Origin of the sequence: Luteimonas qiangzhengi (assembly GCF_039548515.1) — a bacterium.
GTDB lineage: Bacteria > Pseudomonadota > Gammaproteobacteria > Xanthomonadales > Xanthomonadaceae > Luteimonas.
The window spans coordinates 57524-264043 of sequence record NZ_JBCLVE010000006.1; the positions used below are offsets into that span (position 1 = coordinate 57524).

Annotated in this window: 191 protein-coding genes, 2 tRNA genes and 1 pseudogene (1 of these 194 running past the window's edge); 125 read left to right on the plus strand and 69 right to left on the minus strand. The window is 66.2% G+C overall.

What is annotated here, in order from left to right:
• Window positions 1–555, plus strand: partial view of a cysteine dioxygenase family protein gene (locus WCE59_RS05550; RefSeq protein ID WP_343257739.1) — the 3' portion only. Its footprint begins 24 nt before the window's first position; only the last 555 of its 579 coding nucleotides appear in the window; the start codon falls outside the window, past its left edge; the stop codon is at window positions 553–555.
• Window positions 556–767: 212 nt separating this feature from the next.
• On the opposite strand, the gene WCE59_RS05555 is transcribed toward WCE59_RS05550, so the two are convergent.
• Window positions 768–3131 (minus strand): S9 family peptidase, encoded by a 2364-nt coding sequence (locus tag WCE59_RS05555; protein WP_343257740.1) that lies wholly within the window; start codon window positions 3129–3131, stop codon window positions 768–770.
• A 390-nt stretch (window positions 3132–3521) separates the two neighbouring features.
• Between WCE59_RS05555 and WCE59_RS05560 the strand changes: the two genes are divergently transcribed.
• Together WCE59_RS05560 and WCE59_RS05565 are read left to right on the plus strand one after the other, a co-directional pair.
• Complete coding sequence (locus tag WCE59_RS05560) at window positions 3522–3794, plus strand: YcgL domain-containing protein (RefSeq protein ID WP_343257911.1); 273 nt, start codon at window positions 3522–3524, stop codon at window positions 3792–3794.
• A complete protein-coding gene (locus WCE59_RS05565; RefSeq protein ID WP_343257741.1) occupies window positions 3787–7086 on the plus strand; it encodes an ankyrin repeat domain-containing protein in 3300 nt (1099 codons plus the stop codon). The genes WCE59_RS05560 and WCE59_RS05565 overlap by 8 nt, the downstream gene beginning before the upstream one ends.
• Window positions 7087–7291: 205 nt before the next feature.
• Here WCE59_RS05565 and WCE59_RS05570 read toward each other — a convergent pair whose 3' ends face one another.
• The 3 genes from WCE59_RS05570 to trxA form a co-directional block, all read right to left on the minus strand.
• Complete coding sequence (locus WCE59_RS05570) at window positions 7292–7813, minus strand: REP-associated tyrosine transposase (protein ID WP_343257742.1); 522 nt, start codon at window positions 7811–7813, stop codon at window positions 7292–7294.
• 274 nt (window positions 7814–8087) lie between these two features.
• Entirely contained in the window at window positions 8088–9875 is a 1788-nt protein-coding gene (rho, locus tag WCE59_RS05575; protein ID WP_343257743.1) for a transcription termination factor Rho, read from the minus strand.
• 167 nt (window positions 9876–10042) lie between these two features.
• Entirely contained in the window at window positions 10043–10369 is a 327-nt protein-coding gene (trxA, locus tag WCE59_RS05580) for a thioredoxin TrxA (protein ID WP_343257744.1), read from the minus strand.
• Between the two features lie 210 nt (window positions 10370–10579).
• On the opposite strand from trxA, the gene rhlB reads away from it, so the two are divergent.
• From rhlB to rpoH, 6 genes are all read left to right on the plus strand, one after another.
• Window positions 10580–12436 (plus strand): ATP-dependent RNA helicase RhlB, encoded by a 1857-nt coding sequence (rhlB, locus tag WCE59_RS05585; RefSeq protein WP_343257745.1) that lies wholly within the window; start codon window positions 10580–10582, stop codon window positions 12434–12436.
• Between the two features lie 106 nt (window positions 12437–12542).
• A complete protein-coding gene (gene ftsE / locus WCE59_RS05590; RefSeq protein WP_343257746.1) occupies window positions 12543–13232 on the plus strand; it encodes a cell division ATP-binding protein FtsE in 690 nt (229 codons plus the stop codon).
• On the plus strand, window positions 13225–14184 hold the full coding sequence (ftsX, locus tag WCE59_RS05595) for a permease-like cell division protein FtsX (RefSeq protein ID WP_343257747.1): 960 nt from the start codon (window positions 13225–13227) through the stop codon (window positions 14182–14184). Before ftsE ends, ftsX begins: the two co-directional genes overlap by 8 nt.
• Before the next feature lie 62 nt (window positions 14185–14246).
• On the plus strand, window positions 14247–15026 hold the full coding sequence (locus WCE59_RS05600) for a response regulator (protein ID WP_343257912.1): 780 nt from the start codon (window positions 14247–14249) through the stop codon (window positions 15024–15026).
• Between the two features lie 48 nt (window positions 15027–15074).
• On the plus strand, window positions 15075–15788 hold the full coding sequence (gene ung, locus WCE59_RS05605) for a uracil-DNA glycosylase (protein WP_343257748.1): 714 nt from the start codon (window positions 15075–15077) through the stop codon (window positions 15786–15788).
• 65 nt (window positions 15789–15853) lie between these two features.
• Window positions 15854–16732 (plus strand): RNA polymerase sigma factor RpoH, encoded by an 879-nt coding sequence (rpoH, locus tag WCE59_RS05610; RefSeq protein ID WP_343257749.1) that lies wholly within the window; start codon window positions 15854–15856, stop codon window positions 16730–16732.
• Between the two features lie 75 nt (window positions 16733–16807).
• Here the strand turns inward: rpoH and zupT are convergent, their stop codons facing one another.
• Together zupT and tal are read right to left on the minus strand one after the other, a co-directional pair.
• Entirely contained in the window at window positions 16808–17617 is an 810-nt protein-coding gene (zupT, locus tag WCE59_RS05615; RefSeq protein WP_343257750.1) for a zinc transporter ZupT, read from the minus strand.
• 110 nt (window positions 17618–17727) lie between these two features.
• A complete protein-coding gene (gene tal, locus WCE59_RS05620; RefSeq protein WP_343257751.1) occupies window positions 17728–18675 on the minus strand; it encodes a transaldolase in 948 nt (315 codons plus the stop codon).
• A gap of 147 nt (window positions 18676–18822) precedes the next feature.
• Between tal and WCE59_RS05625 the strand changes: the two genes are divergently transcribed.
• Complete coding sequence (locus tag WCE59_RS05625) at window positions 18823–19584, plus strand: NYN domain-containing protein (protein ID WP_343257752.1); 762 nt, start codon at window positions 18823–18825, stop codon at window positions 19582–19584.
• 312 nt (window positions 19585–19896) lie between these two features.
• On the opposite strand, the gene WCE59_RS05630 is transcribed toward WCE59_RS05625, so the two are convergent.
• Window positions 19897–22128 carry a primosomal protein N' gene (locus WCE59_RS05630; protein ID WP_343257753.1) on the minus strand — a complete coding sequence of 744 codons (2232 nt, stop codon included), beginning with the start codon at window positions 22126–22128 and terminating at the stop codon, window positions 19897–19899.
• Window positions 22129–23195: 1067 nt separating this feature from the next.
• Between WCE59_RS05630 and WCE59_RS05635 the strand changes: the two genes are divergently transcribed.
• The 4 genes from WCE59_RS05635 to sppA are packed head-to-tail and all read left to right on the plus strand — an operon-like array spanning window position 23196 to window position 28154.
• Window positions 23196–24167, plus strand: coding sequence for a hypothetical protein (locus tag WCE59_RS05635; RefSeq protein WP_343257754.1), 972 nt, complete (start codon window positions 23196–23198; stop codon window positions 24165–24167).
• A gap of 7 nt (window positions 24168–24174) precedes the next feature.
• The gene (locus tag WCE59_RS05640; protein WP_343257755.1) at window positions 24175–24822 is read left to right on the plus strand and encodes a DUF3106 domain-containing protein; all 648 of its coding nucleotides are present in this window, start codon (window positions 24175–24177) and stop codon (window positions 24820–24822) included.
• 6 nt (window positions 24823–24828) lie between these two features.
• A complete protein-coding gene (locus WCE59_RS05645) occupies window positions 24829–26223 on the plus strand; it encodes an MATE family efflux transporter (RefSeq protein WP_343257756.1) in 1395 nt (464 codons plus the stop codon).
• A gap of 38 nt (window positions 26224–26261) precedes the next feature.
• The gene (sppA, locus tag WCE59_RS05650) at window positions 26262–28154 is read left to right on the plus strand and encodes a signal peptide peptidase SppA (RefSeq protein WP_343257757.1); all 1893 of its coding nucleotides are present in this window, start codon (window positions 26262–26264) and stop codon (window positions 28152–28154) included.
• A 6-nt stretch (window positions 28155–28160) separates the two neighbouring features.
• Here sppA and WCE59_RS05655 read toward each other — a convergent pair whose 3' ends face one another.
• Window positions 28161–28295, minus strand: coding sequence for a hypothetical protein (locus WCE59_RS05655; RefSeq protein WP_343257758.1), 135 nt, complete (start codon window positions 28293–28295; stop codon window positions 28161–28163).
• Window positions 28296–28385: 90 nt separating this feature from the next.
• On the opposite strand from WCE59_RS05655, the gene WCE59_RS05660 reads away from it, so the two are divergent.
• Window positions 28386–29162, plus strand: a complete 777-nt coding sequence (locus WCE59_RS05660) for an SDR family oxidoreductase (RefSeq protein WP_343257759.1) — start codon at window positions 28386–28388, stop codon at window positions 29160–29162.
• 36 nt (window positions 29163–29198) lie between these two features.
• Here WCE59_RS05660 and WCE59_RS05665 read toward each other — a convergent pair whose 3' ends face one another.
• From WCE59_RS05665 to WCE59_RS05705, 9 genes are all read right to left on the minus strand, one after another.
• Complete coding sequence (locus WCE59_RS05665) at window positions 29199–29645, minus strand: universal stress protein (protein ID WP_343257760.1); 447 nt, start codon at window positions 29643–29645, stop codon at window positions 29199–29201.
• Window positions 29646–30125 (minus strand): universal stress protein, encoded by a 480-nt coding sequence (locus WCE59_RS05670; RefSeq protein ID WP_343257761.1) that lies wholly within the window; start codon window positions 30123–30125, stop codon window positions 29646–29648.
• 72 nt (window positions 30126–30197) lie between these two features.
• Window positions 30198–30800 (minus strand): DUF4124 domain-containing protein, encoded by a 603-nt coding sequence (locus WCE59_RS05675; RefSeq protein WP_343257762.1) that lies wholly within the window; start codon window positions 30798–30800, stop codon window positions 30198–30200.
• Window positions 30797–31594: a hypothetical protein gene (locus WCE59_RS05680; RefSeq protein WP_343257763.1), complete on the minus strand. Its 798-nt coding sequence runs from the start codon at window positions 31592–31594 to the stop codon at window positions 30797–30799. The genes WCE59_RS05675 and WCE59_RS05680 overlap by 4 nt, the downstream gene beginning before the upstream one ends.
• Before the next feature lie 50 nt (window positions 31595–31644).
• The gene (locus WCE59_RS05685) at window positions 31645–32217 is read right to left on the minus strand and encodes a Sua5/YciO/YrdC/YwlC family protein (protein WP_343257764.1); all 573 of its coding nucleotides are present in this window, start codon (window positions 32215–32217) and stop codon (window positions 31645–31647) included.
• 47 nt (window positions 32218–32264) lie between these two features.
• Window positions 32265–34793 carry a DNA topoisomerase I gene (locus WCE59_RS05690; protein ID WP_343257765.1) on the minus strand — a complete coding sequence of 843 codons (2529 nt, stop codon included), beginning with the start codon at window positions 34791–34793 and terminating at the stop codon, window positions 32265–32267.
• 210 nt (window positions 34794–35003) lie between these two features.
• Window positions 35004–35477: a DUF494 family protein gene (locus WCE59_RS05695; RefSeq protein ID WP_343257766.1), complete on the minus strand. Its 474-nt coding sequence runs from the start codon at window positions 35475–35477 to the stop codon at window positions 35004–35006.
• Window positions 35478–35507: 30 nt separating this feature from the next.
• The gene (dprA, locus tag WCE59_RS05700; RefSeq protein ID WP_343257913.1) at window positions 35508–36686 is read right to left on the minus strand and encodes a DNA-processing protein DprA; all 1179 of its coding nucleotides are present in this window, start codon (window positions 36684–36686) and stop codon (window positions 35508–35510) included.
• A gap of 127 nt (window positions 36687–36813) precedes the next feature.
• Entirely contained in the window at window positions 36814–37992 is a 1179-nt protein-coding gene (locus WCE59_RS05705; RefSeq protein WP_343257767.1) for a LysM peptidoglycan-binding domain-containing protein, read from the minus strand.
• Between the two features lie 139 nt (window positions 37993–38131).
• On the opposite strand from WCE59_RS05705, the gene def reads away from it, so the two are divergent.
• The 4 genes from def to WCE59_RS05725 are packed head-to-tail and all read left to right on the plus strand — an operon-like array spanning window position 38132 to window position 41914.
• On the plus strand, window positions 38132–38647 hold the full coding sequence (gene def, locus WCE59_RS05710; protein ID WP_343257768.1) for a peptide deformylase: 516 nt from the start codon (window positions 38132–38134) through the stop codon (window positions 38645–38647).
• On the plus strand, window positions 38643–39560 hold the full coding sequence (gene fmt / locus WCE59_RS05715; RefSeq protein ID WP_343257914.1) for a methionyl-tRNA formyltransferase: 918 nt from the start codon (window positions 38643–38645) through the stop codon (window positions 39558–39560). The genes def and fmt overlap by 5 nt, the downstream gene beginning before the upstream one ends.
• Window positions 39557–40876 carry a 16S rRNA (cytosine(967)-C(5))-methyltransferase RsmB gene (gene rsmB, locus WCE59_RS05720; protein ID WP_343257769.1) on the plus strand — a complete coding sequence of 440 codons (1320 nt, stop codon included), beginning with the start codon at window positions 39557–39559 and terminating at the stop codon, window positions 40874–40876. Before fmt ends, rsmB begins: the two co-directional genes overlap by 4 nt.
• A 9-nt stretch (window positions 40877–40885) precedes the next feature.
• A complete protein-coding gene (locus tag WCE59_RS05725; protein WP_343257770.1) occupies window positions 40886–41914 on the plus strand; it encodes a glycosyltransferase in 1029 nt (342 codons plus the stop codon).
• Between the two features lie 6 nt (window positions 41915–41920).
• Here WCE59_RS05725 and WCE59_RS05730 read toward each other — a convergent pair whose 3' ends face one another.
• Genes WCE59_RS05730 through WCE59_RS05745 form a run of 4 tightly spaced genes read right to left on the minus strand, consistent with a single transcriptional unit; the run spans window position 41921 to window position 45960 of the window.
• Window positions 41921–42982 carry a glycosyltransferase family 9 protein gene (locus WCE59_RS05730; RefSeq protein ID WP_343257771.1) on the minus strand — a complete coding sequence of 354 codons (1062 nt, stop codon included), beginning with the start codon at window positions 42980–42982 and terminating at the stop codon, window positions 41921–41923.
• On the minus strand, window positions 42979–44523 hold the full coding sequence (locus WCE59_RS05735) for a PH domain-containing protein (RefSeq protein WP_343257772.1): 1545 nt from the start codon (window positions 44521–44523) through the stop codon (window positions 42979–42981). The genes WCE59_RS05730 and WCE59_RS05735 overlap by 4 nt, the downstream gene beginning before the upstream one ends.
• Window positions 44507–45046 carry a PH domain-containing protein gene (locus WCE59_RS05740; protein WP_343257773.1) on the minus strand — a complete coding sequence of 180 codons (540 nt, stop codon included), beginning with the start codon at window positions 45044–45046 and terminating at the stop codon, window positions 44507–44509. Before WCE59_RS05740 ends, WCE59_RS05735 begins: the two co-directional genes overlap by 17 nt.
• The gene (locus WCE59_RS05745) at window positions 45043–45960 is read right to left on the minus strand and encodes a lauroyl acyltransferase (protein WP_343257774.1); all 918 of its coding nucleotides are present in this window, start codon (window positions 45958–45960) and stop codon (window positions 45043–45045) included. Before WCE59_RS05745 ends, WCE59_RS05740 begins: the two co-directional genes overlap by 4 nt.
• A 54-nt stretch (window positions 45961–46014) precedes the next feature.
• Between WCE59_RS05745 and dtd the strand changes: the two genes are divergently transcribed.
• The 3 genes from dtd to WCE59_RS05760 all read left to right on the plus strand — a co-directional run bounded on the left by dtd (window position 46015) and on the right by WCE59_RS05760 (window position 49571).
• The gene (gene dtd / locus WCE59_RS05750) at window positions 46015–46455 is read left to right on the plus strand and encodes a D-aminoacyl-tRNA deacylase (RefSeq protein ID WP_343257775.1); all 441 of its coding nucleotides are present in this window, start codon (window positions 46015–46017) and stop codon (window positions 46453–46455) included.
• A 112-nt stretch (window positions 46456–46567) separates the two neighbouring features.
• Entirely contained in the window at window positions 46568–48457 is a 1890-nt protein-coding gene (rpoD, locus tag WCE59_RS05755; protein ID WP_343257776.1) for an RNA polymerase sigma factor RpoD, read from the plus strand.
• 217 nt (window positions 48458–48674) lie between these two features.
• Window positions 48675–49571, plus strand: coding sequence for an NAD(P)/FAD-dependent oxidoreductase (locus WCE59_RS05760; RefSeq protein ID WP_343257777.1), 897 nt, complete (start codon window positions 48675–48677; stop codon window positions 49569–49571).
• A gap of 413 nt (window positions 49572–49984) precedes the next feature.
• On the opposite strand, the gene WCE59_RS05765 is transcribed toward WCE59_RS05760, so the two are convergent.
• The 3 genes from WCE59_RS05765 to WCE59_RS05775 all read right to left on the minus strand — a co-directional run bounded on the left by WCE59_RS05765 (window position 49985) and on the right by WCE59_RS05775 (window position 55326).
• Window positions 49985–50896 carry a pirin family protein gene (locus WCE59_RS05765; protein ID WP_343257778.1) on the minus strand — a complete coding sequence of 304 codons (912 nt, stop codon included), beginning with the start codon at window positions 50894–50896 and terminating at the stop codon, window positions 49985–49987.
• A gap of 57 nt (window positions 50897–50953) precedes the next feature.
• Window positions 50954–53947: a TonB-dependent receptor gene (locus tag WCE59_RS05770; RefSeq protein WP_343257779.1), complete on the minus strand. Its 2994-nt coding sequence runs from the start codon at window positions 53945–53947 to the stop codon at window positions 50954–50956.
• Window positions 53948–54144: 197 nt separating this feature from the next.
• Window positions 54145–55326, minus strand: a complete 1182-nt coding sequence (locus WCE59_RS05775) for an alkaline phosphatase (protein ID WP_343257780.1) — start codon at window positions 55324–55326, stop codon at window positions 54145–54147.
• Between the two features lie 142 nt (window positions 55327–55468).
• On the opposite strand from WCE59_RS05775, the gene WCE59_RS05780 reads away from it, so the two are divergent.
• The 4 genes from WCE59_RS05780 (at window position 55469) to hemC (ending at window position 58936) form a co-directional block, all read left to right on the plus strand.
• Entirely contained in the window at window positions 55469–56134 is a 666-nt protein-coding gene (locus WCE59_RS05780) for an alpha/beta hydrolase (protein ID WP_343257915.1), read from the plus strand.
• A 75-nt stretch (window positions 56135–56209) separates the two neighbouring features.
• Entirely contained in the window at window positions 56210–57247 is a 1038-nt protein-coding gene (locus WCE59_RS05785; protein ID WP_449284122.1) for a sensor histidine kinase, read from the plus strand.
• Window positions 57244–57975, plus strand: coding sequence for a LytR/AlgR family response regulator transcription factor (locus WCE59_RS05790; RefSeq protein WP_343257781.1), 732 nt, complete (start codon window positions 57244–57246; stop codon window positions 57973–57975). Before WCE59_RS05785 ends, WCE59_RS05790 begins: the two co-directional genes overlap by 4 nt.
• A 43-nt stretch (window positions 57976–58018) precedes the next feature.
• A complete protein-coding gene (gene hemC / locus WCE59_RS05795; RefSeq protein WP_343257782.1) occupies window positions 58019–58936 on the plus strand; it encodes a hydroxymethylbilane synthase in 918 nt (305 codons plus the stop codon).
• 4 nt (window positions 58937–58940) lie between these two features.
• On the opposite strand, the gene WCE59_RS05800 is transcribed toward hemC, so the two are convergent.
• The gene (locus WCE59_RS05800) at window positions 58941–59732 is read right to left on the minus strand and encodes a DUF481 domain-containing protein (protein WP_343257783.1); all 792 of its coding nucleotides are present in this window, start codon (window positions 59730–59732) and stop codon (window positions 58941–58943) included.
• A gap of 116 nt (window positions 59733–59848) precedes the next feature.
• Entirely contained in the window at window positions 59849–61675 is a 1827-nt protein-coding gene (locus tag WCE59_RS05805; RefSeq protein ID WP_343257784.1) for an SLC13 family permease, read from the minus strand.
• 146 nt (window positions 61676–61821) lie between these two features.
• Between WCE59_RS05805 and WCE59_RS05810 the strand changes: the two genes are divergently transcribed.
• Window positions 61822–63222, plus strand: a complete 1401-nt coding sequence (locus WCE59_RS05810) for an FAD/NAD(P)-binding protein (RefSeq protein WP_343257785.1) — start codon at window positions 61822–61824, stop codon at window positions 63220–63222.
• 8 nt (window positions 63223–63230) lie between these two features.
• On the opposite strand, the gene WCE59_RS05815 is transcribed toward WCE59_RS05810, so the two are convergent.
• Window positions 63231–63791 (minus strand): LolA family protein, encoded by a 561-nt coding sequence (locus WCE59_RS05815; RefSeq protein ID WP_343257786.1) that lies wholly within the window; start codon window positions 63789–63791, stop codon window positions 63231–63233.
• Between the two features lie 101 nt (window positions 63792–63892).
• Here WCE59_RS05815 and WCE59_RS05820 point away from each other — a divergent pair, with 101 nt between their 5' ends.
• The 12 genes from WCE59_RS05820 (at window position 63893) to WCE59_RS05875 (ending at window position 76249) form a co-directional block, all read left to right on the plus strand.
• Window positions 63893–64861 carry a helix-turn-helix transcriptional regulator gene (locus WCE59_RS05820; RefSeq protein ID WP_343257787.1) on the plus strand — a complete coding sequence of 323 codons (969 nt, stop codon included), beginning with the start codon at window positions 63893–63895 and terminating at the stop codon, window positions 64859–64861.
• 137 nt (window positions 64862–64998) lie between these two features.
• Window positions 64999–65196, plus strand: a complete 198-nt coding sequence (locus WCE59_RS05825) for a hypothetical protein (RefSeq protein WP_343257788.1) — start codon at window positions 64999–65001, stop codon at window positions 65194–65196.
• 66 nt (window positions 65197–65262) lie between these two features.
• Complete coding sequence (locus WCE59_RS05830; protein WP_343257789.1) at window positions 65263–67395, plus strand: prolyl oligopeptidase family serine peptidase; 2133 nt, start codon at window positions 65263–65265, stop codon at window positions 67393–67395.
• Window positions 67396–67583: 188 nt separating this feature from the next.
• Window positions 67584–69779: a S9 family peptidase gene (locus WCE59_RS05835; RefSeq protein ID WP_449284116.1), complete on the plus strand. Its 2196-nt coding sequence runs from the start codon at window positions 67584–67586 to the stop codon at window positions 69777–69779.
• A gap of 74 nt (window positions 69780–69853) precedes the next feature.
• A complete protein-coding gene (locus tag WCE59_RS05840; RefSeq protein ID WP_343257790.1) occupies window positions 69854–70261 on the plus strand; it encodes a YbaN family protein in 408 nt (135 codons plus the stop codon).
• Between the two features lie 46 nt (window positions 70262–70307).
• Entirely contained in the window at window positions 70308–70553 is a 246-nt protein-coding gene (lptM, locus tag WCE59_RS05845) for an LPS translocon maturation chaperone LptM (RefSeq protein ID WP_343257791.1), read from the plus strand.
• Window positions 70554–70581: 28 nt separating this feature from the next.
• A complete protein-coding gene (dapF, locus tag WCE59_RS05850; RefSeq protein ID WP_343257792.1) occupies window positions 70582–71409 on the plus strand; it encodes a diaminopimelate epimerase in 828 nt (275 codons plus the stop codon).
• Window positions 71406–72080 carry a DUF484 family protein gene (locus WCE59_RS05855; RefSeq protein WP_343257793.1) on the plus strand — a complete coding sequence of 225 codons (675 nt, stop codon included), beginning with the start codon at window positions 71406–71408 and terminating at the stop codon, window positions 72078–72080. The genes dapF and WCE59_RS05855 overlap by 4 nt, the downstream gene beginning before the upstream one ends.
• 30 nt (window positions 72081–72110) lie before the next feature.
• On the plus strand, window positions 72111–73037 hold the full coding sequence (gene xerC / locus WCE59_RS05860) for a tyrosine recombinase XerC (RefSeq protein ID WP_343257794.1): 927 nt from the start codon (window positions 72111–72113) through the stop codon (window positions 73035–73037).
• A gap of 63 nt (window positions 73038–73100) precedes the next feature.
• Window positions 73101–73652, plus strand: a complete 552-nt coding sequence (gene hslV, locus WCE59_RS05865) for an ATP-dependent protease subunit HslV (RefSeq protein ID WP_343257795.1) — start codon at window positions 73101–73103, stop codon at window positions 73650–73652.
• A complete protein-coding gene (gene hslU, locus WCE59_RS05870) occupies window positions 73652–75043 on the plus strand; it encodes an ATP-dependent protease ATPase subunit HslU (protein ID WP_343257796.1) in 1392 nt (463 codons plus the stop codon). The genes hslV and hslU overlap by 1 nt, the downstream gene beginning before the upstream one ends.
• A gap of 879 nt (window positions 75044–75922) precedes the next feature.
• Window positions 75923–76249, plus strand: a complete 327-nt coding sequence (locus WCE59_RS05875; protein ID WP_343257797.1) for a hypothetical protein — start codon at window positions 75923–75925, stop codon at window positions 76247–76249.
• A gap of 99 nt (window positions 76250–76348) precedes the next feature.
• Here WCE59_RS05875 and WCE59_RS05880 read toward each other — a convergent pair whose 3' ends face one another.
• From WCE59_RS05880 to WCE59_RS05890, 3 genes are all read right to left on the minus strand, one after another.
• Window positions 76349–76777, minus strand: coding sequence for a DUF2628 domain-containing protein (locus WCE59_RS05880; RefSeq protein WP_343257798.1), 429 nt, complete (start codon window positions 76775–76777; stop codon window positions 76349–76351).
• Between the two features lie 176 nt (window positions 76778–76953).
• A complete protein-coding gene (locus WCE59_RS05885; protein WP_343257799.1) occupies window positions 76954–77205 on the minus strand; it encodes a hypothetical protein in 252 nt (83 codons plus the stop codon).
• The gene (locus WCE59_RS05890) at window positions 77205–77918 is read right to left on the minus strand and encodes a pseudouridine synthase (protein WP_343257800.1); all 714 of its coding nucleotides are present in this window, start codon (window positions 77916–77918) and stop codon (window positions 77205–77207) included. Before WCE59_RS05890 ends, WCE59_RS05885 begins: the two co-directional genes overlap by 1 nt.
• 143 nt (window positions 77919–78061) lie before the next feature.
• Here WCE59_RS05890 and WCE59_RS05895 point away from each other — a divergent pair, with 143 nt between their 5' ends.
• The 4 genes from WCE59_RS05895 to WCE59_RS05910 are packed head-to-tail and all read left to right on the plus strand — an operon-like array spanning window position 78062 to window position 80474.
• Window positions 78062–78799, plus strand: a complete 738-nt coding sequence (locus tag WCE59_RS05895; RefSeq protein WP_343257801.1) for a hypothetical protein — start codon at window positions 78062–78064, stop codon at window positions 78797–78799.
• Window positions 78800–78802: 3 nt separating this feature from the next.
• Window positions 78803–79306, plus strand: a complete 504-nt coding sequence (locus tag WCE59_RS05900; protein WP_343257802.1) for an RNA polymerase sigma factor — start codon at window positions 78803–78805, stop codon at window positions 79304–79306.
• Window positions 79296–79838 (plus strand): hypothetical protein, encoded by a 543-nt coding sequence (locus WCE59_RS05905; protein ID WP_343257803.1) that lies wholly within the window; start codon window positions 79296–79298, stop codon window positions 79836–79838. Before WCE59_RS05900 ends, WCE59_RS05905 begins: the two co-directional genes overlap by 11 nt.
• 57 nt (window positions 79839–79895) lie before the next feature.
• Window positions 79896–80474 (plus strand): hypothetical protein, encoded by a 579-nt coding sequence (locus tag WCE59_RS05910; RefSeq protein ID WP_343257804.1) that lies wholly within the window; start codon window positions 79896–79898, stop codon window positions 80472–80474.
• A 32-nt stretch (window positions 80475–80506) separates the two neighbouring features.
• Here the strand turns inward: WCE59_RS05910 and WCE59_RS05915 are convergent, their stop codons facing one another.
• The 4 genes from WCE59_RS05915 to WCE59_RS05930 form a co-directional block, all read right to left on the minus strand.
• Entirely contained in the window at window positions 80507–81793 is a 1287-nt protein-coding gene (locus WCE59_RS05915; RefSeq protein WP_343257805.1) for a hypothetical protein, read from the minus strand.
• Window positions 81790–82035 (minus strand): DUF2249 domain-containing protein, encoded by a 246-nt coding sequence (locus WCE59_RS05920; protein ID WP_343257806.1) that lies wholly within the window; start codon window positions 82033–82035, stop codon window positions 81790–81792. Before WCE59_RS05920 ends, WCE59_RS05915 begins: the two co-directional genes overlap by 4 nt.
• An 85-nt stretch (window positions 82036–82120) precedes the next feature.
• Window positions 82121–82984 (minus strand): pyridoxal kinase, encoded by an 864-nt coding sequence (gene pdxY / locus WCE59_RS05925; RefSeq protein ID WP_343257807.1) that lies wholly within the window; start codon window positions 82982–82984, stop codon window positions 82121–82123.
• Window positions 82981–83757 carry a YggS family pyridoxal phosphate-dependent enzyme gene (locus tag WCE59_RS05930; protein WP_343257808.1) on the minus strand — a complete coding sequence of 259 codons (777 nt, stop codon included), beginning with the start codon at window positions 83755–83757 and terminating at the stop codon, window positions 82981–82983. The genes pdxY and WCE59_RS05930 overlap by 4 nt, the downstream gene beginning before the upstream one ends.
• 80 nt (window positions 83758–83837) lie before the next feature.
• On the opposite strand from WCE59_RS05930, the gene WCE59_RS05935 reads away from it, so the two are divergent.
• The 7 genes from WCE59_RS05935 to WCE59_RS05965 all read left to right on the plus strand — a co-directional run bounded on the left by WCE59_RS05935 (window position 83838) and on the right by WCE59_RS05965 (window position 90002).
• The gene (locus tag WCE59_RS05935; protein ID WP_343257809.1) at window positions 83838–84743 is read left to right on the plus strand and encodes a DUF808 domain-containing protein; all 906 of its coding nucleotides are present in this window, start codon (window positions 83838–83840) and stop codon (window positions 84741–84743) included.
• Window positions 84744–85047: 304 nt separating this feature from the next.
• Complete coding sequence (locus tag WCE59_RS05940; RefSeq protein ID WP_343257810.1) at window positions 85048–86631, plus strand: N-acyl-D-amino-acid deacylase family protein; 1584 nt, start codon at window positions 85048–85050, stop codon at window positions 86629–86631.
• 268 nt (window positions 86632–86899) lie between these two features.
• Complete coding sequence (locus WCE59_RS05945; protein WP_343257811.1) at window positions 86900–88087, plus strand: BaiN/RdsA family NAD(P)/FAD-dependent oxidoreductase; 1188 nt, start codon at window positions 86900–86902, stop codon at window positions 88085–88087.
• A gap of 28 nt (window positions 88088–88115) precedes the next feature.
• Window positions 88116–88559 carry an FKBP-type peptidyl-prolyl cis-trans isomerase gene (locus WCE59_RS05950; protein WP_343257812.1) on the plus strand — a complete coding sequence of 148 codons (444 nt, stop codon included), beginning with the start codon at window positions 88116–88118 and terminating at the stop codon, window positions 88557–88559.
• A 78-nt stretch (window positions 88560–88637) separates the two neighbouring features.
• Window positions 88638–88955, plus strand: a complete 318-nt coding sequence (locus WCE59_RS05955; protein ID WP_343257813.1) for a thioredoxin family protein — start codon at window positions 88638–88640, stop codon at window positions 88953–88955.
• A 49-nt stretch (window positions 88956–89004) separates the two neighbouring features.
• Window positions 89005–89397 (plus strand): host attachment family protein, encoded by a 393-nt coding sequence (locus tag WCE59_RS05960; protein ID WP_343257814.1) that lies wholly within the window; start codon window positions 89005–89007, stop codon window positions 89395–89397.
• Window positions 89397–90002, plus strand: coding sequence for a hypothetical protein (locus tag WCE59_RS05965; RefSeq protein ID WP_343257815.1), 606 nt, complete (start codon window positions 89397–89399; stop codon window positions 90000–90002). The genes WCE59_RS05960 and WCE59_RS05965 overlap by 1 nt, the downstream gene beginning before the upstream one ends.
• 31 nt (window positions 90003–90033) lie before the next feature.
• On the opposite strand, the gene WCE59_RS05970 is transcribed toward WCE59_RS05965, so the two are convergent.
• Together WCE59_RS05970 and WCE59_RS05975 are read right to left on the minus strand one after the other, a co-directional pair.
• Window positions 90034–92142, minus strand: coding sequence for a PAS domain-containing protein (locus WCE59_RS05970; protein WP_343257816.1), 2109 nt, complete (start codon window positions 92140–92142; stop codon window positions 90034–90036).
• 22 nt (window positions 92143–92164) lie between these two features.
• On the minus strand, window positions 92165–93349 hold the full coding sequence (locus WCE59_RS05975; RefSeq protein WP_449284117.1) for a PQQ-dependent sugar dehydrogenase: 1185 nt from the start codon (window positions 93347–93349) through the stop codon (window positions 92165–92167).
• A 315-nt stretch (window positions 93350–93664) separates the two neighbouring features.
• On the opposite strand from WCE59_RS05975, the gene WCE59_RS05980 reads away from it, so the two are divergent.
• From WCE59_RS05980 to WCE59_RS06000, 5 genes are all read left to right on the plus strand, one after another.
• The gene (locus tag WCE59_RS05980) at window positions 93665–93991 is read left to right on the plus strand and encodes an EF-hand domain-containing protein (protein ID WP_343257817.1); all 327 of its coding nucleotides are present in this window, start codon (window positions 93665–93667) and stop codon (window positions 93989–93991) included.
• Between the two features lie 83 nt (window positions 93992–94074).
• Window positions 94075–94821: an HAD family hydrolase gene (locus WCE59_RS05985; protein ID WP_343257818.1), complete on the plus strand. Its 747-nt coding sequence runs from the start codon at window positions 94075–94077 to the stop codon at window positions 94819–94821.
• Window positions 94822–94925: 104 nt separating this feature from the next.
• Entirely contained in the window at window positions 94926–95369 is a 444-nt protein-coding gene (locus WCE59_RS05990) for a hypothetical protein (RefSeq protein ID WP_343257819.1), read from the plus strand.
• 20 nt (window positions 95370–95389) lie between these two features.
• Window positions 95390–95821 (plus strand): hypothetical protein, encoded by a 432-nt coding sequence (locus WCE59_RS05995; RefSeq protein WP_343257919.1) that lies wholly within the window; start codon window positions 95390–95392, stop codon window positions 95819–95821.
• 105 nt (window positions 95822–95926) lie between these two features.
• Window positions 95927–96550, plus strand: coding sequence for a hypothetical protein (locus WCE59_RS06000; RefSeq protein ID WP_343257820.1), 624 nt, complete (start codon window positions 95927–95929; stop codon window positions 96548–96550).
• Window positions 96551–96569: 19 nt separating this feature from the next.
• On the opposite strand, the gene WCE59_RS06005 is transcribed toward WCE59_RS06000, so the two are convergent.
• Window positions 96570–96749 (minus strand): hypothetical protein, encoded by a 180-nt coding sequence (locus WCE59_RS06005; protein ID WP_343257821.1) that lies wholly within the window; start codon window positions 96747–96749, stop codon window positions 96570–96572.
• Window positions 96750–96919: 170 nt separating this feature from the next.
• Between WCE59_RS06005 and WCE59_RS06010 the strand changes: the two genes are divergently transcribed.
• The 6 genes from WCE59_RS06010 to WCE59_RS06035 all read left to right on the plus strand — a co-directional run bounded on the left by WCE59_RS06010 (window position 96920) and on the right by WCE59_RS06035 (window position 102702).
• A complete protein-coding gene (locus WCE59_RS06010) occupies window positions 96920–97783 on the plus strand; it encodes a glucose 1-dehydrogenase (RefSeq protein ID WP_343257822.1) in 864 nt (287 codons plus the stop codon).
• Between the two features lie 37 nt (window positions 97784–97820).
• Window positions 97821–98792, plus strand: a complete 972-nt coding sequence (gene ku / locus WCE59_RS06015) for a non-homologous end joining protein Ku (RefSeq protein WP_343257823.1) — start codon at window positions 97821–97823, stop codon at window positions 98790–98792.
• A gap of 112 nt (window positions 98793–98904) precedes the next feature.
• A complete protein-coding gene (dusA, locus tag WCE59_RS06020; protein ID WP_343257824.1) occupies window positions 98905–99999 on the plus strand; it encodes a tRNA dihydrouridine(20/20a) synthase DusA in 1095 nt (364 codons plus the stop codon).
• Between the two features lie 105 nt (window positions 100000–100104).
• Window positions 100105–100485 (plus strand): hypothetical protein, encoded by a 381-nt coding sequence (locus tag WCE59_RS06025; protein ID WP_343257825.1) that lies wholly within the window; start codon window positions 100105–100107, stop codon window positions 100483–100485.
• A 51-nt stretch (window positions 100486–100536) separates the two neighbouring features.
• The gene (locus tag WCE59_RS06030) at window positions 100537–101223 is read left to right on the plus strand and encodes a response regulator transcription factor (RefSeq protein ID WP_343257826.1); all 687 of its coding nucleotides are present in this window, start codon (window positions 100537–100539) and stop codon (window positions 101221–101223) included.
• Window positions 101224–101325: 102 nt separating this feature from the next.
• Window positions 101326–102702, plus strand: coding sequence for a sensor histidine kinase (locus WCE59_RS06035; protein WP_343257920.1), 1377 nt, complete (start codon window positions 101326–101328; stop codon window positions 102700–102702).
• Window positions 102703–102721: 19 nt separating this feature from the next.
• Here the strand turns inward: WCE59_RS06035 and WCE59_RS06040 are convergent, their stop codons facing one another.
• Entirely contained in the window at window positions 102722–103465 is a 744-nt protein-coding gene (locus WCE59_RS06040) for a M90 family metallopeptidase (RefSeq protein ID WP_343257921.1), read from the minus strand.
• A gap of 25 nt (window positions 103466–103490) precedes the next feature.
• Entirely contained in the window at window positions 103491–103766 is a 276-nt protein-coding gene (locus WCE59_RS06045; protein WP_343257827.1) for a hypothetical protein, read from the minus strand.
• A gap of 149 nt (window positions 103767–103915) precedes the next feature.
• Here WCE59_RS06045 and birA point away from each other — a divergent pair, with 149 nt between their 5' ends.
• The 10 genes from birA (at window position 103916) to WCE59_RS06095 (ending at window position 111022) form a co-directional block, all read left to right on the plus strand.
• Window positions 103916–104947, plus strand: coding sequence for a bifunctional biotin--[acetyl-CoA-carboxylase] ligase/biotin operon repressor BirA (gene birA / locus WCE59_RS06050; protein WP_343257922.1), 1032 nt, complete (start codon window positions 103916–103918; stop codon window positions 104945–104947).
• Window positions 104944–105684, plus strand: coding sequence for a type III pantothenate kinase (locus tag WCE59_RS06055; protein ID WP_343257828.1), 741 nt, complete (start codon window positions 104944–104946; stop codon window positions 105682–105684). Before birA ends, WCE59_RS06055 begins: the two co-directional genes overlap by 4 nt.
• A 17-nt stretch (window positions 105685–105701) precedes the next feature.
• Window positions 105702–106466 carry an SPOR domain-containing protein gene (locus tag WCE59_RS06060; RefSeq protein ID WP_343257829.1) on the plus strand — a complete coding sequence of 255 codons (765 nt, stop codon included), beginning with the start codon at window positions 105702–105704 and terminating at the stop codon, window positions 106464–106466.
• A 40-nt stretch (window positions 106467–106506) separates the two neighbouring features.
• Window positions 106507–106582: transfer RNA gene (locus WCE59_RS06065), tRNA-Thr, on the plus strand.
• A 17-nt stretch (window positions 106583–106599) separates the two neighbouring features.
• Window positions 106600–107523: an arginase gene (rocF, locus tag WCE59_RS06070; protein ID WP_343257830.1), complete on the plus strand. Its 924-nt coding sequence runs from the start codon at window positions 106600–106602 to the stop codon at window positions 107521–107523.
• A 140-nt stretch (window positions 107524–107663) separates the two neighbouring features.
• Window positions 107664–107819, plus strand: coding sequence for an entericidin A/B family lipoprotein (locus tag WCE59_RS06075; protein WP_343257831.1), 156 nt, complete (start codon window positions 107664–107666; stop codon window positions 107817–107819).
• Between the two features lie 195 nt (window positions 107820–108014).
• Window positions 108015–108212 carry a CsbD family protein gene (locus WCE59_RS06080; RefSeq protein ID WP_343257832.1) on the plus strand — a complete coding sequence of 66 codons (198 nt, stop codon included), beginning with the start codon at window positions 108015–108017 and terminating at the stop codon, window positions 108210–108212.
• A 123-nt stretch (window positions 108213–108335) separates the two neighbouring features.
• Window positions 108336–109673, plus strand: coding sequence for a tryptophan--tRNA ligase (locus tag WCE59_RS06085; protein WP_449284118.1), 1338 nt, complete (start codon window positions 108336–108338; stop codon window positions 109671–109673).
• Complete coding sequence (locus tag WCE59_RS06090; RefSeq protein WP_343257833.1) at window positions 109670–109978, plus strand: hypothetical protein; 309 nt, start codon at window positions 109670–109672, stop codon at window positions 109976–109978. Before WCE59_RS06085 ends, WCE59_RS06090 begins: the two co-directional genes overlap by 4 nt.
• A 93-nt stretch (window positions 109979–110071) precedes the next feature.
• The gene (locus WCE59_RS06095; RefSeq protein ID WP_343257834.1) at window positions 110072–111022 is read left to right on the plus strand and encodes an MBL fold metallo-hydrolase; all 951 of its coding nucleotides are present in this window, start codon (window positions 110072–110074) and stop codon (window positions 111020–111022) included.
• A gap of 65 nt (window positions 111023–111087) precedes the next feature.
• Here the strand turns inward: WCE59_RS06095 and WCE59_RS06100 are convergent, their stop codons facing one another.
• The 3 genes from WCE59_RS06100 to pdhA are packed head-to-tail and all read right to left on the minus strand — an operon-like array spanning window position 111088 to window position 114627.
• A complete protein-coding gene (locus WCE59_RS06100; RefSeq protein WP_343257835.1) occupies window positions 111088–112506 on the minus strand; it encodes a dihydrolipoamide acetyltransferase family protein in 1419 nt (472 codons plus the stop codon).
• 55 nt (window positions 112507–112561) lie between these two features.
• Entirely contained in the window at window positions 112562–113557 is a 996-nt protein-coding gene (locus WCE59_RS06105) for an alpha-ketoacid dehydrogenase subunit beta (protein ID WP_343257836.1), read from the minus strand.
• Window positions 113554–114627: a pyruvate dehydrogenase (acetyl-transferring) E1 component subunit alpha gene (pdhA, locus tag WCE59_RS06110; RefSeq protein WP_343257837.1), complete on the minus strand. Its 1074-nt coding sequence runs from the start codon at window positions 114625–114627 to the stop codon at window positions 113554–113556. Before pdhA ends, WCE59_RS06105 begins: the two co-directional genes overlap by 4 nt.
• Before the next feature lie 264 nt (window positions 114628–114891).
• Here pdhA and WCE59_RS06115 point away from each other — a divergent pair, with 264 nt between their 5' ends.
• The 4 genes from WCE59_RS06115 to WCE59_RS06130 all read left to right on the plus strand — a co-directional run bounded on the left by WCE59_RS06115 (window position 114892) and on the right by WCE59_RS06130 (window position 119787).
• Window positions 114892–115752, plus strand: a complete 861-nt coding sequence (locus tag WCE59_RS06115) for a tryptophan 2,3-dioxygenase (RefSeq protein ID WP_343257838.1) — start codon at window positions 114892–114894, stop codon at window positions 115750–115752.
• Between the two features lie 15 nt (window positions 115753–115767).
• Complete coding sequence (locus WCE59_RS06120) at window positions 115768–116430, plus strand: energy-coupling factor ABC transporter permease (RefSeq protein ID WP_343257839.1); 663 nt, start codon at window positions 115768–115770, stop codon at window positions 116428–116430.
• An 81-nt stretch (window positions 116431–116511) separates the two neighbouring features.
• Window positions 116512–118095, plus strand: coding sequence for an AbgT family transporter (locus tag WCE59_RS06125; RefSeq protein WP_343257840.1), 1584 nt, complete (start codon window positions 116512–116514; stop codon window positions 118093–118095).
• Window positions 118096–118194: 99 nt separating this feature from the next.
• Window positions 118195–119787, plus strand: a complete 1593-nt coding sequence (locus WCE59_RS06130; RefSeq protein ID WP_343257841.1) for a peptide MFS transporter — start codon at window positions 118195–118197, stop codon at window positions 119785–119787.
• An 82-nt stretch (window positions 119788–119869) separates the two neighbouring features.
• On the opposite strand, the gene WCE59_RS06135 is transcribed toward WCE59_RS06130, so the two are convergent.
• Window positions 119870–120337 carry a MarR family winged helix-turn-helix transcriptional regulator gene (locus WCE59_RS06135; protein ID WP_343257842.1) on the minus strand — a complete coding sequence of 156 codons (468 nt, stop codon included), beginning with the start codon at window positions 120335–120337 and terminating at the stop codon, window positions 119870–119872.
• Window positions 120338–120445: 108 nt separating this feature from the next.
• Between WCE59_RS06135 and hppD the strand changes: the two genes are divergently transcribed.
• Window positions 120446–121549 carry a 4-hydroxyphenylpyruvate dioxygenase gene (gene hppD, locus WCE59_RS06140; protein WP_343257843.1) on the plus strand — a complete coding sequence of 368 codons (1104 nt, stop codon included), beginning with the start codon at window positions 120446–120448 and terminating at the stop codon, window positions 121547–121549.
• 67 nt (window positions 121550–121616) lie between these two features.
• On the opposite strand, the gene WCE59_RS06145 is transcribed toward hppD, so the two are convergent.
• Window positions 121617–121982, minus strand: a complete 366-nt coding sequence (locus WCE59_RS06145) for a DUF5362 family protein (protein WP_343257844.1) — start codon at window positions 121980–121982, stop codon at window positions 121617–121619.
• 112 nt (window positions 121983–122094) lie between these two features.
• Between WCE59_RS06145 and hmgA the strand changes: the two genes are divergently transcribed.
• Both hmgA and WCE59_RS06155 read left to right on the plus strand, forming a co-directional pair.
• The gene (gene hmgA, locus WCE59_RS06150) at window positions 122095–123393 is read left to right on the plus strand and encodes a homogentisate 1,2-dioxygenase (RefSeq protein ID WP_343257923.1); all 1299 of its coding nucleotides are present in this window, start codon (window positions 122095–122097) and stop codon (window positions 123391–123393) included.
• A gap of 83 nt (window positions 123394–123476) precedes the next feature.
• Window positions 123477–124106: a hypothetical protein gene (locus tag WCE59_RS06155; protein ID WP_343257845.1), complete on the plus strand. Its 630-nt coding sequence runs from the start codon at window positions 123477–123479 to the stop codon at window positions 124104–124106.
• A gap of 10 nt (window positions 124107–124116) precedes the next feature.
• Here the strand turns inward: WCE59_RS06155 and mnhG are convergent, their stop codons facing one another.
• From mnhG to WCE59_RS06185, 6 genes are read right to left on the minus strand one after another with little or no spacing between them, the layout of a single operon-like run.
• A complete protein-coding gene (gene mnhG / locus WCE59_RS06160) occupies window positions 124117–124485 on the minus strand; it encodes a monovalent cation/H(+) antiporter subunit G (RefSeq protein WP_343257846.1) in 369 nt (122 codons plus the stop codon).
• Window positions 124482–124751 carry a K+/H+ antiporter subunit F gene (locus WCE59_RS06165; RefSeq protein WP_343257847.1) on the minus strand — a complete coding sequence of 90 codons (270 nt, stop codon included), beginning with the start codon at window positions 124749–124751 and terminating at the stop codon, window positions 124482–124484. The genes mnhG and WCE59_RS06165 overlap by 4 nt, the downstream gene beginning before the upstream one ends.
• Window positions 124748–125254, minus strand: coding sequence for a Na+/H+ antiporter subunit E (locus tag WCE59_RS06170; RefSeq protein WP_343257848.1), 507 nt, complete (start codon window positions 125252–125254; stop codon window positions 124748–124750). The genes WCE59_RS06165 and WCE59_RS06170 overlap by 4 nt, the downstream gene beginning before the upstream one ends.
• 11 nt (window positions 125255–125265) lie before the next feature.
• Window positions 125266–126792, minus strand: a complete 1527-nt coding sequence (locus WCE59_RS06175; protein WP_343257924.1) for a monovalent cation/H+ antiporter subunit D — start codon at window positions 126790–126792, stop codon at window positions 125266–125268.
• Window positions 126792–127145 carry a Na+/H+ antiporter subunit C gene (locus WCE59_RS06180; protein ID WP_343257849.1) on the minus strand — a complete coding sequence of 118 codons (354 nt, stop codon included), beginning with the start codon at window positions 127143–127145 and terminating at the stop codon, window positions 126792–126794. The genes WCE59_RS06175 and WCE59_RS06180 overlap by 1 nt, the downstream gene beginning before the upstream one ends.
• Window positions 127145–129919, minus strand: a complete 2775-nt coding sequence (locus WCE59_RS06185) for a monovalent cation/H+ antiporter subunit A (RefSeq protein ID WP_343257850.1) — start codon at window positions 129917–129919, stop codon at window positions 127145–127147. The genes WCE59_RS06180 and WCE59_RS06185 overlap by 1 nt, the downstream gene beginning before the upstream one ends.
• 214 nt (window positions 129920–130133) lie before the next feature.
• On the opposite strand from WCE59_RS06185, the gene WCE59_RS06190 reads away from it, so the two are divergent.
• Window positions 130134–131006 carry an NAD-dependent epimerase/dehydratase family protein gene (locus tag WCE59_RS06190; RefSeq protein ID WP_343257851.1) on the plus strand — a complete coding sequence of 291 codons (873 nt, stop codon included), beginning with the start codon at window positions 130134–130136 and terminating at the stop codon, window positions 131004–131006.
• A 254-nt stretch (window positions 131007–131260) separates the two neighbouring features.
• Here the strand turns inward: WCE59_RS06190 and WCE59_RS06195 are convergent, their stop codons facing one another.
• Genes WCE59_RS06195 through WCE59_RS06205 form a run of 3 tightly spaced genes read right to left on the minus strand, consistent with a single transcriptional unit; the run spans window position 131261 to window position 133662 of the window.
• Window positions 131261–132214 (minus strand): DMT family transporter, encoded by a 954-nt coding sequence (locus tag WCE59_RS06195; RefSeq protein WP_343257852.1) that lies wholly within the window; start codon window positions 132212–132214, stop codon window positions 131261–131263.
• 7 nt (window positions 132215–132221) lie between these two features.
• A complete protein-coding gene (locus WCE59_RS06200; RefSeq protein WP_343257853.1) occupies window positions 132222–132716 on the minus strand; it encodes an Mpo1 family 2-hydroxy fatty acid dioxygenase in 495 nt (164 codons plus the stop codon).
• A gap of 13 nt (window positions 132717–132729) precedes the next feature.
• The gene (locus WCE59_RS06205; RefSeq protein WP_343257854.1) at window positions 132730–133662 is read right to left on the minus strand and encodes a phosphoribosylaminoimidazolesuccinocarboxamide synthase; all 933 of its coding nucleotides are present in this window, start codon (window positions 133660–133662) and stop codon (window positions 132730–132732) included.
• Window positions 133663–133763: 101 nt separating this feature from the next.
• On the opposite strand from WCE59_RS06205, the gene WCE59_RS06210 reads away from it, so the two are divergent.
• From WCE59_RS06210 to WCE59_RS06225, 4 genes are all read left to right on the plus strand, one after another.
• Window positions 133764–134096, plus strand: coding sequence for a J domain-containing protein (locus tag WCE59_RS06210; RefSeq protein WP_343257855.1), 333 nt, complete (start codon window positions 133764–133766; stop codon window positions 134094–134096).
• A gap of 45 nt (window positions 134097–134141) precedes the next feature.
• Window positions 134142–134825 carry a ribulose-phosphate 3-epimerase gene (rpe, locus tag WCE59_RS06215; protein WP_343257856.1) on the plus strand — a complete coding sequence of 228 codons (684 nt, stop codon included), beginning with the start codon at window positions 134142–134144 and terminating at the stop codon, window positions 134823–134825.
• Window positions 134826–135381: 556 nt separating this feature from the next.
• Window positions 135382–136857 carry an anthranilate synthase component I gene (gene trpE / locus WCE59_RS06220; protein ID WP_343257857.1) on the plus strand — a complete coding sequence of 492 codons (1476 nt, stop codon included), beginning with the start codon at window positions 135382–135384 and terminating at the stop codon, window positions 136855–136857.
• Window positions 136854–137570: a hypothetical protein gene (locus WCE59_RS06225; RefSeq protein WP_343257858.1), complete on the plus strand. Its 717-nt coding sequence runs from the start codon at window positions 136854–136856 to the stop codon at window positions 137568–137570. The genes trpE and WCE59_RS06225 overlap by 4 nt, the downstream gene beginning before the upstream one ends.
• A 3-nt stretch (window positions 137571–137573) precedes the next feature.
• On the opposite strand, the gene WCE59_RS06230 is transcribed toward WCE59_RS06225, so the two are convergent.
• The 3 genes from WCE59_RS06230 to WCE59_RS06240 all read right to left on the minus strand — a co-directional run bounded on the left by WCE59_RS06230 (window position 137574) and on the right by WCE59_RS06240 (window position 140443).
• Entirely contained in the window at window positions 137574–138179 is a 606-nt protein-coding gene (locus tag WCE59_RS06230) for a hypothetical protein (protein ID WP_343257859.1), read from the minus strand.
• A 159-nt stretch (window positions 138180–138338) separates the two neighbouring features.
• Window positions 138339–139685, minus strand: coding sequence for an NTP/NDP exchange transporter (locus WCE59_RS06235; RefSeq protein WP_343257860.1), 1347 nt, complete (start codon window positions 139683–139685; stop codon window positions 138339–138341).
• Between the two features lie 116 nt (window positions 139686–139801).
• Window positions 139802–140443 carry a helix-turn-helix domain-containing protein gene (locus WCE59_RS06240; protein ID WP_343257861.1) on the minus strand — a complete coding sequence of 214 codons (642 nt, stop codon included), beginning with the start codon at window positions 140441–140443 and terminating at the stop codon, window positions 139802–139804.
• Window positions 140444–140656: 213 nt separating this feature from the next.
• Between WCE59_RS06240 and WCE59_RS06245 the strand changes: the two genes are divergently transcribed.
• The 13 genes and pseudogenes from WCE59_RS06245 to WCE59_RS06305 all read left to right on the plus strand — a co-directional run bounded on the left by WCE59_RS06245 (window position 140657) and on the right by WCE59_RS06305 (window position 156700).
• Entirely contained in the window at window positions 140657–142696 is a 2040-nt protein-coding gene (locus WCE59_RS06245; RefSeq protein ID WP_343257862.1) for a serine hydrolase domain-containing protein, read from the plus strand.
• A 12-nt stretch (window positions 142697–142708) separates the two neighbouring features.
• Window positions 142709–143701 carry a dipeptide epimerase gene (locus WCE59_RS06250; RefSeq protein WP_343257863.1) on the plus strand — a complete coding sequence of 331 codons (993 nt, stop codon included), beginning with the start codon at window positions 142709–142711 and terminating at the stop codon, window positions 143699–143701.
• Window positions 143698–145008 carry a peptide MFS transporter gene (locus WCE59_RS06255; protein ID WP_343257864.1) on the plus strand — a complete coding sequence of 437 codons (1311 nt, stop codon included), beginning with the start codon at window positions 143698–143700 and terminating at the stop codon, window positions 145006–145008. Before WCE59_RS06250 ends, WCE59_RS06255 begins: the two co-directional genes overlap by 4 nt.
• Before the next feature lie 127 nt (window positions 145009–145135).
• Window positions 145136–147520: a TonB-dependent receptor gene (locus tag WCE59_RS06260; RefSeq protein WP_343257865.1), complete on the plus strand. Its 2385-nt coding sequence runs from the start codon at window positions 145136–145138 to the stop codon at window positions 147518–147520.
• Between the two features lie 6 nt (window positions 147521–147526).
• A complete protein-coding gene (locus tag WCE59_RS06265; protein WP_343257866.1) occupies window positions 147527–148573 on the plus strand; it encodes a DUF1611 domain-containing protein in 1047 nt (348 codons plus the stop codon).
• Window positions 148570–149685: a YkvI family membrane protein gene (locus WCE59_RS06270; protein WP_343257867.1), complete on the plus strand. Its 1116-nt coding sequence runs from the start codon at window positions 148570–148572 to the stop codon at window positions 149683–149685. The genes WCE59_RS06265 and WCE59_RS06270 overlap by 4 nt, the downstream gene beginning before the upstream one ends.
• Window positions 149686–149707: 22 nt before the next feature.
• Complete coding sequence (locus WCE59_RS06275; protein ID WP_343257868.1) at window positions 149708–151300, plus strand: serine hydrolase; 1593 nt, start codon at window positions 149708–149710, stop codon at window positions 151298–151300.
• A gap of 199 nt (window positions 151301–151499) precedes the next feature.
• Window positions 151500–152321 carry a type IV toxin-antitoxin system AbiEi family antitoxin domain-containing protein gene (locus WCE59_RS06280; protein WP_343257869.1) on the plus strand — a complete coding sequence of 274 codons (822 nt, stop codon included), beginning with the start codon at window positions 151500–151502 and terminating at the stop codon, window positions 152319–152321.
• Window positions 152305–153240 carry a nucleotidyl transferase AbiEii/AbiGii toxin family protein gene (locus tag WCE59_RS06285; protein WP_343257870.1) on the plus strand — a complete coding sequence of 312 codons (936 nt, stop codon included), beginning with the start codon at window positions 152305–152307 and terminating at the stop codon, window positions 153238–153240. The genes WCE59_RS06280 and WCE59_RS06285 overlap by 17 nt, the downstream gene beginning before the upstream one ends.
• A 33-nt stretch (window positions 153241–153273) precedes the next feature.
• On the plus strand, window positions 153274–153852 hold the full coding sequence (locus WCE59_RS06290) for an anthranilate synthase component II (protein ID WP_343257871.1): 579 nt from the start codon (window positions 153274–153276) through the stop codon (window positions 153850–153852).
• 83 nt (window positions 153853–153935) lie between these two features.
• Entirely contained in the window at window positions 153936–154976 is a 1041-nt protein-coding gene (gene trpD / locus WCE59_RS06295; RefSeq protein ID WP_343257872.1) for an anthranilate phosphoribosyltransferase, read from the plus strand.
• A gap of 110 nt (window positions 154977–155086) precedes the next feature.
• A pseudogene (trpC, locus tag WCE59_RS06300) lies at window positions 155087–155878 on the plus strand (indole-3-glycerol phosphate synthase TrpC); the annotation flags it as partial.
• A 99-nt stretch (window positions 155879–155977) separates the two neighbouring features.
• Window positions 155978–156700 carry a haloacid dehalogenase-like hydrolase gene (locus tag WCE59_RS06305; protein ID WP_343257925.1) on the plus strand — a complete coding sequence of 241 codons (723 nt, stop codon included), beginning with the start codon at window positions 155978–155980 and terminating at the stop codon, window positions 156698–156700.
• Between the two features lie 18 nt (window positions 156701–156718).
• Here WCE59_RS06305 and crp read toward each other — a convergent pair whose 3' ends face one another.
• Window positions 156719–157372 (minus strand): cAMP-activated global transcriptional regulator CRP, encoded by a 654-nt coding sequence (gene crp, locus WCE59_RS06310; RefSeq protein ID WP_449284119.1) that lies wholly within the window; start codon window positions 157370–157372, stop codon window positions 156719–156721.
• A 174-nt stretch (window positions 157373–157546) separates the two neighbouring features.
• On the opposite strand from crp, the gene speD reads away from it, so the two are divergent.
• Window positions 157547–158338, plus strand: a complete 792-nt coding sequence (gene speD, locus WCE59_RS06315; RefSeq protein ID WP_343257926.1) for an adenosylmethionine decarboxylase — start codon at window positions 157547–157549, stop codon at window positions 158336–158338.
• Window positions 158339–158671: 333 nt separating this feature from the next.
• Here the strand turns inward: speD and coq7 are convergent, their stop codons facing one another.
• Window positions 158672–159316, minus strand: a complete 645-nt coding sequence (gene coq7 / locus WCE59_RS06320) for a 2-polyprenyl-3-methyl-6-methoxy-1,4-benzoquinone monooxygenase (protein ID WP_449284120.1) — start codon at window positions 159314–159316, stop codon at window positions 158672–158674.
• 242 nt (window positions 159317–159558) lie between these two features.
• Here coq7 and rplM point away from each other — a divergent pair, with 242 nt between their 5' ends.
• From rplM to maiA, 6 genes are all read left to right on the plus strand, one after another.
• Complete coding sequence (gene rplM / locus WCE59_RS06325; protein WP_343257874.1) at window positions 159559–159987, plus strand: 50S ribosomal protein L13; 429 nt, start codon at window positions 159559–159561, stop codon at window positions 159985–159987.
• A gap of 2 nt (window positions 159988–159989) precedes the next feature.
• Window positions 159990–160382 carry a 30S ribosomal protein S9 gene (gene rpsI / locus WCE59_RS06330; protein ID WP_343257875.1) on the plus strand — a complete coding sequence of 131 codons (393 nt, stop codon included), beginning with the start codon at window positions 159990–159992 and terminating at the stop codon, window positions 160380–160382.
• A 69-nt stretch (window positions 160383–160451) separates the two neighbouring features.
• Window positions 160452–160526, plus strand: a tRNA-Gln gene (locus WCE59_RS06335).
• A 59-nt stretch (window positions 160527–160585) separates the two neighbouring features.
• The gene (locus tag WCE59_RS06340; protein WP_343257876.1) at window positions 160586–161329 is read left to right on the plus strand and encodes a 2OG-Fe dioxygenase family protein; all 744 of its coding nucleotides are present in this window, start codon (window positions 160586–160588) and stop codon (window positions 161327–161329) included.
• A gap of 67 nt (window positions 161330–161396) precedes the next feature.
• Complete coding sequence (locus WCE59_RS06345) at window positions 161397–162389, plus strand: fumarylacetoacetate hydrolase family protein (RefSeq protein WP_343257877.1); 993 nt, start codon at window positions 161397–161399, stop codon at window positions 162387–162389.
• A gap of 4 nt (window positions 162390–162393) precedes the next feature.
• A complete protein-coding gene (gene maiA, locus WCE59_RS06350) occupies window positions 162394–163053 on the plus strand; it encodes a maleylacetoacetate isomerase (RefSeq protein WP_343257878.1) in 660 nt (219 codons plus the stop codon).
• A 175-nt stretch (window positions 163054–163228) separates the two neighbouring features.
• Here maiA and WCE59_RS06355 read toward each other — a convergent pair whose 3' ends face one another.
• The gene (locus tag WCE59_RS06355; protein ID WP_343257879.1) at window positions 163229–164347 is read right to left on the minus strand and encodes a PilT/PilU family type 4a pilus ATPase; all 1119 of its coding nucleotides are present in this window, start codon (window positions 164345–164347) and stop codon (window positions 163229–163231) included.
• Between the two features lie 92 nt (window positions 164348–164439).
• Here WCE59_RS06355 and WCE59_RS06360 point away from each other — a divergent pair, with 92 nt between their 5' ends.
• The 17 genes from WCE59_RS06360 to WCE59_RS06440 all read left to right on the plus strand — a co-directional run bounded on the left by WCE59_RS06360 (window position 164440) and on the right by WCE59_RS06440 (window position 188962).
• Window positions 164440–164820, plus strand: a complete 381-nt coding sequence (locus tag WCE59_RS06360; protein WP_343257880.1) for a DUF4398 domain-containing protein — start codon at window positions 164440–164442, stop codon at window positions 164818–164820.
• Window positions 164817–165410 carry a hypothetical protein gene (locus WCE59_RS06365; RefSeq protein ID WP_343257881.1) on the plus strand — a complete coding sequence of 198 codons (594 nt, stop codon included), beginning with the start codon at window positions 164817–164819 and terminating at the stop codon, window positions 165408–165410. Before WCE59_RS06360 ends, WCE59_RS06365 begins: the two co-directional genes overlap by 4 nt.
• 410 nt (window positions 165411–165820) lie before the next feature.
• The gene (locus tag WCE59_RS06370; RefSeq protein WP_343257882.1) at window positions 165821–166033 is read left to right on the plus strand and encodes a YdcH family protein; all 213 of its coding nucleotides are present in this window, start codon (window positions 165821–165823) and stop codon (window positions 166031–166033) included.
• Between the two features lie 130 nt (window positions 166034–166163).
• Complete coding sequence (locus WCE59_RS06375; protein WP_343257883.1) at window positions 166164–167549, plus strand: pyridoxal-phosphate dependent enzyme; 1386 nt, start codon at window positions 166164–166166, stop codon at window positions 167547–167549.
• Between the two features lie 180 nt (window positions 167550–167729).
• On the plus strand, window positions 167730–168914 hold the full coding sequence (locus WCE59_RS06380; protein ID WP_343257884.1) for a cystathionine gamma-synthase: 1185 nt from the start codon (window positions 167730–167732) through the stop codon (window positions 168912–168914).
• A gap of 1 nt (window position 168915) precedes the next feature.
• Window positions 168916–169704 (plus strand): ABC transporter permease, encoded by a 789-nt coding sequence (locus WCE59_RS06385; RefSeq protein ID WP_343257885.1) that lies wholly within the window; start codon window positions 168916–168918, stop codon window positions 169702–169704.
• A 16-nt stretch (window positions 169705–169720) separates the two neighbouring features.
• Window positions 169721–170530, plus strand: coding sequence for an ABC transporter ATP-binding protein (locus WCE59_RS06390; protein WP_343257886.1), 810 nt, complete (start codon window positions 169721–169723; stop codon window positions 170528–170530).
• 36 nt (window positions 170531–170566) lie between these two features.
• Complete coding sequence (locus WCE59_RS06395) at window positions 170567–172693, plus strand: glycosyltransferase family A protein (protein ID WP_343257887.1); 2127 nt, start codon at window positions 170567–170569, stop codon at window positions 172691–172693.
• A 14-nt stretch (window positions 172694–172707) separates the two neighbouring features.
• The gene (locus WCE59_RS06400; protein ID WP_343257888.1) at window positions 172708–174885 is read left to right on the plus strand and encodes a glycosyltransferase; all 2178 of its coding nucleotides are present in this window, start codon (window positions 172708–172710) and stop codon (window positions 174883–174885) included.
• On the plus strand, window positions 174878–176356 hold the full coding sequence (locus tag WCE59_RS06405; protein WP_343257889.1) for a hypothetical protein: 1479 nt from the start codon (window positions 174878–174880) through the stop codon (window positions 176354–176356). The genes WCE59_RS06400 and WCE59_RS06405 overlap by 8 nt, the downstream gene beginning before the upstream one ends.
• 78 nt (window positions 176357–176434) lie before the next feature.
• Window positions 176435–178807: an acyltransferase family protein gene (locus WCE59_RS06410; protein WP_343257890.1), complete on the plus strand. Its 2373-nt coding sequence runs from the start codon at window positions 176435–176437 to the stop codon at window positions 178805–178807.
• A 90-nt stretch (window positions 178808–178897) separates the two neighbouring features.
• Window positions 178898–180340 carry an O-methyltransferase gene (locus WCE59_RS06415; protein WP_343257891.1) on the plus strand — a complete coding sequence of 481 codons (1443 nt, stop codon included), beginning with the start codon at window positions 178898–178900 and terminating at the stop codon, window positions 180338–180340.
• A 353-nt stretch (window positions 180341–180693) separates the two neighbouring features.
• On the plus strand, window positions 180694–183006 hold the full coding sequence (locus WCE59_RS06420) for a glycosyltransferase family 2 protein (protein ID WP_343257892.1): 2313 nt from the start codon (window positions 180694–180696) through the stop codon (window positions 183004–183006).
• Window positions 183007–183060: 54 nt separating this feature from the next.
• Window positions 183061–184338, plus strand: coding sequence for a nucleotide sugar dehydrogenase (locus WCE59_RS06425; RefSeq protein WP_343257928.1), 1278 nt, complete (start codon window positions 183061–183063; stop codon window positions 184336–184338).
• 10 nt (window positions 184339–184348) lie between these two features.
• The gene (locus WCE59_RS06430) at window positions 184349–184852 is read left to right on the plus strand and encodes a hypothetical protein (RefSeq protein ID WP_343257893.1); all 504 of its coding nucleotides are present in this window, start codon (window positions 184349–184351) and stop codon (window positions 184850–184852) included.
• Between the two features lie 30 nt (window positions 184853–184882).
• Window positions 184883–187810: an acyltransferase family protein gene (locus WCE59_RS06435; RefSeq protein WP_343257894.1), complete on the plus strand. Its 2928-nt coding sequence runs from the start codon at window positions 184883–184885 to the stop codon at window positions 187808–187810.
• Window positions 187811–187948: 138 nt separating this feature from the next.
• A complete protein-coding gene (locus WCE59_RS06440; RefSeq protein ID WP_343257895.1) occupies window positions 187949–188962 on the plus strand; it encodes a DUF6395 domain-containing protein in 1014 nt (337 codons plus the stop codon).
• 581 nt (window positions 188963–189543) lie between these two features.
• Here WCE59_RS06440 and WCE59_RS06445 read toward each other — a convergent pair.
• The 5 genes from WCE59_RS06445 to WCE59_RS06465 all read right to left on the minus strand — a co-directional run bounded on the left by WCE59_RS06445 (window position 189544) and on the right by WCE59_RS06465 (window position 194884).
• Window positions 189544–190710 carry a nucleotide sugar dehydrogenase gene (locus WCE59_RS06445; RefSeq protein WP_343257897.1) on the minus strand — a complete coding sequence of 389 codons (1167 nt, stop codon included), beginning with the start codon at window positions 190708–190710 and terminating at the stop codon, window positions 189544–189546.
• Between the two features lie 24 nt (window positions 190711–190734).
• A complete protein-coding gene (wecB, locus tag WCE59_RS06450; RefSeq protein WP_343257898.1) occupies window positions 190735–191883 on the minus strand; it encodes a non-hydrolyzing UDP-N-acetylglucosamine 2-epimerase in 1149 nt (382 codons plus the stop codon).
• A 14-nt stretch (window positions 191884–191897) separates the two neighbouring features.
• Entirely contained in the window at window positions 191898–192836 is a 939-nt protein-coding gene (locus WCE59_RS06455) for an electron transfer flavoprotein subunit alpha/FixB family protein (protein WP_343257899.1), read from the minus strand.
• Window positions 192837–192921: 85 nt separating this feature from the next.
• On the minus strand, window positions 192922–193668 hold the full coding sequence (locus tag WCE59_RS06460; RefSeq protein WP_343257900.1) for an electron transfer flavoprotein subunit beta/FixA family protein: 747 nt from the start codon (window positions 193666–193668) through the stop codon (window positions 192922–192924).
• A gap of 133 nt (window positions 193669–193801) precedes the next feature.
• Window positions 193802–194884: an SIS domain-containing protein gene (locus WCE59_RS06465; protein WP_449284121.1), complete on the minus strand. Its 1083-nt coding sequence runs from the start codon at window positions 194882–194884 to the stop codon at window positions 193802–193804.
• 106 nt (window positions 194885–194990) lie between these two features.
• On the opposite strand from WCE59_RS06465, the gene WCE59_RS06470 reads away from it, so the two are divergent.
• The 5 genes from WCE59_RS06470 to WCE59_RS06490 all read left to right on the plus strand — a co-directional run bounded on the left by WCE59_RS06470 (window position 194991) and on the right by WCE59_RS06490 (window position 200765).
• Window positions 194991–196394 carry a glycosyltransferase gene (locus tag WCE59_RS06470; RefSeq protein WP_343257901.1) on the plus strand — a complete coding sequence of 468 codons (1404 nt, stop codon included), beginning with the start codon at window positions 194991–194993 and terminating at the stop codon, window positions 196392–196394.
• Between the two features lie 172 nt (window positions 196395–196566).
• The gene (locus WCE59_RS06475) at window positions 196567–197319 is read left to right on the plus strand and encodes a CoA transferase subunit A (RefSeq protein WP_343257902.1); all 753 of its coding nucleotides are present in this window, start codon (window positions 196567–196569) and stop codon (window positions 197317–197319) included.
• Window positions 197320–197329: 10 nt separating this feature from the next.
• Complete coding sequence (locus WCE59_RS06480) at window positions 197330–197956, plus strand: CoA transferase subunit B (RefSeq protein WP_343257903.1); 627 nt, start codon at window positions 197330–197332, stop codon at window positions 197954–197956.
• Between the two features lie 87 nt (window positions 197957–198043).
• Window positions 198044–200491, plus strand: coding sequence for an acyltransferase family protein (locus tag WCE59_RS06485; RefSeq protein WP_343257904.1), 2448 nt, complete (start codon window positions 198044–198046; stop codon window positions 200489–200491).
• Window positions 200492–200579: 88 nt separating this feature from the next.
• Window positions 200580–200765 (plus strand): type II toxin-antitoxin system HigB family toxin, encoded by a 186-nt coding sequence (locus WCE59_RS06490; protein ID WP_343257930.1) that lies wholly within the window; start codon window positions 200580–200582, stop codon window positions 200763–200765.
• 339 nt (window positions 200766–201104) lie between these two features.
• Here WCE59_RS06490 and rfbD read toward each other — a convergent pair whose 3' ends face one another.
• The 5 genes from rfbD to WCE59_RS06515 all read right to left on the minus strand — a co-directional run bounded on the left by rfbD (window position 201105) and on the right by WCE59_RS06515 (window position 206306).
• Window positions 201105–202010: a dTDP-4-dehydrorhamnose reductase gene (gene rfbD, locus WCE59_RS06495; RefSeq protein WP_343257905.1), complete on the minus strand. Its 906-nt coding sequence runs from the start codon at window positions 202008–202010 to the stop codon at window positions 201105–201107.
• On the minus strand, window positions 202010–202576 hold the full coding sequence (gene rfbC, locus WCE59_RS06500) for a dTDP-4-dehydrorhamnose 3,5-epimerase (protein WP_343257906.1): 567 nt from the start codon (window positions 202574–202576) through the stop codon (window positions 202010–202012). Before rfbC ends, rfbD begins: the two co-directional genes overlap by 1 nt.
• Window positions 202573–203457: a glucose-1-phosphate thymidylyltransferase RfbA gene (gene rfbA / locus WCE59_RS06505; RefSeq protein ID WP_343257907.1), complete on the minus strand. Its 885-nt coding sequence runs from the start codon at window positions 203455–203457 to the stop codon at window positions 202573–202575. Before rfbA ends, rfbC begins: the two co-directional genes overlap by 4 nt.
• Window position 203458: 1 nt before the next feature.
• A complete protein-coding gene (gene rfbB, locus WCE59_RS06510; protein ID WP_343257908.1) occupies window positions 203459–204520 on the minus strand; it encodes a dTDP-glucose 4,6-dehydratase in 1062 nt (353 codons plus the stop codon).
• A gap of 151 nt (window positions 204521–204671) precedes the next feature.
• A complete protein-coding gene (locus tag WCE59_RS06515) occupies window positions 204672–206306 on the minus strand; it encodes an electron transfer flavoprotein-ubiquinone oxidoreductase (RefSeq protein WP_343257909.1) in 1635 nt (544 codons plus the stop codon).
• Window positions 206307–206520 lie beyond the last annotated feature (214 nt).

The window sequence follows — 206520 nt, forward strand, 5'->3', positions numbered from 1 at the left end:
CCGTTTCCGCTGCTGGATGACGTGATCGTGCTGAGCAATGCGGCCATGCGTGCGGACGAGCCGGTCAAGGCGGTAAACAAGCTGGTGAAGGGGCTGCGGGGTCTGCTGGCCGGCCCCCTGGAGCTGCCGGAATGGCTGCTGGAAACCCACCCGGATGAGCACGCCCGGCGCGAACTCTACCGTTCGCGCGAACACGGCTACGAAGTGATCGCCATCACCTGGGCGCCCGGGCAGGTGAGCACCGTGCATGACCACGGCGATACCTGGGGCGTGGAATCGGTACTGCGCGGCCGGCTGGAGGTGAACGACTACCGCTTGAAGGCGCAGCACCGGGCGCTGTCGGAGCTGGAGCCCGACGGCGGCCACGTGCTGGAGACCGGCAGCGTGATCGGCCTGGTGCCACCGCAGGATCTGCACCAGTGCCGCAATGCCGATCCGCACGAGGTGGCCGTGTCGCTGCACGTGTACGGCAAACACCTGGACCACGTGAAGCGCTACACCCACGTGGAAGGCAATCTCTACCGCCCGCAGCGGGTGATGCTCGGCACCGTTTGACCCCGATACGGCGGCGGGCCGCCGGGGGTGAACGCCCCCACCTTCGTCGTACGGGGCCGGCCGGCCCAATGTAGGAGCGCGCCATGCGCGCGAAGCCGCGTGAATCCGGGCGGCTCGAAAAAGCCTCGGACACGGTGCGGCGGCCGAAGCCCCGCCCCGCAGCCAGGTGTCACGCGGCTTCGCGCGCATGGCGCGCTCCTACAAGGGGGGCGTCAGTCGTCTTTCAGGACGCGTTCGAACAGCTCATGGATGCGGCGGTACTGGTCATACCAGGAGTCGGCGTGCTGGTAGGCGTGGCGTTCCAGCGGGTAGCTGGCCACTTCCCACTTGTCCTTGCGCAGCTCGATCAGGCGCTGGGCCATGTGCACCGAGTCCTGGTAGAAGACGTTGTCGTCGATCATGCCGTGGCCGATGAGCAGGTGGTCCTGCAGGTTCTCCACGTATTCGATCGGCGATGACTTCAGGTACGCCTCCGGGTCGATATCCGGAGTGTTGAGGATGTTGGCGGTGTAGGGGTGGTTGTAGTGGTGCCAGTCGCCCACCGGGCGCAGCGCGGCGCCGGCCTTGAAGGTGCCGGGTTCGCGGAACAGGGCCATGAAGGTCATGAAGCCGCCGTAGCTGCCGCCGTAGATGCCCACCCGGTCGCGTTTGCCCTGGCGCTGTTCGACCAGCCAGTCGATGCCATCCAGGTAGTCCTCGAGTTCCGGATGGCCCATCTGCCGGTAGATCGCCGTGCGCCAGTCGCGGCCGTAGCCGGCCGAAGCGCGGAAATCCAGGTCCAGCACGATGTAGCCCTGCTGCACCAGCATGTTGTGGAACATCTGCTCGCGGAAATACGTGGGCCAGCGGTGGTGCACGTTCTGCAGGTAGCCGGCGCCGTGCACGAACAGCACGATCGGGTACTCGCGGCCGGGTTCCATTTCAGCTGGACCGTAGTACTTGCCCCAGATGCTGCCGGCGCCGTGCCTGGATGGCACCTGCACGATTTCCGGCTGCAGCCACTGGTATGCCCTGTAGTCCTCGCTGCGGGTGTCGGTGAGTACCTGGTGGCCGCTGCCGTCAGCGTTCATCACCGCCAGCTGCGGCGGCACATAGGCGGAGGAGTGGCGCAGCAGCAGGCGCGAACCATCGGGGGATTCGGCGAAATCGTTGACGCCGTCGAGGTTGGTCAGCTCACGTGCCTGGCCGCCTTCGACAGGCACTTCGCACACTTCGTAGTCCACCGGGGCGCTGAGGTTGCACACGAACAGGAAACGCGAACCGTCCGCGGACAGCACCGGGTCGGAGACTTCCCATTGTCCCGAGGTGAGCGCGTTGGGGCGGCCGTTGGCGGCCAGATACAGGTGCGCATGGCCGCTGTGCTCGGAGACGAACCACAGGGTGCGATTGTCCGGCATCCAGTCGAATTCGTTGAAGCCCCAGTTGATCCAGCCCTGCGGGTCGCTCAGGCGGTGGCGGGTGTCGAGCTGGGCGCTGGACGGGTCCAGCACCGCCAGCCAGCGATCCTTGTTGTCGACTGAATGCAGCATCAGCGCGGCCTGCGTGCCGTCGGCGTTCCAGCGCATGGTGTGGCTGCCGAAGCCTTCCAGGCGCACCGGGCGCGAGCCCTTCAGCGGGTCCTTGCCGGCGGCGGCGCGCAGGTCGGCCAGCGGGTCGTCGGAGATGCCGGGCAGGGAATCCAGGTCGAGCTTGCGCGGGGTGCCTTCCTGCATGTCCACCAGCCAGAAGGTCATCGGCGCGGGATCGTTGCGGCCCACGCGGATGCGCACGTCCTCGGTTTCCTCGTAGCCCGATTCGGTAATGAATTTCGGCATCTTGCCGCCCTGGCCGCGGTCGGCGTTCTTGGGCGTGGTGGCGGCCAACAGCCAGCGGCCGTCGGGTGACAGCGCGCTGCCGGCGATGGAGACATCACCGCCCAGGTACACCGGCGGCGGGGCGCGGGTGGGGTCTTCGCGCTGCCAGTCGGCTTCCTGCTGTCGGCGGGCCTCGCGCTGGATGCGCTCGGTGCGCAGGGTGTCAAACAGGCGCAGTTGGTGCTCGCGCAGCTGGTCCGCGCGCGCCGGCTTGTCCGGATCGTCCAGGGCGCGGAGCACCGCGGCTTCGGTCACGCCGCTGGTGTTCCAGCGCTGCCAACGGTCATTGCCGATACGCCAGATCAGTGCGCCGTCGTGGCTCCACTGCAGCGCGGCGGCGCTGGATCCGCCATGGGTGAGCTGTTCCAGCGCGCCATTGCGCAGGTCGCGCACGAACACGTCGCCATTGCGGACGAATGCGGCGCGGGCGCGGGTGGCGTCATATACCGGCTGCATGCCGTCGATGTCGGCACGGGCCGCGCCTTCCACCAGGGTCGACTGGTTGCTGGCCAGGTCCTGCATCCAGGTGTCACGGATCGGGCTGCCTTCGCGCTTGAGCGTGTAGTAAGCGCGACTGCCATCCAGCGACCACCAAGTCTGTTCCACCGGCGGGCCGATCCAATCCGGGTCGTCCATGACGCGGTCCAGGGTCAGGACCTGGGCCGGCTGGGCGGCCAGCGAGGAGGCAAACAGCAGGAGGGACAGCGGGAGAAGTCGGATCATGGCGCTCAGCGGGTGGGTGCAAAGCGCGCCAGATTACCAGCCTGTTACAGACGCCGGATGGCCCGAACGTCCCGGATGCGAGGCAAAAAAACAGGGGCGCATGCGCCCCTGGTCAACGTCCGTGTTCAACATCCCTGTTCCCCGAAAGTTCCGGAGGTCCCTGCGGGGAACTTTGTACCACTGGGGTTCAGGGTAAAGCGCGACGGCGGTCGCATTTCGCGTGAAAGAGGTGTGAAAATGTGACGGCATTGGACATTTCACGTCGCCCCGGAGCGTCGGTTTTCCGGGCTTGGGGGCGCTTTTGCGCCGCAGTCGAGCCCGCTCCGGTTCCCCATACCGTCCATTTCACGCACAATCCTGATGGTTGTCGCCCTTTCTCCTGTCCTGGCCATGCACGCCTACGTATATAAAAGCCTCCGCAAGGCGGATACCTATGTGTATCTGGCCCGTCGCGATGATTTCGAGTGTCTGCCCGCGCCGGTCCGTGAGCCGTTGGGCAAGCTGCACTTTGTGCTGCACGTGGAGCTGACTCCGGAGCGCAAGCTGGCCACCCAGGATCCGGCGCTGGTGCGGGCCAATCTGGTTGCCCGCGGATTCCATCTGCAGGTGCCGCCTTCGCGCGCTGACGATCCAATGACGGAGGACTGGGGCACCGATGCCTGAGTCGATTTCAAGGCGCGGGCCTGCTGTCGCCGCTTTCGTGATGGGTGCGCTGCTGGTGCTGCTGGCCGGGCTGGGAAGCCTGGCTGCCGTGTTCGCCACTTGGCTGGCGCAGCCGGCCTTCGCCCTGGCGGTGCGTTGGTGGCGCGGCACCGGGCCGGCACCGGCACGGGCGCTGCTGGCCAGGGATCTGGGCAACCTGCTGCTGCTGTGGGGCGTCGCCGGCGCGGTGGCCGCCCTGCTGGCGGCGTGGCCGTTGTCCATCCTGTTGCAAAGCGAATCGCTGGGCGCGGTGCTGGCGCTGAGCGCGGTGGCCGGCATCGGCGTGCTGGCGCTGTGGCGGGCGTGGCCGGTGTGGCACGCGGTGGAGCGCGATGGCGACAGCGTCGCGGCGGCGTGGCGCGTGCTGGCTGATCGCGATGCTTCCGCAACGCGCGGCGCGTGGCTGGCCGGCATGGTCACCGTGGCGCTGGTGCTGCAGCTGTTGTTGGTCTGGCCGGGCCTGGTGGAAGGCGGCGCGCGCTGGGTCCTGGCGGGACTGGGCCTGCTGGTCTGGCCGCTGGTGCATGTGCTGCTGCAGCGGCTGCCGGCGCCCGACAGACTGCCGATGCAGGTGATCGAAATGCCCGGCGAACCGGCGCCGATGGAGCTGGAGCCGGAGGAAGGTGATCTGCAGGCGGCGCTGTACGCGGCTGCCCGCCGGGGGCGCGTGGAGCGGGCGCTTGAACTGCTGGCCCAGGGCGCGGATCCGCACGCGCTGCCGGCCGCGGACGATCGCGACCAGCGCACCCTGCCGGTGCTGGCGGCGGTGCTGCCCGACCTGCGTCTGCTGCGTGAACTGATTGCCTGCGGGGTGGATGTAAATGCCGCGCACGGGGGCCTGACTCCGCTGCTGGCCGCCACCCGCGACAGCTGGCACGGCCGTCCGGACGCGGTCATGACCCTGCTCGCCAACGGTGCCGATCCGGCCGCGACCGATCGCGAAGGCAATACCCCCATGCATCACGCGGGGCGCAGCTCCGACCCCGGCGTGGTGGCGCTGCTGCGTGACGCCGCGGCCGATGTGGATGCGCTCAACCATGACGGCCTGACCCCGCTGGGCGTGGCCTGCATGGCCGGCAACTGGCGCCTGGCCCGGTTCCTGCTGGAGCGCGGTGCGCGCGCGCAGATTGAAGAGGCCACCCCTTCGCTGGTGGCCGCCGCCGGTGGTGAAGACGACGACCCGGCCGGCGTGCAGCTGCTGCTGCGCTACAAGGCCACGCCCGACAGCGCCGACCGCAGCGGTGCCACGGCACTGCACCGTGCCGCATTCGCCGGGCACGCGGAGATCGTCGCCGAGCTGGTGGGCGCGGGTGCCAATCTGGAAATCAAGGACGGGCAGGAGCGCACGCCGCTGCTGGAGGCTGCCCGCGGTGGCCGCCTGGCGACCCTGGAAGCGCTGGTTGAAGCCGGCGCCGATCCGATGCTGGTGGACGCCGAAGGCCGTAGCGCGCTGGCCTTGGCCTGCCTTGCCGCCACGCCGTCGCCGCCCCTGGTCCGCCGTCTGCTGGAGCTCGAGGTGGATCCGCAGCTGGCCGACGCGGAGGGCAAGCGGCCGCTGGAGCATGCGGCCGCAAGCGGGCGCTGGTCGCTGGTGAGCCTGCTTGATCCGGACTACGCGCTGCCTTCAAGCGTGCGCCCCGAGGACGGTCAGGACGAGGTGCCGGACCGCGCGCCGCTGTCGCTGCTGCGCGATGGCCTGGGCGAAGCGAAATTGGATCGGCTGGACGAACTGGTGCCGCTGCTGACCCCGCACGAGCTCGGCGGACTGCTGCTGGACGATGAGGTTGCGGTCACTGCGGAACGGATCGACTGGCTGATGGCGCATGGCGCGGACCCCGATGTGCGCCAGGGCGCCGACGGCGAGGGCGCGCTGGGTGATACGGCCATGTTCACCCTGCTGGCCCGGGGGCCGGGTGCGATCGAGCCGCTGCGCGCGCTGCTGCGTCATAACGTGTCTCCGGCCGGTGCCGGTGGGCTGGCGCGCTTCCTCGCGGCCTGCGTGCGGGGCGATCATGGCGCGCGTGGGCTTGAGCAGCTGGGGCTGGAACTGCTGCAGCGCGGCGCCGATCCATTTGCCGCTTCGGCAGAAGGTGATCCGCCGCTGTCGCTGGTGGTGCGGCTGGGCTGGATGCGGCTGCTGGAAGCGCTGGTGTTGGCCGGCGTCGACCTGGATGCGCGAGATGGTCGCGGCATGACCGCCCTGCATTTGAGCGCCGCGCTGGGGCGCGAACCCGCGTTGCGCGCGCTGGTGCGCCACGGCGCCAACCCCGGCGTGCGTGCGGCCGATGGCCAGACCCCGCTGGGCGTGGCGCTGGCCGGCGGACGGCGCGATATCGCCGACTGGCTGGACTGGCGTGGCTGGCCGCTGCCGCGTCGCCCGCTGCAGCCGGAAGACCTGCCCGCCGCCGCCATGGCCGGCGATGCCGACGCCGTGAGGCGCCTGCTGGTGCTGGGCTTCGACGTGGATGTGGTGGACCCGCAGGGCTGCTCGGCGCTGCTGCGCGCGGCCGGCGGCGGTCATCAACTCGTGGTGGAGCTGCTGCTGGAGCGCGGCGCCGATCTGCAGCTGGCCGCCAGCTCCGGGGCCACGCCGCTTTCGGCTGCGGTGAGCATGGGTCACGCCGAGGTAGTCGCCCGTCTGCTTGAAAAGGGTGCGAGCCTGGAACAGCGCCTGCCTGGGGAAGTGACCGTGCTGATGCTGGCCGCCGCGCTTGGCCTGCCGGAACTCTGTGCGCGGCTGCTGGCCGCCGGCGCCGATGTGCACGCCACCGATTCCCAGGAGCTGACGGCGCTGCACTGCGCCGCCCTGTACGGCTTCACCAGCGATGACCGGCCGCGCCTGGTCGCCTTGTTCGACACCCTGCTCTTGGCCGATGCCCAGGCGGACGCGGAGGCGAGCGGCGGGGTGACGCCGCTGCTGCTGCTGCTGGGCGCACGCGCCGAGCCGGGCGCCACATGTGATGAAGCGGTGGTAGGCGCGGCATTGAGCCAGCTGCTGGACGAAGAGGTGTCGCTGGAAGCCCAGGACGCCCGTGGATTTGGACCCCTGCACCTGGCCGGCCTGCACGGTCTGCTCGATCTTGCCCGCCGCCTGCTGCGCGCCGGCGCCGATCCCGATTTGCGCGACACCCTCAACCGCACCCCGCGCGAGATCGCCGTCATGCGCGGCTTCATCGACCTGGCCGCCGAACTCGCCCCGGCCAACGCCCAGCCCGGCGTCTCCATGGCCCGCTTCCTGCGCGACCAGACCTGAGCCGGGTGTCGGCCGCGTAGGTCGGGGCTACGCCCCCGACGCCCTGCGAATCATGCGCCCCGGCGTTCATCACGAACCACGCATCCCCCGCGTCGGCCACGTAGGGCCGACCTACGGTAGCCCCGCGAATCATGCACCCCGCGTTCACCACAAACCACGCATCCCCCGCGTCGGCCACGTAGGGCCGACCTACGGTAGGTCGGGGCTACGCCCCCGACGCCCCGCGAACCCCGCACCCGGGCGGTGGCTCTCCACATCCCCAGTCGTCCGGATACACACCGCGCGCGTGCCACGCGTGGAAGCTTGACCATATCCAGTCACAGGGGCGAGCGGCTGCACCGTGCTTGACCGGGTTGAAGTGGATGTAATCCAGGTGGCGAACAAAGTCGGCGTCGTCGCGGATCACATGATCATAGTAGCGGCGCTGCCACAGCCGCTCGCCTGCCTGCGTGATGCCCTTCGGTAGCGCCGCCATTGCGGCCCGCTTGAATCTGCCCACCAGATTGGGCACGTCCATGCCCGGTCGTGGAGTCAGCAGCAGATGCAGGTGATCGTCCAGAACGACATGGCCGTGATGAATGAACGGATGGAGCGCCCGCGCGCTGCGTAGTGCGCCCAGCACCGTTTCCCGGGCGCCAGGGGTAGCCAGCCACGGTCGACGGGCATCGCTGACGATAGTGAGGAACACGGCGTGGCCGGGAACGAAGTGGCGGCGATATCGCGGCATGTGCCCACAGTGGGGCATGCATGTCGATGCAGGCATCGCCGTGGCTTGCCGATTGGCGTAGGAATGCGTCGCGATGCATGGTCAGGAAAGGTGGCGAGCGCGAGGGTGGCCGATGGATCCCCCGCGTCGGTCGGGGCTACGCCCCCGACGCCCCGCGAATCATGCATCCCGGCGTTCACCGCAATCCACGCATCCCCCGCGTCGGCCGCGTAGGGCCGACCTACGAAAAGGCCCCGCAGTGCGGGGCCTTTTCGTATCTATCGACTGCGTTGGATCAGCGACGCATCGAGGAGAAGAACTCCTCGTTGGACTTGGTGTTCTTCATCTTGTCCAGCAGGAACTCCATCGCCGCCAGCTCGTCCATCGGGTGCAGGAGCTTGCGCAGGATCCAGATCTTCTGCAGCAGTTCCGGTTCGATCAGGAAGTCCTCGCGACGGGTGCCCGATGCGTTGACGTTGATCGCCGGGTACACGCGCTTCTCGGCGATGCGGCGGTCCAGGTGGACCTCCGAGTTGCCCGTGCCCTTGAACTCTTCGTAGATCACCTTGTCCATCGCGCTGCCGGTATCCACCAGCGCCGTGGCGATGATGGTCAGTGAACCACCTTCTTCCACGTTGCGGGCCGCACCGAAGAAGCGCTTCGGGCGGTGCAGGGCGTTGGCGTCCACGCCACCCGTCAGCACCTTGCCGCTCGAGGGCACCACGTTGTTGTAGGCGCGGGCCAGGCGGGTAATCGAGTCGAGCAGGATCACCACGTCCTTCTTGTGCTCGACCAGGCGCTTGGCCCGCTCGATCACCATCTCGGCGACCTGAACGTGACGCGCCGCGGGCTCGTCGAAGGTCGAGCTGATCACCTCGCCGCGCACGCTGCGCTGCATCTCGGTGACCTCTTCGGGCCGCTCGTCGATCAGCAGCACGATCAGGTGCACGTCGGGATGGTTGTAGGTGATGGCGCTGGCGACCTGCTGCATCATCATCGTCTTGCCCGCCTTGGGCGGGGAGACGATCAGGGCGCGCTGACCCTTGCCCTGCGGCGCCATCAGATCAAGCACGCGGCCGGCAATGTCCTCGCTGGAGCCATCGGCGCGCTCGAGCTTGAAACGCTCACGCGGGAACAGCGGGGTCAGGTTCTCAAACAGCACCTTGCCCTTGCTGGCCTCCAGCGGCTCCTCGTTGATGGTGTCGATGGTGGCCAGGGCGAAATAGCGCTCGCCGTCCTTGGGCCAGCGGATGCGGCCCGACAGATGGTCACCGGTACGCAGGTTGAAGCGGCGGATCTGGCTGGGGCTGATGTACACATCGTCCGGACCGGCCAGATAGCTGGCCTCGGCCGCACGCAGGAAGCCGAAGCCGTCCGGCAGAATCTCCAGCACGCCGTCGGCGACCACGCCTTCGCCGTGGCGGGTGAGCACCTTGAGCAGGTGGAAGATCACGTCCTGCTTGCGCGCACGGGCCACGCCTTCGTGGATCTGCAGCTGCTCGGCGATGTCCATCAGCTTGTGCGCCGGCATCCCCTTCAGGTCACTCAGCGAGTACTGGGGGAAATCTTCCGGCACGTTGGGCGGCGGCAGGCGCTGGCCCTGGTCGTTGTTGCCGTCCTGGGGCAGGCCGTCGTCGCGGCCGCGGCCACCACCGCCGCCGCCGCGGTCGCGGCGATTGCGGAAGCGGTCACGGCGACCGCCCTGCTGGTTGTCTCGCTGCTGGTCGCGGCCGCCGCGCTGCTGCTGGTCGCGCGCCTGGCTCTGGTTGCCGTCGTCGTTGCCGCCGCCGGATTCCTTTTCTTTGCCAGCCGGGGCGTCCTTGGGAGCTGCGGGCTGGGCGGGTGTCGCTGCCTTGGGGGCATCGGCAGCCGGTGCGGCAGCAGCTGCGGGAGCCGCCGGTTTTGAAGCCGCCGGCTTGGGCGGGGCTTCCGCAGGCGCCGCGGGCGCGGACCCGGTCGTTGCCGGAGCGTCGGCCGTTACCGTCTTGCGAACGGCTTTTTTGGTGGCGCGCTTGCGCACGGCTTTCTCGACGGTATCGCCGGGATTGCCGGTATCGCCGGCAGGGGGGGTGTTGTCAGACAAGTGCGAATTCCTCGCTACGGTGCGAGCGCCCACAGGAAGCGGGCGGGGGTGGGAAGGGTTGGCCTTCAGAAGGGTGCGGCGCGTAACTCCACGCCGGATACGCAGTTAAGCTAACACCGCGCTGCACCGGGGACAAGATGCAGGCGGTTTGGCGTTGTGCGAGCGGTTCAGAGGGCCTTGTCGATCATCTGCGCCAGCTGGGCCTTGCCGACCGCGCCCACCTGGGTAGCCTGCACCTGGCCGTCCTTGAACAGCAGCAGCATCGGGATCGAGCGCACGTGGTACTTCAGCGCGATCGCCTGGTTCTTGTCGATATCCACCTTCACTACCTTGGCCTTGCCGTCGTAGGACTCGGCGAGTTCGTCCAGGGCGGGGGCAATCATGCGGCAGGGCCCGCACCAGGGCGCCCAGAAGTCGACCAGGACCGGCTCCTTGGACTGCAGCACGGTGGAATCGAAGTCGGCGTCGGTGGCGTGGATGACCTTATCGCTCACGGGGTTCTCCTGAATGACGTATTGACCCGTCAGCGTGTGGCGGACGGGCGCTTGGTGTTAAGCTGAGGTGTTTTCCGGCCCAATCCAAGGGGCTGGCCTCCCGGGTAAATGGCTGATGTCGATTGGTTGATATCGATCCGGGCCCCGGCAGTCTGCGACGCGGACGCCCTCTCGCGCAACTGCGCGCAACGCAACGAAGCATTCCCACGCATGAGCGATAAACCCCTTACCGATATTCCCTTTTCCCATTTTGATCTGCATCCGCAGCTGCAGGCAGGCCTTGAAGGCGCCGGATTCATCAGCTGCACGCCGATCCAGGCCATGACCCTGCCGGTGGCCCTGCCAGGCGGCGACGTCGCCGGCCAGGCCCAGACCGGCACCGGCAAGACCCTGGCCTTCCTGGTGGCGGTGATCAACCGCCTGCTGACCCGGCCGGCGCTGGCCGACCGCCAGCCTGGTGATCCGCGCGCGCTGATCCTGGCGCCGACCCGCGAACTGGCGATCCAGATCCACAAGGACGCGGTGAAGCTGGGTCCGGAAGTCGGGCTGAAGTTCGCCCTGGTCTACGGCGGCGTCGATTACGACAAGCAGCGTGCGCTGCTGCAGGAAGGCGTGGACGTCATCATCGCCACCCCCGGCCGGCTGATCGACTACGTCAAGCAGCACAAGGTGGTCAGCCTGCACGCCTGCGAGATCTGCGTGCTGGACGAAGCCGACCGCATGTTCGACCTGGGCTTCATCAAGGACATCCGCTTCCTGCTGCGCCGCATGCCGGTCCGCACCGAGCGCCAGACCCTGCTGTATTCGGCCACCCTCAGCCATCGCGTGCTGGAGCTGGCCTACGAGCACATGAACGAGCCGCAGAAGATGGTGGTGGAGACCGAATCCATCACCGCCTCGCGCGTTCGCCAGAAGATGTACTACCCCGCTGACGATGAAAAGCTGCCGCTGCTGCTGGGCCTGCTGTCGCGCGGCGAGGGCGCGCGCACCATGGTGTTCGTTAACACCAAGGTGTTCGTGGAGCGGGTGGCGCGGGCGCTGGAGCGCGCCGGTTACCGGGTTGGCGTGCTGTCGGGCGATGTGCCGCAGAAGAAGCGCGAGAGTCTGCTCAAGCGTTTCCAGGCCGGCCAGCTGGAGATCCTGGTGGCCACCGACGTGGCCGCGCGCGGGCTGCACATCGACGGCATCAAGTACGTCTACAACTACGACCTGCCGTTCGACGCCGAGGACTACGTGCACCGCATTGGCCGCACCGCGCGGCTGGGCGAAGAGGGCGACGCGATCAGCTTCGCCTGTGAACGTTACGCCGTGGGACTGCCGGATATCGAGGCCTTCATCGAACAGAAGATCCCGTCCGAGCCGGTCACCCAGGAGCTGCTGACCGCGCTGCCGCGCAAGCCGCGCGAGGGTGCGACCGCCGACGATGGCGAAACCGAGAGCGTGGGCGAGATTTTCCGCGAAGCGCGTGAACAGCGTGCTGCCGACGAGGCTCGCCGTGGCGGTGGGCGCTCGGCAGGCGGACGCCGCGAAGGCGGTGCCGGTGGCCGTGGGCGCAGTGGCGGCGGTGAAGGCCGCGGCCGCGGTGCCGGCGAAGGTGGCGGGCGTGGCGGACGCGGTCCCCGTGGCCCGCGTGCCGATCAGGCGCCGGCAGGCCAGACGCAGGGTGAAGGCCAGCCGCAGACCGTGCCAGCGGCAGCGGCAGCGTCAGCGGTTGAAGAAGGAAAGCCGGTGGCAGCTGCTTCCGCTGCCGCCCGTCCGGACGCGCCGTCCGCCGGCCCGCAGGATGATGCAGCGCGCCCGCCGCGCAAGCGTCGCCGTCGTCGCGGCGGTCGCCGTATCAATGGCGAAGGTACCGGACAGGCCGGCGCCGAGCAGGACCGGCAGGCGAAGCCCGCGGCCAACGCGGAGCCCGTGGCCAAGGCGGAGCACGCTCCCGCCAAGCGCAAGGGGCCGCGTCACATCCCGGCCAGGGCCGCGGTGCCGAAGTCGCCACCGTCCGAATCGGGCGGGCTGATCTCCCGCATCGGCCGTGGCCTGAAAAAGCTGGTCAGCCGCGACCCGAACTGACCAGCCGCCAAACCGGATGCCGCGCTATCAGCGCGGCATCCGTTCCCGCCGACGCCGGCGGTGAAGTCCGTTAAGCTTTGCGGATGTCCCCCGCACACTTCCCCCAATGAGCGTCCTGCGCTTCGACAACGTCAGCAAGCAGTATCCCGGCGGCCACACGGCGCTGTCGGAGGTCAGCTTCGACGTCGGTGTGGGAGAAATGCTGTTCGTTACCGGTCATTCCGGCGCGGGCAAAAGCACCCTGCTGCGGATGGTGCACCTGGCCGAGCGGCCCAGTCGCGGTGCGGTGCTGTTCGCCGAACGCAATCTGGCGCGGGTGCGCGGGCGCAAGGTGGCCATGCATCGGCGCGAAGTGAGCGTGGTGTTCCAGGACCACCGGCTGCTGACCGACCGCAGCGTGTTTGAAAACATCTCCCTGCCGCTGATCCTGCGCGGCATGCGCCGCCCCGAGATCGGCAAGCGCGTGCGTACTGCACTGGAGCGGCTTGGCCTGGGGGCCCGCGAGAAGGCGCTTCCTGGCGAACTGTCCGCCGGCGAGCAGCAGCGGGTCGGCATTGCCCGGGCGATCGTTGGCGAGCCGCGCCTGCTGGTGGCCGACGAGCCCACCGGCAACCTGGATCCCACCCTGGCGGCGGAGATCATGGCCCTGTTTGAAAGCCTGCCCGAGCGCGGCACCAGCGTGCTGGTGGCCAGCCACGACCTGGCGCTGGTCAAGCGGATGAAAAAACGCGTGCTGGTGCTCGATCACGGGCGTCTGGTGGACGATATTTCCCCGCAGGATCTTGCCGATGAGTGAGCAGCGCGCCGCATCCACTCCGGCAGCACCCACCGCGCCGCGCTCCGGCCTGGGCACCTGGGGGGATCATCATCTCTACAGTTTCTTTTCCAGCCTCGGGCGGGTGTTCCGCCGGCCGTGGGCGACGGCGCTGACCATCGGCGTGATGGCAGTGGCATTGGCCCTGCCGATGGGGCTGTGGCTGGTGCTGGACAACGTGTCGCGCCTGTCCGGCAGCGTGCAGGAGTCGCGCGAGATCGGGGTGTTCCTGCAGCAGGATATGGATGCGGCCGCGGCCGGAGAGCTCGCGGACAGATTGCGTGCGCGCGCCGATGTCGCCAGCGTCGAATTACGTACCCCGGAACAGGGGCTGCAGGAACTGCGCGAACGCGGCGGCCTGGGTGATGCCATCGATGCCGTGGGCGAGAACCCGCTGCCCAGTCTGCTGATCGTAATACCCGAAGGCGACGAAATGGCCCTCGCCGGCGCATTGCGCGCGCTGCCGGAGGCGGCGCTGGTGCAGCACGATGCCGAGTGGCGCCAGCGCCTGGATGACTGGCTTGAATTTGGCGCGCGGCTGGTGTTGGTGCTGGGGGTATTGCTGGGGCTGGGCGCGCTGCTGGTGGTCGGCAATACCGTGCGCCTGGATATCCAGGCCCGGCGCGAGGAAATCGGCGTGCTGCAGCTGCTGGGCGCCACCGACGGCTTCATTCGCCGGCCGTTCCTGTATCTGGGCGCCTGGTATGGCCTGGGCTCCGGAGCACTGGCGTTGACCCTGCTCGCCGTGACCGGAATGGCCCTGCGCGCGCCGGTGGCCGAGCTGGCCGCCAGCTACGGCAGCGGCTTTGCCCTGCGCGGGTTTTCCCCGCTGCAGTTGCTGGCGGTGCTGGTCGGCTCGGGTGCGCTGGGCTGGATCGGCGCCAGCGTGGTGACCGGCCACTTCCTGCGCCAGACCCGGCCCACCGACACGTGAGCACGGACAGCGCTGCCGATCCGCATCGCCTGCGCCACGTGGCCAGCGACTCGCCGCGGATCATGGTGGTGGATGGATCGCGCCTGGTGCGGCGGCTGATCGGCGACGTGCTGCGCGCGGAACTGGCCAATGTGGACGTGGTGGAGTGCGACGGCCTGGCCCAGGCCCAGGCTGCGCTGGAGGCCTCGCCGGTGGATCTGGTGACCACCTCCCTGGTGCTGCCCGATGGCGACGGGATGCAGCTGGCGCGCCGGGTGCGCGAGGCCGCCGGGCAGCGCTACGTGCCGGTGATCGTGGTCTCGGGCGAAGCGCAGTCGCGTCTGGAGATGCGCCGCTTCACCGAAGACGTCACCGACTATTTCGACAAATCCCTGGGGCTCGGGGCGCTGGCGGCGTTCATCCGCGGCTATGTGCTGCCCGAGCCGATCCCGGGCGCGAAAGTGCTGTACGTGGAAGACAGCCGCACGGTAGCGGTTGCCACCCGGCGCATGCTGCAGGCGCGGGACATGGAAGTGGTGCACGTGGTCAGCGCCGAGGAGGGCCTGGCCCATCTGCGCGAGCAGGCCGGGACCGAGGGTGCACCAGGCGTGGATCTGCTGCTGACCGATGTGTACCTGAAGGGCGAGATGAGCGGACGCGACCTGTTGCATGCAGTGCGCGGCGAGCTGGGCTACAGCAAGCGCCGCCTGCCGGTGCTGGTGATGACCGGCGATGACAACCGCATCAACCAGATGGGCCTGCTGCGCGAAGGCGCCAACGATCTGGTGCTCAAGCCGATCGAAGAGCGCCTGCTGGTGACCAAGGTCCTGTTCCAGCTCCGCCTCTCCCGCCTCCCCATGTAGGAGCGCGCATGGCGCGCTCCTACGCAAGCCGGCGGGTAAGATTGGGGGATGGTTTCGCCATCTTCAGACAACGATCGGATCCGGCTCGAACCCTCCTGGAAGGCCCAGGTAGGCGATTACCTGCATCGGCCCGAAATGCAGGCGCTCTCCACCTTCCTGCGCGAGCGCTCCGCCGCAGGCGCACGCATCTTCCCCCCGGCCCGGAACATCTTCGCCGCCTTCGATGCCACCCCGTTCGACCAGGTCAAGGTGGTGATTCTGGGCCAGGACCCGTACCACGGCCCCGGTCAGGCGCACGGGCTGTGCTTTTCGGTACAGCCGGATGTGCCGGTGCCGCCTTCGCTGCTGAACATGTACAAGGAAATCGAGCGCGACCTCGGCCTGCCACGCCCGGATCACGGCCACCTCATGGCGTGGGCGCGCCAGGGCGTGCTGCTGCTCAACGCCGTGCTGACCGTGGAGCAGGGCAAGGCCGGCGCCCATCAGGGCAGGGGGTGGGAGGAATTCACCGATCACGTGGTCGAGGTGCTGGACCGGGAGCGGGAAGGGTTGGTATTCATGCTGTGGGGCAGCTATGCACAGAAAAAGGGCCGGATCGTGGACGCACGCCGGCACCGGGTGCTGCGGACCACGCACCCTTCACCGCTGTCGGCGCATCGTGGCTTCCTTGGCTGTGGCCATTTTTCCGCCGCCAATGAGTATCTGAAGCGGCGTGGACAGGCTCCGATCGACTGGTCTTTGCCATCCGTTCGCGTTCCATAAAGGGAACGCTGGGAACTTCCGCAGCTGTTAGCGGTCAGATATGAAGACTGCTAAAGTAGGTGACTATGACCCAGAACACTCTCTCCCAAGCAATGGTTTCAAGCAGCCTGCCGGTGCCGAGCGCGCTTGGTTCGCTCGACGCCTATATCGGCGCCGTGTACCAGATTCCGGTGCTTTCGGCGGAAGACGAGCAGGCCCTGGCCCACCGCTACCGTGATGACGGCGATCTTGTGGCCGCCCAGGAGCTGGTGCATTCGCACCTGCGCTTCGTGGTGCACGTGGCCCGTGGATACATGGGTTACGGGCTGCCGCTGGGCGATCTGATCCAGGAAGGCAACATCGGCCTGATGAAGGCGGTCAAGCGCTTCAAGCCCGAGGTGGGCGTGCGCCTGGTGTCCTTCGCAGTGCATTGGATCCGTGCGGAAATGCACGAGTACATCCTCAAGAACTGGCGCATCGTGAAGGTGGCCACCACCAAGGCGCAGCGCAAGCTGTTCTTCAACCTGCGCAGGAGCAAGAAGCGCCTGGGTTGGATGAACGCCGAGGAAGTGAGCACCGTGGCCAAGGACCTGAACGTGCCCGAGCGCGAGGTGCTGGCGATGGAGTCGCGCCTGTCAGGCCGGGATATCGGCTTTGATGCCCCCGCGGATGATGGCAGCGAACGGATGCCGCCGGCGCCGGAAAATTTCCTGGTGTCCGCCGCGGAAGACCCGGCCGTCGCCTTTGAGCGCGAAGATGGCGAGGACCATCGTCTGTCCCTGCTGCGTGAGGGCCTGGCCGAACTGGATGATCGCTCGCGCGACATCATCCAGCGCCGCTGGCTCAACGCGGACGCCAAGGAAACCCTGCAGGAGCTGGCCGACGAATATGGCGTGTCGGCCGAGCGTATCCGCCAGGTCGAGGCCAACGCACTGAAGAAGATGCGCGGCCTGATAGCCGCCTGATCGAACGCAAGCTTCAACAGGAAACGGCCCGGTCTTCCGGGCCGTTTTTGTTTGCGTCACCCGCTCCCGCACGGGCTACCAGTTGAACAGGACCAGGCTGATCGCGAGCGCGCCCATGCCGGTAACCAACCCGTACACGGTTTCGTGGCCCTTGGCATAGCGCTTGGCCGCGGGCAGCAGTTCGTCCAGCGCCAGGAACACCATCACCCCGGCGATGACGCCGAAGATCGTCCCGTACAGCGCTTCTGACAGGAATGGCCCCAGCAACACGTAGCCGATGATCGCGCCGAGCGGCTCGGCCAGCCCCGACAGCAGGCAGGCGAGCACGGCGAGGCCTTTCTTGCCGGTGGCGTAGTACACCGGCACCGCAATGGCGATGCCTTCCGGGATGTTGTGGATGGCGATGGCGAAGGCCAGCGGCAGGCCCACCGCGGGATCGGACAGGGTGGCAAAGAACGTGGCCAGCCCTTCGGGGAAGTTGTGCGCGGTGATGGCGGCGGCGGTCAGCAGCCCGACTCGCCGGATCTGGTGGCGGTCGTGCTGCTGGTAGAACGGGTCATCGGTTTCCAGCCGCTCGTGCGGATTGGGGATGAGCCGGTCGATCACCACGATCAGCAGTACCCCGGCCAGGAAGGAGAAGGTGCCGTAGGAGAAGCCGCGCGCATCGCCGAACTGGATCGCAAAGGTGGCAATCGATTTGTTGAGGATGTCCGACAGCGATACGTACACCATCGCCCCGCCGGCGAATGCCAGGCCGAAGGCGAGCATGCGGGCGCTGGGCTTGCGGGTGGCGAACACCAGCAGGCCGCCCAGGCCGGTGGCCAGTCCGGCGGCGGTGGTCACGGCGAGCGCAAGCAGGACGTTGCTGGTGGTGGGATCGAGCATTGCCGGTCAGGTGAGGTGACACCGGCGACGTGCCGACGATGGCCGCGGCGGCCATCGGATCATCCTACCCAAAGAGGCAGCCGACGCGCCACGCCGGCCGCGCGAAAACCTCAGCGCAGGCGCTGGGCCAGCAGCGTCTCCAGCTTGCGCTGGTCGGCGGCGAAGCGGCGGATGCCGTCGGCCAACTTCTCGGTGGCCATGGCATCTTCGTTGTGCTGCCAGCGGAAGGTGATCTCGTCCAATGCGGTCGGTGGATCGGCGCGTTCGCCATCGTTCACCAGGCCGCGATCGACCGCCGCGTCAGATGACTCCAGTTCGCCCAGCAGCTCCGGCGAAATGGTCAGCCGGTCGCAGCCGGCCAGTGCCAGCACCTGCCCGGTATTGCGGAAGCTGGCGCCCATCACCACGGTGTCGTAGCCGTGGCGCTTGTACCAGTTCCAGATGCGCTGCACGGACTGCACGCCCGGATCGTCCTGCGGCGTCGCCGGCGGCTGGTCGCCATTGGCCAGGTGCCAATCCAGAATGCGGCCGACGAAGGGCGAGATCAGGAACACCCCGGCCTCGGCGCAGGCCACGGCCTGGGCAAACGAGAACAGCAGGGTCAGGTTGCAGTGGATGCCTTCGCGCTCCAGCTGTTCGGCAGCGCGGATGCCCTCCCAGGTGGAAGCGATCTTGATCAGCAGACGGTCGGTGCCAATGCCGGCTTCGGCATACAGCGCCACCAGGCGGCGGGCCTTGGCCACGGTGGCCTCGGTGTCGAAGCTCAGGCGCGCATCGACCTCGGTGGAAACGCGGCCCGGGATCAGCTTGAGGATCTCGCCACCGATCGCCACCGCCAGCCGGTCGCAGGCGTCGGCCAGGCGTGCATCGCCCTCGCCGGAGGCCTTGGCCACGGCGTCGTCGATGAAGTGCGCGTAGGCGGGCAGCGAGGCGGCCTTGAGCAACAGCGACGGGTTGGTGGTGGCATCCATCGGCCGGAAGCGGGCGATGGCCTCGATGTCGCCGGTGTCGGCGACCACGGCAGACAGGCCGCGCAGTTGTTCAAGCTGGTTCGACATTCGGGACGGCTCCACGGCGACAGTGCGGCCCGCCATTGTCTCATCCCCCCTGCCCGCCCACACCAATCGTCACGCGGCTTCGCGCGCATGGCGCGCTCCTACTGGGGGCGGTACGCTCGGGGCTGGCAAAAGGAACCGGGACTCTGCATGGCCGACACCGAACTGCGCATCGCGCTGCTGATCGACGCCGACAACGCGCCGGCCAGCAGGATCGAACCGATCCTCACCGAACTGGCCCGCCACGGCGTGGCCAACGTGCGCCGCGCCTACGGCAACTGGAAGAGCCCGCACCTGAAAAGCTGGGAGGATTGCCTGCACACTTACGCCATCCAGCCCGTCCAGCAATTCGCCTACACCGCGCGCAAGAACGCCTCGGACATGGCGATGGTCATCGACGCCATGGACCTGCTGTACACGGGCAACCTGGACGGCTTCGCGATCGTGTCCAGCGATGCCGACTTCACCCCGCTGGTGATGCGCCTTCGCAACCAGAACATGCGCGTGTTCGGCTTCGGCGAGGAGAAGACGCCCAAGCCGTTCGTCAACGCCTGCTCGACCTTCCTGTATCTGGAAAAACTGGGCGCGGCCGATGACGATGGCAAGCCAACCGCGTCCCGGCCCAAGTCCAGCTCCGAGCTGCAGGCTGATACGAAACTGATCCACCTGTTGCGCAACGCGGTATCGGCGACCTCGGACGATTCGGGCTGGGCGCACCTGGGCGTGGTCGGCAGTCACATCCGCAACCACACCTCGTTCGACGAGCGCAATCATGGCTACCGGAATCTGAGCGCGCTGTTTGAGGCGACGGGGCTGTTCGACCTGCGCCGCGAAGGCCAGCTGGTCGAGATCCGCGAGAAGCCCAAGACCAAACCCCGCAAAGCTGCCCGCAAGAAAACCCCCGCCACCTGATCCCCGCGGTTAACCCCGAGTAGGAGCGCGCCATGCGCGCGAAGCCGCGTGACGATTGGTTTGCAGGGATGGGCCGGCGGGACAGCGCCTGTCAGGACACGCTGTGAATACGTCCATGTACGCTTGTCGGCGACGTCCATGTCGCCGACAGTCCTGACAGGCGCTGCCCCACCGGCCCCTCAACGATGTGGCGATCTACCTGGGACAGAATTCACGCGGCTTCGCGCGCATGGCGCGCTCCTACAACAGCGGGGCGTTGTGTGAACAGGTTGAAGCCCATGGCACGGCTGCGGGCGGGGTTGGGGCCGGGAATCAATAGAGGTCGATTGGATCCACATCCAATGACCAGCGCACCTTGCGCGCTTCGGGCAATGAATGCAGCTGCACAACCACGGCGCGCAGCGCCGCGTGCAGGGGCGCGCGCTGTGGGGCGGAGAGCAGCAGCTGGGCACGGTACTGGCCGGCGCGCCGCGCCATCGGCGCCGGCATGGGACCGTTGATTTCCACCTCGGGCGCAGCCCGCCTGCCGCCGCTCTGCTCCTGCCACGCGGCCAGTGCGCGCCGGGCCGCGTGCAGGAAGGCCATCGGCGGCTCGGCGTGTTTGGACTCGGCCCGCAGCATGGCCAGATGCGCGAACGGCGGGAAGCCGGCCGCCTCGCGCTGCTCCAGCTCGGTTTCGGCAAACGCGTGATAGCCGCCGTTGATCAGGGTATCCAGAAGCGGATGGTCGGGGTGGTGGGTCTGCAGCACCACTTCGCCGGCCCGTTCCGCACGCCCCGCGCGGCCGGCCACCTGGATCAACAGCTGGGCGAGCTTTTCCGATGCGCGAAAATCCGCCGAAAACAGACCTTCGTCAATGCCAACCACCGTCACCAGGGTCAGGCCGGCCAGGTCGTGTCCCTTGGCCAGCATCTGGGTGCCCACCAGGATCCCGGGCCGGTCGCCAAGTTCAGCGAACAGCCGTTCCAGCGCGTCGCGCCGGCGGGTGCTGCCGCGATCGATGCGCAGCACCGGATGATCGGGAAAGCGCTGGATGAGCAGCTCTTCGAGCCGTTCGGTGCCGATCCCCTGCGGCTGCAGGCCCAGTCCGGCGCAGTCCGGACAGGCCAGCGGGGCCGCGCGACGCTGGCCGCAGTGGTGGCACTGCAGGCGGCGGCCGTGCGCGTGCACGGTCATCGGCCGGTTCTGTTCGGGGCTGGAGCAGCGCGTGCAGCCTGCGCTCCAGCCGCAGTCGTGGCACATCAGCACCGGTGCGTAGCCGCGCCGATTGCGAAACACCAGCACCTGTCCGCCGGCCGCCAGCGCCCGGTCCACCGAGTCGAGCAGCTCGGCCGACATGCCCGCTTCCAGAGGCCGCTTGCGCACGTCCAGCACCCGCACCGGCGGCGGCCGGCCGCTGCCCGCGCGCCGACTCAGGCGCAGGTGCACGTAGCGGCCGCTGCGGGCGTTGTGCAGGGTTTCCAGCGAAGGGGTAGCGCTGCCCAGCACGATCGGCACGGCCAGCGCCTTGGCCCGCACCAGGGCGAAATCCCGGGCGTGATAGCGGAAGCCGTCCTGCTGCTTGTAGCTGCCGTCGTGCTCTTCGTCGATCACGATCAGCCCGGCCTGCGGCAGCGGGGTGAATACCGCCGAACGGGTGCCGACGATCACCCGCGCCTCGCCGCGCCAGGCGGCCGCCCACACCCGCGCGCGCTCGGCATCGTTCAATCCCGAATGACTGGCGTGCACCGGCACGCCCAGACGCGCCCGGAAGCGCCCCAGCAGCTGCGGCGTCAGCCCGATCTCGGGCACCAGCACCAGCGCCTGGCGGCCCCGCGCCAGGCAGTCGGCGATGGCCTGCAGGTACACCTCGGTCTTGCCACTGCCGGTGACCCCGTCCAGCAGCAGGGGCACGAAGCCCGCCGCGCTGGCCTGGATGGCGGCGATGGCCTCGGCCTGCTCGGGGTTGGGTTCGGGCCCGGGCTGGGGGGCGGGCGCCAGCTGCGAGGCGGGGATGGCGATGCGCTCGGCCAGGCCGCGTTCGGACAGGGTGCGCGCCGCGGGACGCCAGCCGGGCAGCAGGTGGTCCAGCGTGGCATCGTCGCGGGTACTGCTTTCCAGCAGCTCGGCAAGCCGGCGCGGGCGGCCCTGGCGCATGCCGGACACGCTGGAGGCCCCGGCTTCGGTCAGCCGCCACGCCCACTCATGGGTGTCGGGCAGCGGCTCGCCCCGGCGCAGGGTTGCCGGCAGGGCGGTGGCCAGCACCTCGCCGGCCGGTGCATGGGTGTAGCGCGCCAGCCAGCGGGTGGACGTGTGCAGCTCACCGGCCAGCAGCGGACCCGGATCCAGCCAGGCCAGGGCCTGGCGCAACCCCTTGGCGTCGGTGTCGGCAGGTCCGCAGCCTTCCACGATCCCAACCAGCTCTCGCTGCCCGAACGGCACCCGCACCCGTCGACCGACGTCCTGCAGCGAAGCGGCGTGACCGTCGGGCGGCAGATAGTCGAACAGGCGCGGCAGCGGAACCGGCAGGGCAACCTGGAGGACGGTCTGGGCGGTGGATGGCATGGATGCAAGTCTAGGGGCTGCGTTGCCCGGCGGGAGTGCTGCACCCCCCGTTTATCTGCAAGTGCCGGTCGGCAAAGGAAATTTCCCGTTATCCACATCTGCTGTGGATAAGTCTGTGTATGGGTCCCCGCCTGTGGTCGTTTGGGCCAGTACCCATGCGGCTTTCCTGAACTTGGCTAAAAATGAGCCAACCAATCTTTTCTGTTGAAATTCAATGATTTGCCCGTGAAACATTTCCGCAATATCGGCCCAGGACGCCGCTTCGATCAGGAAGATGACGACGCCGTGAGTCCTGTGTACAACCGGTTTTGTCAAGTCCTGGAATGGTCGAAAGGGACCCCGGACCGGTGAGTTGGCCGTCGCTGCCAGGGCGCACGCTCCGCTTTCCCGCAAGTGCTTGCCAGGCAAGGAGATTTGTCCTTATCCACACATCCTGTGGATAACTCTGTGCATCAGTGGTTGGCAGGGGGCGTTTGGCCCTTCATCCATGCGGCTTTCCTGAACTTGGCTAAAAATGAGCCACTACGTGTTTTCCATTGAAATTCAACGGCTTGCCCGTGAAACATTGCTGCAACGCTGGTCGGTCGCGGAAGTTGGTTGGGGTTGGTGATGGCTGCGTGATCGCTGTGCACAACTTGTTTTGTCAAGTCCACGGATGGCCCAAGTTGCAGGCCAATCCTGTGAGCGGACTCACGTTTCGGCTGCAAGTGCGTGACAGCAAAGGAGATTCGTCCGTTATCCACACCGCCTGTGGATAAGTCTGTGCATGGTTGTACATTTCCGGGCATCCGGGCCTTCACACATGCCACTTTGGTAAACTTGGCGAAAAATGCGCCAGACAGATGTTTCGCTTATCAATCAATGGGTTGGCCGTGAAACAATTTGGCAATATTCATTGATGGCGGCGTAACGGGCGCGGTGGCCGGGTCTTTGCGGCCGCTGTGCACAACATTTTTCGCGCGGGGTGGAAAGAGGGTGCTCAGCAGGAGAAAGTCAAGCCGCCGTCGGAGCCGCGCCACAGCTATGATGCGGGTGCTGATGAACCCGATCCGATGCCCCCTCCGCCCGTGAAAGAACCAGCACTGGCCTCTCCCGCCCTGTCCGCTTTCCTGCGCGGCGTTGAACGCCGGGCGGCGGTATTCGCGCACCTGCAGTGCGGCGACGAAGCTGCCGGCACGGAGGCGCTTGCCGAGACAATGGCCGGTTTTCGCGCCGTGGCCGCCCGGACCGCGTTTGGCGACTGGCCGCGACGGTTCTGGGCGATGCTGCTGGCCGCCCCGCAGCTGCGCGATGCCGAGACCGGCGGGCGCTGGCCCGATGAATTCCAGGCCCTGGCCGAGGCCGGTCGTGGACCGCGCGCTGCGCTGCTGCTGAGGCTGGTCGCGCACGTTTCCGAAGCGGACGCTGCTGCCGCGCTGGGCGTTGCCCGACCGACGTATCGGATGGCACTGCGCCGCGCGCTGCCGCGGGGCGAAGACGGCCGCGGCGATGATCTTGCCTGGCAGGAGCTCGGCGCAGCAGCGCAGCAGGCGGTGCGGGATATTTCCCCGCAGCGGCTGGAGGAACTGGCGCAGCTGCGCGAAGCCGCGATGCAGGGCGTGGCGTGGGTGCCGGCACCTGCGCCCCGTGAGTCCGCTTCGCAGCTGGATCACCCGCAACACGAGCGCCCGCGCTGGCTGTGGCCGGCGCTGGGGCTGGTCGTGCTGGCCACCGTGGTTGCGGTTGCCGTGGTTCCCCGGCTGGCGGGCCAGGTCGGCGGGCCCGATGGCGGTCCGGACCGAATCCTCAGCGAAGAACTTGCGCCCGGGTCCAGGCCCGGAGAGGCCCTGGAAGGGGATCTGGCGCTGCTGACCCACCCGGATTTCGAGCTGTTGGCCGAAGAGCCGCAGGACGCCGCCATGCGCACCCCGGCCTTCCATGCCTGGCTGGTGCACCAGATCGAGGGGTTGCCGCCGGAGGATGTGATGCGCGGGCAGCGGGAAGAAACGCCGGGCGACGTTGAAGGCGCCGACGAAGAGGGGTTCGATGATGTGCCCTGACCGGCCAGTGCGTACAGCGGCCCGGTTGCTGGCCGCGCTGGGGCTGGCCACCGCGCTGGCCGCATCGCTGGCTATCCCCGCGGCATTGGCGCTGCCGCCCGCTCTGCAGGAATACGGCCAGGCGCTGCCTGCGCCCGAACGGGAGCAGCTGGCCCGGCGCCACGCCCAGTTGCAGGCCATGTCGCCCGCGGCGCGCGATGCGCTGCGCGAACGCGCCGAGCAATGGGACGCGCTGCCGCTGGCCGAGCGCCGGGCGCGACGCGATGCCTGGCAGGCGTGGACCCGGCTGCCTGCCGCGGCCCAGGCAAAGTTGCGTGCGGCGGCCGGGGCGTATGCGGTCCTGCCGGATGAGCGCCAGCAGGCGCTGACCGACGCCTTCGCCGCATTGGACGCCTCTGAGCGCAACGGCTGGGCACTGGGTCCCGACGTGGGGGCGGACTGGCCGACGCTGCATCCGCTGTTCGCGCTGGTGCCGCTGCCGCAGCAGGACGAACTGCTGGCGGTGCTGCTGTCGATGGACGAGCGCGAACGCCAGGATCTGGGCGTGCTGGCCCAGCGCACGCCGCCCGGCGAGCGCGAAGAGCTGCGCCGCGTGCTGCTGACCACGCCGGCTGAAAACCGCGGCCCGTGGCTGCGGCAGATGGTTGGCCCCTGACCGGAAATGCCAAGCTTCGGTCGTGAACTGCGCACCACGGTGGTGCTTGCCGGTCCGCTGGTGGTCGGCCATGTCGCCACGGGCCTGATCGGCCTGGTCGACAGCCTGATCGCCGGTCGCCACGGCACCGCAACCCTGGCCGCGGTGTCGGTGGGCACGGCCATGTTCTGGCTGCCGCTGATGATTCCGATGGGCACGCTGATGGCGCTGCCGCCGACGGTGTCGCAGCTGGATGGCAGCGGCCGCCGTGGGGAAATCGGCGCGGTGTTCCGCCAGGCGCTGTGGCTGTCGGTGATCCTGGGCGCACTGCTGTTCGGACTGTTGACGGTGGGGGTGTACGCGCTGGAACCGATGGGCATCGCCGCGGAGATCCGCCCGGGGGCAGCTGCGTTCCTGCACGGGATCCGCTGGGGCGTGCCGGCGCTGACCCTGTATTTCTGCATGCGCTACCTCAGCGACGGGCTGCACTGGACCCTGCCGACCATGGTGTTCGGCTTTGGTGGGCTGCTGCTGTTGATCCCGCTCGGCTTCCTGCTGACCTTTGGTGGCTGGGGTGTGCCGGAGATGGGCGCGGGCGGACTTGGCTGGGCCTCGGCGATCGTGCTGTGGGCGCAGGCCATCGCCTTCTTCCTGTACCTGTGGGGCTCGCGCCGGTTCGCAGATCTGGGCCTGTTCGAGCGCTTCGACCCGCCGGACCGCAAGCGCATTGGCGAGCTGCTGCGGGTCGGGCTGCCGATCGGGATCACGGTGGCGATGGAGGGCGGGCTGTTCGTGGCCACGTCGCTGCTGATCGGGCGGCTGGGGCAGATCGAGGCGGCCGCCCACCAGATTGCGATCAACCTGTCCGGGCTGTGTTTCATGATTCCGTTTGCGGTGTCCGAAGCCACCACCGTGCGGGTGGGGCACGCGTTCGGGCGGGGACTTGGACGGCAGGGGGTGCGCCGCGCCGCATTTGCCGGACTGCTGGTGGTGCTGATCACCCAGACCTTCAGCGCCATCGTGCTGCTGACCGGAAGCAGCCAGCTGGCGGGCCTGTACACCAATGACGCCGGCGTGGCCGCGCTGGGCGCTTCACTGCTGCTGCTGGCGGCGGTGTACCAGTTCCCCGATGGCATCCAGGTGCTCTCTGCCGGGGCCCTGCGCGGGCTCAAGGACACCCGGGTGCCGATGCTGCTGGCAGCGATCTCCTACTGGGCGGTGGGCATGGCGGTGGGGGCATGGCTGGGTCTGGGCCTGGGCTGGGGGCCGCGCGGCATGTGGATCGGCCTGATCGCCGGACTGAGCATGGCCGCGGTGCTGCTCGGGGGCCGCTTCCTGCACCGCAGCGCACGCATCCCCCGCAGCCGGCCGCCGCAGCCCGAATTACCTCCGACGCATGATTCCGCGCCGGCCGCAGGCTAAGCTGTCACCAGCTTCCGTCGCCTCCAGAGTCAAACGATATGAACGAACCTCGCCGCCGCGGTCCTGTCGCGCGCGTATTAGTGGGCGTCTGGGACGCCATGAATTTCACCCGGCGCCTGATCTTCAACCTGATCTTCTTCGCGCTGCTGTTCATGGTGCTGGCGATCCTGGCTTCCGGCGACAAGACCGTGCCGCTGATGGACCGCACCACGCTGGTGATCGCACCCCAGGGGGCGATCGTGGAGCAGTACAGCGTGGATCCGGCGTCGCGCGCGCTGGCGAAGCTGATGGGCGATTCCAGCAGTGTCCAGGTGCAGCTGCGCGACCTGCTGCGGGCGATCGAGGCGGCCCGCGGGGACGAGCGCATCGAGCGGGTGTACCTGGACCTGGATGGGCTGCAGGGCGCGGGTATCGCCACCCTGCGCGAGGTCGCTGCCGCGCTGCGCGGCCTGCGTGACTCGGGCAAGCAGGTGATCGCCTACGGCACCGCCTACAGTCAGGGCAGCTACCTGCTGGCCGCGCAGGCCGACGAGGTCTATACCGACCCGATGGGCGGCATGGTGATGCTGGAAGGCTTCGCCAGCTACGGCCCGTACTTCGGCGAGGCGCTGCAGGACAAGCTCAGCGTGGACATCCACGTGTTCAAAGTGGGCGAATTCAAATCGGCGGTGGAGCCCTTCATCCTCAATGCGGCTTCGCCGGAGGCCAAGCAGGCCGACCTGTACTGGCTCAGCGACCTGTGGCAGCGCCACCTGGCGGATATTGCCGAAGCGCGCGGACTCAGCGCAGGCCAGCTGGAAGCGGGTATCGACGGCATGGCTGACGGGGTGGCCGCACTGGGCGGCGATTTCGCCCGCTACGCCGAGCAGCAGGGCCTGGTGGACGGATTGCTGACCCGGCCGCAGGTGGAGCAGCTGCTGACCGAACGCGGCGTGGCTGATGACGACGCGCACGGCGGGTTCCGCAACGTCTCACTGGACGCGTACCTGGCCCACGTGGACCGCGATGCGCCGCGCCTCAACCCGCGCCAGTCGCAGGTGGCGGTGGTGGTGGCCGAGGGTGGCATCAGCGATGGCGAGCGTCCGCCGGGCAGCATCGGTGGTGAATCCACTGCGGCCCTGCTGCGCGACGCGCTGGAAGACGAGCACATCAAGTCGGTGGTGCTGCGGGTCAACTCTCCCGGCGGTTCGGCCTATGCCTCCGAGCAGATCAACCGCGAGATCCAGGCGCTCACCGCCGCCGGCAAGCCGGTCGTGGTGTCGATGGGTTCAGTGGCCGCTTCAGGCGGCTACTGGATCAGCATGAACGCCGACCGCATCTACGCAGATCCGTCCACCATCACCGGTTCCATCGGGGTGTTCGGCATGCTGCCCAACTTCACCCGCAGTCTGGACCGGATCGGCATCCATACCGATGGTGTGGGCACCACGCCGCTGGCTGGTGCGTTTGATCCAACCCGTCCGCTGGAGCCCGACGTGGGCCGTCTGATCCAGTCCAGCGTGGAGAAGATCTACACCGATTTCGTTGGCAAGGTGGCGGCCGGTCGTGACACCACTGCCGAGGCGATCGATGCCGTGGCCCGTGGCCGGGTGTGGAGCGGCGCGCAGGCGCTGGATCGCGGCCTGGTCGACGAACTGGGAAGCTTGGGCGATGCGCTGGCCGAAGCGGCGCGGCTGGCGGAGCTGGACGAGGGTGACTACCGGGTGCGTTACGTGGAGAAGGCGCCGTCGGCCTTCGCCCAGTTCCTGGAAGGCATGTCGTCCACCCGCGTGGGTGCGATGCTGCTGGGCGACAGTGCGCTGGCACGCTCGTTGATGGTGAAGGCGGTGCCGGAGCTGGAGCGGCACGTGCAGGTGTTCGAGAATGCCCTGGACAACAGCCGCGGCCCGGCGGGCATCACCATGTCGTACTGCTTCTGCGACATGCGCTGATCTGATTCAGGTCGCGTCGGCTGGCGTCGCGGCCTGCGGCGTGGGTGGCTCGTCGATCGGCGGGGCTTCCGGTGGCGGCGAGCAGGCTGCCGCCAGCAGCACCGCGGCCGTGGCCAACAACCGGGTGAAGGTACGGGTCATGATCCGCTCCTGTTCTGGTCAACATGCCGGGTCAGCATGTTCGGGTCAGCAGTTATCCTACGACCTCATTCCAGTCGGGGTAGTGAAGAAATGGATCCGCAGCGCTGGCGCCTGGATGGGCAGCTTGCATTGGTCACCGGCGGCAGCGCCGGCATCGGCCGCGCGATTGCGCGGGAACTGCTGGGCTTCGGCGCCAGGGTGGTGATCGTGGCGCGCGATGGCGACGCGCTCGAAGTGGCACGCGAGGAGCTGCTGGACGAGTTCCCCCAAGGTGAGGTCCAGGCGCTGATCGGTGACGTGGCCGACGATGAGCAGCGCCGCGAGATTCTGGACTGGGTGGAGGACCAGGGCGACGGGCTCAACATCCTGGTCAACAACGCCGGCGGCAACCTGCCACGACGGGCGACCGAGTACGCCGAGGACGAGTGGCGGGAGATCTTCGAGGTCAACCTGTTCAGCGCCTTCGAGCTGTCGCGCTACGCTTTCCCGCTGCTGACCCAGCACCCGGGCTCGGCCATCGTCAACGTGGGCAGCGTCTCCGGCCTGACCCATGTGCGCACCGGCGCCCCCTACGGCATGAGCAAGGCGGCGCTGCACCAGATGACCCGCAACCTGGCGGTGGAGTGGGCCGCGGAAGGCGTGCGGGTGAACGCCGTGGCGCCCTGGTATATCCGCACCCGGCGCACCTCAGGCGCGCTGGCGGATCCCGATTACCTGGACGAGGTGCTGCTGAGCACGCCGATGAACCGGATCGGTGAGCCGGAGGAAGTGGCCGCCGCGGTGGCATTCCTGTGCCTGCCGGCATCGAGCTACGTCACCGGCGAGTGCATCGCCGTGGACGGCGGTTTCCTGCGCTACGGGTTCTGATCCCGTGCGGGGCCGCTGCCCCGCGTCGCGCCGATGTCAGCTGGCGGGGCGCAGCACCAGCACCGGCAGACGGGAGTGGGTAAGGACCTTCTGGGTCACGCTGCCCAGCAGCAGGGCATTGACCCCGCGCCGGCCATGCGAAGCCATGGCGATCAGGTCGCACCCGAGTGAGGTGGCGGTGCTGATGATGGCCTGGTCGGGGTGTTCGCTGCCGATCAGCTTCATCTCTGCTTCAACGCCTTTGGCGCGGGCTTTGTCCATGGCGCTGTCAAGAATGGCGTGTGCTGCCTGCCTGGCGTGCTTCTCGTAACGATCGCGGGTCTCACCGAAGTGTTCCGGCTCGGCGACAAAGCTGTAGAACGGCTCCACCACGGTCAGGATGGTGACCCGTGCGCCAAGGCTGGCGGCCAGTTCAAGGCCCTGTTCGATCGCGTGGACGGACAGCGGTGAGCCATCGGTGGGGAGCAGCAGGTGGCGATACATTCAGTTCTCCGAAGTGGGCGCGGCGGGCGAAGTCCCGGGCTTGTGCCGGATCACCAGCACGGGGATCGTGGAATGGGTCAGGACCTTCTGGGTCTCGCTGCCCATCAGCAGCGCGCTGACTCCGCGGCGTCCGTGCGAGGCCATCACGATCAGGTCGCAGCCGGCTTCGTCAGCGGTCTGCATGATGCTGGTATGCGGATGTTCGTCCTCGCCGACCAGCGTGGTCGCGGCAACCCCGGCGGCACTGGCTTTGGCTGCGGCCGCCTGCAGCAGCCGCTCCGCACTTTCGCGCGCGCTGCGCTCGTAGCTCACCCGCACGTCTGCCATCAGCTCTTCGGACAGGTTGAATGTGCGGAACGGTTCAATCACGGTCAGGATGGTCACCCTGGCGCCAAGCCTGGCCGCCAGGGCCAGGCCTTGATCGGTCGCCAGGTCGGACAGGGGCGAACCGTCCGTGGGCAGCAGAAGATGCGTGTACATGAACAGGTCCTCCCCAGAGGCTTTCAGGGTACGACAGAGGCGCTACCGACGCACGGCGCGGGCCACAGGTCTTCAGTCGGCGACGCAGCTGCTTGAATTGTAGAGCGTGGACAGCCGCTCGTACTCGATGCCCAGGGTCTGGGAATCGCGCCGGTCGGTGGCGAACTGCCACCGGAATTCGGTTTCCCGCAGCCTGGTCTCCCAGGCTTGGCACAGATCTTCCGCGGGTACCGGTTCGCATTCGTCGCGCACGCGCTCGCAGGCCAGGCCGGCGCCGATGCCCGGCACGCCGCCGATGCCGACGGTTTCCAGCGGACGGCAGTGTGGGTCAGGCTCTGCGCTCTCATGCAGATAGCGGGTGTTGTCGTAGCGGTTGCAGCGGAACAGGGCGGGTGGAGGCTCGCGCTCCAACGGCTCCTGCCCCAGCGTGGCGCTACCGGCGTGCAACTGCGGCAGGGCGGTCGGCCGCAGGACCCGTGACTCGACCTGGGGCGGGCGCATTGTCAGCGGCGGCGGCACGTCCACCACCCGGGCGCGTTGTGGCACGCCTTCCGGGCACGGGTCGTTCTGCACGGTAATGCTGCCGTCGGCCTCGGTGCACTGGTAGATGGTGACCGGGGCGGCAAGCGCGGACCAGGCCAGCAGCAGCGCCGGCAGCAACGCTGCCCGCTTCATTGCACGCCGCAGTCGTCGTGGAGCCGTGCGCTGATATCCCGTTCCTCTTCGCGCAGCATCGCGCGCTCGGTCGGCTGGGCATTGAAGATGCGGCGGCGGATTTCAGTGCGGCGATCTGTCAGCACGGTGCACACCCGGCTCTGCGGCAGCAGGTGGCAGGTATCACGGATCCAGCCGTCGCCGCCGCCGGGGCCGTAGTAAGGATGGCCCCCGCGGGGCGGACGTGGGCGCGGAGGCGGCGCAGCACCTTGCGGACGCGCAGGCGCTGTCAGGCTCGGGCCAGGGGAAGTGCTCATGCCGGGCGATGCGATGCCGGCGGCGCGCCGCTCGCCAATGCTGCGCGGACCGGGGGGTACGCCGGGGGCTGGTCCCGCGTGGGGAGCATTCCAGCCCCAGCCCGATACCGGTGCCGGGCGTGGATTGCCGCTGCCGTCGTCGCTGAGGTAGTGCTCGCCGTCCGGGGTCGTGCATTCGTACATGGGGCGCGGCGGGGCGCGCACGATGGTTGCGGGCGCCGTATCAGTTGCGGAAACATCAGCTGCGGGCACGGACGGTGCAGCGGGTGTCGGACTGGTTGAAGGAGGCGCGGGCGGTGGATCCTGGGGCCGGATCATGGATCGCACCTGCTGCCGTTCGCCGCTGGCACAGGGAAAGTCCTGCAGGGCCAGTCGTCCCTGCGCGTCGGTGCAGCGGTAGATCAGCACTTCGTCCGGCGCCGGGTCCACAGCCATCGCGAAGGGGGCAGCCAGGAGCAACAGAGGTGACAACAGCAGTGGCAACAACGGCATTCGCATGTCCCGATCATGCGCTGTTGCGGCGCGAGGTTAAAGCCGGGGGGTGGTGATCAGCGCAAAATGGTCCCGGTCAGCGCGTTGCGGATTGCAGTGGGCCTTTGCAAATCGCCGGTTTTGCCGCTGAGGATGGCGTCCACTCCGGCGCGGATTTCCACTGACAGTCCGGCCAGCGTCTGCGGCGGCGGAGCGCCGGCCACGTTGGCGCTGGTCGAGACGATGGGGCCGCCGAAAGCCGCGCAAAGGGCGATGACCTGCGGGTGCGCGCTGACCCGGACGGCGACGCCGGCGTGATCGCCGCGGATCCACAACGGAACCGCGGCGGTGGCCGGGACCACCCAGGTGTGCGGGCCGGGCCAGCTGGCGCTGACGGCATCGCGCCGCGCGCTGGGCAGCGCCTGCCAATCGATGAAGCAGTCGAACTGCTGGTGCGTTCCGGCAATCAGGATCAGGCCCTTGCCCACCGCGCGCTGCTTGAGCGCGAGCAGACGCAGGGTGGCCGCTTCATCCAGCGGGTCGCAGCCCAGGCCCCAGACCGCTTCGGTGGGATGGGCCACGATGCCCCCGCGGCGCAGGACGGCAGCGGCGACTTGGGCTGTGACAGTGGCGGCCTGGCTGGAATGCATGCGGGTTCCGACCCGATGGCTGCGCGTGCAGGACGCGCGCTACGGTGCTACCAGGGAGCGTCGTCGCCGGAGTTTTCCGCTGCGGGCTCCGCGGCGACGGCCTTCTTGGCAACCTTCTTGGTGGCTTTCTTGACGGCGGCCTTTTTGGCGACCTTCTTCGTCGCCTTCTTGGCAGCCTTCTTCGCGGCCTTTTTCACCGCTTTCTTGGTGGCTTTTTTGGCAGCCTTTTTGGCCGCTTTCTTGACCACCTTCTTGGCAGCCTTCTTGCCAAAGGCGCGACGCGCCGGCTTGCCGGTTTCCTCCATCAGCTTGATGACTTCTTCAAGCGTGAGCGAGGCTGGCTCGCGATCCTTGGGGATCTTGCCGTTGAGCTTGCCATCGCTGATGTACGGCCCGTAGCGGCCGTTGAGCACCTGGATGTCGCTGCCCTCGAACTCCTTGATGATCCGGTTGCGGATGATCTCTTCCTTCTCCTCGATCAGCGCAACGGCGTGATCGAAGTCGACGGTGTAGGGATCGTCCTCCTTCTTGAGCGAAGCGTAGGTGGTGCCGCGCTTGGCAAACGGACCGAAGCGGCCGATGCCCACGCTGACTTCCTCGCCCTTGTGCTCGCCGAGCACCCGCGGCAGCAGGAACAGTTCCAGCGCCTGCTCAAGGGAAATGGTGTGCATCGACTGGCCCGGTCGCAGCGAAGCGAACTTGGGCTTGTCTTCGGCATCCTCGGCGGTGCTGCCGATGGCGGCGTAGGGTCCGTAACGACCCAGGCGCACGCTGACCGGCTTGCCGGTCTTGGGGTCGGTCCCCAGCTCGCGCGCGCCGGTCGCCTGGCTGCGGTCGACCGACTCCATCTTGTCGTCCACCAGCTCCTTGAACGGGGTCCAGAACTTCTCCAGCAGCGGCACCCACTCCTCCTCGCCGCGGCTGACTGCATCCAGCTCGTCTTCGAGCCTGGCGGTGAAGTCGTAATCCACGTAGCGGGTGAAGTGGTTGGACAGGAACTTGGACACCGCGCGGCCCACATCGGACGGACGGAAGCGGCGGCTCTCCAGTTCCACGTACTGGCGGTACTGCAGGGTCTGGATGATCGAGGCGTAGGTGGAAGGGCGGCCGATGCCGTATTCCTCCAAAGTCTTGACCAGCGAGGCTTCGGTAAAGCGCGGCGGCGGCTCGGTGAAGTGCTGGTTGGCCAGGATGCGCTCCAGCGGAATGCGGTCGCCGGTCTTCATCAGCGGGAGCTTGCGGCCTTCGTCGTCTTCGTCGGCGTTCTTGTTGTCCTTGCCTTCCTCGTAGACCGCCAGGAATCCGGCGAACACCACGGTGGTGCCACTGGCGCGGAAGCTGTGCGCACTGCCGGCGGCCAGATCCACCGATACGGTGTTGAGCGTGGCCGGCACCATCTGGCAGGCCACGGCGCGCTTCCAGATCAGCTCGTACAGGCGGCGACCGTCATCGTCCAGGAACTTGGCCACCTGGGCCGGGGTGCGCAGGGCCGAGCTGGGGCGGATTGCCTCGTGGGCCTCCTGCGCGTTCTTGGCCTTGGTCTTGTAGAAGTTGGGTTTGTCGGGAACAGATTCAGTGCCGAAATCGCGGGCAATCACGTCGCGGATCTCGCCCAGCGCTTCACCCGACAGGCTCACCGAGTCGGTACGCATATAGGTGATCAGGCCGACCGTGCCTTCCTCGCCGATGGCCACGCCTTCATACAGCTTCTGCGCCACGCGCATGGTGCGGCTGGTGGTGAAGCCGAGCTTGCGCGAGGCCTCCTGCTGCAGGGTCGAGGTGGTGAACGGCGGCGCCGGACGGCGCTTGCGCTCCTTGCTGGTAACGTCGGTGACGTGCAGCGCGCCGGCGGCGGCCGCGGTGATGCGCTCGCGTGCCGCCTCGGCCGTGTCACCGTCGGTGATGGTGAACTGCTCGAATTTCTCCCCGTCCAGCCTGTTCAGCCGGGCCGAGAAAGGCTGAGACGGATGGGCGCACTCGGCGGCGATCGACCAGTATTCGCGCGAGACGAAGGCTTCGATCTCCTCTTCGCGCTCAACGATCATCCGCAGCGCCGGCGACTGCACCCGGCCAGCCGACAGGCCGCGCTGCACCTTGCGCCACAGCACCGGGGAAAGGTTGAAACCGACCAGGTAATCGAGCGCTCGGCGCGCCTGCTGCGCATCCACCATGCTGCCCGACACGTCACGCGGCGAGGCCATGGCCTCCTTGATTGCGCGCGGGGTGATCTCGGTGAACACCACCCGGTGCAGCTCTTTTTCCTCGAGCAGGCCGCGCTCGCGCAGGATCTCCACGATGTGCCAGCTGATCGCCTCGCCTTCGCGGTCCGGGTCAGTGGCCAGGTAGATGGCGTCGGCCTTGGCCGCGGCCTTGGCGATCGCCTCCACGTGCTTCTCGTTCTTGTCGATCAGGTCATAGCGCATCCGGAAGCCCTGTTCCGGATCCACCGCTCCCTCCTTGGGCACCAGGTCGCGCACGTGGCCGTAGGAAGCCAGGACATGGAAGTCCTTGCCCAGATACTTGTTGATCGTCCGGGCCTTGGCGGGCGATTCGACGATGAGAAGGTTCTTGGCCATCGGAGTCCGTGGTCGGGCGGGACGCGATTTGCAGCGGCCCGCGGGGGCAAGGGGAAGAGCAGCCGCCCGGGTGTTGCGGGGCGTTCAGGGTGCTCTTGTAACAGGAATCACACCCGAACGGGCGCCATCAAGCCAAACAGGCCCCCATTCAGGAGCCCGGGACGGGTGCGCATTATGGGCGAAAAGCCCCGGCGGGTCAGGCCGGGCGGATCAATGCACCGGTTCCGGCTCGTCCATGAACATCTGGGTTTCCATCCAGGCGTAGGCGGCCTCGCTACCGGGCTGGTTGAACAGCACCATCAGCACCACCCACTTCAGGTCGTCCAGATCCACGTCGTCCTGGTCCAGCGCCATGCTCTGGTGCAGCACCAGTTCACGCTGGTCGGCATCGAGCACGCCCTGCTGTTCCAGGAACATCAGAAAGCCGCGGCCATCCAGGTCCAGCTTGTCCAGCTCCGGGCCGGCATAGACGCGCACCGGGCCACCGGCGCGTGGCGCCGCCCGGTCCGGGCGCTGCCGGGCCAGATCGTCGAGCCAGTCGAATGCCTTGTTGATCTCAGTCGGGCTGAAACCGGCCTGCAACAGTCCCGCCTGCAGGGAATCCCGGTCGCGGATCAGGTCCGCCTCTTCGCTGAAGTAGTGCTCGAACAGGTAGAGCAGTACGTCCAGGATGCTTTCTTTCATTGCCTCTGCCTGCGTCCGCGGACGCCTTGTTCAGGATTTGCGGGAGTACCGGCCGTGCTCGGCAACCACCAGCCCCTCCAGCTCCATGAGCGGGAGCATGGAGGACAGGCGGGTTGCCGTCAATCCGGTGCGCTCGGCCAACAAATCCATACCTGTTGGGTCGTGGCCCAGCGCTTCCCACAATTTCTGGTAGTCGGGGTCGCCGGCCGGGCCGGCATCGGGTGTGCCCGGGCTGGCGGGCTGCTCCCCGGTTGCGGGGGTGTCCCGTGTTGTGGGGGCGGCCAGGCGCTTGCGCAAGGCCTGGCCCAGATGGGCGGCCATGGGCGCCAGCGTGCGGATCACTTCTTCGGCCGATTCCACCAGGGCCGCACCGCTGCGGATCAGGCGATGGCAGCCGCGGGCCTTGGGGTTGTGGATGGAGCCCGGTACCGCGAAGACATCGCGCCCGGCATCGCTGGCCAGGCGGGCGGTGATCAGGGCGCCGGACCGCATCGCCGCCTCGATCACCAGCGTGCCCAGGGCAAGCCCGGCCACGATCCGGTTGCGGCTGGGGAAATGACCGCTGCGGGCGGGGGTTCCCGGCGGGTATTCGCTGACCACGACGCCCTCGGCGCGGATCCGCTCGTACAGGGCGTGGTTCGAGCGCGGGTACATCTGGTCGATGCCGCAGCCCAGGACCGCCACCGTGACCCCGCCGGCATCCAGGGTGGCGCTGTGCGCGGCGGAATCCACGCCCAGCGCAAGCCCGCTGACAACGGCAAGGCCGGACCCGGCCAGGGCACGCGAGAACGCCGCAGCGGTGTCGCGCCCGCCGGCCGTCGGTGAGCGACTGCCAATCACCGCCACCGCCGGATGCCATAGCCGCGCAGGGTTGCCGATCACGAACAGCGCCAGCGGCGGCGAGGGCGCGGTACGCAGCAGGGCGGGGTAGTCGGGGTCGTGCCAGCCGATCAGGTGATGACCGGGCTGGGTCAACCATTCCAGGCTGCGGCTGTCTTCCGGGGCGCAGGACAGCGCATGCATCTGCTTCTGGTCCAGGCCGCAGGCCCGCCAGCTGCCGGGGCCTGCCGCCAGTGCGGCTTCCGGGCAAGCGTAGGCCTCCAGCAGCCTGCGGCGCGGCTCAGAGGCGCCCCCGGCGCCCAGTACGCGCAGCAGCGCGGCCTGCTGTTGCGGGGAGGAAGAGGGAGATTGCGTGGTCATGAGGGTCATGGTCATGGGGCCGGGCGTCGCATCCGTGCGTACCGGGCCATCCACCCTATCGCCACATACGAAAACGGCGCCCTGGGGCGCCGTCTCGATTCATCGTAGGAATTTGCCGCGTTGCCGCGTCAGCGCATCAGTAAGGCGCGTCCGGGTGCTTGAGGTGATAGCCCACCTTGGTCGGCTTGATGCTGTCCACCACCAGCGCGTAGGCCACCTTGTCGTAGGTGCGGAACACCATGGCATGGCCGGCGAACTCGTCCGGCAGGCGCACCTTGTTCTCGTAGAACACGGTATCCACATCGCGGTATTCACCCTTTTCCACACGGTCCACCGTATTGGTGCCCTCGCGCCAGACGGAGAACACGGTGCCGTTGTCCACGCCTTCGCGTGCGCCGATGGAGATGGCGATCACGTCACGCGGCCCACCGCTGGTGAGCATGTCGGACACCGCCAGCACGCGGGCGCGGCCATAGTCGGTCTGCTGCGCGGGCGGATGCGGGAAGAACTGCAGGTCGTAAGGCTGGGCGTTGACAGGCACCAGACGGTCGCCGATGCGGGTTTCGTAGCCTTCGTCATCCAGCAGCAGGGTGGAGACCTGGATGCCGCCGACTTCGCCGCGGGTCACGGTGCCCGCGCCCACGCGCATCAGTTCGTAGCCCAGCACTTCCTTGCCCTTGTCAGGCGTGACCACGTTGGTCCAGAACTGGCGGCTGTCCATGATCCGGCGACCGCGGAAATCCAGGTCATCGGTATGGAACAGGTCGCAGCACAGGCCGCTGCGCTGCAGGTGGTGGTAACGGACAGTCGGGCGGACCACGGTGAAGCGGTCGCCGGGGTTGGCGGCCAGGCCGCGCACGTAGGCTACTTCGCCCTCGGCCACGCGCAGGCGGTCTTCTTCCATGCCGACCACGTGGGGCAGGTGCTCGAAGCCGTCGACAATCTGCAGATCCTTGAGGAACGGCTCGATATCCGACAGCGCGATCGCGTTGATCGGTGCGGCATCAAGTCGCGGACCCGGCTGGACCTGGGCGCCGGTCACCCGGTCCAGGTAGGCCAGGCTGATCACGTCGCCCGGATAGATCAGGTGCGGGTTCTGGATCTGCGGGTTGGCCTGCCAGATTTCCGGCCACAGCCAGGGCCGGTCCAGGAACCGGCCCGCGATATCCCACAATGTGTCGCCACGAACCACCACATAGGTGTCCGGATGGTCTCCGCGCACTCCCTGTGCGGCGGCGAAAGTTGCAACGGTGAGCAGCGCTGCGGCGCAAGCCGTGCGCAGTCCACCGGAAAGGCAATTGAGTATGCCGGCCATCTAGTTGTTCCCCTTGGAGATTTCCCCTTGCAGCGCCGGCACTATGCCTACATGCCCGCGATCCGCGCAAGTGTGGCGGGCGTTACAATGCCTTCTGAACCCCACGGTTGTGATCCAGGCCCCCCTTTCCCCTTCTGCCATGTCCCTACTTCCCATTATTGAATACCCCAACCCACGCCTGCGCGTGGTCGCCGATCCGGTGGACCCCGGCAGGATTGCCGATGCCGCGTTCCAGCGCCTGCTCGATGACATGCTCGAGACCATGTACGAAGCGCCCGGTATCGGTCTGGCCGCGACGCAGGTGGACATCATGGAGCGGTTCACCGTCATTGACGTCACCGAGGAGGGCGAGCAGCCGCTGGTGTTGATCAATCCGGTGATCCGCGAGCGTTCCGTGGAACTGCGCGTCCACCAGGAAGGCTGCCTGTCGATCCCCGGCGTGTTTGCTGATGTCACCCGCGCCGACGGCTTGGAAGTGGAAGCGCTGGACCGGCAGGGCAAGTCGTTCGTGCTGCGTGCCGATGGCCTGCTGGCGACCTGCATCCAGCACGAGATCGACCATCTGGATGGCAAGCTCTTTATCGACCACCTGTCGGCGCTGAAGCGTTCGATGGCCATCCGCAAACTGGAAAAGCTGAGGAGAAACAGCGATTAGGATCGTCTTTGCGGGGACCCCGGAGTTCGCCGTCCCATCGCTGCGCGCGGCTGTGGCGGGCGGTGAGGTGGTGGGCGTCTATACCCAGCCCGACCGGCGCGCCGGCCGCGGTCGCCAGGTGGCGTTTTCGGCGGTCAAGATCGAGGCGCTCTCGCGTGGGATCGAGGTCTACCAGCCCGCCACGCTGCGCTCTGAAGAAGCGCAGGAGCAGCTGCGCGCGCTGGAACCCGACCTGCTGGTGGTGGTGGCCTACGGCCTGATCCTGCCGCGGGCGGTGCTGGAGATCCCGCGCTTTGGCTGCTGGAACGTGCACGCCTCGCTGCTGCCGCGCTGGCGCGGTGCGGCCCCGATCCAGCGGGCGATCGAGGCCGGCGATGCCGAGACCGGGGTGTGCCTGATGTGGATGGCCGAGGGCCTGGATACCGGCCCCGTGCTGCTGTCGCAGTCCACGCCGATCGCGGCGGAGGAAACCGCCGGCGAGCTGCATGATCGCCTGGCCCGCCTCGGCGCCCAGGTGCTGTCCGACGGGCTTGGCCTGCTGCGCGCAGGGATCCGTCCGGTGCCGCGGCCGCAGCCGGAAGAGGGCGTGACCTACGCCCACAAGCTGGAAAAAGCCGAAGCCCGGCTGGACTGGTCGCAGCCGGCGACGGTGCTGGCCAGCCGCGTGCGCGCCTTCCACCCCTGGCCGGTGGCCGAGGCGGAGCTGGCCGGCGAACGGATCCGGATCCACGCCGCGCAGGCGCTGCAGCATGACCATGCGGCGGCCCCGGGCACGGTGCTCGCCGCATCGCTCGACGGCATTGACCTGGCCTGTGGCGAAGGTGCGCTGCGCATCACCCGGCTGCAGCGGCCGGGCGGCAAGCCGATCGCTGCAGCCGATTACCTCAACGCCCGCCGCGATCTGCAGCAATGAAACGACCGGCTGGAACCGAATCGCGCGTCGCCGCGGCGCGCATCCTCGATGCGGTGCTGCATCGCGGCCGCTCGCTGCGTGTGGAACTCGCCGCCACGCTGCCCCAGTTCGCCGACCCGCGTGACCGCGCCCTGGTGGAGGCGATCTGCTTCGCCGTGCTGCGCAACCGTTCCCGCTACGACGCTGCGCTGGCGGCGTGGATGCCGCGGCCCTTGCCCGCCCGCGACCGTCCCCTGCGCGCCCTGATCCACGCAGGCTTTGCCCAGCTCGATCCACTTGGCCTGCCGGCCCATGCCGCCTTGGCGGCCACGGTGGAAGCGGTCCGCGCGCTGGGCCGCCCACGCCAGGCCGGGCTGGTGAACGCGCTGCTGCGTCGCGCGCAGCGCGAAGGCCTGCCGCCTGCCGACCCCGCGGGGCTGTGGCCCGAGTGGCTGCTCGCCCAGCTGAAGGCCGATTGGCCGCTGCAACTGGACGGCATCCTTGCCGCCAGCGCCGAGCCTGCGCCGATGTGGCTGCGGGTCAACCGGCGGCAGGGCGGGCGGGATGATTATCTTCAACGCCTGACCGAAGCCGGGATAGACGCGCAGGCGATCGATGCGCTGCCCGATGGCCTGTGCCTGCCACGGTCGCAGGCGGTGGCGGCGCTGCCCGGCTTCGACGATGGCGCCGTGTCCGTGCAGGACGGCTCCGCCCAGCTGGTGGCCGACGCGCTGGCACCGGCTGCCGGCGCGCGGGTGCTCGACGCCTGCGCCGCGCCCGGCGGCAAGGCCGCGCATCTGCTTGAACGTGACCCCGGCCTGCGCATGCTGGCGCTGGATGTCGACGCCGCGCGGCTGGTTCGCGTGGAGCAGACCCTGCAGCGCCTGGGCGTGGCCGGCCAGGCCGAACTGAAGGCCGCCGACGCCGCTGACACCGCAAGCTGGTGGGACGGCAAGCCGTTCGACGCGATCCTGCTGGATGCGCCTTGCTCAGCGACCGGCATTGTCCGACGCCAGCCCGACGTGCCTCTGCACCGACGCGAGTCGGACCTGGAAGCACTGCGGAAAATACAGGCCGGGCTGCTGGACGCGCTGTGGCCGCTGCTGCGTCCGGGCGGGGTTCTGGTCTACGCCACCTGCTCGATCCTGCGGGCGGAAAACGCGGCGCAGGTGGAAGCGTTCCTCGCCCGCACCGCCGACGCCACCGCAGAGCCGCTGGATCACCGTTTCGGTCGTGCCGACGGACCCGGTCGTCAGCGACTGCCCGGTGAGGACGGCATGGACGGGTTCTTCTTCGCGAGGCTGCGGCGCGGCGACAGCTCACGTTCCGGGCAGTAAACTCCGCCCATGCGCATCGTCCATGTGCTACTGACCTCACGCTTTGCCGGCACTGAGCGCCACGTGCTGGAACTCACCGCCGAGCAGGCGGCCAACGGGCATGAGGTGACCCTGATTCTGAGGCGCAAGGCTGCGCGCAAGCGCGCCAATGCCATTGCGCACCGCGTGGATCCGCGCGTACGGGTTGAGCTGGTGCATGACTTCCTGGCCCGCTGGCCGGCGGTGGCGCATGCGCGGGCCCGGGTCCGCGCGCTGGCGCCCGACATCGCGCACGCCCACCTGGGCTCCGCCTCGAACGCGCTGCGCGGACTGAGCGGGTTTCCCCGGCTGGCCACCCTGCATATCGACTTTGATCCGAGCCATCACGGCCATCTGGATGGGGTGGTCGCCATCGCGCCGTGGCAGCTGGAACATCTTCCCGAACCGCTGCGCGCGCGCAGCGTACAGATCGACAACTGGGTGCAGCCGCGGCAGGTGGAGCAGGGCGCGCGCGAACGGCTTCGCGCCTCGATGGGCGTGGCTCCCGACGAATTTCTGTTCGGCAGCGTGGGGCGGATGGAGGACTGCAAGGGCATGGACGTCCTGCTGCAGGCCTTCGACCAGGCGAATTTGCCCAAGGCGCGGCTTGCGCTGGTGGGGGGAGGAAAGCGCTGGCAGGCGCTGCGGGCCAGCGCGCCGGAATCAGTGGTCATGCCGGGCTTCGTCGAGCGGCCCGAAGACTGGTTGGCCGCATTCGATTGCTTTGTCAGCGCTGCTCGCAGCGAGCCGTTCGGACTGGCCCTGCTGGAAGCGATGCAGGCGGGATTGCCGGTGGTCAGTACCGCGAGCGGCGGGGCTCGGCACCTGGCTTCCCGCATCGGTACGGAGCTGGTGCCACCCGATGATGCCGGGGCCCTGGCCGCTGCGCTGGCGCGGATGCCGTTGCAGCCCGGCCAGCGCCGGCAGTACCGGCTTGATGACCTGCGGGTAGGGCAGAAGGCAGCCGAGTTGGACGTGTTCTATCGCGCCGCGCGCCAGCGGCTGGGGCTGGCGGTGTAGATCCGCCTAGGGCAGTCCGCGCCAGGCGTTGATAACGTCGGCGACAGCGATGTCGGCGACCCGGGCGCGGCCTTCCGGTTCGCCGCCCAGGGTGATGACCGGGCCGGGTCCGATCGGGCGCCACAGCGACGGCGGCGCGGCGCCGAACAGCACCACCAGCGGGCAGCCCAGCGCAGCGGCGGCGTGGGCCGGGCCCGTATCCACCGAGATCATGCTGTGGGCCTGCTCGAGCAGGGCGAACAGGCGCGGGATCGGCAGGTCGTTGGCCAGGTTGCGAACGCGCGGGTCATTCCCGGCGGCGCTGCGGATGTCTTCCAATACCTCGTGCTCGGCAGGCGAGCCGCACAGCACCACCCGCGCCTGTGGCTGGTCTTCGAGCACCGCTGCCGCCACCGCAGCCCAGTGTTCGGCAGGCCAGTGTTTGGGATGGTCGGCGGTCATGCGTTTGCCGCGCTTGTGGGTGCGCTTGTTGCCCGGCTGGAACAGCACCAGCGGCCCCTCCAGGTCCTGCGCCCGGCGCCACTGCGTCAGTTCGGCGCGGTTGGCTTCGGGCACCACCAGTTTTGGCAGGCGGAACGGGGCCGGGTCGGCGTCCTTTGTTGCGTAGCGCTGCGCTGGATCGCGCATGCCGAACGCCAGCCAGCGGTCCGGCCACAGCATCGGCGTGGCCAGCTCTTCAGGCGTGCGCTCGATGAGGTCGTCCGGGTGCACGCCGCCGCGTTCGATCAGCCGACGCATCTCCGGGTCCGGATCGCACAGGTACACCGGGCCGCGGCCGCGACGTCGCAGCCAGCGCACCAGTTCCCACTGGCTCGGGCACAGCAGATAGGGGGTTTTGCGGCTGGTGACCATCTGCAGGTGGCCCAGTTCGGGCGCGTGTGCGAGCACGGGCGGAGTCCAGCCGCCGGAGCTGATCACGTCCACCGGGCTGTCGTGGCGCGCTGCCACCAAGCGCATCAGGGTGGTCAGCATGACCATGTCGCCGAGCGCGCCGCAGCGCACGATCAGCGGGGGAGCGTGGGGTGGGGCGTGGGGTGGGGCGTGGGGTGGGGCGTGGGTCGTGTTCACCATCGCAGCGGCCTCCTCGCCACTTCAGGTCCAAGTTGTTGCAGCAGGGCGTGGGCGTCGGCTTCGGGCAGGTAGCGGATCCGCAGCGGCGGCGACAGGGCGCCGGCACCGGCGGTGTCCAGCCACAGCGAGGCCATGCCCAGGCGCCGGTCCAATGGCCCCTGGCGCAATTGCAGCGCCTGCAGCTTGCCGATCTCGGCGAACCGCCAGTGGCGCGACCACCAGCCTTCGCGCACGGCCACCAGTTCCCCCTGCAGACAGTAGCCGGCACGGCGCGCGTGCTGGCGGGCGACAACTACGCTCCAGGGGATCCACAGCAGGGCCAGCAGGCCCCAGGGGCCGAACCGCCAGCACAGGGCGGTGCAGGCGATCAGTGCGAACACGGTGCCGCCCAAAGCCAGCCGCAGCCAGGCGTGATGGTGAAGCGATTGCCACTGCTGCGGCGGCCATTGCAGCTGCGGCAGTAGATGACGGACCAGCGCATCGCAGCGTTCGCCGCTGGCCACCGGCGCCAACTCGTTCAGGCCGCGCTCTTCGTTGCCGCGCTGGACCACCGCGGTGTCGATGCGCAGGCTGCGGCGCCGGAACAGCCGGTGGGTCACGGTTTCCACCAGCGTCCAGGCCTGGATCCGGCGCCGTGGCACGCTGTTGCGACGCCGGGTCAGCAGGCCGCGGCCGACGGTCAGGCGGCGGCCGTGTTCTTCAAGGCGGAAGTCGTGGTATTGCACCAGCGCCAGCAGCACCGACAGCGCCCGCAGGGCGATGAGTGCGGCCAGCCCGATCATCACCGCGCCGAGGACCATGCCGGTCCATCCCGGCACGAGGCTGCCAGCATGGCCGAACGCCTCGCGCCCATAGCGCGCCATGGCCTCGGCGGTGTCGTCGTCGGGCAGGAACTGCCAGGCCACCGCCATGACGCCCGCCACCACCACCATGCCGCGGTTGGAGATCAGCCCCAGGCGCACCACCTCCGCGGTGGGCAGGGCGAGCAGGGTGTCCCCTTCCGGGTGCGTGTGGTCCGCGCTGTCCGAGGTGGAAACAGCCTCGCCGCGTCGCCGGATCAGTCGCTCCAGTGCCAGCGCCTGGTTCAGCTGCAGGACCTGCATCACCGCTTCGGGCTTGTCGCCGCTGGCTGATTCCAGCCGTACTTCTGCCACCTGGAACACCCGGTGCAGCAGGGTCTGGTGCACGGCCACGTCATGGATGCGGCTGAACGGGATCTGGCGCAGGCTGCGCTCCAGCAGGCCGCTGCGCACAAACAGGCTGTCTTCACCGATCCGGTAGCGCCAGGTGAAATAGCGCCACACGGCGGCGGTCACCAGCACCACGGCGGCCACACCCGCGGCCATCAGCTGCCAGCTGTCCTCGCCGCGTCCGCCGAAGATCAGCAGGGCCAGCAGCGGCACCATGAACTGCTTGATGTTGCCGACCAGCACGAACAGCCACGATGCCGGATGCAGGCGCCGTTCCTGCTGGGTGGGCAGCGTGGCCGCGCCCGTATCCGCGTCTGCGGCCGGGTCGGAATCAGGCGTCGTCGTCATCGTTTTCCACCTGGCGGGCGAGGTGGTCGCGCAGGCGCTCGGCGTCGTCCTCGTCCAGCCCCGGCACGGCCACGGCGTGCTGGCGGGTGCCGGCGGTATGCACCAGCAGGGTCGACAGGCGGAAGCGACGCTCCAGCGGGCCGCGGCGGATATCCAGGTGCTGCACCCGCGAGGCCGGCACCCGGGTCTCGCTGCGCCACATGCGCCCGCGACGCAGGGCGAACCCGTCTTCGTCCAGCAGCCACCAGGTGTAGCGGAAGCGGCGCAGGCCCATCCATGCGCCCATGGCGACCAGGATGATCCACAGCAGGGCTGCCGCGGCCACCAGGGTGGGGCGACCGGTCGCCACCAGCGCCGTGCCTGCGATGGCCAGGGCGATCAGGGTCGGAATGCCCCAGCCCAGCGCGCCGGAGAGCATGAACAGTGGCCGCGCCCGCGCCGGCAGCGGCTGCCAGTCGGCTTCTTCCGGGCCCTGTGCTGCGTCCGCCAGGCCGGGCAGGCCCAGGTCGTCCAATTCGATCATGTGCGCTCGCGCTCGTAGGGATTGGGTTCGTTGCTGCCGGCCGGGCGCCAGCGCCAGCGCTTGTAGGTCCACTGGTACTGGGCCGGATCGCGGCGGGCGATGCGCTCGACCGCTGCGTTGAGCGCGGCGGTGGCCACCTGCGGGTCGGGATCGGCGATGTCGGTCGGAGCGGGTTCGATCCGCAGGGCGAACTCCGGCCCCGGGCCCACCCGCTCGCAATAGGCGAACAGCACCGTGGCTCCGGTGCGCGAGGCGAGCCGGCCCAGCAGGGTCATGGTGAGCGCGGTCATGCCGAAGAACGGCACGTATTCGCCGTCACCGGCCTTGGGCTGCTGGTCGGGGAGGATGCCGGTGACGCCGCCGGCGCGCAGCAGCTTGAGCAGATGGCGCACGGCGGCGGGGCCATCCGCGCGGATCTGGGTCACCTGGTCACCGGCGTCGGCACGGACCCGGCGCAGGAAGGCTTCGCCCACCTCGGCCTCCGGCGGCCGGTACAGCACCGAGATCGGGGTGCGCGATGCCAGCCACTGGTTCAGCAGCTCCCAGTTGCCGTAATGCGGCGCGGCCACGATCAGCCCCTTGCCGGACGCCAGCGCAGCATCGAACAGCTCCACCCCCTGGGTCTGGCGGATCAGGGCCAGGTTGTCCGCGTGCGGACGGGTCCAGAAGCGCATGGTTTCCAGAAACTGGCGCGCGGTGGTGCGCAGGATCGCGCGATGCCATTCCTCGCGCTCCGATTCCAGCATCTGCGGATAGGCGATCTGCAGGTTGACCCGGGCCACGTGGCTTTCGCGCGTGTCCAGGCGGCTCGCGAGCACGGCGATGCTGTCGCCAAGCCGGTACAGCAGCGACCACGGCAGGCGCCCGAGGGCGGCGGCGAAAAAGTACAGCAGGGCGGAAACGAAGCGGGCCATCGGCCAAGTCTATACAGCGGTAAGATGCGGCGCTTCCATGAGACTGCTTTCGCCATGCTTGCCCTGATCCAGCGCGTCACCCATGCCAGCGTCAGCGTCGACGGCGAGACTGTCGGCGCGATCGGGCCCGGTCTGCTGGCCCTGGTGGGGATTGAACCCGGGGATGGTGACCCCCAGATAGAGCGCATGACCACCCGGCTGCTGGGTTACCGGGTGTTTGCTGACGAAGCCGGGCGGATGAACCGCTCGCTCACCGATACCGGTGGCGGATTGTTGCTGGTGAGCCAGTTCACCCTGGCTGCCGATACCCGCTCGGGGATGCGTCCGGGCTTCAGCACGGCCGCCGCGCCCGAGGAGGCCGAGCGGATTTTTGATCGCCTGGCCGTCCACTGCCGGGACAATCACCCCGCAGGGGTGGAAATGGGCCGCTTCGGTGCCCATATGGTGGTAAGCCTGGCCAACGACGGCCCGGTAACGTTCCTGCTTCGCGCCTGAACAGGGCGCGGGCAATCGTCCCGTAAGCCGTCCGGATCCGGCAGGATACCGACCCGGCTGGTATAATTACGGGTTCTGTTTTTTTCAACTCCTAATTTGGTAGCACTCCCCTATGGCCATCGACCGTCAGGCGCCACAGTCCGACATCAAACAGCTCATCAGCAAAGGTCTGGAGCAGGGCTACCTGACCTATGCCGAGGTCAACGACCACCTGCCCGACGATCTGGTTGATCCGGAGCAGCTGGAAGACATCATCGGCATGATCAACGGCATGGGCATCGCGGTCCATGAGACTGCGCCCGATGCTGAAACGCTGCTGCTGGCCGGCGAGTCCGGCGGCAACCGCGACGTTGACGATACCGCTGCCGAAGAAGCCGCGGCCACGCTGACCGCGCTGGACGCTGAAGGCGGTCGCACCACCGACCCGGTGCGCATGTACATGCGCGAGATGGGGACGGTCGAGTTGCTGACCCGCGAGGGCGAGATCGAAATCGCCAAGCGCATCGAGGAAGGCCTCAACCAGATGCTGGCCTCGCTGGGCACCTTCCCGCTGACCGTCCAGCAGCTGCTGGAAGACTACGAGCTTCACAAGGAAGGCAAGAAGCGCCTGCCCGAGATCATTGCCGGCTTCAACGACTACGTGCTCGAGGAGCTGGCTGCCGAAGCCGAAGCAGCCGCCGAGGAAGAAGCCGAAGAAGAGGGCGTTGAGGAAGAGGTTGCCGAAGACGCGGACGACGTGGAGGTCGAAGCCGAGGACGAGGAGGAGGAGAAGGAAGCCGCTCCCACCGGTCCCGATCCCGAAGAGATCGCGCGCTGCATCGGCGAGCTGGCCGACGTCTACGCCAAGTTCGAGCGTGCCCACGCCAAGCACGGCTCCGAGCACGCCTCGGTGATCAAGCTGCGCGAGGAGATGGCCGCCGCGTTCGTGATCTTCAAGCTGCCGCTGCCGTTTGTCGACGTGCTGGTCAAGCGCCTGCGCGAGGCCGCCAACGGTGTGCGCAGCCATGAGCGCCAGGTGCTGCACCTCACCACCCGCGTGGCGAAGATGCCGCGCCGTGACTTCCTGCGCGTGTGGGACGGCAACCAGACCAACCTGGACTGGGTGGACGAGATGCTCAAGCGCAAGCAGAAGTGGGCATCCGGGCTGCGTGAGGTGAGGGATCAGGTCATCGCCGAGCAGGAATCGATGATCGCGCTCGAGAAGGAAATACGCGTCACCCTGCCGGAGCTGAAGGAAATCAACCGGACCATGGCCTATGGCGAAGCCAAGGCCAGCAAGGCGAAGAAGGAGATGGTGGAGGCCAACCTGCGCCTGGTCATCTCGATCGCCAAGAAATACACCAACCGCGGGCTGCAGTTCCTGGACCTGATCCAGGAGGGCAACATCGGCCTGATGAAGGCGGTGGACAAGTTCGAGTACCGCCGTGGCTTCAAGTTCTCGACCTACGCCACCTGGTGGATCCGCCAGGCGATCACCCGCTCGATCGCCGACCAGGCGCGCACCATCCGTATCCCGGTGCACATGATCGAGACCATAAACAAACTGAACCGCATTTCCCGCCAGATGCTCCAGCTGTACGGCCGCGAGGCCACGCCGGAAGAGCTGGCCAAGGAAATGGAGATGCCCGAGGACAAGGTTCGCAAGGTGATGAAGATCGCCAAGGAACCGATCTCCATGGAGACCCCGATCGGCGACGACGAGGACTCGCACCTGGGCGATTTCATCGAGGACACCAACGTGGAGTCTCCGATGGACAACACCACCAACATCAACCTGTCCGAGACCGTGCACGACGTGCTCGCCGGGCTGACGCCGCGCGAGGCCAAGGTGCTGCGCATGCGCTTCGGTATCGACATGAATACCGACCACACGCTGGAAGAGGTCGGCAAGCAGTTTGACGTCACCCGTGAGCGCATCCGCCAGATTGAGGCCAAGGCCCTGCGCAAGCTGCGCCATCCGAGCCGGTCGGAGCAGCTGCGGAGCTTCCTGGATATCGACTGATTCCAGGCGCTGCCGTAATACGTTGGAGAAGCCCGCCTTGTGCGGGCTTCTTTTTTTGGTGCCCGGCTCACCCCAGAGACGATGGCGGCGCTTCTCTGTAGGAGCGCGCCATGCGCGCGAAGCCGCGTGACCTTGACCACCCCGTCGCCCCCTCCTGCACACCCCAACCATGACCTCCCTGCGATGCTCCGGCCCTCAACCGGGTAGGAGGTCGAACATGGCGGAACGGGTGGACGTGGCAATCATCGGCGGTGGCCCTGCGGGACTGACCGCCGCAACCTACCTGCGCCGCTTCCTGCGCAGCGTGGTGGTGCTGGACGCTGGCGACAGCCGCGCCCGCTACATTCCCGAGAGCCACAACTGCCCCGGCTTCCCGCAGGGGGTGGCCGGCACCGAGCTGCTGCAGCGCATGCGTGAGCAGGCGGAAGGAGTGGGCGCGCAAATCATCCGGGCGCGGGCCGATGGCCTGCAGCGGACCGAAGACGGATACACCGTACTGGCCGGCAATCAGAACTGGCACGCGGCGAAGGTGATCCTGGCCACCGGGCTGGCCGATCGCCTGCCCGACGGCGACTGGGCGGAAGAAGCCATCGCCAGCGGCGCCCTGCGCCTGTGCGCCGTCTGCGACGCCTACGAGGCCCGCGACACCCACATCGCTGTCTACGGCCCTGCCAGAACCCTGCCCGCACACGCCCGCTTCCTGCGCAGCTATGCCAGCCGGCTTTCTTTGTTGCCGGAGGACGGCGAGCTTGATCCCGAATCCGCGGCGGAGTTGCGGGAAATGGGAGTAGAGATATTCGCTCCGGGCGGAAGTCTCGCCTACGACGGCACCCGCTGCATCTGGCATGCGCTCGACGGCACCGCGACCGCCTTCGATACCGTCTATCCCTATCTCGGCTACGAGGACCGCAACGCGCTGGTGGCCGACTGGGGCCTGCAGGCGGGCGAGGAAGGCGAACTGCAGGTGGACAGTCACCAGCAGACCAGCCGCCCCGGCCTGTATGCCATCGGCGACGTGGTCAGCGGTCTCAACCAGATTGCCGTGGCCGTAGGCCAGGCCGCGGTGGCGGCGACCCATGCCCATAACAGCCTGCCGTTACGGGCGCGCGGATGAGCATCTGCGATGCCGGAGCAGGTAAGATTCCCGGTGCAACGGGCCTATAGCTCAATGGTTAGAGCAGAGGACTCATCGGAAGGTGACCCCGGCACCGTAAGGGCCGGTGGAAAAACGGGATGAATTCAGGGGAACCTCAGCGGCGGCAGCGATGCCGGACGGTGGCAATCCTGAGCCAAGCCGGCGGTACACCGTCGGAAGGTGCAGAGACTACCTGGGGACTTGAGCGTCCTTGATAACAGGCTGGAGCGTCCCGCACCCCACCAGCGCAGGCTGAGGGTGATGAGATAGTCCGCGCCGGGCGGAAACGCCCGGGTTAAGTGAATCCTTTGGTTGCAGGTTCGAGTCCTGCTGGGCCCACCATTTGCCAATCCGCATCAACCGCACCGGGAGCACGCGCGTGCTCCCGCTGGTCAGGACATCGGCTCCGGTTCCACCATCCGGCCGATCCGGGGTGGCAGTGGAATGAACTCCTCGTTGTCCAGGTCGGGCAGCTTCATCCTGCCGGCGGCCCAGTCGGCGCGGGCCTGTTCGATGCGCTCCTTCGACGAAGACACGAAGTTCCAGTCGATGTAGCGATGCCCCACCGGCTCGCCGCCCAGGGCCATGACCACGGCGTCGCTGAGCGCGGTGACCGTGGCCACTTTGCCGACTGCGAGCACTGCCATGTTGCCCACCTCCACGCGCTGGCCGTCCACCTCGACGTCGCCGCTGGTGACATAGATCGCACGCTCGGTGTATTCGGCTGGCAGCGAGGCGCGCGCGCCGGCGCGCAGCTGCCAGTGCACGTAGAACTGCGGCGAGTCGATCTGCACCGGCGACTCCACGCCCGCCAGCCGCCCGGCGATCAGGCGGCCGGTGACGCCGTCCTCACCGAATACCGGCAGCGCCTCGCTGCCGTAATGCCAGAACCCGGGGTCCATTTCCTCGCGCTCGTCGGGCAGCGCGACCCACAGCTGCACGCCATCGATCGGTCCGCCTTCCACCCGCAGCCGGTCGAAGCGCTCGGAGTGGGTGATGCCGCGGCCGGCGGTCATCCAGTTGACCTCACCCGGCCGCACCGGCTGCGCGGAGCCGAGGCTGTCGCGGTGCATGATCTCGCCTTCGTAGAGGTAGGTGATCGTGGTCAGGCCGATGTGCGGGTGCGGAAGCACATCGGCTTCCACGGGCAGGCCGGGCGCCAGGTCCTTGGGGCCCATGCGGTCGAAGAAGATGTAGGGCCCGACCATGCGGCGTCTGCCGAACGGCAGCACCCGGCCGACTTCGAAGGCCCCCAGATCGCGCTTGCGCTGGGGGATGACAAGTTCGATCGCTGAAGTGTGCATGCGCGCTCCTGATCAGATGCCGCCTAGGGTGACAGACGATCAGTCACGCTTCACGCCTCAGAAGTTCAGCCGCAGCCCCACCATGTAGCGTGCGCCGAAGGCTTCGTACTCGGACACCCGGTGGCGGGCGCCGTCGTAGCGGATGCCCGGCTCCTTGAGCAGGTTGTTGGCTTCCAGGAAAACCTCGGTATTGGGGTTGAAGCGGTAGCTGGTCTTGAAGTCCAGCCGTCCCACCTTGTCCCAGTAGGTGTCACCCAGATAGTCGCCGTCGCCGATACCGTCGATCCACTCGCTGCGGTGCTGCCAGCTCAGGCGGGTCGACAGGCCGTAACGCTCGTAGGACAGCGCCAGGTTGTAGATGAAGTCCGACGAACCCGGCAGGGCCACCTTGCGGCCATCGGGGGTTTCGGTCTCGCTGTCGTTGAAGGTCATGTTGCCGCGGATACCGAAACCCGCCGCCCACTCGGGCAGCCCCCAGCGCTCGACGAACGGCTCCAGGGTCTGCGAGAAGGCCACTTCAATGCCGGCCAGGTGGCCCTTGCTGCCGTTGGCAGTCGTCTCGTAGATGTACTCCGAGCGATCCAGGCCGGGCCGGTCCAGCACGTCACTGCCAAAGCGCGAAAACTCCATGTCGAACAGCACGTCGTCCAGCCACTTGTAGTACGCGCCGACCGAGAAGAACGCGCCGGACGGCAGATACCACTCCAGGTAGGCGTCCAGGCCCGCGGCCTTCTCCGCTCCCAGGTCCGGGTTGCCGCCGCTGACCACCTGCTCTTCGTCATCAACGCTGAAGTTCGGACGCAGCAGGGTGAAGTCCGGACGCGCGGCGCCGGTGTTGGCGGACAGGCGCAGCTTGAGCTCGTCGTTGATATCCCAGTTCAGGTGCACGCTCGGCAGCACCACGGTGTCGCTGCCGGACACGCGCACCGGCTCGAACCCGCTGTCGTACTGCACCAGCGCCTCGCCGGTGTTGTCGACCGACTCCACGCGCACGCCGGCCACGATGTTCCCCCAGTCAAACCAGGTGGTGGCCATCGCGTAGGCGGCCAGGACTTCCTCGGTGACCCGGTAATTATTGGTTTCCGCATCCCCGGCACGCACGTTGCTCAAGCCCTGCCCATGCAGGCCCGACCACAGCTTCCTCGCCTCGGCCTCGGAAAAATAGCGAAACGCGTACCCCAGCGGCAGCTTGCCCTTGTAGGGGCGATCGATCGAAAAATCAGACGGCGACGGCAGCTGCACCCCTGCAGCGGTCAGCGTGCCGGGCAGGATTTCCAGCACGTGGCGGGTGTCCTCCTTGCTGCGCTTGTCGTACTGCACGCCGAACTGGATGTCGGACGCCTGCCCGAACAGGTCCAGTGCCCGGGTCAGGTCGAGTCGGCCGCTGCGTGAGCGGCTGTCCTGCAGGCGGCTGGTTGAACGCAGGTACACGAACTCGTAGTCCTGCGGATCGAGCGAGCGCTTGTAATTGCCCCGAGAGAAGCTCCCGTCCGGATTGACGATGGTGTCGTACAGGCGCACACCGTGACGCTCGCGGTCGGTGAAGTCGTACTCCACCGTGGGCCGCTGGCTGTAGTCCACCAAGCCCCCGGGCCGCGGGCTGCGCCAGGAGGAGTTGAAGGATGGTCCGTGTTCTGACTTGGACTGGGTGTAGTTCAGCCGCCACGAGGCATCCCATTCGCCAAGCCGCTGGTCGCCGCCGAGCGTATTGGTGAAGATGCTCTGGGCGGTGCTGTTGGCGTTGAGGCTGCTGTCCAGTTCGACGCCATAAATGTTGCCCTCAAGCGGGGTGTTGCCGCTGCGCACGTCCGCGTAACCGCGGGTCACTGCAGCCTGGTTGGTGCGCTGGGCGCTGTCGTCGAAGTCGAATTCCATTGCGTTGCGCAGTTCGTCGTCGGTGAACTCGGTATGCACCGTGCTCAGGAAGAACCGGTGGTCCTGCGAGGGCCGGAAGTCGAACCGGCTGGCGAGCGCGGTGTTGCCGCGGGTCAGGCGGTACAGCTTGTTCTGGTGCGCGTCGGCCCATGCGCGGCTGTCGTTGCCCGGCTCGCGGTCCTCCGACGCCATCTCCCAGTCGGTCTCGAAGTTGTCGGTGATCATCTCGCGCTCGTAGGCCGAGGCGGTCAGCGCAACGCCGAACAGACCGTCGGCGAACGTGTTGGAGATGAACCCGCTGACGTCGTACTGGCGTCCGCCACCCAGGTCGTTGTAGCCGATGCCGGTGTTGAGCGAGGTCTGCAGTCCGTCGTAGTCGAACGCGCCGCGGGTGATGATGTCGACGTTGCCGGCCAGGGTCTCGCCGGACATGTCGGCGGTCACCGCCTTGCGCACGATCACCGAGTTGGCCAGACCCGAGGGGATGGTATCGGTGCGTGCGCTCTTGCCGCCGGGAGCGATCACGTTGACGCCGTCAAACGAGATCGTGCTCCAGCGCGAGGGCGCGCCACGCAAACTGATGGAACGCTCCTGGCCCTGGTCGCGCTCGACCGCGACGCCGGGCAGTCGGCCCAGCGCGGCGGCGATGTTCTGGTCGGGGAAGTGGCCGATGGAGTCGGCCGCGACCACGTTCACCAGCGCATTGGAGGAGCGCTGGATTTGCAGCGCCATGGCCTCGGATTCGGCCTGCGGGCGGGAGGCCCGCACCTGGATGCCGTCGAGGGTCGCCAGGTCGCTTTCCAGGCCCGTCTCGCCGACCACCACGTTGGCGGTAGTCAGCGCGCCGGCCACCACCGTGACGCTCTCGCGCCTGGTTGGTCGACCGACGTAGCTGAGTTCAATCGTGTGGGCGCCCTCGGGTATCCGGCGCAGCAGAAAGCGTCCTTCCGAATCGGTCACGGCCACCACGTCCATGCCCTGGACGCGGACTTCGGCACCGCGCAGGAATCCACCCTGGGCATCGCGCACCACGCCGGTTATCTCGCCGGCCTGCTCCACGCTGATACCGCGCAGCTGCGCATCCGCGTCCGCGTGTGCAGTGCCTACAGGCGCGGACACGCCCAAGGCCAACATCACGGCGCAGAACAGCACCGACCTTGCATTGTTACGAACCACGACTGCACCCCTGATTGAACCGGACCATCCCGGCAGGAGTGCTACGTTATTGGGCGAATATTCCAGCGGTATTACAGTTTATTAACAGCCAGAGGCTTGCCTGCTTATCAATGCATTATTACGGGCACGCAAAATGCCAGCGTGCTTTCGCACGCCGGCATTGATTACTCTGGCGGCCGCAGGCTTACCGTCTGCAGTCAGTCTGCCGTCTGTACCGTCCGCACATCGGGGGTCCATCCCCACGCATCCAGCATCACGTTGAACAGCTGCGTGCCGGGGAAGTAACCGCGCACCCGATGGGCGCCAGCGCCGGTGGCCAGAACCATCACCTCTTCGGCGGTATGGGTGCGGTTGATCATCACGTTCTTCAGCCGGACGACATCGTCGCGGGCGCCGGACTGCTTCCATTCTTCGTAACCAGCCAGCAGCGGCTCGCCGCGCTGGCCGCCATCCACCTGCAGGCCGAATGAGTGGTCGGCGGTGAACAGCAGCAGGGTGTCTGCCAGGTCCACGCGCTGCTCGACTTCGGCCATCAGACGGTCGAGATCAACCACGTTCTGCAGGCCCTTGCGTACGTCGTCGGTGTGCGCATCCCATTCGACCATCAGGAAATACCCTTCCGGCGAATCCTGCAGCAGCTCCAGGGCGCGCAGGGTGGCGGCGTGCACGTCGATGCTGTCGGCGACTACCACCGGGCGTGGATTGGAGGCATCCACTTCGTCCAGGGACGCGTAGATCGGCCGGTCGTGGCGGCTGGCCAGTTCATCGAAGCCGGTACCAGCCTCGGCCAGCAGGCCGCCGATCCGCTCACGGCCCGCCCCCATCAGTACGTCCACGCCGTCGCCATAGCGCGGAGTGAAGGCCTGCATGAAGATCTCGCCCTGCTTGCCGCGGTCGTTGGAGTGGGCGTAGGTGGCGCCCGGAGTGGCGTCGGCGATCGACTGTGTGCTGATCACGCCGGTGCGCAGCCCGCGCTCTTCGGCATATTCGAGCACCGTCTTCATCGGCGTGCCGTCGCGCTCGCCGCGCACGGCGTCCGGCCCCTGGCTGATCACGCCGTTGCGCGTCTTCACCCCGGTCATGATCGACGACATGCCGTTGGCCGAGTCGGACTTCCACTGGTCCACCGGTGACATTTCGCTCAGGCCCAGATGCGGCCACTGCTGCACATGCAGGCTGAGCGGCTCGCCATACCCGTGCAGGCTCGCCGCATGCACGGTCGGCACGCCCGCCGCGTCGGCGAGGAACACGATGACGTTCTTTGCGCGCGGCTCCTGGCTCGCGGCGGTGTCTGCATCGGCGGCATATACATTGGCAAAGGCGCAGGTGGCAGCAATCAGCAGGGCTGCACGCAGCCGTGGAAATGAGCGATGGCCCATTGGGAACTCCTGTGGGAATGGCCCACAAGTGTGCTGACCCATTGTTGCGGGACAAAGTCGCCGGGGACCGGGTGTCATAATCGGCACGATCACGGGCGACGGTGCCCGATCGGCTGAGGAGAGTGGATTGGACGCGAGTACGCTGCTTGAAACCATCGAGCGTGAAACCGGCCCGGACCCGCGCTGGGCGGTGATCTGGCTGCACGGGCTGGGTGCCGACGGCAATGATTTCGTGCCGCTGATACCGGAGCTGGTGCGCCCGGAATGGCCCGCGATCCGGTTCGTGTTCCCGCATGCGCCGGTCCGTCCGGTCACCATCAACGGCGGCGCACCGATGCGCGCCTGGTACGACATCCGCGAGCTCGATCTGGCCAATCGGGCCGATGAGCAGGGGGTGGCCGAGTCGGTCACCCAGGTGGAAGCGCTGATTGCGCGCGAGCAGGCGCGCGGCATTCCCGCGTCGCGGATCATCCTGGCCGGGTTTTCCCAGGGCGGGGCGGTGACCCTGGCCGTCGGGCTGCGGCGCAGCGAGTCGCTGGGCGGGCTGGTGGGCCTGTCCACCTACATGCCGACCGCGCAGGGTGCACAGGCGGCGCTGGTGGACGGCGCGCAGCGCCAGCCGGTGTTCATGGCCCACGGCAGCGAGGATCCGGTGGTGCCCTACCTGGCCGGCAAACAGAGTTCGGCATTGCTGCGGCGGCTGGGCTTCGAAGTGGACTGGCACGTGTACCCGATGCAGCACTCGGTATGCGGCGAGGAAATCCGCGACCTCGGCAACTGGTTCAACGCGCGCCTGGCGCAGGGCTGAATCATGGATCGGCGCAGGGAAAAAGCGCCGGCAGAAGGCGGGACGGAATTCGAGATCGGCGCCGGCCCGTCGTGGCTGCCGGACCTGTGTCGGCTGCCACGGCTGGCGGCCATGCTGGGATTGGCCCAGCTGGTGGTCGTGGTGGTGGCGATGATGCCCGACGGCGCGCCGGGCTGGACGCTGGGCCGCTTCCTCTCGGCCAGCGGCTACGCGCTGTGGCTGGCGCTGGCCGTATCGGTGCTGCTGTGCCTGTCGCGACGGGTCCTGTCGCGCTTCCCGCGCCGCATCGGCGCCGTGGCTGCGGTGGCGCTGGCCGCACTGGTGGCAGGCATCGCGGCCGCGGTGGTGCATGGCCTGTTCGTCAGCGTAGGCAGCGGCGCGGAGGACTGGGCCTGGCCGTCGCTGCGGCGATTCGTCATGGGCTCGAGCGGCGTTGTAGCGCTGATCACTGCGCTGGCGCTGCGCTATTTCTATGTCACCGATCGCTGGCAGGCCCAGGTCAGTGCGAGCGCCCGCGCCGAGGCCGATGCGCTGCAGGCGCGGATCAAGCCGCATTTCCTGTTCAACAGCATGAACATGATTGCCGGACTGTTGCCGCGCGATCCGGAGTTGGCCGAACGCGCGGTGCTGGATCTGTCGGACCTGTTCCGTGCAGCGCTTGAGGCCGGTGAAGTGGATTCCACCCTGGCCGGGGAAGTACAGCTGGCCGAGCAATATCTGGCCATCGAGCAGCTGCGCATGGGCGACAGGCTGCAGGTGCGCTGGCAGCGGACCGGCCAGTTGCCATGGGACCTGGTCATGCCGCGGCTGGTGTTGCAGCCGCTGCTGGAAAACGCCGTGCTGCACGGCATTTCCCGCCTGCCCCAGGGCGGGCTGGTTGAAATCAGCATCGAGGCATCGTTTTCCCTGCTGCTCGTGCGCGTGCGCAACCCTTCGCCGCCTCCCGACCGGGCTGGCCGCGGGGCCGGGCATGCGCAGCGCAGCATCGGCCACCGCCTGGCGTATGCGTTCGGGCCGCGGACGCGGATGACGGGCGGCTGGTCCGCTGGCTACTATGCGTGTGAAATCGAATTGCCGCTGGAGGGGGCTCGCGGCGCAGGGGAGGGGAAATGAAAGTCGTGATCGTCGATGACGAGCCGCTGGCGCGCGAGCGCCTGCGCGGGCTGCTGTCCAGGCTTCCAGGCGTGGAGGTGGTGGCTGAAGTCGGTGACGGACAGGCTGCCCTGCACGCCAGTGCCGAACATGGGCCCGAACTGGTGCTGCTGGATATCGCCATGCCGGGCATTGACGGGCTGGAGGTGGCCCGTCACCTGGCGGCGTTCGAGCCGCGCCCGGCGGTGGTGTTCTGCACGGCCTACGATGCCCACGCGCTGAAGGCCTTCGAGGCCGCGGCGGTGGACTACCTGGTCAAGCCCGTGCGCCTGGAGCGGCTGGAGGCGGCGATCGAGCGCGCCCGCACCTTCAACCTTGGCCGTGACCAGGCGGCCGGACTGTCGGAACAGGCGCGCGAGCGAACCCATCTGTGCGCCCGGCTGCGCGGCAGCCTGCGACTGATCCCGATCCAGGACATCCACTACCTGCAGGCCGACGAGAAGTACGTGGTGGTCCATCACGCCAACGGTGAGGATCTGATTGAGGAATCCCTGCGCTCGCTGGAGACCGAGTTCGGCGAGCGTTTCCTGCGCATCCACCGCAACTGCCTGGTGTCCCGCCAGTACCTGATGGAACTGCGCCGCGAGCCCGATGGCCAGTCAGTGGTCCTGCTGCGGAATGTGGCCGCCCCGCTGGAAGTCAGCCGCCGCTGCGCCGCCCAGGTCCGCGACGCGATTCAGCTTCTGTAGGAGCAGAATGGCCCCGGCCGGTGGCGACAGGGATAATGGGCGGATGAAAACCATCCGCATCGCTACCCGAAAAAGCCCGCTTGCCCTCTGGCAGAGCGAATACGTCGCCGACCGCCTGCGCGAGGCGCATCCCGGTCTGGAAGTGGAGCTGGTGCCACTGTCCACCCGTGGCGACGAGATCCTGGACCGCCCGCTGGCGGCGATTGGCGGCAAGGGGCTGTTCCTGAAGGAGCTGGAAATCGCCATGCTGCGCGGCGAGGCCGATTGCGCCGTGCATTCGCTCAAGGACGTGCCGATGGAGCTGGAGCCGGGCTTCGCCCTGCCGGCGATCCTGGCGCGCGCCGACCATGCGGATGGCTTCATCAGCCCGAAGTACGAATCGCTGCAGGACCTGCCCCAGGGCGCGCGGGTGGGCACCTCGTCGCTGCGCCGCCAGGCCCAGGTGCGCGCGCTGCGGCCCGACATTCAGCTCGGCGACCTGCGCGGCAACGTCAACACCCGCCTGGCCAAGCTGGACGCCGGCGAGTTCGACGCCATCATCCTGGCCTGCGCCGGCCTGCAGCGGCTGGATCTGGATGCCCGCATCCGCGGCCGCCTGGACATGCCGGCGTGGCTGCCGGCGCCGGCACAGGGCGCGATCACGATCGAGTGCCGCGACGACACGCCCGAGCTGGCGGAGCTGTTTGCCGCCCTGGACGATGCCCATACCCGCACCTGCGTGGAGGCCGAGCGGGCCATGAACCGTGCCCTGCACGGCAGCTGCCACGTGCCGGTAGCGGCCATGGCCACCCTGGAAGGGGAGCGTCTGACGCTGGTCGGCATGGTGGGCGATGCGGAAACCGGCCGCCTGATCCGCGCCGAAGCCGTCGGCACCGCGGGCGCTCCGGAGGCGCTCGGTGCTGAAGTGGCGCAAATGCTGCTGGCGCAGGGTGCCGGCGAGCTGCTGCCGCCGGCGCCGTGAGCGCTTACTTGAACGTATAGACCAGGTTGATCGTGCTGAGCGTGTCGGTGCGCTTGATGCCGGCACTCTCGTCCACGTCGCTGTTGTGGCGGAACTGCAGTCCGGCCTTCAGCGCCAGTGCCTCGTTCATCGCCACCGTCAGGCCCAGGTCGTTCTGGGCGAAGGTGTTGTCGCTGCCCGCTTCCACCAGCAGGGTATTGGTCAGGCGGGTGTTGTCGGTCAGGTTGCGGCCGAAATCCATCAGCCCGCGCACGATGTAGTCGCTGTTCACGTCCTGCGTGCTGGCCTCGCGTGCGCGCCGGTAGCCGGGGCCCATTTCGACCAGCAGGAAGGTGGCGTCATCGTTGAAGAAATGGTGGCCGTAGCCGAACGAGAACGTGCCCTGGTAATCGTTGGTCGCGTAGTCGTCGCGCTCGTAACGCGCGGCACCGAACCAGTTGTGGACCTGATCGACCTTGATCGATGTGCTGCCGCCGATCTGGTAGCGGTTGGCGCTGGTCTGGTAGAGGGTCTGCGAGGTGCCGTCGGCGTCCACCACGGTCACATCCGCCTTGGCGCGCAGCGCCGATACGGTGAGCTGATGCTTGCTGCGTGAATCCTCCTGCACCAGCAGCAGGCGGGTGTTGAGGTTCTCCGACTGCCGGTTGCCGCGGGTCATGGCGAAGCCCAGCTCGCCGGTCGCGGACCAGACCGGAGGCTCGGCGCCGGGATAGGGCGCGTCCTGGGCAAACACAGGGGCGACAACGGGGGCCGTCAGGGCGAGGGCAAGGGAGGCAAGCAGGAAGCGTTGGCGCATGGCGGCGGAAACACCCGGTGTGATCACGTGCGAACAGGTCATTATGCGTGCTCTGGCTGGCAGCCCCAACTCACAGAAGTCATGGTCGGCAGCCGGCGTCGCTTCAGGGAACACCCTCACGGATAGAACGGGAAGAAGCGCGGGATCAGGATGATCGCCGAGATCCAGAAGATCACGTTCAGCGGCATGCCCACCTTCACGAAGTCGCTGAAGCGGTAGCCGCCGGCGGTGTAGACCATGGTGTTGGTCTGGTAGCTGATTGGCGTGGCAAAGCTGGTGGATGCGGCAAAGGCGACGGCGATCAGCAGCGGCTTGGGGTCCACGCCCATCGATTCGGCGGTGGCCAGCGCGATCGGTACCACCAGAACCGCCGAGGCGTTGTTGCTCATCACCTCGGTCAGTACCGATGTCATCAGGTAAATGGCCGCCAGCGTGGCCAGCGGGCCATACGGCCCCAGCACGTCCAGCAGCAGGTCGGCCACCATGGTGGCGCCGCCGGTTTTCTGCAGGGCGATCCCCAGCGGGATGATGCCCGCCAGCAGCAGGATCACCTGCCAGTCGATTGATTCGTAGGCTTCATCCGGGGTCATCAACTGCAGTGCCACCAGCGCCAGGCAGCCGACCAGGGCGGACGCCACGATCGGCAGCCAGCCCAGCGCCGCCACTCCGATCGCGGCGAACATGATCAGTGCCGAAATGATGGCCCGCCGCGGTGCGACGCGCTGCTGCGCACGCTCGCCCAGCACGATCATGCCGGGGTCCGAGCGCAGCGCGTCGAGCGCGTCGGCCGGGGCGTCGAGCATCAGCACATCGCCCACCGACAGCGGCACCCGGTCCAGCGGCACGCGGATGGCCAGCTGGCGGCGGTGGATGCCCTGCACGCGGGCGCGGTAGGTATGGGCAAAGCGCATGCCGTGCAGGGTGCGCCCGATCAGGTGCGAGCCGGGTGCCACCATGGCCTCCACGTGCAGCCGCTCCTGGCGCGTGGCCTCGGTTTCCTTCGGTTTTTCGCCTTCAGGGGTGTCGGGCACGGGCGGCGGCGCCCGGTCAGGCGCCTTGGGAACGCGGTCGAACTTGCACTTCATCGCCTTGCGCGTGGACTCGATCCGCGGCCAGTGTCCGCGCAGCAGCAGGCGGTCGCCGGCCTGGATGGTGACGTCCGGGTCGCGCTGGGCCACGCCGTGGCGCAGCACTTCCAGCAGCTCCACGTCATCGATGCTGTCGGGCAGTGCGGTGCGCGGCGAGGCGCCGATGATGGGTGTTTCCGGAGGCACCACCAGTTCGGCGATGAAGCGCCCCACGTGCTCGGTTTCGCCGGGTTTGGCGGTGCCGCGATTGGGCAGGATCCACCAGCCCACAGTGACCAGGTACACCGCGCAGATGCCGACGAAAATGATGCCCAGCGGGGCAAATTCAAAGATCGTGAAGCCGACCCCGGCCGCATCGCGGGCCATCGAATCGACCAGCAGGTTGGTCGAAGTGCCGATCAGCGTGCACACGCCCGCGGTCTGGGAAATGTAGGACAGCGGGATCAGGAACTTGGATGGGGCCCAGCCGTTGGCCGTCGTAGCCACCAGCACCAGCGGCAGGAACACCGCCACGGTGGCGGTGTTGTTGATGAATGCCGCAACGCTGACCACCAGCCCCAACATCACCAGCAGGAACAGCCAGCGGTAGCGGATCCGCGAGAGCAGATCGCCGATCGCCACCAGCGCGCCGTTGGCCTTCAGCGCGCCGCTGAGCACGAACATGCAGGCCACCATCACCGTGGCCTGGTTGCTGAAGCCCGACAGGGCTTCGGGCACGCTCAGCACGCCCAGCACCAGCAGCGCGGTCATCACCAGCAGCGCCACCACGTCCACGCGCAGCTTTTCGGTGATGAACAGGTAAACCGCCACCAGCATGACGGCGATCGTGATCAACAGGCTAAATGGCAGATCCATTCGTCTATATCCGGAAACATGCCTTTCCGCCCTTGCGGGCCCCCGGCAAACAGGGGCAAGGATATCCGCAGCCGTGCCGGATGTGGATCCGCGCCGCGGGCCGGTGGGATACTCCGCCCTTTCCTGCGCTGCAAAAAGGGGATGGCTTGGCCAGTCCGGAGTCTTCGCGTTTCGATGTCGTCATCATTGGCGGCGGCGCCAGCGGCGCCCTGGTTGCGGCCCGGCTGCTGGAGGCCGGACCTGCCGGCGGCCGCGTGGCGCTGGTGGAAGCCCGGCCGGAGGTGGCCGAAGGCGTGGCGTATTCGACCCGCCGGAGCGAGCACCTGCTGAACGTGCGCGCCGGCGGAATGAGCGCATTTGACGAGGCGCCCTCGGATTTCGTGGACTTTCTGCGCGGCCTGCCGGAGCACGCCGGTGGAGATCACGCCAATGAGGCCCCGGCCGCCCTGGCAACCCGCTTCATGCCGCGCATGACCTATGCGCGCTATCTGCAGGCAGTGCTCAGCGGCCGTCCGGACCAGGAGCGGCTGAGTCGCATCACCGATGCCGCCGTGGACGTGGCGCCGGTGGAGGGCGGGTTCGCGGTTGAGCTGGCTTCCGGCGGGCAGCTGCATGCCGCGGCGGTGGTGCTGGCGGTCGGCAACCGGCCGGCGCGCCTGCCGCTGGGGAAGGGGTCCGGCGACGCCGGGGTGCCGTCCATCCAGGCTTGGGATTATCCGGCGGTGGCCGCGATTCCCGCCGATGCCGACGTATGCATCCTTGGCGCCGGCCTGAGCATGGTGGACGTGGTGCTGAGCCTGGAAGCCAACGGCCACCGTGGCCGGATCACCTCAATATCGCGCAGTGGGCTGATACCGCTGGCCCACGCGGCGCCGGCGCCAGCTGCCGCGCTCGATCTGCCGGCGCTGCTGGCGATGGATCTGCGCGCCCGCACCCGCGCGCTGCGCACCCTGGCCGCCAGCGAAGTGGTGCAGGGGCGGCCCTGGCACGGAGTGATGGATGCGCTGCGCCCGCACGTGCAGTCCCTGTGGACCAGCCTGGATGAGGCCGGGCAGCGCCGCTTCCTGCGCCATCTGGTGCGCTTTTGGGATGTGCACCGCCATCGGATCGCGCCGGAGGTGGCCAGCCGGCTGCAGGCCGCGACTGCGGCCGGGCGGCTGCAGCGTGTGGCCGGCCGCCTGGTGGCGGTGGAAGCCGGGTCGCCAATGCAGATCTGCTGGCGTCCGCGCGGCGGGGATCAGGTGCGCCAGTTCAAGGCCGATGTGCTGGTCAACGCGCTGGGCATGGACAAGCGGATCGCGGGCGGTACCGGCCTGCTGGCGAGCCTGCAGGCGCGGGGGCTGATGCAGCCTGGCCCGCACCACATGGGCGCCGCCACCCGCGGCGACGGTGCGGTGCTTGGCGCCAACGGCGAGGCAGTGCCCGGGCTGTGGACGCTGGGCGTGCTGCGCATCGGCGATCTGTGGGAAACCATCGCCATGCCCGACCTGCGCGGCCAGGCGCAGGCCGTGGCAAAGGCCGTGCAGGATCATCTGCGCGGCCGCTGAGCGGTCGCTCAGTCCGGCGCCTGGATGGTCAGCGACGGATCGTTGAAGCGCGAATAACGCATCGTGGCGGAGCCTTCGCCACCGTCCACCTGCATCTGCCGCGGCCAGCCGTTGCTGTCGACCCACAGCATGACTTCGGTGTCTGGCTGGTCGGGATGGATGATCCGGTACTTGTTGGCCGGGGTGCCGTCGAGCACATCGCTGCCGGCGGCCTCGATCCGGGCGTTGTCCTGGGTTTCGCGGATGTGCGCCTGGTCGCGCATCTGGTCCAGGGTGCCGGCCGGCAGCGGCACGCGCATCACCCGCCCGCCCATCTCCATGTAGACCTGGTTGCCGATGATGGTCTGCGCCGGGGCGCCCGGAATCATCATCCGGTAGCGGTCGGGGGCCACGTGCTGCATCTCGATCTGGCCGGCTGCGCCCGATTGCGGGGCATCAATATGGATGACGTAGCTGCTGGCGTCGGCAAGCTTTGCCACGGCGCGGGTCACGTCGTCGCGGGGTGATGCCGTGGCCGTGGCGGCAAACAGCAGCGCGGCAACGCCGGCAAAAGTGAAGAGCTGGCGCATGGAACAGACTCCGTCTGGAAGGGTTGTTCTTGTTTACGGGGTTGGGGCCACGTTGGGGACATCGCGCCCAGTCAGCGCCGGAATCTGCCCATAATCGGCGCATGGACAGATACGAACGCATCCTTTCGCTGCACCGCACGCTCAAGAACGCCCGCACCCCGGTCACCGTGGCCTGGCTGCAGGACGATCTGGGCTGCTCGCGGGCCACGGTCTACCGCGACCTGGCCTTCCTGCGTGATGCGCTGATGGCGCCGATCACCGGTGACGGCGAAGCGGGCTTTCGCTACGAACCCGAGGAAGGTGGGCGTTTCGAGTTGCCGGGGCTGTGGCTGAGCTCGGACGAGTTGCACGCCCTGCTCGCCGCCCAGCAATTGCTCTCACGCAGCGCGGGTGGGGTGCTGTCCAGCGCGCTGGCGCCTTTGCAGCAGCGCATCGAGACCCTGCTCAACACCCATTCCAGCGGCAAGGAGTGGCCGGTGGAGCGCGTGCGGGTGATCCCCCATCACAGCCGGCGGATGGACGAGCAGGCGTTCCGCTTCGTGTGCTCGGCGGTGCTGGAGCGCAGGCAGCTGGCGTTCGAGTACGAGGCCCGCTCCACCGATCAGAAAACCCGGCGCACCGTATCGCCCCAGCGCGTCACCCATTACCGCGGCAACTGGTATCTGGACGCCTGGGACCAGGAGCGCGAAGGGCTGCGCAGTTTTTCGGTGGATCGCATCAGCAAGCCCCGGATGCTGGATGCGCCTGCGCGCGATATCGACGAGCAGGAGCTGGATCGCCACCTCGCCGGCAGCTACGGGATTTTCTCGGGCGAGCCGCGCGGCTGGGCCACCATCCTGTTCAACCGGCGCGCCGCGCGCTGGGTGGCCGACGAGCACTGGCACTCGCAGCAGCAGGGCCGGATGCTGGCCGACGGCAGCTATGAGCTGAAGGTGCCCTACAGCTCACCGCGCGAACTGCTGATGGACGTGCTGCACTACGGTGCCGACGCGACCATCATCGAGCCGCAGTCGCTGCGCGAGCAGGCCCGGGCGTTGCTGGCCCTGGCGCTGTCCAACTACGAGCAATAGCGTCGGGGGCATGGCCCCGGCCGGAGCGCGGATCGAGGGTCGCAGACTGTGCGACCGGGGAGGGCGAAGGTGTGGCCATCAACCACTTTCCGGAGCCCGCCATGCACAGTGTCATCAATTCCCGTTGCCCTGCTGATGTGAATTCCAGCCGCTTTCTGCGCCAGGTGCTGCTGGGTGCGGCGTTCCTCGGCGTGGTGGCAGTGATATCGCTGCCCGCGGCACGTGGGGCCGGGCCAATCGGGTGGATGCCGCTGTGGCTGCTGGGCATGCCTCTGTGCGCGCTGGGCACGCTGGCGCTGCGAAATCGCTCGCGGCAGTCGGGATCGGCAACTTAAGACAGGTCCCGCCTGCCCCGGGCTGTGCTAGCGTTTCCGGTTTGATATCAGACCGGAGTTGGCCGCATGTCCCCGATTTCACGATTCTGCCTCGCCGCGGCGATTGCCGTTGGGCTGGCCAGCTGTTCCGCCGGAGCAGGCGAGGCCAACCAGGGAGAAACCAACGTGGCAGCAGATCCCCACCAGTGGCTGGAAGATGTGACCGGGGACGACGCCCTGGCCTGGGTGCGCGAGCAGAACGCCGTCGCCGAGGCCGAACTGGCCGATACCGATGAATTCCGCCGGCTCGAGGCCGAGCTGCTGGCCATCTACGACTCCGACGACCGGATTCCCGGCGTGTCGAAGATGGGCGATTACTACTACAACTTCTGGCGCGACCAGAACAACGAGCGCGGCATCTGGCGTCGCACCACGCTGGAGGAATACCGCAAGGACCAGCCGCAGTGGGAACTGCTGCTGGACCTGGACGCGCTCAACGCCGCCGAAGACGAGAACTGGGTCTGGCACGGCGCCAACTGCCTGCGTCCTGACTACGACCGCTGCCTGATCGCGCTTTCGCGCGGCGGCGCCGACGCCGACGTGACCCGCGAGTTCGACCTGGCCAACAAAACCTGGGTGGAAGACGGCTTCTTCCGTGAAGAGGCCAAGGGCGGTCTGGCCTGGATCGACCGCGACACGGTGTTCGTCTACACCGATTTCGGCGACGGCAGCATGACCGAGTCCGGCTACCCGCGGATCGTCAAGGAGTGGAAGCGCGGCACGCCGATGGAATCGGCCGAGGTGGTCTACGAAGGCCAGCCGGACGACATGTACATCAGCGCCCGACGCGACCTGACCCCGGGCTTCGAACGCGAGTTCGTCAGCCGCACCCTGGCGTTCTACAACGACGAGCTGTACCTGCGCGGCGATGACGGATCGCTGACCAAGATCGATGCCCCGAATTCGGCCAACAAGTTCGCGGTGCGCAACTGGATCGGTTTCGAGCTGCGCGAGCCGTGGGAAGTGGGCGGCAAGACGTATGCGGCCGGCTCGCTGCTGGTCTCGGACTTCGACGGCTACATGGCCGGCGGGCGCGAGTTCGATGTGCTGTTCGAGCCCAGCGACACCACCTCGCTGGCCGGGCTGACGATCACGCAGAACCACGTGGTCATCAACGTGCTGGATGACGTCAAGAACCGGCTGACCGTGCTCACCCCGGGTGAGGATGGCTGGGCGCGTGCGCCGTTTGCTGGTGCGCCGGAACTGGGCACCGTGGGCGTGGGTGCGGTGGACAGCAATGAATCCGATGCGGTGTGGCTGACCGTCACCGACTACCTCACCCCCAGCACCCTGATGCTGGCCGACCTGGCTACCGGCGGCGCGCCGGAAGAGCTGAAGTCGATGCCGGAGTTCTTCGACGGCTCCACCCACGTGGCCGAGCAGCACTTCGCCACCTCCGAGGACGGCACCCGCGTGCCGTACTTCCTGGTGCGTCCGAAGGGCATGCAGGCCGACGGCACCAACCCGACCCTGCTCTACGGTTACGGCGGCTTTGAAATCTCGCTGACCCCGGGCTATGCCGCGGGCGTGGGCAAGGCCTGGCTGGAAAACGGCGGCGTGTACGCGGTGGCCAACATCCGTGGCGGCGGCGAGTACGGTCCGCGCTGGCACCAGGCGGCGCTGAAGCAGAACCGCCACAAGGCCTACGAGGACTTCGCCGCGGTTGCGAAGGACATGATCGAGCGCGGCATCACCTCGCCCGAACACCTGGGCGTACGCGGCGGCAGCAACGGCGGCCTGCTCACCGGCAACATGCTCACCCAGTACCCGGAGCTGTTCGGCGCGGTGGTGATCCAGGTGCCGCTGCTGGATATGCAGCGCTATCACAAGCTGCTGGCTGGCGCCTCGTGGATGGCCGAGTACGGCAACCCGGATATCGCCGAAGAGTGGGAGTACATCCAGACCTTCTCGCCGTACCACCTGTTCGACCCGGCGAAGAAGGACTACCCGCCCACCATTCTGCTCACCTCCACCCGCGATGACCGCGTGCACCCGGGCCACGCCCGCAAGATGCACGCGCTGATGAGCGATGCGGATGCGGACGTGCGCTACTACGAAAACATCGAAGGTGGTCACGGCGGCGCGGCCAATAACCGCCAGGCCGCGCATATGGATGCGCTGTTCTACACCTTCCTGTGGCAGCAGCTGGGCAACCAGTAACCTGGTGTCCGTAACCCCCGGTAGGAGCGCCTCACAGGCGCGAAGCCGCGTTAATCCTGTCGTGCGGAACGGCTTCGTACACTTCGTACTGTCCGAAGCCCCGCCCGACGCCAGAGGTCACGCGGCTTCGCGCGCATGGCGCGCTCCTACCCATGTTGACGTTGTTATCTGACGGAAAACCCCCATCCATGAAGCTTCCCCTGTCCTTCGCCCTGGCTTTGCTGATGACTACCGCCTGCACTCCTTCCGCCAATGACGCGGAAGCTTCCACCGCTGCCGCCACCGACTCCGCCACCGTGCCGGAGCCGCCAATCGCCGCGCTGCGTCCGCACCAGGTCACCTCACCGCACGGCGCGGTGCGCGATGACGAGTACTACTGGCTGCGCGATGACACCCGCGAAGACGCGGACATGCTGGCCTACGTCAACGCCGAGAACGCCTACGCCGATTCGGTGATGGCTTCCAGCAAGCCGCTGCAGGGCAAGCTGTACGAGGAGATCGTGGGCCGCATCCGCCAGGACGACAGCTCGGTGCCGTTTCGCGAGCGGGGTTACTGGTACTACTCGCGCTTCGAGACCGGCAAGGACTACCCGATCTACGCGCGCCGTGCGGATGCGGAAGGCATCGACGCGCGCTCCATCCAGCAGACCAACGACGCCGGCGATTTCGCCGCCGAGCAGGTGCTGCTGGACGTAAACACCATGGCGGAGGGCAAGGACTACTTCTCCGTCGCCAACTACGAAGCCAGCCCCGACAACCGCATCCTGGCCTGGGCCGAGGATGACGTAGGCCGCCGCCAGTACGTGATCCGCTTCAAGGACCTGGAGACCGGCGAGACCTTTGAAGACGAGATCCGCGGCGTGTCCGCCGGCCTGGTGTGGGCCGACGACAACCGCACCCTGTTCTACGTCGAGAACGATCCCGAGACCCTGCTCACCGTGCGGGTCCGGAAGCACGTGCTGGGCACGCCCGCTTCCGAGGACGTGCTGGTCTACGAAGAGAAGGACGACAGCTTCTACATGGGCATCGGCCGCACCCGCGACGATGAATTCATCTGCATCTACGTGCAGAGCACCGTGGCTTCGGAAATGCGCTGTGCTCCGGCCGCCGACCCGGCCAGCTTCACCGTGCTGGCCGATCGCGAGCGCGACGTGGAATACGACGCCGACCATCACGGCGGCCGCTGGGTGATCCGCACCAACTGGGATGCGCCCAACTTCCGCGTCATGACCGCCCCCAGTGACGCCACCTCGCGCCAGCAGTGGCAGGACTGGCTGGCCCACAGCGAAGAAGTGTTCATCGAGGATGTCGAACTGTTCGACGGCTTCACCGCCATCGGCGAGCGCTCGGAAGGGCTGGAGCGCGTGCGGGTGATCCGCGCCGACGGCGACGAGGAATACGTAAAGGCCGATGAGCCGGCGTACTCGATGGGCCTGAGCACCAACTCCGAGCCGGATACCGAGTGGCTGCGCTACGGCTACACCTCGCTCACCACCCCGGCGACCACCTACGAGATGAACGTGGTGACCGGCGAGCGCCGCGAGCTCAAGCAGCAGCCGGTGATCGGCTACGACCCGGAGCAGTACACCACCGAGCGCCTGTGGGCGACCGCCCGCGACGGCACGCAGGTGCCGGTGTCGCTGGTGTACCGCAACGGCTTCGAGCGCGACGGCACCGCCCCGCTGCTGCAGTACGGCTACGGCAGCTACGGCATGTCGATGGACCCGGGCTTCAACCTGCCGGTGGTCAGCCTGCTGGATCGCGGCGTGGTGTACGCCATCGCCCACATCCGCGGCGGCCAGGAGATGGGTCGCAAGTGGTACGACCAGGGCAAGCTGTTCAACAAGATCAACACTTTCACCGATTTCATCGACGTCACCGATCACCTGGTGGCCAAGGGCTATGCGTCCCCTGACCGGGTGGCGGCCTACGGCGGCAGCGCCGGCGGCCTGCTGGTGGGTGCGGTGGCCAACATGGCGCCGGACAAGTACCGGGTGATCCTGTCGCAGGTGCCGTTTGTTGACGTGGTCACCACCATGCTCGACCGCGGCATCCCGCTGACCACCAACGAGTACGACGAGTGGGGCAACCCGGAGCAGCCCGAGGCCTACCGCTACATGCTCAGCTACTCGCCCTATGACAATCTGGAAGAAAAGGCCTACCCGGCCATGTTCGTCGGCACCGGCCTGTGGGATTCGCAGGTGCAGTACTGGGAGCCGGCCAAGTACGTGGCCCGCCTGCGGGTGCTGAACACCAGCGACCAGCCGGTCGTGTTCCGCACCAACATGGACGCCGGCCACGGCGGCAAATCCGGCCGCTTCCGTCGCTACGAGGAACTGTCGGAAATGTACGCCTTCCTGCTCAACCAGCTCGACGTCGACTGAGCCCTGTATCCCCCGCGTCGGCCGCGTAGGGCCGACCTACGGAACCATCCATCGGCCTCGGTATCATGCGGCCCATGAATCCGCCCGTCCGCTTCCGCTGGGCCTGGCTGCTGCTGGCCTACGCCATGCTCGGCCTTGGCCTGCTGGGCGTGGTGCTGCCGGGGCTGCCGACCGTGCCGTTCATCCTCGCCGCCGCCTGGGCAGCCATGCGTGGATCACCCAGGCTGCACGCCTGGCTGCTGGCGCACCGCTCCTTCGGGCCGATGATCCATAACTGGCAGGCGCATGGCGCTGTCACCCGCCGCTCCAAGGTGCTCGCCCTCGGCTCGATGGTGCTGTGCGCGGTGGTGCTGTTCGTTTTTTCCCCCGTGCTCTGGGCGGCGATGGCCGGTACCGGAGTGATGGCCATCGTGGCGGTGTGGCTGTGGCGGCGGCCCGAACCACCGGCGCCTGTTTCCGCCAGCGGAGCGGGGCGGAAATGAAGGCTGCTGGATTCCGTGCCGCCTGTCCTGCCGCTACACTGCCGGAATGAAACCGACCCGCCTGTCCGCACTCCTGCTGCTCCTGGCCGCGCTGGCCCTCGCCGGCTGTGGCAACAAGCACGACCTGTTCATGCCGCCCCCGCCCGATGACGACGAAATGATCGACGACTTCGGCGACGAGGACCTGCAGGACGAACCCGCACCGCTGATTGATCCTGACCCGGTGGACGAGCCCGATATGGACGACGGGGAGCCGGAATTGCCGCTGCCCGTACCGACCGGTGACGACTGAGGCTCCAGGCCTTCCCGGCTCCACGCATATGCGCTTCACCAAGATGCACGGCGCCGGCAACGACTTTGTCGTGCTGGACCTGCGTGACGGCCGCCCGCCGCCCACGCCGCAGCTGTGCCGGGCGCTGGCCCACCGCCATACCGGCGTCGGCTGCGACCAGATCCTGACCATCGAGCCGGCGCGCTCGCCCGGCGCCGTGGCTGCCTACCGCATCTGGAATTCCGACGGCCAGCCGGCCGGGCAGTGCGGCAATGGCGCGCGCTGCGTGGCCGCGTGGCTGCTGCAGGACGGCGCTGCCCAGGCGCCGGCGTTCTCTGTGGACAGTCCCGCAGGCCTGCATGAAGTCACCGTGCTGGCGGACGGCCAGCTGCAGGTGGCCATGGGCGTTCCCGATTTCGCCCCGGCCGCGATTCCGCTGGCTGGATTCGATAGCCCCGAAGACGCCTATCGCCTGCAGATCGATGACGCCACGGTCGAATTTGGTGCGGTCTCAATGGGCAACCCGCACGCGGTGATTGAAGTCGACGATGTCGATACCGCACCGGTGGCCCGGCTGGGGCCTGCACTGCAGCAGTCGCGCAGCTTCCCTGATTCGGTCAACGTCGGCTTTGCCCAGGTGATGGATGCGGACACAGTGCGCCTTCGCGTTTACGAGCGTGGCGCAGGCGAAACACTGGCCTGCGGCAGCGGCGCCTGCGCGGCTGCGGCGGTGCTGATGCGGCGCGGGCGGGTGGGGCGGAACATCGCGGTGCAGCTCCCTGGCGGTACCCTGCACATTGCCTGGCCCGGCGATGGCGAACCCATCATGATGGCCGGACCGGCCGCATTTGTATTTGAAGGAGAGTGGATCGCATGACCGAGACCGTCGAAAAGATCGGCGCCCACGAAGTGGCCGCCTGGCTGCGCCGGCACCCGAAGTTCCTGCAGCAATTCCCGGACCTGGCGCTGAGCATGATCGTGCCGCGCGATGACGGCCCGGCGGCCTCGCTGGCCAGCTACCAGCTGGAAGTGCTGCGCGACAAGAACCGCGAGCTCTCACGCCGGCTGCAGGACCTGTTCGCGATCTCGCAGGAAAACGAGCGCCTGGCCGTGCGCACCCACCAGCTGACCCTGTCGCTGATGCGCCAGGCCACCGCCGCCGACACCGTGCGCGCCATGGCCGCCTCGCTGGCCGAGGACTTTGCCGGGGATCTGGTGCGGATCGTGCTGTTCCAGCCGCTGCCGGGGCTGGAGAACACCGACTGGCTGCAGGTGATCACCCGTGATGACCGGCTGCTGCAGCCGTTCACCGATTTCCTCAAGGAAGGCGAACCGCTGTGTGGGCGTCTGCATCCGGACAAGCAGGCGGTGCTGTATGGCGAGCGGGTGGAAGAGGTCAATTCCAGTGCGCTCCTGCCGCTGGAGGGCTGGGGCCTGGTGGCCATCGGCACCCACGATCCCAACCGCTTCTACCCCGGCATGGGCACCCTGTTCCTGCGCATGATGGGCGATGCCCTGGTCGCCGCCCTCCAACGTTTCGATGCCTGAAGGCCAGCCTCGCACTCGTAGGAGCGCGCCATGCGCGCGAAGCCGCGTGAGATGACCGCGCCCACCGACCTCATCGCGCCGGCGCAGCCTTTCCTCGACCACCTGCAGTTCGAGCGCCGTGCCTCCACACACACGCTGGATGCCTACCGCCGCGACCTCACCACCCTGTGCACCTGGGCGGCAAAGCAGGGCGCGGAGGTGGAGTCACTGGATGGCGCCGCCATCCGCGCCTTCATCGCCGCCGAACACCGTCGCGGCCTGTCGCCGGCCAGTCTGCAGCGCAGGCTCTCGGCCTGTCGCGGCTGGTACGGCTGGCTGCTGCGCAACGGCCGGATCACCGCTGATCCCACCGCAGGTATCCGCGCGCCCAAGGCCAACCGCAAGCTGCCACAGGTGCTGGACCCCGACGAAGCCAAGGCCCTGGTGGAAGTGCCCACCGATGTGCCGCTGGGCCGGCGTGACCGCGCCATGCTGGAGCTGCTGTATTCATCCGGCCTGCGCGTAAGCGAGCTGTGCCAGCTGCGCTGGCGCGACCTGCAGTTGGATGACGGCCTGGTCACCGTGCTCGGCAAGGGCAACCGCCAGCGCATGGTGCCGGTGGGCTCGCATGCCCGGCGCGCGCTGGAAGACTGGCGCGCGGAAAGCGGCGGCAGCAATGATTCGCCGGTGTTTCCCGGTCGCGGCGGCGGGCCGATCAGCCCGCGCAGCGTGCAGGCCCGCATGCGCCTGCTGGCCCAGCGCCAGGGTCTGTTCAAGCGCGTGCATCCGCATCTGCTGCGGCATACCTTCGCCAGCCACGTGCTGGAATCCTCCGGCGACCTGCGCGGCGTACAGGAGCTGCTCGGCCACTCCGACATCGCCACCACCCAGATCTACACCCACCTGGACTTCGGCCACCTGGCCCGCGTCTACGACGCCGCCCACCCCCGCGCCCGCCGCAAACCCGATCCCACGTAGCTCCGCACCCTTGTATCAGCCGGGCCCGACCCCCAAACAGGGGGTTCAACCCCCGGAGGCCGCATGGACCCCAGACAGAACCCCCACGTCTTCCACGCCACCACCATCGTGTCGGTGCGCCGTGGTGACAAAGTCGCCATCGCCGGCGACGGCCAGGTGACCCTTGGCAACACCGTGATGAAGGCCAACGCGCGCAAGGTGCGCCGCCTCGGCAGCAACGGCCAGGTGCTGGCCGGTTTCGCCGGCGCCGCCGCCGACGCCTTCACCCTGTTCGAACTGTTCGAATCCAAGCTCGAAAAGCACGGCCAGCTGCTGCGCGCCGCGGTGGAATTCGCGAAGGACTGGCGCACCGAGCGCCGCTTCGGAAAGCTCGAAGCCCTGCTGGCCGTGGCCGACAAGGAAACCTCGCTGGTCATCAGCGGCACGGGCGATGTGATCGAGCCCGATGACGGCGTGGTCGCCATCGGCTCCGGCGGCCCCTACGCACTTTCGGCCGCCCGCGCGCTGGCCGCCCATACCGACCTGGACCCCAGGACCATTGCCGTGGAGGCGATCAAGATCGCCGGCGAGGTGTGCATCTACACCAATGGCAACGTCGTGGTGGAGGAACTCTGATGGCTGACAACAACTCGTCCACCATGACCCCGCGCGAGATCGTGCAGGAGCTGGACCGCCACATCATCGGCCAGACCGACGCCAAGCGCGCCGTGGCCATTGCGCTGCGCAACCGCTGGCGCCGCATGCAGCTGGCCGAAGATCTGCGCAACGAGGTCATGCCCAAGAACATCCTCATGATCGGCCCCACCGGCGTGGGCAAGACCGAGATCGCGCGGCGCCTGGCCACCCTGGCCAACGCCCCGTTCGTGAAGGTGGAAGCCACCCGCTTCACCGAGGTCGGCTACGTGGGCAAGGACGTGGAGCAGATCATCCGCGACCTGGCCGACACCGCGGTCAAGATGTTCCGCCAGCAGGCCAAGCAGCGCATGCGTACCCGGGCGGAAGAAAACGCCGAGGACCGCATCCTCGACGCTCTGCTGCCGCGCCGTGAAACCCCGGCCCCGGGCTTCGGCTTCGGTCCCTCGCAGCAGAGCGCCACCGTGGATATCGGCGCCGAGCCTTCCAGCCAGGATTCGGAAACCCGCCGCAAGCTGCGCCAGCGCCTGGCCGCCGGCGAACTGGACGACCGCGAGATCGAACTGGACCTCAGCATGGGCGGCGGCGTCGACATCATGACCCCGCCGGGCATGGAGGAAATGGGCCAGCAGCTGCGGCAGATGTTCTCCAACCTCGGCGGCGCCAAGACCCAGAAGCGCAAGATGACCATCCGCGCCGCGCGTCCGCTGCTGATTGAGGAAGAGGCCGGCAAGCTGGTCAACGAAGATGAAGTGCGCGAGGCCGCCATCGAGGCCGCCGAGCAGCACGGCATCGTGTTCCTGGACGAGATCGACAAGGTCGCCCGTCGCAGCGAAGGCGGCGGCAGCGGTGCCGACGTCAGCCGCGAAGGCGTGCAGCGCGATCTGCTGCCGCTGGTGGAAGGCTCCACCGTCAGCACCAAGTACGGCCCGGTCAAGACCGACCACATCCTGTTCATCGCTTCGGGCGCGTTCCACATGGCCAAGCCCAGCGACCTGGTGCCGGAGCTGCAGGGCCGCTTCCCGATCCGCGTGGAGCTGGACGCCCTGACCAAGGATGATTTCGTGCGCATCCTCACCGAGCCCAAGGCCGCCCTGACCACCCAGTATGTGGAGCTGCTGAAGACCGAGGGTGTGGAGCTGGAGTTTGGTGACGACGCCATCGATCGCCTGGCCGAGATCGCCGCCCAGGTGAACGAGCGCCAGGAAAACATCGGTGCACGGCGTCTGCATACGGTGCTTGAGCGGCTGCTCGATAGCCTGAGCTATGAGGCGCCGGATAAGACAGGAAAGGTGGTGATCGACCGCGCCTACGTGGATGAGCACCTGGGTGGGCTGGTAGAGGATCCGGATTTGAGCCGGTATATCCTCTGAGCTACCTACCCTGTCAGGAGAAAGCCCGCCAATTGGCGGGCTTTTTCATGGATATTCTCCCGAGTCCGGGGCTGCTTCTTCGATTTTCCTCGCCGTGACCTGAGGGGCCCCGCCGCGGCCGGGAGGCCTTTGCGCTCCATGTCCCCCGGCCTGCGCCTACGGCTACGGCCTCCTCCTTTACTTACGCGCAAAGGCCTCCCGGCCACGACGGGGCGCGGCTTCGGGGCACACTTTCCCTTGATTGGGAGAAAAGCCTTTTCATTGGGGGTGATTTGCCCGAAGGGAAGGGCGGTGCTAGCGTCTGGTCGGGGCTGTTGTCGGTCCAATGCTCGTTGGCTTGGCAGTCGCGATCCCCGCATGGTTTATTGCGGGTGGCGCCATCTATTGGACAATATTCACTGCAATTTCCTCAGCCATCGTTGCTGCAATCGGATATTTTATTTTCCACTTCTTCGTGCGCCTTGCAAGCTAGTTCATTCGAGACACGTCTAACAATTCGCTCAAGCCAAAACTGCTTAAATCAGGTGTTAATAGGGCCTTCATTAGAGTGTGCGTTGAACAAACATGATTCCAGCCACGTGTTTGATTGACATTTTCGATAAGCAGCTTCTACCGAGGACTCTCCGCCTCACGAGCGGATCTCCGGATTTTGGGGCCGGCACCGTCATCGAGATCATTTGCACGGACCTCAGCGCAACCGTCGTTGCGGACGTTCCCGTGCCGCTCACCTTTCGGGACGAGCATGTCGAGGCTCAGGGCAATGCATTCTTGAGCGGACCAGTAGCACGCGGGTTCCATAGTGCTCGGCGAGCTGGCCAAGTAACGGCTCGCCCCTGACAATTCGGCTCGGTTCAGGTCGTTGTCCCACACGGAGCGTACATGGCTGTTGAAATATGCAAGGCCTGCGGCGAGCCCATCGAAGAGGGTTACGCCACCTGCTGGAAGTGCGGCACCGGCGTTGATGGAAGTCCGCCAGCTGCAGAATTCGTCCCAGATGCAGGGCCGCCCAAGGACATGCTGCGCATCCTGGATTGCCTACGTTGCAGCATGCAACTGGAATTCGTTCGCCGCATGAAGTTTCATGAAGGCAGCCTGCGCCCAGGCGTCCTGCTTGACGCTGGCAGGCTTCTGACCAATCGAGAGAGTTTTGATATCTATGCCTGCCCCGCTTGTGGGAAGGTGGAGTTCTATTTGGCCGGGCCGTGAAATCCTGGGGGGCTCCGGCGGACGAGTCGGTCAGTTCCAGGCAAAGAAGAAGCCCGCCATTGGACGGGCCTGTTCCTCTCCAGAGCCGCGGCACTTGGACTACGCGTTCGCTTCCACGTGGGTGGCCGGGGGCGCAATGTTGTCGGGTTGGACGGGCTGGCTTGCGGCAGCGATGGCGTCTGCGGGGCTCTCGGCCTGACGTTCGCCTACAAGGCGGTATCCGCGCTCGCGCAGGTTGTCTTCGCGAAGTTCATTGCCCTTGGCAGCAAGGACGATCCAACCAACCATGAAGAGCAGGTTCAACATGAGGGACACCATCAAGGCGCCTTCGTTGCTCATGTTGGAGGTGATGGCGAATTCCACCACGCTGATCAAGACCACAGCGCCGAGCAGCGCGGCGAATAGCACCCAGAGCCGCTTGACCAGGGTCCATAGCAGACCAAAGAAAAAGCAGGGCCATGAGAAGCCCACCTTTACGGCTTCATGCCCATTCGTGGGGTGCTGAAAAATCCTGAAAGTTCGCATCATTCTCCTCCTTGATGAATGGCGCAGGTGTTGGCGCCACGTTCCGTGGGCGCGACTGGCCCGGAATTGGCAAGTGTGCAGTGCTTCTGCCCGGCAGCCAGTCGGGGACGGGCGGGGGAATTGGTCAGGGTTTGCGCGAGGCCCGGGTAGGGGTTTTCCGAGGCACGGAATTCAGCGGCTCACAGCTCCGATTCGATGCGCTCGTCCAGCCGGTCCGACGGCACCATGTAGCCGCCAGCCTCGACCGCATCCCGCACCTGCATCAGTTCAGCGCCCAGGGCGTCGAGTTCATCCGCCTGCGCTGCTCCGACGATCTGGATGCAGCGTTCGTTGAACCACGTCCAGAACTGCCGGTAGGTCTTGCCCTGCCAGTGCTGGTGGCGGATGCCCTGGTAGAGCTCGCCGACGGCGATGGTTGATTGATCGCGCATCAGAATTCAGTTTGCCCCGGCAGCAGCGCACGCAGTTCGGCTTCGGTGAGATTGCGCCATTGGCCGGTCTTGAGATGGGCCAGTTTGACCGGTCCAATCCGCACCCGGATCAGCTGTTTGACCCGCAGTTTGAAGTGGGCCGCCATCAGGCGGACCTGACGGTTGAGGCCCTGGACCAGAACGATCCGGAAGCCGAACTTGCCCAGCGGGCTGGTCCGGCACGGCAGGGTCATCTGGCCGTGCACGGGCACGCCGCGGGCCATGCCGCGCAGCGCTTCCTGGGTGACCGCGTTGTTCACGCCCACCAGGTATTCCTTCTCCAGCTTGTTCTCGGCGCGCAGGATGGCGTTGACGATGTCGCCGTTGCTGGTGAGCAGGATCAGGCCTTCTGAATCCTTGTCGAGCCGGCCGATCGGGAAGATGCGCTCCTGGTGGCCGACAAAGTCGACGATGTTGCCCTTCACCGACGATTCGGTGGTGCAGGTGATGCCAACCGGCTTGTTGAGCGCGATATAGACGTGGCGGCGCTTGCCGGGCGCGGCGGTGCGGGTCTGCAGCGGCTGGCCGTCGATCGCGACGGTGTCGCCTTCGCCTACTTCCGAGCCCACCCGCCCACGCTGACCGTTGACCGTCACCCGACCCTCGCTGATGAGGCGGTCGGCCTCGCGGCGCGAGCAGGCGCCGGTGTTGCTGATGTATTTGTTCAGGCGCATGGAGCGGGCGTTACCGGAAATCAGGAGGGTAGAGAAGTCTGGCAGATAGCACGCGTGGGGTCATGGGGCCCCGGGCTTGTCAGGTTTTTCCCGGACCACTCGTCTGTAGTCGTAACTTGACTGGGAAGGGGACGGATATGGAAATGAATATCGAAATGGCAGGCGACCGCGGCGACCTGTTCGCTTCCGGGCGGAAGGGACTGCGGTGGACGCGGGTTGGCACGTGGTGCGCACAGGGCTGGCGGATCTTTCGCGTTGCGCCGGTGCGGATTCTGTTGCTGGTGTTGGCGCCAATCGTGTTTGAAGCGCTTGTCCAGCTGACGCCGGGGGCGGGCATTGTGCTGTCCAAGTTCCTGACGCCGGCCGTTTCGGCATGGGCGCTGGTGATGCTTGACCACAAGCTGCGCCGCCAGAGGTTCGCTCCAGGTGCGACCGCCCGGCAGACTGCATTGCGCTGGCGTCAGGTGGTGGGGTTGGCGCTGGCCAGCTTCGTGGTGTTCTCGATCCAGGTAGCGATGGCCGCCTTGATTGGAAGCCCGGCGCAGGCGGTCGCGCTGGCTGTTGGAGACGTGGCCGGGCTCGGGTTTTCCCGGGCGGAGATGGGCGCCGTTCTTGCTTCAGGAGCTATCCCCATGCTGTTCCTGTTCTTTGTCGGACCCCGGATGATGTTGGATGGACTGGGGCTGTGGCAGGCCATCCTGGAGAACGCCCGGCTGCTCAAGCGCTGCTGGCAGCCAATGGTGTTCTATTCGCTGGCCATGGTGCTGATGCTGGCCGCGCTGGTCTGGATGCCCTTGCTGCTGCTGGTGTTTCTGCCTGCGGGCTTTTGCATCGGCTATGCAGCGTATCGGGACGTTTTCGCGCCTGTACTGGACGCCTGAAGCTTGAAGTCGCCGACTGACATCGATGCGGTTCTACGTGACCACGGCGCGATGCTGTTCCGCATCGCAACGGGATACACGCGGACCAGTGCCGCACGCGAGGACCTGGTGCAGGACATGTCGGTCGCGCTGTGGAAGGCGTTGCCGGCGTACCGCGGCGATGGTCCGTTGAAGGCCTTCGTTGCCCGGATCGCGCAGTTCACCGCGCTCGATCACGTCAGGCGCCGGGTCAACCGCACCGACAGCGCCAGCCTGGACGAGCACCTGGAATCCACTGCGCCGCGTCCCGAGCAGTACGCCGACGGGATGCAGGAGCGCGATCGGCTGCGGGAGGCGGTACGCGGACTGCCAGGTGGGCAAAGGGAGTGCGTGCTGCTTGTGCTGGAAGGATTCGGCCACCGCGAGATCGCTGAAATCCTGGGCGTGGCCCACAACACCGTGGACCAGCGCCTGAGTCGGGCACGGCAGCAATTGCGCGGCATGCTTGGAGGCCGAAATGGGAAATGACGATTGGGGTGATCTTGCTGCGCAGTGGAGTGCATCTGACGCGCCCGACACGGCTGCATTGCGCTCGCGCATGCGGCGCTACCGGTGGTGCAACCGGATCGGCCTGATGGGTGAACTCTTCGGCATGTTGGCGGTGCTGGTGCTGTCGGCCTGGGCCTGGCCCCGGCAGCCCGAGCTACGAACCTGGCTGGTAGTCGCCTGCACCGTCGTGGTGGCATGGCAGGCGGGCTACCTGCTGATCCGCCAGCGCTATCGGCTGTTCGGCATTCCTGCTGGCGGGATCGTGGGAATGATTGACGCGGAAGTGCGCCGGGCAAAGTTCCAGGTGGCAGCGCTCTGGTTCGGTCTGGTCGGCGGTGCGCTGATGATCCCGCTGGCATTCCTGACGCTTCCGGCCGTCAATTTCCAGCGCCTGCCGGCCGGGCTGCTGATTGTTGCCGCCGGCTACGTTCCTTATGTCATGGTCCGGACCTGGCTGCTTGGCCGCAGGATGGCAAGCCTGCGGGTGGAGCGTGATCGGCTTACGGGATAGGCTGCTGTGAAAGGGCTGACCTAAGCCGGGTTCGCTTTTACAGATCGGTATCGCACCATGGGACGTAAGACGATGGAACGTCTTGGAGAATGGCAGCGGATTGACCGCATCGCGGCAGTCTTGGTGTCCGTGTCGTTCAACGTGGCGCTGCTATGGCTTCTGAACGCCAGTGTGCGGCCACTTGCCCCTCTCGGCGCTCCGGCAGATGCCGTCATCCAGTTGGTCTGGATCGAAGAGGCCCCGGATGCACCGCCTCCATCCACGGCGGTGACCGTCCCGCAGCAACCAAACCACAGTGCAAGGGAAGTTGAGCAATCGATTCCAGCGCTAGACAAGCCACTCCCGACAGTGGAGGCAGGGCCGGGGAAAGGCACCCCAGCGCTGGATCTTTCGCTGCCAAGTGGTGAAGTGGGTTTTCCCAGCCGACGAATCTACGCGCCTGGTCCCTCTCAGACCTTGGCGCCTGAGCCTCGCGCACGCTTTACATTCATGGATCGGTCGCTTGGAGGGACCATGCAGCGGATGAGCAGGAACAGGATGTGCGGGGAGCTGAAGTTCGCGTTGACAGATAGCCCTGAAAGTACGGATGCGATCCTGGCGTCGATGAAAAGGATCGGCTGCGGAGAACGGCAATGAGGCTGGGAAGTCGGCCTGATTGGCCAGGCTGATCAGGGGCCGGACGTTGCGTCAGTGGCCGGGAAGTTCTCCCGCCGGAATGCCCGCGCCCGACCCATCCCGCGCAGCTGCACAGTCAGCACGGTCGCCCACGACAGCACCAGCATCAGTCCGGCCGAACGGGCGAGCAGCGCAGGCTCCAGCACGGCGCCAATCAGCACGGCAGCTGTGAGCAGCTGCATCGCCAGCACGATCCATTTGTCGCGGTCCGGCACCAGGGTGCCGACGCCGGGTACGCGCATGCCGCGAGGGCAGTCGCGGCGCAGGTGGATCCAGGCGAGGAAGCCGATGATTTCCAGCATCATGCCGGTAAGCATCATCGGCAGGCCGATGGCGATGGCCAGCGTGCCGGCGAGAAACACAGCCTGCGATGACAGCGGCGCGGTGGTGCCGGCCAGGGTGATCACGCAGGCGGCGCCGACGGCCAGCGTGCCCAATCGCCACGTCCACACCAGGGTGGGGTTGCGCTGGTAGAGGCGGCGAAGCGGCAGCCACAGCGAGGTGCCGACGAACAGCAGCGCCGGCAGCAGGGCGGAGACGACCAGCGGCTGTTGCAGGCCGGTGTAGATGCGCAGCGTCGTGCCGATGGCGAGCGACACCACGGTCAGGGCAATCCAGCCGCCGAGCCAGCGATCGGGGATCTTTTCGGTGCCCTGGAACATAGGCAGGGTGACGCTGCCCACCGCAGCCATCAGCCCCAGCACCGCGCCGAGCAGGCCGATGGTGGCGTGCGCATCGGTGATCGATTCCAGCGGCAGAGGCACATCGCCGCGCAGGATGGCCACCAGCACGGCGCCGGCCACCGCGGTCACGGCCAGCGCCAGGACCGCCATCGCCAGTCCGGAGCGCAATACCTGCTGGGCGCCGCGCTTCAGCAGGCCGGGCAAGGCGGCCGCGGCAAACGCCAGGATCGGCACGGCCAGCAGCACGCTGGCCACGCCCAAGCCAGTGCGATGCATCTGCAGCATGGCCAGGGTGAACACCGCCAGGCCCAGATTGAACGCGGCGTGCAGCCACGCGGCCGAGCGGCCCAGCGGCAGGGGCGTACCGGCGGCCACGGGCAGGAACTGCAGCAGGCTGCCGAGCATGGCGTTGCCCAGCACGCCCAGGGTAAACAGGTGCACCAGCGCCACGGTGTGCGGCGACCAGCGGCTGAGCAGCGCGCTTTCGCCATGGGCGATAAGGAAGGCGCCGGCCACGATTCCCCACACCGGGACGCTCAGCAGCCAGCGCAGGGGGCGCTGTGGCGGTGGTGCCTGGGCGAAGTCGAGACCGCTCATGCGGCGGCGGAAAAGCGCTCCGCGTCTTCACGCAGGAAGATGAGGATTCGGGCGTGGCCGTCAGCAGCGGGTTCGCGTCGCCAGGCGCAGCCCTGGGCTTCCAGGATCGGCAGCAGCGGTGCGGGCCAGCAGGGGGTGAGGGCGTCGATGGATTCGCCGGGCGCAAGCGCCGTCACCGCGTCGAGGATGCGTTCCATGGGCTCGGGCGGGGGAAGATGACGCAGATCGAGGTGCAGGGACATGGCGGAAAGGTGGAAATTCGAGTGTGGATACGATGCCCGCAGCGCGTATTTGCTGCCATGACCTGCATCAAGATGTCCGCGTCCGTTATTCAAACCGCCGGGCAATGTGACGCGGCAGGGCAAGCTCCTGCCAACCCTGTGCCTGGACATGGCGCAGCACGTCGACCACATCGTTGCAGGTGCGGTCCACGGCATCGACCAGGGCAGCGCCCTTGTGCAGGCGGCCGGCAATCAGTGCAGCAAACATGTCGCCCACGCCCTTCACCGGGTGCGGGATCTGCGGATGCTCCAGCACTTCGCGTACGCCGTCGCCGAGGATGGCCAGCTGGATCCGGTCCGGTGGACACAGCTCCGGCGCGGCGCTGGTCACCACCACCCAGCGGGTGGTGTCGCTGAGCAGGGCTTCGGCCGCATCCAGGCACTCATCGAGCGTGTGTGGGCTGCGACCGGCCAGCTTGCCCAGTTCGAAATGGTTCGGGCACAGGCCCTCGGCCAGCGGCAGCAGATGATCGCGCCACACCGGCAGCAGGGCCGGGTCGGTGTAGGTGCCGTAATCGTGGTCACCGATCACCGGGTCGATCTGCACCCGCAGCTCCGGGTTGATCCGCTGCATGCGCCGGATCCACGCGGCCAGGGCCATGCCCTGTTCGGGTGAGCCGAGGTAACCGACCAGCACGCGGCGTGCGCGGGTGGCGACTTCGCGTGCTTCCAGGTCATCCAGCAACCCCTGGAACCAGTCCAGCGGCAGCGGTCCGCCATGCATGGTCGGGTAGTGCGGGGTGTTGCCGAACACCACCGTCGGCACCGGGGCCACGTGCAGGCCGAGCGCCTGCAGCACGGGCACGGCAATGTTGTTGCCGACGTTGCCGTAGGCCACCTGCGACTGCACCGAGACCACGTCGACGATGCGCTCACCCACTGCAGGGGGCGGGGTAGGGGGCTGACTCACGGGTCGTCCTTCTTTCCGGCAAAGCCGGGCCAGTACTCGCTGTCGGCCGTGGGGCGTGCGCCGAAGATCGCGGTCCCTACGCGCACCGTAGTGGCGCCTTCCTCGATGGCCATTTCGAAGTCGCCCGACATGCCCATCGACAGCTCGTCCATGACGATGCCGTCCGGCGCACTCTGGCGCAGGCGCTCGCGCAGTTCGCGCAGGCGCACGAAGCACGGGCGCACCAGTGCCTCGTCATCCGAGAACATGGCCAGCGTCATCAGCCCGCGCACCCGCAGCGAGGAATACGCCGGCAGGGTGCGCACGAAGGCCTCAGCTTCCTCGGGCGGCAGGCCAAACTTGGAGTCCTCGCCCGAGGTGTTCACCTGCACCAGCACGTCGATGGCGCGGCCTTCCATTTGCAGGCGGCGGTCCAGCGTTTCGGCCAGGCGGGTGCTGTGCAGGCCCTGGAACTCGCTGATGAAGCGGGCCGCGTGCTTGGCCTTGTTGGTCTGCAGGTGGCCGATCAGCACCCAGCGCAGGTCGGCCAGATCGCCCATGGCCTCCCACTTGTCCTGGGCTTCCTGCACCTTGTTTTCGCCCATCTCGCGGATGCCCAGACCGTAGGCCGCACGCAGGCGGGCTTCGTCAACAGTCTTGCTGACCGGCAGCAGGCGAACTTCGGACGGGTCACGGCCGGCGCTGCGGCAGGCGGCTTCGATGCGGGTGCGGATCGCGGCCAGGTTGGCGCCGAGATCGGCACCGAGATCGGGAATGGGGTCGTTATTGGTCATTGCCCCAGTTTACGCGGGCCGTGTGCGGGCGTTGACAAGGGTTGCGGCACACTCGCGTTTTCCGTGAAGGATCGGACGCCATGGCCGGTGCCAGCCTGCTTACCCTGCTCGACGATATCGCTTCGATTCTCGACGACGTGTCGGTGCTGACCAAAGCGGCGACCAAAAAGACGGCGGGGGTGCTCGGCGACGATCTGGCCCTCAATGCCCAGCAGGTGACCGGGGTGCGCGCTGACCGCGAGCTGCCGGTGGTGTGGGCGGTGGCCAAGGGCTCGCTGCTCAACAAGGCGATCCTGGTGCCGGCGGCGCTGGCAATCAGCGTGTGGCTGCCCTGGGCGGTCACCCCGCTGATGATGCTGGGCGGCGCTTTCCTCTGTTACGAAGGTGCGGAGAAGCTGGCGCACCGCTTTCTGCATCCGCAGCAGGACGCCGAGCGCAAGGCGACCCACGCCGCACGCAATGCCGATCCCAGCGTGGACCGGGTGACCGCGGAGAAGGAGAAGATCCGCGGCGCCATCCGCACCGACTTCATCCTTTCGGCCGAGATCATCGTGCTGTCGCTGGGCGTGGTGGGTGGCGCGTCGTTTCCGCAGCAGGCGATGACCCTGGTGGTGATCGCGCTGGGCATGACCGTGGGCGTGTACGGACTGGTGGCCGGGATCGTGAGGCTGGATGATTTCGGCCTGTGGCTGTGCCGCCGCGGCGGCGCGCTGGCAGGGCTGGGCCGCGGCATCGTGGCTTCGGCGCCGTGGCTGATGAAGACCCTGGGCGTGGTGGGCACGGCGGCCATGTTCCTGGTGGGCGGCGGAATCTTCGTGCACGGCATCGGCGCGCTGCAGGCGTTCATCGACCGGATATCGCCTGACGGCATGGGCGGCGCACTGCTTGGCATCGCAGGCAATGCCGTGGTCGGCATCCTGGTGGGCGTGGTGGTGCTGGCCGCCGTCGAAGGCCTCCAGCGCCTGCGCAAACCCACCCCCGCGTAGGAGCGCGCCATGCGCGCGAAGCCGCGTGAATCCGGCTCCGGCAGATAGGCGCGAACACCAGGGAGCGGTGGGCCCATCCCCGGTCAGGACTGTCGGCGCCATGAACGGCGCCGGCAAGCGTACATGGACGTATTCACAGCGGGTCCTGACCGGGGATGGGCCCGCCGGTCCGCCGGCGAGGCTCCGGAAATAACTTCCGGACGATGTAGCGGGACCACAATTAATGTCACGCGGCTTCGCGCGCATGGCGCGCTCCTACTGGGGGTGGGCATACTCGGGGGCGGTTTTTGTGGGAGGTGACGCGATGTCGAATGGGGGCTGGTCGAGGCGCGAAGTACTGGCGGCGATGGCGGCGGGAACCGTTGCCGGAGTGTTGCCGTGGGGTGCTCGTGCGAATGCACAGGGCGCGACCCCGCTGCTGGTGCGCGACGTGATGGTGGTCGACGGCACCGGTGCACCGGCGCGCCACGCCGACGTGCTGGTGGTGGACGGGCGGATCGTCCAGATCGGCCGCGTCGGGCGCAGTGAATCCCACGGCGCGCGCGTAATCGCAGGCGGCGGCCGGGTGCTGGCACCGGGCTTCATCGATCTGCATACACACGGCGATCCGCTGCAGCGCTCCTACCAGCCGTTCCTCGCCATGGGCGTGACCACGGTGGTGCTGGGCCAGGATGGTGGCAGCCCGGGCGCCGGTGACGATGGCATGCGCCGGCTGCCGGACTGGATGGCGGCAGTCGAAGCCGCCGGGCCTGACATCAACGTGGCCACCTGTTCCGGGCACGGCACCCTGCGCCGCCAGGCACGCATTGGCGACGACACCCGGGTGCCGTCCGCCGCCGAACTGGCGCGGCTGGTAGCGCTGCTGGAAGAAGACATGGCGGCCGGCTCGTTCGGCCTGTCCACCGGGCTGGAATACGTGCCCGGCATGTACGCCGAACAGACGGAAATCGCCGCGCTGGGCCAGGCGGTGGCGCGCCACCGCGGCGTGGCCATGAGCCACATGCGCTCGGAAGACGATGACCGGGTGGACGAATCCATCCGCGAGCACATCGAGGCCAGCCGCCCGGCCCGCACCCATATTTCGCACCTGAAGGTGGTGTACGGGCAGGGCACCGGCCGCGCCGAGCGCCTGCTGGAGACGCTGGAGGAATACCGCCGCGCGGGCGTGGAGCTGACTTCCGATGCCTACCCGTATACGGCCAGCTACACGGGCGTGGGCATCCTGTTTCCCGAGTGGGCCATGCCGCCTACCGACTACAGCGAAGTACTGGCATCGCGCCGCGACGAGCTGCGCGCGGCGCTGGAGGCGCGCATGATCCGCCGCGGCGGGCCGGAAGCGCTGCTGTTCGGCAGCGGCCCTCATGCGGGCCGGACGCTGGCCCAGGTGGCCGAAGCCGCCGGCCAGCCGTTCCCGGATGTGCTGCTGGAAATTGGTCCGCGCGGCGGCAGCGCGGCGCACTTCGTGATGGACGAGGCGCTGCAGGCGCGGCTGATGCTGGATCCGCACGTGGCCATTGCCAGCGACGGCTCTCCCCGCGGCAGCCATCCGCGCGGCGCGGGCACGTTCGCCAAGTGGATCGAGGAATTCGCGGTGCGCGATGGGCTGGTGACGCTGGAAGAGGCGGTGCGCAAGTGCACCGGCCTGCCGGCGTCGATCCTGCGCCTGGCCGACCGCGGCGTGGTGCGCGAGGGCGCGGTGGCGGACCTGGTGCTGTTCGACCCGGCACGGGTGCGGGCGCGGGCCGATTACGTCGAGCCGACCGCACAGGCCGAAGGCTTCGACCTGGTGGTGGTGAACGGCGTCCCGGCGTTCGAGGACGGCGAGCGCATTGCGGCCGCCGGCCGGATGCTGAGGCATGGGAGCGTGCGTCGGGCGTCGGCCGCGTAGGGCCGACCTACGTATTGGTTTGGACGACGTTTGTGCCCCGTAGGTCGGGGCTACGCCCCCGACGCCCTCGGGTTCGGACGACGTTTGTGCCCCGTAGGTCGGGGCTACGCCCCCCGACGCCCTCGGGTTCGGACGACGTTTGTGCCCCGTAGGTCGGGGCTACGCCCCCCGACGCCCTCGGGTTCGGACGACGTTTGTGCCCCGTAGGTCGGGGCTACGTCCCCGACGCGCTGCGGGTGAACGCCGCCCAGCCCGATAGAATGCGCCGATGCAAAACGAGCACATAGACGTAGCGGTGATCGGTGGCGGCGCCGCCGGGCTGATGTGCGCGCAGGTGGCTGCCGCACGCGGCCTGCGGGTGCTGTTGTTGGAAGGCTCCAACCGGGTCGGCAAGAAAATCCTGATGTCGGGCGGTGGGCGCTGCAACTTCACCAATACGGGCACCGGGCCGGAGAATTTCATCTCCGCCAATCCGCATTTCTGCAAGTCGGCCCTGGCGCGCTATTCGCCGTGGCATTTCCTCGAGATGGTTGAGCGGCACGGCATTGCCTGGCACGAGAAGGAGCTGGGCCAGCTGTTCTGCGACGAGTCGTCCAAGCTGATCGTGAAGATGCTGCTGGACGAGTGCGAGCGTGTGGGCGTGCGCATCGAGACCAGAAGCGCGATTACTGCGGTCAACGTGCAGGACGACGGCCGCTTCAGCATTCAAAGCCGGCTGGGCACCACGCTGGCCAACCGCGTGGTAGTGGCCAGCGGCGGGCTTTCCATTCCCAGCATGGGCGCCAGCGGGTTCGGCTATGAGCTGGCCAGGCAGTTCGGTCACGAGGTGCTGCCCACCCGTGCCGGGCTGGTGCCGCTGACCCTGAGCGGCCGCCACCAGGAGCGGCTGGCCGAGCTGGCCGGGGTGGCGCTGCCGGTGGAAGCCCGCTGCAACGGCATGGCTTTCCGCAACGCCATGCTGCTGACCCATCGCGGCGTCAGCGGCCCTTCGATCCTGCAGATTTCCTCCTACTGGCAGCCCGGCGATGCGCTGCAGCTGGACCTGTTGCCCGGCACCGACGCGCTCGAACTGCTGCAGCACTGGCAGGCCAAGCGCCCGGATGCCGAACTGAAAACCCTGCTGGGTGAAGCCATGCCGCGCCGCTTTGCCCAGCGCCTGTGCGAGCACTGGCTGGACAGCCAGCCCATGCGCCGCTACACCCCCGCGCAGCTGGATGACATGGCCCGCACGCTGTCGGCCTGGCCACTGGTGGCCAGCGGCACCGAAGGCTACCGCACCGCGGAGGTCACCCTGGGCGGGGTGGATACCGATGGCGTGTCGTCTTCCACCCTGGAATCCAGGCAGGTGCCGGGGCTGCACTTTGTCGGCGAGGTGCTGGATGTCACCGGCTGGCTGGGCGGCTACAACTTCCAGTGGGCCTGGGCCTCGGGTCATGCAGCGGGGCAGGCGGTGTAATCTTCGGTCCCCTGTTATGGAGACAGCCATGTCATTCGCGCCCGTCCGGATCCTGCTCGCCAGCCTGTGTGCCGTTGCCCTTGTCAGCGGCTGCGCCGATCCCGGCCCGCCGCCCGGCGGCACGGTGGCGCAGATGAAGCAGATCGAAATCCGCGAAGGGCAGGGCGAGATGGCCGAAGCCGGCGACGAGGTCAGCGTGCATTACAGCGGCTGGGTCTACGACGAGCGCGCGGATGATCTGCGCGGGGAGCCGTTTGACAGCTCGCGCGAGCGCGACCAGCCGTTCGTGTTTCCACTCGGTGCAGGCCGCGTGATCCAGGGCTGGGACGAAGGCGTGGCCGGCATGCGTGTGGGTGGTCAGCGCGAGCTGCACATTCCCGCCGAAATGGCTTATGGCCGCCGCGGTGCGGGTGGGGTGATTCCGCCCAACGCGTCGCTGGTGTTCGAGGTCGAACTGCTCGACATCCGCTGATGCCAGTGGTTGCCGGCCGGCGGATGGCCGGCCCAGCCGTTTGCTGCAGCTTCACCTGGGCGCTGGCAGGATCACTGCATGGCCTACACCCGTGATTACGCAGCAGAAGAACCCAGCCGATCCCACGTCGACGCGCTCGATGGCGTCACCGTGCTGGAGTTCGGCGCGCCCTGGTGCGGACACTGCCAGGCAGCGCAGCCGGCGCTGGAACGCGCCCTTGCCGGGCGCGACGAGCTGGCCCATCTGAAGATCGAAGACGGCAGCGGGCGGCCTCTGGGTCGCTCGTTCCAGGTCAAGCTGTGGCCCACGCTGGTGGTGCTGCGCGACGGCGCGATCGTGGCCCGTCTGGTGCGGCCGACGCCTGACGACATCGAACACGAGCTGGGACGGCTGTAGCCACATCCGCCCATACCTGAAGATCGACCCGCAAGGAGATTTCAACCGAATGAGGATTCCCAAGGACACCCTGATCATCGTCGCCGACGGCGCTGGCGCCCGGCTGCTGCGCAACGTGGGCGGCGTGTTTGAGCCCGAGCTTGTCCAAGTGGACACCCTGACTCCGCAGAACCTGAATGACGACGGCCCGGCGGGCTCGATGCCGACCGAGACCCGCGGCGAGGAGATCGACGAGGCCACTTTCGCCAAGCAGCTGGCCCATCACCTCAACGCGCTGGCGCTGAAGAACGGGTTTGAAGCGGCCGTGCTGATCGCCGATCCGCAGACCCTGGGCCAGATCCGCCCCAGCCTGCACAAGGAGGTCAGCGAGCGCCTGCTGACCGAGATTCCCAAGAATCTCACCAACGCGCCAATCCCGGACATCGTCCGGGTGCTGTCCTGATGCCGGTGGCCGTATGCGGCGGGAAGCCGGGCCGGGCGATGCCGCCCCTGGCGTTGGCACTTTCCCTGGTGGTGGCCGGCAGTGCCAGCGCCGGCGATCCGCAGGACCAGTGGTGGGACCGGCTGCAGGCGCTGTGCGGCCAGGCCTATGCCGGGCAGCTGGTGCGGGCGCCGGAGGGCGATGACACCTTCCGCGATCGCAGCGTGGTCATCCACGTGCGCGACTGCAGCAGCGACCGGGTGCGGATCCCGCTGGTGATCGACGATGACCGTTCGCGCACCTGGGTGCTGAGCCGCAGCGCCGACGGGATCGAGCTGCGCCATGACCATCGCCAGGCGGACGGCAGCCCGGACACGGTCACCATGTACGGCGGCATCACCACCAACGCCGGTAGCGCCGACACCCAGATGTTCGCCGCCGATGACCAGACCCGCGAGGTCATTTCCGGCAGCGGCCAGCGCAGCGTGTGGCTGATGGAAATTCATCCGGACGGGCGCTTTGTCTATGCCGGAAACCGGGTCGGCACCGATCGCGGGTTCCAGGTGGATTTCGATCTGTCCCGGGCCGTGCCCGCACCCGAGGCACCCTGGGGCTGGGAAGACTGACCGGCGGCAACCGCGCCGCTCGCGATCCGGATCAGCTGCGGCCTGGTGCGTGCGGCAGGCCGTGCGGTTGCCACTGCACCGCGCGACCCTTGCCGGCCCGTTTGGCCGCGTACTGGGCCTGGTCCGCGCGCTGCAGCGCCTGGGCCAGCGACACATCCGCCGCATCGGCAATGCAATAGCCCAGGCTGCACGAGGCGTGCAGGATCTGTGCGTCGGTGCCGGCGACCTTCTGCCGGGTTGAGGCGGCGACCGCCTCGATCAGCTTCGCGGCCACGGCTTCAGCAGCTTCCGTACCGGAGACGTGCCGCGCGATCAGGGCGAACTCATCGCCGCCCAGGCGGCCGATGATGTCGTCTGCCCGCACGCTCTCGCGAACCCGGGCAGCCACTTCCTGCAGCAGCCCGTCGCCGGAGGCGTGGCCCAGGCTGTCGTTGATTTCCTTGAGGCCGTCCAGGTCGAAGAAGAACACGCCCAGCGGGCGTCCCTGGCGGGCAGCTTCCTTCCAGGCATGGCCAGCATGGGCTTCGAACCCGGCACGGTTGAGGGTGCCGGTGAGCGGATCCTGCTCGGCGCGGCGCACCAGTTCCTGGCGGTGGGCCTTCTCCAGGGTCACGTCGCGCAGCATCACGTGCACGCCATCCACGTAGCCGTCCTGGTCGCGCTGGGGAATGAACACCGCGTTCCAGGTGCGGATGACCGTATCGCCCGGATCGTCGAAGTCGACGCTGTGTTCGACCCCCGCGCGGGCACTTTCCAGGCCCTGGGCGAAGTGCTTTCCGGTCGAGGGGTTGAGCAGCTCAAGCAGCGGCTGGCCCATGATCTGCTCGACGGGCCGGCGCAGCTCTTCGGCCCAGCCGGAGTTGATGAACTCCACCCGCATGTCGCGATCCACGAACATCAGCAGCAGCGGCAGCGCATCGGCCAACGTGGCCAGACGGCGGTCGCCGCGACGCCGGGCCGACTCGGCCACCTGTTCGCGGGTGATGTCCTGGATGGTGGCGAAATAGCCGCTGATCCGACCACCGATGATCATCGGTGAGGCGTGCACCGAGCACCAGATGGTGCGCCCGTCGATATGCATGAAGCGATGGCGGTCGGAAAACTTTTCGCCGGCACGCCAGGTGCGCTCCCATTGCGTGGCCACCCGCTCGCGATCGTCGGGGTGGACCGCCTGCAGCCAGCCATCGCCCAGAATCTGATCGAAGGAAAGCCCGGCCAGCTGCTGCAGGGTCCGGTTGGCGTAGGTGCAGCGACCGCGGGCATCGGTGCGCATCAGGCCCAGCGGGGCGGCGTCGTTCACCGCCTCCAGTTCGGCGGTCTTGGCGCGCAGCTCGCGTTCGATCCGCTGCCGGTCGGTCACATCATGGGCCAGCCCCAGTACCACCTGTTCCCCGTCGCGGTCGATCAGGCGATTGTGATAGCGCCAGATCCGCAGCTCATCGCCGATCAGCACCGGCACCAAGCCCTGGTCCGCGCCCCGGGTATGGATGCGGCTGAGGTAGGCGTCGACCTGGTCATGGGCGGCCGCGGGCACGAACCCATGCAGCCGCCGCCCCACCATTGCTTCCGGGGAAGTGTTGAACGCCGCCGCCGCCGCCGGATTCACCGACTGCAGCACGCCGCCCAGCGAATGGGTGCAGATCAGGCCCATGCTGTGATTGAAGATGTCGCGATAGCGACGCTCGCTTTCCGCCAGCTGGCGGCGTGATTGCAGCAGCTGCTCGCGGGCCTGGCGTTCGCGGTTTTCCAGCTGTTGGCGGGCCTGGGCCAGGCGCAGTGCGCGGTCGATCACGGCCGGCTTGGCATCGGATTTACGCAGGTAATCCTGGGCGCCTGCGGCGATGGCGCGTTCGCCAAGGTCCTCGTCGCGCCCGGTCAATACCACGACCGGCAACTCCGGGTAGCGGCGCACGATCGTTTCCAGACCCTGCAGATCCTCGCAGTCGGGCAGCCCGAGGTCGAGCAGGACGGCGCTGTAGCTGCCGCCCTCAAGCATGCGCAGCGCTGCTTCCAGCGACTGCGCGTGCTCCACTTCGCGCGGGGGATTGGAGGCGCGACGCAACAGGGCCGAATACAGCGCGGCATCGCTGCGCGTGTCGTCAATCAGCAGGACCGTATCGGCCCGTCCCATCACGTGCATGCCTACCTCACAGCCAGGGTCATCAGGCGCCGGTCGCAGGCGTGAGTTTCAACAGCTTGCCGTTGGCACCCCGTCCGCCGTCTTCCAACAGCCAGATCGCGCCGTCCGGGCCCTGCTCCACTTCGCGGATGCGGGTACCCATGTCAAAGCGCTCGGCTTCGCGCGCTGACTCGCCGTCGAACTCGATCCGCACCAGCGACTCGGAGGACAGGCCACCGATGAAGCCACTGCCGTTCCAGTCCGGAAACATGCTGCCGTCATAGATGATGAAGCCGGCCGGGGAAATCACCGGGGTCCAGGTGATCGCAGGGGCGCGGAACTCGGGGCGGGTGTCATGGTTGGGAATCGGGCGGCCGTCATAGTGGTCGCCGTTGGACACTGTGGGGTAGCCGAAGTTCGCGCCGCGCTCCACCAGGTTCAACTCGTCGCCGCCCTTGGGGCCCATTTCGTGGTTCCACAGCCGGCCCTGGGCATCGAACACGAAGCCGAGCGGATTGCGGTGACCCAGCGACCAGACTTCGGCGGCCACACCGCCCTGGTCGGCAAAGGGGTTGTCATCGGGAGTCGAGCCGTCTTCATGCAGGCGCAGGATCTTGCCCATGTTCGACTGCATGTCCTGGGCCGGGTCGAATTTCTGCCGGTCGCCGGAACTGATCCACAGCATGTCGTCATGGAAAGCGATGCGGTGCGCGTAATGGCCCTGGCCGCTGACCTTGGGCACCTGGCGCCACACCACCTCCAGGTCTTCCAGCGAGCCGCCGCCGCTGCCGTCCAGCATCAGCCGCGCGCGGGCCACCGCGGCACCGGCGGTATCGCCGTCGCCGGCTTCGGCATAGCTGATGTAGACCAGCGAGTTGCTCCCGAACCCGGGATGCAGCACCACGTCGCCCAGACCGCCCTGGCCGCCGTGCACGACTTCAGGCACGCCGCTGATCTGGCCGGTCACATCGCGCTGCGGATCATAAAGACGCAGCGTGCCCGGCTTCTCGGTCACCAGCAGGCGGCCATCGGGCAGGAAGGTCATCGCCCATGGCTCATCGAAGCCGCTGACCTCATCTACCGCAAAAGGCTGCTCGGTTTCGGCCGCGGCGCGCTCCGCCGCCTGGGCAGCGGGCCCTTCCATGTTGACGGGCGGCGCCCCCTGGTTGCCACTGCAGGCGCTGACCAGGAATGCGGCGCAGACGGCCGCCAGCAGGTGTCGGGTCATGGTGCTCTCCGTAAGGGCCGGGGTAAAACGGCAGGAGACATAAGATACCGGCAAGTAAAGGTTGTGTTGTGTTCAGCCCCCCGGGCCCGGGTCCCCGCAGTGGGGCGGGCCGCTGTGGGCGCGCAGTGGCGGGCTCTGGCGGCCCCACTGCCAAGCCGGTCACGCCGGCCCCTAGCCGCTGACAGTCCGCTATTGGTTAAAAACGCGTGGAGAACGGCGACGCCGACCCCCGTGCGGTTCACCTGCAGGCCTCCAGTCTCGGTGCCGTGCGGAGCAACACGGTCCGCACTTTTTGATTTCAATTGGAGAGACTGTATGAACAACGTACGCAAGCCCCTGACTGGCCTTCTCGCCCTTGGTTTCGCCATGGCCATGCCGATGGCGTTCGCCCAGGAAGCAGACGATTTCGGCCAGGAGCCGGCGACGCCCACCGCGCAGTCTGCCCCCCAGGGCCAGGTGAGCTGGACCGACCTGGACACCGATGGTGATGGCAACCTGAGCCGTGCCGAAGCCGCGGGCCTGCCGCAGCTGGCCCAGGTCTTCGATCAGGCCGATGCCGACGGCGACGGCGTGCTGACGCCGCAGGAGTACCAGGCCTGGGCCGCATCGCAGGGCGCAGGTGCCCCGCCGCCGCAGGACTGATCCAGCGGCTTACGCACCGGTTTGATGAAGGCGGGGCGGCCATCTGGTCGCCCCGCTTTTTTTGTGTCCCGTAAACTGGCCGGATGACAGAACAACACGACACCGGCATCGGCCTGGTCGGCTTCGACGCCGATGACACCCTCTGGCGCAGCCAGGACTTCTTCGATCAGGCGCAGCTGGAGTTCGAGCACATCCTCGGCCGCTACGTGGACCTGGATGACAGCCGCGCGCGCCAGCGCCTGTACGCGGTGGAGAAGGGCAACATCGCGCTGTTCGGCTATGGCGTAAAAGGCATGTCGCTGTCGATGATCGAGGCGGCGATCGATATCACCGGGGCGCGCATCGAAGCCGCCGACATCGGCCGCATCCTGCGCCTGGCCAAAGACATGCTGCAGCACCCGGTGGAGCTGCTGCCAGGCATTCGCGAGGCGGTAGAGGCGGTGGCCGCCCGCTACGAGGTGGTGTTGATCACCAAGGGCGATCTGTTTCATCAGGAAGCCAAGGTGCGCGAATCCGGCCTGCAGGACCTGTTTCCGCGGATCGAGATCGTCAGTGAAAAGGATCCCGAGACCTACGCCCGGGTGCTGGAGGAATTCGACCTTGCCCCGCAGCGCTTCCTGATGATCGGCAACTCGCTGCGCTCGGACGTGGCGCCGGTGCTGGCGCTTGGCGGCTGGGCGGTGCACATGCCCTATCACGTGACCTGGGAGCACGAGATGGAGGCCGACCTGGGCGGGCACGTTTCGCGCATGCGCGAAGCGCCCGATCCTGCTTCCCTGCCTGCCGTGGTGGAAGAAATCGCCGTTGCAGCCAGCGCCGCTGCAGTCTGAGTCGGCCTCAACGGCGCCGGCGGGTTAAAAGCCGGTTCACGATGGCCGGGGCATGGTGGATCCATCGCCCCGCCGCCGCCGGGGAACCTGCGAGGAGTCCGCACATGTCCATGTCCTTCCGTTGGCTTGCTCCCTTGATCCTGTCCGCCGGTTTCGGCGCTGCCGCCCTGGCGCCAGCTCCGGTCCACGCCAGTGACGACCTGGTCCGCGTGATCGTCGATGTGGCCGACGTGGTGCTTCGCGGTGGTTCGCCCTATTACCGCCACGGCAGCTATGGCCATAACGACCGACTGGTGATGGCGCGCGACCGTCACGGTCGGCCGGTGTATTACCGCCAGGTGCCGCGCAACTACCGGGCCGGTTACCACCCGTCGCAGTTCCGTGGCCCGCCGCCCCACGCCCGTGCCCGCGGTCATGCCAATAACCGCGGTCAGGCCAACAACCGCAGCAACTGTGACCGCAATGGCCGCTGCACCGTGCGCTATTACGATCCGCGCTTTGACCGCGATCAGCGCGGCAAGGGCAACAGCCGGGGCAACCGCTGGTGAGCGGGCGCAGCGCGCTGCAGATGCTTGCGGCTGCGGGCGTCGCGGCCTTGCTTGCCGTATTGCCGGCAAGCCAGGCGCAGGCCCAGTCGGAGCTGGATTGCCGGCTCAGTTTCAGCATGAGCGGCTGGTCGGTGTTCTACAAAACCGCCAGCGGCAGCGGAACGGTGAGCTGCAGCAACGGGCAGAGCATGCCGGTGACGATCGAGGCCCGCGGCGGCGGGCTGAGCTTCGGCAAGTCGCGGATCGACAATGGCAGCGGCACGTTTTCCGGGGTTAAAAGCATGCGTGAAGTGCTGGGCGGCTATGCCTCGGCCGAAGCGCACGCCGGCGCAGTGCGATCAGCCAACGCCCGCGTAGTGACCAAGGGGCCGGTCAGCCTGGCCCTGGCTGGCACCGGGGATGGCTGGGACGTAGGCGTGGCGTTCGGCTCGTTCATCATTTCCGAGCGCTGATCCACGGCGCCTCCAGCGCTGTTGCGGCACAATCGCCCAACGCGAAACCCGGGTGCCGCCGCCGCGCGCGGGTCGCTCCAGGGCCAGTCGCCGGAGATCGGAGAAATGATGGACAGTCATTGCAGATATGCCCTGGTGATTGGCCTGGGCCTGGGCTTGGCATTCACGACCAACCTGAGTGCGCAGGACACCGCAGCGGCCGAGCCGCAGGACAGCGAGCTGGCTGATGCAGGTGAGGAAGACGGGCAGGAAGACCTGGCATTGGAAGAGGTGTTGCCGGAAGACCCGTCGGCCACCGGTGACGCATGGCTTGACGCCCGCCTGACCGATATCGGCCGCTATGCCAGCCGCCACCCTGACGCGTTCGTTGACGAGATGGTGCGCTATCTCGGCGCTGCCCGCGGGCCGCTGACGGCGCTGATGGACGGGACGGAGTGGGAGCCGGGCGATGTGTATTTCGCCTGCTCGCTGGCCCGGGTGACCGGCCGCTCATGTCGGCTGATCGTTGACCTGCGCGAGCAGCAGCCGGCAGCCAGCTGGAGCACGCTGGCCAGCGGCTTGGGCGCCGGCCCGGGGAGCGAAGCCTTTACCCGCCTCAGGCACGGCGTGGTTCACAGCTACCGACGCTGGGGCAGGCCGCTGGAGCTGGATGAGGAGCTGTCGCGGGCCTTCCCGGAGCACGATCAGGCGCCCACCCAGCCACCATCCGGTGGCGGGGAAGCGCGCTGACTGATTGCTTGCTGACGAATTACTTGCGCGGCTTGGCCGGAACGAACGGCGACACCGGATCGCTGGCGGGGAAGGTCTCCTCCAGCGCCTCGTCCTGGTTGCTGTCGGCGTGACTCTGGCGTGCGCGGCGCTCGCTGCCGGTTTCGGCAGTGCCGCGTGCGCCGTGTTCAGCCGGCAGGTCCTTGCGATCGTGGCCCATGGGAAACACCTCGCTGACTTGGGAAGGCAAATGGTCGGCCGGTCGATGTTGTGATGGTGTGACCATGCATTTGCGGGCACGCCCTTCGGAAGCACGCCCTGCGCGGCCGTGACGCGGCTTCTACGCGGGCCCTGCCATCGTTCCTGTCCCCCCATACCCGCGAGCAGCCCGTGAGCGAACAGGAGCAGAACAACCAGCCTCCCCAGCAGCAGGACCGGCAGCCCGGCCTGCAGGATGAAATGCGCCCGGAGCCTGAAAGCATCCGCGACAGCTACCGGGGGTCCGGACGGCTGGACGGCAAGGTGGCACTGATCACTGGCGGCGACAGCGGCATCGGCCGATCGGTCGCATTGCACTTCGCCCGCGAGGGAGCCAGGGTGGCGTTCGGCTACCTGGACGAAGCGGAGGATGCCGAAGAAACCGCGCGCCTCCTCCGCGAAGAGGGCGCCGAATGCCTGGCCCTTGCGGGTGACGTCGGCGACCCGGCGGTATGCAGGCGCCTGGTGAAGGAAGTGCTCGACAAGTTCGGCCGGCTCGACATCCTGGTCAACAACGCGGGTGAACAACACACCGTGGAAGAACCGGAGGAGCTGGATTCCGACCAGGTGGAGCGCACCTTCCGCACCAACGTGTTCTCTTTCATCCATGCCTCCACGGCGGCCATCCCGCACCTGGAAGATGGTGGCTGCATCATCAATACCGGCTCGGTGACCGGCGCGCGCGGCCACGAGAAGCTGATCGACTATGCGTCTACCAAGGGCGCGATCCACGCACTCACGTTCTCCCTGGCCCAGTCGCTCGCCGAGCGCGGCATCCGGGTCAACGCGGTCGCGCCCGGCCCGGTGTGGACGCCGCTGATCCCGGCCAGCTTCAGCGCCGAGGAAGTGGCCGCGTTCGGTGCCAACACGCTGCTCAAGCGCGCTGGCCAGCCGAGTGAACTGGGCCCGGCGTACGTATTCCTGGCCAGCGAGGAGGCGTCCTTCATCACCGGCCAGATCATCCACATCAACGGCGGTGGCCATATCAGCGCCTGAGTCGGGCAATCCCATTCACTGACCTGAGGAGCGCACCATGGCCCGGCCGATCTGGACTGGCACGCTGTCGTTTGGATTGCTCAACATCCCCGTGCGGCTGATGGCCGGCGAGCGCCGCGTGGACCTGAGTTTCCGCATGCTCGACAGCCGCAACAACGCCCGTGTGCGCTACGAGCGGGTGAACGAGGAAACCGGTGAGGAAGTGCCCTGGAAGGAGATCGTCAAGGCGTTCGAGTACGACAAGGGCGCCTACGTGGTGATCGAGGAAGAGGACCTCGCCGCGGCGGCACCCGACCGCAAGGAAACGATCGATATCGACACCTTTGTCGACGTTGCCGCGATCGAGCCGGAGTATTTCGATAAACCCTACGTACTCGAGCCTGCCGCGAAAGCGGAAAAGGGCTATGTGCTGCTGCGCGATGTGCTGACCCGCACCGGCAAGGCGGGCATTGGCCGGGTGGTGATCCGCACCCGCGAATACCTGGCGGCGGTCCTGCCGCGCGGCGACGCGCTGGTGATGATGGTGCTGCGCTTTGCCCAGGAGCTGGTGGATCCGGAGGAATATCGCCTGCCCGACGGGAAGTCCGACAAGTGGAAAATTACTCCGCGCGAAGTGGAGATGGCCGAGCAGCTGATCTCCTCGATGGCCGGAGACTGGGAGCCGGAACAGTTCAAGGATGACTTCCGGATCCGCTTGCAGGAAGTGATCGAGCAGCGGGTGCGCTCGAAGAAAGTGGTGCAGGACGACGATCCCGAGCAGGAGACGCCGCCGGAAGGTTCGGCCACCAACGTCATCGATTTCGCCGAGCTGCTCAAGCGCAGCCTGGAGAAGAAGGGCGGCAAGCGCGGTGCAAGCGCAGCCAGTGGCGGGGCCAGGGCGTCAAAGAAAGCGGCGAAGAAGACAACAAAGAAGGCGGCGAAGAAAGCCACGAAGAAAGCTGCGAAAAAGGCCTCCAGGTCCGGCAGCAGGAAGACCGCCGGAAAGGCACCCGCGCGCAAGGCGGGCTGAGCGCATCGCGACCGCAGCCGCTTTGCTGAACCACGCAAGCGGGCGGGCTTGGACCTCGCGCCCGCCAGCGCGGACAATGGCGGGCTGATCCGGCCATTCAAGCCCGCGCACCGTGACCGCTTCCTTCCCGATCCAGCCCGGCTCCGCCTTTCCGCTGTCCATCGCGCCAATGATGGAGTGGACGGATACCCATTGCCGCGTGTTCCACAGGATCCTGGCGCCCAGGGCGCTGCTGTACACCGAAATGGTGCACGCCAATGCGGTGATCCACGGCAATCGCGAGCGCCTGCTGGCGATGGATCCCGGCGAACATCCGGTCGCCCTGCAGCTGGGCGGCAGCGATCCAGCGCTGCTGGCCAAGGCGGCGCGGATCAGTGCCGAACACGGCTTCGACGAGATCAACCTCAACTGCGGCTGCCCGTCCGACCGTGTGCAGGCGGGGCGCTTTGGCGCATGCCTCATGCGTGAGCCGGCGCTGGTGGCCGAATGCGTGGCGGCCATGCGCGAAGCGCTCGCGGACCTGCCCACCCCGGTGCCGGTGTCGGTGAAGTGCCGACTGGGTGTGGATGATGACAACGAGTGGGAGCGTTTTGCCGGTTTCATCGAGACCGTGGCTGCGGCCGGCTGCGATACGTTCGTGGTGCACGCCCGCAACGCGTGGCTGAAGGGCCTGAGCCCGAAGGAAAATCGCGAGGTCCCGCCGCTGCGCCCGGAATGGGCCTACCGGCTCAAGCGCGAGCGGCCGGAGCTGACCATCTGGCTGAACGGTGGCATCGCCGATGTGGAGTCCGCAACCGCACACCTGGCGCACGTGGATGGGGTGATGCTGGGCCGCGCGGCCTATCACGACCCCTACCTGCTGCACCGCCTGCACGCGGCCTGGACCGGCAGTCCGCTGCAGTCCCGGGAAGACCTGCTGCGCGCGCTGCGTCCGCATGTGGAGGCGCAGCTGGCCGGTGGTCTTGCCCTCAAGCACATCGTCCGCCACGTGCTCGGCCTGTTCCAGGGCCAGCCCGGAGGCCGTGCATTCCGCAGGGTGCTCAGCGAAGGGTCGCACCTGCCGGATGCCGGCTGGGCGCTGGTGGAAGAGGCCCTGGAGGTCACCCGGCGGAGCTGGACCGCGGACATGTTGCGCAAAGCGCCTGATCGGGCAGAATCGGACGGCGTCCTACCTGAACGGGACGGACCCGGTGCCTGCAGGGATTAAGGACGGATTCACCCCGAAAAATCAACAATTTAGCGGCTCCGGGCCTGATTGGATTCAGGCACGTGTCGCTTGCTTCATCAAACCATCACAACAATTCCGCTGCCCATGCCCTTGCTTTCAAAAAAATTGCTGTGGATGCTGCCGATTGCCGCGGTCCTGGTGCTGTGCTCGCCTGCGCATGCACAGCGCCTGCACGAGCAGCGGGTGGAGCGGATGGCAGAAGAGCGCGTCCGTCAGCAACAGCCCCAGCAGCAACGGCAGCAGCAGGCCCCGCGGCGCCAGGCGGAGCGACAGGATTCGATGGCCGATTCGATCCGCCATGTGCGCCGGGCCAATCGCGGCCAGATCCTGAGCGCGGAGCGCATGCACTCGGGCGGGCGTGAGATCAACCGCATCAAGATGGTCGATGACCGGGGCCGGGTGCGGGTATTCGAAGACGATCCGCAGCAGCGCCGCAGCCAGCGCTCACGCGGCGATGACGATTGAGTTCAGATACTTGAACAAACGGCCGCAAGGCCTCTGTGACTGGAGATAGGAATGCGGATTCTGCTCGTCGAGGACGAAGCCCCACTGCGCGAGACGTTGGCCGCGCGCTTGAAGCGCGAGGGGTTCGCGGTGGACGCCGCCCAGGACGGAGAGGAAGGCCTGTACATGGGCCGCGAGATGCCGTTTGACGTGGGCATCATCGATCTGGGCCTGCCGAAGATGTCCGGCATGGAGCTGATCAGGGCCCTGCGCGACGAGGGCAAGCAGTTTCCCGTGCTGATCCTGACCGCGCGGTCGAGCTGGCAGGACAAGGTGGACGGCCTCAAGCAGGGCGCCGACGATTACCTGGTCAAGCCCTTCCATGTCGAGGAGCTGCTGGCACGGATCAACGCGCTGGTGCGGCGTGCGGCCGGCTGGAGCAAGCCGCAGCTTGAATGCGGCCCGGTCATCCTTGATCTTGCCGCGCAGACGGTGACGGTGGACGACAAGAACGTCGACCTCACCAGCTACGAATACAAGGTGCTCGAATACCTGATGATGCATGCCGGCGATCTGGTCTCCAAGGCGGACCTGACCGAGCACATCTACCAGCAGGATTTCGACCGCGATTCCAACGTGCTGGAAGTGTTCATCGGCCGGCTGCGCAAGAAGCTGGACCCGGAAGGCACGCTCAAGCCGATCGAGACCGTGCGCGGTCGCGGCTACCGTTTCGCGATCCCGCGCAACGCCGAAAGCTGAGCGGGCGCCTGATGGCCGGGCGCCGCGCATGCGGTCCGGCCGGAGTAGGCTGAAGCCATGGGGAATGTCCGGGGTTATCGCATGTCATGGCGGCCGCGCTCGCTGCAGGTGCGCCAGTTGCTGGCCGCCAGCGTTGGCCTGGTGGCATTCCTGGCGTTGGCCGGTTTCGCCCTGGATCGTGCGTTCATGGATGTGGCCAGTCAGGGCCAGCGCGAGCGCCTGCGGGTGTTTGCCGAGTTCTATGCGGGCACCATCGAGTTCGCTCGCGACGACACCCTGATCCCACCCGAATATCCCCCCGACGAGCGCTTCGAGCGCCCGGGTGGCGACCTGTATGCCGCGGTGGTGATGGCCGACTCGCACTGGCTGTCGGGGTCATCCCAGGGCCCGCAGCTGCCGGACATGCCGCTGCTGGATGGCGGCCAGGAACGGATCGACGGGCCGCTGTCGATGACCGACAGCGCCGGCCAGCAGGGCGAGGTGATCCGCTACGGGCGCGGTTTCGTGCTGGTGCGCGAGATGGGCGGGCAGGAAATCGAAACCCCCTTCAGCGTCTACATCATGGAAGACGCCGGCACCCTGCCCAGCCAGGTGCAGGTGTTCCGGCAGGCGCTGTGGCGCTATCTGGGCGTGTCCGGGGCAGTGCTGCTGCTGCTGCAGTCTGGCGTGCTGCGCTGGAGCCTGTGGCCGCTGCGGCGGGTGATCGACGAGCTGACCCGGGTGCAGCGCGGGCAGCTCAACCGCATGGGCGACCTGCACCCGCGCGAGCTGCAGCCGTTGACCGAGAGCATCAACGCGCTGATCGAGAGCGAGCGCCAGAACCTCGAGCACCAGCGCAACACCATGGCCGACCTGGCCCACAGCCTGAAGACGCCGCTGGCGGTGCTGCATACCCGCCTGGATTCGGATGCCAGCGATGCGGAACTGCGCGAGGATCTGGAAATCCAGCTGCGGCGCATGAATGACCTGGTCGGCTACCAGCTGGGGCGCGCGTCCTCACGCGGCCACAAGCTGTTTGCCGCGCCGGTCGAGATCGAGCCGCATGCCGAGCAGATCGTGCGCGGGCTGGAGAAGATCTACGCCAGCAAGGGCGTGCTGTGCGAGTTCGAGATCGATCCGGACGCCCGCTTCCACGGCGAGCCCGGCGACCTGCAGGAGCTGCTGGGCAACCTGCTTGAGAACGCCTTCAAGTGGGCGCAATCCCGGGTGCTGCTGACCGTGAAGCCCGGTGCGTCAGCGGCCAATCGCCGACCGGGCGTGATCCTGGCGGTGGAAGACAACGGCGCAGGCATTCCCGCCGACCGGATCGCGGCGGTGCTGCAGCGCGGTGTGCGCGGCGACGAGCGCGTGCACGGCCACGGCATCGGCCTGTCGATCGTGCAGGACATCATTGCCAGCTACCGCGGCGAGTTGAACGTGGGAATCTCGGAAGAACTCGGCGGCGCCCGCTTCGAAGTCGTCCTGCCGCCGGGGCTGTAGGAGCGCGCCATACGCGCTCCTACTTTGTGAAGGGGGAGGGGCCGTAGAAGCGTTCCAGGTGCGCGGCCACGTCGGGCATTTCGCGCTTGAGGGTGGCCGGATCGCTGAAGTGGTATTCGCTGCACACCGCGAAGAACTCCTCCGGCGCTTCTGCGGCGTAGGGGTCGATGGCGGTTTCCGCTTCGCCCTCCACCTGGGCAACGAAGGCGTCGTAGCTGCGCTGGAAGTCGCGCGCCCACTGCTGCTGCCAGGCGCGCGGCAGTGGAGGCGTTCCGTCGAGCACACCGTCCAGGGCGTCGATCTTGTGGGCCATTTCGTGGACCGCCACGCAGAAACCGGCGCGCGGAGTCGCCAGGTCCGATTCCACATCGGCCCACGACAGGATCAGCGGGCCGGATTCCCAGGCTTCGCCAATCAGCTCGTCGTCCCACTCATGCATCACGCCGGCGGCGTCGATGTGGGTGCGGTTCACCCGGAACGCGTCCGGGTAGACGATCAGTTCGCGCCAGCCCTGCAGGCCGCCAACGCCGAACTCCAGCAGCGGCAGGCAGCACAGCGCGGCCAGCTGCATCCGCTGGCTTGCATCCAGCTGCAGGTCGTTGATCGGGGTGATGGTTTTTTCCGCCAGAAACCGCGCTGCCAGCTGCTGCAGGCGGGCAGCGCGCTCACTGTCCAGGCGGGCGACCCATGGCGTGCGCGCACGGACGACGTGCCACAGGGATGGATCGGGGGGTGGGGGTTCGCGGCGCAGGCGCCGGATCAGGCCGAACACGCGCCCGGGGCCAGGCTCAGCGGAACATGCCCGGCAGCAGGCTGTGCGTGCGCGGCGTGCGGACGCTGTTCTCGGCGTTGCCACCGCGGTTTCCGGAAGAAGCCTTGCCATGGGAGGCGGCCTCGACATCGCCCGAAGTGCCCGCGATATGCGAGCTGTCGCCGGGTGCCTCGGGAGCCAGGACGGAATCACAGTCTCCGCCGTTGTCCAAGCTGGCCACGCTCTCTTCGCTCGCAAGCAGCGGCAGGCTTGCGCTTGAGAGCAGCAACACAATGGCGATGCGATAGATCATGTCCCGGACTATAACAGTCAACCCAGTCGCTCTGCATACATGTTTCGTGTTGCATTGCAACACCATTTGGTGGGCCGGTGGCTCCCTCGGAGTGAGCGAAAAGAGTGAGTGATAATCCACATGCCCTGGAATCCGCTGCAGCGCCTGCCATGCCTTCATCCCATTCCGGCTCCGCCGCCGAACCCCTGTCCGATCGCGCGCTGCTGGAGCGACTGCAGGCCGGCCCGGTGTCCGGCGATGTTCTGGCCCAGGCCAGCGGGCAGACGCGCGCCGCGGTGTGGAAGCGGATTGAAGCACTGCGCGCCGCCGGCGTGGAGATCGAGGCCAGTCCCGGCCGCGGCTATGCGCTGTCGCGGCCGCTGGAGCTGCTGGACGCGCAGGTGATCCTTGGGCAGCTGCCGGACACGGTACGGGCCGGGGTGGCGGACCTCGATGTGGCCTGGCTGATCGATTCGACCAATTCCGAACTGCTGCGCCGGCCGGCAGCGGCGAACGGCGCGCAGGTGCTGTTGGCCGAACGCCAGAGCGGGGGCCGCGGTCGGCGCGGTCGCAACTGGGAGTCACCGCTTGCCGCCAACCTGTACCTGTCGGTAGCGCGGCGCTTCGATGCCGGGCTGGCGCGGCTGGGCGGGCTGGGGCTGGTGGCCGGGCTGGCCGTGGCTGAAGCGCTGCACGCCTTCGGGATCGACCAGGTGGGGCTGAAGTGGCCCAACGATCTGGTGGTGGCCGCGCCCACGGGCGGGCTGCTCAAGCTGGGCGGCCTGCTGGCCGAGGGCGGCGGAGAAAACGCCGGGCCGGTCCGCGCCGTCATCGGCATTGGCCTGAACGTGCGCATGCCCGCCCAGACCGCAGCGGGCATTGATCAGCCCTGGACCGACCTGCACGCGCTGGCAGGCGACCGGCTCCCGTCCCGCAACCATCTGGCCGCCGGCTGCCTGGCGCGGCTGCTGCCGGCGCTGGCCGAGTTCGATCGCGAAGGACTGGCGCCGTTCCTGCAGCGCTACGCCGCGCTGGACGTGCTGGCAGGGCAGCAGGTGCAGGTGCACGGTTTCAACGGCATCCGCGAGGGCATCGCCCTGGGCATTGCCGCCGACGGGGCGCTGAGGGTGCAGATGGACGATGGCGAGCAGGCGGTGCATGCAGGCGAAGTCAGCATCCGGCCGGGCGGGGTGCGCCCGTGAGCCGCTGGCTGTTTGATCTGGGGAACACCCGGTTGAAGCTGGCTCCGGTAGATGCGCAGGGGCGGATTGGCGAAGTGCAGGCGATCGGGCATGACGGCAGCGCGTTCGCGCCAGGTTGGCAGGCGCTGCTGCCGGAGCGGATCGGGTCCGCCGCGGTGTCCAGCGTGGTCGCCGCGCCGCTGCGTACCCGCCTGCTGGACGCGTTGTGTGCGCGCAGCGGCAGGATTTCGCTGGCCAGCACGCTGGCCCGCTGCGACGGCGTGCGGATTGCCTACCCGCGTCCGGCGCGGCTGGGCGTGGACCGGTTTCTCACTTTGCTCGGCGCGCACGCCCGGGGGCCGGGGCCATGGCTGCTGGTGGGCGTGGGCACGGCGCTGACCATCGATCTGCTCGATGACCAGGGCGTCCACCATGGCGGCCGCATTGCCCCCTCGCCGGCGCTGATGCGCCAGGCCCTGCACGCGCGCGCTGCCCAGCTGCCCGGGGAGGGCGGCGCCTACATGGAGTTTGCTGCCGACACCGATGACGCCCTGGCTTCCGGTTGCGAAGGGGCCGCCCTGGCCCTCATTGAGCGCAGCCGCAGCGTGGCCACGCGCCAGCTGGGCCAGACGCCCACGCTGCTGATGCATGGCGGTGGTGCCGGACCGCTGGCGGCGGGCCTCGAAGGCGCCGTGCCCGCCCCCCAGCTGGTGCTGGAAGGGCTGGCACGGTGGCTGGGGATGGAAGAGTCGGCCTGAACGCCTAGAATCCGGTCATGCATCTGCGCGCACTGATTGTCCTGTTGGCGGTGATGAACCTGGGGGTGGCCCTGTGGTGGGCCGCGCGCCCGACGCCGGAACCCCCGCCCCTGCCGGAGCTGCCGGCCGATGTGCCGCGCCTGCTGCTGGCGTCGGAGGCCGAGCCCGATGTGCTGGAGGCGGCGGCGCTGGGTGCAGCCGGGGTGTTTGACAGCCAATCGCCGTCCGCAGAGGCAGTGGTTGATGGGATGCCAGCCGGTGAGGATGACGGCGCGGCCAATAACGCCAGGGCAGATGCCGATAATTCGCAGGCCTCCGACGCTCCGGGGCTGGCCTGCTTCAGGCTGGGGCCGTGGCAGCAGGAGGAACAGCTGGCAGCGGCCCGGTCCGTGCTGCAGCCACGCGTCCAGCGGATCCTGCGGCGCGAGGTGCCGGTTGATCCATCCGGCTGGCGGGTGATGCTGCCGCCGCTGGCCGGTCGCGACCAGGCGCAGGCAATGGTGGCCCGTCTGGAAGAAGCTGGCTTCAATGATCACTTCATCGTGGGCCAAGGTGACAACGCCAATGCGATCGCCCTGGGCCGGTTCACCGCCGAGGACAGGGCCCGGCGTCACCAGGCGGCGCTGGGCGCGGCTGGCTTCGAGGTCAGCGTGGAGCCGCTGGGCGGAGGTGACCCGGTGCTGTGGTTGGACGTGGCTGCAGTGCAGCTGGATGCCGAGTCCGCGCGCGCCGCGGCGCAGGCCGGGCAGGCCACCGAAATCAATTGCGGCCCCCTGCAGTGAAGCCGGGCCCATGGCGCGCTAGAATGCCTGCCGGATCCAAGCCGCTTTAGCTCAGCTGGTAGAGCAACCGCCTTGTAAGCGGTAGGTCGTCCGTTCGAGTCGGACAAGCGGCACCAGACCCAGGCAGATACCGATGAACAGGAAACATCCCCCCGTTTCGATCTTTGGCGTGCCTACCGATGTAGGCGCCGGGCACCAGGGCACGCGCATGGGGCCCGAAGCCCTGCGGATTGCCGGACTGGCCGAGGCGCTGCGCGGGCGCGGCGTGGATGTGGTGGACCGCGGCAATCTCGATGGCCCGGCCAACCCGTGGCAGCCTCCGGTGGAGGGCTATCGCCATCTGGATGAAGTGGTGGCCTGGAACCGCGCGGTGCGCGCGGCATCGCTTGCCGAACTGCGCGCGGGACGGATGCCGGTCATGCTCGGCGGCGATCACTGCCTGGCCATCGGATCGATCTCGGCGGTGGCCGACCACTGCCGGGAGCAGGGTCGCGAGCTGCGCATCCTGTGGCTGGACGCGCACTCCGACTTCAACACCAGCGATGTCACCCCGTCGGGCAACGTGCACGGCATGCCGGTGGCCTGCCTGTGCGGCCTCGGCCCGGACGTGCTGACCGGGATTGGCGATCACGTGCCGGCCATTTCGCCCGCCCAGATCAAACAGATCGGTATCCGCTCCGTGGACCAGGAGGAAAAGCGCCTGGTCAAGGAATACGGCCTGGATATCTACGACATGCGCTTCATCGATGAGGTCGGGATGAAGCGCACCATGCAGCAGGCGCTGGCGGACCTGGACGACAATGTGCACCTGCACGTGAGCTTCGACGTGGACATGCTGGATCCGTCCATCGCCCCGGGCACCGGTACCCGCGTGCCGGGCGGGCTGAATTACCGCGAAGCGCAGCTGGTAATGGAAATGATCGCCGACACCGGCCGCATGGCCTCGCTCGACGTCGTGGAAGTCAGTCCCACGCTGGATATCCGCAACACCACGGCGGAGCTGGCCGTTGAGATGGTGGAAAGCCTGTTCGGCAAGTCCACGCTCATGCGCGACTGAACGGGGCCCGCCCGTGGTTCGCACGGGCTTCACGCCAAGCTGGGTTTCATGGATCCCACGGGCCGCGCATCTATATCTGGATGCCATGTCCGGATGCCATATCCGGATGCGCTGCCCAACCCCTTACCAAGGAGAGATCCATGAAGCGTTTGACTGCACTGCTGCTGCTCGCCCTGTTCACTGCCGGCACGTTCACGGCCTGCAACACCGTTCGCGGTGCGGGTCAGGATGTGCAGAAGGTTGGTGAGAAGGTGGAAGAAAAGGCCGAGGAAACCGGCGGCACCGACCCGCTCTGATCACAGCACCTGCCGCGCCCCTGGCGCGGAAAGACTGGAAAGCCGGCGCAAGCCGGCTTTCTTTTTGCTCGCAATCCCTTCGTTCATGCATGTCAACGCCACCCAACGAAATCTTGACCCGGCCTTCAAGCCGGTCACTGCAAAGTGCAGGTGCGCGGCAACAACCGCGTCATCCCCACAAGCGAGGTAACACTCATGAACAAAGACATCATTTCCGGCAAGTGGTCCCAGGTCAAAGGCAAGGCGCAGGCCAAGTGGGGCGACCTGACCGACGACGTGTTCGACGTGGCCGAAGGCAACAGCGAGTACCTGGCCGGCAAGCTGCAGGAACAGTACGGCTGGGGTCGCGACCGCGCCGAGAAGGAAGTCAAGGACTTCGAGCGCTCGCTCTGATTCTGCCGCCCGCGGTGAGCACATAGGCGCTCACGACGGGTTCTCAGTGAACCACGGGGGCCGGCCATGCCGGCCCTCGTTGTGTCCGGGTAAACTGCTGGGCCCACCGTCATCCTGCCTGCAATGAGCCAACGTCCGCTTCGCGTCCTTACCGGTATCAAGCCCACTGGCGTGCCGCACCTGGGCAACTACGTGGGCGCCATCCGCCCCGCGATCGTTGCCAGTGAAGCCCCAGGCGTGGAGAGCTTCTTCTTCCTCGCCGACTATCACGCCCTGATCAGCACCCACGATCCGGTCCGCGTACAGCGTTCCACCCTGGAGGTGGCTGCCAGCTGGCTGGCCTGCGGCCTGGATCCGAAGCGGGTGGCGTTCTACCGCCAGTCCGATATCCCCGAGACCACCGAGTTGACCTGGCTGCTGACCTGCGTGGCCGGCAAGGGGCTGCTCAACCGCGCCCACGCCTACAAGGCCGCGGTGGACCGCAACCGCGAGGACGGCGAGGACGACGACGCCGGGGTGACCGCCGGGTTGTTCATGTATCCGGTGCTGATGGCCGCCGACATCCTGCTGTTCAACGCCGATCAGGTGCCGGTGGGCCGGGACCAGATCCAGCACATCGAGATGGCGCGCGACTTCGGCCAGCGCTTCAATCACCTCTATGGCGAGCACTTCACCCTGCCCGAGGCGCTGGTGGAGGAGCAGGTGGCCACGCTTCCGGGCCTGGACGGCCGCAAGATGAGCAAGAGCTACGACAACGTGATTCCGCTGTTCGCGCCGCGCGATCAGCTGCGCAAGGCGGTGTTCTCGATCGTGACCGACTCGCGCACCCCGGGCGAGCCCAAGGACACCGAAGGCTCGGCGCTGTTCGAGCTGTATCGCGCGTTCGCCAGCGCGGAAGAAACCGTGGCGATGCAGCAGGCGTTTGCCGCCGGCATTGCCTGGGGCGAAGCCAAGGAGCGCCTGTTCGAGCGCATTGATGTTGAAGTGGCGCCGCTGCGCGAGCGCTACAACGCGCTGGTGGCGGATCCGGCCGCGATCGAGCGCCAGCTGCGCGAGGGCGCGGCGCGCCTGCGTGAGGAAGTCGCCGCACCGCTGCTGCGTGAATTGCGCTCGGCGGTGGGGCTGCATGAGCTGTCACAGCCGCTGGGTGCGAAAACAGAAGACAAGGAAGCGATCACGACCGCGCCGCCCCAGTTCAAGCAGTACCGCGAAGATGACGGCCGCTTCTATTTCAAACTGGTGGATGGTGAGCGCCTGCTGCTGCAGAGCGAAGGCCACGAGTCGCCACGCGGTGCGGGCCAGCTGATTGCCAGGCTCAAGCGCGAAGCAGGTGCCGGTCTGCATCATGTGGAAGCGGTTGGTGTGCACCTGGGCGGCGACCTGATCGGCCGTCTGGGTGAGGCGGTGGCGGTGGAGCAGCTGATGCAGGCACTGGCCCGGTTTGCCGAGGCCGAGCTTTGAACTCGCTGGTCGAGATCAATCTTGCCCTGATCCTGTTCGTGCCGTGGTTCCTGATCCTCGGCGCGCTGTTCTGGATCTATCCGCGCCAGCCCCGCGGGCGCGCACGGCGGGTGTACGACGTGCTGGCCCTGCTGCTGGCCGTGGTGGCGTTTGCATACACCCAGTACTGGGCGCTGGACGTGGCCGACCCGGATTACGGACGCATGTGGGGCCAGATCCTGGCCACGGCGATCGGCTATGCGGTGTACCTGGCGGTCATGACGGCCGCGTTTTTCCTGCGGTCGCGAATCCTTCGCACGCGCTGAGCACGCGCGAATGCGACCAAAGCACGATCCCGGCTTGCGCTGGGGGAGCCTAGACTGACCGCATTTCAGCGGTTTGTGGAGTTCCAGTCAGGTATGTCTGCTCCGGATGGCATTGTCACGATCGACACCGGCTATGTGCGGCCGGGGTTCTGCGCCGCCTATCTGGTGATCGAAAACGGTCGCGCCGCTTTCATCGATACCGGCACCGGCAAGAGCGTGCCGCGCCTGCTGGCGGCGCTGCACGAGCAAGGACTTGAGACCAGCGATGTCGACTGGGTGATCGCCACCCACGTGCACCTGGACCATGCCGGCGGCGCCGGGCCGCTGATGCAGCAGCTGCCCAATGCCACCTTCGCAGTCCATCCGCAGGGCGCCCGGCACATGCGCGATCCCGCGCGGCTGGAGGCCAGTGCGCGGGCGGTCTATGGCGATGAGTACGACCTGCACCATGGCCCGCTCACCCCCATTCCCGAGCAGCGCACGCGGGTGGTGGAGAGCGGCGAGGTGCTGGACCTGTCCGGCCGGCCGCTGCGCTGCGTGGACACGCCAGGGCACGCCCGCCACCACCTGTCGGTGTGGGATGCGCGCAGCCGCAGCTGGTTCTGCGGCGATACGTTCGGCATTTCCTATCGCGAGCTGGATTCGGCCCGCGGGGCGTTCATTGTGCCCAGCACGTCACCGGTGCAGTTTGATCCGGATGCGCTGCGCAGCTCGATCCGCCGGATCCTGGCGGAGGCGCCGCGGGCGGTGTATGTGACCCATTACGGCCGGGTGTCAGGCGTACAGGAGCTGGGCACGCGCCTGATTGCCCAGGTCGACGGAATGGTCGACCTGGCGCGCGGCTGCGACGGCAGCCCGGATCGCCATGAGCGGCTGGTGGAGGGCCTGGCCCGCAAGTACACCGCGAACGCCCAGCGTCTGGGCATCGTCGACACCGCCCAGGTCACGAGGCTGCTGGAGATGGACATCGAGCTCAACGCCCAGGGCCTGGGCGTCTGGCTGGACCGCACCCGGCAAGCCACCGCAGCCGCCACCACCCGGTAGGAGCGCGCCATGCGGGATTTTCCCTGCCCGTACTGCTGGGCAGGGAACAGGCGTGACGCCGGGCGTCAGTTCGGCAGGGACAGGTCGTCCAGCAGCGCCTTGAGGAAGCGCGCGGCTTCGCCGCCGGTGGCGGCGCGGTGGTCGAAGGTCAGCGAGATCGGCATGCGCCGGTGCACTTCAACGCCGCCCATCACCGCCACTACATCGTGGCTCAGCTTGCCCGCGCCGACGATCGCAACGCACGGCGGCACCACCACCGGAGTGGCATAGCGGCCGGCGAACATGCCGAAGTTGGACAGGCTGATGGTGTAGCCCGACAGCTCGCTGGCCGGAATGGAGCGGTCCTCGACCTGCTGGCGCAGACGCTGGATTGACGAGCGGATGCCGCCCGCGTCGAGCACGTCGGCATTGCGCAGGGCCGGCACGAACAGGCCGTCGTCAGTGTCCACGGCGATGCCGATGTCCACGTGCGCGTGCATGGTGCGGGTGAGGTTCTTGCCGTCGAACCACGCGTTCAGCGCCGGCACTGCCTTGGCCGCGGCACAGATGGAGCGGATCAGGCGGGCGGTGATGTCCTGCTTGCCAATCCAGGCGTGCAGGTCGGCATCGTCCACCAGCGTGGTCGGCACGACCTGGGTGTGCGCATCGGCCATGACCCGGGCCATGTTGCGGCGCACGCCCTTGAGCTGTTCCGGCTGGCCGGTAGCAGCGACGGACGGCGGCTGGGTGCGCATCGGGCGGCCGGACTGGGACACCGGGGCACGCTGCGCAGCTGCGGCAGGGGCGGGCGACGGCGCCTGGGCCACGCGGTCCACCGCGCGCTGTGCCGGTGCGGAACCCGCCTTGGCGGTCCCGTCGGCAGCGGCCTTCTTCACGTCGGCCAGGCTGACCACGCCGTTGGGACCGGTGGCCGTCACCCGGCTCAGGTCCACGCCCAGCTTGCGGGCCATCGCGCGCACGGCGGGCATCGCCTTGACGCCGCCAACGGCCACGGCCTGCTCGGTGTGGACATGGTCGGACGACTGCATGGCGCCGACCACGGTGCCGGCATCCTGGCGCACTTCGCCCTTGGGTGCCGGCTCGCCATCGGCCTCGATCGCGCCGCCGTCATCGGAGGCGACCACGCGGTCGTCGGGTGCCGGATCCTGGCTGCCCACGCCCTTGTCGCCATCATCATCATGATTGCCGCCGCCGTGGTTGTGGCCGGTGTCCTGGCCTTCGGCGCGCTGCGGCATGGAGGGGTCGATCTCGAATTCGGCCAGCATCTTGCCGGTGACGATCACGTCACCCGCCGCGCCGGACAGCTTCAGCACCTTGCCCGAGACCGGGGAGGGCACTTCGACCACGGCCTTGGCGGTTTCCATGGAGACCAGCGGGTCGTCCAGACGGATGGTGTCGCCTTCCTTGACGCTCCATTCAACGATGGTGGCGTCCGGCAGGCCTTCGCCCAGGTCGGGCAGGAAAAAGGTCTTCTTGTTGCTCATGGCATTTTCCATTGGGCGGGCCGTGGCCCGCCGGTAGGTGACAGGGTCCGGAAGGTCAGCCGTGGGACACGGCGCGCTTGGCGGCTTCGACCACACGGTCCACGCTGGGCAGGAACTTCATTTCCAGGCGGAACAGCGGGATGTGGGTGTCCGGGCCGGTGACGCGCTCGACCGGGGCGACCAGGTCGAACATGGACTCCTCGGCCAGGCGCGCGGCGACTTCGGCACCGAAACCAGCGGTCTTCGGGGCTTCCTGCACGATCACGCAGCGGCCGGTCTTGCTGACCGACTCGGCGATGGTGGCGAAGTCCAGCGGACGCAGGGTGGCCACGTCGATCACTTCGGCGCTGATGCCTTCGGCGGCCAGCTTGTCGGCAGCTTCCAGGGCTTCCTTCACCTGTGCGCCCCAGGTCACCAGGGTCACATCGGTGCCGTCACGCAGCACGTAGCACACGTCCAGCGGCAGGGCTTCGCCGTCGTCCGGCACCATTTCCTTGTACTGGCGATAGATGCGCTTGGGCTCGAAGAAGATCACCGGATCCGGCTCGCGGATTGCCGACAGCAGCATGCCGTAGGCGCGCTGCGGCGAGGACGGCATGACCACGCGCAGGCCCGGCACGTTGGTGAAGATCGATTCGTTGGCCTCGCTGTGATGCTCCGGGGCACGGATACCACCGCCCCACGGCACGCGCAGCACCATCGGGCAGGTCAGGCGGCCGCGGGTGCGGTAGCGCATGCGCGCGGCGTGGCTGACGATGAAGTCGACCATCGGGTACATGAAGCCGTCGAACTGGGCCTCGGCGATCGGCTTCATGCCCTGGCTGGCCATGCCGACGGTCAGGCCGGCAATGGTGGTTTCATCCAGCGGGGTGTCGATGACGCGCTCGCTGCCGAACTGGGAGTGCAGCCCGGCGGTGGCACGGAACACGCCGCCGTTGACGCCCACGTCCTCGCCCAGCACCACGACGCGTTCGTCGTTGCGCATTTCATAGGCCATGGCCTGGGTCAATGCTTCGATCAGGGTGATCGGGTTGGCCTGCTGGTTGCTCATGACCGGCCCTCCCGCTCGATGGCTTCCTGACGTTGGGCCAGCAGATCGGCCGGCGGATCGGCATACAGATAGTCGAACATGGCTTCCACCGGCTGCACCGGAGTGCTGAGGTAGGCGTTGATTTCCACGTCCACCTTTTCCTCGCACTCGGCCAGCCAGGCCTTCTCCTCGTCTTCGCTCCACACGCCTGAATCAGTCAGGTACGTGCGCAGGCGGGTCATGGGTTCACGCGTCCAGCCGTCCTTGACCTCGGCCTCGTCGCGGTAGCGGCTGGCGTCGTCGGCGGTGGTGTGGTCGTGCAGGCGGTAGGTCATCATTTCGATGACGGTGCCGCCTTCGCCCTTGCGGGCGCGTTCGGTGGCGCGGCGCATGCCTTCCAGCACGGCGATCAGGTCGTTGCCGTCCAGCTGCACGCAGTGCAGGCCGCCGGCCAGGCCCTTCTGGGCCAGGGTCTCGGCGCCGGTCTGGGCCGAGCGGGGCACGGAAATGGCCCAGCCGTTGTTGATCACGCACAGCACCAGCGGCGCCTTGAAGGCACCGGCGGAGTTCACTGCGGCGTAGAAGTCGGTCTTGGACGAGCCGCCGTCTCCGCAGCAGGCCACGGCGACGCGCTCCTGCTTGCGCAGCTTGAACGACAGGGCGGCACCGGCGGCCATCAGGCACTGGGTGGAAATCGGCACGCACCAGGGGTAGTCGTTGCGCGGCACTTCAAAGTCGTTGCCACGCTCGTCGCCGCCCCAGTACATCAGGACGTCGCGAGGCTTCACGCCGCGCATGAACTGCGCGCCGTATTCGCGGTAGCTGGGTGCGAAGACGTCTTCGGGCTGCATGGCGGCGCCGATTCCGACGTGGGCGGCTTCGTGGCCCAGGCTGGCGGCATAGGTGCCGAGCTTGCCGGTACGCTGCAGTTTGATGGCTTTGCTGTCGAAGGTGCGTACGAACAGCATCTGTTTGAACATGGGCACGAGGGCCTTGGGATCCCGGAATGCTTCGGGCAGTTCGGCAACAAGCTTGCCGTCGGGGCCGAGGTATTGCAGGTATTCGATCTCGAATTTAGCGGCGACAGTCATGGAATCAACGAGTTCGGGACAAGGCGACAATGATAGCTGGTCCGGGTTGCGGCGATATTGCGCGGTGCGGCATGACTTCGGGGGTGGGATCTGGTTGATCTGACGGGCCCCGTCGCGGCCGGGAGGCCTCTGCGCTCCATGTCCCCCGGCGGCCTGCGGCCGCCTCCTCCTTGACTTACGCGCAGAGGCCTCCCGTCCACGACGGGGCTCGGCTCTCTGGTGGGAGGGTTCATGACGTCATGCGCAGTCGGGTAATCTGCGCGGATGACCGAAGACCGCAATCAGCGCGCCCTTGAAGAGGGCATTCATACCGATCTGGATGGCAGCCTGACCTATGGCGGCTATCTGCGCCTGGATCTGCTGCTGGCTGCGCAGCAGCCGGTGACGGAGCCGCAGCATCACGACGAGATGCTGTTCATCGTGCAGCACCACGTGTCGGAGCTGTGGTTGAAGCTGATCATCCACGAGCTGGGTGCGGCGCTGGAGTATCTGCGTAACGACCAGCGGGGGCAGTGTCGCAAGGTGCTGGCGAGGTGCAAGAAGGTGCTGCACCAGCTGACCGAGCAGTGGTCGGTGCTGGAGACGCTTACGCCGGCCGAATACGCCGAGTTCCGCAATCTGCTGGGTCCGTCGTCCGGTTTCCAGTCGCTGCAATACCGCACGGTGGAGTTCCTGCTGGGCAACAAGAACGCCGACATGCTGAAGGTGTTTTCCTACGATCCCGCGGGGCAGGCCAGCCTGCGCGCCGCGTTAGAAACGCCGGGTCTGTACGACGAGTTCCTGCGCTATCTGGCCCGTCAGGGGCATGCGGTGCCGGAGCGGCATCTGCAGCGGGACTGGACCCAGCCGCATGTTCACGATGATGCGCTGGTGGACATCTTTGCGGCGATCTATGCCGATACCGACGGCTGCTGGCGCGAATATTCGCTGTGTGAGGACCTGGTGGATCTGGAAAGCCAGTTCCAGCTGTGGCGCTATCGGCACATGCGCACCGTGCTGCGGATCATCGGGTTCAAGCGGGGCACGGGGGGATCCAGCGGCGTTGGCTTCCTGAAGAAGGCGCTGGATCTGAGTTTCTTCCCGGAACTGTTTGATGCCCGTACCCGGATCGGGCAGGGCGACTGAGCCCGGCTGACAGGGATGGAAATCGCGCCACCAATCCTGCCGGTCTGGGTCCAGGCAACTGCCTGGGGGCTGGCCGCGCTGGTGCTGGCCTGGCAGGGGCGCCCGCTGTGGCAGCGTCTGCACGGGGCAGGACAGGCGGCGGCGCGGGTGCTGCTGGTCCTCGCCCTGGTGCTGATGGCGGTGCGCTGGTTCAACACCGCACCGCTGCAGGACGTGATGCTGCACCTGACCGGCGCAAGCATTGCCACCCTGCTGGTGGGTGCAGGCCCGGCGTGCTGGGTGATGGCGGCGGCGAGCCTGTCAGGGGTGTTGATGGGCGCGGCCTGGCACGGCTGGGCGATGGATTTCCTGGTGACCGGTGCGCTGCCGGTGGCGGTGACCGCGGTGTTCTCGCGTGGGGTGCGGCGCTGGTTGCCACACAACATCGTCGTATACGTGATGGGCAACGCCTTTTTTGCTTCCGCGGCGGCCATGGCGGCCACGGTGCTGGCCAAGTTTGCGGTGGTTGCCTGGCTGGGCAGCCGTTCGGCAGCGGCCTACCTGATCGCCACTCCGCTGCTGGCGCTGGCCGAGGCGTTCCTGACCGGCACGCTGATGGCGGTGATCGTGGTGTACCGGCCGCAGTGGTGCGTGTCGTTTGACGACAAGGTGTACCTGTGGCCGGAGCGGCCGATGTAGCTGCAATGTGGCCATTGGGGGGTCCCAGCACGCCCCGGGGCTGCTAGCATGCGGCGGGTTCACCTTCAGCCAGGAGACAGAATGAGCCATCCGGACCCCGATGTTGCAAGCGCCCCCCGCGGCGTTGTGACGCGCATGCTCGACGTCGTCGAGCGCGTTGGCAACAAACTGCCGGATCCGGCAATGCTGTTCCTGATCCTGATGCTGCTGACCTGGGTGGTCTCGGCGGTGATGTCCGGCTGGTCCTTCAGCGAGATCGATCCGCGCACCGGCGATCCGGTTGCAATCAACAACCTGCTCTCGGGCGCGAGCCTGACGGCGTTCATGGCCACCATGGTGCAGACTTTCGTCAACTTCGCCCCGCTGGGCGTGGTGCTGGTGGCGATGCTGGGTCTGGGCGTGGCCGAACACACCGGTTTCATCAATGCGCTGCTGCGGGCAATCCTCAGCGTGACCCCGAAGATGCTGCTGACGCCTGCCCTGATCGGCGTGGGCATCCTCAGCCACATTGCGGTGGACGCCGGTTACGTGCTGGTGATTCCGCTGGGCGCGGTGATCTTCTACGCGGCCGGGCGCCATCCGCTGGCCGGTATTGCAGCGGCGTTCGCGGGCGTGTCGGGCGGGTTTTCGGCCACGTTCTTCGTGCCCTCCAGCCTGGATCCGATGCTCGCCGGCCTGACCCAGGAAGCGGCGCGGATCCTGGATCCGGGCATGGAGATCAACCCGCTCAACAACTACTTCTTCACCACCGCCTCGACCTTCCTGGTGATCCTGGTGGGCTGGTTCCTGACCGACCGGGTAATCGAGCCGCGCCTGAAGGCCACCCGGGTGGATGGCGATGTCAGCGACATGCCGAAGATGGAAAAGCTCGACCCGAATGAACGGCGCGGGCTGACCTGGTCGGTGGTGGCGATGGCCGTGGCCATCGTGCTGTTCGTGCTGACCCTGCTGCCGGAAGGCACGCCCTGGGCTGCCGATCCGTCCACGCTGGCCCCGGGCACCCAGCCACTGCTGGCATTCACCGCGCCGCTGATGCAGTCGATCGTCGGGTTGATCTTCATCTTCTTCCTGATCCCGGGCGTGGTGTACGGCTACGTTGCCGGAACCGCGAAGACCCACCGCGACATCATCCAGGGCATGAGCAAGTCGATGAGCGGGATGGGCTACTACATCGTCATGGCGTTTTTCGCCGCCCAGTTCATCTACGCCTTCAGCCAATCCAACCTGGGTGTGCTCTTTGCCATCAAGGGAGCCAACGCGCTGCAGGCAATGGGGCTGCACATGTCGCTGATGCTCGTTGGCCTGGTGCTGCTGTCCGGAGCGGTCAACCTGCTGATCGGCTCGGCTTCGGCGAAGTGGGCGCTGATTGGCGCAATCATGGTGCCGATGATGATGCAGCTCGGGATATCGCCCGACCTCACCCAGGCGGCTTACCGGGTGGGCGATTCGAGCACCAACATCGTCACCCCGCTGCTGCCGTACTTCCCGCTGATCGTGGTGTTCTGCCAGAAGTACGTGAAGGGATCCGGGGTGGGCACGCTGCTGGCGCTGATGCTGCCGTTCGCGTTCAGCCTGCTGGTGATCTGGACCCTGTTCCTGATTGCCTTCTGGGCGTTGGGAATCCCGCTTGGTGTGGGCTCCACCTACGTGTATCCAAGTCCCTGACGGCGGGTTGCGCAGACCCATTCCGTAACCGCGGCCGTCGCGGTAGTTTGAATTTTCCAGTGGTGCCCGCGAGGGCCGATGTCCGGGAGTACCAGATCCGTGTCCAGCAACCCGATCCCCGCCGAGGGCAAGACTTTCTTCGGCCATCCGCGCGGCCTGTTCGTGCTGTTCTTCGCCGAGATGTGGGAGCGCTTCTCGTTCTACGGAATGCGCGCGATCCTGATCTTCTATCTCATCCAGCACTGGATGTTTTCCGAAGAGCGCGCCTACGCGATCTATGCGGCCTACGGCTCGCTGGTGTACATCGCGCCGGTGCTGGGTGGCTATCTGGCTGACCGCTATATCGGCCAGCGCAGGGCGGTGCAGTACGGCGCGATCCTGCTGACCATCGGCCACGGGCTGATGGCATTCGAGGGGTCGGGCGGGCAGGACTCGCCGCTGCTCAACGTGTTCTGGCTGGCGCTGGCCTTCATCATCATGGGCGTGGGCTTCCTCAAGTCCAGCATCTCGGTGATGGTCGGGCAGCTTTACGATCACGGTGATGCGCGCCGCGATCCGGCGTTCACGATTTTCTACATGGGCATCAACCTGGGCGCGGCCGCCGGTTCGATGTTGGCGGCCTATCTGGGCCAGACCCACGGCTGGGCATGGGGCTTCGGCGCCGCCGGTATCGGCATGCTGCTGGGCCTGGTGGTGTTCATCTGGGGCCGGCCCGCACTGCTGGGACGGGGCGAAGCGCCGGATCCGGCCGCGCTGGCGGCGCGGGTGTTCGGTATCCGCACTGAGCACTGGATCTACCTGTGGGGCCTGGTGGGCGTGGTGGTGGTGTGGTTCCTGATCCAGTACCAGCACGTGGTGGGCTGGATGCTGGCCGCCTGCGCGCTGATCGTGGTGGGCTACTTCCTCTACGAGTCGGTGTGGAAGATGGATCGGGTCGCCCGGCACAGGATGCTGGCGGCGCTGTTCCTGATCGCGCTGCAGCCGCTGTTCTGGGCCCTGTTCGAACAGGCCGGCTCCTCGCTCAACGTCTACACCGACCGCAGCGTGGACCGGAGCATGTTTGGCTGGGAAGTGCCCGCGGGCATGTTCCAGTCGATCAACTCGATCTACATCATCACCCTGGCGCCGTTCTTTGCGGCGCTGTGGCTGTGGCTGGCGCGGCGCAATCTTGAGCCGTCCACTCCGGCCAAGTTCGGCCTGGGATTGATCCAGCTCGGCCTGGGCTTCTTCGTGCTCGTGTGGGGCGCCAACTCAAGTGACGGGCTGACCCCGGTCATCTTCATCTTCCTGATCTACCTGCTGCACACCATGGGTGAGCTGTGCCTGTCGCCGGTTGGGCTTTCGGCCATGAGCAAGCTGGCGCCGTCGCGGCTGGTGGGGCTGGTCATGGGGTCGTGGTTCCTGGCCACGGCCGGCGGCAACTTCCTGGCCGGCAGGATCGCCGCCGCCACCGGCGGCGAGGGCCTGGACGGGGCGGACGCGGCCAACCAGGTCATGGACGTGTACAGCTCGGTCGGCTGGCTGGCGGTACTGGTGGGCGTGGGCGTGATCGTGGTGTCGCCGTTCATCGCGCGCCTGATGCACCAGGACGAGGAACAGCTGCGCCAGGATCGCGCGCTGGCCGGTCAGCGGGAAGTGGGCGAGCCGGCGGCAACGGGAATCGACAGCCGCGGGGAAGTCCGCAAGCTCTGACGTGAGCCCGGCGGGCCTCCGATGGGTGGCCCGCCGTCAAGAGGCAGGAGCGCATCTTCCGCGCTCCTGCCAGGCGTGCCGGTCAGCGGCCGGAGGCCTGGTCCAAGCGGGTGAGCAGGCGGTCGAGGATGGCGCGCTCGGCTTCGCTGAAAGTGGCGAGCAGCTTGCGTTCGTATTCCAGCGTCATCGGCACCACCTGGTCGTAGACGCGATGGCCGGCACGACTCAGCCGCAGCACCGAGCGGCGGCGGTCGCTGCCGTGGGTTTCGCGTTCGATCAGCCCGGTCTTGAGCAGGCGCGCCACCGCGCGGCTGACGGCCACCTTGTCCATCGCCGTGCGTTCGGCCACGTCTCCTGCGGACAGGTCCGGGTAGCGGCCCAGCACGGCCAGCACCCGCCATTCGGTGATGCTGATGCCAAAGCGCTCGGCATAGACGGCGGCAATGGTCTGGCTGATGTGGTTGGAGACCACGCTCAGGCGATAGGGCAGGAAGTGTTCCAGCTCCAGGATTTCATGCTCCAGCACCGCATGCTCAGGGGGTCGGGCCATGCTGCATTGCGCCTTGCAAATGGTTACAGGTGAAACTATAACCATGGGTTCGTTCCATTTGCCAGCGGCACGGCAGCATGCCCGGCCCCAAATCAGGAGTTTTCCCCCATGACTACGCAGACCCAGTCCCAGCAGGGCCCCAACCTCGGCATGGAGGTCACCACCTTCGAAAACCCGATGGGCATCAACGGCTTCGAGTTCGTCGAGTTCGCCGCCCCGGCGGGTGAAGGTCCGCGCATGCGCGAGTACCTGGAGAAGCTCGGTTTCACCGCGATTGCCAAGCACCGTGAGCGCGAGATCACCCTGTTCCGCCAGGGCACGATCAACTTCCTGCTCAACGAGCAGGCCGATTCGTTTGCCTCCGACTTCGCCGCCAATCACGGTCCGTCCGCTTCCGGCTTCGCCATCCGCTTCAAGACCGCCCCGGCCCAGGTGCTTGAGCACGTGCTGGCCAACGGCGGCGAGAAGCAGGAGCACAAGGCCGATACGCGCGTGGTGGACGCTCCGGTGATCAAGGGCATCGGCGACTGCATGCTGTATCTGATCGACGATTCGGCCACCGACATCTATGCCGACTACGCGCCGCTGCCGGGCGTGGACCAGCATCCGAAGGGCTTCGGGCTGACCTTCATCGACCACCTGACCCACAACCTGTTCCTGGGCAACATGCAGAAGTGGTCGGACTACTACGAGACGCTGTTCAACTTCCGCGAGATCCGCTACTTCGACATCAAGGGCGCCAAGACCGGCCTGCTGTCCAAGGCGATGACCGCGCCGGACGGCGTGGTGCGTATTCCGCTCAACGAGTCCAGCGACGAGAAGAGCCAGATCAACGAGTACCTGCGCGCCTACAAGGGCGAGGGCATCCAGCACATTGCGCTGTTCACCGATGATATCTACGCGTCGATTGAGAAGATGCGCGAGGCCGGCATCGATTTCCTCGACACCCCTGAAACCTATTTCGACGTGATCGACCAGCGCGTGCCCAACCACGGTGAAGACGTGGAACGTCTGCGCAGGAACGCGATCCTGATCGACGCCGATCCGGAAACCAAGCAGCGCAAGCTGCTGCAGATCTTCGGCAAGAACGCGTTCGGGCCGATCTTCTTCGAGATTATCCAGCGCAAGGGCAACGAAGGCTTCGGCGAGGGCAACTTCCAGGCCCTGTTCGAGTCGATCGAGCGCGACCAGATGGAGCGCGGCGTCCTCTGACGCCTGCCCGGACGGTGTGAACCACCGGGGCCGACCGCTTCCGCGGTACGGCCCCGGCACAGCGGCGTCAGTAGCTGCCGGCCATACCAGCCAGGCCGGCGAACATCGCGGCCCCGCCGAGCAGGAACATGAGCCCGACCAGCACCAGGCCGATCAGCATCAGGATGCCCTGGATCATGAAGAACAGGCGCAGCTTGTCGGTGGCGCGGGTTGCGGTGGCCAGGTCCCCGCTGGCCGATGCCTCTTCCGCGGCTCCTGCAGCCTGGAACAGCAGCACGCCCAGCCAGATGGGCAGCCAGGCCCACAGGATGCCGATGATGGTCAGCACCTGCAGCGCGCCGCTGATGATCATCATGACGCCCAGCAGCTTCATCCACAGCTTGCCGTCCACCAGCGGCGCCATGATGGCCCGCAGATTGTCGTTCGATTGCATTGAAAACTTCCCCTGAGTGAGTTGATCCACCGATCGGTGGCGCATTCAGGTTAATCGCCAATCGCTGCCAAAGGAACAGACCATGACTGATGCCGCCAATTCCAAGGTATGCATGCCCAAGGGATACATGTCCGGTTTTGGAAACGAGTTCGCCACCGAGGCGGTGGCCGGTGCGCTGCCAGTGGGCCGCAATTCGCCCCAGCAGGTGGCGCACGGACTCTACGCCGAGCAGCTGACCGGCACCGCGTTCACCGCGCCGCGGCATGCCAATCGGCGCAGCTGGCTGTACCGGATCCGTCCGGCGGCCATGCATGGCGAGTTCAAGCCGTTCCAGCAGCCGCGCCTGCACGAGGATTTCGGCACCGGCCCGGTCACGCCGGACCAGCTGCGCTGGAATCCGATGCCGATGCCGGCCGAAGGCAGCGCCGTGGATTTCGTCGACGGGCTGTTCACCATGGCCGGCAACGGCGGCTCGGGCGCGGGGACCGGCGTGGGCGTGCACATGTATGCCGCCAACGCGCCCATGCGCGGGCGCTTTTTCTACAGCGCCGACGGCGAGCTGCTGATCGTGCCCCAGCAGGGGCGGTTGAAGATTGCCACCGAGCTGGGCGTGCTGGAGATCGAGCCGCAGGAAATCGCGGTGATCCCGCGCGGCGTGCGCTTCCGGGTGGAGCTGCCTGATGGCGCGGCGCGTGGGTATGTGTGCGAGAACTATGGGGCGATGCTGAAGCTGCCGGACCTGGGGCCGATCGGCTCCAACGGCCTGGCCAACCCGCGCGACTTCCTCACGCCTGTCGCGGCGTACGAGGAAGACGAGGGTGATTTCGAACTCATCGCCAAGTTTCAGGGCCACCTGTGGCGTGCGGATATCGGCCATTCGCCGCTGGACGTGGTGGCCTGGCACGGCAACTGCGCGCCGTACAAGTACGACCTGCGCCGCTTCAACGCGATTGGCTCGATCAGCTACGACCACCCGGATCCGTCGATCTTCCTGGTGCTGCATTCGCCCAGCGACACGCCCGGCACCAGCAACATGGATCTGGCGATCTTCCCGCCGCGCTGGCTGGTGGCCCAGGACACGTTCCGGCCGCCGTGGTTCCACCGCAACATCGCCAGCGAATTCATGGGTCTGATCCACGGGGCCTACGACGCCAAGGCGGAAGGCTTCGCCCCGGGCGGCTGCTCGCTGCACAACTGCATGACCGGGCACGGACCGGACGCAGCCACCTTCGAGAAGGCGTCCAGCGCGGACCTGTCCAGGCCGGATGTCATCGAGGATACGATGGCTTTCATGTTCGAGACCCGTGCCGTTCTGCGTCCCACCAGCCAGGCGCTGGCGGCGGACCATCGCCAGCGTGACTACCAGGCTTGTTGGGCGGGATTGCGCCGCCATTTCACCCCGCCCACCTGACCGGCTTCGCCCGTGGCTGGCTTTCACGCTACCTCGGCGACGGCTGGGTACCCTGCCCAGGACCTCCCAACGGGACCATCCGTATGAGCCGCCTGCCGCTATACCTGTGTGCCTGCCTGATGCTGTCCGCCTGCGGTCCCGGAACGCAGCCGGAGCCGGAGTCGGAGTTGCAGGTCAGCGCCGATCCCGCCGGGGCTGACCGACCGGCGCAGACGCCCGAGGTCGACGAAGCCGAGGTTCCCAGGTACCCGGCCGTTGGCGCCATCGGCTTCCAGGGCTTTGGCATGGCGCCGTTCGGCGCCGATCAGGAAGCCGTGCGCATGGCCTGGGGGCGCGACCTGGGCGATGCCGTGCCGGCCGAGCCGGGCGGCTGTTATTACCTGGCGCCGCATCCGCGCCTGCAGGAGGGGCGCGACCGCATCGCCTTCATGATCGACGGTGACCGTTTCGTGCGGATCGACGTTACCGCGCCCGACATCGAAGCGCCGGGCGGGGGGCGGGCAGGGCTGTCGGCAGACGTGATCCACGGTCTTTACGGCGAGGGCGTTGAAGAGCGTCCGCACAAGTACATTGACGGCGGGCACTATCTGCGCGTTGCCGACCCGGTCGGCGGCGAAGCCGTCCTGCTGTTTGAAACCGGTGCGGACGGGTACTCCACCCGATGGCGGATCGGGCTGCCTCCGCAGATCGACTGGGTCGAGGGTTGCGGCTAAACCGTGCGGATCAGGCGTTGCGGTTGTCCACGTCTTCCCGCACCGCACCGTCCGGGTCCGGTGGGCGGGGAGGGGTTGGCGGCAGCTCGCCCATCAGCGACAGGGTGGCGCGTGACATCAGGTGGGCGCTCACCGGCGCGGTGAGGAACAGGAACACTACGATCAGCAGCTCGCGCGGGTGCAGGCCCGTGCCGTAGAAGCTGTGGAACAGGATGGATGCCACCAGGATGCAGCCCACGCCCATGGTGCTGGCCTTGGTGGGGCCGTGCAGCCGGCGCAGGAAGGATTTGAGCTTGACCAGCGAGAACGCGCCAAGGAAGGCGAAGAAGCTGCCGGTCGCCAGCAGCAGGATGAGGACGAAGTCGAGGATCTGGCTCATTCCACGATATCCCTGCGGATCACATATTTGCTCAGCACCACGGTGCTGAAGAAGCCGAGCATGGCGATGATCAGCGCGACTTCAAAGTACAGCTCCGTATCCAAGTACATCCCGAACAGGATCAGCTGGGCCACGCCGTTCACATACAGCGTGTCCAGTGCCAGGATCCGGTCTGGCGCGGTAGGGCCGCGCAGCAGCCGCCACAGCGACATCAGCATGGCCAGCCCGACCGCGGACAGGGCGATGACGATAGCAATCTGGATCATGGGAACACCTTGCGCAGCCGCACTTCATAGCGCTGCTTGATTTCATCGATCATGCCCTGCGGATCGTCCGTGCTCAGTACGTGCACCAGCATGTACTTGCGGTCTTCGGTCAGCGCCGCCGCCACGGTGCCGGGGGTCAGGGTGATCACGCTGGCCAGGGCCGAGATCCCGTGGATGTTGGTCAACTCCAGCGGGATCCAGATGAATTGCGGGGTCAGCTTGTCCTGGCGTCCAAGCACCTGGCGGGCGACGGTGAAGTTGGCCACCAGCAGGTCCCACATCAGCACCGCACCCAGCTGCAGCAGCACATCCAGCCGGGCCATGCGGGCGAACTCGCGTTCCAGGCGGGCGGCGATCAGCGGCATGCCGACCGCCAGCACCAGCGCCATCAATATGTGCGCGAAGCTGAGCTCTTCGGCCATCAGCAGCCAGAACGCGAACACCGTGAAGCTCTGCGGCAGCGAGGGCAGCACGCGGCGACGCAGGATCAGCAGCTTTCTCATGGCCTGTGGCTTCATGGCGACGGCTCCCGCAGCTGGGGCTGGGTGGAGCGGACCTGCTGGATATAGTTGCCCGGCGACAGTAATTGTTCGGCCGTGGCATCGGTATAGCGCAGGATCGGCCCGGCGGCCACGGTCATGACCACGCCGTAGGCCAGCAGCAGGGCGGCGGCACCGACCTCGATCGGCCGCGGTGAGGGCGGCGGCTTGCCCTCGCCGGGCGCCTCCACGCGCCAGAACAGGCGGGTGCCGGTGCGGGTCAGGCCGATGATCGTCAGCAGGCTGCCACCCAGTACCGCGGCCCAGATCCAGCCGGTACTGGCAGAGGGCACCGCGCCCAGCACCACGAACTTGCCGATGAACCCGGACAGCGGCGGCAGGCCTGCCACCGAGACCGCGGCGATCAGGTACACCATGGCGGAACCCGAACGGGTCGGCGGTGCGATCGGCAGCACGTGGTCACCGAGGTTGCCGCGCTGGCGCTGCACCAGGTCGGCGATCAGGAACAGCGCCGCAGTCACGAACACGCTGTGTGACAGGTAGTACAGGCCGCCGCTGATTCCCTGCGGGTTGGCCACCGAGAAGGCGATGAACAGCGTTCCGGCCGAGAGCATCACCAGATAGGCCACGGCCACCCGCATGCGTGTCGCACCCACCACCCCGATGGCGGCCAGCACCACGGTCAGGCCGCCCGCGACCAGCAGCGCATGCCAGGCGTAGTCGGCCAACGGCCCGGCTTCGGCACCAAACATCAGTGTGTACACGCGCAGCACGGCGTACAGGCCCACCTTGGTCATGATGGTGAACAACGCCGCCACCGCGGCAGGCGCGCGCGAATACGCTTCCGGCAGCCAGATGTAGAGCGGGATCAACGCCGCCTTGCCGCAGAACACCACCAGCAGCAGCCCGGCCGCAGCCTTCACCATGCCCACGTCTTCGGGCGCGGTCTCGGCAATGCGGATCGCCATCTCGGCCATGTTGAGCGTGCCGAGCATGCCGTACAGCAGTCCCAGCGCGATCAGGAACAGCGTGGACGCAGCGATGTTGAACACCACGTAGTGCATGCCTGCCGCGATCCGCGAGCCCAGCGCGCCGCTGAGCAGCAGCCCGAACGAGGCCACCAGCATCACTTCGAAGAACACGAACAGGTTGAACAGGTCACCGGTCAGGAACGAGCCGTTCAGGCCGGCCAGCTGCAGCTGGAACAGGGCGTGGAAGTGCAGCGCCCGCTTGTCCCAGCCGGCCGTGGCGTGCAGCAGGCAGGGAATCGCCAGCAGGGTGGTGGTGAGCACCATCAGCGCGCTCAACCGGTCCACCACCAGGGTGATGCCCAGCCGCGCCGGCCAGTCGCCGACCAGATAGACGGTGATCTGATCGCCGGCTGCCGCCTGCACCAGCAGCACCGAGACCACCAGCAGGGCGGTCATGGCGATCCAGGCGCCGACGCGCAGGGCGTAGGTGTTTTGCCGCCGTTCCAGCAGCAGCAGGCAGGCGCCCGCCAGTATCGGAACCAGGATCGGAAGAATGGCCAGGTGCTGCATCATTTCTGCTCGTCCGACGGATCCTGCGCGTCCACGTGGTCACTGCGCAGGTCGGCGTGGTTGCGCATGGCCACCACCACGGTGATGGCCGTGGTGGCGAACGCGATCACGATTGCGGTCAGCACCAGCGCCTGCGGCAGCGGATCGGCGTGGTTGGCGAGCGTTGCCTCCACGCCGTCCACCAGCACCGGTGGCTTGCCCACCACCAGGCGGCCCGAGGAAAAGATCAGCAGGTTGGTCGCATACGAGAGCAGGGTCAGACCCAGGATCACATCGAACGTGCGCGCGCGCAGCAGCAGGTACACGCCGCCGGCGGTCAGGGTCCCGATCGCGGTAGCCAGCGCGAATTCCATCAGTAGGCCTCCTCATTGGCCTGCTGGCGCTGCTTGACCGTACCCATGGTCGAGAGCATCAGCAGGGCGCTGGCGAACACCGTCACGTACACGCCAATGTCGAACACCAGCGCGCTGGCGAGCGGCAGGTAGCCGAGCAGCGGCAGCTGCAGGTCGATATGCCCGCTGGTCAGGAATGGATAGCCGAAGAAGAACGATCCCATGCCGCCGATGGCGGCCGTCAGCAGGCCCAGCCCGATGCCGCGCACGTAATCGAACCCGAAGGTCGCTTCCACCGTGCGCGCACCCTGCAGCACGTACTTGATCAGCACCGGCACCGCGATGGCCAGGCCGGCGATGAAACCGCCGCCCGGCGCGTTGTGGCCGCGCAGGAACAGGTAGATCGAAACCGTCAGTGTCAGCGGGAAGATCAGCTGGGTCAGGTCGGCCGGGATCGGCAGGGTCACTGGCGGGCCGGGCATGACCTCGTCGGGCCGCAGGCGGGCCCAGCGCAGCAGCGCATGCACGACCAGGCCGGCAATGCCGAACACGGTGATCTCGCCAAAGGTATCCAGGCCGCGGAAGTCCACCAGGATCACGTTGACCACGTTGCTGCCATAGGCCTCGGGCAGCGAACGGGCCAGCAGCTCGCCGGCGATGGTCTGCGAGGGCCGCACCATCATTGCGTAGGCAAGCGCCGCGATGCCGCCGCCAGCGGCGACCGAGATGCTGATGTCGCGCCAGCGGCGGACCATCGAGCGCTGCTGCGGCGACTGTTTGGGCAGGTAGTTCAGCGCCATCATCAGCATGGCAATGGTGACCATCTCCACCAGGATCTGGGTCAGCGCCAGGTCCGGTGCCGACAGGTACACGAAGATCAGGCTCACCATCAGCCCCACTGCGCCGATCACGATCAGCGCGGTCAGGCGCTTGCTGTGCATGCTGACCGTGGCCAGGGTGGCCACCACCAGCACCGCCCAGATCACCCAGCCCATCACCGGCAGTGGCTGCAATTGGCCCAACTGCGGCAGGCTGGTGGGCATGTTGGCCAGGAACGGCACCGCGCCGATGGCCATCGCCACCAGCAGCAGCCACAGCAGGCTGCGCCGCAGGCCGCCGGCCACGACCCATTCACTGGCAACGCGGGCCAGGTTGAACAGCGCTTCGACGTTGAGCTGGAACAGCTGGCGGCCACGCGCGGCCAGCATCGCTGCATGGATGTCGAGCAGCCGGCGCAGGCCGAAGTACAGGATCACGCCCCCGACCACGCCGAGCGCGCTCATCAGCAGCGGCAGGTTGAAACCGTGCCACAGCGCCAGGGTGTATTCGGGCGCGGCTGCGCCCAGGGTGCCGGCGACCGCGGTCTGCAGGGTCGGTCCCACCACCAGCGCGGGCAGGATGCCCACCGCCAGACAGGCCAGCACCAGCACGGCCACCGGAATCCGCATCCACAGAGGCGCCTCGTGCGGGGTCACATCGAGGTCGCGCGGGCCTTTGCCATAGAAGGTGTCGTGCACGAAGCGCAGGCTGTAGGCCACGCCAAACACGCCGGCCAGGGCCGCCACGATCGTTGCCACCAGCTGCATGCCGCCCTGGACTTCCAGCGCCTCGGCAAAAAACATTTCCTTGGACAGAAAACCGTTCAGCAGCGGGATCCCAGCCATCGCCAGCGAGGCGATGATCGCCAGCGCGCTGGTAATCGGCATGAATCTTCGCAAATTGCCCAGCCGACGCATGTCGCGGGTGCCGGTTTCGTGATCGATGATCCCGGCGGCCATGAACAGCGAGGCCTTGAACGTGGCGTGGTTGAGGATGTGGAACAGCGCTGCCACCACCGCCATCGGCGTGGAGAGCCCGAACAGCATGGTGATCAGGCCGAGGTGGGAAATGGTCGAGTAGGCCAGCAGGCCCTTGAGGTCATGCTGGAAAATCGCGAACCACGCGCCCATCAGCAGGGTGATCGCACCGATGGAGCTGACCGTATAGAAGAACAGGTCCGTGCCGGCCAGCGCCGGGTGCAGGCGCGCCAGCAGGAACACGCCGGCCTTCACCATCGTCGCCGAATGCAGGTAGGCCGAAACAGGGGTTGGCGCCGCCATCGCGTGCGGCAGCCAGAAGTGGAACGGGAACTGCGCGCTCTTGGTGAAGATGCCCAGCAGCACCAGGCCCAGGATCGCCGGGTACAGAGCGCTGGAGGTGATCAGGTCGCCCGAAGCCAGCACCACGTCCAGGTCGTAGCTGCCGGTGACCCGGCCGATCAGCAGCACGCCACCCAGCAGCGCCAGCCCGCCCATGGCGGTGATGGTCAGGGCCATGCGCGCGCCCTGGCGCGCGTCCTGCTGGTGCGACCAGAACCCGATCAACAGGAACGAGCTGATCGAGGTCAGCTCCCAGAACACCACCAGCAGCAGCAGGTTGCCGGCAATGACCATGCCCAGCATCGAGCCCATGAACAGCAGCAGGTAGGCAAAGAAGCGCGGCGCCGAATCCTGATCGCTCAGGTAGTAGCGCGCATACATCACCACCAGCACGCCGATGCCCAGCACCATGCCGGCGAACATCCAGGCCAGGCCATCCAGGCGCAGGTCGAACATCAGGCCGACCTGGGGGATCCATTCGTAAACAACCCGTGGCACATCGCCGGACATCACCGCGGGGGTGAGCCAGGCGAGGATCGCCAGACCGAGCAGGGGAGCGGAGGCGGCCATCCATGCGATCGCAGAGCGCGGCACGGCGTGGAACGCCGCCACCGAGAGCGCCAGCACGAAGGGCAGGGCCAACAGGACCTCTAGCATCAGTCTCCTTTCCGGATGGGGCCGCGAAACCGATCGGCTGCGAGCGGCGGCATGGAATTCTAGCAGGCCGTCCCGGCGACCTGACCGGACAGGTTAACGCATTATTTGCGGCCGCTGCCCGGCGTTGCGCCATCGCCTATGCTTGCCCGATGCCGTCCGCCAACATCATTTGCCGCCAACACTTCCTGCTTCCAACGCGGAGATTCCAGTGACGGTGGATAGGCACAAAGCGCTGGTTTTCGGTGGCAGCGGCCAGCTGGGCCAGGCCCTCATCGCCCGCCTGACCGCCGCCGGCTGGAGCGTCGCGGCCGTGTCGCGCCGGCCGCAATCCGGTGACGGCCCGGTCCGCTGGCTCGAAGGCGCACTGGAGCCGCCGCCGACCCTGCCAGCCGGCCTCGGAGTGATCTTCAGCTGCGGCCCGCTGGACCTGTTCTCGCAGTGGTACGCCGGCAGCAAAACCGACTGCCGACGCATCGTGGCCTTCGGCTCCACCAGCATGCACGTCAAACGCACTGCCGAAGACCCCGGCGAACGGGACCTGGCCGCCCGCCTGCAGGAAGCGGAACAGCGCCTGTTCCAGACCGCCGCCGCCCGCGCCGCCGCCGCAACCGTCCTGCGCCCAACCCTGATATACGGCGCAGGCCGCGACCACAACCTCACCCGCATCGCCGCCCTCGCATCGCGCACCCGCTTCTTCCCACTGCCCCGCGGTGCCACCGGCCTCCGTCAACCCGTACACGTCGACGACCTCGCCGCCGGCGCCCTTTCCGCAGCCGAATCCGCCCCCACCCACGGCCGCGGCTACGACCTGCCCGGAGGCGAGACCCTCACCTACCGGCAGATGGTCGCCCGCACCCTCGCCGCCCTCTCACCCACCCCAAGCCTGATCGAACTGCCCGCCCCCCTGTTCCGCCTGGCCCAAACCACCGCCCGGGCCGCCGGCTACCTGCAGGGCATGCCCGCCGGCGCCATCGCCCGCATGCGCGAAGACCTGGTGTTTGACTCGGCACCGGCAACGCGGGATTTCGGCTACGCCCCGCGCGAATTTCGCCCAACCGCCGACATGTTCATGCCACCCGGCAGCTAGCGATTTCGAGCGTTCAGCCCACCGGTTCCCACCGCAAGCCCAGCCCCGTCGTGGTCGGGAGGCCTTTGCGCGTAAGTAAAGGAGGAGGCCTCCGGCTTTTTGGAGGCCGGGGGACATGAAGCGCAAAGGCCTGCCGGCCGCGGCGGGGCCAGTCAGGTCGCGGCGGCATGTGATCGAATGCGAGGCTATCCCCGGATGACCAGACGTCACGCGGCTTCGCGCGCATGGCGCGCTCCTACAAAGGTGGCGTGTCCCTACGGCTGGCGGGCCGCCTCGTCGCCTGCCGCGGCTGCAACACTGCCCGGCGCAGCATCATTCAAAGGCGTCCGCGCCTTCTGCAGCGTGCGCAGCGCGATCACCAGCACCCCGCTCAGGACCATCCCCCCACCAATCCACATCGCCGGCCCCGGTCGATCCCCCCAGAACACAATCCCCAGCAACACCGCAAACACCGGCGTCATCAACAGATAGGGAGTGACCTGCGCCACCGGATGACGCTGCACCAGCAGATAGAACAGCCCGTGCCCGAGCAGCGACGCGAAAATCGCCGCATACAGCGCCCCGCCCCAGCCGATCCACGTCACCTCGCGCAGCCCCGAAAAACTGCCCGGCTCAAACAGCGCACTGATCGCCAGCAGCGGCCCCAGCGCAATGATCGCCGTCCAGCCCTGCTGACTGATCATGTCCACCCCGCGCAGCCCGCGCATCAGCACCGTGCCCAGTGCCAGAAACGCCGACGACACCAGCATCGCCACCAGCGACGCCGGACTCTGCAGCACCATCGGATCGAAGCCCAGCACCAGCACGCCACCAAAGCTCAGCGCAATGGCCAGCGTCGTGCGCCAGGCGAAGCGCTCGCCCAGCAGCCACCACGCCAGCAGCACCGCCATGGGCACGTAGCTCTGGGCCACGATGGCGGGTGAGGACAGGTTGCCGGCCAGGTGCAGCGACAGGAAACTGGTGCCGAAGTGCAGCGCGCCGTTGAGCACCGCCACCGCCGCCAGCCGGCCCCACTGGTCGCGCGGCGGTGCCTTGATGAACCACACCAGCATCCCCCCCAGCATCACCATCCGCACCGCGGTGAACATGAAGGGCGGCAGCTCGCGCAGCGCATGCGCCGACACCAGGAAGTTCAGCGCCCAGAACACGCACACCAGACTGACCAGGACCAGGTCGCGTCCACCCAGTCCGCGCAGATTTGAACTCATGCAGTGACTACCAGTGCCAGCCGAGGCGGCGATAGAGTTTGGCCAACACCCAGGCCGGGCCGATCAGCAGATAGCGCAGGTCGGTGAAAAAGCTTGGCTTCTTGTTTTCATACAGCTTGCTGTGGCCGACGAACTGGGCGATCCAGGCCACCACGAACACGCCAATGGCCAGTCCCAGCAGTCCGCGCGTGCCCAGATTTCCGTGCAGCCACCAGGTCAGCGCGGCCATGGCCAGGAACACCAGCAGCATGCCCAGCCCGATCCTGCGCGAGGCGCGGTAATAGAACAGCCACGCCGCGAACATCGCCATGACCGCCCAGATGCCCTGTTCAAACAGCGCGCCGGGAGGGATGCACCACAGCAGCGCAATCACGCTCCAAAGGATCAAGGGCACCGCCACTACGTGGATGGCCTGATTGACCGGGTTGCGATGGTCGCCGGAATAACTGGCAAACCAGCGGTCAATCGGGCGCCTGGCGGATCCTTCGGTGGCGGCATTCATGTGGAGCTCCCCGTCAGTCGACGCTGATCCCGGCCAGCCGCTGCAGTGCTTCCGCATAGCGCGCGCGGGTGCGCTGGATCACTTCGGCTGGCAGGCGTGGACCCGGCGCGGTCTTGTCCCAGTCCTGGGTTTCCAGCCAGTCGCGCACGATCTGCTTGTCGTAGCTGGGCGGGCTGCTGCCCACCTCGTACTCGTCGGCGGGCCAGTAGCGCGACGAATCCGGGGTCAGCATCTCGTCCATCACGTACAGCCGCCCGTCCTCGTCGGTGCCGAATTCGAACTTGGTGTCGGCCAGCAGGATCCCGCGCTCGGCCGCATGTGCGGCGGCGAAGCGGTACAGGCGCAGGGTGGCGTCGCGGATCTGTTCGGCCAGCTCGGCACCGATCCGGTGGACCATGGTGTCGAAGTCGATGTTTTCGTCGTGCTCGCCCGGCGCGGCCTTGCTGGAAGGCGTGAACACCGGCTCGGCCAGCTGCTCGGCCTGGCGCAGGCCGTCCGGCAGGCGGATGCCGCTGACGTGGCCGGTGCGCTGGTAATCCTTCCAGCCGCTGCCAATCAGATAGCCGCGGGCGATCGCTTCCACCGGCAGCGGGCGCAGCTTGCGCGCCACAACCGAGCGCTTCGCGTACAGCGCGGGGTCGACGCCCTGTGGCAGCACCACTTCAACGTCCACCCCGGTCAGGTGGTTGCGCATCAGGTGCTCGGTGCGGTCGAACCAGAAGTTGCTGATCTGACACAGCATCTCGCCCTTGCCCGGGATCGGGTCGGGCAGGACCACGTCGAATGCCGACAGACGGTCGGTGGCCACGATCAGCAGGCCTTCGCCCGGATCCGGAGCATCCTCGGCGGCGGAAGGCAGCCTGCCCAGGTCGAATACATCGCGCACCTTGCCGCGGTGGTGCAGGGTCAGACCGGGCAGGTCGGCGGAAATGAGCGTCGTCGACACGGTATAAGCCGGTGGCGGTGAGGGTCGGGCAGTGTAGTGCCATTCGGCCTCGCGAGTCAGCGGGCACGTCGTCGCGGCTGCGAAGCACCTACAATGGCCCGATGAAACGCTGGTACGGAAAACTGTTCGGCTTCATTGCCGGCTGGCTGCTGCTCAGGCATCCCTTGGGTGGGGTGATCGGCCTGATGATCGGCCACGCGTTCGATGCGGACTGGCTGATCCCGAAGAAAAACGCCCCGTATCGCGTGCTGGGCGTGGAGGTGAACGCCACCGATGCCGAGATCGACCAGGCCTACCGGCGGCTGATGTCCCAGTACCACCCCGACCGGCTATCCGGCGCCGCGCCCGAGCTGCGCGACAAGGCCGGGAGGCGGGCGCGGGAAATCAACGCCGCCTACGACCAGATCAAGGCCCTGCGCCGCCGCCGGCGCTGAGTCGCCGCCCTCCAGTTCCCTCCACGCACAACCGAGCCGACCGCCATGCAGCCTGCCGTCATCGCCCCGTCCATCCTGTCCGCCGATTTCGCCCGCCTGGGCGAGGAAGTCGACAACGTCCTGGCCGCCGGTGCGGACTGGGTGCATTTCGATGTGATGGACAACCACTACGTGCCCAACCTCACCATTGGTCCGCTGGTGTGCGAGGCGCTGCGCAAGCACGGGGTGACGGCGCCGATCGATGTGCATCTGATGGTGGAGCCGGTGGATCGCATCGTTCCGGATTTTGCGAAGGCGGGGGCGAGTTTGATCAGCTTCCACCCGGAGGCGAGCCGGCATGTGCATCGGACGATCCAGCTGATCAAGGCGGAAGGCTGCCTGGCGGGGCTGGTGCTGAACCCGGCGACGCCGGTTGAGGTACTGGATTACGTTCTCGACGAGCTGGACCTGGTGCTGCTGATGTCGGTGAATCCGGGGTTCGGAGGGCAGGCGTTCATTCCTTCGACGCTGGACAAGCTGCGCCAGGTGCGCGAGCGCATTGATGCGAGCGGGCGGGCGATCCGGCTGCAGGTGGATGGCGGGGTGAAGCCCGACAACATCGGTGAGATTGCTGCCGCGGGGGCGGATACGTTCGTGGCGGGGTCGGCGATTTTCGGGAAGTCCGATTATCGGGCGGTGGTGGACGAGATGCGGACGGAGATTGCGCGCGCTGGTGGGTTGCGGGCCTGATTGGCTGGGTGCGGTCGTAGGTCGGCCCTACGCGGCCGACGCTTGGATTTCCGGTTTGCGGGGGAAGCCGTCGTGTTTCCGGGCCCGCGTTGATGACGCGGTGACCTGACGGGCCTGCCGGCCACGACGGGGCTGGGCTTGCGGATGAGTGGGGGCCGGGCGAATTGGGGGCATGGGCGGATGTCCCGGATGATCGGGTCCGTAGGTCGGCCCTACGCGGCCGACGCGAGGGATGCGTGGTCCGCGGTGAACGGCGGTAAGGATGATTCGCGGGGCATCGGGGGCGTAGCCCCGACCTACGGCTGTAGGAGCGCGCCATGCGCGCGAAGCCGCGTGAACTCCGGCGAGCCGGGTATTGAAGAGTCCCCAGGAAAAAAGGCCGCGACTCCTGCCGCGGCCTTTCCCGTGAATATTGGAGGCTGATCCTGCCTCCGCCCGTCGTCCCTGATATGGACTCCCATGTTCCGGGGGTCGGGTGACAGGTTGATGACAGGGGAGTGGCAGGGGTGCCACCGGTTGGCTCGCGCACTTTGGCCTCAGCCGCTACATTGCGCCGATGATTACCCGTGAACAATTCGATGCCTTCGCTGCCGACGGCCATACCCGTATTCCGGTGGTGCGCGAGGTGCTGTCCGATCTGGATACGCCGCTGTCGGTGTACCTGAAGCTGGCCGACGGGCCGCATACCTATCTGTTCGAGTCGGTGGAGGGCGGGGAGCGGTTTGGCCGCTATTCGATCATCGGGCTGCCGGCCGCGCGGGTGTACACGTTCCGCGGACATGAGCTGACGGTGAGTGCGCACGGCGAGGTGCTGGAAACCCGGCGCGTGGAGGATCCCTTCGCTGAGGTGGAGCGGCTGCGCACCGTGCATTCGGTGCCGGAGGTAGAGGGTCTTCCCGGGTTTTCGGGTGGGCTGGTAGGGTGGTTCGGGTTCGAGTGCATCGATTACATCGAGCCGCGCCTGGCCCGGGGAGATCTGCCCGATGAGCTGGGCACGCCGGACATCCTGCTGATGGAGTCGGAAGAGGTTGCGGTGTTCGACAACCTCAAGGGCCGGCTGTATCTGATCGTGCATGCGGATCCGCGCCAGCCGCAGGCCTGGGGACGGGCCAATCGGCGGCTGGATGCGCTGGTGCATCGGCTGCGCCACGCGGGAGCCGGCTATCCGGAAACGCTGCAGCCGGCGGCGCTGGACGAGGAGGATTTTGTTTCCGGATTCACCCGCGAAGGGTTCATTGCCGCGGTGGAAAAGTCGCAGGAGTACATCCGCTCCGGGGATATTTTCCAGGTGGTGCTGAGCCAGCGGCTGTCGGTGCCGTTCAACGCCCGGCCGGTGGATGTGTACCGCGCGCTGCGGGCGCTGAATCCTTCGCCGTATATGTATTTCCTCGATACCGGAGCCACCCAGGTGGTTGGCTCGTCGCCGGAGATCCTGGTGCGCCAGCAGGGCGGCACGGTGACCGTGCGTCCGATCGCCGGCACCCGCCCGCGTGGCGTGACGCCGGAGGAGGATGCCGCGCTGGAAGTCGAGCTGCTGGCCGATCCGAAGGAGCGCTCCGAGCACCTGATGCTGATCGATCTGGGCCGCAACGATGTCGGCCGGGTGTCCGAGCCGGGCACGGTGGCGCTGGGGGACAGTTTTTCCATCGAGCGCTACAGCCACGTCATGCACATCGTCAGCGAAGTCACCGGCCGGTTGAAGGAAGGCCTGAGCTATGCCGATGTGCTGCGCGCGACCTTTCCCGCAGGCACTGTCAGCGGTGCGCCCAAGGTGCGCGCGCTGGAGATCGTGCGTGAGCTGGAGCCGATCAGGCGCAACGTCTATTCCGGGGCGGTCGGATACATCGGCTGGCATGGCGATGCCGATACCGCCATCGCCATCCGCACCGCGGTGATCCAGGACGGCCGCCTGCACGTGCAGGCCGGCGCCGGCATCGTCCACGATTCGGATCCGGCCAAGGAGTGGGACGAAACCATGAACAAGGGCCGCGCCCTGTTCCGCGCCGTGGCCCAGGCTGCCAAAGGGCTGTGATCGGCTGGCTGCTCGCCGCGATGCTGCAGACGGCTGCCGCGCACCCGCCGACGGCGCTGGTGGCGGTGGAGGACAACGTGATCCGCTACGAGGGGGAGATCAACCCGGAAGGCACGGAGCGATTCCTGGACGTGCTGGATGGCGCGCCCGATGTCACCGTATTGGCGGTGAATTCTGCCGGCGGGTCCATCGAGCACGCCATGCGCATGGGCGAGGCCATCCACGTGCGGGGGCTCGACGTGCGGGTGGAGCAGCAGTGCGTGTCGTCCTGCGCCAACTACCTGTTTCCGGCCGGGCGTCACAAGATCATTGCCGGCGATGCCCTCGTGATCTGGCACGGCTCGGCGATCCAGGCGGGCCTGTGGGACGTGGATGTTTCCGCTGTCACCGGCCCGGATGGGGAGCCCATCGGCTGGTGGCAGCGACGCCAGTTGAAGCGGGAGATGCGTGAGTACGGCCAGCGCATGCAGCGCGAGCAGCGTGCGCTGTATGACCGGCTTGGAGTGGATGAGCAGGTCACCGTGTATGGCCAGCGGCCCGGCAGCACCTGCGGCGAGTGGACCTTCAGCGTGGCGGATATGGCCCGGTTCGGCATCCATCATGTGCAGGCGCCGGCGGATTACGGCCATCGCCCGATTGCGCTGGAAGGCGTGGACTGGTGTCTGCTTCAGCTGCCGCCCGCCTCCGGGGTGGATGTCCCCGTGCGCCGCTGACGCTCAGTTGATCGGCCGGACCGTCACCACGACCGGATCATCGGCGTGCTCGACCAGCAGCCGGCGGACCCGGTCCTGCCATGCCGCGCCGAACCGCTGCACTGCATCCGGGCTTCCCGCAAGGGCCAGCGGAATCATGATGCGCATTTCCGGGTCGGCCGGCACGGGTGATGCGTCGAACATGATTTCGACCGCTTCGCCGGTGTCCCTGCGCCGCATCTGCAGCGCGGCCGCCGATGTGTCGCCATAGCGCAGCAGGTCCTTGCGTGAGTGCAGGCCGCCCAGACCCTTGAAGCCCCCGGCACCGGCCGCGCCGGTCACCAGGGTCAGGACCTGGCCGATCACCCCGGCAACGCCGTCGTCTTCCGCGTCCGGCATGCTGACCGCGACGCCGCCGCGCTCGGGCAGATCGTCACCATAGAGCGCACGCAGGCCGGCGCGGGCGGACAGCCAGGCGCCCGCAACGGTGGGGCAGGAATGGCCGGCCAGGCGCACGGCATCGGCGTAGCGGTACTCGATCAATCCGTCCGTCGCGGAACCGAGCAGCTTCGCCAGCCCGTCGCGTACGCGGATGACCGGAGCGTCGTCAAAGAATGTGGGAAATGTCATGCCTCCAGTCTGCCGCCGCACCGCGGCCACCACCGTGACCCAGATCAAGGCGGCGCCGGTGCCCGTAGGTCGGGCCTACGCGCCCGACGCCCCGCGAAGTGCGCCATCCAGCGTTCGCCCTGAATCAAGCATCCCTCGCGTCGGCCGCGTAGGGCCGACCTACGACGGGTCGTTAGGCGGGGATATTTCAGCGAGGCGGTTCTGGGCGCGACCCAGCCACAGCGCCAGCGCCGCCCACACCAGCGCCAGCGGCACTACCACGCTCACCAGCCCGCCCATCGCCAATCCCAATCGCCCGAGCGCGCCTTCGGTCTGGGCGCCGACCACGTCGCCGGCGCGATACACGAAGGTGTCGATGAAGGCCTTGGCCTTGTACTTGTCCTCGCGGCTGGCCACCGTATACAGCGCCTCGCGCGCCGGCCGGGTGATGCCGCGCTGCACCGCGCGGTTGGTGGCTTCCAGCAGCACCAGCACCACGAACGAGCCGTAGATCGCCAGGCCGATGAAGCCGATCGCGGTGGCGATGGGCAGGATCGCCAGCGCCACGCCCAGCCCGAAGCGGCGGATGATCTTGCCGGTCATCGTGAGCTGCAGCGCCAGCACCGCCACCTGGGTCCACATGTCGATGTTGCCGAAGATCGCCGTGCGCGCGTCTAGGTCGTCGGTCACCGCCGCCACCATCTGCAGGCGGGTGAAATAGATGAAGGTCGCGACCACCGTCATCAGCAGCACGTAGCCGGCGATGGCGGAGAGGTAGCGCGAGGTGAACACCGCCTTGAAGCCGGCCCAGGCGCTGCCGCCAATGCGCTCCCGGTCCGCCCCGGGGACGCCAGCCGCCGGGCCGGGCTGCGCCGCAGCCCCGGTGCGATCGGGCGCGACGCGCACCAGCAGCCACGCCACCACGAGCGCCAGCAGCAGGAAACCCGCCGCGATCGGCAGCAGCGCCGGCGTGCCCAGCGGCTCGGCCAGCCGCCCGGCCAGCCACGGCCCGAAGATCGCCCCGGCCGTGCCGCCCACCGAGATCAGCGCGAACAGCCGCTTGCCCTGGTCGCTGGAAAACCGGTCCGCCATCAGCGCCCAGAACACCATGGTCACGAACAGGTTGAACACGCTGAACCACACGTAGAACACCTGCCCGCTGCGCTCGCCCACCGCGCCGGGCGAGAACACCAGCAGGCCCCAGAACCCTATCAGGCTCAGCGCGAAAAACCCGTACGTCGCCCCGATCGCCTGCAGCCGCCGGAACCGGCTCACCAGCCAGCCGAACACCGGGTTCACCGCCAGCGTCACCACCGCCGTGCCGATGAACAGCCAGCGCACCCCGTCGATCCCGCTCTGCATCCCCAGCGCGTCGCGCGCCGGGCGCAACAGCATCAGCGCGGTCAGGATGCAGAAGAAGAACAGCCCGGCCAGCAGCACCGGCAGCACTTCGTCGCGGCGCAGGTTGAACAGCGCCTGCAGGGCGGACCAGCGCCGGGTGGGACCGGTTCCGGTGGGCTGGGACATGCGGGGTGGGCCTCGTCCTCGGGATGGAATCGACGCCGACGCGGCGGCTGCAGGCCAGTATGCCGGCTCCGGTCCGGATGCGCGTTACGGGACGCGGGGCCGGTGCCGCCGCCTGCCTATTTCCGCGCTGCCTTGCCCGCGTCGCCGTGCAGGTTGAACAGGGAGTCCAGCAGCTGATCGTCGGCGCTCGAGCACATGCCCAGCAGCAGCGCTTCGTCGCAGCCTTCGGCGGCGATGTACGCATGCCCCATGTTCGAATCGATGTAGACGCCTTCGCCGGCTGCGACCACGATCGGGTCGTAGAACTCGGTATGCACCTCGATCGCACCTTCGAGCACGTGGATGTATTCCTCGCCGGAGTGGTGGACGAGGGCGCCGAACTCCTCCAGGTCCTTGGCGCGCACCCGGGTCAGTACCGGGATCATGCGCTTGCGGCGCAGCTCCGGGCACAGGTAGAAGTAGTCGTAGTTCGGCGTCGTCACCCGCACGGCGTCGGCCAGCCTGCCGATGCTGCGGCGGGCGGTGACCGGAGCCTCGCTGGTCGCATCCGGCTCGGCGAACAGTTCCGACATGCTGATGTTGAGCCTCTGGCTGATCTGCAGCAGCTTGTCGTAGGTCAGGCTCAGGCGGTCGTGTTCCACCTTGGACAGCGTTGACAGCGGAATGCCGCAGCGTTCGCTCATTTCCTTGAGCGTCCAGCCGTTGCGGTTGCGCAACGCGCGCAGCAGCTTGCCGATGGTGGGGTGTGGCGAGGTCATCGCTGGGACTCCTTGCAGCGTTCGGCAGGGGGTCCGGCCCCTGCGCACGGTGACATGTTCGCCTGAATCCGGCGGCCATGACCATAGCGGGTTGACAATTTTCTGATTGGGACGATTATTGCACGAACAGGCTTGTCTGGCCCTTTCGGGCGCATGCAGGCCGTCGCGGCCGCTCGCCGGCCGCCCAGGGGATCAAATCCGAGGAGACCGTCGATGCGCCTGTCCGTATTCCTGTCCGCTCTTGCCGGGGGCCTGCTGTCCCTGCCACTGCTGGCCACGCCGCAGGTGACCACCGGTCCGCAGGTGCCGGTGGACGTGCCGGTGGAGATCGCCCCGGCCGACCCGGATGCCGAAGGCACCGGCGCCGCGCCGGCCCAGGCCGTTCCCGCGCTCGCCGACGGCGCACATCCGCTGACCCGTACCGACGTGGAGGCCTGGCTGGACGGCTACATGCCCTACGCACTGGCGGCCGGCGACATCGCCGGCGCCGTGGTGGTGGTGGTGAAGGACGGCGAGGTCGTGCTGCAGAAGGGCTACGGCTACGCCGACCTGGGGGCCGGCGCGCCGGTGGATCCGGACAACACCCTGTTTCGCCCGGGCTCGGTCTCCAAGCTGTTCACCTGGACGGCGGTGATGCAGGAGGTGGAGGCGGGCAGGATCGACCTGGACGCCGACGTCAACCAGTACCTGGACTTCACCATCCCCGAGCGCGACGGCAAGCCGCTCACCATGCGCCAGATCATGACCCACACCGGCGGTTTCGAGGAGGCGCTGCGCGGCCTGATCTTCTCCGACGAGGACTCGCTTGAATCGCTTGGCGACACGCTCAAGCACTGGACGCCCGACCGCATCCACCCGCCCGGCACCACCCCGGCCTATTCCAACTACGCCACCGCGCTGGCCGGCTACATCGTCGAGCGCACCAGCGGCCAGGACTTCAACGATTACCTCGAGCAGCACATCTTCGCCCCGCTCGGCATGCAGCATTCCAGCTTCCGCCAGCCGCTCCCGGACCGCTTCGTCGGGCAGATGTCAAACGGCTACGCGAGCTTGTCCAACGGCGAAGCCAAACCGTACGAATTCATCAATCTGGCCCCAGCCGGCAGCATGGCAGCCAGCGGCGCGGACATGGCGAGGTTCATGCTCGCCCACCTCAACCGGGGTGAGTACAACGGCGCGCGCATCCTGTCCGCCGCGACCGCGGACACGATGCACCGCACCGGCCAGGCATCGATCGGCCCGCTCAACCAGATGATGCTGGGCTTCTACGAGACCAGCCTCAACGGCCACTTCACTATTGCCCATGGCGGCGACACGCAGTGGTTCCACAGCGACCTGCGGCTGTTCCCCGATGACGGCATCGGCTATTTCGTGTCGATGAACAGCGCCGGGCGCGAAGGCGCCAGCCTGCATATCCGCACGCAGCTCGCGGTGAACTTCGTCGATCGCTACCTGCCCGGACCGATCCCGCAGGGCGAGGGGATTGCCGACGACGCGGCCAGGGCGCAGAACGCCGCCATCGCCGGCTCCTACAAGAGCAGCCGGCGCCCGCAGAACAACGTGATGGGCGTCCTGGAACTGCTCAGCCAGACCGAGGTGGTGGCCAACGAGGACGGCACCATCAGCGTGTCGATGTGGCGCGCGCCTTCCGGCCAGCCGGTGAAGTGGCACCCGATCGGGGAATGGCTGTGGCAGGACCCGGGCACCGGCGACCGGCTTGCAGCCGAGGTCCAGGACGGCAACGTCACCCGCTTCAGCATGGAGTTCCTGGCCCCGATCATGCTGTTCGAACGGCTCTCCGGTTGGCGCGCCACGGCCCCGCTGCTGCTGGGCCTGGCGTTCGCCTCCCTTCTTCTGACTGTGCTGGCGTGGCCGGTCTCGGCGCTGGTGCGCCGCCGCTACCGGGTGCCGTACCCGCTGGTCGGGGCGGAGGCCACGGCTCACCGCGCGGCGCGCTGGGGCAGCCTGCTGTCGGTGCTCGGGATCGGTATCGGCATCGGCCTGGTGCTGTGGATGATCGGCAATCTGGAGAACCTGACCGGCAAGGACGGCCTGGTCACGGCGGCGCGCCTGCTGGCGGGCGTCGCGCTGGCCGCCGGTGCGGGGCTGCTGGTATGGAGCACCTGGCAGGTGCTGCGCGGCAGTCGCGGCTGGTTGGCCAGGCTGTGGAGCGTGGTGCTGGCGCTGGCCGGCCTGTACCTGCTCTGGGTGGGGTTCGCCTATCACCTGATCGGCATCGGCGCGAACTTCTGACCAGGTGCGCGCATGAAAATCGAACTGGAGCTGCGCAACGAACCGCTGCGCCTGTCCGCCCCGTTCCGCATCTCCGGCTACATCTTCGAAGCCATGCCGGCGACGGTGGCGGTGCTGCGCCGGGACGGACACACCGGCCGCGGCGAGGCGGCCGGCGTCTACTACAACGACGACCGGCCGGACGGGATGCTGGCGGCCCTGGAGGCGCTGCGCCCGCGGATCGAGGCTGGCCTGGACCGTGAGGCCGCCAACGCGCTGCTTCCTCCCGGCGGCGCACGCAACGCGCTCGACTGCGCGCTGTGGGAGCTGGAAGCGCAGCGGCGCGGCGTGCCGGTGTGGAAGCTCGCGGGGCTGGAGTCGGTGCGCCCGCTGCTGACCACGTTCACCGTCGGGGCCGACGATCCGGCCGTGATGGCGGACAAGGCGGCCGCGTTCACCGGTGCCCGCGCGCTCAAGCTCAAGCTCACCGGCGAGGTGGAGCTCGACGTCGAGCGCGTCCACGCGGTGCGCGCGCGCTGTCCCGACGCGTGGATCGGCGTGGACGCCAACCAGGGCTACGGCGCCGGGACCCTGCCAGGGCTCCTGCCCGCGCTGGTCCAGGCGGCCGTCTCGCTGCTCGAACAGCCGACCCGGCGCGGGGACGAGGCGGAGCTGGACGGGATCGAACGCGTGGTGCCGTTCGCCGCCGATGAAAGCATCCTGGACCTGCGCGAGCTCGAGCGGCTCCACCACCGCTTCGACGTCATCAACATCAAGCTCGACAAATGCGGCGGCCTCACCGAGGGCCTGCGCATGGCGCGGCGCGCGCGCGAACTGGGCCGCAAGGTGATGGTCGGCAACATGGCCGGCAGCAGCTGGGCGGCGGGGCCGGCGTTCGTGCTCGGCCAGTATTGCGATGTGGTCGACCTGGACGGACCGGTGTTCCTGGCCGAAGACCGCAGCCCCGCCGTGGTCTACCGTGACGGCCATATCGATTGCCCGGGCGAGGTCTGGGGCGGGGGGTGAGCGACCCGCCCGCATCGCCGCAGTGGTTCGGCCAGCCGCGCGGCCTGACCATCCTGTTCCTGACCCAGATGTGGGAGATCTTCTCCTACTACGGCATGCGCGTGCTGCTGGTCTATTACATGACCAAGCAGCTGCTGATGGAGCAGCAGCAGGCGTCGCTGGTGTACGGCATCTACGTGGCGACGTTCTACTTCACCCCGATCCTGGGCGGCATCGTCGCCGACCGCTGGCTGGGCAAGCGCCGGGCGGTGATCATCGGCGCGGCGATCATGTCCCTGGGCCATTTCCTGATGGCCTCCGAAAGCCTGCTGTATCCCGCGCTGGCGGCGATCGCGGTGGGCAACGGCCTGTTCCTGCCCAGTCTGCCGAGCCAGGTCGACGGGCTCTACGCGAAGGACGATCCGCGCCGCGGCTCCGCGTACAACGTCTACTACGTGGGCATCAACGTCGGCGGCCTGCTGGCGCCGCTGGTGTGCGGCACCCTGGGCGAGGTCTACGGCTGGCACTGGGGCTTCGGCGCCGCCGGCATCGGCATGCTGCTCGGCCTCGCCGTCTACGTCTGGGGCGGGCGCTACCTGCCCAGGGAAGCGCCCCCCGGGCGTGAGGCGGAAGCGGTGGAAGCCGGGGCCGCCGCCGGAAGCGGGCCGGACATGGCCATGCGCATCCGCGTGCTCGCGGCAATCGCGCTGTGCGTGATGCTGTTCCGCGGCTCCTACGAGCAGGTCGGCAACACCATCGCGCTGTGGGCCGACACCGGCATCGACCGCAGCCTGGGCGCGCTCACCATTCCCATGACCTGGTTCCAGTCGATCAATCCGTTCCTCGTCATCGCGCTGACCCCGCTGTACCTGGCGCTGTGGACCCGGCGCGCCCGGCAGGGCCGTGAGCCGGCGTCGGCGCGGAAGATGGCCCATGGCGCGTTCGTGGTCGCCTCGGCCTACCTGCTGCTGGGCGCCGTGGCCGCGTCATCGCCGGCGGGGCAGGCCAGCTGGACCTGGCTGGCGCTGTTCTTCGTCGTGCTCACCGCCGGCGAGCTGATGATCCTGCCCGTCGGGCTGGGCCTGTTCGCTCGGCTGGCGCCGGCGCGGTTCCGCGCGACCACGGTCGCGGCGTGGTTCTTCGCCTCCTTCGGCGGGAACCTGCTGGCCGGCTACCTGGGTACGTTCTGGAGCCGCCTGGGCCCGGCTTCCTTCTTCCTGCTCATGGCTGCCGTCGCCGCGGCCGCGGGGATGCTGCTGTGGCTGCTCACCGGGCCGTCGCGGCAGATCGAGGGCGGAGGCCGGGCGGAGACGGGCGTGCGGGTTTGACAATTCTCAGGATGGGTCTATTTTGTCCTGAAAGGAACAATTAGAGCTTGATGGGGATCGTCGCGGTCTGGCTGCGAAGGTCTGATTGCCGCAACGGCGCGGTAGTGGAAGCAAACGGGAGGGGAGCATGAACGTTCTTGGGGGTCGGCAACGCGACACCGGCATGCAGCGACTGGCCGCGGTGCCGCGCCGGCCACTCGCCGCGGCGCTGGCGGGCACGCTGGCGCTGCTGGCGGGGGCCGCGGCCCAGGCGCAGGACACTTCCGCCCCGGGCGAGGACGTGTCCACGCTGGAGACGGTGGTGGTCACCGCCAACAAGCGGGTGGAGAACGTGCGCGAAGTGGGCGCGGCGATCAGCGTGGTCAGCGAGGAAATGCTCGACAACCTGGGTGCCGGCTCGCTCAGCGATTACGCCGACTTCGTGCCGGGCCTGCAGGTGCAGGACGGCGGCACGCCAGGCCTGACCAGGATATCGATGCGCGGTGTCGCCGCCCTGTCGGCCGGAGCGACCGTGGCGACCTACGTCGACGAGGTGCCGGTGGGTTCCAGCGGCCTGTACCAGGCGGCCACCGCGCTGATGCTCGACCTGCTGCCCTACGACCTGAGCCGGGTGGAAGTGCTGCGCGGCCCGCAGGGCACGCTGTACGGCGCCGGTTCGATCGGCGGGCTGCTCAAGTACGTGACCCGCGATCCGGACCTGTACGCCAGCGAGTTCCGCGTGGGCTTCGGCATGTCGTCGGTCCAGGACGGCGACATCGGCTGGAACGGACGCTTCGGCGCCAGCCTGCCGCTGGTGGAGGACACGCTGGGCCTGCGCGTGAGCTATGCCCGCCGCGAGAACCCGGGTTTCACCGACAACGTGCACACCGAGGGCTTCGGCAACGAGGTGCTCTCCCGCACCGAGGACGTCAACGGCGGCGTGCAGACCAGCGCGCGGGCCGCGCTGCTGTATGAAGGCCAGGGCTTCACCATGGACCTGTCGGCGCTGCGCCAGACCATCGATACCGACGATCGCTCCGGCGTGGCGCTGGACATCGAAACGGGCCAGCCGCTGTTCGGAGACAAGGTGGACCGCGCCTGGTACCCGCAGTCGTTCCGGAAGGACGTGGACGTGTTCGCGGCCACGCTGGAGTGGGACCTGGGATGGGGCGACTTCGTCTCGGCCACGGGCTATTCCACCACCTGGACCGACTACATGCTCGACTCAACCGTGGAGTTCGGGGAGATCCCGCTGATGCTGGACCTGCCCCAGGGCAGTTCCTACGGCAACTACCGGCTGGACCTGGACAAGCTGACCCAGGAATTCCGCCTGATCTCCCGGTCCGGCGGCCCCTTCGAGTGGATGGTCGGCGCGTTCTACACAAAGGAAGAGGCCGACCAGGAGCAGTTGTTCTTCCTCAATTCCTTCGACGGCTCCCCGCTGCCAGCGCCGTACGACGCGATGTTCGGCGACATGGCCGCGGCGGCCCTGCCCACCTGGTACCGGGAAACGGCGGTGTTCGCCAATGCAAGCTGGCGCTTCAGCGACCGGTTCAAGCTCGATGCCGGCGCGCGCTACGCGCAGAACGACCAGGAGTACAACCAGGTGGTCACCATCGATCCGCTCGGGCTGCTGGGCGGGGTGGGAACGGTCTCGGGCGAGTCGGACGAAAGCGTTTTCACCTGGAGCCTGAGTCCGCAATACGAGTTGGCCGACGACGTGCTGTTGTACGCGCGCGCGGCGAGCGGCTACCAGCCGGGCGGCCCGAACGTGGCGATCCCGGGCATGCCTTCGCAGGTGAGTTCGTCGATGGTCGACAGCTACGAGGTCGGCCTGAAGTCCGAGTTCGCCAACCGGCGGGTGCTGCTGGACCTGGCCGTGTTCAACATCGACTGGGAAGACATCCAGGTGGGGACCCAGATCAACGGCGTCAGCGGCATGGTCAACGGCGGCGAGGCGACCAGCCAGGGCGTTGAGCTGACCGCCGCCTTCCGCGCCACCGACAGCCTGCGCCTGGGGCTGAACGCCGCCTACACCCGCGCCGACCTCAACGACGACTTCGAGGCGGTCGTGGTCGACGCGGGCGACATCCTGGTGGAAATCGTCAACGGGCTGGGCGGTGACCGCATGCCCTACACCCCGAAACTGTCCTGGTCGGCCACTGCGGACTACGTCTTCGACCTGCGCGGCGACTGGCACGGCACCGTGGGCGCGGCGTTCCGCAAGGTCGGCGACCGGATCTCGGGTACCGGCAGCAGGGAGCGCATCCTGCTGGCCGCGGATCCGTCCGTGGTGCTGGACGAAACCGTCACCGGCCCCAACGACCTTGGCGGCTACAAGGCGCTGGACCTCTACGCCAGCGTCGGCAACTCCAACTGGACCATCCGCACCTACTTCAACAACGTCACCGACGAGCTGGGCTGGTCCTCGGTGACCACGCAGTCCGGCGCGCTGACCGGTGTGGACGTGCAGCGCAGGGGCATCCCGATCCAGCCGCGCACCCTCGGCGTCGAACTCGACTACCGGTTCTGACCGTCCATGCCGCAATCCGCGCCCGTCACCTCCGCCACGGCCGGGGACCAGTCGCTGCCGCGTCCTTACCTGCTGTTCCTCGGCGATGTCGCGGAGCCGGCCTACGCCAAGACCGCCAACGGCCTGCGCGACTGGGCCGGCGGGCACTGCGTGGGCGAATTCGGCTGCGGCGCCACCGTCAGCACGGGGCTGCCCTTGATGACCCCGGCACAGGCGCGCGCGGCGGGAGCCAGGTCGATGGTGATCGGCGTCGCCAACCCGGGCGGCCGCATCCCGCCGGCGTGGTGGCCGTTCCTGGTCCAGGCCCTGGAAGCCGGCCTTGACCTGGTCGGCGGCATGCACGCGCGCATCGGCGACATTCCCTCGCTGCGGGAGGCCGCCGCGCGCAGCGGGCGTCGCCTGATCGACGTGCGCCAGCCGCCGCCGGGCATCCGGGTGGCCAGCGGGCGCAAGCGCAGCGGCAAGCGCCTGCTCACGGTCGGCACCGACTGCGCGCTGGGCAAGAAGTACACCGCGCTGGTGCTGGCGGACCAGTTCGCCAGCCGCGGCGTCGGCGTGGATTTCCGCGCCACCGGCCAGACCGGCATCCTGATTGCCGGGCGGGGCATGCCGATCGACGCGGTGGTCAGCGACTTCGCCGCCGGCGCCGCCGAGGAACTTTCGCCCGACGCCGACCCGGCGCACTGGGACGTGATCGAGGGACAGGGTTCGATCTTCCATCCCGCGTACGCCTGCGTCTCGCTTGCGCTGCTGCACGGCAGCCAGCCTGATATCGTCGTCGCCTGCCACGCGCCGGACCGCGAACACGTGCTCGGCCATCCCGGCTTCGCAATGCCCACCGTCGAGGAAACCATCGAACTGACGCTGCGCCTTGGCAGCCGCACCAACCCCCGCATCCGCTGCGCCGGCGTCAGCCTGGATACCTCCAGGCTGGACGAAGCGGAAGCGGCGCGGCTGATTGCCGTGGAGAGCGAACGCCTGGGCTGCCCGGTCGCCGACCCCGTCCGCGGCGGCGACCCGCTGCAGCGGCTGGTGGACGCCTGCCTGCGATGACGTCCAGGCCCTCGCGCTTTGCACGCTGGTTGCTGCCGGGGCTGGCCTTCAAGGGCTTCGTGATCGGCGGCGGTTACGCGACCGGGCGCGAGCTGGCCGAGTTCTTCTCGCCGAGCGGGCCGCAGGGTGGATTGCTCGGCCTGCTGCTGGCGATGCTGACCTGGAGCGTGCTGTGCGCGCTCACCTTCGCCTTCGCCCAGGCCGGCGGCAGCTACGACTACCGGTCCTTCTTCGGCCGGCTGCTCGGCCGCGGCTGGGTCGCGTTCGAAGTCGCCTACGTTGTGCTGATGGTGCTGCTGCTGGCGGTATTCGGGGCCGCCGCCGGAGCGGTGGTGAATGCCGTCACCGGCGCGCCGGTGATCGTTGGCACGCTGGCGCTGATGCTGGCCATCGGCGCCGTGGTCGCCTTCGGAAACCGTTCGGTCGAACGCCTGTTCGGCTGGGCTTCGCTGTTTCTCTACGCGGTGTACTTCCTGTTCGTGGTGTTCGCGCTGCTGGCCTTCGGCGACCGGATCGCGGACGGTCTGTCGACGCCGCAGCCGATGCCGGGCTGGCTGTCGGGCGGGCTGGTCTATGCCTGCTACAACATCGTCGGCGCGATCGCGATCCTGCCGATGGCGCGGCATTTCCTTGACCGCCGCGACGCGGTCGTGGCCGGCCTGCTCGCGGGGCCGCTGGCGATCCTTCCGGCCATCGCATTCTTCGTCTGCATGGTGGCCTGGATGCCGGAAATCGCCTCCGAGGCGCTGCCTTCCGACTACATGCTCCGGCGCATGGGCCAGCCGGTCTTCCTGATGGTGTTCCAGGCGATGATCTTCTCGGCGCTGGTGGAAAGCGGCGTCGGCGCGGTGCATGCGATCAACGAACGCGTCGCCGGCGCTTGGCGCGAGCGCCGGGGCGTCGAGCTCTCGCGCCCGGGGCGCCTGGGCATCGCCGCGGCACTGCTGGTCGGCTCGATCTTCGTCGCCGACCACTTCGGCCTGGTCGCGCTGATCGCCAACGGCTACCGCGCGCTGGCCTGGCTGCTGCTGTTCGTGTACGTGCTTCCGCTGCTGACCATTGGCGTGTGGAAGCTGTGGCGCGGACGCCCTTGCATCGTGGATGCAACCTGAGACGCCGACCGGAGACGACACCATGTCCAGATTCGATTTTCGCCTGTCCGCCGCCCTGCTGGCGGCGCCGCTGCTCGCCGCGATGTCGGCATCGGCCTCGGTGCCGGATGATTTCGACGCGCGCCTGCAGGCGGCGATGGAAGAATACGGGGCGCCCGGCTTCGCCGTCGCCGTTGTCGAAAACGGCGAGGTCGTGCACGCGAAGGGCTACGGCGTTCGCCGCCTCGGCTCGCTCGCGCCGGTCGACGCCGACACGATTTTCCCGACCGGCTCCACCGGCAAGGCGGTGACCACCGCCGCGCTCGCGATCCTCGTCGACGAGGGGAAACTCGACTGGGACGACAGGGTCATCGACCACCTGCCCGACTTCCGCATGCACGATGCATGGGTCACGCGCGAGATGACCGTGCGCGACCTGCTCGTGCATCGCAGCGGCCTGGGCCTGGGGGCGGGTGACCTGCTGTACGTGCCGCGTACTTCGCGAACCCGCGCCGACGTGGTGCGCGCGCTGCGCCACATCGAGCCGGCCACCAGCTTCCGCAGCGGTTACGCCTACGACAACATCCTCTACGTCGTTGCCGGTGAACTGGTGGCGAAGGTGAGCGGGCAGGACTGGGAAAGCTTCATCCGTGACCGGGTCTTCCGGGCCGCGGGCATGGACAGCTCGGTGAGCGACGCGGACGAGCGCTTCGCCAACCCCAACCGCGCCCATCCACATGCACGCATCGATGGTCCCGTGCGCGGCGCGGGCACGCAGGAGGTGCTGGCCGAACGCGAAGGCCTTGGCCAGGTGGCGGCACCGGCCGGCGGGCTGTCGTCGAGCGCCAACGACCTGGCGCGCTGGTTGCAAGTGCAACTCGCCCACGGCGCCCTGCCCGAAGGCGGGCACCTGTACAGCGAAGCGACGGCGCGCGAGATGTGGACCCCGCAGGTGCTGACCCCGATCCGCGCCTATCCGGAGCCGATCAGCGAGATGACGCCGCAGTTCTCCAGCTACGCGCTGGGCTGGAACGTGCAGGACTATCGCGGCGTGAGCACCGTGCAGCACGGCGGTGCGGTGTTTGGCGTGCTGACCGTGGTCGTGCTGGTCCCCGACCGCGAGGTCGGCTTCGCCCTGCAGATGAACTCGGAGGACTATCCGGTGCTGCGCGGCGCGATGAACACGCTGCTCGACCACTACCTGGGGCTGGAGAGCAAGGACTGGTACGCCGCCTACGGCGAATGGAACACGGAGCGGTTGAAGGCCGGCGCGGCCGCGGTCGCAGCGCTGGGCGACGGCCCGGAGGGCGAGCGCGGCAGCCCCTCGCTGCCGCTGGCCGGCTACGCCGGCAGCTACACCGACGACTGGTATGGCCCGATCGCGATCACCGGCGCCGGCCCGGGCCTGCGCATCGACTTCAAGCAGACACCGGACATGGCCGGCCCGCTGGAACACTACCGCCACGACACCTTCATCGTGCGCTGGGACGATCGCGCCATCGAGCCCGCCTACGTGACCTTCGGGCTGGATCATGAAGGCAGGGTCGAACGCGTCACCATGCAGGCGGTCTCGCCGATCGCGGACTTCAGCTACAACTACCAGGACCTGGAGTTCAATCCGGTGCCGGCGGACTGATGCCGGCGCAGGCGCAGGCGCAGGCGCCGGGGGCGAAGGTGCGGGTGGGCGCAACGGATGCGCTGACGGTGGATGAGATTGCGCGCAGGACGTAGCAGCATCAGCGCGGTCCGGATGCACCGACCAAGAGAGAGTTGAACAAGCCCAGTGGTCCGCGAGGTTCTTGGCGCAGGTTTGAAAAAGTTGTATTTTGACCACTGTGAGTGATCAAAAGGAAGGAAAACTAAACCGCCTGCTGGGCCAGCTGGGCGATACCGAGCTGGTTTCCAGTCGCTGGCTGCGCGCGCACGGTTATTCCAGCAGCCTCGTCGCCCGCTATGTGACCAGTGGATGGCTGGTGTCGCCGACTCGCGGCGTCTACATGAGAAAAGGCGGGCGCCTGCAATGGGAAGGGGTGGTCAACACCCTGCAACAGGGAGAAGGATTGGCGCTACATGTGGGAGGGCGTTTTGCGTTGGCATGGCAGGGCCACGAACACTACCTGCGCTTGGGGGAAGCCCCCGCCGTGACGCTATATGGGGCGGACCGGCTACCCGGCTGGGTAGCCAAGTTGCCAATGGCCGAACGCTTTGAGTCACGCGGCAAAGGGCCTTTTGATTTTCCGGGGCTTCGCTTCACTCCCGACGTTTCGGAGCAGACGCTGCGCAGCCAGGGATTAGACAGGCGTGAGGGCGCGCAGGGCGTGGAAAAGGTCGTCTGTTCCACTCCAGAGCGGGCGATCCTGGAACTGTGCGATGAACCGCCGGATGCGCAGCTGGTCTACGAGGCCGATGCACTGATGCAGGCGATGGCCACGCTGCGGCCCCAACGGATCACCTTGTTGTTGCGCCATTGCCGCAGCGTCAAGACCAAGCGCCTGTTCCTGGCTCTGGCCGAACGTCATCGTCACCCATGGTTGGCACGGGTCCCGCTTGACGGTGTGGATTTTGGTCGTGGCAAGCGTTCTCTGGTGCCCGGCGGCCGACTGCACCCAACCTATCAGATCACGCTGCCCGGAGATCTGGATGAGCATCTGGGATAGGCGCTATGCCGACCGGGTGCAGTTGCTGGTGGACATTCTGCCGGTGCTGTCGCAGGAGCTGTGTTTCGCCCTGAAGGGCGGGACGGCGATCAACCTGTTTGAGCACGATCTTCCCCGACTGTCGGTCGATATCGACTTGACCTGGCTGTCCGTTGGGACCTTTGCAGAAGACTCGGTCCGGATCGATGCTGCGCTGGAACGTTTGGCAGGCTTGTTGCGCGCCGGCCCCTTGCAACTGCAGGTGCATGCGTCGTCAGGAGAGGGTACCCAGGGCGTGACACGCCTGATCGTCAGCCGTGGCCGCGCGCGCGTGCAGATTGAAACCACGCCCGGCATGCGCGGCACAGTGCACCCGGTGCAAGAGATGATCGTCCGGCCAAAGGTGGAAGAGGCGTTCGGCTTCGCTTCCGCATGGGTGTGCGATTTTGCCGATCTCTATGGTGGCAAGATGGCGGCCGCACTGTCGCGGCAACACCCCCGTGACCTGTTCGATGTCGGCCTGTTGCTGGAGGACGAACGTGCCGACGCGAAGCTCTGGCGAACCTTCCTCGTCTATCTCACCTGCAGCCCCAAGCCTGCCTGGGAGCTGTTGGTGCCAAGGGATCCCGTGGACTTCGAGGCCACCTTCGAGGCCCACTTCAGGGGCATGACGGCCGAGCCAACCTCTGCGGTCCGCTTGCTGGACAATCGGGCGCAATTGTTGGCGCGTATTGCCGGCTGGATGGATGAGAACTCGTGCGCTTTTCTCCGCTCCGTGGAGCATGAACGGCCTGATTTCAGCCTGATTGAACTGCCTGAAGCAGCGAATCTTCCCGTAGTACGCAGGAAGCTTCAGAATCTCGCGCGGCGTTCCGTGGAAAAGCGGAGGGACGATCAACGCCGGCTTGATATCGCGCTGAACACCCGACCTGTCGAGTAACAGCGATTCCTTTGCAGTCACCGGGATGACAACGTGCTCTTGATGATCGACAACTATGACAGCTTCACCTTCAACCTCGTGCAGTACCTGCAGACGCTGGGGGCCGAGGTGCGGGTGGAGCGCAACGATGCGCTGACGGTGGATGAAATCGAGCGGCTGCGGCCGGAGAAGATCGTGATCTCCCCAGGGCCGTGCACGCCGAACGAAGCAGGCGTGTCGCTGGAAGTCATCAAGCGTCTCGGGCCGGCCACGCCGATCCTGGGCGTGTGCCTGGGCCACCAGGCGCTCGGCCAGGTCTACGGCGGCAGGGTGGTGCGTGCGCAGCGGATCATGCACGGCAAGACTTCCGCCATCCGCCACCGGGGGCAGGGCGTGTTCGCCGGGTTGCCGGATGGTTACGTGGCGACCCGCTACCACTCGCTGGTGGTCGAGCGCGAGAGCCTGCCTGACTGTCTGGAGATCACAGCGTGGACGGAGCTGGACGACGGCGGCTTCGAAGAGATCATGGGCCTGCGCCACCGCGAGCATCCGGTGGAAGGCGTGCAGTTCCACCCCGAGTCCATCCTGACCGAACACGGCCACGCCCTGCTGCAGAACTTCCTCCAGCGCTGACTCCAAGCTGTAGGAGCGCGCCATGCGCGCTCCTACAGGAGTGGCGGGGTATCCTGATGGGCTTTCCAATTCACCGAGCCCCCATGCCTATTTCCCCCCAGGAAGCGCTGCAGCGCACGATCGAACACCGCGAAATCTTCCATGACGAAATGGTGGATCTGATGCGCCAGATCATGGGCGGCGACGTGTCGCCGGTGATGACCGCGGCGATCCTGTCCGGCCTGCGGGTCAAGAAGGAAACCGTCGGTGAAATCGCCGGCGCGGCCGTGGCCATGCGCGAATTCTCGCGTCAGGTCGATGTGGCCGACCGGACCCATCTGGTCGATATCGTCGGCACCGGCGGAGACGGCGCCCACACCTTCAACATCTCCACGGCCAGCATGTTCGTGGCCGCCGCCGCCGGTGCGCGGGTGGCCAAGCACGGCAACCGCAGCGTGTCGTCCAAGTCCGGCAGCGCCGATGCAATCGAGGCGCTGGGCGCGGTGATTGAACTGCAGCCCGAGCAGGTGGCGCAGAGCATCGCCGAGACCGGCATCGGCTTCATGTATGCGCCCATCCACCATCCGGCGATGAAGCAGGTGGCGCCGGTGCGCGGTGAAATGGGCGTGCGCACGCTGTTCAACATCCTCGGGCCGCTGACCAACCCGGCCGGGGCGCCGAACATCCTGATGGGCGTGTTCCACCCGGACCTGGTCGGCATCCAGGTGCGCGTGCTGCAGCGCATGGGCGCCGAGCGCGCGCTGGTGATCTGGGGCCGCGACGGCATGGATGAGCTCTCGCTTGGCGCGGGAAGCATGGTGGGCGAGCTGCGCGATGGAAAGGTGCGCGAGTACGAAGTGCATCCCGAGGATTTCGGTATTGCCATGGCTGCCAGCCGCAACCTGCGGGTGGCCGATCCGGCCGAATCGCGGGTAATGGTGCTCGACGCGATCGACGGCAAGCCGGGCCTGCCGCGCGAGATCGTTGCCTTCAACGCCGGTGCGGCCCTGTATGTGGCCGGGGTGGCGGACGATATAGCCGACGGCATCGCCAGGGCCCGCGAGGCCATGGCCAGCGGCGCGGCCCGGGCCAAGCTGGAGGCCTTCGTGGCCACCACGCGCCGCCTGGCGGAGGCGAGCGCCTGAGGGGTGCGTAGGATGACATCCCTGATGGAAGCGGGCGCCGCTGAGGCGTCCGGATTGGAACTACGGATTGGAACGTACGGATTGAAGCTGGATATGCCGCGGAGGCGAGCTTGACTGACATTCTGGAAAAGATTCTGGCGCGCAAGCGCGAGGAAGTGGCCGAGCGCCGCGCGGTTCGCACCCTGGCGGACCTGGCTGCACATGCGGCCTCCGCGCCGCCCACGCGCGGCTTTGCCGCCGCGATCGAGCGCAGGATCAAGGCCGGCGACCCGGCGGTGATCGCCGAGGTCAAGAAGGCCAGCCCTTCCAAGGGCGTGATTCGCGCCGACTTCCAGCCTGCCGACATCGCCCGCAGCTACGAGCGTGGCGGAGCGACCTGTCTGTCGGTGCTGACCGACCGCGATTTCTTCCAGGGCGCCGATGAGAACCTGGTGGTCGCGCGGGCGAACTGCTCGCTGCCGGTGTTGCGCAAGGATTTCATCATCGATCCCTACCAGGTCTACGAAGCCAGGGTGCTGGGCGCCGACTGCGTGCTGCTGATCGTGGCCGCGCTGGAGGACGGGCCGCTGGCCGAGCTGGCCGGGCTGGCGATGGATCTGGACATGGACGTGCTGCTGGAAGTACACGACCGCGAAGAGCTGGAGCGCGCCATCCAGGTGCCCGCGCCCCTGCTGGGCATCAACAACCGCAGCCTGCGCAGCTTCGAAGTCTCGCTGGACAACACCCTGTCACTGCGCGACGTGGTGCCAGGTGATCGCAGGCTGGTGACCGAAAGCGGTATCCATACCCGCGCAGACGTGGAGCGGATGCGCGCCGCAAACGTGCACGCGTTTCTGGTGGGGGAGGCCTTCATGCGGCAGTCCGATCCGGGCGATGCGCTGAAGGAACTGTTTTTCCCGGCGCCGGCCGCTCCGCTGACAACGGCGGTGACGCCTGCCGCCGCCACCGCGGCGCAATCGGCTGCGGACCAGGCATTGGAGCCGCAATCGGTGGCCGGGCTGCTGCGCGAACCGGCCGTTGATGCGGAGGAAAGTCAGCCCCGCACGGTCGTGTTCGACTTCGATCACACCCTGTACGACGGCGACTCGGGCAGCCACCTGTTTGCCTGGCTGATCCGCCGCAGCTGGTGGCGCAGCCTGCTGGCGCTGCTGGCCACGCCGGTGCTCGGGCCGATGGTCGCGTTCCTGCCGACCCGGCGGCGGGGCATTTCCGGCTTCGTGTGGATCGGCACCGTGGGCCTGCACCACAGCGACACCGTGGATGCGCTCACCGACCGGTACGTATTGGCCAATCGCGACGGGATCACGCCGCGGCTGTTGCCCCATGCGCTCGGCGTGCTGCAGCAGCATCTGGATGCAGGCGACCGGGTGGTGGTGGCCACCGGCGCTCCGCCGGAGCTGGCGCGGGCGATCCTGGCCTTCGTGGCGCACGAAAAAGTGCCGGTGATCGGCACCGCCATCGGGCCGCGGCTGGGCGCGGTGGTGGCCACCCGCCACTGCCACTACGAAGAAAAAATGCGCATGCTGCGCGAGGCCGGCTATGCGGAGATCGACGTCGCCTATTCCGACAGCAGCGCCGACCTGCCGCTGCTGCGCGCCGCCAAGCGCCCGGTAGTGGTCAATCCCAAGCCCGGGCGCGTGGCCATGTTCCGGCGCGTGTTGGGTGCGGACACGCCCATCCTCAACTGGGGCTGCAAAGACCGCGGCGGCGACCCGCTCCCGTAGGAGCGGGCAGCACAGCGTTCAGCGGGTGCCGTAAAGGACGATGGTCTTGCCGCGGGCGTGCAGCTTGCCGTCCTCTTCGAGCTTCTTCAGCACGCGTCCGGCCATTTCCCGGGAACAGCCCACGATCCGCGACAGTTCCTGGCGCGAGATCCTGAGCTGGGTGCCCTGCGGATGACTCATTGCCTCCGGCTCCCGGCACAGGTCGTGCAGGGTGCGGGTGATGCGGTCGGTCACGTCCAGGAAGGCCAGGCGTCCGGCCTTGCGGCTGGTGTCGATGAGACGACGCGACAGCTGCGCACCGATCGCGTAGAGGATCTGCGGGGAGTCGTTGGCCAGCGAGCCCTGGAACAGCGTGAGCAGGCGCTCGTAGCTGATTTCTGCCAGCTCGCACTGGGTGCGGGTGCGCAGGATCACGGCGCGGGTTTCGGACTGCATGAACAGTCCCATTTCGCCAACGAACTCGCCGTTGCCGAAATAGCCAAGGATCAGCTCGCGACCATCGTCTTCCTCGGCAATGATGCTGACCGAGCCGTTGATCACGTAATACATGGTGCCGGCGGGATCGCCGGGTCGGAAGATATCGGTGCGCGGGGGATAGCGCCGACGATGACTGTGCGCCAGGAACCGTTCGATGGTTGCTGGCGAAGGCATCAGGGGATGATTGGGATGCATGTACGGATGATGAGTAAGGGGCACTGGCAGCCTCTGAAGTCTGGAGCCTGAACAGGATCGGGGGAGAAGGGAGAGTAGGCGCTTGCACCGTCACGGGCAAACAGTTGTCGCCCCGACCACGGCAAATGCCGCATAATTCGCGCTTTCGCCTGCCTGATGCGGGAGCCGCATGCCGTGGTCAAACCTCTACCTCGCCTGAAGCTGCAGGGCTTCAACAACCTCACCAAAGCCCTGTCCTTCAACATCTATGACGTCTGTTTTGCCGTGTCCGAAGGCGAGCGGAGCCGTTACATCGAATACATCGATGAGGTCTACAACGCCGACAGGCTCACCCAGATCCTGACCGACGTGGCCGAGATCATCGGCGCCAACATCCTCAACATCGCGCGCCAGGATTACGATCCGCAGGGCGCGTCGGTGACGATCCTCATTTCCGAGGAGCCGGTGATCGACAAGAGTGACGCCAAGGGCGTGATCTCCGATGCGGTGGTCGCGCACCTGGACAAGTCGCACATCACCGTGCACACCTATCCGGAGACCCATCCGGACAACGGCATCGCCACCTTCCGCGCCGACATCGATGTGGCGACCTGTGGCGTGATTTCACCGCTGAAGGCGCTGAACTACCTGATCGAAAGCCTGGAGTCCGACATCGTGGTGATGGACTACCGCGTGCGCGGCTTCACCCGCGACGTGAAGGGCAAGAAGCACTACATCGACCACAAGATCAACTCGATCCAGGACTATCTGCACAAGAACATCAAGGGCAGGTACGAAATGCTGGACGTGAACGTCTATCAGGAAAATATCTTCCACACCAAGATGCACCTGAAGGACTTCGATCTTGACCAGTACCTGTTCGAGGAAAAGGCCCGCAACTTCTCGTTCAAGGAGCGCATGAAGATCGAAACGCGCCTGAAGCGCGAGATCGAAGAGCTCTACCACGGCCGCAACCTGGTCGATTGATAGGGGAATCACGGATCCCCGCGTTCGCAGCGAACCGGGCATCCCCCGCGTCGGCCGCGTAGGGCCGACCTACGGCGGTAACACCGGGCTGCCAATTCCGTTACGGCCGGATCGGGCGGCACCCGGTAGGAGCGCGCCATGCGCGCGAAGCCGCGTGAATCCTGGCGGTGCCACGTGGCGTCGGATACAGCACCGTTACCGAAGCCCCAGCGTGACGATCGACGTCACGCGGTTTCGCGCGCATGGCGCGCTCCTACAGCCAGCCCCGCAAATCACGGATCCCCGCGTTCGCAGCGAACCGGGCATCCCCCGCGTCGGCCGCGTAGGGCCGACCTACAGGCGGTAGGCGACGGTCTTCATGACCTTTGATGCCAGCGCCATCACCGCGGGGATGGGCTGGGGAAGGATTCTCGCCCCGGCGGCTTCGGCCTCATCAGCGTGGCGGGCTTCGTCGATCTTCATCTGCTGAAGGATCCGCCGGCTGCGCTGGTCGGCAGCGGGCAGGGTCTCCAGGTGTTCTTCCAGATGCGCTTCCACCTGGCGTTCGGTCTCCACCACGAAGCCGAGATTCCAGCCGTCGCCGCGCAGCCCGGCGGCCAGGCCGATCGCGTAGCTGCCCGCGTACCAGAGTGGATTGAACAGGCTGGGCCGGTCGTCCAGTTCCCCCAGCCGGTCGGCACACCAGGCCAGGTGGTCGGTTTCTTCCTGCGCCGCTTCCAGCAGGTGCGCGCGGGTGTCCGCATCCCGGGCCACTGCGGCCTGGCCCACATACAGTGCCTGCGCGCAGATCTCGCCCACGTGGTTGATGCGCATCAGGCCCGCGGCATGGCGCCGCTCCGCGGGATCAAGCACCACATCGGGCTCATCGCCGGCGGGGTTGGGGCGTTGTGCGGCAGGGCGGCCGAACACGGTCTCCAGCGCGTGCTGGGTGCGGGACAGGAGCTGGTCAAGCGGATTGAGGTGGCGGGTGCTGGTCATGGCGGCGATCATACCGCCGGCGCCCAAACGGCTGCATGCAGGCGCAGGGCGCAGGCCCCAAGGGCGGCTGAAGGCGCGAGGTGACTGGCGTGTTGCGGTGGGGCCGGGCGCCCTGTACCATTTCACCTCTTGTGTCACCCCGTTCCAATGTTTTCGCTCCATGTCCACAACGCGTGGCAAAGTTCCGCAGGCTGCGGTCTGCGCAATCAGCCCGACTATTCATCACCGAATCGAGTATCCGCATGAAAACTTTCAGCGCCAAGGCAGAGACCGTCCAGCGTGACTGGTACGTGGTCGACGCCGCCGGCAAGACGCTCGGCCGTCTCAGCAGCGAGATCGCCCGTCGCCTGCGCGGCAAGCACAAGCCCGTCTACACCCCTCACGTGGATACCGGCGATTACATCGTCGTGATCAACGCCGACAAGGTCGCCGTCACCGGCAACAAGTTGGAAGGCAAGAAGTACTACCGCTTCACGGGCTACATCGGCAACCTGAAGACCGAGACCCTCGGCCAGGCGATGGAGCGCTACCCGGAGCGCGTGATCGAGCGTGCGGTGAAGGGCATGCTGCCCCGCAACCCGCTCGGACGCGCCATGTACCGCAAGCTCAAGGTCTACGCAGGCCCTGACCACCCGCACGCCGCCCAGCAGCCGCAAGTCCTGGATATCTGACCATGTCGACCCAACAGAATTACGGCACCGGCCGTCGCAAATCCTCCGTCGCCCGCGTGTTCCTGCGCAAGGGCAGCGGCAACATCAATGTCAACGGTCGTCCGCTGGACGAGTTCTTCGGCCGCGAAACCGCACGCATGATCGTGCGCCAGCCGCTGGAACTGACCCAGAACACCGACAAGTTCGACATCACCGTCACCACCGTCGGCGGCGGCACCACCGGCCAGGCCGGCGCCATCCGCCTGGGCATTGCCCGCGCGCTGGTGGACTACGACGAGTCGCTGAAGACCGACCTGCGCAAGGCCGGGTTCATCACCCGCGACGCGCGTGAAGTCGAGCGCAAGAAGATCGGTCTGCACGGCGCCCGCCGCGCAACCCAGTTCTCCAAGCGTTAAGCATTTCGCCTCGGCAATTGCCCATCCGGTATGGGCAACTGCCGCAGGTCAGGTTACAATTTCGAACATAGCCCCGTAGCCAAGTGGTAAGGCATCTGACTCTGACTCAGACATTCGGTGGTTCGAATCCATCCGGGGCTGCCAGTTGACCGAAAAGACCTGCCTCACGGCGGGTCTTTTTTTTGTGCCGGAAATATCGACCGATGACCTCCATCTTCCCCGCGCCCACCATCAACGCCACCGATGTGCTGCCGGCCATGCGCGAACAGGGCTTTGCCGTCCTCGCGCCCGGTGACGTAGCCACGCTGGCGGGCTGCCCGATCGAAGCGCTGGATGCGCTCAGCGAAAGCTGGGACCGGCTGCCGCCCGATACCTATCTGCGCGACGGTGGACGCTATCGCCGGCGTCGCCATTCGTGCTTCGTCATCGACGACGAAGGCCCCATCGAGCAGGCGCCGCATCGTGCCCATTGGCAGCCGCGTGATTACAACGCCCTGCACGGCGGCATGCGGCGCTGGTTCGAGCCGGTGGAGCCGGGCGTCGTGGCGCTGCCGGCTTGGGACGGGCTGCTGCGGGGCATCACCGGGCTGTGCTCGGCCCTGCATCCCGCCGCGCGGCCCTGGCACGTGGAAGCGCACCAGTTCCGCATTGATACCTCCGACGGTATCGGCCGGCCGACGCCGGAAGGCGCGCACCGGGACGGCGTGGACTACGTGGCGGTAATCATGGTCGAGCGCGATGCCATCAAGGGCGGAGAGACCCGCGTGTTCCAAGCCGATGGGCCGGCGGGCCAGCGGTTCACCCTGTGCCAGCCCTGGTCGCTGCTGCTGCTTGATGATGCGCGCGTCATCCACGAGAGCACCCCGATCCAGCCGCTCTCCGGTCACGGCCACCGCGACACCCTGGTGCTCACCTGGCGCGCCGGCGCATTCCTCGGCGACGACTGAGCGGTCCTGCGTAGTCGGTGCAGTCCTACGTACAATGGGGGTTTGCATCGATGTCCATGGAGTTCAGATGAAGCTCGGTTCACTGAAGGAAGGCGGCCGCGACGGCACCCTGATCGTTGTCTCGCGTGACCTCACCCGCGGCGTGCGTGCCGATGGCATTGCCTCCACCCTGCAACAGGCGCTGGAAGACTGGTCGAACGCCGCACCGCGGCTTAATGCCTTGTTCCAGGCGCTGGAAGCAGGCAGCGTCGAAGGCGCATTTGATCTGGACATGCAGGCGCTGGCCTCGCCGCTGCCGCGCGCGTATGAATTCCTCGATGGCAGTGCCTACCTGCCGCACGTGGCGCGCGTGCGCCGCGCCCGCGGCGCCGAGGTGCCGGAGAGCTTCTACACCGATCCGCTGATGTACCAGGCCACCAGCGCAGGCTTTCTGGGTCCGCGTGACCCGGTGCCGGTGCCCAGCGAAGAATTCGGCATCGATCTGGAGGCCGAGATCGTGGTCATCACCGATGACGTGCCCATGGCCGCCACGCCGGAGCAGGCCGCCGGCCATATCCAGCTGATCGGCCTGGTCAACGACGTGTCCTTGCGCAACCTGATCCCGGGCGAGCTGGCCAAGGGCTTCGGCTTCCTGCAGTCCAAGCCGCGTTCGGCCCTCAGCCCGGTGTTCGTCACCCCGGACGAGCTGGGTGATGCATGGCGGGGCAACAAGCTGCACCTGCCGCTGCTCACCCACGTCAACGGCGAATGGTTCGGCGCCCCGGAGGCTGGCGTGGACATGCAGTTCGATTTCTCCCAGCTGGTGGCGCATGCGGCCAGGACCCGTCCGCTGTCGGCCGGCACCATCGTCGGCTCGGGCACCATCGCCAACGAGGACACCAGCAAGGGCGCCTCGTGCTTCGCTGAAAAGCGTACGGTCGAAGCGCTGGAGCACGGCAAGCCGCAGACGCCGTTCATGTCGTTCGGCGACACGGTGCGGATTGAGATGCTGGATGCCGCAGGCAAGTCGATTTTCGGCGCGATCGAACAGCGCATCGAGCGGTACACGCCGGAGGGCTGAAGACATGTCGGACCGACTCACGCTTTATTCCTACTGGCGCTCCAGCGCCGCCTACCGCGTGCGGATCGGTCTCAACCTCAAGGGGCTGGAATACGACACGGTGCCCGTGCACCTGGTGCGCAACGGCGGTGAGCAGCACGGCGACGAATACGCCGCGGCGAACCCGCAGAAGCTGGTGCCGATGCTCAAGCACGGCGACCGCATGCTGCGGCAGTCGCTGGCGATCCTGGAATACCTGGACGAGCTGTGGCCCGAGCCCGCGCTGCTGCCCCGGGACGCCCGCGAGCGCCAGCGGGTGCGGGCCCTGGCCCAGCTGGTAGCCAGTGATATTCACCCGCTCAACAACCTGCGGGTGATGCGCTTCTTCGAGCACGAGTGGAACGTGCCGCAGTCCGAGCGCGACACGTGGATGCGGCACTGGATGGAGGAGGGCTTCGGTGCGTTCGAGGCGCTGGTGGTGGACCACCCCGGCACCGGCGATTTCTGTGAGGGAGCCACCCCGGGCCTGGCCGATTGCTGCCTGGTGCCACAGGTGTACAACGCCCGCCGCTTCGGCGTGGATATGGCGCCTTATCCCACCATCCGTCGGATCGGGGCCGCCTGCCTGGCGCTCCCCGCCTTCGACGCCGCGCGCCCCGAGAACCAGCCCGACGCCCCGTCGTAAACCGGGGCTCTGTCCCTCGTAGGTCGGGGCTACGCCCCCGACGCCCGGCGAATCATGGATTCCTGTGTTCGCCCCGAACCGGATATTCCCCGCGTCTTCGGAACCGGCAATCTGGCCGAAGCCCCGCCGCGTGGCGATGTGTCACGCGGCTTCGCGCGCATGGCGCGCTCCTACATCAGCCGCTGCCTTCTTCAGTAGCGAAGACGTCGGCGTAGGGATCGTGCTCGCCGGAGCCACCTTCCGACAGCCGGAACTTGAGCGCCAGGCCGTCGCGCGAGTCGGCCGCTTTCAGCGCTTCCTCCTGCTCGATCCGACCTTCCTTGTACAGCCGGAACAGGCACTGGTCGAAGCTCTCCATGCCTTCTTCCAGCGATTCCTCCATCGCCTGCTTGAGCTCGTGCACATGCCCGCGGCGCAGCAGGTCGCGGATCATCGGGGTGTTGATCAACACCTCGGTGGCCGGCATCCGGCGCTCGTCCTTGCCCTTCACCAGACGCTGGCTGACCACGGCTTTCAGGTTCAGCGACAGGTTCATCAGCACGTTGCGGTGCGCGCTTTCCGGGAAGAAGTTGAGGATCCGCTCGATCGTCTGGTCGGCGTTGTTGGAGTGCAGCGTGGCCAGGCAGATGTGACCGGTCTCGGCGAAAGCAATCGCCGCTTCCATGGTTTCGGCGTCCAGGATCTCGCCGATCAGGATCACGTCCGGCGCCTCGCGCATCGCGTTCTTCAGCGCGCTGTGGAAGCTGTGCGTATCCAGGCCGACCTCGCGCTGGTTCACGATCGACTTCTTGTGCCGGTGCAGATATTCGATCGGATCCTCGATGGTGAGGATGTGGCCGGTGGTGGTGCAGTTGCGGTGGTCGATCATCGACGCCAGCGTGGTCGACTTGCCCGACCCGGTGGAGCCCACGATCAGCACCAGCCCGCGCGGGGCCATGATGATGTCCTTCAGCACCTGCGGCAGCTGCAGCTCCTCGATCGACGGAATGGTGCTGCGGATCGCGCGGATCACCATGCCCACTTCGCCGCGCTGCTTGAACACGTTGACGCGGAAGCGCCCGGCATCCGTAAGCGACAGGGCCATGTTGAGTTCCAGGTTCTGCTCGAACTCCGGCACCTGGTCCTCGTCCATCAGCGAATATGCGATCTTCTTCACCATGCCCGCCGGCAGGTCAGTGCTGCCCAGCGGATACAGTTTTCCTTCCACCTTGATGTGGACGGGCGCGCCGGTAGTCAGAAACATATCCGACGCGTTTTTTTCCGTCATCAGCTTCAGGAAATAGCCGATGTCCATGAACAAACCCCTTGGTGACGGCCCCCGGTCGTTGCGATCCGGAGCCCTGCTGCCGACAATGGTCGCCATCCCCCTTGATGGTGCGACCACGAATGCCAGCTAGCATTGCACACTTCAGATCGCCCCTGCAGGCCCTGGTGTTGGGTTTCGTGCTGGTGCTCACGGCCTGCGCCAGCACGCCTCCGCCGACCGCGGAACTGTCCGCGGCCCAGCAGGCAGTGGCCCGCGCCGTGGACGCCGATGCCGACCAGTACGCCAGCGCTGATCTCGAGCAGGCGCAGGCCCTTCTTTCCCAGGCGCAGTCGGCAATGAGCGCCGGCAACGCGCGCGATGCCCGTACCGCCGCCGTCGCCGCGTCGGCCATCGCCGACCTGGCCCGCGCCCGCAGCCGCGAAGCCGTGGCCAACACCGAACTGGCCCAGCGCCGCGCGCAGATCTCGCGCCTGCGTGAACAACTGGGGATGGAACAATGAGCAAGCCGGTCTTTTTTACAGTCCTTCTTGGCATGGCCCTCGCGGCCGCCAGCGTGTCCGTCCAGGCCCAGGACAGCGGCAACCCGGATGTGGATCGCCTGTCCCAGCGCATGCGCGCCATCGAAGCCGATCCGCAGCGCAGCAATTTCGCCAACTACGAGCGTCTCCAGGCCCGTCAGGCGCTGGAAGCGCTGGGCACTGCCCGCGCCAACCAGCGCGAAGCCGCCCTGCGCGTTGCCGAATGGCGGGTGGAGACGGCCGAGATTGCCGTCCGTACCGAGCTGATCCGGCGTGAGATCGACCAGCTGGACCGCCAGCGCGGAGATCTGATGGTGGAGGCCAGCCGTCAGGAAGCCGCGCGCGCCCGTGCCGAGGCCGAGCGCCTGCGCGTGCAGGCCCAGATCCAGGCCGAAGAAGCCGAGCGCCTGCGCCTGACCGCAGAAGCCGAGCACGGCGCCCGCCAGGAAGTGGAAGGCGTGCTGGAAGGCGTCGCCAGCGACCAGGCCGCCCGCCTGCGCGCCGCCCGCGCCCGCCAGGCCGAACTGGAGCGCCGTGAAGCCGAGCTCCTCCGCAGCCTCGAAGAAGACTGAACCAATGTAGGAGCGCGTCATACGCGCGAAGCCGCGTGAATGCGGGCGGCGGAACGTAGCTCCGGCCGCAGCGCCGCAACCGACGCCCCAGGCAATGCCCGGGTGGCTTGCCCACCCCCGCAGGGAGGAGTAGGGTCGAACTGCACCCGGCAGATTTCAGAATTGTTGCGCCGGCTGCCAGAGGGCCATGACGATGATTCCCACCTCCAGCTCCAGTCAGCGCGTTCCCGGACAACGGTTCCGGCGGGCTGCGCCGGCAGGAGTGGAATACACCGAATTCATCGCTGGCCCCCGTTTTATCGTTGAACCTGTTCCATTCGTTAAACCTGTTTCACTGTTCCACTCCCCCAAGCGCCCCGTGCCTGACCAGGCCGGGGCGTTTTGCTTTTCCGGACCCACAGGAGGCTTTCATGTTCGAAGGGCATACCGAGCTGCAGTTTGAGGAAATCATCAAGGCCAACCCCGAGTTCCGCCGCCTCTATCACCACCACAAGGAACTGGACAAAAAGGTGATGGACGCCGAGTTGGGCGTACTGCCGATCGATGACATCAGCCTGACCCAGATGAAGCGCGAAAAACTTGCGGCCAAGGATCGGCTGATCCGCATGTACGACACCCTGTAAAGCCCACTCGACGCGCCTTGGCGCGTCTTTCCGTGTCTTTGCGGGCGACGGCGGCCTCTCCTCGTCGTCGCCGTCGTCCGCAGGGTGCGATAATCCGGCGTTACTTCCACGCCATCGCACCAGGCCGCCCATGCCCATCCACAGTTCCGTCCTCGATCTCATCGCCGACACCCCGGTCATCAAGGCCCAGCACCTCGACACCGGCCCGTGCGAGCTCTACCTCAAGCTGGAGAGCCAGAACCCCGGTGGATCGATCAAGGACCGCATCGGCCTGTACATGATCGAAGCGGCCGAGCAGCGCGGCGACATCAAACCCGGCGCCACCCTGGTGGAAGGCACCGCCGGCAACACCGGCATTGGTCTGGCGCTGGTAGCCCAGCAGAAGGGCTACAAGCTGATCCTGGTGATTCCGGACAAGATGAGCCGGGAGAAGATCTTCAACCTCAAGGCGATGGGCGCCGAAGTGGTGCTGACCCGCTCCGACGTGCCCAAGGGCCACCCCGAGCACTACCAGGACATGGCTGCGCGCATTGCGCGCGAGACGCCGGGCGGCTACTTCGTCAACCAGTTCGGCAGTCGCGACAACCCCGACGCCCACGAGCAGGGCACCGGCCCGGAGATCCTGCGCCAGATGACGGAAGTGGGCGGCGTGGACGCCGTGGTGGTGGGGTCCGGCAGTTCAGGCACGGTGACCGGCCTGTCGCGCTGCTTCGCCGAACACGCGCCCGATGTGGAGCTGATCCTGGCCGACCCGGAAGGCTCGATCCTGGCCGAATTCGCCATGCGCGGCACCACCCACGGCCCGGCCGGCGGCTGGCAGGTGGAAGGCATCGGTGAAAGCTCCGCCCCGCCGGTGATCGCGGATTTCTCGCGCGTGGCGAAAGCGTATTCGATCCCCGACAAGGAGAGCTTCCTCACCGCCCGCGAACTGCTGGCCAAGGAGGGCATCCTCGGTGGTTCATCCACCGGCACCCTGCTGGCCGCGGCCCTGCGCTGGTGCCGCGAACAGACCGAGCCGAAGAAGATCCTGGTGTTCGTGCCCGATACCGGCAACAAATACCTGAGCAAGCTCTACAACGACTACTGGATGCTCGACAACGGCTTCTTCGAGCGCGAGCAGTACGGCGACCTGCGCGACCTGATCCTGCGCCCCTACAGCCAGAAGGACACCGTGGTGCTGGCGCCCACCGACAAGCTGGTGATGGCCTACCAACGCATGAAGCTGTACGAAATCTCCCAGCTGCCGGTGATGGACGGCGACCGAATCGTCGGCATCCTGGATGAATCCGACGTGCTGCTGCACGTCTACGGCGAGGAGCAGCGCTTCAACGACCCGGTTTCAACCGCCATGACCAGCAAGCTGGACATGCTGGACGTGAAATCGCCGGTGGAGGCGCTGCTGCCGGTGTTTGATCGCGGGCAGGTGGCCATCATCACGGAAGGCGAGGGCGAAAAATTCCTCGGCCTGATCACCCGCATCGATCTGCTGAACTACCTCCGCCGCCGCGTCCCGTAGGCGTCTTTCTAGGAGCGCGCAACGCGCGCGAAGCCGCGTGGCATCACGGGCGCAGCGCAGCCGAGCACCGCCTCACCCCACCGCCTGCCCCGATGCATGAATGAACAGCCACAGCATCCATTCAAGCGCCCCAGGCCCCAGTGCTAGAATGGCCGGTCCACTTTTCAAGCAGGCTCTTTCATGACCGACGAGCGCAACAAAGCCGGTCCGGCGCAGTGGGCGCTCGGGACTACGGCCATCCATGGCGGGCAGCAGCTGGACCCCAGCACCGGCGCGGTGATGACACCGATCTACGCCACGTCCACCTATGCCCAGTCGAGCCCGGGAGAACATCAGGGCTTCGAATACTCGCGCACCCACAACCCCACCCGCTTTGCCTACGAGCGCGGCGTGGCGTCATTGGAGCGCGGCACGCGGGGCTTCGCCTTTGCTTCGGGCCTGGCGGCCACTGCCACCTTGCTTGATCTGCTGGACACCGGCAGCCATGTCATCGCCATGGACGACGTTTACGGCGGCAGTTACCGCCTGTTCGAGCGCGTGCGTCGCCGCAGTGCCGGACTCGACTTCAGCTGGGTGGACCTGACCGACCCGGCCGCGTTTGAAGCCGCCATCAAGTCCAACACCCGCATGGTGTGGATTGAAACCCCCACCAACCCGCTGCTCAAGCTGGTCGATATCCAGAAGATCTCGGATATCGCCCGCAAGCGCGGACTGATCGTGGTGGTCGACAACACTTTCAGCTCCCCCATCCTGCAGCGTCCGCTGGAGCAGGGTGCCGACATGGTGGTCCACTCGGCCACCAAGTACCTCAACGGACACTCCGACATGGTCGGTGGAATGGTGGTGGTCGGGGAAAATGATGAGCTGGCCGAACAGGTCGCCTTCCTGCAGAACTCGGTGGGTGCGGTACAGGGGCCGTTCGACAGCTTCCTGGCATTGCGGGGACTCAAAACTCTGCATCTACGGATGAAGGCGCACTGCGAGAACGCGCAGGCGATTGCCGAGTTCCTGCAGGGTCACGACGCGGTCCAGGAGGTGATCTATCCGGGCCTGGCTTCACATCCGCAGCATGAACTGGCGAAGCGGCAGATGGATGGTTTTGGCGGCATCGTGTCGGTGCGGCTGAAGGGCGGCTATGAAGCCGCGAAGCGCTTCTGTGAGCGCACGGAGCTGTTCACACTGGCCGAATCGCTGGGCGGAGTAGAGAGCCTGGTGAACCATCCGGCGGTGATGACGCATGCCAGCGTGCCGCCAGAGCGGCGCAAGCAGCTGGGACTCGGAGACGAGCTCGTTCGGCTCAGTGTTGGAGTGGAGTCGCTGGCCGACTTGCAGACGGACCTGTCCAAAGCGCTTGGTAGCCCCTGATATGTCGAGCTTCTTCACCGATCTGAAGGAGAGTCTGCGACGGCCGGAATTCTGGATGTTTTCCAGCTGGCTGGACATCATTACCCGGTATCGTCGTACCCGTTTAGGGCTGCTCTGGATTGTCATCCCGACCGCGGTTTTTGTCGCCGCCATCGGGCAGGTGTACTCGATCGTTATGGGCCACGATCCCGAGTTCTATCTTCCTTATCTGGCCATCGGTTACCTGCTGTTCCGCTTCATGACCCAGTGTCTGTCCGAGTCGGGGTCCATCTTGAGGACGCACAAGTCGTTCATCATGGATGGACGGGTGCGGATGACAGATTACGTGTTGCGATCAATTGCGAAGGCGTTTTTCATCTTCGTATGTAGCTTCGTGGTAATAATCGTCACCATGGCATGGTCGCCTATGACCTCCTTGGTCAGCTTGTTCACGATCCTGCTCACCTTCCCGCTGGTCATGCTCAATTCGTTCTGGCTTTCCAGCTGCATGTCGATGATCGGTGCGCGGCACGTCGATTCGGCAGAAATGGTGACCACGTTAATGCGGTTCGGCATGCTCCTGACCCCGATCCTGTGGGTCGGAGACCGTTTTTCGCCCGGTACCTTCGGCTGGTGGGCCGTGCACCTCAACCCCGCCTATCACTTGATCACCGTGGTGCGCAATCCACTCCTGGGACAGCCGATACCGTCGGAGAGCCTCTGGTTCGTCCTGATCATGACAGTGCTTGGATGGGGGCTCACGGCGCTCGTTTACCGGCGCTATGCCAGGTTCGTACCACTGTGGATCTGATGGGAGGTCTTTTCTGATGGCGGCTTATATCCGCGTACGCAACGTCGTGCTCGACGTCCCCTATTTCGAGCAGCCGCAACGGGATGCCAGGAACTGGCTGGGCACTCTGGTCAGCGCCGCCACTGCGGTTCCCAAGCGCCGGTTTGCGCGACTTTTGGATGGGGTGAGTTTCGATCTGGAAGAGGGTGACCGGGTGGTGATGCTTGGCCGCAACGGCGCCGGCAAGACCACATTGCTGCGGGTAATGACGGGGGCCTTCCAGCCGACCAGCGGGCATATCGAGGTGTCCGGAACACGTCAGGCATTGCTGAACCTGAGTTTGGGCTTCAACCAGGAAGCCACCGTGCACGAGAACATCTTTTTGAGAGCGACAGCGATGGGCATTGATGCTTCGCTGATCAAGGGCATGGTCGGCGAGGTGCTCGCTTTCGCCGAGCTCGGGGACATCCAGAACCGCAGGTTGCTCACCCTGTCCGCAGGTCAGAGGATGCGGTTGGGGTTCGCGATTTCCACCATCGTCCAGCACGACATCATGTTGCTGGACGAGTGGTTCGGCGCCGGGGATTTCGGGTTTGTCAAGAAAGCCCGTGAGCGGCTCGTGGACCGGGTCACCGGGAGCAAGATCGTCGTGGTGGCCAGTCACAACATGGAACTGGCCCGTAGGCTGTGTAACCGGGGCATCGTTCTGCATCAGGGCAAGCTGGAGTTCTCGGGGCCGGTGGCAGAGTCAATCAAGTTCTACAAGAACCTGGTTGATGAATCCAAGCGGCGTAAAGCCTTGGAGTCTGAAAACGCGGCCGGCGACGTTTCCGTCCCAACGGCCTGAACGGACTGCAAGCCAACAGGATATGGCCCCCTGCAGATGACGGACTTACCCCCTCCCCACGCTCCCCGGAATCCTGAACGCGACAAGGTCGCGGAGTTGCGTCGGCTGCGCAGACAGCTGCGCGAAACCGAGCAGGCGCTGCAGCTGCGGGAAGATGAGCTCGCGGTGCTTCGTGGCAGCCATTCCTTCAAGCTGACTGCGCCCTTGCGATGGCTGCGGGGATGGCTTTCCCGCTCCAACGGATCGGGAGTGCCAGCTACTGCTGTCCCTGCCTGGGGCGACCAGTTGCCTCCCGCCATCAAGGCGTTTCCTTGGCGGCTGGTGAAGCACGATGCACCCGAGCGGCTCAATGACAGTCATCGCCCACTGAAGCTAGACGATGTACTGCAGCCGCTGGTTCCGGTGGATGTCGTCGATGGCGGTTTGCAGGACCCGGACGACCCGCTGCGGGCCCATCACCACGGTGACGTGGCATCCCCGTTGCGGCTGGCGACGGTCGCCTGCCGGGAATTGCGACAGGAGCTTTCGTTCGACGCCTCGGTGTTGGCGCTTCACGCTGACTGGTGGAAAGAGCAACTGCGTGCCAGAGTGGACTTCGTTCTGATCGACGGGGCATGGGAGCCGGAAGGACAGTGGGGTGCCGGTTTTGGTGCAAGCCCCACCTCCCAGAGCCGCCTGCAGCCGCTTCTGGAGTATTGCCGGAGTCATGCGATTCCCGTGGTTCTCTGGGCGAGGGAAGATGCGAGCGAACTTGATCGGATGCAGTGGCTGGTGCCGCGCGTCGATCGCGTATATGCGGTGGATGGGCCTGGACTGGCGCGGCTGGAGCGAGACCACCCAGGTCGGGCGCTCGGCCTGCTGCCCGTAGCCGTGCAGCCGGCGCTCTACAATCCGGTCCGCAGTTATGGGTTGAGAGACTGTCAGGCAGCATTGGCCGGTACGGCCCTGTTCGACGGCTGGTGGGCCCTGTCCTCCGATCTGGGCACTGATCCGCTGCTGGCTGAGCTCTGTGATCGCTTGCGGGTGGTGGATACCCGGGGCGATTACTCCTGGGTCCGGCTGCAGGACAATGCGCCGTACGCACCGCTGACGCTTGGCTCGCTGACGACTCTGGAAAAATCCGCGCTGTTGCGAAGCGGAAGCGCCGAGCTGTTTCTTCCAGCCCCGGCGTCGCGGCCTTGGCGCCAGGCCGACGACATGCTGCGGGCCGTGGCGAGCGGGGCGTCGGTGTTACGGGGGAGGGGCGCAGGTGGGCCCAACCGCTGGGCACAGGATGTGTGCCCGAAGACGTTGCTCGGGCGCCTGGAGGCGTCCAGTTCTGCCAGCCCCGAGGGTGCCCGTGCAGCGCACTTGGCGTTCCGTGAGGTTCTGGCTCACCACTGCCTGGCGGATCGGCTGGCGGTAATTGCCCGCGACCTCGGTGTCGATGCCCGCGTTCCAGAAGGACTGCGCGTTGCCCACCTTCTGGTCACCATGCGCCCGGAGCTGCTGGAACGGTGTCTGGAGCGTTTCCGGGCCGATCAGTATCCAGACCGGGAACTCGTGGTGGTGCTCCATGGAGACGGGGTGGACATGGCCGCGGCGCGCAGCCTGGTTCGCGAAGGCGAGCCGGTGAAAGTTCTCCAGGCCGGCGCCGAGCGTAGCCTGGGTGATTGTCTCAACATGGCTATTGCCCACACCGACGCCCCCTTCTGGATGAAGCTCGACGACGACGATCATTACGGACCGGAATACACCCGGGACGTCATGTTGTACCGACGTGCGGTACCTACACCCCTGATGGGCAAGCCTCCCGCCTTCGTACACCTGGCCGGCGCTGATGAAGTGCGCTGGGATCCGCAGTGGGCTTCGTACGCCAACCTCCTGCATGATCCCGAGGAAGCATCCGCTGCCCTCGTCGCCGGTGGCACGCTGGCCGGAACCCGAGAGGTGCTGGAGTCAATGCGCTTTTCCAGCACACGCAGGGGGGGGTCAGATTCCGAGTTTATTGAACGTTGCCTCGCCGAGGGACACAGCGTTTTGGCGACGGATCCCTTCAACTTCGCACGCTACCGCAGCGGAGAAGAAGGTTTCCACACTTGGAAAGTAGCGGATGATGAGTTGAGGCAGGGGACTGTGCTGTTAGGCGGCCGGGAAGTATTGGACAGGCTGGTCTTCATTTGAGCGAGTGGAAAAACATGCAAGGCAACGTGCGAGGCACCGAAGCGGATGCCCAAGACGAGGAGACAGCCGAGTTTTTGCAGGTCAGGTTGAGGAGAGCTGAGCGGAAGCTGGCCAATGCCTTGGAACAGGCAGAACTTGCGGAAGAGGTCAAGCGTCAGCTCCTTTCCAGTACATCCTGGAAGATCACCGCACCGCTTCGGAGCCTTCGCACTCTCATGGGCGCGCCGCCATCGGTGGACGCCCTGCTCAGCGCGGGCTCGATACCTGCCGAAGCTGTGACTCAAGCCTTGGAACTGGGCGACTCGCTTATCCCGGCGACAATGCCGGAGACGATGCTTGCAAAAGCGCCGTTCCAGGCGGAGCGCAGCAACGAGGCCTGTGAAATCCTCCAGCTCGATCTGAGCATGCAGGGGTTGCTTCCTGATGAGCTCCTGCAGCCGGGGCAAGTCGGCATATCTGATTCCGTTTCGACTTATTTCGGGCAACAGACTTCTCCACCCCGCATTGCTTTCCTGGGTACGCCTGAGCTGGGCGCCGAGCTTGCGTTCGAGGCCGCCGTCACCGCCATGTCGGAGTCCGGATGGCGTTCGCAGCTAGCCGCGTCAAATTTTTCCATGCTGTTGCTGGAGCCGGTCTGGCATGTCGGCAACCGTGAATGGCGAGGCTGCATGGCCGAGCAGGGCAAGGGCCGGGAGAGCGTCGAGGCAATGCTTGCCTACGCGCGCGATCGTGGTGTTCCGACCGTCCTGTGGTTCCGTGGCGCGCCTGGAGAGTTGGAACACTTTGGCTGGCTGGCTCAGTGCGTGGACGCGGTGTATGCGGTGGATATCGAGACCGCGCGGCAGCTCGGAGATCGGGCAGGGCGCCAAGTCGATGTCCTTGCTCCGGCTATCCAGCCTGCAATCCACAATCCGCTTCGCTCTTGGGAACAGCTGTCGGCTCCTGAATTCGACCAACGAGTGCTTTTCGATGGCTGGCTCGATCTACTGGAAGGAGCAGCTGAGGATCCACTGATCCGGCACTTCAAGGAGACACGCCTGCTGATTGCCGAGAGCGAGTGGGAGTTTGGTGGAGTCAGACTCAACGATAGTCCGGACTTCAAACGAAACGCGGCGGGGTGTCTGACTCCTGTTGGAAAGGCAGCTTTGGCCCGGATGGTCGGGGCCGAAATCTACCGGCGCTCGCCCCTGGTTCCCGACTGGCGGCGGGAACAGATGATCCAGCGGTCGATCGCCTGCGGGACCATCGTCGCTGACAGCGCTGGAGACGCGGATGGATGGGCCGGCCTGCCCCTGCGTGGTGGCCCCGATGATTTGGCCCGTCAGCTTGACGCCCTGCTGGTTGACCCCTTGGGGAGGGCTCGGATGCGGCATCTGGCGTTCCGCGAACTGTTCACGAACCACTGTCTGGCTGACCGGCTGAACCGGATCTCATCTGACGTAAGTATGGGAGTTCATTTCGGTCGGCGGCCAGCCACGGTGGCCTGCCTGCTGATCACGATGCGGCCCGAGTTGTTGGCCAGCTGTTTGGAGAGATTCAGAGCGGACAGGTACCCGCACAAGGAGCTCGTTGTGGTGCTGCACGGCCCGGACTTTTCTCTCGCTGAAGCGCGGGCGCTAGTACGACCTGGTGAGCCGATTTCCATTTTCCAGTTGGGCAAGCAGCTGAGCCTGGGGGACTGCCTGAATTTCGCTGCTGCCCAGTCAGAAGCGGAATACTGGGCCAAACTGGACGATGACGATATTTATGGGCCGAACTACCTGTCCGACATCATGCTCTACAGACGAGCCACGGACTTTCCGTTGGGGGGGAAGCCGGCTGCATTCATCTACTCCGACGGCGATCAGGAAATCCGCTGGGATCCTCGTTACGGAAGTGAGCGCGCCTTGCAATACCGTCGCGCCAACCGCGGCGAGCGCATTCACATCGCAGGAGGGACATTGATCGGCAAGCGCGAGGTCCTGCGGGAGGTCCCATTCTCTGACATCCGCCGCCGTGGCTCTGACACCGACCTGCTCCGACGTGCGGACGCGGCGGGGATCGACTTCGTGGCGTTCGACTTCTTCAACTTCGCACTGTTTCGAAGCGCTAAGGAAGGCTTTCATACGTGGAACAGCGACATGGAAGTCTCTCGACAGCGAACGGTTGCTGTTGGGGGAGCCCCCGACGTGGAGGCGATAATCCATGCGTGAGGTCGTCGCCAGTATCAAGCGCATGATCCGAGGGGCTTTCGACGCGGGGGAAGACACGCGTGCTTTGCCATCAGGTGCCAACGTGGCCGCTTCCGCTACGGCCCGGGATGGAGTGTATGCGCGAGGCTTCCTGCTCTCCCGGACAGGAAAGTCGCTGGAAACATTGTCGGATTGGCCACGTTGGAATATCGCAGATTGGCAGCTCTGGGTTGATCCCCGCGTACCGGTCAACCGGGCACGCGACGGAGGTCGGGAAGTGTGGATCGTGGGGGATGCATTCCATCCCTCAGGCCATGTCTTTCGGGAGGTGGCTGAATGGATCCTGAAGGGTGACCTGGAACACAAGCTGGACGGCCTGGCTGGACGTTTCCTCCTCATCCATCTGGATGGAACCCGCCTCGAGATCTATCACGACGCTCTAGGCGCTCGCAGTGTTTTTTACGGGACCAACGTGGTGGCGTCGCATTCTTCCTTGGCAGCGGAAGTTACGCGGGCGCGGCTGCGCGATTGGGTACTCCCCTTCATTACCTCACGCGCGTATCTCAAGCGCGATGTGAAGTATCTGCCTGGCCTGGATTCCCCGTTCGAAGGAATTCTCCAGCTCACGCCCAACTGCAAATTGCTGCCGGACAGGATGAGTGTCCAGCGGTACTGGCCGCGAGCTGCCCGCGTGGTCACGACGCCGGATACGGCTCTTGAAGCATTAATCGTGCACTTGGAGGGCTTGAAGGAGTACTTCCTCCAGAATGGGCTTAGACCGGTGATGGGGTTGACCGGTGGGACGGACAGCCGTGGAGTTCTCGCGGCACTGGGTGATCTCGGGCCAAAGATGTTCACTATCGTGCGCAGTCGTGACGGCCAGTCGGTCGATTCGCCAGACAGCCGTACGGCCCGCGCTTTGGCAGAATGCACAGGCCTTGACTTGCATATCGTCAAAGCAGCCGCACCTGCCCCGCTGGACAATGCATCGAGTTCCTTTGCAAAAGCCTTCCGGCGGAATACTGGCGAAGTCCGAGGAGCGAATGCTGGCTGGCTTGAGCACTGTATCGATCTTGACGCTGCTGACCACCTGTTTGTGCGGGGATTCGGGGGCGAGGTGATGCGGGGGTTCTACCGGCACATCGAGGACTTCGACGCCCCAGCCCTTGCGCACCTCTATGGCGTCCAACCCAATTCCAGGATGACCATTGACGCATTCGAACGTTTTGCCCGGACTGCGGAGTGGTCGGAAATCCAGGGCACGGGTTACCGGGCGGACGAGATGATCTATTGGGAGCACCGGATGGGCGTATGGGGTGCCAGTGCCCTTACAGAGGCGGACATGGTGTTCCGAAGCATGCCTGGATACAACAGCAGGGCGCTCTATGCCACGTTCCTGGGACTGCCCGGCGAAGTGGACCGAAGGGCGCTGTTCCATCTGGCCATTTCCCGTATGGCTCCGCACCTCGACGATGTGCCCTACGCAGCTTGAAATCCAGCCCCTGACAGCCCACAGAACGGGGCCCGGGGCCGCGGCTTTCGCGGCATCTGATCTCCAGGAGTTCCAAGAGTGAGTTCCGAAGCACCCGTGACGACAATGTGGCAGCGCCATTCCATCAGAGGGGACATCCAGGGCCTCCGGGCCGTCGCGGTCCTGCTGGTTCTCATATATCACGTCTGGCCGAGCGCTTTGCCGGGTGGATATATCGGCGTCGACGTATTCTTTGTCATATCGGGGTACCTGATAGTCGGGTCACTGGTAAAGGAGCTTGAGCGTGAGGGGAAGGTTTCCCTGCTCAACTTCTACCGCCGGCGCGCCAAAAGGCTGATGCCAGCGGCCTTGGCAGTGCTGGGTGCGGTACTGGTTGCAACGATCCTCTGGCTTCCACAGGCGCGTTGGGAAGACACGTTGTTTCAAGTGGTGTCCAGCGCGCTCTATGTGCAGAACTGGTATCTCTCCTGGAGCTCGGTCGACTACCTGGCCGCCGAGAACGCTCCGAGCCCGGTGCTGCATTATTGGTCGCTCTCAATTGAAGAGCAGTTCTACATCCTCTGGCCGATAGTCATGGTTGTAGTGGGCTGGATATTGACCCGGCTGAAGCTGCCAGTACGGACTGTAGTCGGGTGGGTATTGGTTACGGTTTTCTCGGCCTCATTTATCTCCTCGATCGTAATAACCGCAGAGTCACCTCCGCAGGCGTATTTTTTCAGCCACACCCGTTTCTGGGAAATCGCGCTTGGGGGGCTCATCGCAACCTGGCTGCCCGATCTCAAGTTGAGCCACAGCGTCCGGGCGACGCTTTTCGCAGTTGGCCTCGCGCTCGTACTGGTGGCCGGCTTCACCTATGGAGGCGTCGCGTTCCCCGGATGGCTGGCCTTGCTGCCAGTGGCCGGGACCGGCCTGATTCTTATCGCTGGCGCTTTCAGTGTGGGTCACTTCAAAGGATTGGATGCGCCGCCCCTGAGGTATGTCGGAGACATCTCCTACTCCCTGTACCTCTGGCACTGGCCGATCATCGTCTTCTATATCGCATGGAAGGGTGATGTCACTGTGGCGAGTGGTTTGGGAATCATCCTGATCACCTTCTTTGTCTCGCATCTCTCCTACCGCTACATCGAAGAAAGGTTTCGCCACCGGAGCGTCACCCTGAGCATGGGGCCGCTGGCCTCCGGGTTCGCTGGTGCGGCGGTCGTGGCTGGTTGCAGCTTGCTGCTTTACGCAGGGGTGGTATCGACCGCGCGCCCGGAAGCCGCCAGCAGAGACGCTGTCACAAATGACTATCCGGGTCCTGCGGCGCTGGTGGACGGTGCAAAGGTTCCCGCTGATGTGCCGTTGCTACCGGCACCTGCCCACCTCCTGCGTGACCGGTCCGTGGTGTACGACTCGGGATGCCACCAGAACCTGCGTTCTGCAGAAGTTTCCACATGCGTCTTGGGCAGGGAAGACGGGAAGTTCACGGTAGCAGTGGTGGGCAGCTCCCACTCAGTCAACTGGCTGCCGGCGATTGACCTGCTCGGACGCAGGAACGACTGGCGTGTGGTCTCGATCACCAAGTCTGCGTGCGGGTTTCAGAACAATGACCCGCAAGCCTGCAGAAGCTGGCATGAGAACGTGGCTGCGTACTTGCGCGAAAATACACCCGACCTCGTCGTTGTTGGGGAAAGTGTAGGTCAGAGCGACAACAGTAAAGCGCAAGAGCAAATAGCCTCAAGGCTTGAAAAAATCATTCAGCTGGGTGTGCCGGTCATCGCCATCAGTCCGACGCCAAGGTTGGAAAAGGCTCCGGCGGATTGCCTGCCCCATCGAGTCGGCGAATGTGAGGTGTCCTGGGATATCGCTATGCGGGTCAATGCCTTCGCACTCGCACAGCAAAAGCTGGACAATCTTTACGTGGTCGACATGACGGACGCGATATGTCGACCCCCGACCTGCGGCGCCGTGGTGGGGAATCTCGTCGTGTTCAGGGATCGACATCACCTTACGGCAACGTACTCACGAGCCTTGGCTCCTTATCTCCAAGCGCGCATTGCAGAGCTGCTGCCAAACTTGGTTCCGATCAATGAGATGCCTTGGAATAACACCGTCACCCACCTAGATCAACCCGACAATGCAGGTGCGATACTCCGCTGCGGAGGGTTCGACAATAAGTCAAGTCCGTTCGCAAGGTCATACCGGTTGCAGTACAGCGACGGCCAGATCAGGCTCCGACGGGGAGACGTGGAAACGAAAGAAAATGGCTTCGAGACCTGGGACGGCGAAGTGAAGGGAGAGGTGGTGCGTATTTCTGGCAGCTATCGCGAAGGAAGTGGGGGCGTCAAGTCCGTCGAGCTCATTGGCACTGTGATCGATGGGGTGCTTCTCGCAGGGGGAAGTCGAGGCCCCAGGAGCTGCTCGGTATACTGGTCGCCCCCCGGTGATCTGTTTACTGAGGCCCGGAAATGACGTTTTTTGAAGCCCCCAATCCCAACGGATTCTGCGAGATTTCGCAGATACGACGTTTGACCGTACAAAACTCGAGCTGGAGAAGACTGAATGAGTAACAAGACCTCACTACTGCGTAAGGCGGTTTTAGTTGCGCTGGTGTTGGCTGGGGGCGGGCTTCTCATCGCTGGAGTGGTGATCGCGCAGCCCGCGATCGCCATGGTCGGCGTCGGGGCTTGGGTTTTGGTGGTTATTGGATTGATGTGGGGCGTCCGTTTTCGCCTTGACCAAGCAGAGCTGTCCCAGGCTTCGGCGCGCGACGAAATATTGGAACAGTGCTACGAAAATCGTTTGCGCGTGGACCGCATCAGAGAATCTCAACTTAAATTGCACAGCCGCGTGGCTTTACAGGGGATGACAGCTGTTCGGGAGCAGGAGGCACTCGGCAGGCAGCTGGATGAAGTAATAGAAGCAAATAAATGTGCCAATGACGACACACAGAGGCTCGTTTTGCGCGCATACCGTGAAAGCCACGCGGAATGGACTCGCGTGACGGCTTCTTTGGACCACCAAAAGGAGTGGTTCAATGAACAGCGCCGGTCAGCGTCAGACGTGCTCGGGCGGCTCGAAATCATAGTTGCTGAGGTCAAGAAGGCCTCGGCGCTCCTCGACGACGTGCGGAGCGTGGGTGGTGAAGATTCGCGACAGATTATTGAGAATCTGCGGGAGCAAAGCAATGCCGGCAAAAGAGTCGCTAAGCAATTGTCGGGGCAACTTGAGATTGTGCTGGCAGGGATGGAGAAGTCTCCAGACCTGCTTTTGAAGCTGATGGAGGAAATGCGGGGCGGTACAAAACAGCTTGACAAGTCTTTGTCACAGACAAGTTCAGCACTGATGCGCAAGCAGGACAGGACGAAGCGGGAAGTATCCCAATCTCTTGAGGCACTGTCCCAGCTGAGGGAACTGGTGCCAATGAAGCCGCCGTATCCGCTTCTTGATGGGTGGGCCATGGATCCGGTTTCGATGCTGTCACTGCTGCAACTAGTGGTGAGCAGGAAGCCACGTCTGATAGTGGAATGCGGCAGCGGCACCTCCACTGTCTGGTTGGCGGCGGCCCTGCGGCAGATTGGCAGTGGCCGGCTTGTGACCCTCGACCATTTGGGTGACTACGCGCAATTGACTCGTGAAGCCCTGGGTGAGCAGAAACTGGAAGAAATCGCTGAGGTAAGGTGCGCCCCGCTTCTGGATTTCGAGGTGGGGGGCGAGGAAGTCAAGTGGTACGATCCCAGCGCAGTGTCCGATCTTGCTGGGGTCGATTTTCTGCTGGTTGATGGGCCACCGGAAGCTACAGGCCCCTTGGCACGTTATCCAGCGCTCCCAGTGATGGCTCACAGCCTCAGAGCCGGCGCGCTTATCGTGCTGGACGATACCGATCGCAAGGACGAAAGTCAGATTATTGAACGCTGGCAATCCAGCTTCCCACAGCTTGGGCCAAGTCGGGCTGTGGGCCCCCGGACCTCGGTGATGGAATGGGATCCGCAGAAAGCCGGATAGTCCATCTCTCCCGCTTCCTGGGCCCTCTACTGCTAACTGAATCAGCTTGAGAATGAAGGTGCGAAGGCGTGAATAGGGTTTCAAAGCTGGGGGCCAACAGGGCGGTGCGCAGAGACCTTGGCGGGATTTCCAATGGGCCCGTGGGGAGCTTTGCCAAAGGCAGAGGTGTTGGAAGCCGCTCAACGGAATTAGCTCTCGCGGTCTATCCTCCCAGTGTCGAAAATTACCTGGAGGCTCTCGCATCGAAGGATGGTTTGCGACGGCTGCACCGTAGTGTCCTTCGAACGGCCTCGATTGACGCGCGGGAGTTGCTCGCGGCCCATGTAACTCAGCGCACTCTCACTTGGAGTGGATTGCGTAACGCGCTGCTCAGGTACTGTGTGGATGGGGCTCTGAACCCGCAGGTTGACTCTATTCTTGCCCGCCTGCCGGCATTGCCCTTGATGATTCTGGCACGCGTTGTTGCTTTGCAGAACCTTCGGCCCACTGATCGTCGGGTCGCATTAGCTCTGTATCAGAGAGTGCTTGCCCATCGAAGCGCCTCCGTGTTCAGGAAGCCGCACGGAAAGTTGTATCTGGATCTCGCGTTTCAGTTTTCCGACCGGCCAGCGGTGAAGCGGGGATTACGCGAATTCAAGCTTGATCCAATCGAGCACGTGGCCATGACGGCGGATATGCTCAATCCTGCTCTGGCGAATGGATCCGATGAAAGTACGTGGCTGGCTGCCGTGAATAGATTTACCGAAAGGGAGACCGCCGTCAGAATGACTCTCCTGCCGCAGCCTGGCCGTGCGTTTGATCGCCTGAATACAACCCGGGTCAGCCCTGTTGAAGGCGGTCCTAAAATTACCGTGGCGTTGACGGCCTGGTGTCCTGACGACGGATTGGTGACCGCATTTCGCTCCATCCAGAACCAGTCATGGAGGAATCTGGAGATCCTTGTCATGGACGACAACTCGCCTCCGGAGTTCCTTCCATTGCTTCGCTCGGTGGTTGCGAGCGACCCGCGGGCCCGCCTCGTCCGTATGCCTCGAAATGGAGGGACATACCTGGCCCGCAACCGGGCGCTTGACGAGGCCAGCGGTGAGTTCTTTACCGTGCATGACAGCGATGACTGGGCGCACCCGGAAAGGATTGAACGCCAGGCTCGGCTGCTGGTTGACAGTCCCGAACTGGTCTCGTGCTCCAGCAGGGCCCTTCGCGCTGACGATGATCTGGTTTTTACTCTTCCGGGGGTTTCCCCATCGCGTGAAAACGCTTCATCCCTCATGTTTCGGCGCAATGAAGTCATGGCTTCGATCGGCTATTACGATCAATCAAGAAAAGGTGCGGATACCGAATATGCACTTCGCATGCGCCAGCACTTCGGCCGCGACTCACATCGCACGCTCCAGGAGCATCTTGCTCTTATTCGGCTGCGCGTGGGGTCCCTTTCACGGGACGAGTTCAAGCCTGGCTGGCGGCATCCTTCACGCTTGACGTACCGTTTGGCCTATCAATGGCATCACACACAGCGCATCGCCGCCGGGCTGCCACTATATGTAGGGCGGGACGGCGACGGAGCGCAACGCGTTCGCCCCGTCAGGTTCGTAGTGGATCAGAAGTGTGAGGAAGTGCAGCGGCGGCGACAGTGGGACGTGATGTATGTCCTCGATCTCCGCGCTACAGCAGAGCAGCCGCCGTCCTTCTTGGACGAATTGGTGCAGCTTGTAGAAGCGGGTCGCAAGGTGGCGGTCATGCACATGGAGTCGTTCCTGTATCCGCTTGTCGCGGAGGTTGAGCCCTATGTTCCTGAGTTGCAGCGGCTGATCTCAACCGGTGTGGTGGGAGAGGTCCTGATCACAGATGACGCCGAAGTAGAGACAGTGGTGATCCGGGATCCCTCCTCACTCCAGTTCGCCGCATCCATGAAGGTCGCTGCCGCCGCGAACCGTGTGCTCGTTCTTCCGGAAGGTACGTCGCAAGGTCGGAGCGTTGCGGGTTGGACCTATTCTCCAGCCGACGTGGAGGAGCATGCTTACCGCGTCTTCGGACGGGAAGCGGTATGGGTGATGGACGATATCCAGCTAGGGACTTGGAGGACTCCGCTGAGCGCAGCGCGGAGGATCATCCCACGCAACTGGGTCATCCCCGGCACGCGTCAGCTTTGGCGTGCGCCTCGTCCGCTCTCAGACGCAGTCCGGCCCGTTCGTTTGGGGCGTATCGTGCTCGACGAGCAGGATGTAGAATTTCTTTCCCCGGGTCTGGCAGGCTTGAATTCCGCGGCGATTGAATGCCTGTCCCTTTTTGTCAGCCCTGCGGTTGAGGGCGTGGCACGCACCATCGCATGGTCTCCAGGCTGGAGGGTAGAAGTTGGCACGCAGCCAGAAGACATCTACTACGCGCAAGTTGATGTACTGCTACTGCATGGAGCGGCGCCGCGCAACGTGGCTCATCTGCGACATGCAATGGAGGCTGCAGCATCCGGGTGTATCGTGATCGGCGATGAGGGCTGGGACCACCTGCTGGGCCGGATGCTTTGCTGTTCCCTCGGGGAAGTTCCTGCTGTTCTTTCCGAGATCTATTCATCAACGGAGCTGGAACATCATTATCGTTCTGCTACCGTCAGGCAGCTTGATGGAACGAGCAGCCTTGAGTGCTTTATCAAGACAGTTGCTCCGGTGTGAACTGTTCCGGAAATAAATATCCCGTATCTATCCCCGCAGATAATAAAAAAGATGATGAGATCCATTGAAGATACGCGCCTTGCAGTAATTGGCCTCGGATACGTGGGGCTCCCTTTGGCGGCGGCATTCGGGCGGAAGATGAATGTCATCGGGTATGACATCAATGCCGAACGAATTAGTGAGCTGGCGTCTGGCGTCGATCGCACCTTGGAGGTGTCCGGCGAGTATCTCGCCGCCACACCTGGTCTCAGCTACACGGACAAAATACAGGACATCTCGAAATGCAACGTATATATCATTACGGTTCCAACGCCAATCGATACTGCGCGCCGTCCAGACTTTGATCCCTTGCTGAAATCGAGCGCCGCAATCGGGTCGGTCCTCAAGCAGGGCGACATTGTTATTTACGAATCAACGGTATACCCCGGCGTCACCGAGGAGGTCTGCGTCCCGGTCCTGGAGGAGGCTTCGGGACTGAAATTCAACAAGGACTTCTATTGTGGCTACAGCCCGGAGCGGATCAACCCCGGTGATAAGGAGCGCACCGTCACCAAGATCATGAAGGTCACGTCCGGCTCAACGTCAGAGGTGGCCGATTTCGTTGATTCCCTCTATGGGCTGATCATCGAGGCCGGTACCCACAAGGCGAGTTCGATCCGCGTGGCCGAGGCTTCCAAAGTGATCGAAAATACCCAGCGCGATGTCAACATCGCTCTGATGAACGAGTTGGCCATGATTTTTCACCGCGTGGGTATTGATACCCATGAAGTATTGGCGGCAGCAGAAACCAAGTGGAACTTTATGAAGTTCCGGCCGGGTCTTGTCGGCGGACACTGCATTGGTGTGGATCCGTACTACCTCGCGCACAAGGCGGCAATGCTCGGGTACAACCCTGAACTTATTCTGGCCGCCCGTCGTATCAATGATGAAATAGGCCCGCACGTTGCCAACCGTGTACTGCGCCTGATGGCTAAGGTCCGCTTGAATATCGTCGATTCGCGCATCCTTGTACTTGGTCTGGCCTTCAAGGAGAACTGCCCGGACCTGCGCAACACGAAGGTGGTTGACGTGCTCCGCGACTTGCAGGAGACCAACGCGCAGATCGATGTATACGATCCATGGGTCGATCCGGAAGAAGCCAGACGGGAATATGACGTCCAACTTGCCGGTAAGCCCGCAGCCGCCACGTACGATGCTGTCATCTTGGCGGTCGCGCACTCCCAGTTTCTGCCTGACTCCGGATTCGACCCGAATTCGCTACTAAAGCCCGGCGGAGTTGTGTTCGATGTGAAGGGCGTTCTGCCAGTCTCACAAAATGTACATCGACTGTAAGGAGACCGTTATGATTCGCATTGGAACTCTCGCGATAATCGCTTTGGCACTTTCCGCATGTGGCTTCGATAAACCCCCGCAGGGAGCCACCAATGGCCAAGCATCGAAACCGGTGCCGGGGGTAGAGTCGCAAGAGCCGGGGGTGCAGGAGCCATTGGCAACTATTGACCACCTCGAGGTGTTTGCCGCGCAGCTCGTTGAAAAGGGCCCCGGCGCGTTCCGGTTCGACCGCATCCGCGACGCGCGTGAGGGTGGTCAGGAGAGGCAGGTCTTCGTCGAGATGCTGGGTGCGGACGACCAGGCGGCGGCGGATATATCTGCGGACATCCTCGAGTCGGCTGGGTTCGTTCCAGGCCACAGCTTCGGTGATGAGAACGGCATCCGGCTGAGCTACACCTACAATGGAGGTGAACCGGTACGGGTGCTGGTAAGGACTCGCGAAGCGCACTCCAAACTGGCAAACGTAGAGGCTACGTCGTCAGTCTATCTGACGCAGCCGGTGACTAATCCGTAAGCCGGAGTGAGCCACAGGGGGAATCACGCATTGAACGTTACGGAGGGAACACGCACCTTTCGCCCGGAGATCCAAGGTGTCCGGGCGATTGCGGTTATTGCAGTTCTCATATTCCATCTTTGGCCTTCGATCCTTCCGGGTGGGTACGTCGGTGTTGACGTATTCTTTGTAGTCTCCGGCTTCCTCATTACCGGGCTGCTCCTGCGGCAGGTTGAGCGCACGGGAAGGATCCAGGTACTGGATTTCTACGCAAAGCGCATCAAAAGACTGCTTCCCGCCGCGACGCTGGTGCTGGTCGCCGTGGGAACGTGCGTGTCACTGCTACCGATTCTGCGTTGGGCAGATACGGCAAATGAGATCGCAGCGAGTGCCCTCTACGTTGAGAATTGGTGGCTCGCAGCGAAAGCCGTCGACTACCTTGCGGCAGAGGCTGCTCCAAGCCCGCTGCAACACTTCTGGTCTCTTTCGGTAGAGGAGCAGTACTATATTGCCTGGCCACTGATATTTTCGGTGCTCGGCGCATTCGGCTTGCTTCAGCGTTTCGGCCCGAGGCGAACCTTTGGGGTCGCCGTTGTCGTGATCGGCCTCGCATCACTTGTTTACTCGATCTACATAACGCCCAAGAATCCTGGGCTAGCCTATTTTGCCACTACCACCCGAGCCTGGGAGCTGGCACTAGGTGGCGCGTTGGCGGTGTTTACCGGCTGGGAGCGCATCCCTGAATTTGTGCGACGACTTCTCGGTATTATCGGTTTGGTAATGGTCGTCGCCGCCGTAATGGCGTTCAGTGGCGAGACGGTTTTCCCCGGCTATGCAGCCGCGCTGCCAACAGTCGGCGCTGCCCTGCTCATCGTCTCTGGAGACTCGAGGAGCGTTTGGTCGGTTTTCTCGATTTTAAAGAGTAAACCGTTTCAGTATATAGGCGACCTGTCGTATTCGCTTTATTTGTGGCACTGGCCGGTAGTTGTCTTCTATGCCTATATTGCCGCTCGAGAAGTTGGTTTAGTCGATGGGGTGGTGATTGCGTCCATCTCCCTTGCCTTGGCGCACCAAACTAAAGAATTAGTGGAAGATCAATTCCGTGCACCTGAATTTGCGAGTGGTGCGTGGTGGAAGCCGTTTGTATTTGCGGTAATGTGTATCGCACTCCCTATTATCTGTTGGGCGGCCATCAATTTTCAGGTCGGTCGACATGCTTCGTACAGTTATACCGCGCCTGAACGGCTGGATGTTGTCAACTACCCGGGAGCTTTGAGTCGTACCCACGGAATCCCCGCGCCGGCGAATGTCCCATATATTCCAGAAATACTAAGAGCAAAGCATGACAGGGGAGATTCATACGAGGATGGCTGCATTGCCGGGCTGACCGAGACGGCCGTGCGGGAGTGCAGGTATGGAAGTAGTGACGCAGCCCGACATGTGGTGATTGTTGGAGACAGTCACGCAGTTCATTGGATTCCTGCACTGCAGTTTCTGGCGAATCACGGTGACCTGAGGGTTACTGCGTTTACAAAATCAGCATGCGCGGTGGTTGATCTGACCGTAGAGGGGTTAGAGCGTGATCAGCATATTTCTTGTCTGGCATGGTCGCGCAACGTAATTCAGCAGCTACTCGCGCTTAAGCCAGATGCGGTAATTTTTGCGCATTCACAGTATTCGCTCGCGAGTATGAAAAAGGATCGTCAAGAGAGCGCGGATGCGATAGCGGATAGCCTGACGTATACATGGAGACAGCTGGATAAGGCAGGAATTCATGTGTACGCCATTGCCGATACTCCGTCTTTCAGCACCGATGTGCCCGACTGTTTGAGCGGGGCTGGGGGTTCATTGGAAAGTTGTTCTCGGCCGCGCGTGAGGGCGTTGCCTCAGATTGACCCTCTGAAAATCGCGGCCGGACGGTTCCCAGGCGTCCGGTTGCTTGATTATTCCGACGTGCTGTGCGGGCCTGAAGTTTGTTCTCCGGTGGTGGGCAATGTTCTCGTTTGGCGAGACGCTCATCATATGACTGCAACATTTTCGCGCACCTTGGCGGGGGAGCTCAGTCGGGATTTGTCTCCACTGGTTCGAGAAATCAGCGTCGCGGACTTTGGCTTGGAGGTCGCGGATAACGGGCGGCATCCTGCCGTCGCGATGGCAACCGCTCGACCATGCCCAACGGTGGAATCTTGCTTGGGGTCATTCACGCCGTCACTGGTGGCGGTGAAAGGAGACGTTCCAGCAGCTTATGACGAGGGATGTCATGTCGATCAACGCACCGATGAGCCAGCTGCGTGCACCATGGGCCCGGCTGGTGCATCCGTGCGAATGTTCGTCGCGGGAGACTCACATGCTGCTCAATGGTTGCCTGCCTATAAGCTCGCGGCGGAAGGTTTGGGCTGGAAAATACAAAGTTTCACTAAGTCTGCCTGTTCGTTTTCAGACCTCATGGTCAGGGGGGGAGTGTCGGGGCAAGAATATGTCTCGTGTCGCCGGTGGGGTGAAAGGTTACTGGACCGTATCGAGAAGGAGCGGCCCGATTATATTCTTGTTTCGCAGTCCGTTGCGTATCAAGTGGCTGGTCTTAGGCGTGAAGAAAGCTTTGAGCCATTGGTTAATGCGTACACTCGATACATCAAAAAAATACAGGGTTTTGGGGTTGTCCCAATAATCCTTGCGGACACGCCGCGGCTGGGCATCAATGTTCCAGAATGCCTGGCAGGGGTGGGGGCGACGTTTGAGGGATGCAGCAGAAAGTCTGCCCCTCTGTTGGCTCGCAAAGACCCGCTGGTCGCTGCGGCGGTTAGGGCGGGGGCAGCAACAGTTACGCTAAACGACCATATCTGTACAGGTGAGCACTGTAAGCCCGTGGTGGACGGCATCTTAATCTGGCGTGATTCACATCACGTAACTGCTACGTTTGCTGAAAGTCTTGGTGATGAACTGGCAGAAAAGCTGCGTTTAGCGGCGAGCGCACTATAGCATTGCAAGGCAGCGTCCTAGGCTGTGTAGGCCTTTTGCTGTTTTCGCGCTCCCGCCTTACAGGCTAAACGGGATCGATGCTGAGAGAGTCGGCAGCGGCGCCCTGCCACATAGATAGTTCCTTATTTCGGAGTAGGTATGAGCTGGAAGGTCGAAGACGGTACTCTTACGTTCACTCGTGGAAAACTAGAGCTCTACTGGCGTATGCCAGAGGGCTTCACGATACCGTCATCGCCATTGCTCTCACTGGCGGAATATATTCTGTTCACTCCTTTCGGAGAAAAAGTTAATGTAGTTAGCTCTTGTGAGGTGCCGGGAAACAAAGTCGCGATAGCGTTTTCCGGTGGCGTAGACTCCGCAGCTGCAATGCGTCTCTTGCCGGATCCGATAGCGGTCTATACCCAAGTTGCAAAACCCTCTGGACTGCACAAGATTGAAAATGCGCTCTTATCCGTGGAAGAGGTGTCAGGGCTGGCTGTCGTAAGTAACTACGATCAGCTGCCGACAGTGTTTGGGAAGCGCCGCGGTTTCTTTGGTGCCGCAGGGTTTACTGTTACTGCAGTTCTGCTCGCAGAGCACCTGGGGTTGGATACTATCGGCGACGGAAACATACTTGAGTTCGCATATCTAAGGACTCGCCATGGACATGGCACTGCATACTTTGAACGTAATTACAGGTCGATGCAGGAGGCTTTCCGGGCCGTGGGCCTGAATTACTGTATGCCGTGTAGCGGACTGACGGAAGTTAGCACCACCAAGATTGCTCGTGGATATAAGTACGCGATGGGTTGCATGCGGGGGGTCAACGGATCTCCCTGCCTGCAATGCCTGAAGTGTTACCGAAAGATGGCGATCTCCGGGGCGCCGATTTCGAGCAATCCTGAGACAGAGAGAGCTCTCAATAAGGAATGGATTCCCGTGCTTGGGTCTCTCCTTTGGGCGCGTGACCATTGTGGGCTTGTACATCCGCGCTTAGAATGCGTGGATAAAAATTATAGTTGGGTAGACAAGTGGTACTCAAAGTCTCTGGAGCTGATGCCGGAGCAGTTGCGTGGGTACTTGGCTGAGCGCATTTCCAGTTTTGGTATTGAAGAGTTGTCGGATATGGGGGCGCTGACTGAATGGTCAGCCTATGTTCCTGTGAAGGGATGAGTGCTTTCATTCTGTGAATATTTTTAACCGAAGCTCTTGGCGATGGCGAGCAGAAGGCACCAGTTAGTGTCTCGCCGGATATCGAGGGGCGCGGGGAATCATCCCCGTAGAGTGCTTTTCCCAAGGCAGGAGACCAGCCCGACCTTCCGCCAAGGATATTAAGTAGTGGGTGGAGCACGTCCAAGTAGGTATGGGCGCAGCTGAGGCGATCGCCTTTTGCTGAGTGCCAGTCCCCGATCTGGGGGCTGCGCGAAGCGTATGACAGCAATGACGGAAGAGGTTCTAGTGGGGAAGGGCCGCCATCCCGTCCAACAAGTACGACAACTGGTCAGTAGTAGTGTCGCTGGCTCGGTGGTCCACAGAGGAGAAATACTCTTTTTATGCGCAAAGGGGGCTGGTGGGGTTCGCTATTCGAGCGCAAGGCGGGGTGTTTATAGCCCAGCGTTTGGGGTTTCCTGAAAGGTGCTTTGATCCAACAATCGGATTCTGCGCACGCCAAGGGCCGGAGGACAGCAAAAGGTCTGTGTTTACTTTCCGGGAGGCTGGCCGATCTCGACCGAAGCCGCAGGTTCGATCAAAATTTAGTTATCGCCAAAAAGGTCGCGTGTATATACCTTGGCTATTACATCACCCAGCTGTGAATCCCGCCGATTTGCGACGATCACATCACTCGTCCGTTTGAACTCTGGGAGGTCGTGGATCACTTTAGAGTGATAGAACTCATCCTGTTCAAGTTCCGGCTCGTACACCACCACCTCGATACCCTTCGCCTTGATCCGCTTCATGATCCCCTGGATGCTCGAGGTGCGGAAGTTGTCTGAACCGGCCTTCATAATCAAGCGGTAAACGCCAACCGTTGAAGGCTTGCGTTTCAGAATCTCCTCGGCGACGAAATCCTTTCGTGTCGAGTTCGACTGGACGATGGCCTGGATCAGGTTCTGGGGCACGTTCTCGTAGTTGGCCAGCAGCTGCTTGGTGTCCTTGGGCAGGCAGTAGCCGCCGTATCCGAACGATGGGTTGTTGTAGTGGTTTCCCACGCGCGAATCCAAGCACACGCCGTCGATGATAGAGCGGGTATCCAGGTTGTGCGCCACGGCGTAGCTGTCCAGTTCGTTGAAATACGCCACCCGCATTGCGAGGTAGGTATTGGCGAACAGCTTGATAGCCTCGGCCTCCGTCGAGTCGGTGAGGACGATGGGCGCATCCTTGCTGGCGGCGCCCTGGCGAAACAGTTCAGCAATGCGCTGGGCGCGCTCGGAGCGCTCGCCCACGATGATGCGGCTGGGGCGGAGGTTATCGTGCAGGGCCTGGCCTTCGCGCAGGAATTCCGGTGAGAACAGGATGTTCTGCGTGTTGAAACGTTCGCGCAGCGAAGCGGTGTAGCCCACCGGTACGGTGGATTTGATCACCACCACGATGTCCGGATTGATCCCGAGGGCGGCAGCAATGACGCTCTCCACCGAGCTTGTGTTGAAGTAGTTGGTCTTTTCGTCGTAGTCCGTGGGCGTGGCTACGATCACCAGCTCGGCGTCTGCAAACGCCGCTGGAGCATCGGTGGTGGCGCGGAGTTCCAGCGGAACGGACTTGAGGAAATGCTCGATGTCCCGATCCTTGATCGGCGATTCCCCGCGGTTGATCTGATCGACCTTGTCGGGGTTGATATCAAGCGCTGTCACCTGGTTGTGCTGCGCAAGCAGGATGGCATTGGAGAGGCCGACGTATCCGGTTCCGGCGATTGCGATCTTCATTGCGTCTTGTGTCCGTTCGCTCATTCAGTTGATGCCGGTCGGGGCGGCCGATGGGGCGCCCGCAGTCCAGCCGGCTTCGATGTGTTCCACGATGCGGATTGCCGCCATTCCATCGCCATACGGGTTGCGGGCGTTGGCCATGGCAGCATATTTGTTCGTGGACCCCAGCAGCTCCAGGGCAGCGTCATGGATCCTGTCGGGATCGGTGCCAACCAGCCGCGCGGTGCCGGCGCTCACGGCTTCGGGGCGCTCACTGACATCGCGCATCACCAGTACCGGCTTCCCCAGCGAGGGAGCCTCTTCCTGGATGCCGCCCGAGTCGGTGATGATCAAGTCGGCGCGCCGCATCAACTGGACAAAGGGCAGATAGTCGAGCGGTGCGATGAGATGCACGTTGGGCCGATCGCCCAGCAGGCGCTGTACGGGTTCCTGCACGTTCGGGTTGAGATGGACGGGATAGACAACTTCCACATCGTCCAGTTCGGCAATCCCGCCCAGCGCACGGCAGATGTTTTCGAAACCCTCGCCAAAGCTCTCGCGGCGGTGACCGGTAACCAGGACCAGGCGCCGGGACGGCGCGAAGGAGGGGAGGGTGGAGTCCAGTTGGGCTGATAGCCCCTGATCACCCTGGATCCGTGCGACCGACTGCAGCAGGGCGTCGACCACGGTGTTACCGGTTACATGGATCCGGGCTTCCTCAACTCCCTCGGCCAGAAGGTTGGCGCGGGCGCCGATGGTAGGAGCGAAGTGCAGCTGCGCCAGCGGGGTGACGAGGCGCCGATTCATTTCTTCCGGCCAGGGCGCTTCCATGTTGCCGGTGCGAAGTCCGGCCTCGACATGACCCACGGGGACGCGGGCATAGAACGCAGCCATCGCGGCGGCCAGGGTGGTGCTGGTATCACCGTGTACCAGTACAAGATCCGGCTTGCGTCGTGAGATCACTTCCGACAAGCCGATGAGGATGCGGGAGAACAGGTCGGGCAAGTCCTGATTGGTTCGCATCAGGTCCAGGTCGTCATCCGGAACGATGCCGAACAGCTCCAGAACCTGGTCGAGCATCTGGCGGTGTTGGGCGGTCACCGCCACCAGGGTCTGGACGCCCGGCCGAGCGCGAAACGCTTTGATGACGGGCGCCATCTTGATGGCCTCCGGCCGGGTGCCAAAGACAACCATGACCTTCCGGTGTTTCAAAGAGCCGCTTCCAACTCCGGCAACACCTTGAACAGGTCCCCCACCAGCCCGATGTCCGCGATCTCGAAGATCGCCGAATCCGCATCCTTGTTGATCGCCACGATGGTGCCGGCGTCCTTGATGCCGGTGATGTGCTGGATGGCGCCGCTGATGCCGATGGCGATGTACAGCTCCGGCGCGATGATCTTTCCGGTTTGGCCAACCTGCATTTCGTTCGGCACGTAGCCGGCATCCACCGCCGCGCGGGAGGCGCCCACGGCGGCGCCGAGCTTGTCTGCGAAGTCGAAGATGATTTTGAAGTTCTCTTCCGATCCCACGCCCCGGCCGCCGGAAACCACGCGCTTGGCGCTCTGCAGGTCTGGGCGGTCGGTGGCGCCGGCGGCGAGGTCCACGAAGCGCGTGTGGGTGGGCAGTTCGGCATCGACGGTGACTGCTTCAACTTCGGCGTTTCCACCGGTGCCGGTTTCCCGCCAGGAGGCGGTGCGCACGGTGGCGACAACGGTCTGATCTGCCGGTGCTTCCACGGTGATCACGGCGTTGCCTGCGTAGATCGGACGGGTGAAGGCGTGGCTGGATTCAACCGTCATCACGTCCGACACCTGGGCGGTGCCAAGCAGGGCGGCAACCACCGGCATCAGGTCCTTGCCGAAGGTGGTGGAAGGGCCAAAGACGTGGCTGTAGCCTTCGGCCAGTTTGACGATCTGCGGAGCCAGCACCTGGGCGATCGGGTGAGCGTTGGCCGGATTGGCCACGGCCAGCACTTTGCGTACGCCGTCGATTTTTGCGGCGTCGGTGGCAACGGCGGCGGGGTCTGCGGCAAGCACGACGATATCAATAGCGTCGGGGTTCAGCGCTTTGGCGGCGGCGACGCACTTGGCGGTTGAGCTGTTGAGCTTGCCTTCGTGGTGCTCTGCGATGATGAGGACGTTGGGCATGGGGTTTTCCTTGGGTCTTCCAGGTCACGCGGTTTCGCGCGTATGACGCGCTCCTACAGGGAGGGCGCGTCCACGGAATAATGTGTCAGAGGAGGCCTTTTTCCTTGAGGGCGGCGACCAGTTCGGCGGCGTCCTTGACCATTACGCCCTTGCTGCGCTTGGGCGGTGCTGCGTAGCTGCTGGTCTTCAGACCCTGGCTCTCTTCCACGCCCAAGTCGGCGAAGGCGATGGTTTCCAGCGGCTTGCTCTTGGCCTTCATGATGTCCGGCAGCTTGATGAAGCGCGGCTCGTTCAGGCGCAGGTCGGTGGTGACCACGGCGGGCAGGTCCACTTCCAGCGTTTCCAGGCCGGCGTCGACCTCGCGGGTCACGGTGGCCTTGCCGTCGGCGATCACCAGCTTGCTGGCGAATGTGGCCTGCGGGCGGCCCCAGATCGTTGCCAGCATCTGGCCGGTCTGGTTGGCGTCGTCGTCGATGGCCTGCTTGCCCAGGATCACCAGGTCGGGCTGTTCCTTCTCGATCAGCTTGAGGAAGGTGCGAGCGGCGGTGAGCGGCTGGATTTCTTCGTCCGCGACCACGTGGATGGCGCGGTTGGCGCCCATGGCCAGGCCGTTGCGCAGGTGCGGCTGGGCGTTGGCGGGGGCGATGGTGGCGACCACCACCTCGGTGGCGACGCCGCTGTCGCGCAGGCGCAGTGCTTCTTCCAGCGCGATTTCATCGAAGGGGTTGGGCGAAAGCTTCACGCCATCGGTCACGACACCGGAGCCGTCCGGCTTGACCTGGATGCGGACATTGAAGTCCACCACGCGCTTGTAGCCGACGAGGATTTTCATCGATCGGGGGTTCCTTGACGTTGCCGGTCTGCCCAAGGCAGGCGGTAGGGGAAATTCCCACGATTTTACCGGGGGCTGGTGAAGTATGCGAATGACCGGCATTGACCGTCGCTGGAACCCTGGGTGAGTCCGGTTACAGCGTGTGGGTGACCTTGCTCAGGTTCGGAGGCCTGTCCGGGTGGTAGCCGCGATCAAAGGACAGCGCGTTGACCATCCGGTAGAAACTGAGGTTCTGGACGAACGGCGCAAGCAGCGGGGGCGTGCGGACCGAAGGCAGCAAGTGGGGGCCTGTTTCGGCGTCCAGACCTGTCGTCCACATCCTGCAACCCTTGGACCTGAGCTCTGCGGCGAGTGCGGTTGAGCCGGACTCGGTCTGATCCGGCTGGGAAAACAGCAGGAGGGGGACCGCATTGGCAGCCAGCGCCATCGGGCCGTGTTTGATTTCCGCCGCGCTGTAGGCCTCGGCGTGGAGACCGCAGGTTTCCTTCAGCTTCAGCGCGGCTTCAAGGGCTGTTGCCAGGCCAACGCCACGACCGACGACCAGTAAGCTGCGCTCTTCACGGAGTCCTTCCCTGAGGGGGCTCCAATCGGCGGTCCAGGCAGCGCTCATCGCCTCCGGCAGGGCCTCCAGCGTCTGGAGCATCAAGCGGTCGTTCTTCCAGTAGGCGGTGAGCTGCAACAGGGCGGAGAGTGAGGCCAGGTAGGTTTTCGTGGCCGCGACGCTGCTTTCCACGCCGACCTGCATCGGAATCACCGCATCGGCCAGTTCCGCCAAGGGCGAATCCTCGTGGTTGACCAGTGCCAGCACGCGCGCCCCGCCTTCTTTTGCTGAGCGGGCATTTTCCAGAATGTCAGGGCTCTGTCCGGATTGCGAAATGGCAATGAACAGTGCGCCCTCCATATTGCGACGGCTTTGATACACCGATGCAATGGCCGGAGGCATCGGTGTCGCGACCATCCCCAGCTCGCTCCCCAGCAGGTACCTCGCGTAGGTGGCCGCGTTGGAGGAGCTGCCGCGGCCACAGGTGAGTACGTAGCGGGGCGGAGTTTTGCGGAGCTCGGCTCCAAGGGACTGCAAGTTGGAGGCGTTTTTCTCCAGTTGCCCTGCAATCAGTCCTGGAGCTGCCGCTGCTTCGGCGTACATCAATGACTTTTCGGCACTGTCGTGCGTCGGTGGCAGCGAAACGGTGCGATTGGTGTCCAAGGACTTGTCCATAAGTTCGGCCCCGGGCGTATGGGCCGGGATTGGGCGCGCAACGGTAAGGCAGGGGATTTTACAGAGTGTGACGCAGAGCAGGGTATCTGGAAGATGCCGAGGAGCAATGGCCATGCCATCATCGGCGCGGCCCACGACGTCGGATAGTGCTTTGCGTGTGTTGTTGATCGCCTATGAATTCCCGCCCAGCCCATCGCCACAGTCGTTGCGCTGGGCGTTTTTGGTGCGCGAATTGCTGGAGCTGGGCACGGAAGTCCACGTACTGACCGCGGAAAACTGGTGGCCACTGACTTCGACCCAGCCTCCGCCCGGAGCCATCGTGCACCGTGCATGGCCCGGGGGTGTCGCTGGGATCATTGCTCTGTCCAGACGGTGGCGACGGCTGCGGGGTAGATCAGAACACGAGGCCGGGACGTCCGATGCCATATCGAACAAAGCGGGGGACGGCGCGGCGCAGCCCGGTACGGGGGCGATCAGCTCGGGTGCCGCAGAATCGAGACTGAACTGGAAGGGACGTACCGTGGATCAGCTCAACAAGCTGATCCGGCGCTTCACCTTTCCCGACGAGCGGGGTCGCTGGGAGCCATCCGCCCGCCGGGAGCTTGAGCAGCTGTTGGACAGCCTGCAACCGGATGTGGTGATCAGTTCACACGAGCCGGCTACGTCGCTCCGGTTGGGCCGGGTGGCGAAGGAGCGGGGGTTCCCATGGGTGGCGGACCTTGGCGATCCGGTGCTCTCCTTCTATACGCCGGAACGTTGGCGGAAGGGCTCCTTTGATGTGGAGAGTTGGACCTGCGCCCATGCTGACCGTGTCACGGTCACCACGGAGGCAGCGAAGCTCCTGCTGGCCGATCGCCATGGCGTGCCGGAATCCCGGTTCGAGGTGCTGACCCAGGGCTACGATGGCGCGCAAGTGCCCGAGCCGGCCGCGTTCGAATTCGACCCCGGCCGCCTGGAACTTCTGTACACCGGCAGTTTCTACCAGTTCCGCGAGCCACGCTCGCTGGTGGATGCTGTGCTTGCCAGCCCTGGGGCCCGATTGAACATCGCGACCAGCCGGGCCCCGGAGTGGCTGCTGCCGTTGCTGGACTCGCACCCGCAACAACTCCGTCTGCTGGGTTTCGTCCCGCATGCGCAGGCGGTTTCTTTGCAGCGCTCGGTCGATGTGCTGGTCAACATTGCCAACGACGACCCCGTGCACGTGCCGGGCAAGGTCTACGAATACCTCGGTGCGGGCCGGCCGATCCTGCACCTGGGCGACAACGAGGAAGACGTGGCCGCGCGCCTGGTGCAGAGACATCGGCGTGGTGTGGTGAGCGGCAACGGCGCCGCAGCGATTGCGGTGAGCCTTGCGCGACTGGTGGAAATCAAGCGGACGGGTGAATGGAGCACGCATTTCAGCCTCGATCAGTCCGGCGTGGAGCAGTACCAGTGGCAGTCCATCGCCCGCCGCCTGCATGCCCTGCTACAGGAAGTTGTAGGAGCGCGCCATGCGCGCGAAACCGCGTGACTTCCGTCGTCGCGGTGAGGCGTCGGATACGACGCGGTAACCGAAGCCATTCCGAGGGCCAGGTGTCACACGGCTTCGCGCGCGTGGCGCGCTCCTACTGTCCGTTGGTCCGATAGCGGGCGAGGGCGCCCGCGCTACACTTGCACGCAGGCAATTCTCCGAGGACTGCACGATGGTTGAGGCGACAGCCGTGGCCGGCGATTCCGCCGCTGCGAAGGGCAACCCCAGGGACAAGGTATTCCCGGATGCGAAGACCGCGTTGGCGGATGTGGTGGCCGATGGCCAGACGCTGGCGGTGGGCGGGTTCGGTCTGTGCGGTATTCCCGAGGCGCTGATCGCCGCGCTGCGCGATTCGGGCGTGAAGGACCTCACCGCGATCTCCAACAATGCCGGCGTGGACGGTTTCGGCCTTGGCCAGCTGCTGGAAACGCGCCAGATCAAAAAAATGATTTCGTCCTACGTGGGCGAGAACAAAGAGTTCGAACGCCAGTTCCTGGGCGGCGAACTCGAACTCGAGTTCAACCCTCAGGGCACGCTGGCCGAGCGGTTGCGCGCCGGCGGCGCGGGTATTCCAGCGTTCTTCACCGCCACCGGCTACGGCACCGTAGTGGCCGAGGGCAAGGAAACCCGCGAGTTCGACGGCAAGCACTACGTGCTGGAAACCGCCCTCACAGCCGATATTGCGTTGGTGAAGGCGTGGAAGGCCGACCGTGCCGGCAACCTGGTGTTCCGCAAGACCGCGCGCAACTTCAACCCGGCCTGCGCAATGGCCGGCAACGTCTGCGTGGTCGAGGTGGAGGAGATCGTGGAGACCGGCGAACTCGACCCCGACCACGTGCACCTGCCGGGCATTTACGTGGACCGCATCGTCCACAACCCCACCCCCGAAAAGCGGATCGAGCAGCGCACCGTGCGCGCCGACTGAGGAGAACGACATGGCCTGGACCCGTGACCAGATGGCGCAGCGCGCCGCACAGGAACTGACCGACGGTGCCTACGTGAACCTCGGCATCGGCCTGCCCACCATGGTGGCCAACCACATCCCGGACGGTGTCGACGTTTGGCTGCAGTCTGAAAACGGCCTGCTCGGTATTGGTCCGTTTCCGACTGAAGACGAGGTCGACGCCGACCTCATTAACGCCGGTAAGCAGACCGTCACTGCGCGGCAGGGCGCCAGCTACTTTGGCAGCCACGACTCCTTCGCCATGATCCGTGGCGGCCACATCGACCTGGCCATCCTCGGCGCCATGCAGGTGACCGGCAAAGGTGACCTGGCCAACTGGATGGTGCCCGGCAAGATGGTCAAGGGCATGGGCGGGGCGATGGATCTGGTGGCCGGCGTCAAGCGCGTCGTCGTGCTGATGGAGCACGTGGCGAAGGATGGCAGTCACAAGATCTTGCCGGAATGCACCCTGCCGCTGACCGGCGTGGGCGTGGTGAGCCGCATCATCACCGACCTGGGCGTGCTGGACGTGACCGAAGACGGCCTGAAACTGGTCGAACTCGCCCCCGGTGTCACCGAAGACGAGCTGCGAGAAAAGACCGGCTGTCCGCTGCTGTAGAATTCCGCCGGGGCCTCGAACGCGCGAGGCTGAAAGCAATGACAAAGGAACCACTGCGCTGCAGGTGGTAAGGGCAGTGCGGTCGCGATGGCGGAACCGAAAGACTCCAATCGGCTTTATTTCCCTCACATTGAAGGGTTGCGAGCGGTCGCCGCGTTGCTGGTCGCGGTTTATCACATCTACCTCGGGCGGGTATCCGGCGGGGTGGATGTGTTCTTCGTGGTGTCAGGCTTCCTGATCACCCTCAGCCTGCTGCACAAAGTCGACACATCCGGCCGCCTGCAATGGAAAGGCTTCCTCTCCGGGCTGGCGCTGCGGCTGCTGCCCGCCGCAGGGCTGGTACTGGTCCTTACCGTCGCACTGACGTTCCTGTTCCTTCCCGAAGCACGTTACTTCGAAACCATGCGGGAGGTTCTGGCCTCCTTCCTGTACGTCGAGAATTGGCAGCTGGCGGTCCAGGCTGTCGACTATTTGGACCGGGACAACGAACAAAGTCCGGTGCAGCACTACTGGGCGATGAGTGTTCAGGGCCAGTTCTACCTGATCTCGATATGCGTGTTCTTCGCTGCGATCCAGGTGGCGCGGTGGCTGTCGCGCGAGCTGTTACCGACGCTGGCGGCCGCCTATTTTGCGATCGTCGCGGTATCGCTGGGCTATTCAATCTACCAGACCTACTTTGGCAACCAGGTGTGGGCGTACTACGACACCTTTGCCAGGGTCTGGGAGTTCTGTCTCGGCGGCCTGTTCGGGCTTGCTGTCCATGTGCGGCGCGACCTGTCCTTGCCTGCGCTGCTTGGATGGGTGGGGCTGCTGGCGATCGTGCTGGTCGGAATGATCTTCCAGGTTGGCTCGGTGTTCCCCGGCGCGGCTGCGCTGGTGCCGACGCTGGCGGCAATCCTCGTCCTCTTTGGGGGCAGATCCGATGCGCGATGGTCCGTTGGGCGCCTGCTCGGATCGGCTCCGCTCCTGTCCCTGGGCGCCGTGTCCTATGGGATCTACCTGTTGCACTGGCCCTTGCTGGTGGTCTATCGCGAAGTTGCGCAGGTGACGTCGGTCGCGTTGGTTCCGGGGCTGATGATCATCCTGGTGTCTGTCATCGGGGCCTATGCGATCCGCAACTGGGTGGAGGCTCCGTTCCTGAGAGTAAGGAAAAAGGAACTCCCAGCCCGCCGCCGCGCGATCACAGTGCTTGGAGTGCCGCTTTTCGTAGGCTTTGCGGGGCTTTTCACCTGGCATGCCTTTCCAAAAGAGCCCACCCCGGTTGAGGTGGACGAATTCCCGGGAGCCCGCGTGCTGGACGGTTCGGCCCAATGGCAAGCTGATCTTGAGCCTGGCGAGTTCATCCCTGACCTGGCGACCGTTAAACGGGACCTGCCGCGGTCCTCTCGCGACGGCTGTCATGCCCGTCTCAACACCGACGAAGCTGCCTGGTGCGTTTACGGGGAGAACGAGGCCCACGTCAGGACCATCGCAGTGGTTGGCGGATCCCACTCGCAGCACTGGCTACCGGCCCTGGAAGAAATTGCCAAGCGCAATGACTGGCGGATCGTGTATTCCACATGGAGCATGTGCCGTTTCGAAATTCCGAGCCGCCTCCCGGGGTCCGGCGGCGCGTCACGCTGCAACAAGATCATGGAGGGCGCGATGCGGTTCCTGGTGGAAGACGCCCGGCCGGATCTTGTGTTTACGACTGCTAATTCAGGTCCCCATCACCGCCCGCCGGACAGGTTCATCACCCCTTGGGCGATCTTGAACGAGGCAGGGATCCGGGTAGCCGCCATCCGCGACAACCCTTGGATGCAGGATGACGTTTCCGACTGTGTCAGCAGGGCATCCGGAGATCTTTCCCACTGCGGGGCACAGCGGTCGGATGTGCTGGCCGATGACTTCGATGCTGCGCTGGCCCCGGGGAACGTCAATGTCATCGACCTGACCAATTATTTCTGCAACGACGAGCACTGCCCTCCAGTTGTCGGGAAGACTCTCGTGTATCGGGATCGGCACCACCTCACCACTCCATATGTCCTGTCTCTCCAGGAGGAACTGGAGAATGCTTTGCTTGCCGTCATGGAAGAACAGGCACCAAGAGAGCAACGTGAACTGCCGGGTCTCCGGGCCCCAGCGCCCACGGAGCTTATGGAGCGGTCACGGCGCGAGGTGGGAATCCAGGAGGAAATCCGGGAACTGTGGGAGTCCGCGTTTCCTCCATCGGGTACTCCGGTCGAGAGGCGCATTGCTGCCGTACTTGAATGTGGCCCGGCCGGGAGCGCGCCGCCGTTCGAAAGGTCGATGGAAGTGCAGGTTGCCGGCCACGAGATGATTGCGGTCAGTGGTGATTGGCGGCGTCGCGAGTCGGATTTTGATGCTTGGCGGGGACGGCTGGAAGGATCGACGATCCGGTTCAGGGGCCACTACCAGACTGGAAATTATCCGACGAGGCCAGTGGAACTTCACGGGACGTACGAGGACGGCGGACTGGAACTGGCAGGAACGCGCGGCCCACGGGCCTGCACTTTGAGGGCCCGGGACCGGTGATTTCGAACACGGGGTAGCGCTTGCAGGCACGGGATCGCCGCAATAATCTCGCCAAATCCCTGTCTCCTACAAGCCATATCTCCCGCGGCTGCGGAATTGGACCTATCGCCTCGGCCAGTTCAACAACAACAACGGGGTTGTGTTCACCATCAAGGGCAATGATTACCGGTTGATCGTGGCGGTCGCTTACAAGGTCCAGATCGTCTACATCAAATTCGTTGGCACCCACGCCGAGTACAACGATGTAGACGCAAACAACGTTGAGATGATGTAACCATGAATATCAGCCCAATCCATACCGATGCAGACTACCGCAAGGCCCTGCAGGCAATTTCCAAACTTGTGGAAACCGACCCTGCCCCGGGGACTGCCGAGGGGGCTTTCTTGATGTGATGGGCGCCCTGATCGAGGCTTACGAGCAGAAGAGATTTCCGCTCGATACTGTTGGTTGATCCAGATGATCCGCAATCTCCACAAGAACCTCGGCATCCCTGCCGAAAGTCTGATCGGAATCGCGTAATCCCAGCTCGTCAATATTTTCCCGTTGACGATGGGGTGGCCGAAGCCACTCCGGGAGCCATGATTCACGCGGCTTCGCGCGTAAGACGCGCTCCTACAAATGGGATCTCTGCAGGTCTGTGATGATTTCGGCGAGGCCCTGACGCCAGCCGGGGAGGGCGATGTCGAAGTCACGGTTGATCCGGCTGGTGTCCAGGCGCGAACTGGCGGGGCGGCGGGCGGGGGTGGGGTAGTCGGAGGTGGGGACGGGAATCAGCTGGGGGGCGCTTTGGATCAGGCTGGTCCGCAACGCTTCGGCAAAGATGGCTTCGGCAAAGCCGTGCCAGGAGGTCTCACCGCCGGCGGCCAGGTGCCAGGTGCCGCTGCGGTCGCCGCGCTCGGTGATGGCCTGCGCCGTTGCCTTGGCAATCCAGTGCGCCGGGGTAGGGGCGCCCACCTGGTCGCTCACCATCCGCAGTTCATCGCGCTCGCCCGCCAGCCGCAACATGGTGCGGAGGAAATTCTGTCCGTGTGCGGCGTACACCCAGGAAATGCGGAAGATCAGGTGCTGGCATCCACTGGCGCGGATGGCCTGTTCGCCGGCGAGCTTGCTGGCGCCGTAGACATTGAGCGGGGCGGTGGGATCGTCTTCGCGACGCGGGTGCGGGTCGTTGCCCGGGAATACGTAGTCGGTGGAGTAGTGGACCAGCAGCGAGCCTCGTTCCGCGCAGGCCCTGGCAAGCGCGCCAACGGCTTCGGCGTTGATAAGGAACGCCGCGTCGCGCTCGGTTTCGGCGCGGTCCACGGCGGTGTAAGCGGCGGCGTTGACCACCACATCGGGGGTCGTGCGCTGGAACAGCGTCTCCAGCTCGTCCGGCCGGGCCAGGTCTGCGACTTCGCAGGGGGTTCCGTCAGCGAGCCGGCCGTCGCGCGTGGCGCACACCACCTCGCCCAATGCGGGCAGGCTGCGCCGCAGCGCGTGGCCGACCTGCCCGTTGGCGCCGGTCAGCAGGATGCGCATCAAACGCCGCCATTTTCGAATGTGGGCAGGCGCTCCGGCGGAACTTCGGCCAGGCGCGGCGCGGCGGCATCCTTTGCCGACAGCTGCGGCCTGGCAATCGGCCAGTCAATGGCCAGCTCCGGGTCATCCCATGCAAGGGCGGCGTCGGCGTCGCCGTTGTAGTGACTGGTGCAGAGGTAGGAAACCATCGCCGATCCGCTCAACGCCACGAAGCCGTGGGCGAAGCCGGGCGGGATCCAGAACTGGCGCCGGTTCTCCGCAGAGAGCACGGCAGCGGTCCACCGGCCGTAATGCGGGGAGCCGCGGCGGATATCCACGGCCACGTCCCACACCTCGCCTTCCAGCACGCTTACCAGCTTGCCCTGCGGGTCCGGCCACTGGTGGTGCAGGCCGCGCAGCACCCCCTGGGCCGAGCGGGAGAGGTTGGACTGCACGAAATCCGGTCCGATGCCGTGGCCGGCGTAGCGGTCGCGGTGCCAGGACTCCATGAACCAGCCGCGGGCATCACCGAACTGCTTGGGCTCGACCACCAGGCAGCCCGGCAGGTCGGTTTCGATGATTCTCATCCGCGCCGGCCCCCTGCCAGCAGCGACTGCAGATACCGCCCGTAACCGTTCCTGCCCAGCGGCTCGGCCAGGCGCAGCAGCTGCTCGTCGTCGATCCAGCCGGCGTTCCAGGCGATCTCCTCGGGGCAGCACACCTGCAGACCCTGGCGGGTCTGGATGGTTTCGATGAACGAGGCCGCCTGCAGCAGCGATTCGTGGGTGCCGGTATCGAGCCAGGCGGTGCCGCGGCTGAGCAGTTCCATGTGCAGGGCGCCGTCGGCCAGGTAGTGGCGGTTGAGGTCGGTGATCTCCAGCTCGCCGCGCGCGGAGGGGCGCAGCGTGGCGGCGCGATCGGATGCACTGCCGTCATAGAAATACAGACCGGTGACCGCGTAGTTGGAGCGCGGGCGTTCCGGCTTTTCCTCGATGTCGATCACCTTGCCGTCCGCGTCGAAAGCGGCCACGCCGTAGCGTTGTGGATCGCCCACGTGATAGCCGAACACGGTTGCCCCTTCGCTCCGCGCGTTGGCGGTCTTCAGGCCGCCGCTCAGACCATGGCCATAGAAGATGTTGTCACCCAGCACCAGACAACTGGGCTGACCTTTGATGAAATCGCGGCCGATGGTGAAGGCCTGCGCCAGTCCGTCCGGACTGGGTTGTACCGCGTACTGGATATCCAATCCCCACTGCGAGCCATCGCCCAGCAGCTGCTGGAACAGCGGCTGTTCGTGTGGGGTATTGATGATCAGGATTTCGCGGATCCCGGCCAGCATCAGCACGCCCAGCGGGTAGTAGATCATCGGCTTGTCGTACACCGGCAACAGCTGCTTGCTGATCGCGCGGGTGATCGGATACAGCCGGGTGCCGGAGCCGCCGGCGAGGATGATGCCCTTGCGTGCCATCTCAGGCCTCCTGTCCGAGCCGCTGGAGGCGATAGGCGCCGTCGAGAATGCGCTGCGTCCAGTCGGTGTTGGCAAGGTACCAGTCGACGGTCATGGCGATGCCTTCCTCGAAGCCCACCGATGGCGACCAGCCCAGTTCACCGGCGATCTTGCTGGCGTCGATGGCGTAGCGGTGGTCATGGCCGGGCCGGTCGCGCACGAACTCGACCTGGCTGGCGCGGGGTTTGCCGTCAGCCCGCGGATGGCGCTCGTCCAGCAGCCTGCAGATGGCTTCCACCACGTCGATGTTGCGGCGTTCTGCGTTGCCGCCGACGTTGTAGACCTCGCCCTTGCGGCCGGCTTCAAGCACGCGCCGGATCGCTGCGCAGTGGTCCTTGACGTACAGCCAGTCGCGCACGTTCTTCCCGTCCCCATAGATCGGCAACGGCTCGCCGGCGACGGCCTTGGCGATCACCAGCGGGATGAGCTTCTCCGGGAACTGGTACGGCCCGTAGTTGTTCGAGCAGTTGGTTGTCAGCACCGGCAGCCCGTAGGTGTGATGGAAGGCGCGCACCAGGTGGTCGGAGGCGCCCTTGGAGGCCGAGTAGGGCGAGTTGGGAGCGTAGGGCGTGGTTTCGGTGAAAAGGCCTTCGTCGCCCAGCGAGCCGTAGACCTCGTCGGTGGACACGTGCAGGAAGCGGAACGTCGCGCGTCGGTCTTCCGGCAGCTCGCGCCAGTAGTCACGCGCAGCCTCCAGCAGCGCCAGCGTGCCGACCACGTTGGTCTGGACGAAAGCGGCCGGGCCGTCGATGGAGCGATCGACGTGGCTTTCGGCAGCGAAGTTGATGATGGCGTCCGGCCGGTGTTCGGACAGCAGTCGGGTCACCAGCTGCCGATCACCGATATCGCCCTGAACGAAAATGTGGTCCGGGCTGTCTTTGAGCGAAGCAAGCGTGTCGAGGTTGCCTGCATAGGTCAGCAGGTCCAGGTTCACCACTCGCACGCCCGCGGCCACCGCCTCCAGCACGAAGTTCGCGCCGATGAAGCCGGCGCCGCCGCTTACCAGCCAGGTCTTTCCATTCATTTGCTGTAAATTCCACGTTGTCCGTAGGAGCGCGCCATGCGCGCGAAGCCGCGTGACATCCAACCGCGCCTCGTGGCGTCGGATATGGCGCTGTGACCGGAGCCTCTCCGCACCGCCAGGCTTCACGCGGCTTCGCGCGTACGACGCGCTCCTACAGGTTCTGGTAATTGGGCCCAGCGCCGCCTTCCGGCGTGACCCAGGTGATGATTTCGTAGGGATCCTTGATGTCGCAGGTCTTGCAGTGCACGCAGTTTGCCGCGTTGATCTGCAGGCGCTTGCCGTGTTTTGCCCCCGCGTCTTCGACAATCTCGTACACGTTGGCGGGGCAGAAGCGGGTGCAGGGGTTGTTGTACTCGACCGCGCAGCGGGTCACGCAGATTTCCGGGTCGTGCACGATCAGGTGCACGGGCTGGTCTTCGTCGTGGTCGGTGGCGGCGAAGTACACGCCGGCCAGGCGGTCGCGCGGGGCGAGCTCGCGCTGCACCTGCCAATGGCGATCGGGCGCTTCGTATTCGTCGATCTTTTCCAGCGACGACCAGTCCGGGGTCACCTTCATGGTCCACGGGGAGAGGCCGCCGGTGGCGGTTTCCCAGGCGGCGTTGGCCAGGCCAAGCCACATGCCCTTCTTGAAGCCGGGCTTGACGTTGCGGACCTTGCGCAGTTCTTTCATGGCCGCCGAGTCGCGCAGCGTGGCGTCGTAGCCTTCCGGCGCCAGCGCATTGCCGGCCAAGTGCTCGGCGGCCAGCATGCCGCTGCGGATGGCCTGGTGGGTGCCCTTGATTTTGGGCACGTTGAGCAGGCCGGCGGTGTCGCCGATCAGCAGGGCACCGGGCATTTCCACGGTGGGCACCGACTGCCAGCCGCCGGTGGCGATGGCGCGCGCGCCGGCGGAAAGGATGCTGCCACCCTCCAGCAGCGGCTTGACCATGGGATGGTGCTTGAACTGCTGGAACGCTTCCCAGGGCCGGTAGTTCGGGTCTTCGTAATCGAGCCCGGTCACGTAGCCGATCGCCACCTGGTTGTCTTCCAGGTGATAGATGAAGCTGCCGCCGTAGGTGTGGCTGTCAGCCGGCCAGCCGAGGGTATGTACGATCTTTCCGGCCGTGGTGCGGCCTTCGGGCAGCTGCCACAGCTCCTTGATGCCGATGGAATAGGACTGCGGGTCGTGGCCCTCGTCCAGTTTGAAGCGCTGCACCAGCCGCTTGGTCAGGTGGCCGCGCGCACCCTCGGCCAGTACCGTCACCTTGGCGTGGATGTCGATGCCCTGGGTGTAGCCGGGCTTGTGCGCTCCATCCTTGGCGATGCCCATGTCGCCGATGCGCACGCCCAGCACCTTGCCGGCTTCATCGTGCAGGGTCTCGGCGGCGGCAAAGCCGGGGAACACATCCACGCCCAGTGCTTCGGCCTGCGGCGCGAGCCAGGCGCACATGGCGCCGAGCGAGACGATGAAGTTGCCCTTGTTGTTCATGCCCGGCGGGATGAAGGGCGCCTTGCGGCCGCCGTCCTTCGTCAGCAGCCAGAATTCGTCTTCCTTTGCCGGCACGCAGATCGGCGGCGGGTTGTCGCGCCAGCCTGGCAGCAACGCGTCCAGCGGTTCGGGCTCGATCACCGCGCCGGACAGGATGTGGGCGCCGATGGTGCTGGATTTCTCGATCACGCAGACGTTGATCTCCGGATCCAGCTGCTTGAGACGGATCGCGAACGCCAGGCCCGCGGGTCCCGCGCCTACGGTGACCACGTCGTATTCCATGACATCGCGCTCGGCGGCTTCTGCAGGCTGGTTCATGCTCTCTTCCCGGATTTCATCCCCCTGATTGTCGCGGGTTTGCCGCAGCCCCGGCAAATCAGCCTTCCAGGCAAGATCGTTTCACCCTTGTAGGAGCGGGGGGGGGGGGGGGGGGGGGGGGGGGGGGGGGGGGGGGGGGGGGGGGGGGGGGGGGGGGGGGGGGGGGGGGGGGGGGGGGGGGGGGGGGGGGGGGGGGGGGGGGGGGGGGGGGGGG

Bases quoted from the DNA above. Each gene is read 5' to 3' on its own strand.
- WCE59_RS05555 (WP_343257740.1), bottom strand. From the start codon at position 3,131: ATGATCCGACTTCTCCCGCTGTCCCTCCTGCTGTTTGCCTCCTCGCTG.
- WCE59_RS05560 (WP_343257911.1), top strand. From the start codon at position 3,522: ATGCACGCCTACGTATATAAAAGCCTCCGCAAGGCGGATACCTATGTG.
- WCE59_RS05565 (WP_343257741.1), top strand. From the start codon at position 3,787: ATGCCTGAGTCGATTTCAAGGCGCGGGCCTGCTGTCGCCGCTTTCGTG.
- WCE59_RS05570 (WP_343257742.1), bottom strand. From the start codon at position 7,813: ATGCCGCGATATCGCCGCCACTTCGTTCCCGGCCACGCCGTGTTCCTC.
- rhlB (WP_343257745.1), top strand. From the start codon at position 10,580: ATGAGCGATAAACCCCTTACCGATATTCCCTTTTCCCATTTTGATCTG.
- ftsE (WP_343257746.1), top strand. From the start codon at position 12,543: ATGAGCGTCCTGCGCTTCGACAACGTCAGCAAGCAGTATCCCGGCGGC.
- ftsX (WP_343257747.1), top strand. From the start codon at position 13,225: ATGAGTGAGCAGCGCGCCGCATCCACTCCGGCAGCACCCACCGCGCCG.
- WCE59_RS05600 (WP_343257912.1), top strand. From the start codon at position 14,247: ATGGTGGTGGATGGATCGCGCCTGGTGCGGCGGCTGATCGGCGACGTG.
- ung (WP_343257748.1), top strand. From the start codon at position 15,075: ATGGTTTCGCCATCTTCAGACAACGATCGGATCCGGCTCGAACCCTCC.
- rpoH (WP_343257749.1), top strand. From the start codon at position 15,854: ATGACCCAGAACACTCTCTCCCAAGCAATGGTTTCAAGCAGCCTGCCG.
- zupT (WP_343257750.1), bottom strand. From the start codon at position 17,617: ATGCTCGATCCCACCACCAGCAACGTCCTGCTTGCGCTCGCCGTGACC.
- tal (WP_343257751.1), bottom strand. From the start codon at position 18,675: ATGTCGAACCAGCTTGAACAACTGCGCGGCCTGTCTGCCGTGGTCGCC.
- WCE59_RS05625 (WP_343257752.1), top strand. From the start codon at position 18,823: ATGGCCGACACCGAACTGCGCATCGCGCTGCTGATCGACGCCGACAAC.
- WCE59_RS05630 (WP_343257753.1), bottom strand. From the start codon at position 22,128: ATGCCATCCACCGCCCAGACCGTCCTCCAGGTTGCCCTGCCGGTTCCG.
- WCE59_RS05645 (WP_343257756.1), top strand. From the start codon at position 24,829: ATGCCAAGCTTCGGTCGTGAACTGCGCACCACGGTGGTGCTTGCCGGT.
- sppA (WP_343257757.1), top strand. From the start codon at position 26,262: ATGAACGAACCTCGCCGCCGCGGTCCTGTCGCGCGCGTATTAGTGGGC.
- WCE59_RS05655 (WP_343257758.1), bottom strand. From the start codon at position 28,295: ATGACCCGTACCTTCACCCGGTTGTTGGCCACGGCCGCGGTGCTGCTG.
- WCE59_RS05660 (WP_343257759.1), top strand. From the start codon at position 28,386: ATGGATCCGCAGCGCTGGCGCCTGGATGGGCAGCTTGCATTGGTCACC.
- WCE59_RS05665 (WP_343257760.1), bottom strand. From the start codon at position 29,645: ATGTATCGCCACCTGCTGCTCCCCACCGATGGCTCACCGCTGTCCGTC.
- WCE59_RS05670 (WP_343257761.1), bottom strand. From the start codon at position 30,125: ATGTACACGCATCTTCTGCTGCCCACGGACGGTTCGCCCCTGTCCGAC.
- WCE59_RS05675 (WP_343257762.1), bottom strand. From the start codon at position 30,800: ATGAAGCGGGCAGCGTTGCTGCCGGCGCTGCTGCTGGCCTGGTCCGCG.
- WCE59_RS05680 (WP_343257763.1), bottom strand. From the start codon at position 31,594: ATGCGAATGCCGTTGTTGCCACTGCTGTTGTCACCTCTGTTGCTCCTG.
- WCE59_RS05685 (WP_343257764.1), bottom strand. From the start codon at position 32,217: ATGCATTCCAGCCAGGCCGCCACTGTCACAGCCCAAGTCGCCGCTGCC.
- WCE59_RS05690 (WP_343257765.1), bottom strand. From the start codon at position 34,793: ATGGCCAAGAACCTTCTCATCGTCGAATCGCCCGCCAAGGCCCGGACG.
- WCE59_RS05695 (WP_343257766.1), bottom strand. From the start codon at position 35,477: ATGAAAGAAAGCATCCTGGACGTACTGCTCTACCTGTTCGAGCACTAC.
- dprA (WP_343257913.1), bottom strand. From the start codon at position 36,686: ATGACCCTCATGACCACGCAATCTCCCTCTTCCTCCCCGCAACAGCAG.
- WCE59_RS05705 (WP_343257767.1), bottom strand. From the start codon at position 37,992: ATGGCCGGCATACTCAATTGCCTTTCCGGTGGACTGCGCACGGCTTGC.
- def (WP_343257768.1), top strand. From the start codon at position 38,132: ATGTCCCTACTTCCCATTATTGAATACCCCAACCCACGCCTGCGCGTG.
- rsmB (WP_343257769.1), top strand. From the start codon at position 39,557: ATGAAACGACCGGCTGGAACCGAATCGCGCGTCGCCGCGGCGCGCATC.
- WCE59_RS05725 (WP_343257770.1), top strand. From the start codon at position 40,886: ATGCGCATCGTCCATGTGCTACTGACCTCACGCTTTGCCGGCACTGAG.
- WCE59_RS05735 (WP_343257772.1), bottom strand. From the start codon at position 44,523: ATGACGACGACGCCTGATTCCGACCCGGCCGCAGACGCGGATACGGGC.
- WCE59_RS05740 (WP_343257773.1), bottom strand. From the start codon at position 45,046: ATGATCGAATTGGACGACCTGGGCCTGCCCGGCCTGGCGGACGCAGCA.
- WCE59_RS05745 (WP_343257774.1), bottom strand. From the start codon at position 45,960: ATGGCCCGCTTCGTTTCCGCCCTGCTGTACTTTTTCGCCGCCGCCCTC.
- dtd (WP_343257775.1), top strand. From the start codon at position 46,015: ATGCTTGCCCTGATCCAGCGCGTCACCCATGCCAGCGTCAGCGTCGAC.
- rpoD (WP_343257776.1), top strand. From the start codon at position 46,568: ATGGCCATCGACCGTCAGGCGCCACAGTCCGACATCAAACAGCTCATC.
- WCE59_RS05760 (WP_343257777.1), top strand. From the start codon at position 48,675: ATGGCGGAACGGGTGGACGTGGCAATCATCGGCGGTGGCCCTGCGGGA.
- WCE59_RS05765 (WP_343257778.1), bottom strand. From the start codon at position 50,896: ATGCACACTTCAGCGATCGAACTTGTCATCCCCCAGCGCAAGCGCGAT.
- WCE59_RS05775 (WP_343257780.1), bottom strand. From the start codon at position 55,326: ATGGGCCATCGCTCATTTCCACGGCTGCGTGCAGCCCTGCTGATTGCT.
- WCE59_RS05790 (WP_343257781.1), top strand. From the start codon at position 57,244: ATGAAAGTCGTGATCGTCGATGACGAGCCGCTGGCGCGCGAGCGCCTG.
- hemC (WP_343257782.1), top strand. From the start codon at position 58,019: ATGAAAACCATCCGCATCGCTACCCGAAAAAGCCCGCTTGCCCTCTGG.
- WCE59_RS05800 (WP_343257783.1), bottom strand. From the start codon at position 59,732: ATGCGCCAACGCTTCCTGCTTGCCTCCCTTGCCCTCGCCCTGACGGCC.
- WCE59_RS05805 (WP_343257784.1), bottom strand. From the start codon at position 61,675: ATGGATCTGCCATTTAGCCTGTTGATCACGATCGCCGTCATGCTGGTG.
- WCE59_RS05815 (WP_343257786.1), bottom strand. From the start codon at position 63,791: ATGCGCCAGCTCTTCACTTTTGCCGGCGTTGCCGCGCTGCTGTTTGCC.
- WCE59_RS05820 (WP_343257787.1), top strand. From the start codon at position 63,893: ATGGACAGATACGAACGCATCCTTTCGCTGCACCGCACGCTCAAGAAC.
- WCE59_RS05830 (WP_343257789.1), top strand. From the start codon at position 65,263: ATGTCCCCGATTTCACGATTCTGCCTCGCCGCGGCGATTGCCGTTGGG.
- WCE59_RS05835 (WP_449284116.1), top strand. From the start codon at position 67,584: ATGAAGCTTCCCCTGTCCTTCGCCCTGGCTTTGCTGATGACTACCGCC.
- WCE59_RS05840 (WP_343257790.1), top strand. From the start codon at position 69,854: ATGAATCCGCCCGTCCGCTTCCGCTGGGCCTGGCTGCTGCTGGCCTAC.
- lptM (WP_343257791.1), top strand. From the start codon at position 70,308: ATGAAACCGACCCGCCTGTCCGCACTCCTGCTGCTCCTGGCCGCGCTG.
- dapF (WP_343257792.1), top strand. From the start codon at position 70,582: ATGCGCTTCACCAAGATGCACGGCGCCGGCAACGACTTTGTCGTGCTG.
- WCE59_RS05855 (WP_343257793.1), top strand. From the start codon at position 71,406: ATGACCGAGACCGTCGAAAAGATCGGCGCCCACGAAGTGGCCGCCTGG.
- xerC (WP_343257794.1), top strand. From the start codon at position 72,111: ATGCGCGCGAAGCCGCGTGAGATGACCGCGCCCACCGACCTCATCGCG.
- hslV (WP_343257795.1), top strand. From the start codon at position 73,101: ATGGACCCCAGACAGAACCCCCACGTCTTCCACGCCACCACCATCGTG.
- hslU (WP_343257796.1), top strand. From the start codon at position 73,652: ATGGCTGACAACAACTCGTCCACCATGACCCCGCGCGAGATCGTGCAG.
- WCE59_RS05875 (WP_343257797.1), top strand. From the start codon at position 75,923: ATGGCTGTTGAAATATGCAAGGCCTGCGGCGAGCCCATCGAAGAGGGT.
- WCE59_RS05880 (WP_343257798.1), bottom strand. From the start codon at position 76,777: ATGATGCGAACTTTCAGGATTTTTCAGCACCCCACGAATGGGCATGAA.
- WCE59_RS05885 (WP_343257799.1), bottom strand. From the start codon at position 77,205: ATGCGCGATCAATCAACCATCGCCGTCGGCGAGCTCTACCAGGGCATC.
- WCE59_RS05890 (WP_343257800.1), bottom strand. From the start codon at position 77,918: ATGCGCCTGAACAAATACATCAGCAACACCGGCGCCTGCTCGCGCCGC.
- WCE59_RS05895 (WP_343257801.1), top strand. From the start codon at position 78,062: ATGAATATCGAAATGGCAGGCGACCGCGGCGACCTGTTCGCTTCCGGG.
- WCE59_RS05905 (WP_343257803.1), top strand. From the start codon at position 79,296: ATGGGAAATGACGATTGGGGTGATCTTGCTGCGCAGTGGAGTGCATCT.
- WCE59_RS05910 (WP_343257804.1), top strand. From the start codon at position 79,896: ATGGGACGTAAGACGATGGAACGTCTTGGAGAATGGCAGCGGATTGAC.
- WCE59_RS05915 (WP_343257805.1), bottom strand. From the start codon at position 81,793: ATGAGCGGTCTCGACTTCGCCCAGGCACCACCGCCACAGCGCCCCCTG.
- WCE59_RS05920 (WP_343257806.1), bottom strand. From the start codon at position 82,035: ATGTCCCTGCACCTCGATCTGCGTCATCTTCCCCCGCCCGAGCCCATG.
- WCE59_RS05930 (WP_343257808.1), bottom strand. From the start codon at position 83,757: ATGACCAATAACGACCCCATTCCCGATCTCGGTGCCGATCTCGGCGCC.
- WCE59_RS05935 (WP_343257809.1), top strand. From the start codon at position 83,838: ATGGCCGGTGCCAGCCTGCTTACCCTGCTCGACGATATCGCTTCGATT.
- WCE59_RS05940 (WP_343257810.1), top strand. From the start codon at position 85,048: ATGTCGAATGGGGGCTGGTCGAGGCGCGAAGTACTGGCGGCGATGGCG.
- WCE59_RS05945 (WP_343257811.1), top strand. From the start codon at position 86,900: ATGCAAAACGAGCACATAGACGTAGCGGTGATCGGTGGCGGCGCCGCC.
- WCE59_RS05950 (WP_343257812.1), top strand. From the start codon at position 88,116: ATGTCATTCGCGCCCGTCCGGATCCTGCTCGCCAGCCTGTGTGCCGTT.
- WCE59_RS05955 (WP_343257813.1), top strand. From the start codon at position 88,638: ATGGCCTACACCCGTGATTACGCAGCAGAAGAACCCAGCCGATCCCAC.
- WCE59_RS05960 (WP_343257814.1), top strand. From the start codon at position 89,005: ATGAGGATTCCCAAGGACACCCTGATCATCGTCGCCGACGGCGCTGGC.
- WCE59_RS05965 (WP_343257815.1), top strand. From the start codon at position 89,397: ATGCCGGTGGCCGTATGCGGCGGGAAGCCGGGCCGGGCGATGCCGCCC.
- WCE59_RS05970 (WP_343257816.1), bottom strand. From the start codon at position 92,142: ATGCACGTGATGGGACGGGCCGATACGGTCCTGCTGATTGACGACACG.
- WCE59_RS05975 (WP_449284117.1), bottom strand. From the start codon at position 93,349: ATGACCCGACACCTGCTGGCGGCCGTCTGCGCCGCATTCCTGGTCAGC.
- WCE59_RS05980 (WP_343257817.1), top strand. From the start codon at position 93,665: ATGAACAACGTACGCAAGCCCCTGACTGGCCTTCTCGCCCTTGGTTTC.
- WCE59_RS05985 (WP_343257818.1), top strand. From the start codon at position 94,075: ATGACAGAACAACACGACACCGGCATCGGCCTGGTCGGCTTCGACGCC.
- WCE59_RS05990 (WP_343257819.1), top strand. From the start codon at position 94,926: ATGTCCATGTCCTTCCGTTGGCTTGCTCCCTTGATCCTGTCCGCCGGT.
- WCE59_RS05995 (WP_343257919.1), top strand. From the start codon at position 95,390: ATGCTTGCGGCTGCGGGCGTCGCGGCCTTGCTTGCCGTATTGCCGGCA.
- WCE59_RS06000 (WP_343257820.1), top strand. From the start codon at position 95,927: ATGATGGACAGTCATTGCAGATATGCCCTGGTGATTGGCCTGGGCCTG.
- WCE59_RS06005 (WP_343257821.1), bottom strand. From the start codon at position 96,749: ATGGGCCACGATCGCAAGGACCTGCCGGCTGAACACGGCGCACGCGGC.
- ku (WP_343257823.1), top strand. From the start codon at position 97,821: ATGGCCCGGCCGATCTGGACTGGCACGCTGTCGTTTGGATTGCTCAAC.
- WCE59_RS06025 (WP_343257825.1), top strand. From the start codon at position 100,105: ATGCCCTTGCTTTCAAAAAAATTGCTGTGGATGCTGCCGATTGCCGCG.
- WCE59_RS06030 (WP_343257826.1), top strand. From the start codon at position 100,537: ATGCGGATTCTGCTCGTCGAGGACGAAGCCCCACTGCGCGAGACGTTG.
- WCE59_RS06045 (WP_343257827.1), bottom strand. From the start codon at position 103,766: ATGATCTATCGCATCGCCATTGTGTTGCTGCTCTCAAGCGCAAGCCTG.
- birA (WP_343257922.1), top strand. From the start codon at position 103,916: ATGCCTTCATCCCATTCCGGCTCCGCCGCCGAACCCCTGTCCGATCGC.
- WCE59_RS06060 (WP_343257829.1), top strand. From the start codon at position 105,702: ATGCATCTGCGCGCACTGATTGTCCTGTTGGCGGTGATGAACCTGGGG.
- rocF (WP_343257830.1), top strand. From the start codon at position 106,600: ATGAACAGGAAACATCCCCCCGTTTCGATCTTTGGCGTGCCTACCGAT.
- WCE59_RS06075 (WP_343257831.1), top strand. From the start codon at position 107,664: ATGAAGCGTTTGACTGCACTGCTGCTGCTCGCCCTGTTCACTGCCGGC.
- WCE59_RS06080 (WP_343257832.1), top strand. From the start codon at position 108,015: ATGAACAAAGACATCATTTCCGGCAAGTGGTCCCAGGTCAAAGGCAAG.
- WCE59_RS06085 (WP_449284118.1), top strand. From the start codon at position 108,336: ATGAGCCAACGTCCGCTTCGCGTCCTTACCGGTATCAAGCCCACTGGC.
- WCE59_RS06095 (WP_343257834.1), top strand. From the start codon at position 110,072: ATGTCTGCTCCGGATGGCATTGTCACGATCGACACCGGCTATGTGCGG.
- WCE59_RS06100 (WP_343257835.1), bottom strand. From the start codon at position 112,506: ATGAGCAACAAGAAGACCTTTTTCCTGCCCGACCTGGGCGAAGGCCTG.
- WCE59_RS06105 (WP_343257836.1), bottom strand. From the start codon at position 113,557: ATGAGCAACCAGCAGGCCAACCCGATCACCCTGATCGAAGCATTGACC.
- pdhA (WP_343257837.1), bottom strand. From the start codon at position 114,627: ATGACTGTCGCCGCTAAATTCGAGATCGAATACCTGCAATACCTCGGC.
- WCE59_RS06115 (WP_343257838.1), top strand. From the start codon at position 114,892: ATGACCGAAGACCGCAATCAGCGCGCCCTTGAAGAGGGCATTCATACC.
- WCE59_RS06120 (WP_343257839.1), top strand. From the start codon at position 115,768: ATGGAAATCGCGCCACCAATCCTGCCGGTCTGGGTCCAGGCAACTGCC.
- WCE59_RS06125 (WP_343257840.1), top strand. From the start codon at position 116,512: ATGAGCCATCCGGACCCCGATGTTGCAAGCGCCCCCCGCGGCGTTGTG.
- WCE59_RS06135 (WP_343257842.1), bottom strand. From the start codon at position 120,337: ATGGCCCGACCCCCTGAGCATGCGGTGCTGGAGCATGAAATCCTGGAG.
- hppD (WP_343257843.1), top strand. From the start codon at position 120,446: ATGACTACGCAGACCCAGTCCCAGCAGGGCCCCAACCTCGGCATGGAG.
- WCE59_RS06145 (WP_343257844.1), bottom strand. From the start codon at position 121,982: ATGCAATCGAACGACAATCTGCGGGCCATCATGGCGCCGCTGGTGGAC.
- hmgA (WP_343257923.1), top strand. From the start codon at position 122,095: ATGCCCAAGGGATACATGTCCGGTTTTGGAAACGAGTTCGCCACCGAG.
- WCE59_RS06155 (WP_343257845.1), top strand. From the start codon at position 123,477: ATGAGCCGCCTGCCGCTATACCTGTGTGCCTGCCTGATGCTGTCCGCC.
- mnhG (WP_343257846.1), bottom strand. From the start codon at position 124,485: ATGAGCCAGATCCTCGACTTCGTCCTCATCCTGCTGCTGGCGACCGGC.
- WCE59_RS06165 (WP_343257847.1), bottom strand. From the start codon at position 124,751: ATGATCCAGATTGCTATCGTCATCGCCCTGTCCGCGGTCGGGCTGGCC.
- WCE59_RS06170 (WP_343257848.1), bottom strand. From the start codon at position 125,254: ATGAGAAAGCTGCTGATCCTGCGTCGCCGCGTGCTGCCCTCGCTGCCG.
- WCE59_RS06175 (WP_343257924.1), bottom strand. From the start codon at position 126,792: ATGCAGCACCTGGCCATTCTTCCGATCCTGGTTCCGATACTGGCGGGC.
- WCE59_RS06180 (WP_343257849.1), bottom strand. From the start codon at position 127,145: ATGGAATTCGCGCTGGCTACCGCGATCGGGACCCTGACCGCCGGCGGC.
- WCE59_RS06185 (WP_343257850.1), bottom strand. From the start codon at position 129,919: ATGCTAGAGGTCCTGTTGGCCCTGCCCTTCGTGCTGGCGCTCTCGGTG.
- WCE59_RS06195 (WP_343257852.1), bottom strand. From the start codon at position 132,214: ATGAGTTCAAATCTGCGCGGACTGGGTGGACGCGACCTGGTCCTGGTC.
- WCE59_RS06200 (WP_343257853.1), bottom strand. From the start codon at position 132,716: ATGAATGCCGCCACCGAAGGATCCGCCAGGCGCCCGATTGACCGCTGG.
- WCE59_RS06210 (WP_343257855.1), top strand. From the start codon at position 133,764: ATGAAACGCTGGTACGGAAAACTGTTCGGCTTCATTGCCGGCTGGCTG.
- rpe (WP_343257856.1), top strand. From the start codon at position 134,142: ATGCAGCCTGCCGTCATCGCCCCGTCCATCCTGTCCGCCGATTTCGCC.
- trpE (WP_343257857.1), top strand. From the start codon at position 135,382: ATGATTACCCGTGAACAATTCGATGCCTTCGCTGCCGACGGCCATACC.
- WCE59_RS06230 (WP_343257859.1), bottom strand. From the start codon at position 138,179: ATGACATTTCCCACATTCTTTGACGACGCTCCGGTCATCCGCGTACGC.
- WCE59_RS06235 (WP_343257860.1), bottom strand. From the start codon at position 139,685: ATGTCCCAGCCCACCGGAACCGGTCCCACCCGGCGCTGGTCCGCCCTG.
- WCE59_RS06240 (WP_343257861.1), bottom strand. From the start codon at position 140,443: ATGACCTCGCCACACCCCACCATCGGCAAGCTGCTGCGCGCGTTGCGC.
- WCE59_RS06245 (WP_343257862.1), top strand. From the start codon at position 140,657: ATGCGCCTGTCCGTATTCCTGTCCGCTCTTGCCGGGGGCCTGCTGTCC.
- WCE59_RS06250 (WP_343257863.1), top strand. From the start codon at position 142,709: ATGAAAATCGAACTGGAGCTGCGCAACGAACCGCTGCGCCTGTCCGCC.
- WCE59_RS06260 (WP_343257865.1), top strand. From the start codon at position 145,136: ATGAACGTTCTTGGGGGTCGGCAACGCGACACCGGCATGCAGCGACTG.
- WCE59_RS06265 (WP_343257866.1), top strand. From the start codon at position 147,527: ATGCCGCAATCCGCGCCCGTCACCTCCGCCACGGCCGGGGACCAGTCG.
- WCE59_RS06270 (WP_343257867.1), top strand. From the start codon at position 148,570: ATGACGTCCAGGCCCTCGCGCTTTGCACGCTGGTTGCTGCCGGGGCTG.
- WCE59_RS06275 (WP_343257868.1), top strand. From the start codon at position 149,708: ATGTCCAGATTCGATTTTCGCCTGTCCGCCGCCCTGCTGGCGGCGCCG.
- WCE59_RS06285 (WP_343257870.1), top strand. From the start codon at position 152,305: ATGAGCATCTGGGATAGGCGCTATGCCGACCGGGTGCAGTTGCTGGTG.
- trpD (WP_343257872.1), top strand. From the start codon at position 153,936: ATGCCTATTTCCCCCCAGGAAGCGCTGCAGCGCACGATCGAACACCGC.
- crp (WP_449284119.1), bottom strand. From the start codon at position 157,372: ATGCATCCCAATCATCCCCTGATGCCTTCGCCAGCAACCATCGAACGG.
- coq7 (WP_449284120.1), bottom strand. From the start codon at position 159,316: ATGACCAGCACCCGCCACCTCAATCCGCTTGACCAGCTCCTGTCCCGC.
- rplM (WP_343257874.1), top strand. From the start codon at position 159,559: ATGAAAACTTTCAGCGCCAAGGCAGAGACCGTCCAGCGTGACTGGTAC.
- rpsI (WP_343257875.1), top strand. From the start codon at position 159,990: ATGTCGACCCAACAGAATTACGGCACCGGCCGTCGCAAATCCTCCGTC.
- WCE59_RS06340 (WP_343257876.1), top strand. From the start codon at position 160,586: ATGACCTCCATCTTCCCCGCGCCCACCATCAACGCCACCGATGTGCTG.
- WCE59_RS06345 (WP_343257877.1), top strand. From the start codon at position 161,397: ATGAAGCTCGGTTCACTGAAGGAAGGCGGCCGCGACGGCACCCTGATC.
- maiA (WP_343257878.1), top strand. From the start codon at position 162,394: ATGTCGGACCGACTCACGCTTTATTCCTACTGGCGCTCCAGCGCCGCC.
- WCE59_RS06355 (WP_343257879.1), bottom strand. From the start codon at position 164,347: ATGGACATCGGCTATTTCCTGAAGCTGATGACGGAAAAAAACGCGTCG.
- WCE59_RS06360 (WP_343257880.1), top strand. From the start codon at position 164,440: ATGCCAGCTAGCATTGCACACTTCAGATCGCCCCTGCAGGCCCTGGTG.
- WCE59_RS06365 (WP_343257881.1), top strand. From the start codon at position 164,817: ATGAGCAAGCCGGTCTTTTTTACAGTCCTTCTTGGCATGGCCCTCGCG.
- WCE59_RS06370 (WP_343257882.1), top strand. From the start codon at position 165,821: ATGTTCGAAGGGCATACCGAGCTGCAGTTTGAGGAAATCATCAAGGCC.
- WCE59_RS06375 (WP_343257883.1), top strand. From the start codon at position 166,164: ATGCCCATCCACAGTTCCGTCCTCGATCTCATCGCCGACACCCCGGTC.
- WCE59_RS06380 (WP_343257884.1), top strand. From the start codon at position 167,730: ATGACCGACGAGCGCAACAAAGCCGGTCCGGCGCAGTGGGCGCTCGGG.
- WCE59_RS06385 (WP_343257885.1), top strand. From the start codon at position 168,916: ATGTCGAGCTTCTTCACCGATCTGAAGGAGAGTCTGCGACGGCCGGAA.
- WCE59_RS06390 (WP_343257886.1), top strand. From the start codon at position 169,721: ATGGCGGCTTATATCCGCGTACGCAACGTCGTGCTCGACGTCCCCTAT.
- WCE59_RS06395 (WP_343257887.1), top strand. From the start codon at position 170,567: ATGACGGACTTACCCCCTCCCCACGCTCCCCGGAATCCTGAACGCGAC.
- WCE59_RS06400 (WP_343257888.1), top strand. From the start codon at position 172,708: ATGCAAGGCAACGTGCGAGGCACCGAAGCGGATGCCCAAGACGAGGAG.
- WCE59_RS06405 (WP_343257889.1), top strand. From the start codon at position 174,878: ATGCGTGAGGTCGTCGCCAGTATCAAGCGCATGATCCGAGGGGCTTTC.
- WCE59_RS06415 (WP_343257891.1), top strand. From the start codon at position 178,898: ATGAGTAACAAGACCTCACTACTGCGTAAGGCGGTTTTAGTTGCGCTG.
- WCE59_RS06425 (WP_343257928.1), top strand. From the start codon at position 183,061: ATGAGATCCATTGAAGATACGCGCCTTGCAGTAATTGGCCTCGGATAC.
- WCE59_RS06430 (WP_343257893.1), top strand. From the start codon at position 184,349: ATGATTCGCATTGGAACTCTCGCGATAATCGCTTTGGCACTTTCCGCA.
- WCE59_RS06440 (WP_343257895.1), top strand. From the start codon at position 187,949: ATGAGCTGGAAGGTCGAAGACGGTACTCTTACGTTCACTCGTGGAAAA.
- WCE59_RS06445 (WP_343257897.1), bottom strand. From the start codon at position 190,710: ATGAAGATCGCAATCGCCGGAACCGGATACGTCGGCCTCTCCAATGCC.
- wecB (WP_343257898.1), bottom strand. From the start codon at position 191,883: ATGGTTGTCTTTGGCACCCGGCCGGAGGCCATCAAGATGGCGCCCGTC.
- WCE59_RS06455 (WP_343257899.1), bottom strand. From the start codon at position 192,836: ATGCCCAACGTCCTCATCATCGCAGAGCACCACGAAGGCAAGCTCAAC.
- WCE59_RS06460 (WP_343257900.1), bottom strand. From the start codon at position 193,668: ATGAAAATCCTCGTCGGCTACAAGCGCGTGGTGGACTTCAATGTCCGC.
- WCE59_RS06465 (WP_449284121.1), bottom strand. From the start codon at position 194,884: ATGGACAAGTCCTTGGACACCAATCGCACCGTTTCGCTGCCACCGACG.
- WCE59_RS06470 (WP_343257901.1), top strand. From the start codon at position 194,991: ATGGCCATGCCATCATCGGCGCGGCCCACGACGTCGGATAGTGCTTTG.
- WCE59_RS06475 (WP_343257902.1), top strand. From the start codon at position 196,567: ATGGTTGAGGCGACAGCCGTGGCCGGCGATTCCGCCGCTGCGAAGGGC.
- WCE59_RS06480 (WP_343257903.1), top strand. From the start codon at position 197,330: ATGGCCTGGACCCGTGACCAGATGGCGCAGCGCGCCGCACAGGAACTG.
- WCE59_RS06485 (WP_343257904.1), top strand. From the start codon at position 198,044: ATGGCGGAACCGAAAGACTCCAATCGGCTTTATTTCCCTCACATTGAA.
- rfbD (WP_343257905.1), bottom strand. From the start codon at position 202,010: ATGCGCATCCTGCTGACCGGCGCCAACGGGCAGGTCGGCCACGCGCTG.
- rfbC (WP_343257906.1), bottom strand. From the start codon at position 202,576: ATGAGAATCATCGAAACCGACCTGCCGGGCTGCCTGGTGGTCGAGCCC.
- rfbA (WP_343257907.1), bottom strand. From the start codon at position 203,457: ATGGCACGCAAGGGCATCATCCTCGCCGGCGGCTCCGGCACCCGGCTG.
- rfbB (WP_343257908.1), bottom strand. From the start codon at position 204,520: ATGAATGGAAAGACCTGGCTGGTAAGCGGCGGCGCCGGCTTCATCGGC.
- WCE59_RS06515 (WP_343257909.1), bottom strand. From the start codon at position 206,306: ATGAACCAGCCTGCAGAAGCCGCCGAGCGCGATGTCATGGAATACGAC.